Annotated in this window: 201 protein-coding genes, 4 tRNA genes, 2 pseudogenes and 1 riboswitch (2 of these 208 cut by a window edge); of the genes and pseudogenes, 124 read left to right on the top strand and 83 right to left on the bottom strand. The window is 59.4% G+C overall.

The genetic code is table 11. The features are described from left to right. Together ACF0H7_RS23685 and ACF0H7_RS23680 are read right to left on the bottom strand one after the other, a co-directional pair. On the bottom strand, positions 1–1,655 hold the 5' portion of the coding sequence (locus ACF0H7_RS23685) for a bifunctional diguanylate cyclase/phosphodiesterase (RefSeq protein WP_397449280.1). The gene continues 118 nt to the left of window position 1, outside the view; only the first 1,655 of its 1,773 coding nucleotides appear in the window; its start codon is at positions 1,653–1,655; its stop codon lies beyond the left edge, outside the window. Positions 1,656–1,795: 140 nt separating this feature from the next. Further along, positions 1,796–3,877, bottom strand: a complete 2,082-nt coding sequence (locus tag ACF0H7_RS23680; protein ID WP_397449279.1) for a carboxy terminal-processing peptidase — start codon at positions 3,875–3,877, stop codon at positions 1,796–1,798. 139 nt (positions 3,878–4,016) lie between these two features. Between ACF0H7_RS23680 and ACF0H7_RS23675 the strand changes: the two genes are divergently transcribed. Beyond that, positions 4,017–4,979 carry a zinc-binding dehydrogenase gene (locus ACF0H7_RS23675; protein WP_397449278.1) on the top strand — a complete coding sequence of 321 codons (963 nt, stop codon included), beginning with the start codon at positions 4,017–4,019 and terminating at the stop codon, positions 4,977–4,979. A 119-nt stretch (positions 4,980–5,098) separates the two neighbouring features. On the opposite strand, the gene ACF0H7_RS23670 is transcribed toward ACF0H7_RS23675, so the two are convergent. Then, a complete protein-coding gene (locus tag ACF0H7_RS23670) occupies positions 5,099–7,234 on the bottom strand; it encodes an autotransporter outer membrane beta-barrel domain-containing protein (RefSeq protein ID WP_397449277.1) in 2,136 nt (711 codons plus the stop codon). A gap of 314 nt (positions 7,235–7,548) precedes the next feature. Continuing rightward, a complete protein-coding gene (locus ACF0H7_RS23665; RefSeq protein ID WP_397449276.1) occupies positions 7,549–9,606 on the bottom strand; it encodes an autotransporter outer membrane beta-barrel domain-containing protein in 2,058 nt (685 codons plus the stop codon). A 676-nt stretch (positions 9,607–10,282) separates the two neighbouring features. On the opposite strand from ACF0H7_RS23665, the gene ACF0H7_RS23660 reads away from it, so the two are divergent. The 6 genes from ACF0H7_RS23660 to ACF0H7_RS23635 all read left to right on the top strand — a co-directional run bounded on the left by ACF0H7_RS23660 (position 10,283) and on the right by ACF0H7_RS23635 (position 17,281). Next, positions 10,283–12,316: a hypothetical protein gene (locus tag ACF0H7_RS23660; protein ID WP_397449275.1), complete on the top strand. Its 2,034-nt coding sequence runs from the start codon at positions 10,283–10,285 to the stop codon at positions 12,314–12,316. Positions 12,317–12,400: 84 nt separating this feature from the next. Next, positions 12,401–14,821, top strand: coding sequence for a hypothetical protein (locus tag ACF0H7_RS23655; protein WP_397449274.1), 2,421 nt, complete (start codon positions 12,401–12,403; stop codon positions 14,819–14,821). Further along, positions 14,748–15,725, top strand: a complete 978-nt coding sequence (locus ACF0H7_RS23650; protein WP_397449273.1) for a hypothetical protein — start codon at positions 14,748–14,750, stop codon at positions 15,723–15,725. Before ACF0H7_RS23655 ends, ACF0H7_RS23650 begins: the two co-directional genes overlap by 74 nt. A gap of 261 nt (positions 15,726–15,986) precedes the next feature. Next, positions 15,987–16,682 carry a transposase gene (locus tag ACF0H7_RS23645; RefSeq protein WP_397449272.1) on the top strand — a complete coding sequence of 232 codons (696 nt, stop codon included), beginning with the start codon at positions 15,987–15,989 and terminating at the stop codon, positions 16,680–16,682. A 48-nt stretch (positions 16,683–16,730) separates the two neighbouring features. After that, entirely contained in the window at positions 16,731–16,952 is a 222-nt protein-coding gene (locus tag ACF0H7_RS23640; RefSeq protein WP_397453998.1) for a type II toxin-antitoxin system HicA family toxin, read from the top strand. Then, positions 16,949–17,281 (top strand): type II toxin-antitoxin system HicB family antitoxin, encoded by a 333-nt coding sequence (locus ACF0H7_RS23635; RefSeq protein ID WP_397449271.1) that lies wholly within the window; start codon positions 16,949–16,951, stop codon positions 17,279–17,281. Before ACF0H7_RS23640 ends, ACF0H7_RS23635 begins: the two co-directional genes overlap by 4 nt. 128 nt (positions 17,282–17,409) lie before the next feature. Here the strand turns inward: ACF0H7_RS23635 and ACF0H7_RS23630 are convergent, their stop codons facing one another. From ACF0H7_RS23630 to ACF0H7_RS23605, 6 genes are all read right to left on the bottom strand, one after another. After that, a complete protein-coding gene (locus ACF0H7_RS23630; protein WP_397449270.1) occupies positions 17,410–18,063 on the bottom strand; it encodes an HAD family hydrolase in 654 nt (217 codons plus the stop codon). A 158-nt stretch (positions 18,064–18,221) separates the two neighbouring features. Beyond that, positions 18,222–19,211 (bottom strand): ABC transporter ATP-binding protein, encoded by a 990-nt coding sequence (locus tag ACF0H7_RS23625; RefSeq protein WP_397449269.1) that lies wholly within the window; start codon positions 19,209–19,211, stop codon positions 18,222–18,224. Beyond that, positions 19,208–20,008 carry an ABC transporter permease gene (locus ACF0H7_RS23620; RefSeq protein ID WP_397449268.1) on the bottom strand — a complete coding sequence of 267 codons (801 nt, stop codon included), beginning with the start codon at positions 20,006–20,008 and terminating at the stop codon, positions 19,208–19,210. Before ACF0H7_RS23620 ends, ACF0H7_RS23625 begins: the two co-directional genes overlap by 4 nt. Then, positions 19,995–20,837 (bottom strand): ABC transporter permease, encoded by an 843-nt coding sequence (locus ACF0H7_RS23615; protein ID WP_397449267.1) that lies wholly within the window; start codon positions 20,835–20,837, stop codon positions 19,995–19,997. Before ACF0H7_RS23615 ends, ACF0H7_RS23620 begins: the two co-directional genes overlap by 14 nt. After that, positions 20,834–21,640, bottom strand: coding sequence for an alkaline phosphatase family protein (locus ACF0H7_RS23610; protein WP_397449266.1), 807 nt, complete (start codon positions 21,638–21,640; stop codon positions 20,834–20,836). The genes ACF0H7_RS23615 and ACF0H7_RS23610 overlap by 4 nt, the downstream gene beginning before the upstream one ends. Positions 21,641–21,757: 117 nt before the next feature. Then, a complete protein-coding gene (locus ACF0H7_RS23605) occupies positions 21,758–22,825 on the bottom strand; it encodes an ABC transporter substrate-binding protein (protein ID WP_397449265.1) in 1,068 nt (355 codons plus the stop codon). Positions 22,826–23,187: 362 nt separating this feature from the next. Here ACF0H7_RS23605 and ACF0H7_RS23600 point away from each other — a divergent pair, with 362 nt between their 5' ends. Next, positions 23,188–23,904: a UTRA domain-containing protein gene (locus ACF0H7_RS23600; protein WP_397449264.1), complete on the top strand. Its 717-nt coding sequence runs from the start codon at positions 23,188–23,190 to the stop codon at positions 23,902–23,904. 14 nt (positions 23,905–23,918) lie between these two features. Here ACF0H7_RS23600 and ACF0H7_RS23595 read toward each other — a convergent pair whose 3' ends face one another. From ACF0H7_RS23595 to minC, 7 genes are all read right to left on the bottom strand, one after another. After that, complete coding sequence (locus tag ACF0H7_RS23595) at positions 23,919–26,108, bottom strand: mechanosensitive ion channel domain-containing protein (RefSeq protein WP_397449263.1); 2,190 nt, start codon at positions 26,106–26,108, stop codon at positions 23,919–23,921. 56 nt (positions 26,109–26,164) lie between these two features. Then, on the bottom strand, positions 26,165–26,329 hold the full coding sequence (locus tag ACF0H7_RS23590) for a hypothetical protein (RefSeq protein WP_397449262.1): 165 nt from the start codon (positions 26,327–26,329) through the stop codon (positions 26,165–26,167). A 108-nt stretch (positions 26,330–26,437) separates the two neighbouring features. Continuing rightward, positions 26,438–27,727, bottom strand: coding sequence for a M18 family aminopeptidase (locus ACF0H7_RS23585; RefSeq protein ID WP_397449261.1), 1,290 nt, complete (start codon positions 27,725–27,727; stop codon positions 26,438–26,440). Between the two features lie 88 nt (positions 27,728–27,815). Continuing rightward, positions 27,816–28,451: an RluA family pseudouridine synthase gene (locus tag ACF0H7_RS23580; RefSeq protein WP_397449260.1), complete on the bottom strand. Its 636-nt coding sequence runs from the start codon at positions 28,449–28,451 to the stop codon at positions 27,816–27,818. A 96-nt stretch (positions 28,452–28,547) separates the two neighbouring features. Then, on the bottom strand, positions 28,548–28,802 hold the full coding sequence (gene minE, locus ACF0H7_RS23575; protein WP_397449259.1) for a cell division topological specificity factor MinE: 255 nt from the start codon (positions 28,800–28,802) through the stop codon (positions 28,548–28,550). Further along, complete coding sequence (gene minD, locus ACF0H7_RS23570; RefSeq protein ID WP_397449258.1) at positions 28,802–29,614, bottom strand: septum site-determining protein MinD; 813 nt, start codon at positions 29,612–29,614, stop codon at positions 28,802–28,804. The genes minE and minD overlap by 1 nt, the downstream gene beginning before the upstream one ends. A gap of 202 nt (positions 29,615–29,816) precedes the next feature. Next, positions 29,817–30,560 carry a septum site-determining protein MinC gene (gene minC, locus ACF0H7_RS23565; protein WP_397449257.1) on the bottom strand — a complete coding sequence of 248 codons (744 nt, stop codon included), beginning with the start codon at positions 30,558–30,560 and terminating at the stop codon, positions 29,817–29,819. A gap of 138 nt (positions 30,561–30,698) precedes the next feature. Between minC and ACF0H7_RS23560 the strand changes: the two genes are divergently transcribed. Together ACF0H7_RS23560 and ACF0H7_RS23555 are read left to right on the top strand one after the other, a co-directional pair. Then, entirely contained in the window at positions 30,699–31,646 is a 948-nt protein-coding gene (locus ACF0H7_RS23560) for a lipid A biosynthesis lauroyl acyltransferase (protein WP_397449256.1), read from the top strand. 32 nt (positions 31,647–31,678) lie between these two features. After that, positions 31,679–32,881 (top strand): patatin-like phospholipase family protein, encoded by a 1,203-nt coding sequence (locus ACF0H7_RS23555; RefSeq protein WP_397449255.1) that lies wholly within the window; start codon positions 31,679–31,681, stop codon positions 32,879–32,881. Between the two features lie 137 nt (positions 32,882–33,018). Here the strand turns inward: ACF0H7_RS23555 and ACF0H7_RS23550 are convergent, their stop codons facing one another. From ACF0H7_RS23550 to ACF0H7_RS23540, 3 genes are all read right to left on the bottom strand, one after another. Next, positions 33,019–33,873: a pirin family protein gene (locus ACF0H7_RS23550; RefSeq protein WP_397449254.1), complete on the bottom strand. Its 855-nt coding sequence runs from the start codon at positions 33,871–33,873 to the stop codon at positions 33,019–33,021. Positions 33,874–34,080: 207 nt separating this feature from the next. Further along, positions 34,081–34,884 carry a VacJ family lipoprotein gene (locus ACF0H7_RS23545; protein ID WP_397449253.1) on the bottom strand — a complete coding sequence of 268 codons (804 nt, stop codon included), beginning with the start codon at positions 34,882–34,884 and terminating at the stop codon, positions 34,081–34,083. Further along, the gene (locus ACF0H7_RS23540) at positions 34,877–36,175 is read right to left on the bottom strand and encodes a serine/threonine protein kinase (protein WP_397449252.1); all 1,299 of its coding nucleotides are present in this window, start codon (positions 36,173–36,175) and stop codon (positions 34,877–34,879) included. The genes ACF0H7_RS23545 and ACF0H7_RS23540 overlap by 8 nt, the downstream gene beginning before the upstream one ends. A gap of 237 nt (positions 36,176–36,412) precedes the next feature. Here ACF0H7_RS23540 and ACF0H7_RS23535 point away from each other — a divergent pair, with 237 nt between their 5' ends. Beyond that, a complete protein-coding gene (locus ACF0H7_RS23535; protein ID WP_397449251.1) occupies positions 36,413–36,772 on the top strand; it encodes a hypothetical protein in 360 nt (119 codons plus the stop codon). Between the two features lie 578 nt (positions 36,773–37,350). On the opposite strand, the gene ACF0H7_RS23530 is transcribed toward ACF0H7_RS23535, so the two are convergent. Then, positions 37,351–38,910: a beta (1-6) glucans synthase gene (locus tag ACF0H7_RS23530; protein WP_397449250.1), complete on the bottom strand. Its 1,560-nt coding sequence runs from the start codon at positions 38,908–38,910 to the stop codon at positions 37,351–37,353. Positions 38,911–39,278: 368 nt separating this feature from the next. Here ACF0H7_RS23530 and ACF0H7_RS23525 point away from each other — a divergent pair, with 368 nt between their 5' ends. From ACF0H7_RS23525 to ACF0H7_RS23515, 3 genes are all read left to right on the top strand, one after another. Beyond that, positions 39,279–40,133 (top strand): glycine betaine ABC transporter substrate-binding protein, encoded by an 855-nt coding sequence (locus tag ACF0H7_RS23525; RefSeq protein ID WP_397449249.1) that lies wholly within the window; start codon positions 39,279–39,281, stop codon positions 40,131–40,133. A 249-nt stretch (positions 40,134–40,382) separates the two neighbouring features. Continuing rightward, positions 40,383–40,694 (top strand): DUF485 domain-containing protein, encoded by a 312-nt coding sequence (locus ACF0H7_RS23520; RefSeq protein WP_397449248.1) that lies wholly within the window; start codon positions 40,383–40,385, stop codon positions 40,692–40,694. Continuing rightward, the gene (locus ACF0H7_RS23515) at positions 40,691–42,349 is read left to right on the top strand and encodes a cation acetate symporter (protein ID WP_397449247.1); all 1,659 of its coding nucleotides are present in this window, start codon (positions 40,691–40,693) and stop codon (positions 42,347–42,349) included. Before ACF0H7_RS23520 ends, ACF0H7_RS23515 begins: the two co-directional genes overlap by 4 nt. 183 nt (positions 42,350–42,532) lie before the next feature. Here the strand turns inward: ACF0H7_RS23515 and ACF0H7_RS23510 are convergent, their stop codons facing one another. Further along, positions 42,533–43,525: a zinc-dependent alcohol dehydrogenase family protein gene (locus ACF0H7_RS23510; RefSeq protein WP_397449246.1), complete on the bottom strand. Its 993-nt coding sequence runs from the start codon at positions 43,523–43,525 to the stop codon at positions 42,533–42,535. A gap of 156 nt (positions 43,526–43,681) precedes the next feature. Further along, entirely contained in the window at positions 43,682–43,840 is a 159-nt protein-coding gene (locus ACF0H7_RS23505; RefSeq protein ID WP_397449245.1) for a DUF3309 family protein, read from the bottom strand. A gap of 150 nt (positions 43,841–43,990) precedes the next feature. On the opposite strand from ACF0H7_RS23505, the gene ACF0H7_RS23500 reads away from it, so the two are divergent. The 4 genes from ACF0H7_RS23500 (at position 43,991) to csrA (ACF0H7_RS23485) (ending at position 46,083) form a co-directional block, all read left to right on the top strand. Further along, positions 43,991–44,368 (top strand): DUF2784 domain-containing protein, encoded by a 378-nt coding sequence (locus tag ACF0H7_RS23500; protein WP_397449244.1) that lies wholly within the window; start codon positions 43,991–43,993, stop codon positions 44,366–44,368. A 106-nt stretch (positions 44,369–44,474) separates the two neighbouring features. Further along, complete coding sequence (locus ACF0H7_RS23495) at positions 44,475–45,290, top strand: SDR family oxidoreductase (protein ID WP_397449243.1); 816 nt, start codon at positions 44,475–44,477, stop codon at positions 45,288–45,290. Between the two features lie 86 nt (positions 45,291–45,376). Further along, the gene (locus ACF0H7_RS23490; RefSeq protein ID WP_397449242.1) at positions 45,377–45,709 is read left to right on the top strand and encodes a YnfA family protein; all 333 of its coding nucleotides are present in this window, start codon (positions 45,377–45,379) and stop codon (positions 45,707–45,709) included. Between the two features lie 179 nt (positions 45,710–45,888). Next, positions 45,889–46,083 (top strand): carbon storage regulator CsrA, encoded by a 195-nt coding sequence (gene csrA, locus ACF0H7_RS23485; protein ID WP_397449241.1) that lies wholly within the window; start codon positions 45,889–45,891, stop codon positions 46,081–46,083. Between the two features lie 6 nt (positions 46,084–46,089). Here csrA (ACF0H7_RS23485) and ACF0H7_RS23480 read toward each other — a convergent pair whose 3' ends face one another. The 8 genes from ACF0H7_RS23480 to mnmC form a co-directional block, all read right to left on the bottom strand. Next, positions 46,090–46,317, bottom strand: a complete 228-nt coding sequence (locus ACF0H7_RS23480; RefSeq protein ID WP_397449240.1) for a YheU family protein — start codon at positions 46,315–46,317, stop codon at positions 46,090–46,092. A gap of 51 nt (positions 46,318–46,368) precedes the next feature. Further along, a complete protein-coding gene (locus ACF0H7_RS23475; protein ID WP_397449239.1) occupies positions 46,369–47,565 on the bottom strand; it encodes an osmoprotectant NAGGN system M42 family peptidase in 1,197 nt (398 codons plus the stop codon). A 111-nt stretch (positions 47,566–47,676) separates the two neighbouring features. Then, on the bottom strand, positions 47,677–49,425 hold the full coding sequence (gene ngg, locus ACF0H7_RS23470) for an N-acetylglutaminylglutamine synthetase (protein ID WP_397449238.1): 1,749 nt from the start codon (positions 49,423–49,425) through the stop codon (positions 47,677–47,679). A gap of 3 nt (positions 49,426–49,428) precedes the next feature. Continuing rightward, complete coding sequence (locus ACF0H7_RS23465) at positions 49,429–51,201, bottom strand: N-acetylglutaminylglutamine amidotransferase (protein WP_397449237.1); 1,773 nt, start codon at positions 51,199–51,201, stop codon at positions 49,429–49,431. Between the two features lie 249 nt (positions 51,202–51,450). Next, positions 51,451–52,527, bottom strand: coding sequence for a lipocalin-like domain-containing protein (locus tag ACF0H7_RS23460; protein ID WP_397449236.1), 1,077 nt, complete (start codon positions 52,525–52,527; stop codon positions 51,451–51,453). Continuing rightward, complete coding sequence (locus ACF0H7_RS23455; protein WP_397449235.1) at positions 52,517–54,997, bottom strand: FtsX-like permease family protein; 2,481 nt, start codon at positions 54,995–54,997, stop codon at positions 52,517–52,519. The genes ACF0H7_RS23460 and ACF0H7_RS23455 overlap by 11 nt, the downstream gene beginning before the upstream one ends. A 1-nt stretch (position 54,998) precedes the next feature. Then, positions 54,999–55,667 carry an ABC transporter ATP-binding protein gene (locus ACF0H7_RS23450; RefSeq protein WP_397449234.1) on the bottom strand — a complete coding sequence of 223 codons (669 nt, stop codon included), beginning with the start codon at positions 55,665–55,667 and terminating at the stop codon, positions 54,999–55,001. A gap of 178 nt (positions 55,668–55,845) precedes the next feature. Next, complete coding sequence (gene mnmC, locus ACF0H7_RS23445) at positions 55,846–57,825, bottom strand: bifunctional tRNA (5-methylaminomethyl-2-thiouridine)(34)-methyltransferase MnmD/FAD-dependent 5-carboxymethylaminomethyl-2-thiouridine(34) oxidoreductase MnmC (RefSeq protein ID WP_397449233.1); 1,980 nt, start codon at positions 57,823–57,825, stop codon at positions 55,846–55,848. A gap of 154 nt (positions 57,826–57,979) precedes the next feature. Between mnmC and pap the strand changes: the two genes are divergently transcribed. Both pap and ACF0H7_RS23435 read left to right on the top strand, forming a co-directional pair. Further along, positions 57,980–59,479 (top strand): polyphosphate:AMP phosphotransferase, encoded by a 1,500-nt coding sequence (gene pap / locus ACF0H7_RS23440; RefSeq protein WP_397449232.1) that lies wholly within the window; start codon positions 57,980–57,982, stop codon positions 59,477–59,479. A gap of 104 nt (positions 59,480–59,583) precedes the next feature. After that, complete coding sequence (locus tag ACF0H7_RS23435; protein ID WP_397449231.1) at positions 59,584–60,768, top strand: thiolase family protein; 1,185 nt, start codon at positions 59,584–59,586, stop codon at positions 60,766–60,768. Between the two features lie 89 nt (positions 60,769–60,857). Here ACF0H7_RS23435 and ACF0H7_RS23430 read toward each other — a convergent pair whose 3' ends face one another. From ACF0H7_RS23430 to ACF0H7_RS23415, 4 genes are all read right to left on the bottom strand, one after another. Beyond that, on the bottom strand, positions 60,858–62,054 hold the full coding sequence (locus ACF0H7_RS23430; RefSeq protein WP_397449230.1) for a cyanate transporter: 1,197 nt from the start codon (positions 62,052–62,054) through the stop codon (positions 60,858–60,860). A 139-nt stretch (positions 62,055–62,193) separates the two neighbouring features. Further along, complete coding sequence (locus ACF0H7_RS23425; protein WP_397449229.1) at positions 62,194–63,534, bottom strand: HlyD family type I secretion periplasmic adaptor subunit; 1,341 nt, start codon at positions 63,532–63,534, stop codon at positions 62,194–62,196. 24 nt (positions 63,535–63,558) lie between these two features. Then, positions 63,559–65,703: a type I secretion system permease/ATPase gene (locus ACF0H7_RS23420; RefSeq protein WP_397449228.1), complete on the bottom strand. Its 2,145-nt coding sequence runs from the start codon at positions 65,701–65,703 to the stop codon at positions 63,559–63,561. A 34-nt stretch (positions 65,704–65,737) separates the two neighbouring features. Continuing rightward, positions 65,738–67,096 carry a TolC family outer membrane protein gene (locus tag ACF0H7_RS23415; protein ID WP_397449227.1) on the bottom strand — a complete coding sequence of 453 codons (1,359 nt, stop codon included), beginning with the start codon at positions 67,094–67,096 and terminating at the stop codon, positions 65,738–65,740. A 561-nt stretch (positions 67,097–67,657) separates the two neighbouring features. On the opposite strand from ACF0H7_RS23415, the gene ACF0H7_RS23410 reads away from it, so the two are divergent. Further along, positions 67,658–76,216: a retention module-containing protein gene (locus ACF0H7_RS23410; protein WP_397449226.1), complete on the top strand. Its 8,559-nt coding sequence runs from the start codon at positions 67,658–67,660 to the stop codon at positions 76,214–76,216. Positions 76,217–76,360: 144 nt separating this feature from the next. Here the strand turns inward: ACF0H7_RS23410 and ACF0H7_RS23405 are convergent, their stop codons facing one another. Next, positions 76,361–76,954, bottom strand: coding sequence for a UPF0149 family protein (locus ACF0H7_RS23405; protein ID WP_397449225.1), 594 nt, complete (start codon positions 76,952–76,954; stop codon positions 76,361–76,363). Between the two features lie 200 nt (positions 76,955–77,154). Here ACF0H7_RS23405 and recQ point away from each other — a divergent pair, with 200 nt between their 5' ends. From recQ to ACF0H7_RS23380, 5 genes are all read left to right on the top strand, one after another. Then, positions 77,155–79,284 (top strand): DNA helicase RecQ, encoded by a 2,130-nt coding sequence (recQ, locus tag ACF0H7_RS23400; RefSeq protein WP_397449224.1) that lies wholly within the window; start codon positions 77,155–77,157, stop codon positions 79,282–79,284. A gap of 202 nt (positions 79,285–79,486) precedes the next feature. Then, positions 79,487–79,921 (top strand): MarR family transcriptional regulator, encoded by a 435-nt coding sequence (locus ACF0H7_RS23395; RefSeq protein ID WP_397449223.1) that lies wholly within the window; start codon positions 79,487–79,489, stop codon positions 79,919–79,921. A gap of 152 nt (positions 79,922–80,073) precedes the next feature. Then, complete coding sequence (locus ACF0H7_RS23390) at positions 80,074–82,224, top strand: FimV/HubP family polar landmark protein (protein ID WP_397449222.1); 2,151 nt, start codon at positions 80,074–80,076, stop codon at positions 82,222–82,224. 122 nt (positions 82,225–82,346) lie between these two features. Further along, a complete protein-coding gene (locus tag ACF0H7_RS23385; protein ID WP_397453996.1) occupies positions 82,347–82,631 on the top strand; it encodes a SelT/SelW/SelH family protein in 285 nt (94 codons plus the stop codon). 111 nt (positions 82,632–82,742) lie between these two features. Beyond that, on the top strand, positions 82,743–83,573 hold the full coding sequence (locus tag ACF0H7_RS23380) for a UDP-2,3-diacylglucosamine diphosphatase (protein ID WP_397449221.1): 831 nt from the start codon (positions 82,743–82,745) through the stop codon (positions 83,571–83,573). 6 nt (positions 83,574–83,579) lie between these two features. Here the strand turns inward: ACF0H7_RS23380 and ACF0H7_RS23375 are convergent, their stop codons facing one another. Together ACF0H7_RS23375 and ACF0H7_RS23370 are read right to left on the bottom strand one after the other, a co-directional pair. Beyond that, positions 83,580–84,173 (bottom strand): HD domain-containing protein, encoded by a 594-nt coding sequence (locus ACF0H7_RS23375; RefSeq protein ID WP_397449220.1) that lies wholly within the window; start codon positions 84,171–84,173, stop codon positions 83,580–83,582. A 140-nt stretch (positions 84,174–84,313) separates the two neighbouring features. After that, on the bottom strand, positions 84,314–84,625 hold the full coding sequence (locus ACF0H7_RS23370) for an Mpo1-like protein (RefSeq protein ID WP_397449219.1): 312 nt from the start codon (positions 84,623–84,625) through the stop codon (positions 84,314–84,316). A gap of 156 nt (positions 84,626–84,781) precedes the next feature. Here ACF0H7_RS23370 and ACF0H7_RS23365 point away from each other — a divergent pair, with 156 nt between their 5' ends. After that, positions 84,782–85,783 carry an AraC family transcriptional regulator gene (locus ACF0H7_RS23365; protein ID WP_397449218.1) on the top strand — a complete coding sequence of 334 codons (1,002 nt, stop codon included), beginning with the start codon at positions 84,782–84,784 and terminating at the stop codon, positions 85,781–85,783. Positions 85,784–85,817: 34 nt separating this feature from the next. Here ACF0H7_RS23365 and ACF0H7_RS23360 read toward each other — a convergent pair whose 3' ends face one another. After that, positions 85,818–87,272, bottom strand: a complete 1,455-nt coding sequence (locus tag ACF0H7_RS23360; RefSeq protein ID WP_397449217.1) for a TrkH family potassium uptake protein — start codon at positions 87,270–87,272, stop codon at positions 85,818–85,820. 186 nt (positions 87,273–87,458) lie between these two features. Here ACF0H7_RS23360 and ACF0H7_RS23355 point away from each other — a divergent pair, with 186 nt between their 5' ends. Beyond that, positions 87,459–88,019 (top strand): nitroreductase family protein, encoded by a 561-nt coding sequence (locus ACF0H7_RS23355; RefSeq protein WP_397449216.1) that lies wholly within the window; start codon positions 87,459–87,461, stop codon positions 88,017–88,019. A 167-nt stretch (positions 88,020–88,186) separates the two neighbouring features. Here the strand turns inward: ACF0H7_RS23355 and ACF0H7_RS23350 are convergent, their stop codons facing one another. From ACF0H7_RS23350 to ACF0H7_RS23325, 6 genes are all read right to left on the bottom strand, one after another. Beyond that, entirely contained in the window at positions 88,187–89,524 is a 1,338-nt protein-coding gene (locus ACF0H7_RS23350) for a sensor histidine kinase (RefSeq protein ID WP_397449215.1), read from the bottom strand. 68 nt (positions 89,525–89,592) lie between these two features. Further along, positions 89,593–90,009 (bottom strand): LTXXQ domain protein, encoded by a 417-nt coding sequence (locus tag ACF0H7_RS23345; RefSeq protein WP_397449214.1) that lies wholly within the window; start codon positions 90,007–90,009, stop codon positions 89,593–89,595. A 172-nt stretch (positions 90,010–90,181) separates the two neighbouring features. Then, complete coding sequence (locus tag ACF0H7_RS23340) at positions 90,182–90,859, bottom strand: response regulator transcription factor (RefSeq protein WP_397449213.1); 678 nt, start codon at positions 90,857–90,859, stop codon at positions 90,182–90,184. 7 nt (positions 90,860–90,866) lie between these two features. Beyond that, a complete protein-coding gene (locus tag ACF0H7_RS23335) occupies positions 90,867–91,259 on the bottom strand; it encodes a translation initiation factor 2 (RefSeq protein ID WP_397449212.1) in 393 nt (130 codons plus the stop codon). A gap of 124 nt (positions 91,260–91,383) precedes the next feature. Further along, positions 91,384–91,683, bottom strand: coding sequence for a YciI family protein (locus tag ACF0H7_RS23330; protein WP_397449211.1), 300 nt, complete (start codon positions 91,681–91,683; stop codon positions 91,384–91,386). A gap of 2 nt (positions 91,684–91,685) precedes the next feature. Then, positions 91,686–92,282 carry a septation protein A gene (locus tag ACF0H7_RS23325; protein WP_397449210.1) on the bottom strand — a complete coding sequence of 199 codons (597 nt, stop codon included), beginning with the start codon at positions 92,280–92,282 and terminating at the stop codon, positions 91,686–91,688. A gap of 66 nt (positions 92,283–92,348) precedes the next feature. Here ACF0H7_RS23325 and ACF0H7_RS23320 point away from each other — a divergent pair, with 66 nt between their 5' ends. From ACF0H7_RS23320 to arfB, 8 genes are all read left to right on the top strand, one after another. Next, positions 92,349–93,209: a PHP domain-containing protein gene (locus ACF0H7_RS23320; RefSeq protein ID WP_397449209.1), complete on the top strand. Its 861-nt coding sequence runs from the start codon at positions 92,349–92,351 to the stop codon at positions 93,207–93,209. Positions 93,210–93,222: 13 nt separating this feature from the next. Beyond that, on the top strand, positions 93,223–93,852 hold the full coding sequence (locus ACF0H7_RS23315; RefSeq protein WP_397449208.1) for an L-threonylcarbamoyladenylate synthase: 630 nt from the start codon (positions 93,223–93,225) through the stop codon (positions 93,850–93,852). A 120-nt stretch (positions 93,853–93,972) separates the two neighbouring features. Further along, positions 93,973–94,671: a segregation and condensation protein A gene (locus ACF0H7_RS23310; protein ID WP_397453995.1), complete on the top strand. Its 699-nt coding sequence runs from the start codon at positions 93,973–93,975 to the stop codon at positions 94,669–94,671. 31 nt (positions 94,672–94,702) lie between these two features. Further along, on the top strand, positions 94,703–95,473 hold the full coding sequence (gene scpB / locus ACF0H7_RS23305; protein ID WP_397449207.1) for an SMC-Scp complex subunit ScpB: 771 nt from the start codon (positions 94,703–94,705) through the stop codon (positions 95,471–95,473). Positions 95,474–95,578: 105 nt separating this feature from the next. Further along, positions 95,579–95,770, top strand: a complete 192-nt coding sequence (locus tag ACF0H7_RS23300) for a DUF1289 domain-containing protein (RefSeq protein WP_397449206.1) — start codon at positions 95,579–95,581, stop codon at positions 95,768–95,770. A 118-nt stretch (positions 95,771–95,888) separates the two neighbouring features. Beyond that, complete coding sequence (gene rluB, locus ACF0H7_RS23295) at positions 95,889–97,247, top strand: 23S rRNA pseudouridine(2605) synthase RluB (protein WP_397449205.1); 1,359 nt, start codon at positions 95,889–95,891, stop codon at positions 97,245–97,247. A 266-nt stretch (positions 97,248–97,513) separates the two neighbouring features. After that, on the top strand, positions 97,514–98,923 hold the full coding sequence (locus ACF0H7_RS23290; protein WP_397449204.1) for an amino acid permease: 1,410 nt from the start codon (positions 97,514–97,516) through the stop codon (positions 98,921–98,923). Between the two features lie 7 nt (positions 98,924–98,930). Then, a complete protein-coding gene (arfB, locus tag ACF0H7_RS23285) occupies positions 98,931–99,344 on the top strand; it encodes an alternative ribosome rescue aminoacyl-tRNA hydrolase ArfB (protein ID WP_397449203.1) in 414 nt (137 codons plus the stop codon). Here arfB and ACF0H7_RS23280 read toward each other — a convergent pair whose 3' ends face one another. The 6 genes from ACF0H7_RS23280 to phhA form a co-directional block, all read right to left on the bottom strand. Further along, positions 99,345–100,553, bottom strand: a complete 1,209-nt coding sequence (locus tag ACF0H7_RS23280) for an MFS transporter (RefSeq protein WP_397449202.1) — start codon at positions 100,551–100,553, stop codon at positions 99,345–99,347. It lies immediately after the preceding gene. 199 nt (positions 100,554–100,752) lie between these two features. Next, positions 100,753–101,154 carry a profilin gene (locus ACF0H7_RS23275; protein WP_397449201.1) on the bottom strand — a complete coding sequence of 134 codons (402 nt, stop codon included), beginning with the start codon at positions 101,152–101,154 and terminating at the stop codon, positions 100,753–100,755. Between the two features lie 215 nt (positions 101,155–101,369). Next, complete coding sequence (locus ACF0H7_RS23270) at positions 101,370–101,549, bottom strand: hypothetical protein (protein ID WP_397449200.1); 180 nt, start codon at positions 101,547–101,549, stop codon at positions 101,370–101,372. Positions 101,550–102,012: 463 nt separating this feature from the next. Beyond that, complete coding sequence (locus ACF0H7_RS23265) at positions 102,013–103,203, bottom strand: amino acid aminotransferase (protein ID WP_397449199.1); 1,191 nt, start codon at positions 103,201–103,203, stop codon at positions 102,013–102,015. Continuing rightward, entirely contained in the window at positions 103,203–103,559 is a 357-nt protein-coding gene (locus ACF0H7_RS23260; RefSeq protein WP_397449198.1) for a 4a-hydroxytetrahydrobiopterin dehydratase, read from the bottom strand. The genes ACF0H7_RS23265 and ACF0H7_RS23260 overlap by 1 nt, the downstream gene beginning before the upstream one ends. A 14-nt stretch (positions 103,560–103,573) precedes the next feature. After that, the gene (gene phhA / locus ACF0H7_RS23255; RefSeq protein WP_397449197.1) at positions 103,574–104,359 is read right to left on the bottom strand and encodes a phenylalanine 4-monooxygenase; all 786 of its coding nucleotides are present in this window, start codon (positions 104,357–104,359) and stop codon (positions 103,574–103,576) included. 253 nt (positions 104,360–104,612) lie between these two features. Here phhA and ACF0H7_RS23250 point away from each other — a divergent pair, with 253 nt between their 5' ends. Continuing rightward, a complete protein-coding gene (locus ACF0H7_RS23250; protein WP_397449196.1) occupies positions 104,613–106,193 on the top strand; it encodes a sigma-54-dependent transcriptional regulator in 1,581 nt (526 codons plus the stop codon). A gap of 27 nt (positions 106,194–106,220) precedes the next feature. Here the strand turns inward: ACF0H7_RS23250 and ACF0H7_RS23245 are convergent, their stop codons facing one another. After that, positions 106,221–106,481: a DUF2790 domain-containing protein gene (locus ACF0H7_RS23245; RefSeq protein WP_397449195.1), complete on the bottom strand. Its 261-nt coding sequence runs from the start codon at positions 106,479–106,481 to the stop codon at positions 106,221–106,223. Between the two features lie 420 nt (positions 106,482–106,901). Here ACF0H7_RS23245 and acs point away from each other — a divergent pair, with 420 nt between their 5' ends. Beyond that, entirely contained in the window at positions 106,902–108,857 is a 1,956-nt protein-coding gene (gene acs, locus ACF0H7_RS23240) for an acetate--CoA ligase (RefSeq protein WP_397449194.1), read from the top strand. 227 nt (positions 108,858–109,084) lie between these two features. Here acs and ACF0H7_RS23235 read toward each other — a convergent pair whose 3' ends face one another. Beyond that, entirely contained in the window at positions 109,085–109,327 is a 243-nt protein-coding gene (locus ACF0H7_RS23235) for a hypothetical protein (protein WP_397449193.1), read from the bottom strand. Between the two features lie 152 nt (positions 109,328–109,479). Between ACF0H7_RS23235 and ACF0H7_RS23230 the strand changes: the two genes are divergently transcribed. The 12 genes from ACF0H7_RS23230 to astE all read left to right on the top strand — a co-directional run bounded on the left by ACF0H7_RS23230 (position 109,480) and on the right by astE (position 121,866). Next, positions 109,480–110,256 (top strand): ABC transporter substrate-binding protein, encoded by a 777-nt coding sequence (locus ACF0H7_RS23230; protein ID WP_397449192.1) that lies wholly within the window; start codon positions 109,480–109,482, stop codon positions 110,254–110,256. 93 nt (positions 110,257–110,349) lie between these two features. Beyond that, complete coding sequence (locus ACF0H7_RS23225; RefSeq protein WP_397449191.1) at positions 110,350–111,039, top strand: ABC transporter permease; 690 nt, start codon at positions 110,350–110,352, stop codon at positions 111,037–111,039. Further along, positions 111,036–111,734, top strand: coding sequence for an ABC transporter permease (locus ACF0H7_RS23220; RefSeq protein ID WP_397449190.1), 699 nt, complete (start codon positions 111,036–111,038; stop codon positions 111,732–111,734). The genes ACF0H7_RS23225 and ACF0H7_RS23220 overlap by 4 nt, the downstream gene beginning before the upstream one ends. Before the next feature lie 51 nt (positions 111,735–111,785). Further along, positions 111,786–112,550 carry an ABC transporter ATP-binding protein gene (locus tag ACF0H7_RS23215; RefSeq protein WP_397449189.1) on the top strand — a complete coding sequence of 255 codons (765 nt, stop codon included), beginning with the start codon at positions 111,786–111,788 and terminating at the stop codon, positions 112,548–112,550. 138 nt (positions 112,551–112,688) lie between these two features. Continuing rightward, positions 112,689–113,675 (top strand): transcriptional regulator ArgR, encoded by a 987-nt coding sequence (argR, locus tag ACF0H7_RS23210; RefSeq protein ID WP_397449188.1) that lies wholly within the window; start codon positions 112,689–112,691, stop codon positions 113,673–113,675. Between the two features lie 339 nt (positions 113,676–114,014). Then, a complete protein-coding gene (locus ACF0H7_RS23205) occupies positions 114,015–115,235 on the top strand; it encodes an aspartate aminotransferase family protein (RefSeq protein WP_397449187.1) in 1,221 nt (406 codons plus the stop codon). Positions 115,236–115,391: 156 nt separating this feature from the next. Beyond that, positions 115,392–116,423, top strand: a complete 1,032-nt coding sequence (gene aruF, locus ACF0H7_RS23200) for an arginine/ornithine succinyltransferase subunit alpha (RefSeq protein ID WP_397449186.1) — start codon at positions 115,392–115,394, stop codon at positions 116,421–116,423. 80 nt (positions 116,424–116,503) lie between these two features. Next, entirely contained in the window at positions 116,504–117,529 is a 1,026-nt protein-coding gene (gene astA, locus ACF0H7_RS23195) for an arginine N-succinyltransferase (protein WP_397449185.1), read from the top strand. Beyond that, positions 117,526–118,995: a succinylglutamate-semialdehyde dehydrogenase gene (astD, locus tag ACF0H7_RS23190; protein WP_397449184.1), complete on the top strand. Its 1,470-nt coding sequence runs from the start codon at positions 117,526–117,528 to the stop codon at positions 118,993–118,995. Before astA ends, astD begins: the two co-directional genes overlap by 4 nt. 132 nt (positions 118,996–119,127) lie before the next feature. Continuing rightward, positions 119,128–120,474, top strand: a complete 1,347-nt coding sequence (gene astB, locus ACF0H7_RS23185; RefSeq protein ID WP_397449183.1) for an N-succinylarginine dihydrolase — start codon at positions 119,128–119,130, stop codon at positions 120,472–120,474. Between the two features lie 66 nt (positions 120,475–120,540). Continuing rightward, positions 120,541–120,828 carry a topoisomerase II gene (locus tag ACF0H7_RS23180; protein WP_397449182.1) on the top strand — a complete coding sequence of 96 codons (288 nt, stop codon included), beginning with the start codon at positions 120,541–120,543 and terminating at the stop codon, positions 120,826–120,828. Positions 120,829–120,855: 27 nt separating this feature from the next. Continuing rightward, complete coding sequence (astE, locus tag ACF0H7_RS23175) at positions 120,856–121,866, top strand: succinylglutamate desuccinylase (protein ID WP_397449181.1); 1,011 nt, start codon at positions 120,856–120,858, stop codon at positions 121,864–121,866. A 113-nt stretch (positions 121,867–121,979) separates the two neighbouring features. Here astE and ACF0H7_RS23170 read toward each other — a convergent pair whose 3' ends face one another. Further along, a complete protein-coding gene (locus tag ACF0H7_RS23170; RefSeq protein WP_397449180.1) occupies positions 121,980–122,492 on the bottom strand; it encodes a 6,7-dimethyl-8-ribityllumazine synthase in 513 nt (170 codons plus the stop codon). A gap of 140 nt (positions 122,493–122,632) precedes the next feature. Further along, positions 122,633–122,799, bottom strand: a riboswitch (FMN riboswitch). 195 nt (positions 122,800–122,994) lie between these two features. Between ACF0H7_RS23170 and ltaE the strand changes: the two genes are divergently transcribed. The 7 genes from ltaE to ACF0H7_RS23135 all read left to right on the top strand — a co-directional run bounded on the left by ltaE (position 122,995) and on the right by ACF0H7_RS23135 (position 128,896). After that, on the top strand, positions 122,995–123,999 hold the full coding sequence (gene ltaE, locus ACF0H7_RS23165) for a low-specificity L-threonine aldolase (RefSeq protein ID WP_397449179.1): 1,005 nt from the start codon (positions 122,995–122,997) through the stop codon (positions 123,997–123,999). Positions 124,000–124,146: 147 nt separating this feature from the next. Next, the gene (alaS, locus tag ACF0H7_RS23160; RefSeq protein ID WP_397449178.1) at positions 124,147–126,771 is read left to right on the top strand and encodes an alanine--tRNA ligase; all 2,625 of its coding nucleotides are present in this window, start codon (positions 124,147–124,149) and stop codon (positions 126,769–126,771) included. 32 nt (positions 126,772–126,803) lie between these two features. Further along, entirely contained in the window at positions 126,804–128,039 is a 1,236-nt protein-coding gene (locus tag ACF0H7_RS23155) for an aspartate kinase (RefSeq protein ID WP_397449177.1), read from the top strand. A 181-nt stretch (positions 128,040–128,220) separates the two neighbouring features. Beyond that, a complete protein-coding gene (gene csrA / locus ACF0H7_RS23150) occupies positions 128,221–128,409 on the top strand; it encodes a carbon storage regulator CsrA (RefSeq protein WP_020290522.1) in 189 nt (62 codons plus the stop codon). A 62-nt stretch (positions 128,410–128,471) separates the two neighbouring features. Beyond that, positions 128,472–128,562, top strand: a tRNA-Ser gene (locus tag ACF0H7_RS23145). 107 nt (positions 128,563–128,669) lie between these two features. After that, a tRNA-Arg gene (locus tag ACF0H7_RS23140) sits at positions 128,670–128,746 on the top strand. 73 nt (positions 128,747–128,819) lie between these two features. Further along, positions 128,820–128,896: transfer RNA gene (locus ACF0H7_RS23135), tRNA-Arg, on the top strand. Between the two features lie 40 nt (positions 128,897–128,936). Here the strand turns inward: ACF0H7_RS23135 and ACF0H7_RS23130 are convergent. Further along, positions 128,937–129,413 (bottom strand): cell envelope protein SmpA, encoded by a 477-nt coding sequence (locus ACF0H7_RS23130; protein WP_397449176.1) that lies wholly within the window; start codon positions 129,411–129,413, stop codon positions 128,937–128,939. Positions 129,414–129,725: 312 nt separating this feature from the next. On the opposite strand from ACF0H7_RS23130, the gene mgtE reads away from it, so the two are divergent. From mgtE to ACF0H7_RS23115, 3 genes are all read left to right on the top strand, one after another. Further along, a complete protein-coding gene (mgtE, locus tag ACF0H7_RS23125; protein WP_397449175.1) occupies positions 129,726–131,168 on the top strand; it encodes a magnesium transporter in 1,443 nt (480 codons plus the stop codon). A gap of 339 nt (positions 131,169–131,507) precedes the next feature. After that, entirely contained in the window at positions 131,508–133,247 is a 1,740-nt protein-coding gene (locus tag ACF0H7_RS23120; protein WP_397449174.1) for an ABC transporter permease, read from the top strand. A 13-nt stretch (positions 133,248–133,260) separates the two neighbouring features. Further along, positions 133,261–134,583 (top strand): AAA-associated domain-containing protein, encoded by a 1,323-nt coding sequence (locus ACF0H7_RS23115; RefSeq protein ID WP_397449173.1) that lies wholly within the window; start codon positions 133,261–133,263, stop codon positions 134,581–134,583. A gap of 574 nt (positions 134,584–135,157) precedes the next feature. On the opposite strand, the gene ACF0H7_RS23110 is transcribed toward ACF0H7_RS23115, so the two are convergent. The 3 genes from ACF0H7_RS23110 to ACF0H7_RS23100 all read right to left on the bottom strand — a co-directional run bounded on the left by ACF0H7_RS23110 (position 135,158) and on the right by ACF0H7_RS23100 (position 136,522). Beyond that, on the bottom strand, positions 135,158–135,487 hold the full coding sequence (locus ACF0H7_RS23110) for an Arc family DNA-binding protein (protein WP_397449172.1): 330 nt from the start codon (positions 135,485–135,487) through the stop codon (positions 135,158–135,160). 370 nt (positions 135,488–135,857) lie between these two features. Further along, positions 135,858–136,043, bottom strand: coding sequence for a PA3371 family protein (locus ACF0H7_RS23105; protein WP_397449171.1), 186 nt, complete (start codon positions 136,041–136,043; stop codon positions 135,858–135,860). Between the two features lie 35 nt (positions 136,044–136,078). Further along, positions 136,079–136,522 (bottom strand): hypothetical protein, encoded by a 444-nt coding sequence (locus ACF0H7_RS23100; protein WP_397449170.1) that lies wholly within the window; start codon positions 136,520–136,522, stop codon positions 136,079–136,081. Positions 136,523–136,640: 118 nt separating this feature from the next. Here ACF0H7_RS23100 and ACF0H7_RS23095 point away from each other — a divergent pair. The 6 genes from ACF0H7_RS23095 (at position 136,641) to ACF0H7_RS23070 (ending at position 143,515) form a co-directional block, all read left to right on the top strand. Continuing rightward, positions 136,641–136,717: transfer RNA gene (locus ACF0H7_RS23095), tRNA-Arg, on the top strand. A 560-nt stretch (positions 136,718–137,277) separates the two neighbouring features. Further along, entirely contained in the window at positions 137,278–138,411 is a 1,134-nt protein-coding gene (locus tag ACF0H7_RS23090) for a C45 family autoproteolytic acyltransferase/hydolase (RefSeq protein ID WP_397449169.1), read from the top strand. Positions 138,412–138,460: 49 nt separating this feature from the next. Next, positions 138,461–139,402 carry an ABC transporter permease gene (locus ACF0H7_RS23085; protein WP_397449168.1) on the top strand — a complete coding sequence of 314 codons (942 nt, stop codon included), beginning with the start codon at positions 138,461–138,463 and terminating at the stop codon, positions 139,400–139,402. After that, complete coding sequence (locus tag ACF0H7_RS23080; protein ID WP_397449167.1) at positions 139,399–140,268, top strand: ABC transporter permease; 870 nt, start codon at positions 139,399–139,401, stop codon at positions 140,266–140,268. The genes ACF0H7_RS23085 and ACF0H7_RS23080 overlap by 4 nt, the downstream gene beginning before the upstream one ends. Continuing rightward, complete coding sequence (locus ACF0H7_RS23075) at positions 140,268–141,896, top strand: ABC transporter ATP-binding protein (protein ID WP_397449166.1); 1,629 nt, start codon at positions 140,268–140,270, stop codon at positions 141,894–141,896. Before ACF0H7_RS23080 ends, ACF0H7_RS23075 begins: the two co-directional genes overlap by 1 nt. 65 nt (positions 141,897–141,961) lie before the next feature. Continuing rightward, a complete protein-coding gene (locus tag ACF0H7_RS23070) occupies positions 141,962–143,515 on the top strand; it encodes an ABC transporter substrate-binding protein (protein WP_397449165.1) in 1,554 nt (517 codons plus the stop codon). A gap of 3 nt (positions 143,516–143,518) precedes the next feature. On the opposite strand, the gene ACF0H7_RS23065 is transcribed toward ACF0H7_RS23070, so the two are convergent. Beyond that, positions 143,519–144,148 (bottom strand): GntR family transcriptional regulator, encoded by a 630-nt coding sequence (locus ACF0H7_RS23065; protein WP_397449164.1) that lies wholly within the window; start codon positions 144,146–144,148, stop codon positions 143,519–143,521. A 111-nt stretch (positions 144,149–144,259) separates the two neighbouring features. Between ACF0H7_RS23065 and ACF0H7_RS23060 the strand changes: the two genes are divergently transcribed. Then, positions 144,260–145,099 carry an alpha/beta fold hydrolase gene (locus ACF0H7_RS23060; protein WP_397449163.1) on the top strand — a complete coding sequence of 280 codons (840 nt, stop codon included), beginning with the start codon at positions 144,260–144,262 and terminating at the stop codon, positions 145,097–145,099. A gap of 9 nt (positions 145,100–145,108) precedes the next feature. Here the strand turns inward: ACF0H7_RS23060 and ACF0H7_RS23055 are convergent, their stop codons facing one another. Next, positions 145,109–145,237, bottom strand: a complete 129-nt coding sequence (locus ACF0H7_RS23055) for a hypothetical protein (RefSeq protein ID WP_397449162.1) — start codon at positions 145,235–145,237, stop codon at positions 145,109–145,111. Between the two features lie 200 nt (positions 145,238–145,437). Then, on the bottom strand, positions 145,438–146,049 hold the full coding sequence (locus tag ACF0H7_RS23050) for a TetR/AcrR family transcriptional regulator (protein ID WP_397449161.1): 612 nt from the start codon (positions 146,047–146,049) through the stop codon (positions 145,438–145,440). Between the two features lie 402 nt (positions 146,050–146,451). Between ACF0H7_RS23050 and ltnD the strand changes: the two genes are divergently transcribed. The 5 genes from ltnD (at position 146,452) to otnI (ending at position 151,780) form a co-directional block, all read left to right on the top strand. Next, on the top strand, positions 146,452–147,402 hold the full coding sequence (gene ltnD / locus ACF0H7_RS23045; RefSeq protein WP_397453994.1) for an L-threonate dehydrogenase: 951 nt from the start codon (positions 146,452–146,454) through the stop codon (positions 147,400–147,402). A gap of 10 nt (positions 147,403–147,412) precedes the next feature. Further along, positions 147,413–148,705: a 3-oxo-tetronate kinase gene (gene otnK / locus ACF0H7_RS23040; protein ID WP_397449160.1), complete on the top strand. Its 1,293-nt coding sequence runs from the start codon at positions 147,413–147,415 to the stop codon at positions 148,703–148,705. Continuing rightward, positions 148,702–149,340, top strand: coding sequence for an aldolase (locus ACF0H7_RS23035; RefSeq protein ID WP_397449159.1), 639 nt, complete (start codon positions 148,702–148,704; stop codon positions 149,338–149,340). The genes otnK and ACF0H7_RS23035 overlap by 4 nt, the downstream gene beginning before the upstream one ends. A gap of 175 nt (positions 149,341–149,515) precedes the next feature. Then, entirely contained in the window at positions 149,516–150,976 is a 1,461-nt protein-coding gene (locus tag ACF0H7_RS23030; protein ID WP_397449158.1) for an SLC13 family permease, read from the top strand. 21 nt (positions 150,977–150,997) lie between these two features. After that, positions 150,998–151,780 (top strand): 2-oxo-tetronate isomerase, encoded by a 783-nt coding sequence (otnI, locus tag ACF0H7_RS23025; protein WP_397449157.1) that lies wholly within the window; start codon positions 150,998–151,000, stop codon positions 151,778–151,780. A 125-nt stretch (positions 151,781–151,905) separates the two neighbouring features. On the opposite strand, the gene ACF0H7_RS23020 is transcribed toward otnI, so the two are convergent. The 9 genes and pseudogenes from ACF0H7_RS23020 to ACF0H7_RS22980 form a co-directional block, all read right to left on the bottom strand. Further along, entirely contained in the window at positions 151,906–152,724 is an 819-nt protein-coding gene (locus tag ACF0H7_RS23020) for a DeoR/GlpR family DNA-binding transcription regulator (protein ID WP_397449156.1), read from the bottom strand. Between the two features lie 83 nt (positions 152,725–152,807). Further along, a complete protein-coding gene (locus ACF0H7_RS23015; protein WP_397449155.1) occupies positions 152,808–153,716 on the bottom strand; it encodes a helix-turn-helix domain-containing protein in 909 nt (302 codons plus the stop codon). A 31-nt stretch (positions 153,717–153,747) separates the two neighbouring features. Next, on the bottom strand, positions 153,748–154,617 hold the full coding sequence (locus ACF0H7_RS23010; RefSeq protein WP_397449154.1) for a hypothetical protein: 870 nt from the start codon (positions 154,615–154,617) through the stop codon (positions 153,748–153,750). Between the two features lie 51 nt (positions 154,618–154,668). Further along, positions 154,669–155,310, bottom strand: a complete 642-nt coding sequence (locus ACF0H7_RS23005; protein WP_397449153.1) for a glutathione S-transferase family protein — start codon at positions 155,308–155,310, stop codon at positions 154,669–154,671. 128 nt (positions 155,311–155,438) lie between these two features. Next, positions 155,439–156,185 carry an SDR family NAD(P)-dependent oxidoreductase gene (locus ACF0H7_RS23000; protein WP_397449152.1) on the bottom strand — a complete coding sequence of 249 codons (747 nt, stop codon included), beginning with the start codon at positions 156,183–156,185 and terminating at the stop codon, positions 155,439–155,441. Positions 156,186–156,528: 343 nt separating this feature from the next. Then, a pseudogene (locus ACF0H7_RS22995) lies at positions 156,529–156,633 on the bottom strand (NAD(P)H-dependent oxidoreductase); the annotation flags it as partial. Between the two features lie 9 nt (positions 156,634–156,642). Beyond that, on the bottom strand, positions 156,643–157,425 hold the full coding sequence (locus tag ACF0H7_RS22990; RefSeq protein ID WP_397449151.1) for an ABC transporter ATP-binding protein: 783 nt from the start codon (positions 157,423–157,425) through the stop codon (positions 156,643–156,645). After that, positions 157,422–158,489 carry a FecCD family ABC transporter permease gene (locus ACF0H7_RS22985; RefSeq protein ID WP_397449150.1) on the bottom strand — a complete coding sequence of 356 codons (1,068 nt, stop codon included), beginning with the start codon at positions 158,487–158,489 and terminating at the stop codon, positions 157,422–157,424. Before ACF0H7_RS22985 ends, ACF0H7_RS22990 begins: the two co-directional genes overlap by 4 nt. Beyond that, positions 158,489–159,613 (bottom strand): ABC transporter substrate-binding protein, encoded by a 1,125-nt coding sequence (locus ACF0H7_RS22980; protein ID WP_397449149.1) that lies wholly within the window; start codon positions 159,611–159,613, stop codon positions 158,489–158,491. The genes ACF0H7_RS22985 and ACF0H7_RS22980 overlap by 1 nt, the downstream gene beginning before the upstream one ends. A gap of 210 nt (positions 159,614–159,823) precedes the next feature. Here ACF0H7_RS22980 and ACF0H7_RS22975 point away from each other — a divergent pair, with 210 nt between their 5' ends. The 3 genes from ACF0H7_RS22975 to ACF0H7_RS22965 all read left to right on the top strand — a co-directional run bounded on the left by ACF0H7_RS22975 (position 159,824) and on the right by ACF0H7_RS22965 (position 163,185). Next, a complete protein-coding gene (locus tag ACF0H7_RS22975) occupies positions 159,824–160,531 on the top strand; it encodes a response regulator (RefSeq protein ID WP_397449148.1) in 708 nt (235 codons plus the stop codon). Between the two features lie 56 nt (positions 160,532–160,587). Beyond that, on the top strand, positions 160,588–161,916 hold the full coding sequence (locus tag ACF0H7_RS22970; protein ID WP_397453992.1) for an ATP-binding protein: 1,329 nt from the start codon (positions 160,588–160,590) through the stop codon (positions 161,914–161,916). A gap of 414 nt (positions 161,917–162,330) precedes the next feature. Next, on the top strand, positions 162,331–163,185 hold the full coding sequence (locus ACF0H7_RS22965) for a hypothetical protein (RefSeq protein ID WP_397449147.1): 855 nt from the start codon (positions 162,331–162,333) through the stop codon (positions 163,183–163,185). 127 nt (positions 163,186–163,312) lie between these two features. On the opposite strand, the gene ACF0H7_RS22960 is transcribed toward ACF0H7_RS22965, so the two are convergent. Further along, the gene (locus tag ACF0H7_RS22960; RefSeq protein ID WP_397449146.1) at positions 163,313–163,774 is read right to left on the bottom strand and encodes an Lrp/AsnC family transcriptional regulator; all 462 of its coding nucleotides are present in this window, start codon (positions 163,772–163,774) and stop codon (positions 163,313–163,315) included. A gap of 142 nt (positions 163,775–163,916) precedes the next feature. Between ACF0H7_RS22960 and mdeB the strand changes: the two genes are divergently transcribed. Further along, the gene (gene mdeB, locus ACF0H7_RS22955; RefSeq protein WP_397453991.1) at positions 163,917–166,604 is read left to right on the top strand and encodes an alpha-ketoglutarate dehydrogenase; all 2,688 of its coding nucleotides are present in this window, start codon (positions 163,917–163,919) and stop codon (positions 166,602–166,604) included. A 38-nt stretch (positions 166,605–166,642) separates the two neighbouring features. After that, complete coding sequence (locus ACF0H7_RS22950) at positions 166,643–167,527, top strand: lipase family protein (RefSeq protein ID WP_397449145.1); 885 nt, start codon at positions 166,643–166,645, stop codon at positions 167,525–167,527. Between the two features lie 62 nt (positions 167,528–167,589). Here ACF0H7_RS22950 and ACF0H7_RS22945 read toward each other — a convergent pair whose 3' ends face one another. Next, entirely contained in the window at positions 167,590–168,201 is a 612-nt protein-coding gene (locus tag ACF0H7_RS22945) for a hypothetical protein (RefSeq protein ID WP_397449144.1), read from the bottom strand. Positions 168,202–168,482: 281 nt separating this feature from the next. Here ACF0H7_RS22945 and ACF0H7_RS22940 point away from each other — a divergent pair, with 281 nt between their 5' ends. Continuing rightward, positions 168,483–169,502 carry a branched-chain amino acid aminotransferase gene (locus ACF0H7_RS22940; RefSeq protein ID WP_397449143.1) on the top strand — a complete coding sequence of 340 codons (1,020 nt, stop codon included), beginning with the start codon at positions 168,483–168,485 and terminating at the stop codon, positions 169,500–169,502. 65 nt (positions 169,503–169,567) lie between these two features. On the opposite strand, the gene ACF0H7_RS22935 is transcribed toward ACF0H7_RS22940, so the two are convergent. The 4 genes from ACF0H7_RS22935 to ACF0H7_RS22920 form a co-directional block, all read right to left on the bottom strand. Further along, complete coding sequence (locus ACF0H7_RS22935) at positions 169,568–169,741, bottom strand: hypothetical protein (protein ID WP_397449142.1); 174 nt, start codon at positions 169,739–169,741, stop codon at positions 169,568–169,570. A gap of 61 nt (positions 169,742–169,802) precedes the next feature. After that, positions 169,803–170,651, bottom strand: coding sequence for a sterol desaturase family protein (locus ACF0H7_RS22930; protein WP_397449141.1), 849 nt, complete (start codon positions 170,649–170,651; stop codon positions 169,803–169,805). 31 nt (positions 170,652–170,682) lie between these two features. Then, entirely contained in the window at positions 170,683–170,928 is a 246-nt protein-coding gene (locus tag ACF0H7_RS22925) for a cysteine rich repeat-containing protein (RefSeq protein WP_397449140.1), read from the bottom strand. 51 nt (positions 170,929–170,979) lie between these two features. After that, the gene (locus tag ACF0H7_RS22920; protein WP_397449139.1) at positions 170,980–171,297 is read right to left on the bottom strand and encodes a hypothetical protein; all 318 of its coding nucleotides are present in this window, start codon (positions 171,295–171,297) and stop codon (positions 170,980–170,982) included. A 157-nt stretch (positions 171,298–171,454) separates the two neighbouring features. Here ACF0H7_RS22920 and ACF0H7_RS22915 point away from each other — a divergent pair, with 157 nt between their 5' ends. The 8 genes from ACF0H7_RS22915 to ACF0H7_RS22880 all read left to right on the top strand — a co-directional run bounded on the left by ACF0H7_RS22915 (position 171,455) and on the right by ACF0H7_RS22880 (position 178,214). Beyond that, a complete protein-coding gene (locus tag ACF0H7_RS22915) occupies positions 171,455–172,147 on the top strand; it encodes a response regulator transcription factor (protein ID WP_397449138.1) in 693 nt (230 codons plus the stop codon). A 25-nt stretch (positions 172,148–172,172) separates the two neighbouring features. After that, on the top strand, positions 172,173–173,480 hold the full coding sequence (locus ACF0H7_RS22910; RefSeq protein ID WP_397449137.1) for a sensor histidine kinase: 1,308 nt from the start codon (positions 172,173–172,175) through the stop codon (positions 173,478–173,480). Positions 173,481–173,581: 101 nt separating this feature from the next. Further along, positions 173,582–173,713 carry a hypothetical protein gene (locus tag ACF0H7_RS22905; RefSeq protein ID WP_397449136.1) on the top strand — a complete coding sequence of 44 codons (132 nt, stop codon included), beginning with the start codon at positions 173,582–173,584 and terminating at the stop codon, positions 173,711–173,713. Then, positions 173,710–174,474, top strand: coding sequence for a zinc ABC transporter ATP-binding protein AztA (gene aztA, locus ACF0H7_RS22900; RefSeq protein WP_397449135.1), 765 nt, complete (start codon positions 173,710–173,712; stop codon positions 174,472–174,474). The genes ACF0H7_RS22905 and aztA overlap by 4 nt, the downstream gene beginning before the upstream one ends. Beyond that, positions 174,471–175,340, top strand: a complete 870-nt coding sequence (locus ACF0H7_RS22895) for a metal ABC transporter permease (RefSeq protein WP_397449134.1) — start codon at positions 174,471–174,473, stop codon at positions 175,338–175,340. Before aztA ends, ACF0H7_RS22895 begins: the two co-directional genes overlap by 4 nt. A gap of 20 nt (positions 175,341–175,360) precedes the next feature. Next, entirely contained in the window at positions 175,361–176,266 is a 906-nt protein-coding gene (locus ACF0H7_RS22890; protein WP_397449133.1) for a metal ABC transporter substrate-binding protein, read from the top strand. Between the two features lie 362 nt (positions 176,267–176,628). Continuing rightward, the gene (locus ACF0H7_RS22885) at positions 176,629–177,495 is read left to right on the top strand and encodes a hypothetical protein (RefSeq protein WP_397449132.1); all 867 of its coding nucleotides are present in this window, start codon (positions 176,629–176,631) and stop codon (positions 177,493–177,495) included. Further along, on the top strand, positions 177,492–178,214 hold the full coding sequence (locus ACF0H7_RS22880; protein ID WP_397449131.1) for a TylF/MycF/NovP-related O-methyltransferase: 723 nt from the start codon (positions 177,492–177,494) through the stop codon (positions 178,212–178,214). Before ACF0H7_RS22885 ends, ACF0H7_RS22880 begins: the two co-directional genes overlap by 4 nt. A gap of 214 nt (positions 178,215–178,428) precedes the next feature. Here the strand turns inward: ACF0H7_RS22880 and ACF0H7_RS22875 are convergent, their stop codons facing one another. Then, the gene (locus tag ACF0H7_RS22875) at positions 178,429–181,980 is read right to left on the bottom strand and encodes a glycosyltransferase (RefSeq protein ID WP_397449130.1); all 3,552 of its coding nucleotides are present in this window, start codon (positions 181,978–181,980) and stop codon (positions 178,429–178,431) included. A gap of 199 nt (positions 181,981–182,179) precedes the next feature. On the opposite strand from ACF0H7_RS22875, the pseudogene ACF0H7_RS22870 reads away from it, so the two are divergent. Together ACF0H7_RS22870 and ACF0H7_RS22865 are read left to right on the top strand one after the other, a co-directional pair. Next, positions 182,180–182,366, top strand: a pseudogene (locus ACF0H7_RS22870) (glutamine synthetase); the annotation flags it as partial. Between the two features lie 72 nt (positions 182,367–182,438). Beyond that, positions 182,439–183,761, top strand: a complete 1,323-nt coding sequence (locus tag ACF0H7_RS22865) for an MFS transporter (protein WP_397449129.1) — start codon at positions 182,439–182,441, stop codon at positions 183,759–183,761. A 713-nt stretch (positions 183,762–184,474) separates the two neighbouring features. On the opposite strand, the gene ACF0H7_RS22860 is transcribed toward ACF0H7_RS22865, so the two are convergent. The 4 genes from ACF0H7_RS22860 to flgA all read right to left on the bottom strand — a co-directional run bounded on the left by ACF0H7_RS22860 (position 184,475) and on the right by flgA (position 187,089). Further along, positions 184,475–185,224 carry a flagellar brake protein gene (locus tag ACF0H7_RS22860; RefSeq protein ID WP_397449128.1) on the bottom strand — a complete coding sequence of 250 codons (750 nt, stop codon included), beginning with the start codon at positions 185,222–185,224 and terminating at the stop codon, positions 184,475–184,477. Between the two features lie 83 nt (positions 185,225–185,307). Continuing rightward, a complete protein-coding gene (locus ACF0H7_RS22855; protein ID WP_397449127.1) occupies positions 185,308–185,775 on the bottom strand; it encodes a flagella synthesis protein FlgN in 468 nt (155 codons plus the stop codon). Between the two features lie 50 nt (positions 185,776–185,825). Continuing rightward, positions 185,826–186,149: a flagellar biosynthesis anti-sigma factor FlgM gene (gene flgM, locus ACF0H7_RS22850; RefSeq protein ID WP_397449126.1), complete on the bottom strand. Its 324-nt coding sequence runs from the start codon at positions 186,147–186,149 to the stop codon at positions 185,826–185,828. Between the two features lie 142 nt (positions 186,150–186,291). After that, positions 186,292–187,089, bottom strand: a complete 798-nt coding sequence (flgA, locus tag ACF0H7_RS22845) for a flagellar basal body P-ring formation chaperone FlgA (RefSeq protein ID WP_397449125.1) — start codon at positions 187,087–187,089, stop codon at positions 186,292–186,294. A 44-nt stretch (positions 187,090–187,133) separates the two neighbouring features. Here flgA and ACF0H7_RS22840 point away from each other — a divergent pair, with 44 nt between their 5' ends. The 7 genes from ACF0H7_RS22840 to ACF0H7_RS22810 all read left to right on the top strand — a co-directional run bounded on the left by ACF0H7_RS22840 (position 187,134) and on the right by ACF0H7_RS22810 (position 194,166). Continuing rightward, the gene (locus tag ACF0H7_RS22840) at positions 187,134–188,060 is read left to right on the top strand and encodes a chemotaxis protein CheV (protein WP_397449124.1); all 927 of its coding nucleotides are present in this window, start codon (positions 187,134–187,136) and stop codon (positions 188,058–188,060) included. Between the two features lie 53 nt (positions 188,061–188,113). Next, the gene (gene cheR / locus ACF0H7_RS22835) at positions 188,114–188,941 is read left to right on the top strand and encodes a protein-glutamate O-methyltransferase CheR (protein WP_397449123.1); all 828 of its coding nucleotides are present in this window, start codon (positions 188,114–188,116) and stop codon (positions 188,939–188,941) included. Positions 188,942–189,200: 259 nt separating this feature from the next. Beyond that, on the top strand, positions 189,201–189,611 hold the full coding sequence (flgB, locus tag ACF0H7_RS22830; RefSeq protein ID WP_397449122.1) for a flagellar basal body rod protein FlgB: 411 nt from the start codon (positions 189,201–189,203) through the stop codon (positions 189,609–189,611). 3 nt (positions 189,612–189,614) lie between these two features. Then, positions 189,615–190,058, top strand: a complete 444-nt coding sequence (gene flgC / locus ACF0H7_RS22825; RefSeq protein ID WP_397449121.1) for a flagellar basal body rod protein FlgC — start codon at positions 189,615–189,617, stop codon at positions 190,056–190,058. A 15-nt stretch (positions 190,059–190,073) separates the two neighbouring features. Further along, the gene (locus ACF0H7_RS22820; protein WP_397449120.1) at positions 190,074–190,769 is read left to right on the top strand and encodes a flagellar hook assembly protein FlgD; all 696 of its coding nucleotides are present in this window, start codon (positions 190,074–190,076) and stop codon (positions 190,767–190,769) included. 28 nt (positions 190,770–190,797) lie between these two features. Continuing rightward, a complete protein-coding gene (gene flgE, locus ACF0H7_RS22815) occupies positions 190,798–192,111 on the top strand; it encodes a flagellar hook protein FlgE (RefSeq protein WP_397449119.1) in 1,314 nt (437 codons plus the stop codon). A gap of 219 nt (positions 192,112–192,330) precedes the next feature. Next, the gene (locus tag ACF0H7_RS22810) at positions 192,331–194,166 is read left to right on the top strand and encodes a flagellar hook-basal body complex protein (RefSeq protein WP_397449118.1); all 1,836 of its coding nucleotides are present in this window, start codon (positions 192,331–192,333) and stop codon (positions 194,164–194,166) included. 131 nt (positions 194,167–194,297) lie between these two features. Here the strand turns inward: ACF0H7_RS22810 and ACF0H7_RS22805 are convergent, their stop codons facing one another. Continuing rightward, complete coding sequence (locus ACF0H7_RS22805; protein WP_397449117.1) at positions 194,298–194,507, bottom strand: hypothetical protein; 210 nt, start codon at positions 194,505–194,507, stop codon at positions 194,298–194,300. Between the two features lie 271 nt (positions 194,508–194,778). Here ACF0H7_RS22805 and ACF0H7_RS22800 point away from each other — a divergent pair, with 271 nt between their 5' ends. From ACF0H7_RS22800 to ACF0H7_RS22680, 25 genes are all read left to right on the top strand, one after another. Next, positions 194,779–195,516 (top strand): flagellar basal body rod protein FlgF, encoded by a 738-nt coding sequence (locus ACF0H7_RS22800; protein WP_397449116.1) that lies wholly within the window; start codon positions 194,779–194,781, stop codon positions 195,514–195,516. Positions 195,517–195,562: 46 nt separating this feature from the next. Further along, positions 195,563–196,351: a flagellar basal-body rod protein FlgG gene (flgG, locus tag ACF0H7_RS22795; RefSeq protein ID WP_397449115.1), complete on the top strand. Its 789-nt coding sequence runs from the start codon at positions 195,563–195,565 to the stop codon at positions 196,349–196,351. 93 nt (positions 196,352–196,444) lie between these two features. Continuing rightward, positions 196,445–197,158, top strand: a complete 714-nt coding sequence (gene flgH, locus ACF0H7_RS22790; RefSeq protein ID WP_397449114.1) for a flagellar basal body L-ring protein FlgH — start codon at positions 196,445–196,447, stop codon at positions 197,156–197,158. Between the two features lie 13 nt (positions 197,159–197,171). Continuing rightward, a complete protein-coding gene (locus tag ACF0H7_RS22785; protein ID WP_397449113.1) occupies positions 197,172–198,281 on the top strand; it encodes a flagellar basal body P-ring protein FlgI in 1,110 nt (369 codons plus the stop codon). Positions 198,282–198,291: 10 nt separating this feature from the next. After that, on the top strand, positions 198,292–199,593 hold the full coding sequence (flgJ, locus tag ACF0H7_RS22780; protein ID WP_397449112.1) for a flagellar assembly peptidoglycan hydrolase FlgJ: 1,302 nt from the start codon (positions 198,292–198,294) through the stop codon (positions 199,591–199,593). A 10-nt stretch (positions 199,594–199,603) separates the two neighbouring features. Beyond that, the gene (gene flgK / locus ACF0H7_RS22775; protein ID WP_397449111.1) at positions 199,604–201,652 is read left to right on the top strand and encodes a flagellar hook-associated protein FlgK; all 2,049 of its coding nucleotides are present in this window, start codon (positions 199,604–199,606) and stop codon (positions 201,650–201,652) included. 13 nt (positions 201,653–201,665) lie between these two features. Next, positions 201,666–203,246, top strand: coding sequence for a flagellar hook-associated protein 3 (locus tag ACF0H7_RS22770; protein WP_397449110.1), 1,581 nt, complete (start codon positions 201,666–201,668; stop codon positions 203,244–203,246). A gap of 117 nt (positions 203,247–203,363) precedes the next feature. Next, positions 203,364–206,960 (top strand): glycosyltransferase, encoded by a 3,597-nt coding sequence (locus ACF0H7_RS22765; protein ID WP_397449109.1) that lies wholly within the window; start codon positions 203,364–203,366, stop codon positions 206,958–206,960. A 684-nt stretch (positions 206,961–207,644) separates the two neighbouring features. Next, complete coding sequence (gene rfbF, locus ACF0H7_RS22760) at positions 207,645–208,418, top strand: glucose-1-phosphate cytidylyltransferase (protein WP_397449108.1); 774 nt, start codon at positions 207,645–207,647, stop codon at positions 208,416–208,418. Further along, positions 208,400–209,482: a CDP-glucose 4,6-dehydratase gene (gene rfbG / locus ACF0H7_RS22755; RefSeq protein WP_397449107.1), complete on the top strand. Its 1,083-nt coding sequence runs from the start codon at positions 208,400–208,402 to the stop codon at positions 209,480–209,482. Before rfbF ends, rfbG begins: the two co-directional genes overlap by 19 nt. Further along, positions 209,479–210,039, top strand: coding sequence for a dTDP-4-dehydrorhamnose 3,5-epimerase family protein (locus tag ACF0H7_RS22750; RefSeq protein WP_397449106.1), 561 nt, complete (start codon positions 209,479–209,481; stop codon positions 210,037–210,039). Before rfbG ends, ACF0H7_RS22750 begins: the two co-directional genes overlap by 4 nt. Further along, complete coding sequence (locus ACF0H7_RS22745; RefSeq protein ID WP_397449105.1) at positions 210,036–211,262, top strand: methyltransferase domain-containing protein; 1,227 nt, start codon at positions 210,036–210,038, stop codon at positions 211,260–211,262. Before ACF0H7_RS22750 ends, ACF0H7_RS22745 begins: the two co-directional genes overlap by 4 nt. A gap of 5 nt (positions 211,263–211,267) precedes the next feature. Further along, the gene (locus tag ACF0H7_RS22740; protein WP_397453990.1) at positions 211,268–212,143 is read left to right on the top strand and encodes an NAD-dependent epimerase/dehydratase family protein; all 876 of its coding nucleotides are present in this window, start codon (positions 211,268–211,270) and stop codon (positions 212,141–212,143) included. Then, a complete protein-coding gene (locus tag ACF0H7_RS22735) occupies positions 212,133–213,203 on the top strand; it encodes a class I SAM-dependent methyltransferase (RefSeq protein ID WP_397449104.1) in 1,071 nt (356 codons plus the stop codon). Before ACF0H7_RS22740 ends, ACF0H7_RS22735 begins: the two co-directional genes overlap by 11 nt. Before the next feature lie 20 nt (positions 213,204–213,223). Beyond that, the gene (locus ACF0H7_RS22730; RefSeq protein WP_397449103.1) at positions 213,224–213,958 is read left to right on the top strand and encodes a cephalosporin hydroxylase family protein; all 735 of its coding nucleotides are present in this window, start codon (positions 213,224–213,226) and stop codon (positions 213,956–213,958) included. 55 nt (positions 213,959–214,013) lie between these two features. Beyond that, positions 214,014–216,944 carry a glycosyltransferase family 2 protein gene (locus ACF0H7_RS22725; RefSeq protein ID WP_397449102.1) on the top strand — a complete coding sequence of 977 codons (2,931 nt, stop codon included), beginning with the start codon at positions 214,014–214,016 and terminating at the stop codon, positions 216,942–216,944. A gap of 26 nt (positions 216,945–216,970) precedes the next feature. Next, positions 216,971–217,969 carry a UDP-N-acetylglucosamine 4,6-dehydratase (inverting) gene (pseB, locus tag ACF0H7_RS22720; protein ID WP_397449101.1) on the top strand — a complete coding sequence of 333 codons (999 nt, stop codon included), beginning with the start codon at positions 216,971–216,973 and terminating at the stop codon, positions 217,967–217,969. Next, positions 217,966–219,150, top strand: coding sequence for a UDP-4-amino-4,6-dideoxy-N-acetyl-beta-L-altrosamine transaminase (gene pseC, locus ACF0H7_RS22715; RefSeq protein WP_397449100.1), 1,185 nt, complete (start codon positions 217,966–217,968; stop codon positions 219,148–219,150). The genes pseB and pseC overlap by 4 nt, the downstream gene beginning before the upstream one ends. A gap of 176 nt (positions 219,151–219,326) precedes the next feature. Continuing rightward, on the top strand, positions 219,327–219,947 hold the full coding sequence (locus ACF0H7_RS22710) for a pseudaminic acid biosynthesis-associated methylase (RefSeq protein ID WP_397449099.1): 621 nt from the start codon (positions 219,327–219,329) through the stop codon (positions 219,945–219,947). Then, positions 219,944–220,654 carry a pseudaminic acid cytidylyltransferase gene (gene pseF, locus ACF0H7_RS22705; protein WP_397449098.1) on the top strand — a complete coding sequence of 237 codons (711 nt, stop codon included), beginning with the start codon at positions 219,944–219,946 and terminating at the stop codon, positions 220,652–220,654. The genes ACF0H7_RS22710 and pseF overlap by 4 nt, the downstream gene beginning before the upstream one ends. Beyond that, complete coding sequence (gene pseG, locus ACF0H7_RS22700; protein WP_397449097.1) at positions 220,651–222,147, top strand: UDP-2,4-diacetamido-2,4,6-trideoxy-beta-L-altropyranose hydrolase; 1,497 nt, start codon at positions 220,651–220,653, stop codon at positions 222,145–222,147. Before pseF ends, pseG begins: the two co-directional genes overlap by 4 nt. Further along, on the top strand, positions 222,140–223,192 hold the full coding sequence (gene pseI, locus ACF0H7_RS22695; protein ID WP_397449096.1) for a pseudaminic acid synthase: 1,053 nt from the start codon (positions 222,140–222,142) through the stop codon (positions 223,190–223,192). Before pseG ends, pseI begins: the two co-directional genes overlap by 8 nt. Before the next feature lie 336 nt (positions 223,193–223,528). After that, positions 223,529–224,455, top strand: a complete 927-nt coding sequence (locus ACF0H7_RS22690; protein ID WP_397453989.1) for a ketoacyl-ACP synthase III — start codon at positions 223,529–223,531, stop codon at positions 224,453–224,455. Between the two features lie 142 nt (positions 224,456–224,597). Further along, positions 224,598–225,890, top strand: a complete 1,293-nt coding sequence (locus ACF0H7_RS22685; RefSeq protein WP_397449095.1) for a motility associated factor glycosyltransferase family protein — start codon at positions 224,598–224,600, stop codon at positions 225,888–225,890. Then, positions 225,887–226,150 (top strand): hypothetical protein, encoded by a 264-nt coding sequence (locus tag ACF0H7_RS22680; RefSeq protein WP_397449094.1) that lies wholly within the window; start codon positions 225,887–225,889, stop codon positions 226,148–226,150. The genes ACF0H7_RS22685 and ACF0H7_RS22680 overlap by 4 nt, the downstream gene beginning before the upstream one ends. Here the strand turns inward: ACF0H7_RS22680 and ACF0H7_RS22675 are convergent. Next, positions 226,140–226,466, bottom strand: coding sequence for a hypothetical protein (locus ACF0H7_RS22675; RefSeq protein WP_397449093.1), 327 nt, complete (start codon positions 226,464–226,466; stop codon positions 226,140–226,142). The two genes, ACF0H7_RS22680 and ACF0H7_RS22675, sit on opposite strands and share 11 nt — an antisense overlap. A 275-nt stretch (positions 226,467–226,741) precedes the next feature. Here ACF0H7_RS22675 and ACF0H7_RS22670 point away from each other — a divergent pair, with 275 nt between their 5' ends. The 4 genes from ACF0H7_RS22670 to fliD all read left to right on the top strand — a co-directional run. After that, entirely contained in the window at positions 226,742–227,893 is a 1,152-nt protein-coding gene (locus tag ACF0H7_RS22670) for a flagellin (protein ID WP_397449092.1), read from the top strand. A 266-nt stretch (positions 227,894–228,159) separates the two neighbouring features. Continuing rightward, positions 228,160–229,008, top strand: coding sequence for a flagellin domain-containing protein (locus ACF0H7_RS22665; RefSeq protein WP_397449091.1), 849 nt, complete (start codon positions 228,160–228,162; stop codon positions 229,006–229,008). A 74-nt stretch (positions 229,009–229,082) separates the two neighbouring features. Then, positions 229,083–229,436, top strand: a complete 354-nt coding sequence (locus ACF0H7_RS22660; protein ID WP_397449090.1) for a flagellar protein FlaG — start codon at positions 229,083–229,085, stop codon at positions 229,434–229,436. Between the two features lie 84 nt (positions 229,437–229,520). Then, positions 229,521–230,686, top strand: partial view of a flagellar filament capping protein FliD gene (gene fliD, locus ACF0H7_RS22655; RefSeq protein ID WP_397449089.1) — the 5' portion only. It continues 262 nt past the right edge of the window; only the first 1,166 of its 1,428 coding nucleotides appear in the window; it begins with the start codon at positions 229,521–229,523; its stop codon lies beyond the right edge, outside the window.

Genomic DNA, 230,686 nt, shown 5'->3' with positions numbered 1-230,686 from the left:
AGATGTGCACAGGCTTCAGGGCGCATGTGCACCACCCCGATTGAAAGCGACAACAGCGGGAACTCCTGACGCTGGCCCTGGCGGTTGAGCGCGGTAAAGCAACCCGCCTCCAGATGCTCGGCACGGTAGAAGCGCCGGCACTGGTTCTGGAAGTCTTCCAGCAGCAGGTTCAATCGTTTGCGCCAATCCTCGGAGCCGAGCACCATCAGGAAATCATCGCCGCCAATGTGCCCGACAAAATCGCGGCTCGGGTCGATGCGGTCGTTCAGGCACTGAGCCAGGCACAGCAAGACTTCGTCGCCGCGACCGTAGCCGTAGATGTCGTTGAAGGGTTTGAAGCTGTCGATGTCCACGTAGCAGATCATCGACTCACGCCCCTGTTGCAGCAGGCGCGTCAGGCATTGCTGGATCGGCACGTTACCCGGCAGCAGGGTCAGCGGGTTGGCGTAGCGCGCTTGTTGAATCTTCAGTTCGGTAATCAACTTCAACACGTCGATCACCCGACCCAGCCCCAGATAGCGGCCGTTGAAGGTGATGATGAAATCTTCTTCGATGCGTTGCCGGGCGCGGCTGGTCAGCAAGCGACTGACCTGTTGCAGCGATTGGTTCAGCTCCACGGCGAGGAAGTCATCGCTCATCAAACGGCTGATCGGCTTGCGCGCGAACAAGTCCGTGGCAAACGGCTTGAGCAGCGCCTCGGACAGCGAATGCCGATGCACGATGCCGCAGGGTTGCGACTGATCGTCCAGTACCGCCAGCGAGTTGAGGTTAACTTGCTTGCGGAAGTACTCCAGCACGCTGGCGGTGGGTGTCGATTGAATCACCGCCGGTTGTTCATTGAGCAGCGCGCTGAGGTCCGGCGCGTCTTCGTTCAGCGCCGGGGCCGACGGGTCGAGCTTGGGCAGCAAGGCTCGGGCGTCACGCGGCGGGAACTCCTGCGGACGGCACAGCAGGTAACCCTGCACCAGGTCCACACCCATGTCGATCAATACCGCCAGTTCTTCCTGCAACTCGATGCCTTCGGCCACCACCAACGCGCGGGAGGCTTTGGCCATGTGCAGCATGGAGCCGACGAACTCGCGCTTGACCGCGTCCAGATGAATGCCATCGATGAAATGCCGGTCGATTTTCACGTAATCCGGGCGCATCTCCGACCACAGGCGCAGGCTTGAATACCCCGCACCCAAATCATCCAGCGCAATTGAAAAACCCATGTCGCGGTAGTGGTGCAAGGCTTTGTACAGCAGATCGAAATCGTCGGTGGGCGTCTGTTCGGTCAGCTCGATCACCACCTGATTGGGGGCGATACCGTATTTTTGCAACAACTCCAGGGTGCGGCCTGGCGGGTGGCTGGCTTCGAGCAGGGACTCGGGGGAGACGTTGAGGAACAGCTTGCCTTCAAGCTTTTGTTCGGCAAAGCGACGGCAGGCGCTTTCACGCGCGGCCAGCTCCAGCTCACTGAGGCGCCCGGCCTGGCGGGCCACGGCGAACAGGCTGATGGGGGAGTGCAGCGGGCTATTGGACGGGCCTCGGGTCAAGGCCTCGTAACCGAGAATACGACGGTCCGATAACGACACTATCGGTTGGAACAAGCTGTACAAATCGCGTTGAGCCAGAATTGAACTCAGTGCGCTCAGCTGTTCAGTGACGGTCATGGCGATCTCTGCGCAAGAAAAAGGGGCTGAGCACTTTAACGCTCAGCCCCTCCATTTCACGACAGATTCATGACTGTATGATGACGAAATGCTACTAAAGCACTACTTTGACACCTCATACCGTCACGCTTACGGCGCTTTTACTTCTTGGCAACGGAGCTGTCCAGGCTCAGGTAGTCGATCAAGATGCGCCCGGTCTCGGCCAGGTAGGCGTCGTCCTCGGGTTTGGTCTTGTCGTCTTCAGCCGGCAGGGCATCTTCGTCTTCTTTCTTCAGCTCTTTGAGCGGGTCTTGACCTTTGGCTTTGCGACGGGTGTTTTCCAGCGCCAGTTGCTTGCCTTCGATGTCGGTGTGCTGCGCACGGCGCTCAGCTTCGTTCAGGCTGACGGTTTTCTCGGCCATCAGTTTTTGCGCCAGGTCCAGACGGTTTTCGATGAACACGAACTCAGGATCTTTCGAAGAACGGGCGTCGTGCCGCGCTTTCAATTGCGCCAGGAACGGTTTGAACGGATCCACCACCGGCTTGATCGCCGGCTTGATCGTGTCGTAGGCCATCGCTTCCGGCAACGCGCTTTCGCCGATTTCCTTGGTGTCGATGATCGACGGGTAGGCGATGTCCGGCAGTACGCCCTGATGCTGGGTGCTCTGGCCGGAAACCCGGTAGAACTTGGCCAGGGTCAGTTTCAGTTCGCCATGGTTCAGCGGCTGAATGGTCTGCACGGTGCCTTTACCGAAGGTCTGACCGCCGATGATCAACGCACGGTGGTAGTCCTGCAGCGCGCCGGCGAAAATCTCCGAAGCGGACGCCGAGAGACGGTTGACCAGCAACGCCATCGGGCCTTTGTAGAAGGCGCCGTTGTCTTCGTCTTCCAGCACGTCGACCTTACCGTCGGCATTACGCACCAACACAGTCGGGCCTTTGTCGATGAACAGGCTGGTCAACTCCGTAGCTTCCTGCAACGAGCCGCCGCCGTTGTTGCGCAGGTCGATGACCACGCCATCGACTTTCTCGGCTTGCAGTTCAGTCAGCAGTTTCTTCACATCACGGGTGGTGCTCTTGTATTCCGGATCACCAGCACGGTAGGCCTTGAAGTCCAGATAGAACGCCGGGATCTCGATCACGCCGAGTTTGTAGTCGTGGCCATCCTGCTTGAGGTTGAGGATCGACTTCTTCGCCGCTTGCTCTTCAAGCTTGACCGCTTCGCGAGTGATCGACACGATCTTGCTGGTGTTGTCAGCCGGTGCGTTGGTCGCCGGAATCACTTCCAGGCGCACGATCGAGCCTTTAGGGCCGCGAATCAGTTTGACCACTTCGTCCAGACGCCAACCGATCACGTCGACCATCTCTTTGTCGCCCTGGGCAACGCCGACGATCTTGTCCGACGGTGCGACTTGCTTGGTTTTGGCGGCAGGGCCAGCCGGTACCAGGCGCACGATCTTCACGTTGTCGTTGTCGCTCTGCAACACGGCGCCGATGCCTTCCAGCGACAGGCTCATGTTGATGTCGAAGTTTTCCGCACTCTCAGGCGACAAGTAGTTGGTGTGCGGATCGTAGGACATGGCGAAGGTGTTGATGTAGGCCTGGAAGATGTCTTCGCTGCGAGTCTGCGTCAGACGCGCCAATTGATTCTTGTAGCGCTTGGTCAGCAGCTCCTGAATCGCTTTAGGCTCTTTGCCGGCGATCTTCAGGCGCAGGACTTCATCCTTGACGCGTTTGCGCCACAGATCGTCCAGATCGGAATCGGACTTGGCCCACGGGCTGTCCTTGCGATCCACCAACAAGGTTTCCTTGGTGGTGAAGTCGAATTTGTCGACGCCCTTGTTCAGCTCTGCAATCGCGAAGTCCAGACGCGACTTGACGCGGTCCAGGTAGCGTTTGTAGATGGTGAAGCCGGGATTGAGGTCGCCGCTCTTCAGGAAGTCGTCGAACTGCAGACGCCATTTGTCGAACTCGGTGATGTCGCTGGCGAGGAAATAGCTGCGCGACGGATCAAGGAGTTTGAGGTAGCTCTGGTAGATGATTTCCGAGCGCTTGTCGTCCAATGGTGGCTTGCTGTAGTGGTGCCTTTTGAGCAGCTCGACAATGTTGAGACTGGCAATGACCTCTTCGCGATCAGGCTGAAGGTTATCCCAGCTATTGGCGGCGAACGTCGTGCTGGAAAACGGCAATACGCTCAACCCAATGAGTAGGGCAAGTGCGGTGCTAGGGAAGAAATGCTTCATGCTGATTCGACGCGGGGGCAATTGATAACGCATATTAGGCCGTCTATTAGATCGCCGGTTCCGTCGGATCCGGTCGCATAATGCAAAAAGCCCGTGCGTCTATAGCACCGGCTCAGTCCAGACTCACTATGGAGGCACTGTGAAGGCATTGCAAGGCGTTGAGGGACATGTGGAATGGCTCGAACAACCTGACTTGAGCTGCGATGTGGGACACGTTCGCATTCGGGTCGCGGCGGCGGGGCTCAATCGCGCCGATTTGTTGCAGCGCGCGGGCCTGTATCCGCCACCTCCGGGCGCCAGCCACACGCTGGGAATGGAGTGCTCCGGGGTGATCAGCGAAGTCGGCGCGGGCTCGGCCTGGCAGGTCGGCGACCGTGTCTGCGCGCTATTGGCGGGGGGGGCGATGGCCGAAGAAGTGGTGGTAGATGGCCGCCATGTGCTGCCGGTTCCCGACGGAATGTCGTTGCCGGAAGCCGCTGGCATCGTAGAAGTCTACGCCACCGTCTGGTTGAATCTGTTTCAACTCGCCGCACTCAAACCCGGCGAAAAAGTCTTGCTGCATGCCGGAGCAAGTGGAGTTGGTTCAGCCGGCATTCAGCTGTGCAAAGCCTTCGGCAACCCGGTATGGGTCAGCGTCGGTTCCGCCGAGCGTCTGGCCTATTGCGAAGCCCTCGGTGCGCAGGGCGGCGTGGTGCGTGGCGACAATCTGGACGGCTTGAAAGACCTCGGCCCGTACGACGTCATCCTCGACCCGGTCGGCGCCAACTACGCCGCACTGAACCTCAAGGTGCTGAACGTTGATGGCCGATTGGTATTGATCGGTTTGATGGGCGGGCGCGAAGCGCAGCTTGACCTGGGATTAGTGTTGGGCAAGCGCATTCACATCCTCGGTTCGACCCTGCGCAGTCGTGACGATCAGTTCAAGGCCGATTTGCTCAGTGATCTGAACCAGCATGTGTGGCCGCTGTTCGCCGAAGGGCGTTTGAAGCCACAACTGGCCAAGACCTTCCCGATCCTTGAAGCCGAAGAGGCGTTTGCCGAGTTGGCGACCAATAAGGTCGAGGGGAAGTTGGTGTTGGTGATTGACGAGAGTCTGGTCTGATCGAGCCCTTCGCGAACAAATTTGCTCCCACAGGTTGGGCATAAAACCCGGTGGGAGCGAACGTGTTCGCGAAGGCGGCGTACCTGATGCACCGCATCAAGTCGCCCCCACAAATCGCCTTACCAGTTGTAACGCAGCCCGACGTTCACGCCCCACGGCTGTTCGATGTTTCTGCCGTTCATGTAGTCAAAATCAGCATGCACCTGCATCACATCGGTCAATTGCGCCGAGATGCCTGCACCGAGTTCGGCACGGCTGCCTGACAGGTCGTTGGTAAAGCGCTGGTCATTGACCGAGACTTTGTTGTTCTTGACGAACTCACGCCCAACGGCTGCTTTCACATAAGGTTGTACGAAACCACCATCCTCCAACGCGAATTTGCGGCCCAGGTGCGTACCGACTTTACCTAGCAGCGAATCGGCCTTGTTGCTGCTGGCTTCCAGCCCGTTGTCCAGCGTGTAGTCGTTGCCGCTGACCCACAAGGTCGATACTTGTGCATAAGGTTCAACAAACCAATCGTCAGCAAAGGTGATGTGCTTGCCTGCTTCGATCGAACCACCGATGCCGTAGTTGTTGTACTTGCCTTTAGCTTTCTCGCCATCGCGCATGGTTACGTTGGCCTGGTTTTGGAAGCGGTTGGCCTTGATCAGCGCATCGATGTAGAAGCCGTCGTCTGCCACCCAAGTGCTGTACGCGCCGATATAGGTACTGTGAACGGTGCCGGTGGTGCCACCTTTAAGGTCCAGATCGGACTTGCTGTAACCGCCCATCAAACCGAGCAGCCATTGGCCGTCGCTGTTGGAAACCGGCAGATCGGCACCGAAGGAAATACCTTGTTGCGTCTGCTTGTACTCAGTGCCACCGGCAGCCGACATGTTGAATTTATTGCCGTAGGTGCGCATCCAGCCGCCACCTTGGTCCTGGCCGTTGCGCAGTTCACCCATACGGCTGCGCAGGGTCGCTGATTCGCCGTACCACACGGTCGGCGCGGCACTGAACAGGCCGACGGCTGCTTCGGCGCTTTTCGACAGTTCGGACGTCTGGACCAAAGCCCAGTCGATCCCGGCAGCCCCTCGATCCTGTTGCTCCAGCTCGTAGGCAAATGTACCGACATCGACCTTGCCGCCGATTACCGAGAACTGCGCATCGCCACTGCCAATGTGCACCAGTTGGCGATCCGCACCGCCAGCGAGTGGGCTGATCCCCGAGTTTTCTACCAGCAACTTGTGCGTGCCGGTGGCCTGGCCCTTGACGTTTAGGGTGTCACCGGCTTCAGCCGCCAAATCTGTGCCGAGTGCAAAAGTGCCGTTGCCCGACAGTTCGCCGACAGCCAATTGATGGAAGCCTGGCGTCGTACCGCGCAGGTCAACGGTGCCGCCGTTCAGGCCCAGTTTGCCGACGCTGGAGTCACCTTCCATGACCCACAGTGAGGAACCGTCGATGTTCAAGCTGGAGGCATTAGTGATCTTGCCGGTCAGACTGGCGTTGTTTTGCAAGTCGAGATTGGCAGTCGATCCGCTCTCGACCATTACGTCACCGACCAAGCGGCTGTTATTGACGTTGAAGTGGGCAGTTGAGTTTTGTTCCACATCCAGAATCACGCCATTGCCGCCGGTCAGGGTCGAACCGTTGGTGATGTTGATGGTGGCATCGGTAACCGTACCGTTAGTTGAACTGACCTTGATCGCGCTGCCGTTCAAGCCGATCACCTGCGAGCCGCCATCAATGTTCAGTGTGGAGGCTGTGTTTGGACCGACGGCGGCGATGATTGCCCCGAGGTTGTCGCCCGTCACCACGCTGCGTTGCAGCAGGTTTGCGGTGCTGCTAAACATTGTCAGGCCCACGCCACCTTCGATAGGCCCAACCGCGTCAATGCCCGCGTTGCCTTTCACGTGGGTGCCAGACATCGTCAAGGTGCTGCCGCCGGCCAGGTTGATACCACGCCCTACACCGGAAATAGTGCTGTCCTTGACCTGTGCGGTAGACGCCTGGCCGCCAGGCGCAGCCATCAAATTGAGACCAAAGCTTTGCTCAGTGTTTGAGGTGCCGACGTTGGTCGCAATAATGGTCGCGTTGTTGATGATGGCATCGCTGGCCGTCAGCCTGATGCCCGCCTGACCGTCGGAATTAACTCGACCGCCTTCAATAGTAACGGTGGAGCCGTCTCGGGCATCGATGTCTTTGGTGACGCCAGTGGAGGTCACCGTCAACGAGGCACTGTGGAGTAGCCAATCGTAGGGAGTAGGGCTAACCACCGTAAAATCTTCGCCAGGATTCAGCGTCACAGCCGTTGCATGTCCTGCGGCCGTCATCCCTACAACGACAGCCAGCGACAGACAGGTTTTTTTGAAAAAAATACAGTTGGCAGACATTTCTTACAGCACCTTCGATGAGCACGGGTGTGCGAATAATTCGAAGGCGTTATTTGATAGAAAAGGACTACAGACGTCTTTCAGGCAATTCCCCAAAGGATGTAGGAAATTTCCTTTTTTTAGGTTCGCTTCGCCGCTGTATTAAATAGAAACAGAATGCTAAAAAACTCTTTGATGCGTGCAGTGGTCACACTCGATTACCACGAGTAGCGCAATCCCACGTTCACACCCCAAGGTTGTTCGATGTGATCACCATTGCTGTAGTCTAAATCCGCGTGCACTTGCAGCACGTCAGTCAATTGAGCCGCGACACCCGTACCCAGTTTGCCGCGAGTGCCTGACAGGTCGTCGTTAAAGGATGTACCGTTGACGCTCACCCTGTTGCTCTTGGCAAACTCTTGAGCCACGGCAACTTTGACGTAGGGCTGGATAAACCCGCCTTTGGCCAACGGATAGGTTCGACCCACGTGGGTGCCGATTTCCCCCAGCAGCGACTTGGCATCATTGCTGTCAGCGTCAAGCCCGTTGTCCAGTTGGAAATCCTTGCCCTCAACCCACAGCACTGAAGCCTGGGCATACGGTTCGACAAACCAGCGGTCAGCCAGTTCGATGTGTTTGCCGCCCTCCACTGAAACCCCCATGCCGTAGTTGCTGTAACTGCCTTTGCTTTTTTGCCCATCGTCCATCTGTGCATCGGCACTGTTATGGAAGCGGTTGATCTTTGCCACCGCATCGAGGTAATACCCGGAGGTCGACAGCCATGTGCTGTAGAGCCCAAGGTAATAGCTGTCGACATCACCGGAAGAGCCGCGTTGTATGTCCAGGTCAGAATGGCTGTAACCGCCCATCACACCGATCAGCCATTGCCCGTCGGCGCTAGGCAAAGGTGTGTCGACACCGAAGGAAACGCCGCCCTGTGTTTGCGAATAAGCGCTGCTATCTGCCGGTGACACGTTGAATTTATTGCCGTACGTACGAGCCCATGCACCACCTTGATCATGGCCATAGCGCAGTTCCCCCATGCGGCTGCGCAAAGTGGCCAGCTCGCCGTACCACACGGTGGGGGCGGCACCGGCCAGGTCGATCACGGTCTCAGTGCTCGGAGTGGGGATTGGGTCACCGTTATCGTCCCGCGCCTGCACCAGAAACCAGTCTGTACCGCGTTGCTCCAGGTTGTAGGTAAAGGTCCCGGCATCTACCACACCGCCGACCACCGAGAACGCTGCATCGCCACTTCCGGTGTGCACCACCTGCTGGGCATGATCTTCCTTCGGAGGCTCGGTGCCGGTGTTTTCTATCAGCAACTGATGATTGCCGGTGGCGTTACCTGTGACGTTGAGCAGGTCGCTTTGATGTGCTGCCAGATCGGTGCCCAATTCAAAGGTGCCGGTCCCGGTCAGACTCCCTGCTGTCAGGGTATGAAACCCGGCATTGGCGGCGTGCAGGTTCACCGTGCCGCCACTCAGCGCCAGACTATTTACGTTCGAGTCATCCAGCATGTTCCAGCGCGAAGTACTGTCGATGCTGACGTCATTGACGTTGGTCATGTCGCCGGTGAGGCTAGCATCGTTGCGTAACGTGATGTTGGCTGTGGAGCCGGCCACCACCTGCACGTTACCGGTCAGCGTGCTGTTATCGGCGGTAAAGTTCACGGTAGTCGGCCGGTCTACGGTGGACAGTTCGCCCACTTCCAGAATCGTGCCGTTGCCACCGCTCAACGTCGAGCCGTTCTGCACCACAATGGTGGCGTTGGTTTGTCGACCATTGGCCGTACTGACCAAAATGGCGCTGCCTGTCGTGCCAATCAGCGATGAGTGATCCACCGTCAGTTGATCCGGGCTCAGGCCTCTGAGGTCTGTCGCCAACACCGCACCGCGATTACTGCCGGTCACGGTGCTGTCTTGCAGCGTCACAATGCCGTCTAACATTGCAAGGCCAACCCCATCCGCTACGACACCTCCGGAGCCCGAACCGGTACCTGTGACCTGCGTATTCACCAGCGTGAGTACGCTTGGCCCGTTGATATTGACGCCACGGCCGAAGCCGGAAATGGTCGACTTGGTAACCGTCGCCGTCGAGCCGGGGCCCCCCAGGGCGTCGTTTACACTCAGGCCGATATCGGTAGTAGAGATGATCGTTGCGTTGTTCACGGTTGCCGTACTGTTGCGAAGAAACAGGCCTCTGGGCGTATCGAGACTTCCAGGGCTACTGCCGTCGACGGTGCCACCGTCGATAATCACCGTCGAGTTATTCAATGTGATGATGCCAAGTGTCTTCCCGCCGGGGTTGACGATGAGCGTAGCGTCATTCAGCGAATAGCTATTGAACGGTGGGCCCGGGTTTACGATAGTCGTTGAACCCGGCGCCAAATCGATTGCCCAGCATTGAACGGTCATCAACACGGGCAGCGCGAGACTCAATGAAAGCTGAATTCGGCGAACGGATAAGCAATTCCTTTTCACAATGACGCCTCCTGTGGATCGCGGCATGGCCGTCGGCGCTCAACTTGCTGTTGAGATCAATGAGTGACAGGCGATTACCCCAGTCCTTTTTTAAATGATCGAATACGCGGCCGTTGAAACCGTTGCGGTGCGCCTGAACTTAAATAGCAAACAGTCATATAAGTAAGTCCGATTTTGTGCAGTGTCAAGCGTAGGTTGTGCGGGGTCTGGTTTTTAAATTAGTAAAGTAATAGGTATAAATATTAGAGCCATTCGCTATAAGCTAAATTAATTTTTTTTCAAAATGATGGTTATTCCAAATGGAAATAAACCGGCTTTAACATGTTGATTTTGTTGAGCGACTGTTTTGGGTCGAGCGGCAAGGCAATGCCGTTCGACTTTTTGTCTTTCCGAATATTGGTAAACGCCATCAGAGGAGGCTAATACTCAGCATTGCAGTACAGGGAGAAACATCAACGAGGATCCAGCCATGACGCAATTTCCCGTTTACAAAACCAAGGTAGCCCGTAATTCGCATAAAGCAGCGCCGCGTGCATTAAATCCGGCCGTTGTTGTCGGGGCAAAGCCTGACGGTACGATTCCCATAAGCCTGCTCGTCGCTCCACTCGTCACCGTCCAATACAGTACAGATATGATTGTAGGCTCCGATATAATACTGCACTGGGACAACGAACTACTAGGCCAGGGGTTTGGCGTGATTCGTATAGTGGGCCCGAATGATAATCCGTTGACCACCTATAATTTTGAAATCGATATCGCCAAGTTCGCCCCTCCTGAAACCTACAGCGAACATTACGTTGAGTATAGCGTGGGTGATTTGGCCAGCGGTACGGGCGTATTTTCCGGATTTCGGATCCCCGTTAAATTCGACCGGATTATGCCCGGTGGGCGTGATAACCTCGCTCCCTTGCGCTTTACGCCCGATCAGTTGCTGGGCATTACACCCGCCAAACTCAATGCAAATGGCGAGCTGGAGGTGTCTCTAGCCCCTTGGTTCGACATGAGAGCGGGGGATATTCTTACACCCTGGATCGGGGCTTCCGATACTATCTCCGCCGGTACCTTTCTTCCACCCCAGCCCGAAATAACGGACCTGGACGTAGGCAGAGATGTTCTGGTCAAATTCCCTCGTTCCTATATGGAAAACCTGGGTAATCGCGTGCAGTGGTTTGGCTACAAGCTGAAGGACAGGGCGGACAATGAAACGACGGAAGCCCAGATGACGTTGGTCCGTGTTCCCGTGCTGCTGACGAATGTACCTGGTAATTTATTGTCGCCCGTTGTGCCTGCCTATGTTGACCATAATCTGGTGACCGACACCGACGCGCGGGATCTTAAAGTCCATATCATGGCCTATGATAACGCTGACCCTAATGACGAAATCGTTTGTACGTGGGGCGGTGTCAAAATGCCCGGGGCGTTTGTAGGTAATATACCCATCCCTCCGCCTACACCCCCTACACCGTTAGTCGAGCTTACCCTGCCTTATCCGTTGATATTAACGGCAGCGCATGTGGACCCTGTTTTGAGTCTCAGTTACGTCGTGGAAATTAACGGTACCGTAGCGGCGGGCCCGGCAGCTACGACGGTGGCGGTCGACCTCACTACTCCTGGCGGCATCGTCGATCCTAATCCGAGTACACCCGAGCATGAAGACCTGGGGCCATTAGTTGTCGTCAGTGACAGTGGTAACGGGACGGGGCCGGACAATACAATTCCGGCCGGAGACTTCACCAAGCCGGCAAAAATCACCATTCCATTCCTGGGTGTCATATCTAACTTGCCAATTTGGCAAATAGGGGACCATGTGGCAGTTAACTGGGCACCGAATGTAACATTGACTGGGCCCGATATAACCGTCGTTAATCAGGATTATGAGTTATTTATCTCTGCAGCAAATATTGCCGCAGGGTTGGTCGGTCTCAAAGAGGTCACCTTTATCCTGACGCGTGATCTGGATAACGAAACCCCACCCAATGTTGGGCGTGCAACATCCGGCATTACCCCAGTCCGGGTACAGTCCAGTGCCGACTTGCCTAACGACGGAAATGATCTTGGGGAGGTAACGTTCGACGAGGCTATAGTGGTCAATCCTTATATTTATCCTGTCGTCCAGCGTGCCGCGGGTATTGACGGAGGAGGCACGACTATTCAGGTGCCTGTAAATTTTCCCAATGTAGTAGTGGGGGACACTATAGACCTCAGGTTCATCGGTTTAGGGCCAGACCTTCTCGACGATCCAGCAGCGCCCGAGATGCCGGCAACCTTGGTTAACATCACCAATCAAAGCATTTCCGCGGACGATATTAACATTCGAGGTTACAAGGTCCTGACGCTGACAACGGAACAACTGTTGAAAGTATGCCGGACGTGTTCCAAAACGACCTACACCATCACCAATAGTGCAGGGCCGACACCCAGTGTCGAGACTTTCGTAAACATTGCCATGCGACATATAGATCCGGGCATTCTTTGTCTTTTCCCAATTCCAACCATCCCATAGATGGCCTACAGATAGCCCCTGTTTGGATGTCAGGGGCCTTTTTTGAGTTGATGTGACACCTAAACACGATCAAGGAAGAACCCCATGAACATCTCCACCATGCCAGCAATATCTCGAAATCCCGGCGTCTTCGTTTTGAGGGATTTCAGCATTCCCGTCATCGACAACAGCGGCGCGCCCAAGGTCGGCCTTGGGTATCGCGACTTGCTACCCGATCCCGCGTTAAGAGTGGTGCTGCTTGCCGCTTTTGACCGCACGTTCAGCATCGGCAATCTGGTCGAGTTGTTCTGGGACGGTCGGCGGGTGCAGGATTTTCCGCTGGATCAAAACCATTACGACAACCGCTTGATCAGCTTTCGGGTAAACCCGGCAGACATCATTCGCCCTGGCCAATTGGAATACACCTCGACGGTCTACTACAGCATCACTGATCAGCTCAGTGGCACCAGCGATCGCTCGAACGATCAATCGGTTTTGATCAAACTCACCGTGCCCGGTGATCCGGATCCGGACTCCAGCACCCCTTGGAACGACAACTTGCGGGTGGCCTATGTAGTACCACCGCTGATCCAGCCGCCCGTTGTGAATTTGACCCTGACCATCGACCCGTGGCTCAACATGAGCGAAGGCGATGTGTTGACCCTGTACTGGGGCGGTTATATGTATGCAGTGAGCAATCCACCATTGCCCGCGCCGCCGGTGGGCGGCAACTACCCGCCGCAAACCATCACCGTTCCCGCGACCTTGATCGAGCAGGCCAAAGACCGGGAAAACCTGCGGGTCGAGTATTTCATCCGTGACAAGGTCGCCAACTGGTCGATGTATTCCGAGGCCGCTCTGACCAACGTCAGGATCGACCCTAACGCGCCCGACGCGCCCATCTTCAACGACGCCGATGCGAACGAAATCATCGATCTGGCCCTGCTCAACGGCAAGACGGTCGATGTGCAGGTAAGCGCCTACCCGGGTATCGAAGTGGGTGATGAGATCACCCTGCTGTGGGAGGGCAAAACGGCGGAAGGCGGTGATGTGACCAACCCGATACTACCGCCCAAACCGGTGATACGTACCAACATTGGTCCACTGTTCAACGTACCCAACCAGGCAGCGGCTGACATTCCAGGCGGGGTGGCCAGCGCGTGGTACGTCGTCGACCCTATAGACGGCAGTGCGAACCGCACCTCAAGACCGGCCACCGCCTTTATCAAAGGCGACGCTTTGCGGCTGACGGAGCCGGTCCTTGACGAAGCTCAGGGCGACAGAGTCGACCCGGATGACGTCAACACCGATGCGCATGTCACCATCGAGCCTTACTCCGGCAAAGGCTTCGGTGACGTGGTGCACCTGAAGTGGGAAGGCCTGTTCGCCGATGGTTTCACACCGCTGACCTACTACGCCAGATACGACGTGGGACTTAACGAGGAGACCGTACCCACCTCGTTCCTGGTGCCCAAATCGAACCTGTCACCGCTGATCAACGGCACGTTGACGCTGAGTTATTACGTGGTATTTCGTTCGCAGGACACCAAGGACTCGAGGCCAGTGACCTATCAGGTGCGCAACGCCAACAGCGCCTTGTTGCCCAAACCGACGATGGACAACGCCCCGGGCGATGTTCTCGACCCGGACCAGTTCGACCGCACCGTGGTGCACGTCAATGGCCTCGCAGCCGCCCTGAGAACAAACGACATCGTCAACACTCACTGGATCGGAACGCCCGGTACGGGCAGCGACAACCGCGCGTTTCTGGTGCTCACAAACAACCAGAACATCGACTGGCCGATCAACCCGCCGCTGGTGGAGAGCAACCGCAATCGGGACGTGGTGGCGCGGTATGAAGTTGAGCGGATTGTCGGTGGGCCGATTGAACGGTCGGAGGTGCGGACAGTCAGTATCAAGGCTCCGGTTGACCTCAATTTCCCTAAACCTAGAGTGATTGAAGCCCTCAATGACATCCTCAACCCCATGGATGGAGAGCAAGGCGTCACGCTGCTGGTGAAATACGACGGTATGCTCACCAGTGATGTCATTGGCATTTCTTGGGATGGCAAGACTTACCCCGAACAAAACGGCAGTGCCAGTGGCGAGGTTACGTTCAATATTTTGTCAGCCGATGTCGGGGCATCGATCGGGCGGATCATTTCAGCGCTTTATGCGGTAGTGCGCCCAGGGGGCCCTTATCTCTCGGAAGAACTGGAGCTGCAGGTTCAAATGATTCCGCAGGCTGCACTAGAAGGCCCGAAAATCACTCAGGCGCCCGATGACATCCTCGATGTGAGTGCCCTGACCGCCGACGCCAATCTGAGCGTCCGGCCTTGGCCGTTCATTGGGGCGGGACAGCGGATCTGGTTGCGTTTTGAAGGGACCAAGGCAGATGGCAGTGCGCATAACTGGCTGCATCCGACGTGGCAAGACCTGGAGCTGGTCTCGCATGCCAACCACCACGGTGGCCCTGAGTCAGCTCAGGCAGCTCAGGGATGGCTCGGGGTTGCGGCTGATTTTTGAGGTGTCGTTTGATGGTGGGGCGACCATGCTTGAGTTTCCGCAGCGGTTGGTGGCGATCAGGGCGCCGATACCACTGGTTCTGACAGCCCCTGATGTAATAGAAGCCGACCCTATTTCTCTGATCATTAATATGATTAAGCCGATAACCGCTGCCACCGTTGTGGTTCCGCACTATCAAGGCATGCGTGTGAACGACAAAGTCACCATGATATGGGAGGGTACAGCAGGAGCGGGCTCGGTTTCCCAAACCAAATCGGTTCTTACCTTGGGGCCAGTATCATTTACGGTCAGCTTTAACACGATTGTGGCCAATGCAGGCTCGTATGTGAGTATCTATTACCAGGTAGAGTCTGCTGTGAGTAAGACCACGGCGTTGCCTGAGTCTGCGCGTTTACGGATTCAAGTAGAAAATCCAGCAACGCTTGGGACGGGGATCAGTTTTGACTCCGGAGCCACTTCTTATTATCAATTCAGCGGCTTGCCGGCACGAGTTAATGTGCCTTCCGGTGCGGCAGTTGGAACTGTTCTCGTGAGCGCTGTTGGCGGGAACAGTGCGCAAGCGACGGTTTTCTGTCCTACCGATCATAGACACCAAAGAATTAATATGATCGCCTCTCAGCCCAGTGTGGGAAGTATAACGTTTGCGACGAATGTGAAGGGGGTTGGTATGCGCTTTTATTATGATAATGTTGCGCGGTATTTACCGTCTGGGCCTGATTTAATTGTGTCTGCTAACAAATACAATAATCACAATACGTTTGTGAGGTTGGAATTCGTTAAAGTTGGTGCGGTCGTATCAGGAACTGTTCGCGCGGGAGTGCTGGCGAATTGGGAGCTCGGGCAGAATCGTTTTTTCTTTATGGGAATGCAGTTGATGAGTGCTGTTGAGTTTGTTGTGCAGTAAACAGAAAGCGAAAACGAGAAAAAACGGGGACGGATTTATTTATCGGAGAAAAAACGGGGGCGGATTTATTTATCGAGAAAAAACGGGGACCACACAAAAACGGGGACGCACAAAAACGGGGGCGGATTTATTTATCAAATCAATCCGTCTCCTTTCTTCAACCAGTAAGATACAAAATAAAATAAATTCGTACCCGTAAAAATAGAACGCATCTCTCCGCCCTAGCTACGCTGATTGACTCCAGCCAAATGAGGATCTGCGATGCCAAGGAAGGCGCGTGTCGTATTGCCAGGATATCCCCATCACGTGGTTCAACGCGGGCATAATCGCCAAGTGGTATTTGCCCATGAGGATGACTTCACGCGTTATTTGAACGATTTGCGTGAATTGAAGGAGGCATTAGGTGTCAAGGTTTATGCCTACTGCCTTATGACCAATCATGTCCATCTCCTTCTCGCGCCCCAATCATCTTCAGGATTGGGTGAATTGATGAAGGCGCTGGCCGCGCGCATGACGCGTTATCGCAATAAGCTTGAACACCGCTCAGGAACGTTATGGGAGAGTCGTTACAAATCAAGTCTCGTGCAGTCGGACAGTTATTTACTGGCATGCAGTCGATATATCGAGCTCAATCCTGTGCGAGCGCGGATGGTTGAACACGCGGGCGATTACCCTTGGTCAAGTTTTAATCTAAGGTTTACCTCAAAACCGGAGGCCGATTGGCTGGACACTGATCCTGCCTTCGAAGCGCTCGGATCAAATCGGGATAGCCGTCACCAGCGCTACCAAACCTTCATCGAACAAGCGGTATCTCCAGACGAACTGAAGATCATTCGCAATGCGCTGCAACGCGGACAGTTAACGGGGACAGAGCGATTCGTTACCGAGGTTGAAAGTATCATCGGGCGCAGGATCGAAAGCCGTTCGCAAGGGCGACCTCGGTCCGACGATGGATGATTTCAGATAAATAAATCCGTCCCCATAAATCGCAATACGTCCCCATAAATCCGTTCGAAGCTCGTACCGAGCACCCTGGAGTGGGCGCGCGTTGGGTCGCTTTTCACAGCTTTAGGTGCGCGCACCGTTGAAGGCAATGGATCACGCGTCCGCTTTGAGCTCAATGGAGTCGTAGCGACCTTCCATCGTCCGCACCCGGATAAAGAGGCCAAGCCTTATCAGGTCCGGGACGCACGTGCGTTCCTCGAACAAGCAGGAGTGGCCCCATGAACGTCATGAGTTACAAAGGTTATGCAGCCCGCATCGAATACAGTGATGAAGACGCCTTGCTGATCGGCCATATCGCCGGGATTCGCGACGTAATTGGTTTCCACGGGGAATCAGTGGCCGAATTACGAGCGGCGTTCGAAGAGGCAGTCAACGATTACCTCGACACCTGCGCGAAGCTCGGACGTGAGCCTCAGAAGGCCTACTCTGGAAAGTTGAGCCTGCGTCTGGAGCCTGCGCTACACGCAACCATCGCGTCTAAAGCCGAGTTGGCGCACAAAAGCATCAATCAATGGGTGAGTGATCTTCTGGGGCGCGAGGCCAGGATGTAGAGTCAATGGGTTGGCGAATGATTTGACGCAGTGTTGCAGATGCGCTGATTCCGTAGCAGCCCGGCTTGCCGGCGTCGGCATCGGTAAAATCGCCATCGCCGGCAAGCCGGACTGCTACGGGATACGTGTTACTTCCAGTTATGCACCGGCCACCCGGCCTGTTCCGCCTGTTCGCGCAGCGCAGCATCCGGGTTGACCACATGCGGGTAATCAACCTTTTTCAACAACGGCAAATCATTACGCGAGTCGGAATAGAAACTCGCGCCTTCCAGGTTTTCGCCTTCAGCATCCAGCCATTCCATCAAGCGGGTGATTTTGCCTTCGCGGTAGGTCAGCACGCCGACGGTGGCGCCGCTGTAGTGGCCGTTGATCACCTGCGGATCGATGCCCAGCACTTCGTCGATGCCGATGCGGGCGGCGATGGCCTGGACCAGGAAGGTGGCGGAGGCGGAGATCACCAGGATGCGGTCGCCGTCGGCGCGGTGCTTGGCGATGGCGGTGCAGGCGTCGCTGTAGATGATCGGTTCGATAAAGTCTTCGACCCACGGCTCGACCAGATGCTCGACTTCTTCCGGGGTGCGCCCGGCGATGGGTTCGAGGCTGAAGGTCATGTAGTCTTCCATGGCCAGTTTGCCGGCGCTGTAGGCGGCCATCAGTTCGTCGTTCTTGCGCATGAACGACTCAGGGTCGACCCAGCCGAGGCGGCCCATTTGCTCGCTCCACAGGCTAGCGCAGTCGCCGCCGATCAGGGTTTCGTCCAGGTCGAAAATTGCTAAAGCCATTACTGCTTTCCTCTAAAAAATTTCTTCGCGACGCTTACTCTGTAGGAGCGAACTTGTTCGCGAGGCGGTATACCTGATACACCGCATCAAGCCCCTCGCCAACAAGTTGGCTCCTACACAGCCTGTACAGACCACCGCACCATCGTGGGCGTGGTGTATCAGGCTACCTCACACAACGCCGACGCTTCGATGTTCAGGGTGACGCGTCGGCCGTTGGGGTGCAAGTCTCCGGCGGAGCGGTTGAGCACGTCGACCACCAGTTCCACGCCACGCGCTTCGACCCGGTAGCGAATCACATTGCCCAATAAGCTGTGGCTGCGCACTTCACCGTCGAGTTCGCCGGTCAGGCTCAATTGGATCGCTTCCGGGCGAATGGCGATACGGCCTTTGATCGGACGTTGCATCAGGCGGCTGGCGCTGTCGGCATCCAGCAGGTTGTAGTTGCCGATGAAGCCAGCGGCGAATACGTCGACCGGTGCCGTATACAGCGTTTCGGCGTCGCCGCTTTGCACGATCCGGCCCTGATTCATCAGGAAGATTCGGTCAGACATGGTCAGGGCCTCTTCCTGATCGTGGGTCACGAAGATGGTGGTCAGGCCTAGCTCTTGTTGAATGGCGCGGATCTGTTCGCGCAGGTGTTTGCGAATCCGAGCATCGAGTGCCGACAGCGGTTCATCCAAAAGCAACAAGCGCGGCTGAGTGACCAGTGAACGGGCCAGGGCCACACGCTGGCACTGGCCACCGGACATCTGATGCGGGTAGCGATTGGCGAAGTCGGTGAGCTCCACCAGGCGCAGGATTTCCGCCACGCGTTTGCGGCTGTCATCGGCGTTGACCTTCTGCATGCGCAGGCCGAAGGCGACGTTCTGCTCAACGTTCATGTTGGGGAACAGTGCATAGCTCTGGAACACCATGCCGATCCCGCGCTTCTGCGGCGATACCGGCACTAGGTCAACGCCGTCCAGCAGAATCTGGCCGCTGGTGACCGAGGTCAGGCCAGCGATGCAACGGAGCAAGGTCGACTTGCCGCAGCCGGACGGGCCGAGCAGGGTGACGAACTCGCCTTTGTTGATCACGCAGTTGATGTCACTGAAGACCGCAGTGCTGGCGTAGTTTTTTTGCAGGTGTTCAACGCTGACGAAGCTCATTGGCTTTTGTCCTTGTTCAGTAGATTGGCGACCCAGGTCAGCACGAGGACGAACATGAAGTAGGAAATCACCAGCGCACTGGTGAAGTGGCCGCTGCTGTTGCGCATGTTGTTCAGGTAAACCTGCAGGGTTTCGTAGCGGGTGCCGACCAGAATGTTGGCGAACACGAACTCACCGAACAGGAAGGAGAACGACAGCAGCAGGGCGATCATCAGGCCTTTGCGCAGGTTCGGCAGCACCACCAGCAATGCCGCTTGCCAGACGCTGGCGCCGAGCAGTTGCGAGGCGTCCATCAGGTCCGTCAGATTAATCGCTTGCAAGTTGTTGGTGATCGCCCGGTACATGAACGGCAGGGCCACGGTGAAGTAGCAACCGATCAGAATCCATGGCGTCCCGACCATCGCGAACGGTCCTGAGCCGTACAACTGCAATAGCCCTACAGACGACACCACCGGTGGCACGGCGAAGGGCAGCAGGATCAGCACGTTCATCAGCGCGTCGAGCTTGGGAAAGTGGTAATGCACCACGAACAGCAGCGGTAGGATCAGCACCACCGAGAGGATCAACGAGCCGACACACACCAACAGCGATTGGCCGAAGGCATGGAGGAAACGCGGGTCACTCCACAGCTGCGTGTACCACTGGATCGTGAAGCCGCTGGGCAGAATGGTCGCCGACCAACTGCTGGCAATCGAGTAGACAAAGGTGCCTGCCAACGGCAGCAACAGAATCGCAAACAGCAGGTACACCACTGCCTTGTGGTAGAGGCCGGCAGGACCGGTTTCAGCGCGAGACATGGTAGCTCCTCTTCAACAGCCATTGGTGGACGATGGTCACCAGGGTCATCAGGCCCACCAGAATCACCGCCAGCGCGCTGGCCATGTTCGGGTCGAGGCTGATGTCGCCCGAGACCATCGCGGCGATTCGGATTGGCAGCACGTTGAAGTTGCCGGTGGTCAGCGCATACACCGTGGCGTAGGCGCCGAGGGCGTTGGCCAGCAGGATCACGAAGGTGCCGATCAACGCAGGCGTCAGCACCGGCAAACCGATGTGGCGCCAGTATTGCCAGCCATCGGCACCGAGCAGAGAGGCCGACTCACGCCAGTCTTCGCGCAGGGCGTCGAACGCCGGATAGAGCAGCAGCACACCCAACGGAATCTGGAAGTAGGTGTAGAGGATGATCAGCCCGGTTTCCGAATACAGGTTGAAGTCCTGAATCACCCCGGCCTGTTTCAGCATGATGGTGAAGGTGCCGTTGAAGCCCAGCAGGATGATGAAGGCAAAGGCCAGCGGCACCCCGGCGAAGTTGCTGGTCATGTTGGCGAAGGCGTTGACGAAGTTGCGCAGCCGCGAGTCGACCTGGCGCAGGGAGTAGGCGCCGAGGATCGAAATGACGATGCCGAATACGCTGGACCAGAAGCTGATTTCCAGGCTGTGGCCGATGGCTTGCAGATAGAAACGCGAGGTGAACACTTCGACGAAATTGGACAGGCCCCAACCGTTGTCTTCCGATTGCAGGCTGTTGACCAGCACCCACACCAGCGGCGCGATCTGAAACACGATGAAAAATATCGCGAAGGGCAGCAACCAGAGTGCCGCCAGCCATTTGCCTCGGACTGAACTCACTTCAACAACTCCCTGCATACAGGCTTGTCGTGGGGCACGCCGAGCAATTCGCAGACCGTGCCGCACAGCTCGGTCTGTTTCGGTTGGGCGTGGGCATCGAAACTGAAGGCGTCGCCGAGGACGAACAGCGGTACTTCGCGTTCCTCCGGCAGCAGGCCGTTGTGCGAGCGGTCGTTGTTCATGCCGTGGTCGGCGGTCACCAGCACTTGATAGCCAGCGTCGAGCCAGCCTTGCAGGTAATCGGCGAGGATGATGTCGGCCGAACGCGCGCTGTTGCGGTATTGCGGGGTGTCGAGGCCGTGCTTGTGCCCGGCGTCGTCGATGTTCATCGGGTGCACCAACAGAAAGTTCGGCGAGTGGCGCAGCCGCAGGGCTTCGGCGTCGGCAAACAGGTGCGAATCGGGGTAGTGATCGACCCAATAGAAGTGACCGTGCTGGATCGGCAGGTCGCTGTCGTCGGTGTGACGGTCACGGGCGGCGATAAACGGCGAACGGTTGTACAGCTCGCTGACCCAGTGATAGGCCGCAGCGGCGGTGCTGAGACCGGCTGCGCGGGCATAGTGGAAAATGCTGCTCTGATTCGACAGGCGCGATACGTGGTTGTGCACGATGCCACTGTCGATGGGTTTGACCCCGGTGAGGAGGCATTCATAGAGCGGTCTGGACAGTGCCGGCAGCTCGCACTCCAGTTTGTACAGCGCGGCGCGTCCTGCGCCTGCGTAGGCCTGAAGGTGCCCCATGGCATGCTGGGCGACCTGGTAACTCAGGCCATCGAGCACCACCAGGATGACGTTGTGTTTCATGGGTAGGACTCCGGGGACCGTATCGAAAACACCACACTGTAGGAGCGGGCTTGCCCGCGATAGCGATATATCTGACACATCACTATCGCGGGCAAGCCCACTCCTACAGGGTGTGGATTACTTCATTTCTACGATGACAGTCTCGTTCCACTTCTTAGGCAGGGCCTTGGAAGTTTTTTCCCATGCATCCGCATCTTTGACCGGCGTTACATGCTTGTACTGCTCATTCGGAATCAGCTTGGATTGCACGTCAGCCGGCAGCGACAGGTGATCGGCACGGATCGGACGGGCGTTGCCGCGCGCCAGGTTGATCTGGCCTGCATCGCTGAAGATGTATTCGCGCGCCAGTTTGGCGGCGTTCGGGTGCTTGGCGTATTTGTTGATGATGGTGGTGTAACCGGAAATCACCGAGCCGTCAGACGGGATCAGCACGACGTAGTCGTCCGGGTTGGTCATCTTGGCTTTGTAGCTCAGGCCGTTGAAGTCCCAAACGATACCGACTTCGATCTCGCCTTTTTCCATGGTGGCGATAGTGGTGTTGGCCAGGCCCAAGCGACCTTGCTTGGCGATGTCAGCGAACAAGTCGAGCGCAGGTTGAATGTTCTTCTCGTCACCACCGTTGGCCAGGGCAGCAGCCAGTACGCCGTTGGCGGCCTGGGCAGCGGTGCTCACGTCACCAATGGAAACCTTGTATTTACCGGACTTCAGGTCAGCCCACTTGGTAGGGACGTCGGAACCGTGCAGCAGCTTCTTGTTGACGATAAACGCAATGGTGCCGGTGTAGGCCAGTGCCCAGTGACCATCTTTGTCTTTAGCCCAGTCTGGAATCTGAGCCCAGGTGGTCGGCTTGTACGGCTGGGTCACGCCTTTTTTCTCGGCGATCGGGCCGAAGGCTGCACCCACGTCGCCGATGTCGGCGCTGGCGTTGTCTTTTTCCGCATCGAACTTGGCCACTTCCTGGGCCGAGCTCATGTCGGTGTCGATGTGCTTCAGGCCGTAGTTCTTGGCCAGGTCTTCCCAGGTGCCTTTCCAGTTGGCCCAGTCATCCGGCATGCCGACGCTGTTAACGGCACCTTCTGTCTTGGCTGCGGCTTCCAGGGTTTTCAAATCGGTATCAGCTGCCATGGCGGCTGTGCACAGGGCAATGGTCGAACCTAACAGTGATGCCAGGAAAAGATGTTTCATCCGAAGCTCCTTTGGGCGTTTTGAACGCTGCGTTTTTATCGACGTTATTGCGGTTTGGTTGGTCTAGGTCAGCAATACCTGAGCCAATCTAAGCCCGCAGGATGACACTTTGATGTCGGCATCAGTCCTGCATAGGCATTCAAGGGCCAGGGTCAAACCTTGCTCAGTAAGCGTAGACCATGGGTAACTGTCTGATATTTATTGCTTTAGTCTTTTTAAGTGAATGTTTTTCAAGGGTCTTTTGTCGTTTTGTCATCTATCAGTCATGTGCTTTGCCTAGGCTGATCGATACTTGCAGGGAGGCTATTCACGGTCGCCTCTGCCCATTTTGTGCACTGGTCTAGTCCAGATAGGTAACGTTGATGCGCGAAGATGCACCAAAAGCGGTGACAGCCATCGGTCTGGCTTTGCAGGAACAGATCGAGCACGGCCTGTTGCCACCCAGCAGCAAACTGCCCGCCGAGCGCAAACTCAGCGAGCTGTTCAACACCACGCGGATTACTGTGCGCGAGGCGTTGTTGCAATTGGAAGCGCAGGGGCTGGTTTATCGCGAGGAGCGCCGTGGCTGGTTCATTTCGCCGCCCCGGCTGGCTTATGACCTGATGCGCCGCAGCCACTTTCACGCGATGGTCAGTGCGCAGGGGCGGGTGCCGTCGACGGAAGTGATTTCGGCACGCCTGCAACCGGCCTCGGCGGCGATTTGTGATGTGTTGCAACTGCCAGCGCTGTCCAGCGTGATCCAGATCTGCCGCGCACGACGCATTGATCAACGGCTGGTGCTATACGTCGAGCACTACCTGAATCCGGAATATTTCCCGCAGATACTGGACTTCGATTTGACCCAGTCACTGACCGAGTTGTACGCCAGTCATTACGACATACGTTACGGTCAGGTGCGTTTCGAGATGGTGCCGACGGCGTTGCAAGTAGAAGCCGCGGCGGCGTTGAAAGTGTCGCTGGGCAGCCCCGGTCTGCGGATTGCCAGGGTCAACCATGATCAACAAGGGCGCTTGATCGACTGCGACCTGGAGTACTGGCGGCATGATGCAATACATGTGAGCGCGGTGGTGGCGGGGTAGCCTACAGGGGTCCATTAACCCATGTGCGTGTTCTGCTCAGCCCCCACCTTGCTCGCACTCCCCGCCATCGCATTCACCTGCACGCTCAACCTCGGTGTCGCCAGGTCCAGCCCGGCCTCATCCAGATGGCGTTTGAGCGACAGGTTGAACGCCCGTGACACTTCCCACTGCTTGATCGGCGCAGTCTTGAAACGTGCCCGCAGGATGGCGCTGCCCGACTCGAAACTTTCGACGCCCTGAATCTCCAGCGGTGACCAGATGTTGCGCCGTTGCAGCGGGTCCGCGCGCATTTTCTGCCCGACTTCGCGTATCAGCTTGATCGCGTCGTCGATGTTCATGCTGAACGGAATCGCGATGCGGAAGATCGCGTAGCCGAATTCACGCGAGTAGTTGTTGATGCTTTTGATTTCGCTGAACGGGATGGTGTGCACGATGCCGTCGATGTCGCGCAGGCGCACGGTGCGGATGGTCAGGCCTTCTACGGTGCCCAAGTGCCCGCCGACGTCGACGTAGTCATCGATGGCCAGCGAGTCTTCGATGATGATGAACAGACCGGTGATCAAGTCCGCCACCAGTGACTGCGCACCAAAGCCGATGGCCAGACCGATGACGCCGGCACCGGCCAGCAGCGGGGTGACGTTCATGCCCATGTTGGCCAGGGCGACGATCACCGCAATGATGAAAATCGTCACGAACAGCACGTTGCGAATCAACGGCATCATGGTTTGCGCCCGGGCATTGGCCAGGCCTTTGCGCGAGCGGGTCAGGGCGTGATGAACCGCCGTGTCACTGACAATCCACACCAGCCAGGCAAACAGCAACGTGGCGCCGAGGCTGAACAGCTTGACCATGATTTCGTGGCCGTCGCCTTCGCCGAAGCGAATCAACGAAATGCCCCAGACCCGCAGCCCCAGCTCAACGAAGATCAGCCACACCGTCAAGTGCGCGAGGACGTAGAAGAAGTTTTTCAGGCGCTCGGAATACAGCGCATGGCGTTTATGGGCGTGGTGCGGTTTGAGCGCGTGGCGGCGCACCAGGCCATTGATCACCATGCACAACACCAACAACACGGTGCAGATCAGGGCCTGACGCAGGGCGGTGCTGGTGTCGCCGGCGGAGACGAAGGTGGCGAACAACGACACCGCCACCAGCAGCAGCGCCGGGATATGCCAGAACGAGCCGAGGATCGACAAACTGTCGGTCAGCGCGCGGCGGGTCAGGCGCCGGGACAGCGGTTGGTTGCGAATCAAATGCGCGATGGGGCGGCGGAAACGCAGGATGAACAGCCCGCTGGACAAGGCTGCCATCACGTTGGTCAGGGTGGCCGCGGTGTGCGCCAGGTGCTCGCCGAGGCTGGCAATCAGGCGCGGGTCGTTCAACGCTTCGCCAAACGCGGCAAAACTGCCAATCAGCCACAGCGGTCGAAACGCCTGATGCCGCAGGATGTACAGGGCGCGATGCCGGTGCGGGCCATCCAGCAGCGAAAAGGCGATCACGCAAATCGCCGAGAACAAGGTGCCGACCACCAGCGCATAGGCCAGCACCATCGCCAGGTCTTTACCCAGCGACAATGGCAGTTTGTAACCCAGGTAAACGGTGATGGCCAACGCCACCATCCACGGCCCCAATTTGCGCAGGGCGAAGCGCAGCATGTCCCAGGTGCGCGGGTGTTGCGGTAACTCTTCTTGCAGGCCAAAGCGCACGCGCACGCGGTGGCTGAGCCAGATCAAGGCGGCTGCCAGCAGGCTCCAGATCAACATCACCAGAGCGAAGCCGAAGAGGATCGGCAGCCATTGGTTGGCCGGCAGCATCAGCGTCAGCAGTTCGTCTTGCGCCAGGCTCAATTCCTCGGACCAGCGATTGAGTGGGCTGTCGTCGCCGGAAAACTGATTCTCGAAGCTGCGCAGGCTGGTCGCGATCAAACCGAGCACACCTTCCTCGGTGATCGGCTGGGCCTTTTTGCTGGCGTCGCGGAGCTTTTTCAAATCGTCGAGCAGCTTGGCGCGTTGCTGATCGTTTTCCAGCGACTTGATTACTTCATCCAGCGACTGGCCCAAGGGTTCCTGGGCTTGCGGCTGGGCTTTTTGCCCGCCACCGAGGATGCCCGGCAGGCTGGCGGCCTGAACCGCGGCAACCGGCAGCAGCGCCAGCAGACAGATGAGAAAGACACGCGGCAGGAGGAACAGGCGGGCAAAAACAGGCACTAGGCAATTAACCTCGAGTCGTCATTCGGGCAAAGATAAGCAAGTGTACACGGGGCTTACGCCAACTTTTCGAGGATTTTGTAGGTGGCGGTGCCAATGATGCAGATCATCCCCAACCACAGGATAAACACGCCAATGCCGCGCTCTTGATAGCTGTAGCCGACGCACAACAAGATCATCCCGGTGAGTAACGGGAGCAGCAAGGAAATGACCGGATCCATGATGGTTTACCTTCCATAGACGATGAATTCAGTCTAGGTCGGTTTTTGGTAGATGGATCGCTATCGCGGGCAATCGAGCGTCGATCGCCCGCGATCAGCTAGTGACACTCACGGCAAATCATGACTCGCATAAAACGCCGTCAGCACTTTCACCAGATGCGCCAGGTCTTGGCTGCCGGCCAGCTCGCGGATCGAGTGCATGGCGAAGGTCGGCAGGCCGATGTCCACCGTGCGCACGCCCAAATGACTGGCAGTGATCGGGCCGATGGTCGAACCGCAGGCCATATCGCTGCGCATCACGAAGCTTTGCACCGGCACTTCCTGGGCCATGCACAGATGGCGGAAGAAGCCGGCGGTTTCGCTGCTGGTGGCGTAACGCTGGTTGTTGTTGACCTTGATCACCGGGCCGGCGTTGAGTTTCGGGCCGTGGTTGCCGTCGTGCTTGTCGGCGTAGTTGGGGTGAATGCCGTGGGCATTGTCCGCCGACACCAGCAACGAACGCTGAATAGTGCGCACGTAGTCGTCGCCTTCCGGCAACAGCCGTTGAAGAATCTGCTCCAGCATCGGGCCATCGGCGCCGCAGGTGGAGGACGAACCGACTTCTTCATGGTCGGTGCAGACCAACAGGCAGGTTTCTTCGCTGTCTGCGTTGAGCAAGGCTTGCAGGCCGGCGAAGCACGACAGCAGGTTGTCCAGACGCGCGCCGGCGATGAAATCACCATTGAGGCCGACCACGGCAGCACTTTGGGTGTCGTAGAAACTCAGTTCGAAGTCCAGCACCACGTCAGCGTTCAGCCCGTGTTCGCGGGTCAGTTGATCGGTGAGCAGGGCGCGGAAGTCCATGCGCTCGTCACCGGCCACCTGAGCCAGAATCGGCGGCAGTTCGTTCTGCGCGTTGATCGGCGTGCCTTCGTTGACGGTGCGGTTGAGGTGAATCGCCAGGTTCGGAATGACTGCAATCGGTGCCTTGAAGTCGATCAACTGGCTTTCGACCTTGCCGTCACGGCGGAAGGTCACGCGGCCGGCCAGCGACAGGTCACGGTCGAACCACGGGGCAAACAGGGCACCGCCATAGACTTCGACACCCAACTGCCAGAAACCCTGACGCTGCAACTCTGGCTGCGGCTTGACTCGCAGGCACGGGCTGTCGGTGTGGGCGCCGACCAGACGGATACCGCCGATCAATGGCGAATGGCGACCCAGCTTGAAGGCGACGATGGACGAGTCATTGCGGGTGACGTAATAGCGCCCCCCGGCCTCGGTGGACCATGTGTCACGCTCGTCCAGACGCAGATAGCCGGCCGCTTCCAGGCGTTGAGCGAGGCTGGCAGTGGCATGAAAAGGGGTAGGGGAGGCCTTGAGGAAATCGATCAGGCCTTGATTCAACGCTTCGCGCATAAGTTACTCCAGACAGCAATGGCGCAAGTTTACCGTATTGGCCCTGAATGTGTGACGGACCGCGTTACGCGATTCTCCGTGGGCACCTCTAGAACGGCGCCGGGCACTCAAAACGCAAACGCTCGCCGCTTTGCGGGTGGGTGAAGCTGAGCATGCTGGCGTGCAGGCACAAACGCGGATACGCCGCCAACGCCTGCGGATGCGCGTACAAGCCGTCGCCCAACAACGGATGGCCGATGGACAGCATGTGCACCCGCAACTGGTGTGAGCGGCCGGTGATCGGCGTCAGTTCCACGCGGCAGTAATCACCGCAACGCTCCAGCACCTTCCAGAAGGTCAGCGCATTTTTGCCGAATTCGTAATCCACCACATGCCGAGGCTTGGTCGGCGGGTCGTAGCGTAGCGGCAAATCGATGCTGCCGCTGTCCAGCTCAGGCTGGCCCCAGCACAGCGCGGTGTAGGCTTTTTCGGTTTCGCGGTCGTGAAACTGTCGCGACAGTTCGCGATGGGTGTCCGCGTCGCGGGCCAGCAGGATGATGCCCGAGGTTTCCCAGTCCAGGCGATGGACGATGCGGGCTTCGGGGTAACCGTTTTCCTGCAGGCGGGTGATCAGGCAATCCTTGTTGTCATCGGCGCGGCCGGGGACGGAAAGCAGCAGGGTCGGTTTATCGACTACCAGAACGCCAGCGTCCTGATGAATGATGCGGATGTTCGACAACGGCATGTGCAACGGACCTCGAGACGCTAGAAACGCCAACGGCGGCCGCTCGACCCTTCCACCATCAGAAGGGCCGAACGGCCGCCGCGGGCACCCGCCGGATCAACGATCGGGCAGGGTGATGTTGAGTTCGAGAATCGAGTAGCTGCCTTGGCTTTCCAGGGCAACCTGCACTTGGTCCGACTCGATGTTTACATACTTGCGGATCACTTCCACCAGCTCTTTTTGCAAGGCGGGCAGGTAATCCGGGGTGCTACGTTGGCCGCGTTCATGCGCCACGATGATCTGTAGACGCTCTTTCGCTACCGAAGCCGTACTTTCTTTTTTGCGGTCTCGAAAGAAGTCAAAAATGTTCATTACCGACCCCCAAACAATTTCTCAAACCATCCCTTTTTCTGCACATCAATGAAACGATGCACGACTTCCTTGCCCAGCAAACGGTCTACGGCATCGCTGTACGCCTGGCCGGCGTCGCTTTGGTCATCGAGGATGACCGGGATGCCCTGGTTCGAGGCTTTCAATACGGCCTGAGACTCAGGAATCACGCCCAGCAGGCGGATCGACAGGATCTCTTCGACGTCTTCGACGCCGAGCATTTCGCCCTTGGTGACGCGCTCCGGGTTGTAGCGAGTCAGCAGCAGGTGTTCCTTGATCGGGTCTTCGCCCTTTTCGGCGCGACGGGATTTGCTGGCCAGCAGGCCAAGCATGCGGTCCGAGTCACGGACCGACGACACTTCAGGGTTGGTCACGACGATCGCTTCGTCGGCGAAATACATCGCCAGGTGCGCGCCTTTCTCGATGCCCGCAGGCGAATCGCAGACCACGAATTCGAAGGTTTCCTTCAATTCCATGAGGATTTTTTCAACGCCATCCTGGGTCAGGGCGTCTTTGTCACGAGTCTGGCTGGCGGCCAGCACGTACAGGTTTTCCAGGCGCTTGTCTTTGATCAGGGCCTGGGTGAGGGTTGCCTCGCCGTTGACCACGTTGACGAAGTCGTACACCACGCGGCGTTCGCAGCCCATGATCAGATCGAGATTACGCAAGCCGACGTCAAAGTCGACGATGACAGTTCTGTGGCCGCGCAATGCGAGACCGGTACCGATAGCGGCGCTGGTGGTGGTCTTACCCACACCACCCTTGCCGGATGTAACCACGAGAATCTTGGCCAAGGTGTTTCACCCCTAGAGGAAAAGGACAGTTAGTCCCTGAAGAACAGCCCTTTAAACGGCGATAGTTGGGCAATACTGCAAATCGAAAACCCCGTGCATCGGACTTAACCACTGGAAAATCCTGGTTTTTTCTCGACTTGCGACTGCGTTTGCCTCGTTTTCGCGACGAATAAGAGATGCTTAAAAAAAACGGCAGTATCCGTTAAAGACGGGTGATGTTCAACACGTCACCAGACAGGCTGACCTGCACCCCGGCACCCCACAGAGGATCGCGGCGCAAATCTTCGGAAACCTTGTAATGCCCGGCGATCGAGATCAGTTCGGCACCCATTTGCTGACAGAAAATTCGTGCCTTGGTGTCGCCTTTTATCCCGGCCAGCGCTCTTCCGCGCATTGGGCCATACACATGGATGTTGCCATCGGCGAGAAGTTCCGCACCTGGACTGACTGGCGCGGTGACGATCAGGTCGCAACCCTGGGCATAAATCTGCTGCCCGCCGCGTACCGGCGAGGTGATGATCTTGGTCGGCTTGATCGTCGGCTCGGGTGGCTTTTCCGGCTTTTTCTTCACCACTTCGACTTCCGGGGCCGGGTCCAGCGCACGTTCGCGGGCACCGGAAGGCGGCAGCACGGGCAGGTCGATGGCGATGGCGGCGGCGATGTCTTCGATGCGGTTGGCGCGAATCGCCAGGGTCCGCAGGCCATGATGACGGCACACGCGCATCAGGCCGGGCAAGTCCACCGCGCCTTCGCCGGGCGGCAGTTTGTCCAGCGCGAGCACCAGCGGCGTGTTGCTGAAGAAATTCGGTGCGAGGGCGACCTTGGCCGCCAATTGGCGGTCAAGGCTCTCGAGATTGTTGCGGGCCAGCTCCAGCACGGTAATGGCGAGCATGCTGCCCTTCAACTGGAACACCGGATCCTGGTCTTTCAATTCTTTTTGGCTCATGGTCGGCACAAAGCAGCTTGTCACTAAAAGTGCCGAGACTTATAACGATTACGCCCGCGAGTCGCAAGCCGCGCTGAACTCAACCGATAATAGCTAACCGATGTAGAATGCGCGGCCATTGTCTTTACGGAAGCTGTAATGGAACGCCCGCGTTTTCGATCTGCTTTTCTTCATCCGCGCTTCTGGCCCCTGTGGCTGGGCCTTGGAGCACTGTGGCTGGTGGTTCAGTTGCCGTTTCGGGTACTCGTTGTGGTGGGCCGGATCCTCGGTCTGGCAATGTACCGTTTCGCCGACGATCGCCGACGTATAGCCGGGCGTAATCTGGAATTATGTTTCCCCCATTTGTCGTCCGACGAACGTAAACACCTGCTCAAAGAAAACTTCGCCTCCACCGGGGTCGCCTTTTTCGAGATGGCCATGAGTTGGTGGTGGTCGCGCCAACGCTTGACCCGACTGGCGCACATCGAAGGCCTGGAACACCTGAAGCAAGCCCAGGCTGACGGCAAGGGCGTGATCCTCATGGCGTTGCACTTCACCACGCTGGAAATCGGTGCCGCGTTGCTCGGGCAAGAGCACACCATCGACGGCATGTACCGCGAGCACGACAACCCGTTGTTCGATTACATCCAGCGTCAGGGGCGCGAGCGGCACAACCTCGATTCGCTGGCGGTGGAGCGCGAAGACGTGCGCAGCATGCTCAAGCAACTGCGGGCCGGGCGCGCCATCTGGTACGCACCGGATCAGGACTACGGCGCCAAACAGAGCCTTTTCGTGCCGTTCTTCGGCATACAGGCCGCGACCGTGACCGCCACCAGTAAATTCGCCACCCTGGGCCGCGCGGTGGTGGTGCCGTTTACCCAGAAGCGCCTGGACGACGGCAGTGGCTACAAACTGGTGATCCATCCGCCGCTGAAAGATTTCCCCGGTGAGAGCGACGAGGCCGATTGCCTGCGCATCAACCAGTTCGTCGAGCGTGCCGTCACCGAATGCCCGGACCAGTATTTGTGGACCCATCGGCGCTTTAAAAGCCGACCGCCGGGCGAGCCGAAGTTGTATAAGAAGGTTGCGGAAAAGAAGAGCAAATAAAAAATGCCGACACGCGCCGTACGGAAATTGTCATGAATGCCACCGAGCAGATGGCCGCTGTAGAGGCTTCGATTCAAGGCAGGACCGCGTCTGAGCCGGTCACGGGGTTGATCCTTTCCGGTGGCGGGGCCCGGGCCGCCTATCAGGTTGGAGTGCTGGCCGGCATTGCCGACCTGCTGCCCCACGGCGCGCCCAACCCGTTTCCGGTGATCGTCGGCACCTCTGCCGGCGCGATCAATGCGGTCAAACTGGCCAGTGGAGCCTCGCACTTTTGTGCGGCGATTCATCAACTGGTGCAATTCTGGCAAGGCTTTCGCAGCCATCAGGTGTTGCGCAGCGACTGGTCGGGCGTGTTTCATCAGGCCAGTCGTTTTGTCGGTCACAGCCTGCTGGGCATGGGCTCTCAGGTGCCGGTAGCCTTGCTCAACAGCTCACCGTTGCGTGATCTGTTGACGGATCGCCTGGATTTACCGGGCATCGACCACGCCATTGCAGCCAAACACTTGCAAGCCGTGGCAGTGACCGCCTTTGGTTACGAATCAGGGCAGGCGGTGACCTTCTATCAGGGCAGCGGCTCGATCGACTCGTGGCTGCGTCATCGGCGCATCGGCCTGCCGACCCAATTGACCGTCGAACACTTGTTGGCCAGTTCAGCGATTCCCTTGCTGTTCGCCCCGGTGAAAATCGGTCAGGAATATTTCGGCGACGGCGCGGTGCGGCAATCGGCACCGATCAGCCCTGCGCTGCATCTGGGGGCGAATCGGGTGCTGGTGGTGGGCGTCAGCGGCAACCCGCGCGGGATCGAAACCAACAGCCCGGTGCATCGCACGGTGATGGGCAGCCAACCGACGCTGGCGCAGATTGGCGGCCACATGCTCAACAGCACCTTCATCGACAGCCTTGAAAGCGACATCGAATTGCTGGAACGGCTGAACATGCTCAGTCGATTGCTGCCAGGCGAACAGCCGGTGCGTACCCTGGGTTTGGCGCCGGTGGAAGTGCTGGTGATCGCCCCCAGCCAACCCATCGACGAAATCGCCGCCCGCCACCGCCACGAACTGCCCCCGGCCTTGCGCATGTTCCTGCGCGGACCGGGCGCGACCAAGACCAGCGGCGCCGGGGTGTTGAGTTATCTGCTGTTCGAGGCGGGGTATTGCAGCGAACTGATCGAACTGGGCCGCAAAGATGCCATGGCCCAGAGCGATCAGTTGAAGAAGTTTTTGCGTTTGGCGTGAGGCGCTAGTGCCTGCCACACCTTCGTCCCTGTAGGAGCTGCCGAAGGCTGCGATAAGGTCGGAACGACCTTCGCGTTGGAAGGCCTATCGCAGCCTTCGGCAGCTCCTACAGAGGGTTCGGTGCATCACCCAGCGTGTTATGCAGTCAACTTATCATCCCGAAAATCACGCAACGCCTGTTCGATCTCTTCCCGGGTGTTCATCACGAACGGCCCGTATTGCACGATCGGCTCACCCAGCGGCTTGCCGGCAATCAGCAACACCTTGGCCCCAGACGCGCTGTGCAGTTGCACCTCGCCCTGTTCCGACAATCGTGCCAGACGGCTCGTATCAATCGCCTGCGGATGACCTGCAAGCTCTGCGGAGCCTTCGTACACATACAGCAGCACCCGATGGCCATCGGGAATGCGCGGGCTGATGCTGGCGCCGGCCGGGATGTGCAGGTCGAAGTAAAACGGCTCAGTGTCCGGACGCTGCACCGCACCGGCTTGTTGCACCTGGCCATCATCGAACTGGCCAGCCATCACCGTGACGTCCACGCCGGCCTGGGTAGTCAAACGCGGAACGTTTTCCGGTTGAATGTCCTGATAGCTGGCCGGCTCGAGCTTGGTCTTGCCCGGCAGGTTCAGCCACAGCTGGAAGCCGCGCATTACGCCTTCTTCTTGCTCTGGCATTTCGCTGTGGATAATCCCGCGCGCGGCGGTCATCCACTGCACGCCGCCGCCTTGCAACAGGCCGACGTTGCCCAGGTGGTCTTCATGGCGCATGCGACCTTCGATCATGTAGGTCACGGTTTCAAAGCCACGGTGCGGATGCGCTGGGAAACCGGCGATGTAATCGTCGGGCTTGTCCGAGCCGAACTCATCGAGCATCAGGAACGGATCGAACAGTTCCACGCCGGGGCCGCCAAACACTCGGGTCAAGCGCACACCCGCGCCATCCGACGTCGGCTGACCGGCCTGGATCGCCAGTACTTTACGAAATTGAGTCATCACGGCAACTCCTGATCAGGTGGGAATGGCGCACATCCTATGCCTATCCGTCTGATCAATGAATGGGGGCTTTTGCGTTGTAGTTATCGGCTATTTCGATATTTTGTAGGAGCGGGCTTGCCCGCGATGGCGGTCAAGCTGACACCCAGCGTCAGGCCAATCGCGGGCAATCGAGCGTCGACCGGCCGCTCCTACAAAGGTTGTGCGTTATTCGCCAATCATCAGCTTGCGCGATTCGGTGTACACATACCGCACTTTCTCGTATTCAAACGGCGAGTTCAGCGAGCCGTAGCGGAAGTCGGTGGTGTAGCGCTTGTCGATGGCTTGCAGCAGGTAGATTTCCGGGTGGTTTTCGCTGGTTTGCGCCACGTTCAGGAAGTTGATCTGGTCCTGCACGGTAAAGTCGACCAGCAGACCGCCGGTGTCACGCAGGTTCGACGGGCCGAGAATCGGCAATACCACGTACGGGCCGGCGGGCATGCCGTAGAAACCCAGGGTCTGGCCGAAGTCTTCAACCTGTTTCGGCAAGCCCATTTTGGTCGCCGGGTCCCACAAACCGACCACGCCGAGGGTGGTGTTGAGCAACAGGCGGCCGGTGGTTTGCAGTGAGCGCTTGCCCTTGAACTGCAGCAGGCTGTTGACCAGGTTCGACACGTCACCCAGGTTGCTGAAGAAGTTACTGACCCCGGTACGCAGGAATTTGGGGGTGATGTACTTGTAGCCGTCGACCACCGGCAAGTACACCCACTCGTCGAAGCGGTAGTTGAAGTGATACACCCGGCGGTTCCACGACTCCATCGGGTCATAGACGTTAAGTGCGTTGAGGGTCGCCCGTTCGAACTCGCGCTGGTCCAGGCCCGGGTCGAATTTCAGCGACTTCAAAGGCTCGGTGAAACCATCCGCATCGTTGGCCCTGACCACGGTGGCCGGGTGTTCGGCACGCGGCACATCGGCGGCGTGTACGGCGCCCGCGCAGAGCAGGGCAGCAGTCAGCAAAAGACGTTTAGCCACGGAAAAACTCCAGCATGGCGTCGCTGTTGACGCGGTAATTGAGGTTGCCGCAATGGCCGCCGTAGGGGTAAACGGTCAAGCGATCGCCGAAGGTCTTGCGCAGGAAACCGAGGTCGCCGGGGCCGAGAATCACGTCGTCGGCGTTATGCATGACGGCAATTTTCGAGCTGTTGTGCAGGTAGTCCTTGAGCGCATACAGGCTCACCTGATCCACCAGTTGCAGCAGGCTGCCGCCGTCAGTGCGGGCACGCCACATCGGTATCACCTGATCGGTCAGGTAACAATCGAAGTCGCATTGCAGGGCGCGCTTGAAGAACGGTGTCAGGCTGGTGCCCTCGCTGATCGGGTATTTCGGCGGGGTGATCAGGCCACGGCGATTGATCAGGTCAGAGGTGAAGGCAATGTCGGCTGCCGAGAAGCGGAACGAGGTGCCGATCAGCATGGCCATCTGTTCGTTGGTCAAATGCTCGCGGGACTGCTGGAGGTCGAACAGCAGCGCGTCATTCAGGTCGATGTAACCTTTTTGCTTGAAGTAACTGCTCAGCTTGCCCAGCACCAGCTCGTAAAAGGTGGTGGTGCCGTTAATGCCCCTGACGTGCGTTTGTACAAGCTTGTCGAGGTTGCTGATCGAGGTGTAGAGGTTCACCGGCGGGTTGAGCAACAGCACGCGCTTGAAGTTGAAGCTGTGCTTGCTTTCATCCAGTTGGCTGACGAAGGCGGCGTCCAGTGCGCCCAGGCTATATCCGGTGAGGTAATACTCGGTCACCGGCAGATCCGATTGTTGCGCCCGTACCGCCTGCATCACTCGATACAAGTCCTCGGCATCTTCCTTGGTCACGCCGGGCGTCGCGTAGCGCGAGGCAGAGCTCATGAAGTCGTAACTGGTGGGTGATGACAACTGCACCACGTTATAGCCGGCCTGGTAATACAGCTTTTTCAGGAATTCGTTGATCGTGCTGTTGTAAGGCGCGCCGGTGCCGGCAATCAGAAAGATCAGCGGGGCAGGGTGGTCTTGTTTGGCCAGGCGATAGCGCAGTTTTTTCACCGCCCAAAAGTTGTCGGGCAGGGTGAAGTCACGTTCGGGGCGCAAGTTGAGGCTGTAGTCGGACTGGTTGATGTCCGCGTCTTCCGGCAGTTTGGGGCGCAGGTCCACCGGCGTGGTGGCGATAGTGGCCTCGAAGGGATTGGTCAGCGGGAAGCCGTAGCCTTTGGCGTCGATGTCGACCGCCAGAGCGGACGCACTCAGGACGAGGCTGCCGAGGACGGCAGCGAAGCGCAAAAAACGGAGCATGGCTAAATCCCTTGGGAAAAGGCTGGAAAACGTACGCAGGCTATGACCGCAGGGCTGGTGCCAAAGTGCCGCATCTGCCGGTGAAGGACCTGTAATAACTTTCAGACAATAGACGTACTCGGGATTTATCGACAGTAAACGCGGTCTTTATCTCCGCTCAGCCCTTGCACAGCAGCGGCGGGCGATTATGCTGGGCGCCGTTTTCGCGTCCGCTCGCGTTGTTTTCTGGAGTTCTGCATGTCCCGTCGTTTGCCCCTGATTTTGCTGCTGATCGCCTTGCCGCTGTGGCTGGCGGCCAGCTATGGCTTGCGCTACTCGTTGATGGAAGATGCGAAGTGGGTCGGCATTTGCGCCAATGACGCGCTGGACTGGCAATGCCAGATGCGCTCGGGGTTGGGTTGGATGATCCACTTCGGGACAATCGCTTGGGCCGCACTGCTGACCTCGGTCATCGCTTTTTGCGTGCCGGGGCGTGGTGGTTGGGGCCTGGCGGTGCTGGCGCTGCTGATCGGCATTCCGGCGCTGGTGCTGTATAGCGCCAACATGGCGGTGTTTGCGGTGGTGATTGCCGGGTTGCGGCTTGTCAGAGCGCAGTAATCGCAATTGCGGGCAAGCCCGCTCCTACAATGTTGCAACTCAAACCCCAGACAGCACTGAGGGGAGCCTGGGCTCCCCTCTAATCGTGTGACGTGCTCTTTTTTATTATTGTAGGGCGGCCTGTTTTTGTTTTTGGCGACCAGTCCCTTCACTGCTGTTTTTCTGCGACCCCCATCCGGGGTCAAGAGCAAACGTATTTTTTTGAGCGCTGACCTGCTTCATCACTAAGGTGATCCAACCCGTCCTGCAGCTACCTGAAGGTAGTTTTATTATTCTTTGACCGGTTGCGGGACCGAGATCCCGGGAAAGCAATTCCACTCCAAAAAAATCTGTTAGCTACGCCTCTGTCCGTGTTGTTCTTGTTATGTCAGAGCCGATACGTTTTGTTTTTATTGGGTTGTCGCTTGTTTTTATTTTTGTTGTGCAAGAGAGATAGCATGTGTCGTGCCAACTTTTAAAAAGACTTTAAAATCAATAGCTTAATAATTTAGCTGAAAAAACACGGACAAAAATGACGACCTTTTGTTTCCGTGTTACCCGTGAAACAACCGGCCTTTGTGGGGCCGGTAACACAATTTTCACATGGGGCTGTTACGCACCCGCAGGCAACGCCAGAGCGCTGCGGTCAGCACCACGCACACCAGCGCCCAGCTCAACGCCTGTTGACTGGACAATCCTTCCTCGAATAACTGCGGAGCAACGCCCGCACCCACGATAAAGGTCAGCAGCGCCACTTCTCGGCGTGGCACCGCTACCGGTCGCAGCAGATAGAAAATTGCTGGCAGCCACAGGGTCGGGGTCGGGAAGCTGCGGTAACGGGCATCGAACACCAGCGCCAGCATCATCACCGCAGCGGCGAAACCGCTGGCGGCCACCCACCAACCGGCCCGTGCTTCAAACCACTGGAACGCCTTTGCTCGCCAGCCATTTTTCGCCGAGAGGGTCAAGGCGGCGTGCGCCAACACGATCAGGTTCAATCCGACCAACGCCACCGCCCACACCCACTCACTGGCAAAACGGCTGGTGACCCGCGCCAATTCACCCCAGGTGCCAATACAGCAGGCACCCAAGGCGGCGAGCAGCGGCAGGGCGATGGCTGCGCGGGCGTTTGAAACACGCCCGGCGAAGGCCAGCGTCAGCGCAAACAGACCGCCACTGACTGCCAGCCAGAACGGCCAGTACGCCAGGTTCGACACCGGGCCGGCGAGTACACCTTTCTCCTGGCGGTCGGCATCGAACAAGCCCCAGTAACCGCCGACTGCGCCTTCCGACGCACGCTTCCACGGTTGGTCAAAGGCCTCGATCAGGTTGTAGTGCCAGTTGTTCTGTTCGGCCATGGCCACGAAGCCGCGAATGAAGCGCGCTTCGTTGGCGCGACTCGGGACGGCGGTCTGTCGTTGGCGACCTTCGCTGGGCCAGCCGGTTTCACCGATCAGGATGTCTTTGGGGGCGAAGCGGCTGCCGAAAACCTGCCGCACCTGCGCCACGTGTTGCAACGCATCGTCGATGCCCTTGGGATCGTCTTCCCAATACGGCAGCAAATGGATGGTCAGGAAATCCACCGCTGGCGCGACTTCCGGGTATTGCAGCCAGAAGTCCCAGACATCGGCGTAGGTCACCGGTTGTTTGACCTGGCTTTTCACCTGTTGAATCAGCTTCACCAATTGCGCACCGGTGACCTCTTTGCGCAGCAAGGTTTCGTTACCGACGATGACGGCGGTGACCACGTCCGGGTTGGCATTGGCCGAGGCGATGGCCGCGTCGACTTCTTTAGCGGTGTCCGCTGGATTGGAATTGACCCACGCACCAATCATTAGCTTCAGACCGTGCTTGCGCGCCAATTCGGGGATCGCCTCAAGGCCAGTCATCGAGTAGGTGCGGATGCACTGGAAGCGGGTGGCAAGCAGCGCCAGATCAGCATCCATACGTTTCGGGCGCAGCTTGAACGGCTGGTCGAACGGCGATTGGTCTTTGTCGAACGGCGTGTAGGACGCGCACTGCAATTTGTGTGTCGGCGTGGCGGCGTCCGGCAGGATCACCGGTTTACCGAGGCCATACCAGAAGCCACACATGGCCAGCAGGGCGAGTACACAGGCGAGTAAATAAGGGACGGCGGGGAAGCGGGAAGTCGCAGGCATGATGGGGCCGAAGTGGGGCGAAGGCCGGCATGTTACCCGTATTTTTCCCGGGGCTGGAGAAGGCCTTTCGCTACTCCATGCAATCTTCGGGCGTTATTTTTCCAGGGTTTGTCGCATTCAGGTGGATTTGTCGTTGATGGCTCCTTGGTGTCGTTTCTCGCTGTCTTGAGGTCGCTGACAGAGAAGGAGGCATCCCCTTGCAGGTTGATTATCAAGGCGCCAGCACGGTGCCGCAGTCAGTGGCACCTGAACAGGTGAAGCGTGAGGGGGCGGCAGTGTTCCAAAGCCGGGCATTTGGGTCTTGTTGTCCCTTAAAAAAACGTTATTGATGCCCGACAGTCGTCGGGTACGAGTTCGGGGAAGTTACGATGAAGATGCGACGTATCCTTGGCGCAGGTGCCGCACTGGCACTTGCGATCAGTTCCACGCTGGCGATGGCAGACGCAAAACCTCAGTTGTCCATTGGCTATGTCGACGGCTGGTCCGACAGTGTCGCCACCACCAACGTAGCGGCTGAAGTGATCAAGCAAAAGCTCGGTTATGACGTCAAACTCGAAGCCGTTGCGACCGGGATCATGTGGCAAGGTGTTGCCACCGGCAAACTCGACGCCATGCTGTCGGCCTGGCTGCCAGTGACCCATGGTGAATATTGGACCAAGAACAAGGACAAGGTTGTCGACTACGGTCCCAACTTCAAGGATGCGAAAATCGGTCTGATCGTGCCTGAGTACGTCAAGGCGCAAACCGTGGCCGATCTGAAAACAGATGACAGCTTCAAGAATAAAATCGTCGGTATCGACGCCGGTTCAGGCGTGATGCTCAAGACCGACCAGGCGATCAAGGACTACGGTCTGGATGGCTACAAGCTGCAAGCCAGCTCCGGCGCCGCGATGATCTCCGAGCTGACCCGTGCTGAAAATAAACATGAATCCATCGCCGTCACTGGCTGGGTGCCGCACTGGATGTTCGCGAAGTGGAAACTGCGCTTCCTGGAAGATCCAAAAGGCGTCTATGGTGCTGCTGAAACCGTCAATAGCATCGGCAGCCTGGGTCTCGAGAAGAAAGCACCGGAAGTCGCTGCTTTCCTGAAGAAATTCCAGTGGAGCTCCAAGGATGAAATCGGCGAAGTCATGCTCGCCATCCAGGACGGCGCCAAGCCCGACGCCGCCGCGAAAGATTGGGTCGCCAAGCACCCTGATCGCGTTGCGGAATGGACCAAGTAATACGTCCGCACACGTCTAGTTAGCACCTCTTGAGGCCATCAGCCGTTATTGACTGATGGCCTTTTGCTTATAGGTCACCATTTTCAGTGTTTATTCACGCCCCGATGCGCGCCCCGCACTACGCTTAAGCATAGGACTTAGTGTTCTAACGACTACTGTCGTTCTAATACTAAGGTCGTCTGGAGTGCGAGCTAGAGCAGACTAAAGTGGAATACGTTCCATCTCATCTGTGCTGCGAGGATAAAAACAATGAACGACAGCATTTACCTCTCGATTCAAAACAGCCCGCGTTTCAAGGAGCTGGTTGCGAAGAGAGAACGTTTCGCCTGGATACTCTCGGCGATCATGCTTGGGCTCTACTCAGGCTTCATCTTCTTGATTGCATATGGACCGCATGTTCTCGGGGCAAAAATCAGCCCTGACTCATCGATTACGTGGGGCATTCCGATTGGGGTCGGCCTGATTCTGTCAGCCTTCATCCTCACCGGAATCTACGTCTACCGTGCCAACGGTGAATTCGATGATCTGAACAACGCCATTCTCAAGGAGGCTCAACAATGATTCGGCGTCTACTCGCGGCCCTGGGCCTGGCAGTATTCGCACCGAGCTTGTGGGCGGCTGAGGCCCTCACTGGCGCTGTGCATAAACAACCGCTTAACGTGTCGGCGATCATCATGTTCGTCGCCTTCGTCGGTTTCACCCTGTGCATTACTTACTGGGCGTCGAAACGCACCAAGTCGGCGGCGGATTACTACACCGCGGGCGGTAAAATCACCGGTCTGCAAAATGGCCTGGCGATTGCTGGCGACTATATGTCGGCAGCCTCCTTCCTGGGGATTTCCGCACTGGTGTTCGCGTCCGGCTACGACGGCCTGATCTACTCGATCGGCTTCCTCGTGGGTTGGCCGATCATTCTGTTCCTGATCGCTGAACGCCTGCGCAATCTGGGTAAATACACCTTCGCCGACGTGGCGTCCTATCGCCTCGGCCAGAAGCAGATTCGCACCTTGTCCGCCTGCGGTTCGCTGGTGGTGGTGGCGTTCTACCTGATCGCGCAAATGGTCGGTGCCGGCAAGCTGATTCAGCTGCTGTTCGGCCTCGACTACTACGTGGCGGTGATTCTGGTCGGCGTGCTGATGTGCCTGTACGTGCTGTTCGGCGGCATGCTGGCAACCACTTGGGTACAGATCATCAAGGCGGTACTGTTGCTGTCCGGTGCCAGCTTCATGGCGCTGATGGTGATGAAACACGTCAACTTCGACTTCAACACGCTGTTCTCCGAGGCGATCAAAGTTCACCCTAAAGGTGAAGCGATCATGAGCCCTGGCGGCCTGGTGAAAGATCCGGTCTCGGCATTCTCGCTGGGTCTGGCGTTGATGTTCGGTACGGCCGGTCTGCCACACATTCTGATGCGCTTCTTCACCGTAAGCGACGCAAAAGAAGCGCGTAAATCGGTGCTCTACGCCACCGGTTTCATTGGTTACTTCTACATCCTGACCTTCATCATTGGCTTCGGCGCGATCCTGCTGGTCAGCACCAACCCCGCGTTCAAAGATGCAGCGGGCGCACTGTTGGGCGGTAACAACATGGCAGCCGTTCACCTGGCCAACGCGGTCGGTGGCAGTCTGTTCCTGGGCTTCATCTCGGCCGTGGCCTTCGCCACCATTCTCGCAGTGGTTGCGGGTCTGACCCTGGCCGGCGCAACGGCGGTGTCTCACGACCTGTACGCCAGCGTGATCAAAGGCGGCAAAGCCACCGAGAAAGATGAGATTCGCGTGTCGAAGATCACCACCATCGCGTTGGGTGTACTGGCCATCGGCTTGGGCATTCTGTTCGAAAACCAGAACATCGCGTTCATGGTTGGCCTGGCGTTCTCCATCGCGGCGAGCTGTAACTTCCCGGTGCTGTTGCTCTCCATGTACTGGAAGAATCTGACCACCCGTGGCGCCATGATCGGCGGCTGGATGGGCTTGATTACTGCAGTAACGCTGATGATCCTCGGCCCGACCATCTGGGTGCAGATCCTGCACAACCCGACCCCGATCTTCCCGTACGAATACCCGGCGCTGTTCTCCATCGCCGTGGCCTTCATCGGTATCTGGTTCTTCTCCATCACCGACAAATCGAAAGCGGCAGAAGGCGAACGCGCCTTGTTCTTCCCGCAATTCGTCCGTTCGCAGACTGGCCTGGGCGCCAGCGGTGCGGTGTCTCACTAACAGCGGTTGATGCAATGAAAAAAGCAGCCTTCGGGCTGCTTTTTTTATGGGCGCTCCACGCGGACCTTGTAGGAGCTGCCGAAGGCTGCGATCTGCAGCGAAGCGGCAGCATGATTTGAAGGCCTTCAGGCCTTATCGCAGCCTGCGGCAGCTCCTACAGGGATGTGTGTTTGTAGTGGTCAACTAATCCACGGTCACCACAATCCGCCCCAAATGCTGGCTCTTTTCCAGATACCGATGGGCTTCGACGATGTCGTCAAAGGCAAAGGTTTTCTCGATCAGTGGCTTCAGCTTGCCCGACGCCAACCCCGCGTGGATAAACTCCACCGCCGCCTTCTGTAGCGTGGCATCGGTGGTCGTGCCGAACAGGTTGTAGCCGTGGATGTTGGGCTTTTTAGCGATCATGTCGAGGATCGGCAGCTCGGTAGGTTCTTCACTCAGGGCGCCGTATAGGAAGATATGGCCACCTGGCGCCAGTGCTGAAATCAACTTGGCCAGGGTCGAACCGCCCACCGGGTCGAAGGCCAGCGTCGCGCCTTTGTTGTCGGTGATGCGCATCACTTCAGCCACCAGATCCTGCTCTTCAGTGGCGATCACGTGCTGCGCGCCAGCCGCCAACAGTTGCTCGCGCTTGGCACTTGTGCGGGTCAGGGCAATGGACGTGGCGCCCATCATGTTGACCAGTTGAATGGTGCCCAGGCCAACGCTGCTGGAGGCGGCGGGTATCAGAACCACGTCGCTGGCACTGAGCAAGCCCGGTTCAATCATCGCGCCATACGGCGTGATGTAGGGGTTCCACACCGCCACCGCTTCGGCGAACGACAACGATTCGTGCTTTTTCACCACCGCGTGGGCTGGCGCCAGCACTTGGTCGCCGTACATGCCGTAATCGTTCAGCGAGAACGACGGCACGGTGCTGACCGCATCACCGACTGCCACATGGGTCACCGACTCGCCGACCGCTTCGACGATCCCCGAGGACTCATAGCCCAGGCGCGCCGGCAAGCGGACTTCTTCGACGTAAGCGCCCTTGCGCCACATGGATTCGGCACGGTTCAGGCCAATCGCCTTGACCCGGATTCGTACTTCGTTCGGACCGGGAACCGGGGGCGGAATTTCTTTGAACTGCAGAACCTCAGGTTCGCCGTAACGGGTGAATTCAACTACACGAGCCATGGATAACACTCCAGTCTGGATTGGGATGCGCCCACCTTAGGCGGGATTGCAGCAAAGAAAAATTGGCTGCCGATCCAAACACTGCGGAATAAATATCCTTAATACCCGACAAACAAACACCCCGGCGTGCGGGGTGTCTGGGGGTTAAAGCAGCAACTAAATCCGGCCGAGCAAGACCAAAATCAACAGAATAACCAGGACAGTACCGATGATGCCTGATGGCCCATAACCCCAGCTTCTGGAGTGTGGAAACACTGGCAAACCGCCAACTAGCAGCAGGATCAGGATGATGATAAGAATTGTGCCGAGGCCCATGGTGAGTTCCTTCTTTCTTTTGGTAAATGGCGTCTTCAGTTCACGTTTTTAGCGCGCGGTGCGTAAAGTGTGAGCTGCTTAATTAATCCGACTCCCGCTGTTCTAAAAAAGTCCGTTTTTTTTTGCAGCCAACTTTAGACGGGTAGAAATATGCTTTATCGCGTTTTTGCCGATGCCGTCGTGGTGTTCCACCTGGTGTTTATCGTCTTCGTCATGCTCGGCGGTCTGCTGGTGCTGCGCTGGCATTGGTTACTGGCGCTGCACCTGCCGGCAATGGTCTGGGGCGCAGTGGTGGAGTTCTTTCATTTGTATTGCCCACTGACGCCGTTGGAAAACAGCCTGCGCGTGCAGGGCGGGGAGCAGGCTTATGCGGGGGATTTTATTCAGCACTCGTTGATTCCGTTGATCTACCCGGCGGGCCTGACGCCGGGGATACAACTGTGGCTGGGGGCCGCAGTCGTGTTCACAAACGTGCTGGTCTACGGCTGCTTGATACGGCATGCATGGATACACCGCAAAGCCTTATAAGCCGTGGGTTTGCCTGTGGCATTCAGCAATCTGATTGTAGGACGATCTGCCGATAACCTTGGCTACACTGCGGCTCATCTCTCCCAGAACAACAAGGCAGTTCCCTATGCAAAACCGAATGATGATCACCGGCGCCGGGTCAGGCCTGGGTCGTGAAATCGCACTGCGCTGGGCGCGTGAGGGCTGGCAGTTAGCGTTGTCGGACGTCAGCGAGCCAGGCTTGCAGGAAACCCTGAAACTTGTGCGCGAGGCGGGTGGTGATGGTTTCACTCAACGCTGTGACGTGCGTGACTACAGCCAGCTGACTGCACTGGCTCAGGCGTGCGAAGAGAAATTCGGTGGCATTGATGTGATCGTCAACAACGCGGGCGTCGCCTCCGGGGGCTTCTTCAGCGAACTGTCGCTGGAAGACTGGGACTGGCAGATCGCGGTCAACCTGATGGGTGTGGTCAAGGGCTGCAAGGCGTTCCTGCCGCTGCTGGAAGTCAGCAAGGGCAAAATCATCAACATCGCGTCGATGGCGGCCCTGATGCAAGGCCCGGCCATGAGCAACTACAACGTGGCCAAGGCGGGCGTTGTTGCCCTGTCGGAAAGCTTGCTGGTGGAACTGCGCCAGGAAGAAATCGCTGTGCACGTGGTGTGCCCGTCGTTCTTCCAGACCAACTTGCTTGATTCGTTCCGCGGCCCGACCCCGGCAATGAAAGCCCAGGTGGGCAAACTGCTGGAAAGTTCGCCGATCAGCGCCAGCGACATCGCCGACTATATTTTCGAGCAAGTGGCCAGCGGGGAGTTCATGATCCTGCCCCACGAGCAAGGGCGCATGGCCTGGGCCCTGAAGCAGAAAAATCCACAGCTGCTGTACGATGAAATGGCCTCGATGTCCGACAAAATGCGCGCCAAGGCCAAGCAATCCCGCGAGTAAGCGTTATGAAGGTTGGCCTATTCGCAGGCTTGCCTGCGAAGGCCTCTACCGTTAGGGTTGCCGGGCCATCCTGACGAGATTCCGACGTGCTCAATTACCTGTGGTTTTTCCTCGCGGCGCTGTTCGAGATCGCCGGTTGCTATGCCTTCTGGATGTGGCTGCGGATGGGCAAGACCGCGCTGTGGGTGATCCCTGCGTTGCTCAGCCTGACGCTGTTCGCGCTGTTGTTGACCCGCATCGAAGCCACCTATGCCGGGCGTGCCTACGCTGCGTATGGCGGTATTTACATCGTCGCGTCCATTGCCTGGCTCGGCTTGATCGAGAAGATCCGGCCGCTGAATTCCGACTGGCTGGGTGTCGCGTTCTGCGTGATAGGCGCCAGTATTATCCTGTTCGGCCCGCGTTTTTCCTCGCCGTAATCCGATCGAAGCCGTCTTTGTAGGGCGACTTTTCTGATGTTTTACTGCGCAAAACGGGTCAATTCCGTAGGACAAATCTGGGGCGGCTGAAGGGCATTACTGATTTGTCCCGCGTGCATTGATGGGGGCCGGTTCGCCGGGCACTCTGCGCTCTTTGTAACAAAAAGAGGGCGGACACCATGCTGGTATTGACACGAGAAATAGGCGAGACCTTTTCAATCGGCGATGACATCACCGTGCAGATCCTGGGCGTCAACGGCAATCAGGTACGGCTCGGCATCACCGCACCCAAACACGTGAAAATTCATCGGGCTGAAGTGTTCCGGCGGATTGCCAAGCGCTTGGCACAAGAAGCCGAGCAGCCACCGGCGTGAGGCCGATCAGTCGAGCCACTCCTTGGGCACGTCGTGTTTGAGCATCAATTGGCACTGCTCGCTTTCCGGATCGAACACGATCAGCGCCTGGCCTTTGCTCAGGGCATGACGGACCCGCAGCACGCGGGTTTCCAGCGGGGTGTCGTCGCCGTTGTCGGTGCCGTCACGGGTCACAAAGTCCTCGATCAGGCGCGTGAGGGTGTCGGGTTCGAGTTGGTCGTGGGGGATCAGCATGAGGTTCTCACGTACAGGGCAACGCGCAGTTTCCCACGTTGCCCTGAGACTTCAAACCCCTTCCGTGCGCTGGCCGATCAGGCTGTCCACTGCCGGTACGCGTGTATCGGACTCCATTTGTGCGTCATGTTCCAGTTGATGACTGAAGCGCTCCAGCGAGCCTTGTGCCGGCTCCGCGTCGCTGGCGAACACCGGCGGGCTGAGGATGTAAGCGCCCAACAGACGGCTCAAGGCGCTGAGACTGTCGATGTGGGTGCGTTCATAACCGTGGGTCGCGTCGCAACCAAAGGCCAGCAACGCGGTGCGCACGTCGTGCCCGGCGGCGAGGGCGGAATGGGCGTCGCTGAAGTAATAGCGAAACAGGTCACGTCGTAGCGGTAACTGATGTTCCGCGCCCAGCTGCAACAAGTGTCGCGACAGGTGGTAGTCATAACGCCCCCCCGAATCCTGCATCGCCACGCTGACCGCTTGTTCACTGGAGTGTTGGCCGGGCGCCACCGGAGCAATGTCGATGCCGACGAATTCGCTGACGTCCCAGGGTAAAACCCCCGACGCGCCGGTGCCGGTTTCTTCGGTGATGGTGAACAGCGGGTGGCAGTCGATCAGGGGTTGAGCACCGCTGTCGACAATGGCTTTGAGGGCTGCGAGCAACGCGGCGACCCCGGCTTTGTCGTCCAGATGGCGGGCGCTGATGTGGCCGCTTTCGGTGAACTCCGGGAGCGGATCGAAGGCGACGATATCGCCTATGTTAACTCCTAGTTTTTCGCACTCGGCGCGGCTGTTGCTGTAGGCGTCCAGACGCAATTCGACGTGGTCCCAACTGATGGGCATTTCATCGACGGCGGTGTTAAACGCGTGCCCGGAAGCCATCAATGGCAACACACTGCCGCGAATCACCCCGGTGTCGGTGAATACGCTCACCCGGCTGCCTTCGGCGAAACGGCTGGACCAGCAACCAATCGGCGCCAGGGCCAGACGACCATTGTCCTGCAGCGCGCGAACGCTGGCACCGATGGTGTCCAGGTGCGCGGACACCGCGCGGTCGGGGCTGGTCTGTTTACCTTTTAGCGTGGCGCGAATCGTCCCACGGCGGGTCAGTTCGAAGGGGATACCCAGCTCTTCAAGTCGCTCGGCAACATACCGCACGATAGTGTCGGTAAAGCCGGTCGGGCTGGGGATCGCGAGCATTTCCAGAAGGACTTTCTGCAAGTACTGCAGGTCTGGTTCGGGGGATTTTGCTGCTGACATGATGAGGCTCCAGAAACTTGACGCATTCATGTAGGAGCGGGCTTCATGCGGTGTCTCAGATAAACCGCTATCGCGGGCAAGCCCGCTCCTACAGATGAGTGCGCGTAGGCATCAGTTATGCACAGGCAAACTGTGTGGAAACAGCAGGTCGACGAAGCGCTCGGCCGTCGGCTGCGGTTGGTGATTGGCCAGGCCGACGCGTTCATTGGCTTCGATAAACACATACTCCGGCTGATCGGCGGCGGTCACTATCAAGTCCAGGCCCACCACCGGAATGTCCAACGCTCGCGCGGCACGAATCGCCGCATCGGCCAGGGTTGGGTGCAGGATCGCGGTGACATCCTCCAGGCAACCACCAGTGTGCAGGTTCGCCGTGCGTCTCACCGCCAGTTGTTTGCCCGACGGCAGCACGCTGTTGAGGTCATAGCCTGCATCGCTCAGGGTACGGCGGGTTTCGGCATCCACAGGAATACTACTTTCGCCCGAGGTCGCGGCCTCCCGGCGACGACTGGTGGATTCGATCAACGCCGCGATGGTCTGCTGCCCATCACCGACGATCTCCGCCGGGCGACGGATCGCTGCCGCCACCACTTCAAAACCGATTACCACGATGCGCAGGTCCAGGCCTGGGTGATAGCTTTCCAGCAACACCCGGCTGTCGAATGCGTGGGCGCGTTCGATAGCGCGCTGGACGTCGCCGATGCTGTGTAAATCCACCGCCACGCCGTGACCCTGTTCGCCATCCAGCGGCTTGACCACGATCCGTTGGTGGGCGTCGAGGAAGGCCAGGTTGTCATCGCCGTTGGCCGCCAGTTGCTGCGCGGGCAGTTGCAAACCGGCGGCCTTGAGCATGCGATGGGTCAGGCTTTTGTCCTGGCACAAGGTCACGCTCACCGCGCTGGTCAGGTCGCTCAGCGATTCGCGACAGCGCACCCGGCGCCCGCCATGACTGAGGGTAAACAGTCCCGCATCGGCATCGTCGACCTGCACCTCGATACCCCGTCGATGGGCTTCATCGACAATGATCCGCGCATAAGGATTGAGCGCTGCCTGGGGGCCGGGGCCGAGGAACAGTGCTTCGTTGATGCTGTTCTTGCGCTTGATGGCGAAGGTCGGCAGCGTGCGAAAACCGAGCTTGGCGTAGAGATTTTTCGCTTGTTGGTTGTCGTGCAGCACCGACAGGTCGAGGTAACTCAGGCCGCGACTCATGAAGTGTTCGATCAAGTGCCGCACCAACACCTCACCGACGCCGGGCCGCGTGCATTTCGAATCGACCGCCAGGCACCAGAGGCTGCTGCCGTGTTCCGGGTCGTGAAAGGCTTTCTCATGGTTGAGGCCCATCACACTGCCGATCACCGCGTTGCTGTTTTCGTCCTCGGCCAGCCAATACACCGGGCCACCTTGGTGGCGCGGGGTGAGCCGGGTCGGGTCAACAGGCAACATGCCGCGACTGACGTACAACTGATTGATCGCGCGCCAATCCAGCGCATTTTGTGCGCGGCGAATGCGAAAGCCGCGAAACACTCGCTGTGCCGGGCGGTAGTCGCTGAACCACAGGCGCAGGGTGTCTGACGGGTCGAGAAACAGTTGGCCGGGAGACTGCGCCAACACCTGCTGCGGCGCCGCGACATACAGCGCGATGTCGCGCTCGCCGGGTTTCTCGTTGAGCAGTTCACTGACCAGGGCCTCCGCGTCGGGATACGTGTGGCCGATCAACAGCCGACCCCAGCCGCAATGCAGGGCCAATGGCTGGGCGTCGAGAGGGCTGCCGTCTTCGGCAAAGCGCGCTTGCAGGCGTTCGTAAGAAGGCGATTGGCCGCGCAGCAGTCGTTGGCTGAAGGTCGAAGCATGATGTTTCATCGGTCAAAGTCCTTGTTCGCTGAGCCACAGGTTCAGCGCGGCGAGTTGCCATAGCTTCGAGCCGCGCAGTGGAGTCAGTTGTCCCTCGGGTTGGCTCAACAGGCGGTCGACGGTTTCCACCCTGAACAGCCCGCGATCCTGACTCGGGTCGAGCAGTAACTCGCGCACCCAGTTCAGCGTATCGCCCTGCAAATGCTTGAGCCCCGGCACCGGGAAATAGCCTTTTTTACGGTCAATCACTTCGGCCGGGATCACCTTTCGAGCCGCCTCCTTGAGCACCTGTTTGCCGCCGTCGGGCAGTTTGAAACGCCCGGGAATTCGCGCTGACAGCTCGACCAGGCGGTAGTCGAGAAACGGTGTCCGCGCTTCCAGGCCCCAGGCCATGGTCATGTTATCCACACGCTTGACCGGGTCATCCACCAGCATGATGGTGCTGTCCAGGCGCAACGCTTTATCCACAGGCTCGTGGGCGCCGGGCTGGGCGAAATGTTCGCGAACGAAGTCACCGGCTGCGTCGTTCTCGGTCAGCCATTGCGGTTGTACGGTGGCGGCGTATTCCTCGTAACTGCGGTCGAAAAATGCCTCGCGATAGGCCGCATAAGGATCCTCGGCGCCGTCCACCTGTGGGTACCAGTGGTAACCGGCGAACAGTTCGTCGGCCCCCTGACCGCTTTGCACCACCTTGCAATGTTTGGCGACTTCCCGTGACAACAGGTAGAAGGCAATGCAGTCGTGACTGACCATCGGCTCGCTCATGGCGCGGAACGCCGCCGGCAGTTGCTCGATGATTTCGCTTTCGTTGATCCGCAACTGATGGTGCTGGGTGCCGTAGTGTCGGGCGATCAGGTCCGAGTAGTGAAACTCGTCACCCTGTTCGCCACCGGCGTCCTGGAAGCCGATGGAAAACGTCGACAAGTCCTCGACCCCGACTTCACGCAACAGCCCGACCAGCAGGCTCGAATCAACGCCGCCCGAGAGCAGCACACCCACATCCACCGCCGCCCGTTGCCGAATCGCCACCGCCTCGCGGGTACTGTCCAGCACGCGATCGCGCCAGTCTTCCAGGGTCAGATTTTTCTCATCTTCGCGTGGGCCATACGGCAGGTGCCACCAGGTTTTTTGCTCGATCTTGCCGCTGGCATCGATGCGAATCCAACTGGCGGGCGGCAGCTTTTCAACGCCGGCCAGCAGGGTGCGCGGCGCGGGAACCACAGAATGGAAATTCAGGTAATGATTCAGCGCCACGGCGTCCAGCGTCGGGCTGATATCGCCACCTTTCAGCAGCGCAGGCAACGACGAGGCGAAGCGCAGCCGATGCGGGTTGCGCGATAGATACAGGGGTTTGACCCCCAGGCGGTCGCGGGCGATGAACAGCTCTTCGGTTTCCCGCTCCCAAATGGCAAACGCGAACATGCCATTCAGTTTCGGCAACAAGGCGGCGCCCCAGGCGTGGTAGCCCTTGAGCAAGACTTCCGTGTCACCCTCGGAATCGAAGGAATACCCGAGGGTTTGCAGCTCGGTGCGCAGCTCGGGGAAGTTGTAGATCGCGCCGTTATAGGCCAGCGCCAGGCCGAGACGATTGTCGACCATCGGCTGCGCCGAAGCGTCAGACAAGTCCATGATCTTCAGCCGCCGATGGCCGAGCGCCAAAGGGCCCTGAGAATGAAAACCCCAGGCGTCGGGCCCGCGTGGCGCCAAATGATGGGTGATCCGTTCGACGGCGGCGAGGTCCGCAGGTCGATGATCAAAACGTAGTTCACCAGCTAATCCGCACATAAATTCCTTACCGGGTGTCCGTTGGGGAGGGCAGGCATTCAGCGCCTACTCAATAAACTGACCGGTGAGATTTATGAGAGTTTTAGACTGTTCAGTTATAAGGGTGGTTGAGCAATATCCTTGTAGGAGCTGCCAAAGGCTGCGGTCCAGTGCAAAGCGCTGGCAAAAATAGTGAACCTGCCACCGTCGGAAAGTCGTACCGACTTTATCGCAGCCTTCGGCAGCTCCTACAGGGTTTGGGTAATCAGGCTAATACCCCGTCATCTCCAGATACCCCGTGCCGCTGCGATTGCCAGTCACCCGCACCGGTCCCTCCCAATACGGAATCTGCAGGTTCATCCACGCCTTGGGATTGAGCGCCGTGGTGGTGATGGCCAGTTGTTTGCTTGGGATTTTCACTGACCAGCGCGTTGGCATGCTTCTGCCAGCGACCTCGGTGGCTGCCTCGGGCGTGAGTTGAATTTGTGAGCCTTGCAATAACTCGGTGTGGCCGTCGGCGTTGATCCATGTCCCGGTCAGGTAGGGCGCGCCTTGTTTCTGCCGCATGCGGTACAGCATCAGTTGTTCGCCACTGTCGAGGTGCACGGAAAACCAGTCCCAACCGATTTGATTGGCCGTCAGCGGCTGGCTGCTCCATTCGCGATCGAGCCAGGCCGGGCCGGTGACCTGGTAGGTTTTGCCATCGATGTCGAGACGTCCACCGGCCTGGAAAAACGGCTGGCTGTAGTAATACGACGCCTGGCCCTGTTCGGATTTCTGGCTGAAACCCTGTTCACCTTGCAGCACCAGCGGTCGGCTGGACCTGAGGTGCAGTTGATAACTGAAGTTTGGCCCGCGCGCGTGCACCTGCATGTCGCCCAGCGAGTTATCCACAGGTGATTGGCTGTCGAAGGTCCAGTCATCGATCCACGCCTTGAACGGTGCGGCCGTGACCCCGGCCTGTTCGACCCCGCCCCGGGCATAGCGCTCGGCGGCATAGTGGCGGGCGCCGGAAGTGACCGCCGCATGCCCCATCCAGATCGTTTGATCACTCCATCCGGCCTGTTCGGAGCCGGCTTTCAGGGCGTTGCGAAACAGCGTCCATTGCACGCCAAATTCTTCGCCCTGATCGTCTTTGAGGTTGGCGGTGATGTACCACCACTCGATACGGAAACCGTCGTGCGGACCGTGGTCCTGGGGGAAAATGAACGCCCGGCCGGGGACCACTTGAGTGAAGGCCGCCGCTTCGTTACCCAGCCCGGCAAAACCTTCGGCGGGCTTTTTGTCGTCGTCGCAGGCACTCAACAGCAGCACGCCCAGCAGCCACCAGAGTGGTTTAATCCTCATGGGCGAAGGTCCTCAGCAGGTCGGCGGGGCGGCTGCGATAGAGCTTGATCAGCGGCCAGGCCGAGGCCAGTAAAGTCGCCAGCAACGCCAGCGCCATCAGTTGCAGTAGTTGCGTCGGGAACACTTGCAACGGCAGGCGCCAACCGAACGCCTGCACATTGATCACCGCGTCCAGGCACCAGGCCAGCAGCAGGCCCAAGGGCAGCGCGAGGAGCAGGGTCAACACCGCCAGCAGCCAGGTTTGCCCGAGGTTGAGCAGCATCAACTGACGTCGGGTCACGCCCAACGCCCACAGCGGGGCGAGCTGAGCCAAACGGCTCTGGCTTTGCGTCAGCAGGCTGATAAACAGCGCAACGCCGGCGACGCCCAGGGTCAGGCTGTTGAGCGCGGCAGTGGCGGCGAACGTACGCTCGAACACTTGCGTGGACCAACCCTTGAGTTGGGTTTGGTCGACGATGCGGCTGTCTTCCAGGGCAAAGCGCGACTGCACCGCGCGCACCAGTGACGGCACGGCGATGGGGTCGATACGCAAGTTGAAGCGGGTCGGCGCCAGTTGCGGCCAATGACGCAGCAGGTGTTCTGAGTTGACCAGCAAGTGGCCCTTGGGGTTGCCGTAGTCAGCGTAGATCGCCACCACGCGCGGCGACCATTGGCCCTGCGGTACGGGAATCGACACCTGATCGCCGACACTTACTTTGAGTCGCCGCGCCAGTTGTTCGCTAAGCATCAAGGTGTCTTCGTGCGCTAGCTGATCCCAGGGATCGCCCGCTGCCGATTCTAGTAGCGGCCAATGTTGGCGATAGGTCGGGTGGTCGATGACACCAAACAAATCGCCGGGCCAGCCTTGCAGTTGAATCGACACTTGCCAGCTCGGCAACACGGCCTGCACCTGCGGTTGCTGCTGGAGCCAGGTCTGCATCTCGCGCGCTTGCGCCGGGTTTTCCGGGTTGAGGTACAGCTCGGCGGTCAGTCGTTGTTCCAGCCAATTGCTGAAGGTCTGGCGGAAATCCGAGGTCATGCTGCCGGCACCGATATTGGCGGCCAACGCCAGCAACAACGCCATCAGCGCCAGACTCAAGGCCGGTAACTGTTGTCGGCAATCGGCGAGAAACCATTGGCCGAGCACCGAGCGACCGCGCCCCAGCAAGCCGTCGAGCAGCGCATTGAGCAGCACCGGCAACGCCAGCGCGGCCCCCAGCAGCATCGTGCCCATCAGCGCAAAACCGCTGGCCAGACTGTCGCCCAGTAGCCACGCGAGTATGGCCACCACGCCCATCAGTGCGGCGACCCACGCCTGACGCCGCAACCAGCGCGCGTAGGCCTGATGCCAGGCTTGCGCATTGGCCAGCGCCAGCAATGGCAAACGCGCCGCCCGCAGCAGGCTGTTGGCGCCCGCCAGCAACGCGCCGAGCAGACTCAGGCCGACACCGCTGAACCACCACCACGGGCTCAGACTCAATTGCCCGGCGACCTCGGCGCCGTACAAACCACGCAGGCTGGCAGCCACGTCCGGCAGCAACAGGCTGGCGAGAAAGTAGCCGCTGATCACCCCAAAGATCCCGCCCAACAACGCCAGGCCGGCCAGTTCCACACTGAGACCGAGGATCAACATTCGTGCGCTGACCCCGCAAGCACGCAAGGTGCGCAGCAGGCCGCGACGCTGTTCCAGCGCCAGACCAATCGCCGCGTGAACGATGAACAGTCCGACCACGAACGACAGAAAGCCCAACGCATCGAGGTTGAGGTGAAAACTCTCGGTGAGGCGCGCCAGATTGTTCTCTTCGCCGCTGCTTTTCAGCACCAGTTGCCCGTCAATGTCGGGCGGTAAGATCGGCTTTGTGGCGGCGAAGTCCTTGGGCAGTAACAGTCGCGAAAGCTGCTGCGGCAGGCCGAGCACCTGTTGCGCGAAACCAATGTCGACCAATAGCAAACCTGGGGCCATGTCGGGCTGGGCGTGCAGTGGTGGCAGGGGCTGGCCGTTCTCGCTCAATGGCCGGTCGCCTTCGCGAAGACCCAGCGCTTGCAAGGTTTGTGGCGCGATCCAGGTGCTGCCCGGTGCGCTGAAAAAGTCGACCATTTGCCCGATGTCCAGGGTCTTGCCGGCCAGCGCCGCGCCGCCCGGCAACGACACCGGGTCAATGCCCATCACTTGCAGGCGTTGCGCTTCGTAACCCTTGAGCGTGAGGCGCGCTTGCAACACCGGCGACACCGGCCACCCGGCGCGGCGCAAATTGACGAACAGGGACTGGGCGAAGGTCGCACCGTTGGGCGCAGTCAGGCTGGCCTGGGGTTCGCCGCCGATCAATTGACTGGCTTTGGCGTAACTTTCGCGCGCCTGACTGTTCAGCGCCTGCACGCCGGTCAACAAACTGGTGGCCAGCCACAGGCCGGTGAGCACGCTGAAAAACTGCACAGGATGTTGGCGCCAATGGCTAAGCAGCGCGCGCAAGGTCCAATAGAAAACCCGCATCTCAGCGCTTGCCAGCGTCGGCCAGGCGCCCGTTGTGCAGCACCACTTTGTTCGCCAGACGCGCCGCCACCCGTGGGCTGTGGGTGACCATCAACAGGCTGGTAGGGCTGTCGCGCAGCAGATCGAGGAGCAGTTGCAGGACTTCGTCGCTGGTGGCTTCGTCGAGGTTGCCGGTGGGTTCGTCGGCCAACAGTAAACCGGGTCGCGACGCCAGTGCGCGACCGACCGCGACTCGCTGTTGCTGGCCACCGGACAATTGCTCCGGGTAACGTTTGAGCAGATCGCCGAGGCCCAGGCGTTCGATCAATTGCGCTTGCCACAGTGGATCGAAGCGCCCGGCGAGGCGTGCTTGAAACGCGAGGTTGTCGTCGATTTTAAGGCTGCTGATCAGGTTGAATTGCTGGAACACCAGACCGATTTCAGTGCGGCGCCAGTTGGCCAGTTTGGCTTCGTTCATTCGATCAAGGCGGTGCCCGGCGATGCTGATGGTGCCGCGATCCACCTGGTCCAGCCCGGCCATCAAGTGCAACAAGGTGCTCTTGCCGCTGCCCGACTCACCCATCAGCGCCAGGCTGCTGCCGTGTTCCAACTGCAAGTCGACCCCCTGCAACACCGCCAACGGCCCCTGAGGTGTCGCATAGCTTTTGAACACGCCTTGCACTTGCAGCATGGAATACACGCCTGACGGAGGAGATGGCGCAGAGGATAGCGCACATCAATTGTAGGAGCTGCCGAAGGCTGCGATAAGGTCGGAACGACCTACAAGAGGACCACCGTTACGGCCGGTGCCCAGCCGATCGCAGCCTTCGGCAGCTCCTACAAAAGATCCGGTGCGGTGCCTGAAGGCCTTACAGCTTGCCGCGAATCAACGCGCGCAACGCAAAACGGTTCGGGTGACAGGCCTCGGCCACGCTGCGCGGCAGCGGCAGGGGTTCGTTGTCGAGCCAGGCGGCGAGCAGTTCGCCGGACAACGGCGCGGTAATCAACCCGCGTGAACCGTGGCCGCTGTTGACGTACAAACCCTCCAGCCATGGGCAGGAAACCTCCGGCACCTGACGTGCGTCTTTGCCCAGCACGGCGTAGGCCTCGATGAAGGCCTCGCGATCCGCCAGTGGTCCGACGATGGGCAGGTAGTCGTTGCTGGTGCAGCGGAAGCCGGCAAAGCCCAGCAAGTCCTCCGGCGGCAACTGATCGGCGCCGAGACGTTCTACAAGATCCGTGGAAATTTCCTGCAGCAGTTGCAGATTATCCAGATGATCCTCGGTGGTTGGCGTCAGGTCGTCGCTCTTGAAATTGAAACTCGCCCCCAACGTGTGCTCGCCCAGACGCGCCGGTGCCACATAGCCTTCGGCACACACCACCGTGCGCAACGCCGCACTGGCCGAGGTTTGCGCAAGGCGAGTGATCTGTCCGCGAATGCGCTTGAGCGGCAACTCGGCACTGGCCGGGAAGCGTTTTACTTCAGCCGCTCCGGCCAGCACCACCACAGGCGCTTCGTCCAGCAAACGCTCACCGTCCCACGCCTGCCACTGTTCACCATTGCGGCGCAGTTCAACCACGTCGTGATGCACCAGCAGTTGAATGTTTGGATGCGTAGCCTGAACGCGGCACAAGGTCGGCGGATGCACCCAGCCACCTTCGGGGTAGAACAACCCACCTGAAGCCAAGGCAATGCCGGCGCAGGCTTGAGCCGTGTCCTGGTCCATCAACTGCAGCAGTTGCGGGGCAAACGCCTGCGCCAATTGCGCCTGACGTTCGGCTTCCTTGGCATCAAATGCCAGTTGCAACACGCCACAATCGTCCCAGTCGACACCGCGTTGCAGGCGCTCCAACAGACGACGGGTATGACCGAAACCGCTGACAATCAGTTGCGACAAAGCGGTGCCGTGGGCCGACAGTTTCAGGTACAGAATGCCCTGCGGATTACCCGACGCCTCCTGCGCCAGGTCGCTGCGCCGCTCGAGCAAACTGACCTGCCAACCCCGAGCGGCGAGGCTGCCAGCGGTGGCACAACCGGCCAGACCGGCGCCGATCACCAACGCCTTACGCTGCGCAAACTGCGCTGTGGGTCGAGCAAACCACGGCTTGGCCGCCAGCGGTTTATCCACAGCCTCGGGCCAGCCGACAAACACACCACGCAACACTTCCCACTTATGACCGATGCCCGGCGTGCGACGCATCTTGAAGCCTGCCGCATTCAATGCGCGACGCACCCAGCCGGTGCTGGTGAAGGTGCTGATGGTCGAGTTTGGCGCCGCGAGGCGTGCCAGTTCTGAGAACAGTTCCGGGGTCCACATCTCCGGGTTTTTTGCCGGGGCAAAGCCATCGAGGAACCACGCATCAATCTGCCCGTCCAGTTGCGGCAGCATGTCCAGCACGTCGCCGATCAACAGGGTCAAGGTCACACGACCGCCGTCGAACACCAAGCGTTGAAACCCCTCGTGCACGGCAACGTAGTGCTCCAGCAACGGGTCGGCAAATGCCTTGAGTTCTGGCCACAACGCCAGGGCACGCTGCAAGTCGCTGTGGGTCAGCGGAAACTTCTCGACGCTGATGAAATGCAGCCGCGCATCGGCCACCGCACATTGCGAAAACAGCTGCCACGCACACAGAAAATTCAGACCGGTGCCGAAGCCGGTTTCGCCGATCACCAGGCGTTCGCCCGCCGCCAACGCGCTAAAGCGCTGGTCCAGATCGTTCTGTTTCAGGAACACATGACGGGTTTCGTCCAGCCCGGAGCCGGTGGCGAAATACACATCATCGAAAGCCTGCGAGCGAGGGCGGCCCTGTTCATCCCAGTCGATTTGGGCGTTTGGCGTGAGGGTCATGGTGGGCTCGGCGACGGCAGAAGCGCGACAGTTTAACTCAATGACCCGCTCGACGAAGGTGCAGAAGATTGACCCATCTCAACGATCAGTGGTCTTTATCCCCACGGGGACAGACGATCCGCTAGTCTTCAACGATCTTGAGAGGGAGCTGTGCATGTTCGAATCCGCTGAAATCGGTCACGCCATCGACAAGGACACCTACGACGCTGCCTTGCCGGCCTTGCGCGAAGCGCTGCTCGACGTGCAGTACGAGCTCAAGCAACAGTCGCGCTTTCCGGTGATCGTATTGATCAACGGCATTGAAGGCGCAGGCAAGGGCGAAACCATCAAGCTGCTCAATGAATGGATGGACCCGCGACTGATTGAGGTGCGTACCTTCGACCAGCAGACTGACGAAGAACTGGCCCATCCACCGGCCTGGCGCTACTGGCGACAGTTACCGGCCAAGGGGCGTATGGGGATTTTCTTCGGTAATTGGTACAGCCAGATGATTCAGGGGCGGGTCAATGGCGACTTGAAGGGCGCACAACTGGATCAGGCGATCAATGGCGCCGAGCGCCTGGAAAAAATGCTGGTCGACGAAGGCGCGTTGATCTTCAAGTTCTGGTTCCACCTGTCCAAGAAACAAATGAAAGCCCGGCTCAAGGCGCTGGAAGATGATCCGCTGCACAGCTGGCGCATCAGCCCGCTGGACTGGCAGCAATCGAAAACCTACGACAAATTCGTGCGCTACGGCGAGCGGGTGTTACGTCGTACCAGCCGCGATTACGCGCCGTGGTATGTCATCGAAGGCGTGGACCCGCATTACCGCAGCCTGACCGTCGGCCAACTGCTGCTCGAAGGTTTGCAGGCGGCGCTGGCGAGGACCGAGTCGGAGCAATCTTCGCTGATGATCGGGCCGCTGCCGACCAATATCGACCAGCTCAGCTTGCTCGACAGCCTCGACATGACCTTGCACTTGGACAAGGACGATTACGAAGAACAGCTGATCACCGAACAGGCGCGGCTGGCGGGCAATATGCGCGATAAACGCATGCGTCGCCATGCGCTGGTGGCGGTGTTCGAGGGCAATGATGCGGCGGGCAAGGGCGGCGCGATTCGCCGGGTGGCTGCGGCGCTCGACCCCCGTCAGTACGCCATCGTGCCGATTGCTGCGCCCAGCGAAGACGAACGTGCGCAACCCTACCTGTGGCGCTTCTGGCGGCAGATTCCGGCGCGCGGCAAGTTCACCATTTTCGACCGTTCGTGGTATGGCCGGGTGCTGGTGGAGCGGGTCGAGGGCTTTTGCAGCCCGTCCGATTGGCTGCGTGCCTACAGCGAGATCAACGACTTTGAAGAACAACTGAAAGAGGCCGGCACCGTGGTGGTCAAGTTTTGGTTGGCCATCGATGAGAAGACCCAGTTGGAGCGTTTCGAAGCGCGAGAGAAGATCCCGTTCAAGCGCTACAAGATCACCGACGACGACTGGCGCAACCGCAAGAAATGGCCACAGTACCGCGAGGCCGTGGGCGACATGGTCGACCGCACCAGCACCGAAGTCGCTCCGTGGACCCTGGTCGAGGCCAATGACAAGCGCTGGGCGCGGGTCAAGGTGCTGCGCACGATCAATGACGCGCTGGAGGCGGCGTTCGACAAGGACAAGAAGTCGAATTGAGCCGATGAGTTTGCATACAGGCAGTGAATGATCGTCGCGGATCGGGATCGGCTGGATTTATTCTCGCTGATCTTTCAAAAACAACAACAGAACGGAGATGTGCCATGCGTGAAGTGGTGATTGTCGATAGCGTACGGACCGGCCTGGCCAAGTCGTTCCGTGGCAAATTCAACCAGACCCGTCCGGACGACATGGCGGCGCATTGCGTCAACGCGCTGCTGAGCCGCAATGGCCTGGACCCGGCGCTGGTCGAAGACTGCATCGTCGGCGCCGGCTCCAACGAGGGCGCGCAGGGCTACAACATCGGCCGTAACGTGGCGGTGCTGTCGAAGCTGGGCACAGGCGTGGCCGGCATGACCCTCAACCGTTTCTGTTCGTCGGGCCTGCAAGCCATCGCGATTGCCGCCAACCAGATTGCCTCGGGTTGCAGCGACGTGATCATTGCCGGTGGCGTTGAATCCATCAGCCTGACCATGAAAAGCGTCAACACCGACAACCTGATCAATCCATTGCTCAAGGAGCAGGTGCCAGGCATCTACTTCCCGATGGGCCAGACCGCCGAGATCGTTGCGCGTCGCTACAACGTCACCCGCGAGCAACAGGACCTGTACTCGTTGCAAAGCCAGCAACGCACTGCCGCCGCCCAGGCCGCCGGTTTGTTTGCCGATGAAATCGTGCCAATGAAGGTCACGTATCGGGTCGAGGACAAAAACACCGGCGTTATCAGTCTGGTGGAAGGCATCGTTGATCGCGATGATTGCAACCGCCCGGATACCACGCTGGAAAGCCTCGCCGGCCTGAAGCCGGTGTTCGCCGAAGACGGTTCGGTGACCGCGGGTAACTCGTCGCAGCTGTCGGACGGCGCGTCGATGACCCTGGTGATGAGCCTGGAAAAAGCCCTGGAACTGGGCCTGACGCCGCGCGCGTATTTCCGTGGCTTCACCGTTGCGGGTTGCGAGCCGGATGAAATGGGCATCGGCCCGGTGTACTCGGTGCCAAAACTGCTCAAATCCAAAGGCCTGCAAGTGTCGGACATCGATCTGTGGGAGCTCAACGAGGCTTTCGCGTCGCAGTGCCTGTACGCCCGTGACCGTCTGGAAATCGACAACGATAAATACAACCTCAGCGGCGGCTCGATCTCCATCGGCCACCCATTCGGCATGACCGGCTCGCGTCAGGTCGGGCTCCTGGTGCGTGAACTGCAACGGCGCAACCTGCGCTACGGCATCGTCACCATGTGCGTCGGTGGCGGGATGGGCGCTACCGGGTTGTTTGAAGCGTACAAATAACACTGTAGGAGCTGCCGAAGGCTGCGATTCAACGGCCGGAAGGCCGTTCCGGCCTTATCGCAGCCTGCGGCAGCTCCTACAGGTTTTTGTCAGGGTAAATCCCGCGCGTAATGCTTGGGATTAAAACGCGGCACCATCAACAGCATCACCGCCATGACCCCCGCCAGCGACCACCAGGCCCATTCGAAGCTGCCCAGCCGATCACGAATCACCCCTGCCAGTAACGGCGAAAGCCCTGCGATCAAGTAACCGATGCCTTGCACAAAGGCCGTCAGGCCACCGGCGCGGCGTGGGTTGTCCAGATGGTCCAGCGACACAATCAGGCTCATGGGAAACAAGCCGCCAATGCCCAATCCCAACAGACACGGCCACAACAGGCTCAGGTATTCGGGGCTGAGGATCAGGCCGCAAAACCCGCCGATGATCAGTAGCAACAGGGTCGCCAACACCCAACGTCGATCCCGGCTGCGATTGGCGATGGCCGGTGTCAGCAGGCCGGACAGCACCTCCATCGCGGTCAGCAGCCCCAGCAGTAATCCGGCTTGCTGATCGCTCCAGCCTTTTTCCACGTAGTAGGGCGCGAACCAGGCCAGCACGCAGGTATAGGACGCGGTGCCGAGGCCAAAGAAAATCCCCAGCGTCCATGCTCTAGGCTTTTTGGCAAAAGACTCTCTCGGGCCCGCCGCAGAGTGGCTTGCATCGACGATGGTCGCGCGTTGGCCGAACCAGAACAGCAGCGCCAGCACCGCCAACACACCCCAGAACGCCAGCCCGGTTCGCCAACTGTTGGTGACGCTCAGCAGCAAGGGACTGAACGACGCGGCAATCGCTGCGCCGCCCATGATCGAGGTGACGTACAGCCCCATGAACAACGAGACGTTGCTGCTGAAGCGGGACTTGATCAACACCGGCATCAACGCTTGAATCATCGCAATTCCCAACCCGGCCAGCACTGCGCTGAGGATCAACTCGGCAGCGGAATCGAGGTACAGACGCGACATTGTCGCCAGGCCGATCAGCAGCAGCGACAGGGCAATGGTGCGGTGTTCACCAAGCCGTTGAGCGATGCGCAAGCCGAAGAACATCGCCAGGCCCATGCTCGTCACCGGCAGCATGGTCAGCAGCGACGCGATGCCAAAGGTCAGCGGGATCTCTTCGCGAATCGACGACAGCAACGGCCCAATGGCCGCCATGGACGGGCGCAGGTTGAGTGCGATCAGCACGATGCTGGCCATCAACCACAGGGTGTTGGTGAGTGGCGGGGTAGTGACGCGAGTGTTTTCCATAACCGTACCTTGAGCTTCCAGAGCAGCGATTAGGCGGCGCTGAAGTCAGGTGCGGCTAATGAAAAAAATGGATCGGGTGGATAGACAGATCCATTCGCCAACACGTTGGCGAATGGATCGGCACGGACTGTCTGACGGACTACCGCTCGCGCATCGCCTCGGTATGCGCTTTCAACACCGGTTTGAGCAGGTAATCCATCACGCTTTTCTCGCCGGTGATGATGTCCACCGTCGCCACCATCCCCGGGATGATCAGCAACGGTTTGGCGTCGGTGCCGAGGTGGTTTTTGTCGGTGCGGACCTGGATCAGGAAGAAGCTGTTGCCTTTATCATCGGTGATGGAGTCGGCGCTGATCACTTCCAGCTTGGCTTTCATGCCGCCGTAGATGGTGTAGTCATAGGCGCTGAACTTGACCACCGCCGGCTGCCCTGGGTGCAGGAACGCGATGTCTTGCGGGCGGACCTTGGCTTCGATCAGCAGGTTGTCCTCCAGCGGCACCACTTCGATCATGTCGCTGCCGGGCTGAACCACGCCGCCGATGGTGTTGACCTTCATGGTCTTGATGATGCCGTGCACCGGTGACACCACGGTGGTGCGGGTGACCCGGTCGTCGATGGCGATGCTGGTAGCAGTGAGTTTCGACAGGTCGGTGCGTTTCTGGTTGAGGTCTTTGGAGGCGTCGGAACGGAAGGTCAGTTCTGATTCCTGAACCTTGCTCTTGATCTCGTTGATCGCCGCTTCCGCGCGAGGAATCGCCAGGGTGGTGGCGTCCATCGAGCCGCGCACTTCCACGGCGCTGCGCTTGAGGCGAAGAATTTCTACCGGCGATACCGCACCTGTGCCTACCAGCGGCGCTGACATGTTCATCTCTTGTTGCAGCAGGCCGAGGCTGTTGCGGTATTGCTCCTGCTTGGAGCGGAACTCGGCCAGTTCCTGGGTCTTTTGCACCAATTGTTCATTGAGCGTGCGTTGCTCACTGGCCAGCCGACGTTGCCGGGATTGGTACAGGCTCATCTCGTCAGCAGCCACTTGCGGGGCTTTTTTCGTCACTTCATCCGGCATTTTGAACGGCCGCCCCTCAGCCTCGGCGGACAGGCGTTCGACCTGCGCTACCAAGGTGTAGCGGTCGGCGTCGCTTTCGCCCTTGTTCGACAGAAAGCGCGTGTCGTCGAGGCGCATCAAGGTATCGCCCTTGTTCACCATTTGCCCTTCACGAACAAAAATCTCGGTGACGATGCCGCCTTCCAGGTTCTGGATGACCTGCACCTTGCTCGATGGAATCGCCTTGCCTTCGCCCATGGTGACTTCTTCGAGTACCGCGAACTTTGCCCACACCAGGCCACTGACCAGCAGTGCCGAAGCAATCCACACGGTTAGCCTCGAACCACGCGGCGAGTCCTGCTCGGCAACGCCGGCAACCTCGGGCATGAACTCAGTGTCGGCGCTTTTGCCGAAATTAAAGTAGCCGCTCGACGACATGCGTAATTCCTTATTGAGGGCTGCTTAAACCGCTGCCGAGCCGATACGGCCTTTGCGCAGGGCGTCGATCACGGCTTCTTTCGGACCGTCGGCGACAATTTTGCCGTTGTCCAGCACCACCAGGCGATCAACCAGGCTGAGCATGGAGGTGCGATGGGTGACCAGCAGCAGGGTTTTGCCTTGTATCCAGCCGTGCAGGCGCTGGCGCAGGGCTTCTTCGCTACTGTTGTCCATGGCGCTGGTGGGCTCGTCGAGGAGCATGATCGGCGGGTCGAGCAGCAGAGCGCGGGCCAGCAGTACGGTCTGTCGCTGGCCGCCGGAGAGCAGCTGCCCGCGTTCGCCGACCGGGCGATCGAAGCCTTGCGGATGTTGCCGGGCCAGTTCGCTGACGCCAGTCATTTCCGCGACTTCCAGCATGCGCGCGTCGCTGACGTAGCGGGCGCCGAGGGTCAGGTTGTCGCGCAGGCTGCCGGCCAGCAACGGCAGGTCGTGGGCGACGTAACCGATTTGCTGGCGCAGGTCGGCGACGTCCAGTTGCCGCAGGTCCAGGCCGTCGAGCAGCAGTTGGCCTTCTTCCGGGGCGTAGAACCCCATCACCAGCCGCGCCAGGGTGCTTTTACCGGAACCGCTGCGGCCGATGATGCCGATGCGCTCGCCGGGCTTCATCGAGAAGCTGATTTTTTCCAGCGCCGGAGCGTTTTGATCGTTGTAGCGGAAGGTCACGTCGTGGACTTCCAGCGCACCCTGGAGCTGGGTGCGCTCCAATGGCCGTTGTTTGGCATCGCGCTCCTGAGGCAGGGCCATCAGCGCGTCGGTGCTTTTCATGGTCAGTTGCGCTTGCTGGTAACGGGTGATCAGACCGGCGATCTGCCCCAGCGGCGCCAACACCCGGCTGCCGAGCATGTAGCTGGCGACCAGGCCACCGACGCTGAGGTTGCCGGCGATGATGCAGTAGACCCCGGCGACGATGGTGGCCATGCCGGAGAATTGCTGGATGAACAGGGTGCCGTTGGTTGCCAGCGCCGAGAGGTTGCGCGCGTGGCTGTCGAGGCGGGTGAGGGCGCCGTGGGTGGATTCCCATTTGTGCTGGCGTTCGCTTTCGGCGCTGCAGGCCTTAAGCGTTTCCAGACCGCCGAGGGTTTCGATCAGCAACGCCTGACGTTCCGCACCTAGCGACAGGCTGCGTTGTACGGTATCGCGCAAGCGCACCTGAATGATCATGGCGAAGATGATGGTGATCGGGAACGCAACGATCGGAATCACCACCAGCCAGCCGCCGAGCAGACCGATCACCGCCAACATCAGCACGGCGAACGGCAGGTCGATCATGCTGGTCAGGGTTACGGCGGTGAGGAATTCGCGCAGGCCCTGAAAGTCATGGATGCTTTGCGCAAAGCCGCCGATGGTCGCCGGACGGGCTTTCATCGCCATGCCGGTGATGCGCTCGAACAGAGTCGCGGAGAGGATGATGTCGGTTTTTTTGCCAGCGGTGTCCAGCAGGTGTGCACGGACCACACGCAGGATCAATTCGAACAGCGTGCCCACCAGCAATCCGATGGACAGCACCCACAGCGTCGAGGTGGCCTGGTTCGGCACCACGCGGTCGTAGGTTTGCATGACGAATAACGGCACCATCAGCCCCAGCACGTTGATGCACAGGCTGGCCAGAATCGCATCGCTGTACAGCCAGCGGGACAGTTTCAGGGTGTCGCGAAACCAGGCCTCGACCCGCGGCACCAGTGGTGAGCGCAAGTCTTCGAGTTCGTGGCGCGGACGGGCGAACAACGCCTGGCCGCTGTAGTTTTCAACCAGTTCTTCGCGGCTGACCCATTGCTCGCCACCTTCGGCCTCGCTGGGCAGAATCAGCGCGCGTCCATCGTCGCCCCAACGGCGAAGGATGGCGCAGCGATTGTTTTTCAGCAGGAGCATCACGGGCAGGTTAAGGGCGGCGATGTCTGCCAGTTCGCGTCGGAGAAGACGCGCTTGCAGACCGGCGCGGGCCGCAGCCCTGGGCAGGAGATCAAGGGTCAGGCGCTGCTGTTTCAGCGGCAGGCCAGCACTCAGGCTGGCCCGGCTGACCGTGCAATCGTGCAGCTTGCAGAGAATCAGCAACGCATCCAGTAGCGGGTCATCGAAACTCAGTCGTGGGTCGACCGATACGTTTTCCATGGTGGTCAAATTCGCTTACTCCGCCAAACTGCAATTATTTCATTTCTGGCAAACGCGCTTCGCTTTTGACGTCGGACACGGCAACGGCTTCGGCTGGCAGGACCACGCGTTGCTGGTGCAGGAGCTGACCCATGGTGGCCAACACGCGGTACATGGAGAACTCTTCGGTGTAACGCACTTCAGTGTAGCGACGTGCGGCGTTGTACAACTCGTTTTCGCTGTCCAGCAGGTCGAGCAGCGTGCGCTGGCCTAAACCGAACTGGTCCTGGTACGCGGCGCGAACGCTGGTACTGGTATCCGCGTATTCGCGAGCAATAGGCGTCTGGATGTGAGCGTTTTCCATGGCATGCCAGGCCAGGGACAGGTTCTCGTTGAGCATGCGCAGGGCGTTGTTGCGGATGTCCATGGACTGGTTGATTTTGTAGGCGTCACCTTGCAGGCGAGCCTTGTCGCGGGAGCCGTTGTACAGGTTGTAGTTCATGGTCACGGCGGCACGCCATTCGTTGTCGTGGCCTTCCTCGCCCTGCAGGTTGTTGTTGGCGCCAGTGGCCAGTTCTGCGTCGAAACGCGGGTAGAACGGCGATTTGGCCACTTCGTACTGGCTTTCGGCGGCAGCCACGTCGGCCTGGGCAGATTTCAGGTACGGGTTGTTTTCCAGCATGCTTTGCCGTGCGTCGACCAGCGCGGTAGGTACTTCACCGCGGATCGATGCCGGAGACTCCAGCTCGTCGGGCATCCGGCCCACGGCACTGAAGAAGTTGGACTCGGCATCGCTCAGGTCCACTTGCGCGGTATAGAAATTGTCTTCAGCCAGGGCGCGACGGGCTTTGGATTGTTGCGAGTCGGCGGTGCTACCGACGCCACGGCTGGTGCGCAGGCCGATCTGGTCGTTGATGCGCAAGTGCGCTTGCAGGTTGTTCTTGGCCAGTGTCAGCAATTCGCGGCGCTTGAGCACCTCGAGGTAGACCTCAGTCGCACGCAGGGCCAGGGTTTCCGAGGTGCCTTGCACAAAGTAGGCGCGGGAGTTGACCACGTCCTTGGTGCGCATGACCTCGTTGGGGGTATTGAAACCGTCAAACAGCATTTGCCGCAGACGCAGTTCGGACTGGGTGTAGTTCAGCGTCACCCTGCCGCTGTTATTGAAGAGTGAGCGGGTGGTCGGGCTGTCGGTGCCTTCGCGGCCGTAGGCCGCCACCAGATCGACGGTAGGCTTGTAGCCGCCCTTGGCGACTTTGACATCCTCATCTGCAGACAAGCGGTTATTGGAGGCCGCGTGGATCTCCGGGTGGTTCTCGATCGTGCTCTGGATCGCCTGCGTCAGTGACATGGCTTCCGCATGTGCACAAGCCATCGCTAACAAAACTGCGCTGCAGATGGGGTTGAAAACGCGCATGGGTACTTCTCCCTAATCCTAATGGTGTAACTCTTTCGCCAATTAATTGGCGTATTTATATGGTAGAACCGTACCAGAGTTGTAACAACAGAGCGAAGAAGATCTTTACCTCTCCCTAAGACGTTTTCTTCATAAGCCTTATGCCAAAAAAAACTTATGCGCTCTGCAATTTTCAATACATTGTTCTTTTAGCGAGAACCTTATGTGCAAAGCTCTAGGGGGTTGTAGACGGTTTTCGCAAAAGTTCAACTCGAAACACAAAAGATAGGGCGGGGCTGTAGTAGAGGGGAGAAAACGGGGTATTGCGTAGCGACAAAATTTTGTCGCCTGAATGATGGCTCAGCGCTACCCCGTTGCTTTCGCTGAACAGTTTTCTCCAATTTTGTAACGCATTAGAGCCGGTTTTGTAAGAAAGGCCGCTTGGAGTTGTTAGGCGAGTTACTGAAAAGGGCATCGGGAGCATTTCACTCCTGAGTGCCCTTTCTGTGCCCCACTCATCGACCGCTTGGCGCTTTTCTACGAGACCAGGAGCCGACAGTTGTCGGTAACGGAGGAGTGGATATGGCCAAGTTGATCGGTACCGTCACGCACGTAACAGGTGAAGTCTTCGCAGTCGACGCCCATGGCAGCCGTCGACCGCTGGTCGAAGGCGACCGTTTGTTTGCAGGAGAACAACTGCAAACCGGCGCGGTGGGCGCCGTTGCGGTCCATCTTGCCGATGGCGGCGAGCTGACCCTCGGACGTGACAGCAGCATGCCGCTGACCACCGAGATCCTGGCCAACCACGCCACGCACGTTGATACGCCGGACGCCAAAGGGCCGTCCCAGGCGCAATTGACTGACGTCGAGCAAATTCAAAAGGCCATTGCGGCCGGTGATGACCCGAGTAAAACCGCCGAACCAACGGCCGCCGGTCCTGCTGTGACAGGTGGACCTCCTGGCGCGCTGGGGGGTGGGCATTCCTTTGTGTTGCTGTCTGAAGTCGGCGGCCATGTCGATCCAGTGGTGGGTTTTCCGACCGCCGGTTTCGGTTTTGCCCCGATCGAGCCTCAAGGCGAGGTCGCGCCGATTGTCACCAACAACAACGACAACACCACCGCGCCACCGCCGCCGGTGGTCGTGATACCGCCTACGGATACCAGCATCACTCTCGATCTGGGCAATCGCGCGCTGGATTTCAATGAAGCCAATCTGCCGTCGGGTTCAGCCCCTGATTCGGGTGCCTTGACGCAAAACCGGTCGTTCACGATCACTGCGCCCGATGGTGTGAAAAGCCTGAGCATCGGCGGCGTCAATGTCATCACCGACGGTGTTGCCAACGGTTTTCCACAATCCTTTACCACCGATTTGGGCAACACCCTGACCATCACCGGGTACAACCCGCAAACCGGCGTGGTGACGTACACCTACACCTTGAACGGTCCGCAAAACGATGCGCCGGGCGATGGCGCAAACAATGTGGTCGATCACCTGACCGTGGTGGCGACCAACAACGATGGCCACTCGGCCAGCGGCACTGTCAGCGTCACCATCACCGATGACGTGCCTGTCGCGCATCCCGACACGGCCGGTGTCACCGAAGGCGGTAGCGTCTCGGGCAACGTGCTGTACAACGACGTGCTCGGTGCCGATGGCGCCGCGCCTACCGGTGCGGTGGTCGGTGTCAAGGCCGGTGGCGATACCTCGCAAGCGGTGACCACCGGGGTTGGCACTACGATTGTCGGTTTGTACGGCACCCTGGTGCTGGACGCCTTTGGTAATAGCACCTATCACGCCAACCCGAACTCGGTGCCCCAAGCGGGCGCGGAAGACGTGTTCACCTATACGATCCGCGATGCGGACGGCGATGTCAGCACCACCACGATTAAAATCGAAGTCACCGACTCAGGCCTCAAGGCCAGTAACAGTGACGGTGTTACCGTCTTCGAAAATGCGCTCGACAAGGTCCAGAGTGGCCAGGATCTGGCACCGGGCACCGTGGTCGGCAGCAACCCTGATTCACCGCTGGAAACGGGTTCGGGCACGCTGGTTGGTTCGGTGTCTGGCGGCTCGGGCCCACTGACTTACAGCCTGGTCGGCGGCAATAACGGCACGCTGGTCGGGCAGTACGGGGTTATCCACCTCAACAGCGACGGCACCTATACCTACACTCTGACCTCGGCGCCGCACGTGGACGGTACGTCCACCCACGAGAGCTTCACCTATCAAGCCTCCGACGCGCACGGCAACAGTGTGACTGCGCAGATTGTGGTCAATATCGTCGACGACGTACCTACTGCTCGCCCCGATATGGCGGGTGTCACCGAGGGCGGCAGCGTCTCGGGCAACGTGTTGTACAACGATACTCTCGGTGCTGATGGTGCTGGGCCGTCTGGTGCAGTGATCGGCGTTAAAGCGGGCGGCGATACCTCGCAAGCGGTCACCTCCGGGGTCGGTTCCACCATCGTCGGTTTGTACGGCACCTTGGTGCTGGACGCCAATGGTGCCGCGACTTACCACGCCAACCCGAACTCGGTGCCCCAAGCGGGCGCGGAAGACGTGTTCACCTATACGATCCGCGATGCGGACGGCGATGTCAGCACCACCACGATTAAAATCGAAGTTACTGATTCCGGGCTGAAGGCTTGCAACAGTGATGGCGTAACCGTTTTCGAAAACGCCCTCGACACCACCCAAAGTGGCCAGGATCTGGCACCGGGCACGGTGGTCGGCAGCAATCCTGATTCACCATTGGAGACTGGTTCGGGCACGCTTGTCGGTTCGGTGTCTGGCGGTTCAGGCCCGCTGACCTACAGCCTGGTCGGCGGCAACAACGGCACCGTGGTCGGGCAGTTCGGTGTTATCCATCTGAACAGCGATGGCACCTATACCTATACGTTGACTTCAGCACCGCACGTGGACGGCGTATCTACCCACGAAAGCTTTACTTACCAAGCTACGGACGCGCACGGCAACAGCGTGACCGCGCAGATCGTGGTCAATATTGTCGACGACGTGCCTACTGCTCGCCCCGATATGGCCGGTGTCACCGAAGGCGGCAGCGTCTCGGGCAACGTGTTGTACAACGATACTCTCGGGGCTGATGGTGCTGGGCCGTCTGGTGCAGTGATCGGCGTGAAGGCGGGTGGCGATACCTCGCAAGCGGTTACCTCCGGGGTTGGCTCGACCATCGTTGGTCTGTACGGCACTTTGGTGCTGGATGCGAATGGCGCTGCCACTTACCACGCCAACCCGAACTCGGTGCCCCAAGCGGGCGCGGAAGACGTGTTCACCTATTCGATCCGCGATGCGGACGGCGACGTCAGTACCACGACGATTAAAATCGAAGTCACTGATTCCGGGCTGAAGGCTTGCAACAGTGATGGCGTAACCGTCTTTGAAAACGCCCTGGACACTACACAGAGCGGACAAGATCTGGCACCGGGCACGGTGGTCGGTAGCAACCCTGACTCACCGCTGGAAACGGGTTCGGGCACGCTGGTTGGTTCGGTGTCTGGCGGTTCAGGCCCACTGACTTACAGCCTGGTGGGCGGCAATAACGGCACCGTGGTCGGGCAGTTTGGCGTCATCCATCTGAACAGCGACGGCACCTACACCTATACCCTGACCTCGGCGCCGCACGTGGACGGTACGTCCACCCACGAGAGCTTCACTTACCAAGCCACTGATGCGAATGGCAACAGTGTCACTGCGCAGATCGTGGTCAATATCGTCGACGACGTACCTACTGCTCGCCCCGATATGGCCGGTGTCACCGAAGGCGGCAGCGTCTCGGGCAACGTGCTTTATAACGACACTCTTGGTGCCGATGGTGCTGGGCCGTCTGGTGCGGTGATCGGCGTGAAGGCGGGTGGCGATACCACGCACTCGGTGACTACCGGGGTTGGCTCGACCATCGTTGGTCTGTACGGCACCTTGGTGCTGGATGCGAATGGCGCTGCCACTTACCACGCCAATCCGAACTCGGCACCGCAGTCGGGCTCGGAAGATGTGTTCACTTATTCGATCCGCGATGCGGACGGCGACGTCAGCACCACCACAATTAAGATTGAGGTCACTGACTCCGGGCTGAAGGCTTGCAACAGTGATGGCGTGACCGTTTTCGAAAACGCCCTCGACACCACCCAAAGTGGCCAGGATTTGGCACCGGGCACCGTGGTCGGCAGCAACCCTGATTCACCACTGGAAACTGGTTCGGGCACGCTTGTCGGTTCGGTGTCCGGCGGTTCTGGTCCCCTGACGTACAGCCTGGTGGGCGGCAATAACGGCACCGTAGTCGGGCAGTTCGGTGTTATCCATCTGAACAGCGACGGCACCTACACCTACACCCTGACTTCGGCGCCGCACGTGGACGGTACGTCCACCCACGAAAGCTTCACCTATCAAGCCACCGACGCGCACGGCAATAGTGTGACCGCGCAAATCGTGGTCAATATCGTCGACGACGTACCTACTGCTCGCCCCGATATGGCCGGTGTCACCGAAGGCGGCAGCGTCTCGGGCAACGTGTTGTACAACGATACACTCGGGGCTGATGGTGCTGCGCCGTCTGGTGCAGTGATTGGCGTTAAAGCGGGGGGCGATACCACGCACTCGGTGACTACCGGGGTTGGCTCGACCATCGTTGGTCTGTACGGCACCTTGGTGCTGGATGCGAATGGCGCTGCCACTTACCACGCCAACCCGAACTCAGCACCTCAATGGGGTTCGGAAGACGTCTTTACCTATTCGATCCGTGATGCAGACGGCGATGTCAGCACTTCCACGATCAAAATCGAAGTCACTGATTCCGGGCTGAAGGCTTGCAACAGTGATGGCGTAACCGTCTTTGAAAACGCCCTCGACACTACACAGAGTGGCCAGGATTTGGCACCGGGCACCGTGGTCGGCAGCAACCCTGATTCACCACTGGAAACTGGTTCGGGCACGCTTGTCGGTTCGGTGTCTGGCGGTTCTGGCCCACTGACTTACAGCCTGGTCGGCGGCAACAACGGCACCGTGGTCGGGCAGTTCGGTGTTATCCATCTCAACAGCGACGGCACCTACACCTATACCCTGACCTCGGCGCCGCACGTGGACGGTACGTCCACCCACGAGAGCTTCACTTACCAAGCCACTGATGCGAATGGCAACAGTGTCACTGCGCAGATCGTGGTCAATATCGTCGACGACGTACCTACTGCTCGCCCCGATATGGCCGGTGTCACCGAAGGCGGCAGCGTCTCGGGCAACGTGCTTTATAACGACACTCTTGGTGCCGATGGTGCTGGGCCGTCTGGTGCGGTGATCGGCGTGAAGGCGGGTGGCGATACCACGCACTCGGTGACTACCGGGGTTGGCTCGACCATCGTTGGTCTGTACGGCACTTTGGTGCTGGATGCGAATGGCGCTGCCACTTACCACGCCAATCCGAACTCGGCACCGCAGTCGGGCTCGGAAGATGTGTTCACCTATTCGATCCGTGACGCGGACGGCGACGTCAGCACCACCACAATCAAAATCGAGGTCACTGACTCTGGGCTTAAGGCCTGTAACAGTGATGGCGTAACGGTCTTCGAAAATGCCCTCGACACCACCCAAAGTGGCCAAGACCTTGCACCGGGAACGGTGGTCGGCAGCAACCCGGATTCACCTCTGGAGACTGGTTCGGGCACGCTTGTCGGTTCGGTGTCCGGCGGTTCAGGCGCGCTGACCTACAGCCTGGTCGGCGGCAACAACGGCACCGTGGTCGGGCAGTTCGGCGTCATCCATCTGAACAGCGATGGCACCTATACCTATACGTTGACTTCAGCGCCCCACGTGGACGGTACGTCCACCCACGAAAGCTTCACCTATCAAGCCACCGACGCGCACGGCAACAGTGTGACTGCGCAGATCGTGGTCAATATCGTCGACGACGTGCCTACTGCTCGCCCCGATATGGCGGGTGTCACCGAAGGCGGTTCGGTCTCGGGCAACGTGCTGTACAACGACACTCTCGGTGCTGACGGCGCTGCGCCTACTGGTGCAGTGATTGGCGTTAAAGCAGGCGGCGATACCTCGCACTCGGTGACCAGTGGGCTTGGCTCGATCATCGTCGGTTTGTACGGCACCCTGGTGCTGGATGCCAATGGCCAAGGGACTTATCACGCCAACCCGAACGCGGTGCATGGGGCGGGCGCGGAAGACGTGTTCACCTACTCGATCCGTGACGCAGACGGTGACGTCAGTACCACCACGATCAAAATCGAAGTCACTGACTCCGGGCTGAGAGCCTGCGACAGTAATGGCGTGACGGTCTTCGAAAATGCCCTCGACACTACCCAAAGTGGCCATGACCTGGCACCGGGCACGGTGGTCGGCAGCAACCCGGATTCTCCTTTGGAAACCGCGTCGGGCAACCTCGCCGGCTCTGTATCCGGTGGCGCGGGCGATCTTACCTACAGCCTGGTGGGCAGCAACAACGGCACGCTGGTCGGACAATTCGGCATCATTCACCTCAACGCCGATGGCACCTACACCTATACCCTGACTTCGGCAGCTCACGTCGACGGCCAGTCCACCAACGAAAGCTTCACCTACCAAGCGACTGATGCGCACGGCAACAGCATCACCGCGCAAATCGTGGTGAACATTGTCGATGACGCGCCCAAAGCAGCGTGCATCGATCGTTCGGTGACGGTCGACCATCAGGACTCGAACGTGCTTTTGGTCATCGATATCTCTGGCAGCATGAACGATGCCTCGGGCGTCGGTCATCTCTCGCGGCTGGATTTCGCCAAGGTCGAGATCACCGATCTGTTGAACAAATACGAGGCCTTGGGCGACGTCAAAGTTCAGATCGTGGTGTTCAACAACGGCACGGAAACGCCGAGCCACGTATGGGTCGATATCGATACGGCGAAAGCCTACATCGCCGGCCTGCACGCGGACGGCGGCACCAACTACGACTACGCGCTGAATGCGGCGACCAACGCTTTTGCCACCGACGGCAAAATTGTCGGTGCGCAAAACGTTGCGTACTTCTTCTCGGACGGCAACCCGACCCTGTCCAGCGCTAACCCGAGTAGCAACCACAACAACGCCAACCAGACCAACCCGAACCTGGGCGATGGTATCGACAGCACCGAGGAAGCGGCCTGGGTCAATTTCCTCAATTCCAACCACATTAACGCTTTCGCCATTGGCCTCGGCGATGGGGTGAACAACACCTACCTCAACCCGATTGCCTACAACGGCGCCACGGGCACCAACACCAATGGCGTGGTGGTGACCGACCTCAATGGCCTGAACGCGGTGTTGACCGGCACCGTAACTGGCACCGCAGTTACCGGCACCCTGCTGGCAGGAGGTTCCTTCGGTGCGGACGGCGGTTTCATCAAGGCCATCGTGGTCGACGGTGTTTCCTACGTCTACGATCCGAAAGCCAACGGCGGTCAGGGCGGCGCCAGTGTGCTGGGCGGCGCCAACCACGGCACCTTCGACACCACCACCAACAGCATCTCGGTCACCACCCACAACGGCGGCACGCTGGTGGTGGACATGGACAATGGTGAGTACGTCTACACGCCGCCGAAAGTCGGCAGCGGTGGGGTTACCGAAACCTTTGGCTACGTGCTGGCCGACAACGACGGCGACCTCGCCGGCGCCAACCTGGTGGTCAAGGTCACGGCCAACACTCCACCGGTGGCGGCGGATGATCACGTCATCACCAACGTCCTGGCACCGACCGTTACGGTTCCGGGAGAGTTGCTGCTGGCCAACGACACCGACGCCAATGGCGACAAACTGACGGCTGCACCCACTACCTTTAACACCGGTTGGGTTGCCAAAGGCGCAGACTTCACCGCTGCCGGCTTGAAAACCATTGTCTTCAACGGCCACACCAATGTGGACGCCAACCAGCTGAAGACCGTCGAACGCAGCGACTTCTTCAGCAACAGCGCACTCACCGCGCTGGTGGTGCTCAATGGTTACCTGGGGGCGAGCAACGTTTCGGCGGCCAATGCGCAAGACCAGTACAGCGTGACCCTGCACAAAGGCGAGACCGTGACCCTGGATGAGCAACATCAGGGCAGCGCCAACATCGCCATGCAATGGCAGGGCGCTGACGGTGTGTTCCACAACATTGCCGACGGCGGGACGTTCACTGCCTCCAGCGATGGCGTGTACCACATCCACGTCACTAATCAGACAGCGTCCAGTGCCCACTTCAGCGGTGATTACCAGTTGAACCTGGGGATCAACTACACCGCCGCCGCCCCGGTGACCCCGGACGCCCACAGCACCTATACCGTCAGCGACAGCCATGGTGGTACCAGTACCGGCCACGTCAACATCACCTATCAAGGTGGCGATACCTTGCAGGGCACCAACCACGATGATGTATTGGTCGCCGGCGCGGGTAACGTGCACATGCATGGCGGTGACGGCAACGATGTGCTGCAAGCGAGTGCCACGACTACTGAGGTGTTCGGCGACAACGGTAATGACCTGATCTACGCCAGTACCGGCAATGAATTGCTGGATGGTGGCGCAGGGGTCAACACCGTGAGCTTCGCCCATGCGACCGCCGGGGTGCATGTCGACCTGAACGTCACTGTGGCTCAAGACACCGTCGGCGCGGGGCACGATACCTTTTCCAACATCACCGGGCTGATCGGTTCGAACTACAACGACACCTTGGTTGGCGGCCCGGACAACAACGTACTCAACGGCGGGGCCGGTGACGACCTGCTGATTGGCGGATCGGGCAACAACACCCTTACCGGTGGCAGCGGCGCGGATACGTTCAAATGGGAGAGTGGCAACACCGGCCATGACCTGGTAACCGACTTCAACCTCGGCGTCGACAAGCTCGACCTGTCGCAGTTGTTGCACGGGGACGGTGCCAACTCGTCAACGCTGGATGACTACCTGCACTTCAAGGTCACCGGCACCGGGGATAACCTGGTGACGTCGATTGAAGTGGGCGCGGCAGGCGCACCACCGTCCCAGACCATCGACCTGCAAGGGGTCAACCTGGCCAGTCACTACGGCGTATCGCCGGGCGCGGGCGGGATAGTGGCGAGTGGTCACGACACGGCATCGATCATCAACGGCATGATCAGTGATCATTCGTTGAAGGTGGATACGGTTTGATCTGAAGGAGGGGGAGGGCCTGACACAATGTGTCAGGCAAACCTTATCCTTGTAGGAGCCAACTTGTTGGCGAGCAGCTTGACGCGGTGTTTCTGAAATGCCGCCTCGCCAACAAGTTCGCTCCTACAGGGATTGCTGTGCGTCTCAGTGATGGCGAGGCTTGAGGATCGCCGGTGCCGGCTTCTCGTCCGGTGCATTGCACAGCAGGTACAGGGCGGTCAGGGCTTCCGGGATCTGCACGATCATGTCGTCCATCAGGTTGGCATCCGCCGCGATGTCGGAGAATTCTGGCTGTTCGTCGAACAGACCTGAGCCGACCATGATCGGCAGCAGCATTTCGCTGACTTCTTCTTCGGCGGTTTCGAACCAGGCGGCTTCGCGCAGGAACACGCCTTCCATGAAGCCGATGCACCAGCCGCGCAGCTCGGAATCGTCCGGCTCGTCGCCCAGATCCAGATCACACGGCAATTCGAATTCTTCGTCCGAGGCCAGTTGGCGTGCGATGTGCGCTTGCAGCTGGATCAGCGTCGCTTCGATTTCTTCGCGCTGGGCGTCGTTTTCGTAATGCGGCGGCTCGGAGAACAGCGCGTCGATCCATTCACGTTCCGGGACCTGTTCGGCACAGATCGACAGCGCAGTCAGATAGCCATGGGCGGCCACATAGTCCAGCGCTTCGTCGTGCAGCTCGTCGGCGTCGAGGAAGGCTTGCAGGCGGTTTAGTTGCTCAGCGAAGGACATTTAAGGACTACCTTGGGAATAAACGATGCTGAATTCTAGGCTGTACGGGCCTTGCGCGCCAGTTGCGCGTTTAATTTCGACCGCTGATGTCACTCCTGTCCTTTGCCTGGAAACCCTCGGGTATACTGCCGCGCTTTGCGATGCCGACAGTGTTCACGGCAGGCGGTAGCAAGGCAGTTTCTGCAATTTGTGGGGTTTTTATGCTCGAACAGGCTCAGCGCGTACTTAAAGACATCTTCGGCTACGACAGTTTCCGTGGTCGCCAGGGTGCCATTATTGAGCGCGTTGCCAGCGGCGGCGATGCCTTGGTGCTGATGCCCACCGGTGGCGGCAAGTCCCTGTGCTTCCAGGTACCGGGGCTGCTGCGTGACGGCCTGGCGGTGGTGGTGTCGCCACTGATTGCCTTGATGGACGACCAGGTCGCGACCCTCGAAGAACTGGGGGTGTCGGCCGCTGCGCTGAACTCCACCCTGAGTGCCGAGCAACAACGCGACCTGGCCAACCGAATCCGTCTGGGCGAGGTGAAGATGCTGTACCTGGCGCCGGAGCGTCTGGTGCAGCCACGCATGTTGGCCTTCCTGCAAAACCTCAACATTGCCCTGTTTGCCATCGACGAAGCGCACTGCGTGTCGCAATGGGGTCACGACTTCCGCCCGGAATACCTGAAGCTGGGGCAACTCGCCGAGTTGTTTCCGGACGTGCCACGCATCGCGCTGACCGCCACCGCCGACAAGCGCACCCGCGAAGAGATCGTCGAGCGCCTGCATTTGCAGAACGCCGAGCGCTTCCTCTCCAGCTTCGACCGGCCGAATATTTTCTATCGCATCGTGCCCAAGGAACAGCCGCGCAAACAATTGCTGGCGTTCCTCTCCGAGCGGCGTAGCGATGCCGGTATCGTGTATTGCCTGTCACGCAAGAAGGTCGATGAAGTCGCTGCTTTCCTGTGCGAAAACGGTTACCCGGCGTTGCCGTACCACGCCGGCTTGCCCAACGAAACCCGTGCCGCCAACCAGAAACGCTTTCTTAACGAAGAAGGCTTGATCATGGTCGCGACCATTGCTTTCGGCATGGGCATCGACAAACCCAACGTGCGTTTCGTCGCGCACATGGACCTGCCGAAATCGCTGGAAGCCTACTATCAGGAAACCGGTCGTGCCGGCCGTGATGGTCTGCCCGCCGATGCCTGGATGGCCTACGGTCTGCAAGACGTGCTGATGCTCAAGCAGATGTTGCAGAACTCCGAAGGCGATGAGCGCCATAAGCGTCTTGAGCAACACAAGCTCGACGCCATGCTCTCGCTGTGTGAAGAAATCCGTTGCCGTCGTCAGACCTTGCTCGCCTACTTTGACGAAGACATGCCTGAGCCATGCGGCCATTGCGATAACTGTGTCGATGGCGTGCAGACCTGGGATGCGACCGAGCCTGCGCGTCAGGCGCTCTCGGCGATTTATCGCACCGGCCAGCGCTATGGCGTCGGTCATCTGGTGGACGTGCTGCTGGGCCGTGACAACGAAAAAGTACGCGGGCCAGGGCATCAACATCTGGCGGTATTCGGTGTCGGCAAGGCGCGCAGCGAAGGTGACTGGCGTTCGCTGTTCCGCCAGTTGGTCGCGCGCGGTCTGGCGGACATCGATCTGGAAGGCTACGGCGGCCTGCGCCTGAGCGACAGTTGCCGACCTCTACTGCGCGGCGAAGTGACCTTGGAACTGCGCAAGGACTTGAAGCCGCAAACCACCGCGAAAAGCAGTTCGGGCAGCCCCGCCAGCCAATTGGTGCGTGCCGAAGAGCGCGAGCAGTGGGAAGCCCTGCGCACCCTGCGGCGCAAACTGGCCGAGGAACACGCGGTACCGCCTTATGTCATTTTCCCCGACTCGACCTTGCTTGAGATGTTGCGCAGCAAACCGGGCTCGATGGCGGAAATGGCCCGGGTCAGCGGTGTTGGTGCGCGCAAGTTGGAGCGCTATGGCGAGGCCTTCCTCGAAGTGCTGGGCGGCACTGGTGAAGCGCCGCGAGTGGTCGCCGATCTGCGTCACGAGTTGATCAGCCTGGCCCGCGCTGGCATGACCCCGTTGCAGATCGCCGGTCAGTTGCAGTGCTCGGAAAAGAACGTTTACACGATGCTCGCCGAAGCCATCGGCAAGCAGCAGTTGTCGCTGGAACAGGCACTGGATCTGCCGGAAGACCTGCTGAGCGAAATTCAGGACGCATTCCTCGACGGCGAAGGCGAGTTGCCGCCGGTCAGTGAAGTGGCTGGGCTGTTCGCCGGCCGGGTGCCAGAGGGCGTGCTGTATTGCGTGCGCGCCGCGTTGCAGTCCGAGTTCGAGGTCTGATCCCACCATTTCCTGTAGGTGCAGGCTTGCCTGCGATCATTACGACACGGAATGTCGGACCCACCGCTATCGCGGGCAAGCCCGCTCCTACAGGTGAAGATATCCCCCGGCGACGAAACGCTACAGACCGAAGCTTGCCTCTATGCAGGCATCATGCTTAGCTGGCTAATAATTAGTACAAGAATCCAACCATGAGTTTCCTATGCCTTTAACTGAACAACATCGCTTCGGCATGCAACTGGCGCACATGTCCCGTGGCTGGAGAGCCGAACTGGACCGTCGTCTGGCCGATCTGGGCTTGTCGCAAGCGCGCTGGCTGGTCTTGCTGCACCTGGCACGTTTCGAAGAGCCACCGACCCAGCGTGAGCTGGCACAAAGCGTTGGCGTTGAAGGGCCGACCCTCGCGCGCTTGCTCGACAGCCTGGAAGCCCAGGGCCTGGTCCGGCGTCAGGCGGTGGTGGAAGATCGGCGGGCGAAGAAAATCCTGTTGGAGACCACCGCGCGTCCGTTGATCGACAAGATCGAAACCATTGCCAACGCGTTGCGCCATGAGTTGTTCGAAGGCGTGGACGAAGACGAGTTGCGCGTCTGCATGCGTGTTCACGCACGGATCCTGGCAAATCTGGAGAAATCCTGAGCCCCCGAGTATTCAGCGACCGGGCGATTCTTATAAGCTTGAGTATTGTTTAACGCGTGCGAGCATCGCGCTCGATTTGCCCCCATACTGGCGCCGTCTGTGTGTCAGTCGGGTGTGCTGAGAAGCCTGCTTTGGTTTTTATAAGGATTTTCATGCTGAACAGTTCTCAGGTCGCGTCAGGGCACGGCGGTCTAGCGTTGCGCCAGATCATTCGTCGGTGGTGCGTGGCTGCGGCCGCGACCAGCTTGTTTTATTCGGCGCTGGCCCCGGCACTGGGATTGGGTGACATCACCCTGCACTCGGCGCTGGAGCAACCCTTCAATGCCGATATCGAATTGGTCGAAACCGCCGGCTTGAGCGCCGACGACATTCGCGTGAGCCTGGGCTCGGCGGACGCGTTTGGCCGCGCCGGCATTGAGCGCCTGTTCTTCTTGAACGACCTGCGTTTTACCCCCGCCATCGAAGGCAACCGTGGCGTGGTGCACGTGGTGTCGAGAAAGCCGGTCACTGAACCCTACCTGAGCTTTGTAGTGCGCCTGGCCCGCCCTAACGGCGACCTGGTGCATGCCTATACCGTGTTGCTGGATCCGGCCGACTCGCCGCAAGGCCGCTCCGCCACCCGTGGCCGCTGGATTGCTCCGGTGGGACACCACGTCGACGTCAACATGCCGGTTGCGCCACCCCAGGCGGTGCAGGGCAACCACTACACAGTGGTCAACGGCGATAACCTGAACAGCGTCGTCCATCGCCTGCAAGGTCCCGGCAACACAGTCCCGGCTGCCGATCTGGCGAAAGGCATTCAAGCGCTCAATACCCAGGCGTTTCCCCAGGGCAGCAATTCGCACCTGAAAGCAGGGCAAAGCCTGCTGCTGCCGGATATCGCCGTACTGCCCGCATCGATGACCGCACCCGCCGCACCCGCCGCACCCGCCGCGCCTGCCGCCGTACCGACGCCGGGTGTACTGCCGGTGTTGACCAGCGAAGAGCAGAAAACCGCTGAGCAACTGGCAACCAATGCCATTGAAAACCAACAGCTCAGCAAGACTGTGGACGACCTCAAAGGGCAGCTACAGGGCCTTGAAGAGCAAGTTTCCAATAAAGACAAACAGGTGGTCGAGCTGCAGACCAGGCTGTCCGAGCTCAAGACCAACGCCAACAAGGCCCCGGTGCCGGTGGCAACGCCGATTCCAGCTCCGGCGCCTGTGGCAGCGGTGCCCACAGACGACTCGTTCGTCAGCACCCCGCTGTTGCTGGGCGGATTGGTGGTGTTGTTGGTGCTGTTGGGCGTGGCCTATACGGTACGACGCAAGCGCCAGGCTGTTGTGCCGGTCCAGGCGGTCTATGAGGCGCCGGAACGCAGAACCCCGAGGGTGCCGAACGTTCCCGTGTACGAGGCGCCGAGAGTGGTCGTGGCACCGCCGGTGGCCCCCGTCGTTGCAACGCCCGCAGCAGTAACGCCACGCGCCGCCGGTGCTGCAACCGACGCGCTGGATGGCGCGAGTATCTACATTGCCTACGGGCGTTTCAGCGAAGCTCTGGGCGTATTGCGCGAAGCTTCCCACAAGCAACCCGAGCGCAGTGATTTGCGCCTGCGCATTCTGGAGCTGCTGGGCGAGCAGGGCGATGCCGAGGCGTTTGCTGTCGAAGAACAATCGTTGCTCGAGCATGGCATCAGCCCGCAGAAGGTCGAGGAGGTACGCGAGCGTTTTCCACAATTGCAGCTCAAGCCTGCGCCAGTGGTGGTGCCTGAGCCGGTGGTCGCGCAACGTGAAGCGGCGCCGGTTCACCTGCCCGCGGCCAGGGAGGAGCAAGCGCCTGAGCCGACGCCGGTTGCCCAACCCTCAGACGAATTCCATTTAAACCTGGATGACTTGTCGATGGACGCCGATTGGGACCTGGTCGACCCGTTCGACACCACGCCTGCGGTGCGCAGCAATAGTGTCCCGGAGCCTGCGCCCGCCGAACCCGAGCCTGATTTCGCAAGCAATCTGACGCAGTTTCCTGAAGTCTTCGAAATGCAGGAGGAGCAGTTCCTCAGTGATTTCGCCGAGACCGATGAGCCCATCGTGCACGCCAGTGACGACAGCCTCAACGACGAGTTTCTCGACAGCTTCATGAACGATTCGCAAGCATTGGATCTGATCGACCTGAGCGAAGATCCGTCGAACAAGCTGCATCAAGCGCAGACTCTGATCGATGAAGGCGAATGGGACCACGCCCGCGAGTTGCTGCTGGAAGTGATCAGCGACGCCGACGAAGAGCAGCGGCGCGAGGCCAGGGAATTACTGGCAGGGATAAGCTGACCCTACGCGTTATCTGTAGGAGCGGGCTTGCCGCACCGCCGCGATGGCGGTGTTTCAGGCACGCCGCGTCAAACCGATCGCGGGCAAGCCCGCTCCTACATTGATTCGCCATCGAGAGTTGAATAATGTCCAGCAAACCCGAAATCATCATCACCTACTGCACCCAATGCCAGTGGCTGCTGCGCGCTGCCTGGCTGGCGCAGGAGTTGCTCAGTACCTTCTCCGATGACTTGGCCAAGGTCTCTCTGGAACCGGCGACCGGTGGCACGTTTCGCATTACCTGCGACGGCGTGCAGATTTGGGAGCGCAAGGCCGATGGAGGTTTTCCCGAGGCCAAGGTGCTGAAGCAACGGGTGCGCGACCAGATTGATCCACAGCGCGACCTTGGCCACAACGATCGCCCCTGAGGTCGCGAAGCGCTCGGCTCAAGGTGTCATGTCACCAGACTGCCATATCACTGTCATGTCGAATTAACCGGCAACGAGCAAGCTCGTACAAACCCTGCCGGAGGTCGCCTCATGACCAGTGCTCAGCTCGCTAAACCCAGCCGTAAGCAACGCGTGAGAACACTGTGGATTTCTGATGTTCATTTGGGCACTCGTGATTGCCAGGCAGAGCATTTGTCGACGTTCCTCAAGCAGTACCACGCGGACAAGGTGTACCTGGTCGGCGACATTATCGATGGCTGGAAATTGCGCAGCGGCATGTACTGGCCGCAAGCGCACACCAACGTCATCCGCCGCCTGCTGACCATGGCCAAGCGCGGCACCGAGGTGATTTACGTCACCGGTAACCACGACGAATTCCTGCGTCGTTACTCGAAACTGATCCTCGGCAATATCCATCTGGTGGACGAAGCCGAGCACGTCACCGCCGATGGCCGCCGGCTGTTGGTGGTGCATGGAGATCAGTTCGATGTCATTACCCGCTATCACCGCTGGCTGGCGTTTCTGGGCGATTCGGCCTATGAGTTTACCCTGACCCTCAACCGCTGGCTGAACCACTGGCGGGCGCGTTATGGCTATGGTTATTGGTCGCTGTCGGCGTACCTCAAGCACAAGGTCAAGACGGCGGTCAGCTTCATCAGCGACTTTGAAGAGGCCATCGCTCACGAGTGCGTGAAGCGCGGTTTTGACGGGGTGGTGTGCGGGCACATACACCACGCCGAAATCCGCAAGGTCGGCGAGGTGGAGTACTTGAACTGCGGCGATTGGGTCGAGTCCTGCACGGCGCTGATCGAGCACCTGGACGGCTCGATCGAGTTGTTTCGGTTAGCCGACGCCCACGTCCGCGAGGCGCAGCTCAAGGTCGAACAGCAGCAGGCCCGGGTCAGCGAGCCTGTGGTCTGAGGCGTCTCACGCCATTTCGGAGTGCTTCTCTATTGCGGACTTGTAAATCGAGCTCCGCGGGTAAGCAAACACCCGCTCCAGCATTGGTTCGAAGAAACTCAGGGGCAGGGTTTTGTAATTCGGATCAAACGCCGCTGCATCGTACTTGGCGCAGAACTCGATGGTCTGCAGGTACTGCGGATGCTCCTGGAATTGCTCGCGCAGCAACCGGTCCATGCCCAGGTGATGGAAGAAGTAGTAGCCCTGGAAGATCCCGTGCTTTTCCACCATCCACAGGTTTTCCGGGCTGACGAAAGGCTTGAGAATCGCCGCTGCGATATCCGGGTGATTGTAGGAACCCAGGGTATCGCCGATGTCGTGCAGCAGGGCGCAGACGATGTATTCCTCGTCACGACCGTCATGGCAGGCGCGGGTAGCGGTTTGCAGTGAATGGGTCAGGCGGTCGACGGGAAAGCCGCCAAAGTCACCATCCAGCAGCCGAAGATGCGTCAGGATGCGTGCCGGCAGTTGCTTGGCATAGGCGCTGAAATCCTGGGCAATGATCATCCAGTCTTCCTGCGTGCCATCCTTCATATGGGTAAAGCGGGCCTGAGTATTCATCGGCGGTCCTGTCTTCATTATTTGTGGACAGGACCAGTCTAAGCGTTACAGATTTTCCGGTAGTGACTGTGAAGGACGCTTTGCTGGCCCAGCGCGCCGCTCGTCGCTTAAATAGACAGACTTTTCAGCGTGGTGGTTGCTTAGAAAGGCACCTTGCCGAGCACCATGTCGCGGTACATGACGAAATCCCCCAGCAAGCTGTAAAACGGATGCTTGAAGGTCGCCGGACGATTCTTTTCAAAGAAAAAGTGCCCGACCCAGGCGAAGCCGTAACCGGCGAACGGCAAGGCCCAGAGCAGCGACCAGTGGGCGCCGCCGATCGCCAGTGCGGCGATAAAGATCACCAGGCTGGTGCCTATAAAGTGCAGGCGGCGACAGGTGCTGTCGTTGTGCTCCGCCAGGTAATAAGGGTAGAAATCGGCGAAGCGTGTGAAGGGTTTGGTGCTTTCCACAATCAGTTACCTTGCAGGTTTTTATTAGAGTCTAGGCTGTCTTAACACTTGAATCTAACGCAATGCAAGAATCCAGGCAGTGACATTGAACGCCAGAATAGTATCCTTAGGCCAGTAGCTGCTGGATGCGGCTTTTTCCTGAATTAAGAAGACGCTATGAGCGAGAGAACGACTTCTGCAAGTTGGGCGATGGGGATCGTCAAGTCATTGGAGCTGGATGGCTTGGATTGTCGCTCGTTATTCAAGGAGCTGGGGCTCAACTACGCCGATCTGGACAACTCGGAAGCCCGTTTTCCCCAAGACTCGATGACCCGTCTGTGGCAGCGCGCCGTGGAGTTGTCCGGCAACCCGGCGATTGGCCTGAACATGGCCAAGGTGGTGCGCCCGGCATCGTTCAACGTCGCCGGTTATGCGTTGATGTCCAGCCAGACCCTCAAAGAAGGCTTCATGCGCCTGGTGCGCTATCAGCGCATCATCGCTGAAAGTGCCGACCTGAGTTTTCGCCTGATACCTGAAGGTTATGCGCTGATTCTGACGGTGCATGGCGATCATCTGCCCCCCACCCGACAAAGTGCCGAAGCCTCGCTGGCGTCCGCGCTGACCTTTTGTGGCTGGCTCACCGGACGAACCTTGCAGCCGCGTCAGGTGTTGATCCAGGGCGATCAGCCGAAGAACATGGAACCCTACCGACAAGCCTTTCATGCGCCCATGACCTTCAACGCGCCATACGACGCACTGGTGTTTGAGCGCGCTGACATGGAAGCGCCGCTGCCCACTGCCAACGAGGCCATGGCGCAGTTGCACGACCGCTTTGCCGGCGAATACCTGGCGCGCTTTTCCGAAAGCCGGGTGACCCATCAGGCGCGTCAGGTGCTGTGCCGCTTGCTGCCCCAGGGCGAACCCAAGCGCGAGATGGTTGCGCAGACCTTGCACCTGTCCCAACGCACCTTGCAACGCCGCTTGCAGGACGAGGGCACCAGTTTCCAGACCCTGCTCGACGACACCCGCCGGGAGTTGGCCGAGCAATACCTGGCGCAACCACAGATGAGCTTGTTGGAGATTGCCTACCTGTTGGGCTTCGCTGACCCGAGCAACTTCTTCCGTGCCTTTCGCCGCTGGTTTGATGAGACCCCGGGGGAGTACCGCGCGCGGATGTGATCGTTGCAGCTCAGGGGTTCGTGTCGACTTGAAATCAATGCCGCCAAAACGCCGGCATACACAACACCAGCACGGTGATGATCTCCAGTCGACCCAACAACATCCCGCCGGACAATATCCACTTCGCTGCATCCGGCAAACCGGCAAAGTTGCCGGCCGGGCCTATCGTCTCTCCGAGCCCCGGACCCACGCCGGACACTGTACTGGCGGCGCCGGTCAGTGCGGTCATCCAATCCACCCCCAGCAGCGACAACAGCAGCGCGATACCGCAGATGGTGATGGTGAAGAAGAACGAAAAAGTCAGGATCGACCGCACGATGTCTTCGTCCAGTCGATGGCCGTTGTACTTCTGCGCGATCACCGCCCGCGGGTGAATCAACTGGTTGAGGTTGGCCTTGAGCAGGATATAGGCGACCTGAAACCGGAAAATCTTGATCCCGCCTGCGGTCGAGCCGGAGCAGCCACCGATAAAGCCCAGGTAGAAGAACAGCATCAGGGCGAAATTTCCCCACAGGCTGTAGTCACCCAGCGAAAACCCGGTGGTGGTCACGACCGAGGTCACGTTCAGCGCCACATGCCGCAGCGCGTCGTACCACGGTAAGTCGGTGGTCGCCCAATACCAGGTGCCGAGCACCAGCCAGGTCACCAGCAACAGACCGATGAAGCCGCGCACTTGCTCGTCCTTGAACAGCGCCCGGCGATGGCCGCGCAGGGTGGCGACGTATAGGGTGAACGGCAGGCTGCCGAGGATCATCACCACAATCGCCACCCAATGCACCGCCGGTTGCGGCCAATGCGCCAGCGATTGGTCCGAGGTGGAGAAGCCGCCGGTGGAGATCGCCGACATGGCATGGTTGATCGCATCGAACAGGCTCATGCCCGCCGCCCAGAACGCCAGGCTGCCCAGGACGGTGATGCCGACATAGGTCAGCACGATGAACTTGGCCACCATGTGCGAGCGCGGCATGACCTTCTCCGAGCGATCAGAGGACTCGGTCTGAAACAGGCGCATGCCACCGATGCGCAACAGCGGCAGGATCGCCACCGCCATGCCGATAAAGCCGATGCCGCCGAGCCAGTGCAGCAACGAGCGCCAGATCAGAATGCCCGGTGACATGCTGTCGAGCCCGGTCAGGACGGTCGAACCGGTGGCGGTGATGCCGGACATGCTCTCGAAAAAGGCATCGGTGTAGCTGATGCGTTGGGTCAGCAGAAGTGGCAACGCGGCAAACACACAGACCACCAGCCAACTGGACACCGTCAGTAGGTACATGTCCCGTGGCCGTAGATGAATCTGCCGCGGTCGGCCCGGAATCACCAGCGCCAGCCCGGCCGTCAGGGTGACCAGGCTGGCCCAGATAAACGACGGCATGTCCTCGGTACGTTCGAAGATCAGCAGCGTCAGCATCGGCAAGACCATGGCGACGGCCAGGGTGATCAGGAAAATTCCGATGATGAACCCGATGATACGAAGAGTCGGCAGCGCCATGCAGTCGTCCTGAGCTTGAGGCTGAAACAGAAGGGAAAAAAGGGGCGCCATTCTAACCGGGGGCAGGGCGTAGGCCGTCGATGGGTTATCGTTGCAAGATGTAACGGTAGTTCGAAATTAAATCCTTGGTGCGCTTGGGATGCAGGGCACTAGAATGGCCGATCATTTTTTGAAGGAGATGGCCCGATGGAGGCGCTCGACGCTTTGCTCAACCGTGTGTCGGTACCGCGGTTGATCGACCCGGCACCCGATGCGGCGCAACGGGAAATCCTGTTCAGCGCGGCGCTGCGCGCGCCGGACCATGGCCAGTTGCGGCCGTTTCGCTTTCTGACGATTGAAGGCGCGGCGCGTGAGCAGATGGGTGAATTGCTGGTGCAGGCGCTGAAAATCAGCGACGCGCAAGCGCCACAACCGGCAGTGGACAAGGCTCGGCTGGGGCCGTTGCGCGCCCCGTTGGTGGTTGTGGTGATTGCCAAACTGCAAGACCACTTCAAAGTGCCTAAGCAGGAGCAACGGATCACCGCCGGCTGTGCCGCCCACGCGGTGATCATGGCGGCTTATGCGATGGGTGTTGGCGCTGTCTGGCGCACCGGTGATCTGTCGTACTCGGCGCATGTGGCCAAGGGTCTGGGCCTGGCGGCGGATGAAGAGGTGGTTGCGTTCCTGTACCTGGGGACGCCGCAGAATCCACCGCGTGTGGCGGCGAAACTCGACACTGCTGATTTCGTCAGTGCGTGGCAGGGCTAAGGCCGCACGCATTCCCAGTAGAAACCGTCTTGACCCTCAGTGAGCAAGTGCTGGCTGAAGGTCGTTCCGACCTTATCGCAGCCTTCGGCAGCTCCTACAGTGAATCTGAGTCGAGCAAAAAGTTTTGATCAACTCTGACTCTGTGGGATGCATGCGAAGAGGCCTGGTCAGGCGCCAGTGGTCAACGGTTCCAGCGGTAAATCCAGACGGGCCAGAAAGCCGCCCTGCGGGTGATTGCTCAGGCTCAGGTGGCCGCCATGGCGTTCGGCGGCACGCTTGGCGATGGCCAGACCCAGACCATAGCCAGGCGTTGCCTGGCCCGGCGCGCGATAAAAAGGTTCACCCAATTGTGGCAGGTGTTCGGCCTGCACCCCAGGACCGTGATCGCGTACGCTGATGAGCAATCGATCGCCTTCACGCAACGCCTGAACCTCAATGGGCTGACCCGCCGGGTTGAAGCGCAGGGCATTGCGCAGCAAGTTATCCACCGCGCGTTCGAGCATGTCGGGCCAGCCTTGTAACTCGAGATCGTCATGCACGTTGACCTGCACCTGTTGCTCGGCGGCACTCAACTGCGCATCGCTTTTGAGGTGATGCAAGATCGCACTCAAGTCCACCGGCTCGGCACTGCCGAAGTCGGCGTCGAGGCGCGCCAGCACCAGAATTTCGCTGATCAAGGCTTCCAGCCGGTCGCATTCACGGGCTAGACGCGGCCAGAGTTTTTCCCGCTCTTCCGGCCCGGCGCGTTCGGCCAGGGCCAGGGCGATACGCAAGCGTGCCAGTGGTGAGCGCAGTTCGTGGGAGACATCGCGCAACAGCTGGCGTTGGCTGCCGATCAGGCTTTGCAGACGAGCGCCCATGCGGTTGAAGTCAGTGGCCAGCACCCCGAACTCGTCGCGGCGGTTGGCCAGTTGCGCCAGGCTGTTCTGTTGGTAAGTGGTTTGCCCCAGATCATGCACGGCGCCGCGTAAACGACTGAGCGGGCGGGTGATGGACAAGGTCACCAGCAAGCTGAACAGCGTCAGCACGACCAGGGCAATCCCCAGCGCACTGAGCGGCCAGATCAGGCTTTCCCGATGCCAGGCATTCAGTTCCGGGTGCGGAATGCGGTAAATCAGCAGGTAGGTTTCGCCGGTTTTCGGGCTGGTGTACTCGGTGGTCAGACGACGCCACGGCAAGCCGCGCGGGTCGTTGTGCTGGCGGGCTTCAAACGCCGCCGCGCGGGCCGGGAAGGTGCCGCGTACCAGCGGATCGCCGGCTTCGTTGAGCACCTGCACGTCAATGTGATAACGACGTTTGCGCTGTTCCAGGTATTCCTGCGCGGAGTCCTGGCCTTCGTTTTCGAAGCGCTCGGTCCAGGTCTGTGCCAGCTTGGCCAGGCCGGGGTGACGGCTGAGGATCCACGCGTCTTGATTGAGCACGTGCCCAAGCAAAATCGACAGGCCCGCGACCAGAGCGATGGCTAACCAAAAGCTCGCCAGAATTCGCCAGAACAATGAACGCACGTGACTACCTCAAACAATAAAACCCGACACACTGGAGTATGTCGGGTGGGGTAAGGGGCAAACCGGTGTTACTGGGTTTGCTGAGCCTTCTGGGCTTTCCAGGCCTGGAACTCGGCGTGATCTGCGCGGCGCTGGGCCTCTTTCTGCTGGATCACGTCGAATTGCTTCTGCTGATCAGGCTTGAGCAGGGCGCGCACGTCGGCGGTGGCCTTGGTGTGTTGAGCGGTCAGCTCATCCTGATAGCTCTTTTGTTGCGCCGGGGTCAGCATTTGCAGGTAGCGGGAAGTGATGTCTTCACGGCCGCGTTTGCCTTCCCACATGATCTTGCCGACTTGCTGGCGCTGATCCGGCGTCAGGTTCAGTTGGGCGTAAGGGTTGTGGCCGTGCATGCCACCGTGACCCGTGCCGCCATTTTCTGGAGGCATGGCCATTGCGACGGCAGGCAACGCAGCAGCAAACATGAGGGCGATGAGGGTCTTGCGCATGGTGTATCTCCTTGTCTCGGATCCGGTTCATTTACCGGTTGAGGCCAGTGTAGGGAGATCAAGGTCAACGGCGGTCAGGTGACAGTAAAGCTTGGGTAAAGACGCCAGACTGCCGCGCAAGGGGGTGTTCTCAATAAAGGATGGGTCGCATTTATCGAGAACACCGCGGGGCTCAAACGCTGTAGAAGTAACCGCGGCTGCGCAACGCAACGATCCGTGGACGGCCGTCGGGGTGCGGGCCGATCTTCTTGCGCAAGTTGCTGACGTGCATGTCCAGGCTGCGATCATAGAGCGTGAGCTTGCGGCCCAGCGCCAGTTGCGCCAGATCCTGCTTGTCCAGCGGTTCGCCGGGCTGGCGCAGCAGCGCTTCCAGCAGCCGGCTTTCGGACACAGTCAGGGTCAGTTCGTGGTCGTCGATGGTGACCACGCCGCGCACCGGGCTGAAACACAGGTCACCCAACTCAAGCTGGCTGGACGCCGCTGCCGGGTGGCTGCGACGCAGTACCGCACGCAGCCGTGCGGTCAGTTCCCGAGGGTCGCAGGGCTTGGCCAGGTAATCGTCGGCGCCCAGTTCGAGGCCGAGAATCCGGTCCAGCGGCTCGCCACGCGCCGACAGCATCAGCACGGGCAGGTCGGGGTGGTCGGTACGCAGCTGCTTGAGCAGTTCCAGACCGCTGCCATCGGGCAGCATCACGTCCAGTACGACTGCAGCGGGAGGTGACTGCGCCAAGGCGAGTCGGGCGCTGCTGCCGTCATGGCAAGCCTGCACCTGAAAGCCTTCCTGGCTCAGCCAACTGCTGAGGAGCTCGCAGAGCTCCACGTCATCATCAATTAGTAACAGTTCGCTCATGTCTCACTCAATTTAGCCACTGCCTACGCTGTCTACGCCAGCCGCTGGCAAATATACCGCAAAGAAGGGCAACCATTGCCACGCCACCACCGGTGACAAACCATTGCTGCTGATCAGTCAACAGGCGCTGGGGTGCGGTCGCCTGTGCTTCTTTGAGTTGCAATTTGAGGCGTTGGTTCTCTTGGCGCAAGCGACTTAGTTGCGCGCTCTCACGATCAGCGTCGGCATTCTGCAATTGCTTGCTCAACTCGTCGCGCTGATGCTCGCTTTCCTTGAGCCGCTGTTGCAGATCAATGATCTGCGGACCCGCACTCAGCGACAGTGGGGAAGACTCTTCGGCATGGGCACCGGTCGCCATGCTCATCACTGCCAACAACAAACACAACGGACCTGCACGCATCTGAACTCCTGGTTTTTTTCTTGAGTGTTCAGCAGGTTGTCGGCAGGTGGGCGCGAATAGTGAGCAACTGAAGCGGGCAATTCGCACGAGCCGTAACCCGCGCGATGGCACACGTCTCAGCCGATTATGGCAGAACCTGTTTGAACGGTTTGATCACGACACTGGCGTACACACCGGCATCAACGAAAGGATCGGCTTTGGCCCAGGCTTCGGCTGCGGCCTGCGATTCGAACTCGGCAACGATCAGGCTACCGGTAAAGCCCGCTTCACCCGGATCATTGCTTTCGATGGCAGGGTTAGGCCCGCACAGGACCATGCGGCCCTCTGCCTGAAGTGCCTTGAGGCGCTCCACGTGTGCCGGTCGTACACTCAAGCGTTTTTCCAGCGAGTTGGCGACGTCTGTAGCAACGATTGCAAAGAGCATGGTCAGTCCTTGGGTTTGGTCGGAGTGGAGTCAGTGTCATGCATGTGCCGGGCAAGGAAAATCCCCTGGCCGAGCAGGAACAGCAGGGTCATGCCCAGGCTGCCGAAGACTTTGAAGTCGACCCAGAAATCCTGGTAGGTGAACGCCACGTACAGGTTGGCGGCGCCGCAGAACAGGAAAAAGATGATCCAGGCGATGTTCAGTTTGGTCCAGATCGCCTGGGGCAGGCTCAGGGCGTGACCCATGATGCGCTGGATCAGCGGTCGGTCACCGATGAAGTGGCTACCGGCAAACGCCAGGGCAAATACCCAGTTGACCACCGGCGCCTTCCATTTCAGGACGGCTTCGCTGTGGAAGGCCAGGGTCAGGCTACCGAACACCAGGCAGGCGATCAGGGTCAGCCACTGGCTTTTCTCCAGCTTGCGCTGGGTGATGAACAAAATGCCGTAGACCACGATCGAACTGATGATCAGCATCGCGGTAGCGCTGAAAATCCCGCCTACCATGACACTGTGACCCATCAAATCGATGGCGCGTGGTTCGATCTTGTAGACGATGAAAAACAGGAGCAGCGGGATGAAGTCGATGAATTGTTTCACAATGGCAGCCAGAAGCAGGATGTGGCGGCATAATAACAAACATCAATGACTGCGAAAGCGCCACCTATGAAAGTTGACTTGCACTGCCACAGTACCGCTTCCGATGGCGCCCTTGCGCCTGCGGCCCTCGTTGCGCGTGCTCACGAATACGGTGTGCAGGTCCTTGCGCTGACCGATCACGACACCCTCGAAGGCCTTGAAGAGGCCCGTACGGCGGCGCTTGCGCTGGATATGCAGCTGATTAACGGGGTTGAATTGTCGTGTACCTGGGGTGGGGCGACCATCCATGTATTGGGCTACTGTTTCGATATGAAAGCCCCGGCATTGGTCGATGCCATTGATCGGTTGCACCTCGGTCGCTGGCTGCGCGCTGAAGAAATCAGCCGAAAATTGGCGATCAAAGGTATGCCTGGCGCGCTGGAAGGTGCCCGCGCCATCCAAAAAGCGCTGGGAGATAGTGGCAACGCGCCTGCTCGGCCGCATTTCGCCGACTTCCTGGTGCGCGAAGGATTCGTCAAGGATCGCGCCGAGGCATTTCGCAAATGGCTCGGTGCTGGCAAGCTGGGCGACGTCAAACAGCACTGGCCTACCCTCGAAGACACCGTCGCCACCTTGCGCGAAGCCGGGGCCTGGGTCAGTCTGGCGCACCCTTGGCACTACGATTTCACCCGCAGTAAACGTCGTAAGCTGATCGCCGACTATCTTCAGGCTGGCGGCCATGCGATCGAGGTGGTTAACGGGCTGCAACCTGCCGAGCAGGTGGGCAGCCTGGCAATTCTGGCTCGCGAGTTCGGGCTGCTGGTAACTGCCGGCAGTGACTTTCATGCCCCTGGCGCCTGGTCCGAGATTGGCGTTTATCGCCCGATACCGGAGGATCTGCCGCCACTATGGTGTCGATTCAAACATGACCAGCCTACTGCCGTCTGAACAGGAAGATACCGTGAGTCAATTTTTCCAGGTCCACCCGGAAAACCCCCAGGCGCGCCTGATCAAACAAGCGGCGGAGATCATTCGGGCCGGTGGATTGGTGGTTTACCCCACGGATTCGTCTTACGCACTGGGTTGCCAGATCGGCGACAAGGGCGCTATCGAGCGGATTCGCCGCCTGCGTCAGCTGGATGACAAGCACAACTTCACCCTGATGTGTTGCGACCTGTCGCAGCTCGGCACCTACGCCAAGGTTGATACGGCGGCCTTTCGCGCGCTCCGGGCGCATACGCCGGGGCCTTACACCTTTATTCTCAACGCGACCCGTGAAGTGCCACGGCTGATTCTGCACCCCAAACGCCGCACCATTGGCCTGCGAGTGCCGAGCCATCCGATCGCCCAGGCGTTGCTGACCGAGCTGGGCGAGCCATTGATGAGCGTAAGCCTGATCATGCCCGGCGAAACCTTGCCGATGAGCGACCCTCACGATATGCGTGAAGTGCTGGAGCACCAGGTCGACCTGATTATTGACGGCGGCATCGGCGGTATTTCAGCGTCCACCGTGATTAACCTGTCCGAAGGTGAGGCGCAAATCATACGCGTCGGTTGCGGCGATCCGACACCCTTCGAGGTCGAAGCCTAAATGACCGTGGTCGACGAGGTCGACAGCCAGGCGGGCGCGCAACAAGAGCTGCCATTTGCCATGGTCTACGGCCAGGCCGTCACCACGATGCCGCTGGACCTCTACATCCCGCCGGATGCGCTGGAAGTCTTCCTCGAAGCCTTTGAAGGCCCGCTGGACCTGCTGCTGTATTTGATCCGCAAACAAAACATCAACATCCTCGACATCCCGGTGGCGGAAATCACTCGCCAATACATGGGTTATGTCGAGCTGATGAAGAGCGTGCGCCTGGAGCTGGCCGCCGAGTACCTGGTGATGGCGGCGATGCTTGCCGAAATCAAATCGCGAATGCTGTTGCCACGTTCCGAGACGATCGAAGAGGAAGAAAACGATCCGCGCGCTGAATTGATTCGGCGTCTGCAACAATACGAACGCTTCAAGGCGGCCGCCGAAGGCATCGACCAACTGAGCCGGGTCGGGCGCGACGTGGTGGTGCCCCGGCTGGACGCCCCCGAGGCCCGGGCGCGGCGCTTGTTGCCGGATGTCAGCCTGGAAGAACTGCTGATGTCGATGGCAGAAGTGCTGCGCCGTGGCGATATGTTTGAAAGTCACCAGGTCAGTCGTGAGGCCTTGTCCACTCGCGAGCGCATGAGTGACGTGCTGGAGCGCCTCAAGGGCGGTGGTTTCGTCCCCTTTGCCGAGCTGTTCACCGCTGAAGAAGGGCGCCTCGGCGTGGTGGTGACCTTTATGGCGATTCTTGAACTGGTCAAGGAGTCGCTGGTCGAGTTGGTGCAGAACGAGCCGTTTGCGGTGATTCATGTCCGGGCTCGAGCCGAGTAATCTGCGCACCGTCATTAAATAGAGCTAACGCATGAATTTGAACGAGCCGCGCGAGCTGGCCCCCTTGCTCGAAGCCTTCCTGTTGGCTTCCGGTAAACCACAATCGCTGGAACGCCTGTTCGAATTGTTCGAGGAGGGCGAGCGCCCCGAGCCGCCAGTGTTCAAAAAAGCCCTGCAATTGCTCGGCAAGTCGTGCGAAGGCCGCGCCTTTGAACTCAAGGAAGTCGCCTCCGGCTATCGTTTGCAGATTCGCGAGAAATTTGCACCCTGGGTCGGGCGGTTGTGGGAAGAGCGGCCGCAGCGCTACTCGCGCGCCATGCTGGAAACCATGGCGCTGATCGCCTATCGCCAGCCGATCACCCGGGGCGAGATCGAAGACGTGCGCGGCGTGGCGGTCAACAGCCATATCGTCAAGACCTTGCTCGAGCGCGAATGGATCAGGATCGTCGGTTACCGCGATGTGCCTGGCAAGCCGGCGATGTTCGCCACCACCAAGGCGTTTCTCGACCATTTCAACCTGAAGAACCTTGACGACCTGCCACCGCTGGCCGACCTGCGCGAACTTGAACCGGACCCGATCCTCGACTTCGACGACGCCCCGGTGCCGGCGCACTTGCAGGCCCTGGCCGACGCCAGTGCCGACCCGAATGCCGAGCTGGAAGCGCCACGGGACGAAACCAGCTTCCGCAGTTTGCTGGTCGAACTCGACTCCATGGAATTGGGTCTGAAGACAGACTTTGATGATTTGTTGATCAAAGAGGATGTCGAGGTTGAGGAACCTGATGAGCCAGACAAGCAATAGATATTTGTGGAATGAAATCCCTGTAGGAGCTGCCGGAGGCTGCGATAAGGCCGGAACGGCCTTCGGCCGATCGCAGCCTTCGGCAGCTCCTACGGGTGATCTGTGATGTCTTCAACCAAAGACCCCTGCATCAGTGTCTGCAAATTCGACGACGACGTCTGCATCGGCTGCGGCCGCACCAAGCGTGAAATCAAGGGCTGGAAGAAATTCGACAAGGCCGACAAGCGCAGTGTACTGGCCGCGTCGGCGATGCGCTTGATCCAGTTGAAAGCGGCCGGTCGGCGGAAAAGCAAGTAACCCGGCGCATTTGCGCTAGTCTCTGATGCGCAACACACGCCATGAGCGTATGATTCGCGACCTTTTGGCGATTCATCCTCGCCATCAGTCTTATATCGACACACCGGGAGGTGCCCAGATGAGTGACAAAGACAAGCAAGACAGCCAGGAAATCGGACCCGCAGGCGAAAAACTGCAAAAGGTTCTGGCACGTATCGGCGTAGGTTCCCGCCGCGACGTCGAAGCCTGGATCAGCCAAGGCCGCATCAAGGTCAATGGCAAAGACGCGACCCTCGGTCAACGCGTCGATCTGCACGATGCCATCAGCGTTGATGGGCGTGTGATCAAGCGCGAAGAGGCGGCCGAAACGGTACGCCGCGTCATCATGTACAACAAACCAGACGGCGAAATCTGCACCCGTGACGACCCTGAAGGTCGCCCGACGGTGTTCGATCGCCTGCCGCGTCCGAAAGAAGGCCGTTGGGTCAACATCGGTCGTCTCGACATCAACACCACCGGTTTGCTGATGTTCACCACCGACGGTGAACTGGCCAACCGCCTGATGCACCCTTCTTTCGAGATGGACCGTGAATACGCGGTTCGTGTGCGTGGCGAAGTCGATGACGACATGATCGCGCGCCTCAAGGCCGGTGTGGTCCTCGAAGACGGTCCGGCGCGTTTCACCGACATCCAGCAAGCGCCGGGCGGTGAAGGCTTCAACCATTGGTACCACTGCGTGGTGATGGAAGGCCGCAACCGCGAAGTGCGTCGCCTGTGGGAATCCCAAGGCCTGGTGGTCAGCCGCCTGAAGCGCGTGCGTTACGGTCCGGTGTTCTTGAACTCCGACCTGCCGATGGGTCGCTGGCGCGAAATGAGCCAGTACGAAGTTGACGTGCTCAGCGCCGAAGTCGGCCTGACGCCTGTGGCTCAGCCACAGATGAACGCCAAGACCAAGGACAAGCTGGAGCGTTTGCAGCGCCAGTCGTCGCGTCCGCTGGGTAAAGGCGAGCGCGTCCGCACCCTGCGTCCGGCCGGCCCGCTGCCCGCCAGCGAACGTGCCAGCCGTCAGCCACAAGTGACCGGCAGCGAACGAGATCGTCCGCGTTCGGAAAGCGGTGGTCAGCGCCCTGCAGCGCCAGGCCGTGCACCGCGTCCATCGTCGCGTTCGGATGCAACCGGTGATGTTAAACGTCCATTGCGTGGCCGTAGCGAAGGGGCCGAGCGTCCAGCGCGCAAGCCGCGTGAAGACGGTGCCAGCCCATCGCGTGCTCCGCGTGGTGATTCGCCGCGTGCTCCGCGTCCGGCAGCAGGCGGTCGTTCCGACAGCCGTGGCACGCCAGTGGCCGAGCGTCCTAACGACGTCAAGCGTCCAGGCAAGCCGAAGCCAGCACGTCCGGGCATTACCCTGGTCGACGACAAGAAGCCGTCGGGCAAGCGTAACGGCCCACCGGCCGGTTCGGGCCAGCGTCCAGGCTTTGGTCGTCGCAAGCCGCAGTAAGCGCGGCTTGATGCGGTTTGTCAGATGTAGGCATGAAAAGCGCCACCCTTAGGGTTGGCGCTTTTTTTATGGGCCCGGAAAACTGTTTCCGTGGAAACCCAACTCAGTTCACGCGTGTACAATGCGCCGCGTTTTACCTGTGACCCTTTTGCGTATCCACGCATGCCGACAAAAACTCAGGGCTACCCGCCTTGTTAACTCCGCTGCGTCATGAGCGCAACGGGTTCGATTTCGTCACAGATAAAAACAATTAGGTGACCTTTCCTATGAGTGGACAAAACTCGCATTCGGGCGAGCTCAAACGCGGCCTGAAAAATCGTCATATCCAGCTGATTGCACTGGGCGGCGCCATCGGTACCGGTCTGTTTCTCGGCTCGGCCGGGGTCCTCAAGTCAGCTGGCCCGTCGATGATCCTCGGCTACGCCATCTGCGGCTTCATCGCCTTCATGATCATGCGCCAACTGGGCGAAATGATCGTCGAAGAGCCGGTGGCCGGATCTTTCAGCCATTTCGCCCACAGCTACTGGGGCGGCTTCGCTGGCTTCTTGTCTGGCTGGAACTGCTGGGTGCTGTACATTCTGGTGGGCATGTCGGAGCTGACGGCCGTCGGCAAGTACGTGCACTACTGGTGGCCGGAGATCCCGACCTGGGCCTCCGCTGCGGTGTTCTTCGTGATGATCAACGCGATCAACCTGACCAACGTCAAAGTATTCGGCGAAACCGAGTTCTGGTTCGCCATCATCAAGGTCGTCGCGATTATCGGCATGATCGCTCTGGGCAGTTACCTGCTGGTCAGCGGCAACGGCGGCCCGCAAGCGGCGGTCAGCAACCTGTGGGAGCACGGCGGCTTCTTCCCCAATGGGATCAAGGGGCTGGTGATGGCCCTGGCGATAATCATGTTTTCCTTCGGTGGCCTGGAAATGCTTGGCTTTACCGCCGCTGAAGCCGACCAGCCGAAGACTGTGATCCCCAAGGCGATCAATCAGGTGATCTACCGGATACTGATTTTCTACATCGGCGCCCTGGTGGTGCTGCTGTCGCTGACCCCGTGGGACAGCCTGCTCGCCAGCCTCAATGCCTCCGGCGATGCCTACAGCGGCAGCCCGTTCGTGCAGGTGTTCTCGATGCTGGGCAGCAACACCGCGGCGCACATCCTCAATTTTGTCGTCCTGACCGCCGCCTTGTCGGTGTACAACAGCGGCACGTATTGCAACAGCCGGATGCTGGTAGGCATGGCCGAGCAGGGCGATGCGCCAAAAGCCCTGGCTCAGGTCGACAAGCGGGGCGTGCCGGTGAAGGCGATCCTGGCCTCGGCGCTGGTGACGTTCATTGCCGTGGTCCTCAACTACCTGGTGCCGCATAACGCGCTTGAACTGCTGATGTCGCTGGTCGTCGCTACTCTGGTGATCAACTGGGCGATGATCAGCTACTCGCACCTGAAATTCCGTCAGCACATGAACAAGACCGGGCAAACCCCGCTGTTCAAAGCGCTGTGGTACCCCTACGGCAACTACTTTTGCCTGGCGTTCGTGGTGTTTATCCTCGGCATCATGCTGCTGATTCCGGGCATTCAGGTATCGGTGTACGCGATTCCGGTGTGGCTGTTGGTGATGTGGGTCTGCTACAACGTGAAGAACAAACGCAGCGCCGCTGCTCTGGTGAAGGCCTCGACCTAGTGCTTATATGCTGGTGATTTCCAACAACGTGCATCTGCCGGATGCCGAGATCGAGTTGACCGCCATCCGCGCGCAAGGCGCGGGTGGGCAGAACGTCAACAAGGTGTCGAGCGCGGTGCACTTGCGTTTCGATATCAACGCATCGTCCCTGCCGCCGTTCTACAAGGAGCGGCTGCTGGCGTTGCGCGACAGCCGGATCACCAGCGAAGGGGTGATTGTGATCAAGGCGCAGCAGTACCGTACCCAGGAGCAGAACCGCGCCGATGCGCTGGAGCGCCTGAGCGAATTGATCGTCAACGCGGCCAAGGTCGAAAAGAAACGCCGCCCGACCAAGCCCACCCTGGGCTCGAAAAAGCGTCGTCTGGAAGGCAAAAGCCAGCGCGGCAGCATCAAGGCCGGGCGCGGGAAAGTGGATTTCTAATCAGGTTCTCCCCTCGTGCAACTGACGGGCCTGGCGGTACAGATAAACGCTGAGCACCATCCCGACCAGCGCCGCCAGCGCAGCAAACAAAAAAATCGAAGCAAAACCAAAACCCGAGGCAATCGCCCCGGCGACGGGTCCGGTGATACCCAGTGACAGGTCGATGAACAGCGAATAAGCGCCCACCGCCGCCCCGCGGCTGGATGCCGGCACCAGGTTCACCGCCTCAACGCCCAGCGCCGGGAACACCAGCGAGAAGCCAAAGCCGGTCAACGCCGCACCCGCCAATGCCAGAGTCGGTGAAGGTGCCAGCCACAACAGCAAGAGGCCCAGGGTTTCCACCAAGAGGCAGGCAATTGCCACCCGAAAACCGCCAATGCGGTGGATGAAGCTGCCGAACAACAACCGTGCGCCGATAAAGCAGGCACCGAACAGGCTCAGGCACAGCACTGCGTTGGGCCAGCTATGGCTGGCGTAATACAGGGTAATGAAGGTGGCGATCGTGCCAAAACCAATCCCGCCCAGCGCCAGCCCGGTGCCGTGTGGCAGGACTCGACCCAGCACGTGCAGGAACGGCATGCGTTCGCCGTGGACAATCGGCGCGGGCTTTTTCGGCCACGCCAGAATTAGGCCGATGCTGGCGAGCAAGATGATGCTGACGCCCATGCTCCACAAGCCAAACTCGCGCACCAGCAGCACCCCCAACGGCGCACCGACCGCCAGCGCGCCGTAACTGGCGATCCCGTTCCATGAGATCACTTTCGCGGTGTTCGACGCGCCGACTCGACCGATGCCCCAGCCGATTGAGCCCGAGCCCACCAGACTTTCCGCGCCACCGAGCACCAGTCGGCCGATGAACAGGCTGATCAGGCTGAGCATCGGCAGGTTTTGCAACCAGGCGGACAGGAGCATGAACACCCCGCTGAGCCCGCAACCGAATAGCCCATACAACACTGCCTTTTTGCTGCCTTTGTTATCGATGATACGGCCGGCATACGGACGGCTGAGCAGTGTCGCCAAGTACTGCACGCTGATCACCAGCCCTGCGGCGACCGCGCCGAATCCCAGGTCGCTGTGCACGTATCCCGGCAGCACCGCTAGCGGAATGCCAATGTTCAGGTAGCCAATGAAGGTAAACAGGACAATCGAAACGACCTGCAAGGTGACCGCCATGGGTCGTTGTGCAGGGACGGACGCGGTGTCGGGCATGGGTAAAGATCCACGGTTGCAACAGAAGAAGGTGATGCGCGGAATGTCTGACAAGAAACGTTTCAGCAAGAGGCGCACTCAAGGCCGACTATGATAACGGGGGTTGGGCTGTTGCTGGGCGCTGAGTGGAAAAAAAGCTCCAGGCGCATGTGCTCTGCAGGAGCAACCGGTCGACGCTCGATGACGATCAAGACGGTATCTACGCCCTGCGGGCAGAGTCAAAAACAGGCGGCCGAGTGCGCTCTATGAGGTTGGCAACTTTTATTGCTGCCACGGTGGAATGCAACTTCTCGTCATGCAGGGCGATGATCAGCGCTTCGGAAGTCAGTGCCATGAAGCAGCCTTTCATGCCGTATTGGCCGTAGATAAAACTCGAGTAATGACGTTGCACTAGGTACTGCTCATCGGCGATGTTGAGGCGGATCTGCGGGCCGTTCTTGATCTGCTTGAAGTGAACGATGATGCACAGCGCCTGTTCGCGGGTGATGGAGAAATTCGGCGCGACCGCCAATACGTCACCATTTAGGTTGTGGATCGAGGCTTTTCTCAGGCCTTCGGCGAGCAGGGCGTTTTTCAGGTAGGTGTGCCATTTATCGAACATTATTCAGCCCTCCCGGCAACAGACGGCTGACGACTCGATACGGCCCTTTGTGCGAAAACGGTTAGTCCTTCCATGGTGGTCCTCTGTGAGAATCCCTCTCAGTGCACTGAGGATAATCCGTTCGGCAGAACAGGCCGTGTCACCCGTCGGAATTCACCGTCGGGCTTGTCATAGGGGTCTGAAAGGCTATTTCAAGCGGGCAGGGATAGAGCGGATCAATCTTTGGCGGGGGTGAGCAATTGCGTGGTGACCAGTGCCGCGAGGGCGTTTTCCTGGGTGCCGAAACGCTTGAGCAGCGCGGCTTGTTTTTCCGGGCTCAGGCGCAACCAGATATCGACCATCTTTTCAGTGGCGTTGATCAGGGCTTCAGCAGGCGGATCGATAGGTTGGGTCATGGCGGGAATCAGGCATGCTTTGCTGCGCTAGGGCAGGGAAGCATAACAGACCGTATGGAAACAGGCGCAATACACTGGTTGGCATACGGTCTGACGGGTCGGCGTCAGTGCTGACGCTTGGCACTCTGGATTGCTTCAGTTTTGCTTGTGCTGGCCTTCAGTGTCGCTTGTTGACTGGACTGAGGTTGAGCCTTTGGGGTCTGCTCTGGTGTGTGCAGGCTTGGGTAGGGAAAGTTTGGGATTTCATGCATCGTCGTCACTCCGCGCAAGACTGATTGAAGGTTGCTGGAAAGAACCGTGCTTTTATAAAGCCTGGGCAGGATACAGCACTGAAAATGACAAAAAGACTTTAAATCACGCCCTTTGGTCATTTAACGACAAACTGTTTCAGACTTTTGATTGATGGCACAAAGCAATCGCGCCCAGAACGGGCGCGCTACTTCAAAGACTATAGCAGCCGAATTCAGCAAACGGCGGCAATCGCCTTGGCCAGAGAATCCAGGCGTGCGGCATCGATGCCGGCGATGTTGGCGCGACCGGCGCTGACCAGGTACACACTGTGTTCGTGGCGCAGGCGGGCGACCTGATCATCGTTCAGTCCGGTGTAGGAGAACATCCCGCGCTGTACGCCGATGTGCGCAAAGCGCTTGCCGAGGCCCAGCGGGGTCAAGGCCTCGACCAGCCCGGCGCGCAGTTGGGCGATGCGCCCACGCATCTCTTCCACTTCGGCGGCCCACATGTGTCTCAACTCGGGGTCGCCGAGGATCTCGGCCACGATGGCGGCGCCATGATCCGGTGGATTCGACCACAGGTTACGGGCGGTGGCCGACAACTGACTGCGAACGTCCATCAGCTTTTCAGTGGTATCAGTGCAGACCAGCAGGGCGCCGGTGCGTTCGCGGTACAGGCCGAAGTTCTTCGAGCAAGAACTGGTGATCAGCAGCTCCGGCAGAGCCTCGGCGAACAGGCGCACGGACCAGGCGTCTTGCTCCAGGCCGTCACCAAAGCCCTGATAAGCGAAGTCGATCAATGGCAACAGGTTACGGCTTCTCACCACCTGTAGCACTTTGCGCCAATCATCGTGGGACAGGTCGAAGCCGGTCGGGTTGTGGCAGCAGGCGTGCAGCAACACCACATCGCCGTGGGGCACTTGATTCAAGGTGGCAAGCATCGCCTCGACGTTCAGCCGGTTGTCGCTGCCCACGTAAGGGTAATGGCTGACCTTGAGCCCGGCGGCGCCGAAGATCGATTCATGAATCGGCCAGGTCGGGTCGCTCAACCAGATGCCACGGCCCGGCAGGCAGTTGGCAATGAAGTCGGCACACAGACGCAGCGCGCCGGTGCCGCCAGGGGTCTGCGAAGCACCGACGCGTTTGTGCGCGATCAATGGCGAGTCTTTACCCAGCACCAGTTCACTGATCAGGGTGCCGAAGCGTGCCTGACCATGACCGCCGATGTAGGTCTTGGTGGTCTGGCTGTCCACCAGGCGCTGCTCGGCCAGCTTGACCGAGCGCAGGATCGGCGTCAGGCCCATGGCGTCTTTATAGACGCCTACGCCCAGGTCGAACTTGTTGGGATTTGGATCAACCGCGTAGGCCTCGATCAACCCGAGAATCGGGTCGCCTGGCACACGCTGGATGTCTTTGAAATGCATTACTTGCGGCCCTCGGCGCCTTTGGCCACTTCGTCCGTACGTGCGGCCATAATGAAGTCGTTACGGTGCAGCCCTTTCATTTCGTGGCTCCACCAGGTGACGGTCACTTTGCCCCATTCGGTGAGCAGGGCAGGGTGGTGACCGACAGCCTCGGCAATTTCGCCGACCGCATTGGTGAACGCAAGCGCAAACTTGAAGTTTCTGAACAGGAAGACCTTCTCCAGTTGCATCACGCTGTCGCGAACTTCAATGTTCCAGTCCGGGATTTCTTTGATCAACACCGCCAGTTCTTCATCGCTGACGGCCGGAGCGTCCGCGCGGCAGGCTTCGCATTGGGCTTGGGAAAGAGTGCTCATAATGGGGTTCCTGATCAGGCAGCTTTGTTTTTAGGCGGAAATTTGGGTGCATGCAGGCCGAGCTGCGTACCGAGCCGGACCAGCCCCATGATGTCTTCATGGGCCAGGTCGAACAGGCGTTTCAGGTCTGGCAGAACGAAATACGTCGGCTGCAGAATGTCGATCCGGTAAGGCGTGCGCATCGCATCCAGAGCATCGAACGGCTGATGTTCCGGTTCGGAGGACAGGCTGTACACCGTTTCTTTCGGCGAAGAAAGAATGCCGCCGCCGTAGATCCGCCGACCGTTCGGGGTGTCTACCAGCCCGAACTCGATGGTCATCCAGTATAGGCGCGCGAGAAACACACGCTGTTCCTTGGTAGCGGCCAGACCGAGCTTGCCGTAGGTGTGGGTAAATTCCGCGAACCACGGGTTGGTCAGCAGTGGGCAGTGGCCGAAGATCTCGTGAAAGATATCAGGCTCTTGCAAGTAGTCTAATTCCTCTTCGGTGCGGATAAACGTCGCTACCGGGAACTGCTTGTTGGCCAGCAATTCGAAAAAGGTCTGGAAAGGAATCAGTGCCGGCACGCGGGCAACTTGCCAGCCGGTGGTCGCGGCCAACACTTTATTAACTTCGGCCAATTGCGGGATGCGGTCGTGGGGTAAGCCCAGTTGCTCAATACCGTCGAGGTATTCCTGGCAGGCACGACCTTCGATCACCTTCAATTGTCGGGTAATCAGGGTATTCCACACGGCATGCTCGGCCGCGGGGTAGTCGATGAAGCCATTCGCGTCGGGTTCGCGGGCCACGTACTGCGTCATGCTGCTCTCCTGATGGAAGCTTCTTGTTGTATGACTCAGGAATAGCGCAGTCGTTAAGGATTTGCAGCGGATGCTCGGGCAGTTGTTTTGCAGATAGAGGTCGGTTTCGTAACGAAATATTTACGGTTTGGCCCGTTAGTCGATAATTCCACGGTCGAAGTGATGGGATTTAAGGGTTAGCTGTCACATAATCGTGACGGTTAACTCAGCCTCCGAACAAAAAAGTCACGCTGAAACACGGGATCGAATCTTCATGCGCATCAAAGTCCACTGCCAAAACCGCATCGGCATCCTTCGCGACATCCTCAATCTGCTGGTGGAATACGGGATCAACGTGGCGCGCGGTGAAGTGGGCGGCGAGCACGGCAATGCGATCTATCTGCACTGTCCGAACCTGATCAACTTGCAGTTTCAGGCGCTGCGCCCCAAGTTCGAGGTGATTCCCGGGGTGTTTGGGGTCAAGCGCGTGGGCCTGATGCCCAGCGAACGCCGACATATGGAGCTGAATGCGTTGCTGGGTGCGCTGGAGTTCCCGGTGCTGTCCATCGACATGGGTGGCTCCATTGTTGCGGCCAACCGGGCAGCGGCGCAGTTGTTGGGCGTGCGAGTCGACGAAGTACCGGGCATTCCGTTGTCGCGCTACGCCGAAGATTTCGACCTGCCGGAACTGGTGCGCGCCAACAAGTCGCGAATCAATGGACTGCGGGTCAAGGTCAAAGGTGATGTGTTCCTCGCGGACATAGCGCCGCTGCAATCCGAGCACGACGACAGCGAGGCCATGGCGGGCGCCGTGCTGACACTGCACCGCGCGGACCGCGTCGGTGAGCGCATCTATAACGTGCGCAAGCAAGAACTGCGTGGCTTCGACAGCATTTTCCAGAGTTCGAAGGTCATGGTCGCGGTGGTTCGTGAAGCACGCCGCATGGCACCGTTGGATGCGCCGTTATTGATCGAAGGCGAAACCGGTACCGGGAAGGAGTTATTGGCCCGCGCCTGCCACCTGGCCAGCCCGCGTGGGCAATCGCCGTTGATGGCGTTGAATTGCGCTGGCTTGCCGGAGTCCATGGCCGAGACTGAATTGTTTGGCTACGGCCCCGGCGCATTCGAAGGCGCGCGAGTCGAGGGCAAACTGGGGCTGTTGGAACTCACTTCAGGCGGGACGTTGTTTCTCGATGGCGTCGGGGAAATGAGCTCGCGTTTGCAGGTGAAACTGCTGCGGTTCCTGCAGGACGGTTGCTTCCGCCGTGTCGGCAGCGATGAAGAGGTCTATCTGGATGTGCGGGTGATCTGCGCCACCCAGGTCGATCTGTCCGAGTTGTGCGCCAAGGGTGAGTTTCGCCAGGATCTCTACCACCGGCTCAATGTGTTGTCGCTGCACATTCCGCCGCTTCGCGAATGCCTGGATGGACTGTCTCCGCTGGTTGAACACTTCCTCGATCAGGCCAGTCGGCAAATTGGCTGTCCGCTGCCGCGCCTGGCGCCAGCGGCGATGGAGCGCCTGAGCCACTACCATTGGCCGGGCAACGTGCGGCAACTGGAGAATGTTTTATTTCAAGCTGTTTCATTGTGCGAAGGCGGGGTGGTGAAAGCGGAACACATTCGTCTCCCGGATTACGGCGTGCGTCAGCCGCTGGGGGACTTTTCCCTGGAGGGTGGCTTAGAGGAGATAGTCGGACGTTTCGAGAAAGCTGTACTCGAACAGCTTTACGCTCAACATCCGAGCAGTCGACAACTCGGTAAGCGTCTGGGTGTTTCTCATACCACAATCGCCAACAAGTTACGCGCTTACCAAGTGGGCAGCGAAACGACGACAGTGGAACCAACTAAAGCGTGAACCGGTATCAACAACTGGCGGCGGTTACTAGCCGTCGACGCAGCCATTGCCCATCACCTGATACTCGATAAGGTGTTCCTTACCTTTGGAGTCGATATAGTCCATTCGGGCGGGCACCACATCGCATGATATGGGTATGGTGCTCATCCAGACCACTTTGGCGATGTCCAGCGGGGTGGAGTAGGTGTATTGCTCTACCGGTATTTTTGAGGATGCGTCTGGGAGTGTGGCCGCCATGGCCGAGGCGCTGAAACCGGTGATTGCGATCATCAAAAGTGCAGCTTTCATATGCTCACTTCCTAATTACGGTCGTGACGGCACGTGGGTGGAAAGCAACCTGGCTCTTTTGGAGCCAGGTGTGTGTCACGACGTTTACAAGTGGATTAACAAGCCTTTGTGGGGGCGTTTACGTGTTAATCATTTGCCGGTTGGCAGTATTGATTTTAGGCCTGTTTGTTGCTGACATATATGAACAGATCGGATAAAGACTATTAATGAAAACCGTAATAATGGGCGCACCGAGTGGCCCGGGAATTGCCGTAAAGCGGGTCCTCGCGTACCCGATCCGCTGCTTGCTGCGATGACACGGCCAAGAGCGTAAGATTAGTGTCCCGCCGCGATCCGGTAAGACCATCGTCGAATGGCCGGAATCGGGTTGGGCAGATACAACGGGACCATAAAATAACAACACCCACCGAGGTAACAAAGATGAGTGCGGCTTCCGTATATCCTGTTCGTCCCGAGGTTGCAGCGAACACGCTGACCGACGAGGCGACCTACAAAGCCATGTATCAACAGTCGGTGGTCAATCCCGACGGTTTCTGGCGCGAGCAAGCCCAGCGTCTCGACTGGATCAAACCGTTCACTCAGGTCAAACAGACTTCCTTCGACGATCACCACGTCGACATTAAATGGTTCGCAGACGGCACCTTGAACGTGTCCTACAACTGCCTGGACCGTCATCTGGCCGAGCGCGGCGATCAAACGGCAATCATCTGGGAAGGCGACGATCCTTCCGAAAGCCGTCACATCACCTACCGCGAACTGCATGCCGATGTCTGCAAATTCGCCAACGCCCTGCGTGGTCAGGATGTACACCGCGGCGACGTGGTGACCATCTATATGCCGATGATTCCCGAAGCTGTGGTCGCCATGTTGGCCTGTACCCGGATCGGCGCGATTCACTCGGTGGTGTTCGGTGGTTTCTCCCCTGAAGCCCTGGCCGGCCGGATCATCGACTGCAAATCGAAAATCGTCATCACCGCCGACGAAGGTCTACGGGGTGGCAAACGTACGGCATTGAAATCCAACGTCGACCTGGCGCTGACCAACCCTGAAACCGCCAGCGTGCAGAAGATCATTGTCTGCAAGCGCACCGGCGGCAACATCGCCTGGCACCAACATCGCGACATCTGGTACGAAGACCTGATGAAGGTCGCGTCCACCCATTGCGCGCCGAAAGAAATGGGCGCCGAAGAAGCGCTGTTCATCCTTTACACCTCGGGTTCCACCGGCAAGCCAAAGGGCGTGCAGCACACCACCGGTGGTTATCTGGTGTACGCGGCCATGACCCACGAGCGCGTGTTCGATTACCGTCCGGGCGAAGTCTACTGGTGCACCGCCGACGTCGGCTGGGTCACCGGCCACAGCTACATCGTCTACGGCCCGTTGGCCAACGGCGCGACCACCTTGCTGTTCGAAGGCGTGCCGAACTATCCGGATATCACGCGTCTGTCGAAAATCGTCGACAAACACAAGGTCAACATCCTTTACACCGCGCCCACCGCAATTCGCGCGATGATGGCTGAAGGCGACGCGGCAATGGCCGGTGCCGATTGCTCGAGCCTGCGCCTGCTGGGTTCGGTGGGCGAGCCGATCAACCCGGAAGCCTGGAACTGGTACTACAAAACCATCGGCAAAGAGCACTGCCCGATTGTCGACACCTGGTGGCAGACCGAAACCGGTGGCGTGCTGATCAGCCCCTTGCCGGGTGCAACGGCCCTCAAGCCAGGTTCGGCGACCCGTCCGTTCTTCGGCGTGGTGCCAGCATTGGTGGATAACCTCGGCAACCTGATTGAAGGCGCCGCCGAAGGCAACCTGGTGATTCTCGATTCGTGGCCAGGCCAGGCACGCACGCTGTTCGGCGATCACGATCGTTTCGTCGACACCTACTTCAAGACCTTCCGTGGCATGTACTTCACGGGTGACGGTGCGCGTCGCGACGAAGACGGTTACTACTGGATCACCGGGCGTGTGGACGACGTGCTTAACGTCTCCGGCCACCGGATGGGCACCGCTGAAATCGAAAGCGCCATGGTCGCTCACCCGAAAGTCGCCGAAGCGGCGGTGGTCGGCGTTCCGCATGATCTGAAGGGGCAGGGCATTTATGTCTACGTCACCCTCAATCACGGCGAAGAGCCAAGTGAAGCGCTGCGTCTGGAACTGAAAAACTGGGTGCGCAAGGAAATCGGTCCGATTGCCTCGCCGGATGTCATCCAGTGGGCACCGGGTCTGCCGAAAACCCGTTCGGGCAAAATCATGCGCCGCATCCTGCGCAAGATCGCTACCGGCGAGTACGGCGCCTTGGGTGATATCTCCACCCTGGCCGATCCGAGTGTTGTTCAGCACCTGATCGACACGCACAAGACCATGAACGTCGCCTGATCCCAGGCTGACAAAAAAAGCCCCGCCCGGTGTATGCCGGCGCGGGGTTTTTTTATGTATTCAATAGGTTGTGGAATAGCTGTAGGAGCTGCCGAAGGCTGCGAAGCAGTCGCCAGGGTCTCGGTCTCACGAAGGCCGTTCCGGCCTTATCGCAGCCTTCGGCAGCTCCTACAGGGGATATTGGATTCAGGATATTTATCGGTTGTTACTAAAGACATCACAGGTAATCAAATGTGTAACCGCGGCTTTTTTTTCGAGGCGACACGACACGCTTTTGCGCCTTTCGTCGCTTTTTTCAGCCGTTCAAAAACTACGGACACGCCAGACTTGCCGTAATAGAAGGCGTTGCCAATAATAGGCCCGCTATTTGCTGTATAGATTGGTTTTGCATCTTTTGGCTCTGCATGGTTTGCCAGAGCTGTCAATAATTCAGGTCCGGTTTTCGGCGCATCTGTAACTAGTTGTCGCATTGAAGAAATATCGACTTCAGACCTGTCGTTAAAATGCCAATCATTCGCTAAAGGCTAATTGCCTGGCGTCGATCTTCCTGATTCTTCCCTTTTGTACCTGAGCCACTGGCTCACTCTGCCATTTGTCGGTTCGTACCGATGGAGCCCTAATAATGAAAAAACTCATGCTTCTCGGCGCCTTGGCGCTGACCGTCTTGGCGCAGCCGACATTCGCTGATGAAAAGCCGATCAAAATCGGTATCGAAGCGGCTTACCCCCCGTTTGCTTCCAAGGCACCGGACGGCAGCATCGTGGGTTTTGACTACGACATCGGCAACGCGCTGTGCGAAGAAATGAAGGTCAAGTGCACCTGGGTCGAGCAAGAATTCGACGGCCTGATCCCGGCGCTGAAAGTGCGCAAGATCGACGCCATCCTCTCCTCGATGTCCATCACCGACGACCGCAAGAAATCGGTGGACTTCAGCAACAAGTACTACAACACCCCGGCGCGTCTGGTGATGAAGGCCGGCACCGACGTCAGCGCCAGCCTGGCTGAATTGAAGGGCAAGAAAATCGGCGTGCAGCGCGGTTCGATCCATGATCGTTTCGCCACCGAAGTCTTGAAGCCGTTGGGCGCGGAAATCATGCCGTACAGCTCGCAGAACGAAATTTACCTGGACGTGGCTGCGGGTCGTCTCGACGGCACCCTGGCTGACGCGACTCTGCTGCAGGACGGTTTCCTCAATACCGATGCGGGCAAAGGCTACGCGTTCGCCGGTCCAGCCTTCACCGACGCCAAGTACTTCGGTGACGGCATCGGTATCGCCGTGCGCAAGGGCGACAAGGCCGACCTGGACAAGATAAACGCCGCCATCGTCGCCATTCGCGCCAACGGCAAGTACAAGCAAATCGAAGACAAGTACTTCAATTTCGATATCTACGGCGAGTAAGGGTATTTCGGTACACCCGTCATGGCGCAAGCGACAGGTCTGCGGACAGTCTGACTTGCGCCATTTTCCTTCCTTTGCTTGAGGACCTGAATCATGTTGAAAGGCTACGGGGCTGTCATCCTCGAGGGTACCTGGCTGACGCTTCAGCTCGCCTTGTCATCCATGGCCCTGGCGGTTGTCCTCGGGTTGATTGGCGTGGCGTTGCGCCTGTCGCCAGTGCGTTGGCTGGCCTGGCTGGGTGATCTGTATTGCACGGTGATTCGCGGGATTCCCGACCTGGTGCTGATCCTGCTGATCTTCTACGGCGGTCAGGACCTGCTCAATCGCGTGGCGCCGTTGCTGGGCTACGACGACTACATTGACCTGAACCCATTGCTGGCCGGCATCGGCACCCTCGGTTTTATCTTCGGTGCCTACCTGTCGGAGACCTTTCGCGGCGCGTTCATGGCGATTCCCAAAGGCCAGGCCGAAGCGGGCATGGCGTATGGCATGAGCGGCTTCAAAGTGTTTTTTCGCATCCTGGTGCCTCAGATGATTCGCCTGGCGATTCCGGGGTTCACCAATAACTGGCTGGTGTTGACCAAGGCCACCGCGCTGATTTCGGTGGTCGGTCTGCAAGACATGATGTTCAAAGCCAAGCAGGCGGCCGACGCCACCCGCGAACCGTTCACGTTCTTCCTTGCAGTGGCCGCGTTATACCTGGTGATCACCAGTGTCTCGCTGCTGGCCCTGCGTTACCTCAACAAGCGCTACTCGGTAGGCGTAAGGGCGGCTGATCTATGATCTTCGACTACAACGTCGTCTGGGAAAACCTGCCGCTGTACCTCGGCGGTCTGTTGATTACCCTCAAGCTGCTGGCGATTTCGCTGCTGTTCGGCCTGCTCGCCGCCTTGCCTTTGGGCTTGATGCGCGTGTCGAAAAACCAATGGGTGAACCTGCCAGCCTGGCTGTACACCTACGTGATTCGTGGCACGCCGATGCTGGTGCAACTGTTCCTGATCTACTACGGTCTGGCGCAGTTCCAGGCGGTACGCGACAGCGTGTTCTGGCCGTGGCTGTCCAGCGCGACCTTTTGTGCGTGCCTGGCATTCGCAATCAACACCAGCGCCTACACCGCGGAAATCATTGCCGGCAGCCTCAAGGCGACCCCGGCCGGCGAGATCGAAGCCGCCCGCTCCATGGGCATGTCCAAGGCGAAGATGTACCGACGGATTCTATTGCCATCGGCCTTGCGTCGGGCGCTGCCGCAGTACAGCAACGAAGTGATCATGATGCTGCAGACCACCAGTCTGGCGTCCATCGTGACCCTGATCGACATCACCGGCGCCGCGCGCACGGTCAACGCTCAGTTTTACTTACCGTTCGAAGCGTACATCACCGCGGGTGCGTTCTACCTGTGCCTGACTTTCATTCTGGTGCGGCTGTTCAAGATCGCCGAGCGCCGCTGGCTGGGCTACCTCGCCCCACGCAAGGCTTGAATCATGAACCTTACCGACCTTTCGACTGACCGTTTTGCGGGAGCCGCAAGCATGAACAAACTTGAAGTCCAAGACCTGCACAAACGCTACGGCAGTCACGAAGTTCTCAAGGGCGTTTCCCTGACCGCCAAGGCGGGCGATGTGATCAGCATCATCGGCTCCAGCGGCTCGGGTAAAAGTACTTTTCTGCGGTGCATCAACCTGCTGGAACAGCCTCACGCCGGCAAGATCCTGCTGAACAACGAAGAACTGAAGCTGGTGGCCACCAAGGACGGCGGCATGAAAGCCGCTGACCCCAAGCAGCTGCAGCGCATGCGTTCTCGGCTGTCGATGGTGTTTCAGCACTTCAATCTGTGGTCGCACATGACCGCCCTGGAAAACATCATCGAAGCGCCGATTCACGTGCTTGGCATGTCGAAAAAAGACGCGCTGGCAAAGGCTGAGCATTACCTGGAAAAGGTGGGCGTGGCGCATCGCAAGCACGCCTACCCAGGGCATATGTCCGGCGGCGAGCAGCAGCGTGTGGCGATTGCTCGCGCGTTGGCGATGGAGCCCGAGGTGATGCTGTTCGACGAACCGACCTCGGCGCTTGACCCGGAACTGGTCGGCGAGGTACTCAAGGTGATGCAGGCGCTGGCGCAGGAAGGCCGGACCATGGTGGTGGTGACCCACGAAATGGGCTTTGCCCGTGAAGTGTCGAACCAGCTTATCTTCCTGCACAAGGGCATCGTCGAAGAGCGTGGTGATCCGCGTGAAGTGTTGGTCAATCCGAAGTCAGAGCGTCTGCAGCAGTTCCTGTCGGGCAGCTTGAAATAACCGAAACGTTTTTCACCATGCCTTTCGCACCAAAACAGGTCATGCTTCGCGCCGCTGAAGTATGACCTGGTTCTACCGATACAGATCGAGCGCACTGATGCTCGACCCACAATTGCGATACGTTTCGGACTGCACGCTATGACTGCCCATCGAATTGGTTTCCTGATCTGGCCCGGCACCAAGGCCCTGACCCTGGCGCTGGCCGAGGAAGCCTTGCGTGTTGCTCAGCGCGTCCACCCGGAAGTGACCTACGAATTGTCGTTCCTGCAGGCTGAGCCGCCGGTCGAAGGTGAGGGCGGTTGGCAATTGCCGGGCGAACCCTGGACCGGGCGTCTGGAAGGTTGCCAGAAACTGTTCCTGCTGGCCGATGAGCCACCGGCTGCGATGACCTCGGCGCTCAGCAGCGCACTCAAGCAACTGGTACGTTCGGGTTGTGTGATTGGAGGTTTGTCAGCGGGTGTGTATCCGTTGGCGCAGTTGGGGTTGCTCGATGGTTATCGCGCTGCGGTGCACTGGCGCTGGCAGGATGATTTTGCCGAGCGCTTTCCGAAAGTAATCGCCACCAGTCATTTGTTTGACTGGGACCGTGATCGGTTGACCGCCTGCGGTGGTTTGTCGGTGCTGGACCTGTTGCTGGCAGTGCTGGCTCGTGATCACGGCGCCGAACTGGCGGGTGCAGTGTCTGAAGAACTGGTGGTCGAGCGCATTCGTGAAGGCGGCGAGCGCCAGCGTATTCCGCTGCAAAACCGCTTGGGTTCCAGCCATCCGAAGCTGACCCAGGCCGTGTTGTTGATGGAAGCCAATATCGAAGAGCCGCTGACTACTGATGAGATCGCCCAGCACGTCTGTGTGTCGCGTCGTCAGTTGGAGCGGATTTTCAAGCAGTACCTCAATCGAGTACCCAGCCAGTACTACCTGGAGCTGCGCCTGAACAAGGCCCGGCAGATGCTGATGCAAACCAGCAAGTCGATCATCCAGATCGGTTTGTCGTGCGGATTCTCCTCAGGGCCGCATTTCTCCAGCGCCTACCGCAACTTCTTCGGCGCCACCCCGCGCGAAGACCGCAACCAGCGCCGCAGCAGCAGCCCGTTCGAATTGTCTTCCGTACCGTCCGAGCGCGGCTAGGACACCGCCAATCCCCCTGTATGAGCTGCCGCAGGCTGCGATAAGGTCCGCAGGACCTTCAACGGATCAAATCCTGCGACTGGTCCCCAGTTGATCACAGCCTTCGGCAGCTCCTAGGGTAGATTGTCGTCTTCACGCGGCGGCCGGTGAGGCACAGCGATAAAACGTTTAAACTGTTTTTTTCCGACGCAATTTGTCGCATTGCCGAAAACCCCGGTAAAACACGGTTTTGCGCTGTAACAAGTTGTCGCTTGGCGGCAAGGCCAGAGCGAAATCAGTCCTTACAATCCTCCCATCGCTGGCCAGTTTCAGGCAGGCGTTCCTCTTCAGGAGACTCCGATGTCCGTTGAGCATGCTCAGGTGCAACGCACCGATTTCGACCAGGTAATGGTCCCTAACTACGCGCCTGCCGGTTTTATCCCGGTCCGGGGTGCGGGTTCCCGTGTATGGGATCAGTCGGGTCGCGAACTGGTCGACTTTGCCGGCGGGATCGCCGTGAACGTGCTGGGCCACGCGCACCCTGCGCTGGTCGGCGCGCTGACCGAACAAGCCAACAAGCTGTGGCACGTCTCCAACGTTTTCACCAACGAGCCGGCCCTGCGCCTGGCGAAGAAGCTGGTCGACGCCACGTTCGCCGAACGTGCATTTTTCTGTAACTCCGGTGCCGAAGCCAACGAAGCCGCCTTCAAGCTGGCGCGCCGCGTTTCCCACGACCTGTACGGCCCGGAAAAGTACGAAATCATCGCAGCGGTCAACAGCTTCCACGGCCGTACCCTGTTCACCGTTAACGTCGGTGGCCAGTCGAAGTACTCCGATGGTTTCGGCCCGAAAATCACCGGTATCACTCACGTTGCCTACAACGACCTGGACGCGCTGAAAGCGGCCGTTTCCGACAAGACCTGCGCCGTGGTGCTGGAGCCGGTGCAGGGCGAGAGCGGCGTGATTCCTGCTGACTTGGCGTACCTGCAAGGCGCGCGTCAGCTGTGCGACGAACACAAGGCATTGTTGGTGTTCGACGAAGTGCAAACCGGCATGGGCCGTTCCGGCCATCTGTTTGCCTACATGCACTACGGCGTGATCCCGGACATTCTGACCAGCGCCAAGAGCCTGGGCGGCGGTTTCCCTATCGCAGCCATGATGACCACCGAAGTGTTGGCCAAGCACCTGACCGTCGGCACCCACGGCACCACCTATGGCGGTAACGCGCTGGGCTGCGCCGTCGCCGAAGCGGTTATCGACATCGTCAACACCCCGGAAACCCTGGCCGGTGTGGTCGCCAAGCGCGCATTGTTCCAGGCGCGCCTTGAGCAGATCGGTCAGAAGTACGAGCTGTTCACTCAGGTGCGTGGCCTCGGTCTGCTGATCGGCTGCGTGCTCACCGATGCCTGGAAAGGCAAGGCCAAGGACATTTTCAACGCCGCCGAGAAAGAAGGCGTGATGGTCCTGCAAGCCGGTCCGGACGTGGTGCGTTTCGCGCCGAGTCTGGTGGTGACCGAAGAAGACATCAACGAAGGCCTGGACCGTTTCGAACGTGCCGTTGCTAAGTTGACTCAGGCTTGATCGGCGACTGATACCAAGCTGCATCCCTCGGCGCCGGCTGCTTTTCATAAAGGCCGACGCCGGGTTTTTTTCTGGTACTGGGTGGGCAATACGCCACACGGTTTTTTTTTCTGAGTCGGCTAAAACCGACCTGTAATTCTGGTAAGGAGTGACACCATGCTGGTGATGCGCCCCGCGCAAATGGCTGATCTGGGCGAGGTACAGCGTCTGGCTGCGGACAGCCCGATTGGTGTCACCTCGTTGCCGGATGATGCTGAACGCTTGAGCGACAAGATCGCCGCTTCCGAAGCGTCCTTCGCCGCCGAAGTCAGTTTCAACGGCGAAGAGAGCTATTTCTTTGTGCTTGAAGACACCGACAGCGGCCGTCTGGTCGGCTGTTCCGGAATCGTCGCCTCGGCGGGGTATTCCGAACCCTTCTACAGCTTCCGCAACGAGACCTTCGTTCACGCCTCCCGCGAGCTGAAGATCCACAACAAGATTCATGTGTTGTCACAGTGCCACGACCTGACCGGCAACAGCCTGTTGACCAGCTTCTACGTGGTGCCAGAGCTGGTCGGTACGCACTGGTCAGAACTCAATTCTCGCGGACGTCTGCTGTTCGTTGCTGGTCATCCCGAGCGTTTCGCCGACGCGGTGGTCACCGAAATCGTCGGCTACAGCGATGAAAACGGTGACTCGCCGTTCTGGGACGCCATCGGTCGAAACTTCTTCGACCTCAACTACGCCGAAGCCGAGCGCCTGTGCGGCCTGAAAAGCCGGACCTTCCTCGCCGAATTGATGCCGCACTACCCGATCTACGTGCCGCTGCTGCCCGACGAGGCGCAAGAGGCCATGGGCCAGGTGCATCCACGGGCGCAGATCACCTTCGACATCCTGATGCGCGAAGGCTTTGAAACCGATCACTACATCGACATTTTCGACGGCGGGCCGACCCTGCATGCGCGGGTCTCGGGCATTCGTTCGATTGCCCAGAGCCGCATCGTGCCGGTCAAGCTGGACACCGTGAAAGTCGGTGACCCCGGCCGCGGCGGGCGTCCGTACCTGGTCTCCAACGGCCAGTTGCAGGATTACCGTGCCGTGTTGCTGGAGCTCGATTGGGCGCCGGGCAAACCGGTCAACCTGAGTCTGGACGCCGCCGAGGCCCTGGGCGTCGGCGAAGGTGCCAGTGTCCGCATCGTGGCGGTTTAACAGACTCGACCATCCAGTGACTGGTTGGCAGGTTTAGCGAGATTCGCGGGCTCCCGAGGGAGTCCGGTTGAGGAGATAGCATGATCGTTCGTCCCGTACGCAACAGCGACTTACCGAAGCTGATTGAGCTCGCGCGCACCACAGGCACCGGCCTGACGACGCTGCCGGCCAATGAAGAGCGCCTGGCGCACCGGGTCGGCTGGGCCGAGAAAACCTTCCGTGGCGAAGCCGAGCGCGCCGATGCCGATTACCTGTTCGTGCTTGAAGACGACGACGGCAATGTGGTGGGGATTTCCGCCATCGCCGGTGCCGTCGGCCTGCGCGAGCCTTGGTACAACTACCGGGTCGGCCTGACGGTCAGCGCTTCTCAGGAACTGAACATCTATCGCGAGATTCCGACGCTGTTCCTGGCCAACGACCTGACCGGCAATTCGGAGCTGTGCTCGTTGTTCTTGCGCAGTGATGCGCGCACCGGGCTCAACGGCCGTCTGCTGGCCAAGGCGCGGATGCTGTTCATCGCCGAATTTCCGAAGCTGTTTGGCAACAAGATCATTGCTGAAATGCGCGGCATGTCCGACGCGGCTGGCCGCTCGCCGTTCTGGGAAAGCCTGGGCCGGCACTTCTTCAAAATGGAATTCAGCCAGGCTGACTACCTGACCGGCGTGGGCAACAAGGCGTTCATCGCCGAGCTGATGCCCAAGTTCCCGCTGTACACCTGCTTCCTCTCCGAAGATGCGCGCAACATTATTGGTCGCGTGCACACCGACACCGAGCCGGCGCTGGCCATGCTCAAAAGCGAAGGCTTCAGCTATCAGGGCTACGTCGACATCTTCGATGCCGGTCCGGCGGTTGAGTGCGAGACCTCGAAGATCCGTGCGGTGCGTGACAGCCAAGCGCTGGTGCTGGCCATCGGCACGCCGGGCGACGACGCCACGCCGTTCCTGATCCATAACCGCAAGCGCGAAGATTGCCGCATTACCGCTGCACCGGCACGTTTCGCCGCTGGCACGCTGGTGGTGGATGCGAAAACCGCAAAACGTCTGCAATTGAGCGCAGGCGACCAAGTACGGGCGGTGCCGTTATCCGCCGCAAGGGAGGCTGTTTGATGAGCACACTGTATATCGCCGGCGCATGGCAGGCTGGTCAGGGCGAGAGCCTTGAATCGCTGAACCCGGTGACCCAGGCCGTATTGTGGACGGGGCAGGGCGCCTCTGCCGCGCAAGTCGACACTGCCGTCAGCGCTGCTCGTCAGGCCTTCCCGGCGTGGGCCAAGCGTTCGCTGGAAGAACGCATTGCGGTGCTCGAAGCCTTCGCTGCCAGCTTGAAAAATCATGCGGAAGAACTGGCCCGTTGCATCGGTGAAGAAACCGGAAAACCGCTGTGGGAGTCGGCCACCGAAGTCACCAGCATGATCAACAAGGTGGCGATCTCGGTGCAAAGTTACCGTGAGCGCACCGGCGAGAAGAGCGGCCCATTGGGCGACGCCACTGCCTTCCTGCGCCACAAACCCCACGGAGTGGTCGCGGTGTTTGGGCCTTACAACTTCCCTGGGCACTTGCCGAACGGGCACATCGTCCCGGCATTGCTGGCAGGCAACGCGGTGCTGTTCAAGCCGAGCGAGCTGACACCGAAAGTCGCCGAGCTGACGGTCAAGTGCTGGATAGAAGCCGGCTTGCCGGCGGGCGTGCTGAACCTGCTGCAAGGCGCTCGCGAAACCGGCATGGCGCTGGCGGCCAATCCGGGCATCGACGGGCTGTTCTTCACCGGTTCCAGTCGTACCGGCAACCTGCTGCACCAGCAGTTCTCCGGGCGTCCGGACAAGATCCTGGCGCTGGAAATGGGCGGCAACAACCCATTGATCGTCGATCAGGTCGAAGACATTGATGCCGCGGTGTACACCGTGATTCAGTCAGCGTTCATTTCTGCCGGCCAGCGCTGCACCTGTGCCCGCCGCTTGCTGGTGCCGCAAGGCGCGTGGGGCGATCGCTTCCTTGAACGTCTGGTGGCGGTGACGGCGACGATCGAAGTCGGCGCATTCGATCAGCAACCAGCACCGTTCATGGGTTCGGTGATTTCCCTGGCTGCCGCCCGTGCGTTGATCGAGGCGCAGGAGCATTTGCAGGCAAGCGGTGCAATCACCTTGCTGGAAATGCTGCACCCGAACCCGAATTCGGCGTTGCTGACGCCCGGCATTCTTGATGTTACGGACGTCGTGGACCGTGCCGACGAGGAGCTGTTCGGGCCGTTGCTGCAAGTGATCCGCTATGCTGATTTCGATGCGGCGATCGCCGAGTCCAACAACACCCAGTACGGTTTGGCCGCTGGTTTGTTGTCGGACTCCGAAGCGCGTTATCAGCAGTTCTGGCTGGAAAGCCGCGCCGGGATCGTCAACTGGAACAAACAACTGACCGGTGCCGCGAGCAGCGCGCCGTTTGGTGGTGTAGGGGCTTCGGGCAACCATCGCGCCAGCGCCTATTACGCGGCGGATTACTGCGCGTACCCGGTGGCGTCGCTGGAAGCGCCACGGATCAGCTTGCCGTCGGCGCTAACGCCGGGTGTGCGTCTGCCGTAAACGGCCGATCGCGGGCAAGCCCGCTCCTACATGACGCACGACTGTAGGAGCGGGCTTGCCCGCAATCTGCCGCGAAGCGGTCGCACTATTTGATTCCATGCCCCATAACAACAAATTCGCGGAGCCTCGCCGATGAAATCATATGAAGTCAATTTTGACGGTTTAGTGGGGCCGACCCATAACTACGGCGGTTTGTCTTACGGCAACGTCGCGTCCCAGAGCAACAGCCAGCAATCTTCCAACCCGAAGGAAGCCGCGCTGCAAGGTCTGGCGAAAATGAAAGCCCTGATGGAAATGGGCTTCGTTCAAGGCGTGCTGGCACCACAAGAACGTCCGGACGTCGCCGCACTGCGTGCCCTGGGCTTCGCCGGTACCGACGCACAAGTCATCGAGAAAGCCGCCAAGGACGCCATGCCGTTGCTGGTCGCCAGTTGCTCGGCATCCAGCATGTGGGTGGCCAACGCCGCCACGGTCAGCCCGAGCGCCGACACGGCAGATGGCCGCGTGCATTTCACCGCCGCCAACCTCAACTGCAAATACCACCGCAGCATCGAGCACCCGACCACCAGTCGCGTTCTCGGGGCGATGTTCGCCGATCAAAAACACTTTGCCCACCACGCGGCGTTGCCAGCGGTAGCGCAATTTGGCGACGAAGGCGCGGCAAATCACACGCGCTTCTGTCACGAATATGGCAAGCCTGGGGTTGAATTCTTCGTTTTCGGTCGCAGTGCGTTCGACACCCGTTACCCGGCGCCGCAGAAATACCCGGCCCGCCAGACCCTCGAAGCTTCGCAAGCCGTTGCACGCTTGCACGGTCTGAGTGAAGAGGGCGTGGTTTACGCTCAGCAAAACCCGGCCGTGATCGATCACGGCGTGTTTCACAATGACGTGATCGCGGTCGGCAACGGCGAAGTGCTGTTCTATCACGAGGACGCGTTCCTCAACACCGAACACATGCTGGCCGAATTGCACGACAAACTGGGTCGGCGTGGCGGACGTTTCCGTGCGATCTGTGTGCCGCGCGCGGAAGTCGCCGTTGAAGACGCCGTGCGTTCGTATCTGTTCAACAGCCAATTGCTGTCCCGCGCCGACGGTTCGATGCTGTTGATCGTGCCGGAAGAGTGCCGCAGCAACGAACGCGTCTGGCAGTATTTGCAACGCCTGCTGGCCGATGATGGCCCGGTTTCCGAGGTCAAGGTTTTCGATCTCAAGCAAAGCATGCAAAACGGCGGCGGCCCGGCCTGCCTGCGTTTGCGCGTCGCGCTGAATGAAACCGAGCTGGCGGCGGTCAACCAAGGGGTTATCATGACGGCGCCGTTGTACGGCACGCTGACCCAGTGGGTCGACAAGCACTACCGTGATCGCATGAGCGAAAGCGACCTGGCCGATCCGAAATTGCTGCTTGAGTGCCGTACGGCACTGGATGAACTGACGCAAATCCTTAAACTGGGCTCGGTCTATCCTTTCCAAATCAATTGAAAGCCTGCGCCCCGAACGATTGTGATCGGGGCGCGCGATTTTCCTCTCTATAGAGCACTCGAAACCATGAGCGACACCCTGCAGTTAATCCTTGAAGACACCGACGGCACTCAGCTGGAAACCACCTGCACTCGCGTTGCCGTGATGTGGCAAGGCAAGGAGTTGTGGATTCAGCACGACGGTCGCGGCCAACTGCTGATCGGCGTTGACGTTGAAGAGGGTGATGCCGAATACGCCAACCTGCTGTTGCGTCCATTGGCCACCAACCTGGTCAGCCTGCAACTGGAAATGGAGCCGGCTGAAGTGGGCGATGCCGACGAGCACGTTCACGGCCCGGACTGCGACCACGACTGATTTCGATCTCACTTAGGTGCATGACTTATGCTCGCGTTAGGCAAGCTGCTTGAACTGACCCTGGCTGGTCGCGAACCAGCGGAAAAGACTCAACTGACTGTCGAAGGCGTGCGCATGCGCTGGCTGAGCGAAGGGGCGCTGGAAGTTCGGCCGCCGGAAGCCCAGGACAACGGCATGGATTTGCTGTTGTCGGCGGGGATTCACGGCAACGAAACAGCGCCCATCGAGTTGCTGGACCAACTGCTGCATGACATCGCGCGCGGTGACCTCAAGCCTCGCGCCCGTATTCTGTTCCTGTTTGGTAACCCCGAGGCGATACGTCGCGGCGAGCGTTATATCGAGCAGGATGTAAACCGTTTGTTCAACGGCCGTCACGAGCAGACCAGCGGCTTTGAAGCGCTGCGGGCTTGTGAACTGGAACGTTTGGCCGACAGCTTCTTCAGCCTGCCGGATCGCTATCGGGTGCATTACGACCTGCACACGGCGATTCGCGGTTCGAAGATCGAGCAATTTGCGCTGTACCCGTGGAAAGAAGGTCGTCGCCATTCACGCCTGGAGTTGGCGCGCTTGCGTGCCGCAGGGATGGATGCGGTGCTGTTGCAGAACAAGTCTTCGATCGTGTTCAGCTCGTACACCTACGACAAGCTGGGGGCGGAGTCCTTCACCCTGGAGTTGGGCAAGGCGCGACCGTTCGGGCAGAACCAGCAGGTCAATCTGACCAGGCTGGAGCTGCGCCTCAAACAAATGATCGAAGGCACCGAAGCGGCCCTCGATGATGCACCGCTCGATGGTTTGCAGTTGTTCAGCGTGGCACGGGAAATCATCAAGCACAGCGAAGCCTTCCGGCTGAACCTGCCGGCGGACATCGAGAATTTTTCGGAACTGGATCAGGGGTTTGTGCTGGCCAATGATTTGGCCGATACCCGTTGGATCGTCGAAGAGCAGGGTGCGCGGATTATCTTCCCGAACCCTAAGGTCAAGAACGGGCTGCGTGCGGGGATTTTGATCGTACCGACATCAGGCGAGGAACTCGCCTGATTTGACGCGCAATTCCTGTAGGAGCTGGCTTGCCTGCGATCAGTTTGACACGGTGTGTCAGGCCTGACGCTATCGCGGGCAAGCCCGCTCCTACAGAGAATCTGTGCTGTCCGTTAAACCGCCACGCGCTGGTGTGTCTCGATCCGGCGCAAACCACGCAGCTTGTTCAAGGTATCAGCGCAGGTCTTCGCCGCTTCTGCACCTTTGTGCGAGAAGTGATCGAAGAAGAACTTCTGGTGCTCTTCGCCGGCATGGAAGTGGTGCGGGGTCAGGACCACCGAGAACACCGGCACTTCAGTCTCCAGCTGCACTTGCATCAGCGCGCTGATCACCGACTGCGCAACGAATTCGTGACGATAAATGCCACCGTCGACCACCAGGCCAGCGGCGACGACGCCTGCGTAACGACCGGTCTTGGCCAACAATTTAGCGTGCAGCGGGATTTCAAAGGCGCCGCCAACTTCGAAGAAATCGATATCGCTCTCGGCATAGCCATGGTTGGCCATTTCAGCGACGAACCCTTTACGGCTCTCATCGACGATATCTTTGTGCCAGCAGGCCTGGATAAAAGCGATACGTTCGTTAGGGTGGCTTTTGCTTTTGCTATCGATTGCGGTGGGTTGCATGTGTTCTGACTCCTGTTTATGAAAAAAACAGGGCGTTTGGATCGAATGGGATGCCAGGTTGCCTCGTGCCCATCCCTAAACAAAAATGCCTGAGCAAAAAATGTTCATGGTGGTGCGCACGCGTTGGCCTGTGGTGCCAATCCCGTTCTCTCTTCATCCGGACTATGACCGTCGGCCCCGGAATCCAACCGGGTCTGCTGACCTTGTGATGCCAGGCCGAAGCCACTGCATCCCAAGCGCTCGCGGGCTAAACGCATTGCGCGCCATTACCGCCGGTGGGGAATCGCACCCCGCCCTGAGAACGTTGCCGACAGCATTGTCTGTCGGCGGGAGGATTTTTATCACAGATTTCTGCAACATGCATGAACACTTTCGTCTATGAACCGCATGTTTTCCTTATATCGAACCCATCGGTTCATTGACGATGCATCTTGATTTAGCTGCATCGTGGCCTCAGTAATGGTTTATTACGCCGACGTCTTACTTTTCAGGGAGCTTTACCGTGACCGTTATTGATCTGCGCAGCGACACCGTGACCCAACCATCGGCCGGGATGCTCTACGCCATGGCCCGAGCGCCGCTGGGCGATGATGTGTACGGCGAAGACCCGACGGTGAACCGTCTCGAGGCTTTTCTGGCCGAGCGTCTTGGGTTTGCCGCCGGGATGTTCGTGCCGACCGGGACCATGAGTAACCTGTTGGCGTTGATGGCCCATTGCGGGCGCGGCGAGGAATACATCGTCGGCCAGCAGGCGCACACCTATAAGTACGAAGGCGGCGGTGCGGCGGTGCTGGGTTCGATTCAGCCACAACCACTGGAGGTTCAGGCCGACGGTTCGCTGGACCTGAATCAGGTGTTGGCGGCGATCAAGCCGGACGACTTCCATTTCGCTCGCACCCGCTTGCTGGCGCTGGAAAACACCATGCAGGGCAAAGTATTGCCGCAGGCGTACCTGGCTGCGGCGCGCAAACTGTGTGACGAACAAGGCCTGGCGCTGCACCTGGACGGCGCGCGGCTGTATAACGCGGCGGTCAAGCTGGGTGTCGATGCCCGGGAAATCACCCGGCACTTCGATTCGGTGTCGGTGTGCCTGTCCAAAGGCCTCGGTGCGCCGATCGGTTCAGTGCTGTGTGGCTCTGAAGCGCTGATTGGCAAGGCGCGGCGCCTGCGCAAGATGGTCGGCGGTGGCATGCGTCAGGCCGGGATGCTGGCGGCGGCGGGGCTGTATGCACTGGAGCATCAGGTCGAACGCTTGGCGGATGACCATGCCAACGCGCAATTCCTCGCCGAAGGCCTGCGCGGGCTGGGCTACGTCGTCGAGCCGGTGCAGACCAACATGGTCTATGTGCAGGTCGACGAACGGGCCGAGGCGCTGAAAGGGTTCTGCGCCGAGCGCGGGATTAAACTCAGTGCCGCCCCGCGCCTGCGGATGGTGACCCATATGGACGTGTCGCGGGCACAGATCGAGCAGGTGGTGACGGCTTTTGCCGAATTTTCCCGCCGCTAAAAGCTGCCGATAGTCCAATTGCTTATCGCTAGCGTACAAACACGCTGTACCGTTCTCGCAACGCCTATATAATGCGGCCCTTTGCAAGTCGAAACCCTCTTTGACCTTTTGCACTTGCCTCTGGCCGCAGTCTCCGTGGAAGAATCTATGAAAAGCGCAGAAATCCGTGAAGCCTTCCTTCGCTTCTTCGAAGAGCAAGGTCACACCCGTGTTGCCTCCAGCTCTTTGATTCCGGGCAACGACCCAACCCTGCTGTTCACCAACGCGGGCATGAACCAGTTCAAGGACTGCTTCCTGGGTCAGGAAAAACGCGCCTACACCCGCGCTGTGAGCAGCCAGAAGTGTGTGCGCGCCGGTGGCAAGCACAACGACCTGGAAAACGTCGGTTACACCGCACGTCACCACACCTTCTTCGAAATGCTGGGCAACTTCAGCTTCGGTGATTACTTCAAGCGTGACGCGATCACCTACGCCTGGACCTTCCTCACCGGCGTGCTGGGTCTGCCGAAGGACAAGCTGTGGGTCACGGTCTACGCCTCCGATGACGAGGCCTACGATATCTGGACCAAGGAAATCGGCGTTCCGGCCGAGCGCATGGTCCGTATCGGCGACAACAAAGGCGCGCCTTACGCGTCGGACAACTTCTGGACCATGGGCGATACCGGCCCGTGCGGTCCGTGCACCGAGATTTTCTACGATCACGGCGCCGACATCTGGGGCGGCCCTCCAGGTTCGCCGGAAGAAGACGGCGACCGTTACATCGAAATCTGGAACAACGTGTTCATGCAGTTCAACCGCACCGCCGACGGCGTGTTGCATCCGTTGCCAGCACCGTCGGTAGACACCGGCATGGGCCTGGAGCGGATCAGCGCCGTGCTGCAGCACGTGCACTCGAACTACGAGATCGACCTGTTCCAGAGCCTGCTGGCAGCCTCGGCCACCGCCATCGGTTGCACCAACGATGCGCAGCCGTCGCTGAAAGTCGTGGCTGACCACATCCGTTCCTGTGGCTTCCTGATTGCCGACGGCGTAACCCCGTCCAACGAAGGACGTGGCTACGTGCTGCGCCGGATCATTCGTCGCGCGTGCCGTCACGGCAACAAGCTGGGCGCCACCGGCAGCTTCTTCTACAAGATCGTTGCGGCACTGGTTGCGGAAATGGGCGTTGCCTTCCCGGAACTGACCCAGGGCCAAGCGCACATCGAGCGCGTGCTGAAAGCCGAAGAAGAGCAATTCGCCAAGACCCTGGAGCAGGGCCTGAAGATCCTCGAGCAGGATCTGGCTGAGCTCAAAGGCACGGTCGTTCCTGGCGACGTGGTGTTCAAGCTGTACGACACCTACGGTTTCCCGATGGACCTGACCGGCGACATCGCCCGTGAACGCAACCTGACCCTCGACGAGGAAGGTTTCGAGCGCGAGATGGACGCGCAGCGTGTTCGCGCGCGTTCGGCCAGTTCGTTCGGCATGGATTACAACAGCCTGGTCAAGGTTGATGTGGCCACCGAATTCCTCGGTTACTCCGCGACCCGCGGTTCGGCCAAAGTCATTGCTCTCTATAAAGAAGGGCAGCAGGTCGAGCAACTGAATGAAGGCGAAGAGGGCGTTGTGATCCTCGATCAGACGCCGTTCTATGCTGAGTCTGGCGGTCAGATCGGTGATTGTGGCTTCCTTCAAGCAGGTGCCAACCGCTTCGACGTGCGTGACACCACCAAAACCGGCGGTGCGTTCCTGCACCACGGTGTGGTGGCGTCGGGCAGCCTGAACGTCGGCGCCGAGCTGAATGCCGAAATCGATGCTGACGTGCGTCACGCCACCTCGCTGAACCACTCGGCCACCCACTTGCTGCACGCCGCGCTGCGTCAGGTACTGGGTGAGCACGTTCAGCAGAAAGGTTCGTTGGTTGACAGTCAGCGCCTGCGCTTCGACTTCAGCCACTTCGAAGCGATCAAGCCAGAGCAATTGAAAGCCCTGGAAGAGATCGTCAACCGCGAAGTGCGCAAGAATTCGCCAGTGGAAACCGAAGAAACCGACATCGAAACCGCCAAGCAAAAAGGCGCCATGGCGCTGTTTGGCGAGAAGTACGGCGACAACGTGCGCGTGCTGAGCATGGGCGGTGATTTCTCCGTCGAGTTGTGCGGGGGCATCCACGCCAACCGTACCGGCGACATCGCCCTGCTGAAAATCACCAGCGAAGGCGGTGTGGCAGCAGGCGTGCGGCGTATCGAGGCGGTTACCGGTGCTGCGGCACTGGACTACCTGAACAGCGCCGAAGAACAACTCAAGGAAGCCGCGACCCTGGTCAAAGGCAACCGCGACAACGTGTTGGACAAGCTCTCGGCAGTGCTGGAGCGCAACCGTCAGTTGGAAAAACAACTCGAGCAATTGCAAGCCAAGGCAGCGAGTGCCGCAGGTGACGATCTGTCGTCTGCCGCGCTGGATGTCCAAGGGGTCAAAGTCCTGTCCGTACGCCTTGACGGTCAGGATGGCAAAGCCTTGTTGGCGTTGGTTGATCAGTTGAAGAACAAGCTCGGCCGCGCAGTGATCCTGCTTGGCAGTGTCCATGAAGACAAGGTCGTACTGGTTGCAGGCGTAACCAAGGACCTGACTGGCCAACTCAAGGCCGGTGATTTGATGAAGCAAGCGGCTGCCGCTGTTGGCGGTAAAGGCGGTGGTCGTCCTGACATGGCTCAGGGTGGCGGTGTGGATGCTGGTGCGCTCGATGCAGCGCTGGCGTTGACCGTTCCTTTTGTCGAGCAAGGTCTGAACGTTTAATGGGCGCCCTTCACGGGCTGAGGCAGCTTTAGATGGCTTTGATCGTACAGAAATTTGGAGGCACCTCCGTGGGCTCTGTCGAGCGCATCGAGCAGGTGGCCGACAAGGTTAAGAAGTTCCGCGACGCCGGTGATGACCTGGTGGTTGTGTTGTCGGCCATGAGTGGCGAGACCAACCGTCTGATCGCATTGGCCAAGCAAATCAGCGATCAACCGGTTCCGCGTGAGCTGGACGTGATCGTGTCCACCGGCGAGCAGGTGACCATCGCCTTGCTGGCCATGGCCTTGATGAAACGTGGCGTGCCTGCGGTGTCCTACACCGGTAACCAGGTGCGCATCCTGACCGACAGCGCGCACAACAAGGCGCGTATCCTGCAGATCGACGATCAGAAGATTCGTGCCGATCTGAAGGCGGGCAGGGTGGTGGTTGTCGCCGGTTTCCAGGGCGTCGACGAGCACGGCAACATAACCACGCTCGGTCGTGGCGGCTCGGACACCACCGGCGTGGCCCTGGCGGCAGCGCTGAAGGCTGATGAATGCCAGATCTACACCGACGTCGATGGTGTCTACACCACCGACCCGCGTGTGGTGTCGGCTGCTCAACGCCTGGACAAGATCACCTTCGAAGAGATGCTGGAAATGGCTAGTCTCGGTTCCAAGGTGCTGCAAATCCGTGCGGTTGAGTTCGCCGGCAAGTACAACGTCCCGCTGCGCGTATTGCACAGCTTCCAGGAGGGTCCGGGCACCCTCATTACCATTGATGAAGAGGAAACCATGGAACAGCCGATCATTTCCGGCATCGCCTTCAACCGCGACGAAGCCAAGCTGACCATCCGTGGTGTGCCAGATAACCCTGGCGTGGCCTTCAAGATTCTCGGCCCGATAAGCGCCGCGAACATCGAAGTGGACATGATCGTGCAGAATGTCGCGCACGATAACACCACCGATTTCACCTTCACCGTGCATCGCAACGACTACCAGGCTGCGCTGCTGGTACTGGAGAACACCGCCCGTGAAATCGGCGCGCGTGAAGTTGTCGGCGATACCAAGATCGCCAAGGTGTCCATCGTAGGTGTGGGCATGCGCTCGCACGCCGGTGTCGCCAGCCGGATGTTTGAATCGTTGGCCAAAGAGAGCATCAACATCCAGATGATCTCGACCTCCGAAATCAAAGTGTCGGTGGTGATCGAAGAGAAGTACCTGGAGCTGGCTGTGCGCTCACTGCACACCGCTTTTGAGCTAGACGCGCCAGCCCGACAGGGCGAGTGACGGGTTGAGCGAAAGGCGCGGTTGATCCGCGCCTTTCGTTTTTTTGATCGGCGCAGGAAGCTGTTCTTTTCTTTGCGCTGGTCAATACTCAGGTGTAGGTCAGCGGCCCGTCTTGCCGTAGGCCTGCACCTTTTGGTTTTGCAGACTGTTGTCCCTGAATGTAATGCGTGAGGAGAAAGGTATGCTGATTCTGACTCGTCGGTGCGCAGAAAGCCTAATCATTGGTGATGGAGAAATCACCGTGACCGTGCTCGGCGTTAAAGGTAATCAAGTGCGAATTGGGGTCAATGCCCCCAAGGAGGTAGCTGTTCACCGTGAGGAGATCTACCTGCGTATCAAGAAAGAGAAGGACCAGGAACCAAGTCATTAATTTTTATTGAAATTTAGGTTTGCAAACGGGGAAAGAGGTGGTTATTATACGCCCCGTGTTGCGGAGAGCTGGCCGAGTGGCCGAAGGCGCTCCCCTGCTAAGGGAGTACACCTCAAAAGGGTGTCGGGGGTTCGAATCCCCCGTTCTCCGCCATTATTTGCGTAGTACGTTGCAATCTAGCTTGATCGGTAAGTTGTTGAATTTACTAGAAAAAGCGTTTGACATAGAGATTGAACGGCCTATAATGCGCGGCAACAAATGCACTCGTAGCTCAGCTGGATAGAGTACTCGGCTACGAACCGAGCGGTCACAGGTTCGAATCCTGTCGAGTGCACCATTTCAAAGGTTGTTTACAGCGATGTAAGTGACTTGTTTCAACCAGCGGTGGTCTGGTTTATCAAACGCCAAATGCACTCGTAGCTCAGCTGGATAGAGTACTCGGCTACGAACCGAGCGGTCACAGGTTCGAATCCTGTCGAGTGCACCAAACACCAAAAAGCCCGAACATTGTTCGGGCTTTTTGCTTTCTAGCGTTTGCCTTTCACGCATCCCTCTTGATCGAAAACAACCTGGTGGCTGCGACCTTTCTTCGGGCTGTAGACATAACGGGTTTCTCCATTGCGGCTGGAAATTTTGTCCGGTTTGCCCAGCGCACTTTCTACATCCCGCAGCGTCATGCCTGTGCGGGTTTGCTGATTGATGATTGCCCGACGGCGCTCTGCGTCGCTTAGCAGATTGCCGCAGCCATCGTCACGTTGGCCGACCACAACCACTTCTTTTCTGGGTATTGCCCGGCCCGAGGCTTCGGGCAGCAGCGGCACTGTACTTCCGGGCGGAGCGTTGTAGGCGTTCTGCGAGTGCGTGCGGTGGTCAGCCGGACAGCCCAATGTGGTGAAGGTGACGTTGCCCTGCGGATCCTCGCAGCGCTGTACCGTCGTAGACAGCGCGGAGAGCGGAAAGCCGAGCAGGGCGACCCATAGGGCTGTTCGTGTGGTAATGCGCATCTAACGTCCTCCATGACGGCGTGTTCGCAAGACTAGTCGCAGTCTTTTCGCGGTGACGCGTGTTTTCTTCTCCGGATGTAACGTCACAGATCTGTCAGTTTAGCTTTGCCGTGCAAGTGCTTGTTCTTGTCGCGATTTTTTGTAGCGTGCAAGGGTGCCTCGCGGTGTATCATTGCGCCCGTCAGCCCCGTCGGGGCTTGTGGAACATCTCCATGGACTTACCCAGTAGTTACTTAGAATTTTGCGTTACCAATCACGAATTGACTGATTGATCTCCCCGGCGTTCTCCGCTGCTGGGAGTGGAGTTCGCCTATGACCGAAACAGAAGTAAAGAAAACACAAGACAGCCTGCAGGACCGCCTCGCTCAAGTCATCGAGCTGCTGCAGCGTCAGCGCGTGGTCGAAGACCTGACGCATCGCCAGGAGGGTCAGCATCACGACCTCGTGGAAAACCTGGTTCACCGGCAAAACCTCGTCGAGCTGCAACGCAAGCTCGAAGACCTGCACTCCGCTGACGTCGCCCACATTCTTGAAGCTTTGCCCCTCAATGACCGTCTGACGGTCTGGCAACTGGTCAAGGCCGACCGCGACGGCGACATTCTTCTCGAAGTGTCGGACTCTGTCCGTGAAACCCTGATCGCCGACATGGACGATCAGGAGCTGTTGGCTGCCGCCAAGGAAATGGACGCCGACGAACTGGCGGACCTGGCGCCGGAGCTGCCGCGTGACGTCGTCCATGAGCTGATGGAAGCCCTGGACAGCCAGCAGCGTGAGCGCGTTCGCTCCGCGCTGTCGTACGACGACGAGCAAGTCGGCGCCTTGATGGACTTCGAGATGGTGACGATCCGTGAGGATGTCAGCCTTGAAGTGGTCTTGCGTTACCTGCGTCGCCTCAAAGAGCTGCCGGGCCACACAGATAAACTGTTTGTGGTCGATTACGCCGGTGTGCTCAAAGGCGTGCTGCCGATCAAGCGTCTGCTGGTCAACGATCCCGACAAGCAAGTGTCGGCGGTGATGGCCAGTGATCCGGTGAGTTTCCATCCGCAGGAAGACGCCTACGACGCCGCCCAGGCATTTGAGCGTTACGACCTTATTTCCGCGCCAGTGGTGGACAAGAACGGCAAGCTGGTCGGCCGTCTGACCATCGACGAAATGGTCGATCTGATTCGTGAGGAAAGCGAAAGCGAAGTACTCAACATGGCCGGTCTGCGCGAAGAAGAAGACATCTTCGCCTCCGTCTGGAAGTCCTTGCGCAACCGTTGGTCCTGGCTGGCGATCAACCTGATTACCGCGTTCATTGCGTCGCGGGTCATCGGCCTGTTCGAAGGCTCGATCGAGCGTCTGGTGGCGTTGGCTGCCTTGATGCCGATTGTGGCCGGGATTGGCGGCAACTCTGGTAACCAGACCATCACCATGATCGTGCGCGCCATGGCACTGGATCAAGTGAGCACCGGCAACACCTCGCGCCTGATGCGCAAGGAACTGGCAGTGGCCTTGGTCAATGGCGTGGTGTGGGGTGGGGTGATCGGTGTCGTGGCCTATTGGTTGTATGGCAGCTGGTCGCTGGGGGTGGTGATGACCGCCGCGATGACCCTCAATCTGCTGTTGGCGGCGTTCATGGGGGTGTTTATCCCGATGACGCTAGCGCGCTTTGGCCGGGATCCCGCAATGGGCGCCAGTGTAATGATTACTGCCATGACCGACAGCGGCGGCTTCTTCATTTTCCTCGGTCTGGCGACGCTTTTTTTGATGTAATCCGCTGAACCTGAACGCCGCCTGTAAGGGTGGCGGATTTATCGTTTTAGGCGCGCTTCGGGAGTATTACCTACATGTTACGGTCATATTTTGGAACGTATAATTTTACCTCGGAAACGCCGCATCCTGGCGCCTGTCCTTCAGGTAGCAACAGCTCAGCACGCGGACGGCTTGATGACGCTACCTCAGTTGGCCGCCTCTATTGGCGACCCTCCTTTTTAGTCCGACGCCCTCGCTAAAGTGTGCTGTGCTTTGACTGCCTGCTGCGCGGTTTCAAGCGAATGCGCGCGTTGATGTCTGGTCACGACCATACCCAGAACGCTGCTGGAATCACTGCCTATGAATAAAGTATTCCGTCATTACATTCCGGCCACTACACGGCGACTGCTGCCTAATCGCTGGGATCTGGTGGCCATGCCGCTGGTGATTGGTTTCCTGCTGTTTTTCTCGCTAGGTGCCGAGCAGACCTTTGCGCCGATATCGACCCTGCAAATCCAGGTGATTTCCCTCGACCCGTCGGACTTGCCTGAATATGCGGTGCGCACCACTTTGCGCATGCTCGCCGCGATGGTCGCGTCGCTGATTTTCACCTTGGTCTACGGCACCCTGGCGGCCAAGAGTCGTCGTGCCGAGAAGCTGCTGGTACCGGTGCTGGACATCCTGCAATCGGTGCCGGTTCTGGGCTATATCTCGTTTACCGTGACCTTCTTCCTGCTGTTGTTTCCGGGGCGGGTGCTGGGCGCTGAATGTGCGGCGATTTTCGCCATCTTCACCAGTCAGGCCTGGAACATGACGTTCAGCTTCTACCAATCGCTGCGCATGTTGCCGCGCGATCTGGAGGAAGTGTCCGCCAGTCTGCAGCTGTCCGGCTGGCAAAAGTTCTGGAAGCTGGACGTGCCGTTCGCCATTCCGGGCCTGGTATGGAACATGATGATGAGCATGTCCGGTGGCTGGTTCTTCGTGGTGGCTTCCGAAGCGATCACCGTGGGAGACAAGACCATCACCCTGCCTGGCGTGGGTTCCTATCTGGCGGCCGCCATCGAACATGGTGACATGCAGGCCGTGGGTTATGTGATTCTGGCGATGATTGCGGTCATCCTGATCTACGACCAGTTCCTGTTCCGGCCGCTGGTGGCCTGGGCGGATAAATTTCGCATGGAAGACACTTCTGCCGGCGGGGCGCCGGAGTCATGGGTGCTTAACCTGATCAATCGGACTCGCGTCATTCAGCGCCTGCTGCGGCCGTTTGCCCGGGCAATTACCCGTATCGGCCACATGCGCTTGAGCCTGCCGCGATCCAAAGCCGTGGAAGCGGTGTCGAGTCCGGCCACGTCGCGGGCTATCGACTGGATCTGGGGTGCGTTCATTGCCGTGCTCACCGTGTACACGTTGTACCGCATCGGGCTGTACGTCAGCAGCGGGGTCACGCTGGACGAGGTCGGCCATGTGCTCGGCCTGGCGTGCATCACGCTGGTGCGGGTGGTGCTGCTGATCGCTATCGCCTCGCTGATCTGGGTGCCGTTGGGGGTCATGATCGGCTTGCGGCCTCGGCTCGCCGAGAAAATCCAGCCTTTGGCGCAGTTCCTCGCGGCCTTCCCGGCGAACCTGCTGTTCCCGGTGTTTGTCATCGTGATCCTGCACTACAAGCTGAACCCGGACATCTGGCTCAGCCCGCTGATCGTGCTCGGCACCCAGTGGTACATCCTGTTCAACGTGATCGCCGGCGCCAGTGCATTTCCCAACGACTTTCGCGAGGCCTCGGCGAACTTCCGCATTCGTGGCTGGCTGTGGTGGCGCAAAGTGATGTTGCCCGGCATTTTTCCGTATTACGTCACCGGGGCGATTACCGCATCGGGTGGGGCGTGGAACGCCAGCATCGTGTCCGAGTTTGTGTCGTGGGGCCAGGACAAAGTGGTCGCCCATGGCCTGGGCGCCTATATCGCCGAGACCACTGCTGCCGGTGACTTCCCCAAGATCACCTTGGGTGTGGTGGTGATGTCGCTGTTTGTCGTGGCTTTCAATCGCTTGGTCTGGCGGCCGATGTACGCCATTGCCGAAAACAAACTGCGCCTGAATTAACGGAGTCGATCTCATGAACACCTTTAACGAACACACCGGCGCCGGCTCCGAGATCTACTCGCTCAGCAAAGTCAGCCGAGGCTTTGGCAAGGGCAAGGATGAATTGCAGGTACTCAGCGACGTCGACCTGACCTTGCGTGAGGGCGAAGTGGTCGGCTTGCTGGGGCGCTCCGGCTCGGGCAAGTCGACATTGTTGCGGATCATCGCCGGCCTGATCCAGCCGTCCTCCGGCGAGGTTCGATACAACGGCTCGCTGTTGACCGGGCCGGCCGAGGGCGTGGCCATGGTCTTCCAGACCTTCGCCTTGTTTCCGTGGCTGACCGTGCTGGAAAACGTCGAAGCCGGCCTTCAGGCGTTGCAGGTCCCGGCCAAAGAATCGCGCAAGCGGGCCTTGGCCGCCATCGACCTGATCGGCCTCGACGGCTTTGAAAACGCCTACCCGCGTGAATTGTCGGGTGGCATGCGTCAACGTGTAGGCTTTGCTCGCGGTCTGGTGGTCAACCCGACCCTGCTGCTGATGGACGAACCGTTCTCGGCACTGGATGTGTTGACGGCGGAAACCCTGCGCACCGACCTGCTGGATTTGTGGAGCGGCGGGCAGTTGCCGATCAAATCGATTCTGATCGTGACCCACAACATCGAAGAAGCGGTGCTGATGTGCGACCGGATTCTGGTGTTGTCGTCCAACCCCGGGCGCGTGGTCGCGGAAATCAAGGTGCCGTTCGCCCACCCGCGCAACCGCCTGGACCCGGTGTTCCGGCTCATGGTCGACGATATCTATGCGTTGATGACCAATCGACGTCGGGCAGACGCCAGCACCGGCAAGGCCGAATTGCAGTTGCGCAGTCCGCTGCCGCAGGTGTCGACCAACTTGATGGCTGGTTTGATCGAAGCACTGGCGGCCGAGCCGTATCACGGTCACGCGGGGCTGGCCAACGTGTCGGAGCGTTTGCTGTTGGAAGTGGACGATTTGTTCCCAGTGGCAGAGATGCTTGAGCACCTCGGCTTCGCGGATCTGAAGGGCGCGGATATCACGCTGACTGAAATCGGCAAGCTATTCGCCGAATACGGCACCCAGGAGCGCAAGGCTGTGTTTGCCGAGCGCCTGGTGCGTCACGTGCCATTGGCTGCGCGTATCCGTCAGGTGCTGCAAGAGCGTAATGGCCATTGGGCGCCACGGGTACGCTTTGAGCAAGAACTGGAGGACTCCCTCAGCGAGGACAAGGTTGAAAAAACCTTGGAGAGCGTGATCAGTTGGGGACGCTATGCCGAGATATTCTCCTACAACGACCATACCGAGACCTTCAGTTTGGAAGATGTCGAGGGAAGCCTGTAAGGCGTTCAGATGCCGCGCTGTCGTATTGCAAATATCTGTAGCAGTCCGGCTTGCCGGCGATGGTGGTTGTAAGGACAGCTGACTCTGTTACGCAAGGCTTGGATGGATGTGTATATCCGTAATTTGCGTTTAGCTGGTGTTATGGTTCCGCCCTGACGGCGGGTCACTTTTGGCAAACAGCCCCAAAAGTAACCAAAAGGTCCTTGCCCCGCCATCCGGGTCCTCGCTTAGGCTCGGACTGCCCTCACTCCGGTCCTGTTCCGGGGGCACGCCGCGACCCGCCATCCCTGGCGGGGGTCGCGGCTTGCTCGACATCCATGTCGAGCATCCCCCGGAACAGGACCTGCGTTCGGCCTGCTGGGAACGGGGCGATATGTGTATTCCTTCAGTTGGATCGCAAAGATCAAAATCAAGAGCGCAGCACACACCCCGTAGCAGCCCGGCTTGCCGGCGATGGCGGTCTCAAAGGTGCCATCACCGGCTAGCCGGACTACTACGGACTCAACATAAACATCAAACGCCAGACACAAAAAAGCCAGCAAAAGCTGGCCTGAATGTATGCGCTGTACTTCTATCAGGACTCGTCGTCAGCAGCGAGTTCTGTGTCGTGAGCAATCAGCGAGACAAGCGCGTTTTGCTGGCGATGAGAGAGTTGGCGGAAGCGTTGCAGCAATTCGCGCTCGTGCAGCGACAACTCAGGGCTGTCCAGACGCAGATTAGGCTCGTCGCCCAATGCGCCTTCCTGAATCAGGCTCTGTTCCAGGCGAGCAATGATCTCCGAGTTCATGCTGCGGTGATGGTTCTTGGCCACCTGATAGACACGGTCACGCATGCCGTCAGGAAGACGTACTACAAATTTGTCAGCCGTGCGGCTGGAATAAATAGCCTGTTTCATAGGGCTCATATATTTAACCGGTTAGTTCAGGGGGAGCGGTTCTGGCACTTGGCCGCCGGATGTCATGGTATGACAGTCGATTTGGCCGAATGTTCAACCTGAATTGTCAAAGAGGCCAGTATCATGCCTCACTTTTGCCGGTTCCTTGGCGTCAATTCTGTGACAAATATTGAACTGGATAAAGGCTTTTTGCCAGCACCAATTATCAGAATTGTGGTCTGTTTTGCAAAGTTTTCTGTCCCCATTGGCCGGATGAGTCTTTTTCGGTCATCACGGGAGCCAGGCGCTGCGCGACAGGATTACTTTGAGCTTAGAGTGCTTTGATCGATTTGCTAGCCAAAGGCCAGATAAATCAAGCCGCTGAGCGGGGAGATTGAGGCTATCGCAGCACGGGGTCAAATTTGATTTTGCGCCCGATCACCAACGCCAGCACAAACAGAACGACAAACACACCGGCCGCGATTTTGAGTAGTGCGCTGGCGGTGTTTTCATCCAGAGGAAGAGAAATGTCGATGGCCAACGCCATCAACGCCATAACCAGAAACGACAGTGCGGATTTTGACATGGCTGCTCTCGTACCTAGTGAAGGGAAGACAGGGCTTAGAATACCCACCGTTCAGAGCGATCACCCAATACCGACGAGGCTTCATCGCTGTCATTGGCAAGCATAGCCGGGTTCTGCGAAAGATGATTGAGCATCGCCAGTTGCGGCACCTGATGCAGCTGATGGGTAGGTTGCGTCAGGACATTGACCTGCTCCGTTTCACTGTCAGCGCCCACGAAGTGAAACGTCACCAATGCGACCAACGCTGCAGCATTCAGAAATGACAGGACAATGTTCATGTCGGCACCTTGGATTGCGGCTTTTTGTAGGAGGTTTCCGTCCTCTAAAGGCTGCACGGCTTGTGCCAAACGAAAATGTTTAAAATTACTATATAAATCAATTGGATAGATGTTGATTCGATCACGGTGATCGTGCAGCTTGCAATGATGGCTTTTTGAGTCAATGCAATTTGCACGATGTCGAAAAAAACCATCGTTCAAAATGACCGCCAGGGTTGTGGACTACAACGTAAAAAGCTACGGACGACATGACAAACTTGAGCCTTGCCGTTAACATGCACGCCGTCCTCGCTGGCACCATTCGTGTGCTGGCCCGTGTGTCTCAGTAGCTCAATTGGATAGAGCATCCCCCTCCTAAGGGGAAGGTTGGCAGTTCGAACCTGCCCTGGGACACCATATAATTCAAGGCTTGTTGGGACTGTTCAGGGACAGCCCCCGTTTTTCACACACCGGATGTCGATTTGTGAAATGCGAACACCCATCCTCCCCAACGGAAAAACCGTACACGCATTCTCCGGCGAAGCTTTTCCCATCATGCAATCAATCCCTCCAACCATGAGCGGATTCGAGTGGAAAGGGCAGGTCGACATTGGCGCAGAACCAGTCAACGTAGTCTTTACCCAGTGTGGGGAAGGGGACCAGAGGCGCACCGAAAAACGCTTGGTCCTTGCTGTTTCGCAGCATGGCGAGTTGGTCGCGGTTGGAGCCGGTACATACGTTACGCAGCCCGTGGTGTTCGATTATAGAAGCGCCCGAAAACCCACCTCGACGTCACCCCACCGTTACCTTTCTGCACGCTTTTGATCCTCATTCCTCCCCATTTCGCCCCCTTATCGCTCACAACCCAGCCTCCCACACCCCGTGTTTCTTAAATTGGCGCCAATTTTGGCGGTAGTTTAATAAAATTGGCTCGGTCCTTGCTCTTCACTTCGACCAAACCCCATTGAGGTGATGAGATGAGTCGTCTGTTCCCGTGTATCGACATCAGCGGTGCCCCGTTCGAGCGAGGCGTGCAGTACGGAAAAGCCTGCCCGCAGATCATTGCGCGCAGCATCGAGATTTACAGTCAGCAGCTGTTGGACATGGGTTATGACTGGGTGGGTATTCGCCGCTTGGTCAATCAGTTCGTGCCGAACATCGAAGCGTTTGAACCGGCGTATATCGAAGAAATGCGCGGCATCGCCGAAGGCTCGGGGCACGATTTCGAGGCCATTGTGCTGATCAACGCGCGCACCGAAATCATCCATTTGGGTCGCCGTAACCAGCACGATAAACCTGAACTGGATGGCTGCACCGGTGCCATCGTGTTGCCTGCTGCAACGCTCAACAACGAACTGCTGCACGGGCAGAACTGGGACTGGCGCGCGGAATGTGCAGAGACTGGCGTGGTGTTGCGCATTCGTCGTGAAGACGGCCCGGATGTGCTGACCTTCACGGAAGCGGGCGGTTTGGCGCGCGCAGGTTTGAACTCGATCGGCACGGCGATCACCGGTAACAACCTTGAGTCGGATCGTGATTACCGCGAGTTGGGTGTGCCGCTGCCGTTGATTCGGCGCAAGGCGCTGGAGGCTAACCACTTTGCGCTGGCAATGAAGGCCGTGGCGGTAACGCCGAAGTCGGGCTCCAACAACATGATGCTCAGCCATGCCGGCGGTTTTGCGATCAACTTCGAATGCGCGCCGGACGAAGTGTTCCCGTTGTTTGAGGACCGGGGCCTGGTGGTGCACGCCAACCATTGGCGCAGCCCGGCGGCGCAGGTGAAGCTGAAAAACACCGGCATCGGCGGTGCGCCCGAGAGTTTCTACCGCGACATCCGTGTCGAAGGCGCGCTCAGACCGCACCATGGCAGGTTGACCCTGGAGCACTTGAAAGCGGCCTTCTTCGACGACTTCGGGACGCCGTTCGCGGTCTGCCGTCCGCCGCGACCGAGCTCCAGCGGTGAGGACAATCTGTCGGCCACGGTGGCGATGATCCTGATGCGCCCGGCTGCGGGTTTCATGGAGATTGCACCGTTGCCCGCGATCAGCCGTGCCTTCGGCCAATACCAGTTGCCGATGGAATCCGATTACGCCCGTTACGCCGTGTGGTAAGCATCGCTCTGTCTGACCATGGGCCGGACTCCACCACCGAGGAACACACATGCTCCGTTTGATCTTTCAGCGTCTGGCCATGGCGGTCCCGACGTTACTGCTGATCTCTATCGCGGTGTTCGCGATGATCCGCTTGATCCCTGGCGATCCGGCGTTGCTGATGCTGGGCGACATGGCCGATCCGGCCAGCCTGGCCAGGTTGCGCCAATCGCTGGGGCTGGATCAGCCGCTGGTGGTGCAATACCTGATCTGGCTCAAGGCAGTGTTTTCCGGTGACCTGGGGCACTCGATCACCAGCGGGCAAGCGGTGCTGCCGTTGGTGCTGGATCGCTTCAGTGTCAGCCTGACCATCGTGCTCAACGCGGTGGCCCTGGCGGCGTTGATTGCGGTGCCGCTGGGGATGCTGGCGGCGTGGAAGCAGGACACCTTTGTCGACCTGAGCCTGGTCACCGTGGCAACGCTGCTGTTGTCGGTGCCGGGGTTCTGGATGGGGTTGTTGTTGCTCTACGTGTTCGGTCTGGAGTTGGGCTGGTTGCCGGTGGTGGGCTATGTGCCGTTCGGCGAAAACTTCGCCAAGGCGCTGTTGTACGTGATCTTGCCGATTGCCACGCTGGTGCTGCACGAGAGCGGGGTGATCATCCGCATGGCCCGGGCCAGCACCATTGAAGTGCTGCGACTGGACTACATCGCCCATGCCCGAGCCAAAGGTTTGTCGGAACGCGCGGTGCTGTGGCGCCATACCCTGCGCAACGCGTTCGCGCCCACCTGGACCCTGATTGGCTTGATCCTCGGCAACCTGCTGGGCGGGATTGCGGTGATCGAAACCGTGTTCACCATTCCCGGCATCGGTCGGCTGATGGTCGACTCCATCTACGCCCGCGACTACCCGGTCCTGCAGGGTTGCCTACTGCTGATCACCTTCGTCTACGTGCTGGTCAACCTGTTCGTGGACTTGATGTATCCGCTGTTCGATCCACGGGTGAAAGTATGAAAATCTTGAGTGAAATCGCACCGGCACCGACCACAGCCCCGGTTCGTCGACCGCTGCGCCTGCCGCCGCTCAATGCCTTGATCGGCGGCATTTTGCTGCTGATTCTGCTGACGATGGCCGTGGCCGGAATATTCTGGACGCCTTACGACCCGTTGCGGCTGGACCTGGCCCATCGTTTTCTCGCGCCTTCGTGGCCGCATGTGTTGGGCACCGATGAGTTCGGCCGCGACGTGCTCAGCCGTATCATCATCGGCGCCCGCACCAGCCTGTGGATCAGCCTGTTGACGGTGGTGATGGCGGTCAGCATCGGGACGTTTTTCGGCTTGCTGGCGGGCTATCTGCGGGGCTGGACCGACCGGATTCTGATGATGCTCAACGATGCGCTGCTGGCGTTTCCGGGGATGTTGCTGGCGCTGGGTTTGCTGGCCATCGTCGGTGCGAGTCAATACGGCATCGTGCTGGCATTGGGCATCGCTTACATCCCCACCGTAGTGCGCGTGGTGCGCAGTACCGTGCTGTCATTGCGTGAGCGGGAGTTCATCGAGGCGTCGCGGGTGATCGGCAACTCCGAGCTGTACACCCTGTGGCGTCACGTGGCACCGAACTGCATCGCGCCGCTGATCGTGCTCGCCACCAGCATGTTTGGTTGGGCGATTCTCTCTGAAAGCGCGCTGAGTTTTCTCGGCCTGGGCGTGCCACCGCCAGCCGCGACCTGGGGCAACATGCTGGCGTCCAGTCGTCCGCACCTGGTCACCGCGCCGTGGCTGGGCTTCTTCCCCGGCCTGATGATCGCCATCGCGCTGATCGGCATCAATCTTTTCGGTGACGCCCTGCGTGATCGCCTTGACCCACGGATGAGCCGCTAATGGATAACGTCAAGCCGCTATTGCGCGTCAACAACCTGTGCATCCAGGTCGGCACCGAAGGTTCGCTGGCAGTCGATCACTTGAGCTTCGACATGGCCCCCGGCGAGATCGTCGCGCTGGTCGGTGAATCCGGCAGCGGCAAGACCATGGCCGCGCGGGCGGTCATCGGTTTGCTGCCACCGCCGATGCGCGTGGCTTCCGGTGAGCTGCTGTTCGACGGCATCGACCTGTGCACCTTGCCCTACGACAGTTTGCGCGGGATTCGCGGGGCAAAGATCGGCATGGTGTTCCAGGAGCCGATGGTCTCGCTCAACCCGACCCTGACCATCGGCCAGCAGATGGCCGAGGGGTTGCGCCTGCACACCGACCAGGATGAGAAAACCATCCGCAGCCGCTCGCTGGAGATGCTACGCCGGATCGGCATCGATGACCCTGAACGCTGCCTGAGCGCATTCCCCCACGAGTTTTCCGGCGGCATGCGCCAGCGCATCATGCTGGCCTCGGTAATGCTGTTGCGCCCGGCGTTGTTGATCGCCGATGAGCCGACCACCGCCCTCGACACCCTGGCGCAGGCCGACGTCATCGCCTTGATGCTGGAACTGACGCGGGAGCAGGGCACGGCGGTGTTGTTCATCAGCCACGACCTGTCGCTGGTGGTACGCCATGCTCATAAAGTGGTGGTGATGCGCCAGGGTAAAGCCATCGAGGCCGGCCCTACGCAACAGATTTTGCTCGGGCCCAAAGCCGACTACACCCGCCAGTTGCTCGACGCCTTGCCGACCCGCGGGCAACTAACGGCGGTGGCTCACGCGTCGCCGTTGGTTGACATGCGCAACGTGACCATCGACCACCCCGGTCGTCAGCGTTTTTTCACCCGCAGCCCGGCCAAGCGTGCGGTCGACGGGGTCAATCTGCAAATCAGCGCGGGGGAAACCGTGGCGCTGGTGGGCGGCAGCGGCTCGGGAAAAACCACCTTGGGGCGCTCGGTGGTGGGGCTGATCAAGCCCTCGGCCGGCGAGATATTTTTCGACGGCGTCGACATTCTCAAAAGTGGCAACCGCGAGCATCGCCTGCAATGCCAGATGATTTTCCAAGATCCGGTGTCGTCGCTCGACCCACGGGCGCGGATTGCCGACATTCTCGCCGAACCTCTGCGCCATGTGCCGGGCCTCGGTCGCGAAGAGCGTGCCGAACGGGTGCGCACCATTCTCAAGGATGTCGGCCTCGATGCGCAGTTCGCCAACCGTTTTCCGCATCAGCTTTCCGGTGGGCAACGGCAGCGGGTGGCCATCGGTCGAGCGTTGATTCGGCACCCGAAACTGGTGATCGCCGACGAGCCGATTTCCGCCCTCGACATGACCATTCAAAAACAGATTCTTGAGTTGTTCGAACGCTTGCAGGCGCAGTACGGCTTCGCCTGCCTGTTCATCTCCCATGACCTGGCGGCGGTGGAACGTATCGCCCATCGGGTGGCGGTGATGCAACACGGCAAAGTGGTGGAAGTTGGCGCCACCGCCGAGGTGTTCGATCGTCCTCAGCATGCCTTTACTCGTCGGTTGCTGGCGGCGGCCAACCCGCTGCAACGCTTGGCGGATGGCAGTTATCAACTGCGCAATAACGGATCGTGAAGTACCTGAATACCGTTGCTAGGGTGACGGCTCCGCTATGTTTTGGCTTGAATAAGGAATCGCTGATGAAATGCTCGTTGAAGAAGGCGCTGGCCGTGGGACTGGTCGCGATGATCGGTACCGGTGTGGTGCAGGCTCAAGCGCTGCGCCTGGCGCTCAACTCGGATATTCGCAGCCTAGACCCTGGGGTCAATCGCGATGACCGCACCGACCAGGTGTTGCTGCACGTGGTCGAAGGCCTGATGGCATACGGCGAGAAGGGCGAGGTCAAGCCGCTGCTGGCACAGAAGGTCGATGTCTCGGCCGATGGCCTGAGCTACACCTTCACCCTGCGCCAGGGCGTGACCTTCCAGAATGGTGAACCGCTGACTTCAGCCGACGTGCTGTGGAGCTGGAACCGCGACATGGACCCCAAGACCCAATGGCGCTGCCTGCCGGAGTTCGATGGCAGCGGCTCGACCAAAGTCGTCGAGGTCACGGCGCCGGATGCGCAGACGGTGATCATGCGTCTGGAGAAGCCCAGCGGCATGTTCCTCGCCACTCTGGCGCGTACCGATTGCGGCGGCACGGCGGTGCTGAACAAGGCCTCGGTCAACGCCCAGGGCGAGTTCGTCAAACCGATCGGCACCGGCCCTTATCAACTGGTGGAATGGAAGCGCGGGCAGTACATCAGCCTGAGCAAGTTCGCCGATTATAAGTCCTTGCCCGGCCCGCGTGACGGCTACACCGGCGGCAAGCAGGCGCTGACCGATGAAGTGCGTTTCGTGATCATCCCGGATCAGGCGACGGTCAAGGCGGCGCTGTTCTCCGGTGATCTGGACATGGCCGAAGTCACCGAAACCGACCTGCCGGAAATCAAGAGCCACGCTAACTTGCAGGTGTCCACGGCGCCCAGCGCGACCATGAACGTGCTGATGTTCCAGACCCGCGATCCGTTGCTCAAGGACAAGCGCATTCGTCAGGCAATTGCGGCGGCGATCGACATCAAACAATTGGTCGCCACCACCAGTAACGGCTTCGGCGTCGCCAATAACTCGGTGATCAGTGTGGCCTCCAACTACTACAGCGCCAAAGAGCAGGGCGGCTTCACCTACGACCCGCAAAAAGCCATTCAACTACTGCAAGAAGCCGGCTATCACGGTCAGCCGCTGACCATCGTCGCCAACAAGCGTTCGATGGTGCCGAGCTACGACCTGGCGATCATCACCCAGGCGATGTTGCAGGCGGTCGGTATGAACGTGCAGGTCGAAGTCATGGAGTGGGGCACCCAGCTTGAGCGCTACCAGAGCGGGCGTTATCAGGCGATGTCGTTCACCTATTCGGCGCGTTTCGATCCAGCGCTGAGCTTCGAACAAGTGACCGGCAACAAGGACAAAGAATCGCGCAAAGTCTGGGAAGACCCGGAGGCCATGGACCTGCTGGCGCAGTCGCTGAAGGAAGGTGACGTGGCCAAGCGTCAGGCGATCTTTGACCAGTTGCATGCGCGCTTCATCGATCAGGTGCCGATGATCGTGATGTACAACGGCCTCGACATCATGGCCCTGAACAAAAACGTCGAAGGCTACAACGCCTGGATCGGCCAGAAGCCGCGCCTGTGGGGCGTCAGCATCAAGCAGTGAGGGTCAGGGTTGCAGCGGGATCTGGCGAATGTGGGCGGCGATCAGTTGTTTGAGCCGTTCACGGTCGTCGTCACGCAAGGCCTCGACCATTTGGAAATGTTCGCGGCTCGATTGCTCGGCGCGCAGGTGCGTACGCCAGGTACCGCCGGGTGAAGAGGGCGGCCGGCTGCGCATCTCATCGATCAGTTCGAGCAATTGGTGATTGGTGCACAGGTCATAGAGCACGCGGTGGAATTCCAGATTGGCGTTGTAGCGCTCCAGCACTGTGCCTTCCTGGACCAGGGTGTTGAAGCGTTGGGCCAGCGTCTCGAGTTCTGCCAGATGTTCTGCGCTGACCACCATTTGATTGACCGCCGCGCACTCCAGCGCGACGCGTATTTCGCGGGCGTCGGAGACTTGATCGAGATCGGGGGTGTGCACGTAGTAACCGCGATTGGGGATGTGCTCGACCATGTGCTTGAGCACCAGTTGATCGAGGGCGCGGCGGACATCGAGTCGCGAGTGACCGTAGCGCTCCTCCAGGTCGATCTGCTTGAGCCAGCTACCGGCGGGAAGGATGCCAGCGTTGATGTCTTTAGAGATCAACAGGACCAACTGACTGCGATCGGTAACGGTTTTGTTCAAAAGAGCCATCCGCATAGCCCTGAAGCGGGCGAGATTACAGGCGATGAGCGGGTATTGGCTGCTCAGCGCCAGAACTTAAAACGTTGCCAATAATGGCACAAATTACAACGAGGTTTAACGATGTTAGCCAACACCGAAGACACGCCTGAGGCCCGTCACCGCAAGATGTATTACCGTGGCAGCACCACCATTTTTTCGTGCCGTAAAGACCCGCGCTTCGCCTACTGCCTGTACGTGCCACAAAGCTTTGACAGCGCTCCCGAAGAACATCAACTGTTGGTCGCCGTGCACGGCACCGGGCGCACCATGGTTGAGTATCGCGATGCGTTTGCCGAGTTTGGGCGCTTCAACAAATACGTGATCCTCGCGCCGCTGTTTCCGGTAGGCCCGCTGGGTGATGGCAATCCCCACGGCTTCAAATACCTGATCGAAGGCGACATCCGATACGACGCAGTGTTGCTGGCGATGGTCGATGAAGTGGCGGGCGCACTGGGCACCGCGTTCGACAAGTTTTCGTTGTTTGGTTATTCGGGGGGCGGTCACTTTGCCAACCGCTTCTACTACCTGCACCCGGAACGCCTGCGCTCGGTGTCCATCGGCGCGCCGGGTTCGGTGACGCTGATCGACGAAGGTCGCGACTGGTGGGTAGGGACGGGTGGTATTGAAGCGATCTTCGGCAAGCGCCTGGACCTGGACGCGTTGCGTCAGGTCGACGTGCAACTGCTGGTGGGCGCTGCTGACCTGGAAACCTGGGAAATCCACTACTCACCGGGATCGGTGCAGTACATGGAAGGCATCAACGATTCCGGGCGAACTCGCGTCGAGCGTAACGCCACCCTGGCGCGCAACCTTGAAGCGTATGACATTCGGGTGCAGCAAGACATCGTACCCAACACCGCCCACGCGGGGATGTCGGTGGTGCCCTATGTGCAGGACTTCCTGCTCGGGCTCACGAACTAAGGTCGCTGCTTAAGCGTTGTAGCCAAACTCGGTGTCCAGCGTCGCGGCCTGTACCAGATCAATCAGGGCATACACCTTGTTGACGGCGTACAGAGTCATGGCGCTGAGCAGCAGAACATTGATTACGTGGAAGATCATGGCTGTATTCCCGGTCAGGTTTGGATGGCGCCATTGTTACCGGCGCGGGCCAAAATCCGAAGGAATCCACGTTTATGGTGTTCATCGATGGGATTGATAGTGGGCTGAAGCTTTCGCCAACTGGGTTTCAAGCAATACACATAACCTTCTGCAGCTCCTTGATTTGTGCATGGCACAGGCTCTGTCCTCGAGCAGGCCTGCTATAGCAGATCCCTCTGCAAATACCCCAACACCGCGCGCATCACCCGTCGTTCAAGGCTTTGCGCGTCCAGCTCGCCGCGCTCGCCGGCGGCGTCAATCATCCCCCGGACAATCGCCAACACGTCGTCGGCGACGGTGTCGATGTCGCTGATCGGCGGCTGCATCTCTGGTAATGACAACGCCTCGACCAGCACCGATTGGATCAGCATCGCCACCCGTTGGTGCCGTTCATCCATCGGCAATCGACGCTCTTCGAAATCAATAACCCGCGCGAGGTCGGGGCGGCGCAGCTGGTGGGCTACAGCGGCCTGGACCATGCCGGTGATGCGTTGTAGCGCAGTATCGCGTTGGCTGGCCTGCTCGACATCGTGCAGCAGTTGCGCGGTCTCGCGTTCGATCAAGGCCGCGGTCAATGCGTCACGGTTGGGGAAGTACTGGTACAACGAGCCAATGCTCACGCCCGCCTTCTGCGCCACGGCGTTGGTGGTGCAGGCGACCAGGCCCTGGCTTTCCAGAATGCGAGCAGCGGCTTCGAGAATGCTTTCGACGGTGTGCGCCGAGCGCTTTTGGCCCGGTTGTTTGCGGGGGGAAAGCGAGGGGGATTTGGCCATGGTCGGAATGCAAGTTTAGAAAGTGAGTGATAACTCGCATTTTGAACCTGCCGCAACCTCATCTTCAACCCCCTGCCTCATCGGAATATTGATCCTGTCAGCTACCTCGACTATCCGCGTCCTCACTGTGTTCATGCGGGTCTAAACCACCCTGGAATAGCCCCTCGCACAGCTTTACCTTTTTTTACCATTCGTCACCTGGAATGCCCCTTAAAAACTCTGTTTGTCACCTGTCTCTGATTCAGAGGTACGCGGCAATACGGGGTTTTTCCCTCTGTGCGTCTACAGAGTTTGCGAGAAGTGCACTGCACATTACTGATGTTAAAAAATGTTAGATTAAAAAACAGCTTCACATAATCTGATCATTGGTGGATTATCGGTTCCTGCCTTTTTCACCGCGGCCTGCCACCTGCGCCTTGTTGGCGTTGCGAAACCCGCCGCTGTTTCTCTGGAGTCCCCATGAATAACAAGAATGTCGGTGTCGTTGGTTTGGGTGCGATGGGTCTGGGCATCGCCCGCTCGTTGCTGCGCAGCGGTTTCAATGTGCACGCGTGTGATGTTCGCGCGGCAGTGACCGAGCAGTTCGCCAGCGAAGGCGGGGTGGCCTGCACGTCGCCAGCGCAGATGGCCAGCTCCTGCGACGTGATCATTACCGTGGTGGTGAATGCCGAGCAGACCGAAACCGTGTTGTTTGGTGAAAATGGCGCGGTCGCAGCCCTGCGGCCGGGCAGTCTACTGATCGGCTGCGCGACGGTGGCACCGACCTACGCCGTGGAGCTGGGCCAACGTCTGGCCGAGAAGGGGCTGCTCTATCTCGACGCGCCGATCTCCGGTGGCGCGGCCAAGGCGGCTGCGGGTGAGATGACCATGATGACTTCAGGACCGGCCGATGCCTACGCCAAGGCGGAAGCGATCCTGCAAGGCATGGCCGGCAAGGTCTATCGCCTCGGGGACGCTCACGGCCTGGGTTCGAAGGTAAAAATCATCAACCAGTTGCTGGCCGGCGTGCACATCGCTGCGTCCGCCGAAGCCATGGCCCTGGGCCTGCGTGAAGGCGTCGATGCCGATGCGTTGTACGAAGTCATCACCCACAGCGCCGGCAATTCCTGGATGTTCGAAAACCGCGTGCCGCACATTCTCAAGGCGGATTACACGCCGCTGTCGGCGGTGGATATTTTCGTCAAGGATTTGGGCCTGGTGCTGGATACCGCGCGCGCCAGCAAATTTCCGCTGCCGTTGTCTGCCACCGCGCACCAGATGTTCATGCAGGCTTCCAGTGCCGGTTTCGGTCGCGAAGACGACTCGGCAGTGATCAAAATTTTCCCCGGCATCGAACTGCCGAAAGCCAAGTGAGGAGCGCACGATGACCAACGCCATCGCCCGCCCTTTGTTGGGCTGCATCGCCGATGACTTCACCGGTGCCACCGACCTCGCCAACATGCTGGTGCGCGGCGGTATGCGCACCGTGCAGAGCATCGGTATTCCGAGTCGCGAAGTCGCCACCGGGCTGGACGCCGATGCGATCGTAATTGCTTTGAAATCACGCACCTTACCGGCCGCCGAAGCGGTCGAGCAGTCGTTGGCTGCCTTGGCCTGGCTGCGCGAGCAGGGCTGCGAGCAGATCTTCTTCAAGTATTGCTCGACCTTTGACTCCACCGCTGGCGGCAATATCGGCCAGGTTACTGAAACCTTGCTGACCGTGCTGGACAGCGACTTCACCTTGGCCTGCCCGGCGTTCCCGGAGAATGGCCGCACGATCTTCCGTGGTCACCTGTTCGTGCAGGATCAACTGCTGAATGAATCGGGCATGCAACACCATCCGTTGACACCGATGACCGATGCCAACCTGGTGCGCGTCCTGCAATCGCAGACGGCGCTGAATGTCGGACTGTTGCGTTACGACACCATCGCCCAAGGCGTTGAGCCGGTTCGGGCGAAGATCGCCGAATTGCGCGCGCAAGGCATCAGCATGGCGATTGCCGATGCATTGTCGGACCGCGATTTGTACGTGCTGGGCGAGGCCTGCGCCGATCTGCCGTTGTTGACCGGTGGTTCGGGGCTGGCGCTGGGCCTGCCGGAAAACTTCCGTCGCGCCGGCAAGCTGCGGGACTTCGATGTCTCCAGCTTGCCGCAGGTGGCGGGTGATGAAGTGGTGTTGGCGGGCAGCGCTTCAGTGGCCACCAACGGTCAGGTCGCGGCCTGGCTCGAAGCCGGACGCCCGGCGCTGCGTATCGATCCGTTGAAACTGGCCGCTGGCGAACCGGTGGTGGCGCAAGCCCTGGCCTTCGCCCGCGACAGCAATCAGACCGTGTTGATCTACGCCACCAGCTCGCCGGAAGAGGTCAAGGCCGTACAGCGTCAATTGGGCGTCGAGCAGGCCGGTAGTCTGGTGGAAAACGCCTTGGGTGAAATCGCGTTCGGTCTGCTTGAAGGCGGTGTGCGACGCTTTGTTGTCGCGGGCGGCGAGACTTCGGGCGCGGTGGTGCAAGCGCTGGGCGTGACCCTGTTGCAGATCGGCGCACAGATCGATCCGGGGGTTCCGGCAACCATCAGCCATGGCGAGCAGACCCTGGCGCTGGCGCTGAAGTCCGGCAACTTTGGGGGTCGCGACTTTTTCAGCAAAGCTTTGAAGCAACTGGCCGGAGGTGCGCAATGAGCAACGAAAACGCCTTGCGCGACGAAATCTGCGACGTCGGCCATAGCCTGTATGCACGCGGCTACACCGTCGGCAGCGCCGGCAATATCAGCGCGCGGCTGGACGACGGCTGGCTGATCACCCCCACCGACGTCTGCCTCGGGCGCCTGGACCCGGCGCGGATTGCCAAGGTCAACCTCGCTGGTGAGTGGGTTTCCGGCGACAAACCGTCGAAGACTCTGGCGCTGCACCGTGAAGTCTACGACCGCAATCCCGGGGTCGGCGGCGTGGTTCATACCCACTCTACGCATCTGGTGGCGCTGACCCTGGCTGGGGTCTGGCAGGCGGACGACATTCTGCCGCCGCTGACGCCGTACCAAATCATGAAAGTCGGGCACATTCCGTTGATCGGCTATCAGCGTCCCGGCTCACCGAAAGTCGCCGAACAAGTCGCGTTGCTGGCCAACCGAGTGCGCGGGGTGATGCTCGAACGACTAGGCCCGGTGGTGTGGGAAAGCTCCGTCTCCAAGGCCAGCTATGCCTTGGAAGAACTGGAAGAAACCGCGCGCCTGTGGCTGATGAGCAACCCGAAACCGGCGCCACTCGATCAGGCCGCTCTGGACGAACTGCACAACGTGTTCGGCGTGCGCTGGTAACCCCTGCGAACTCTGTAGGAGCGGGCTTGCCCGCGATGACGTCGGCACTGATTCACCGCGCGAGTTGATCGCAGGCAGGCCAGCGCCCAGACAAAAAAACAATAACAACAGGAAACTCCCGCATGACTGACTTCTCCCGTCACCTTGGTCGCACTCCGTGTGGAGTGCATTCGCTATGAGCCCCTTACTGCTGATGATCACCGCCGGAATCGGCATCGCCCTGCTGTTGTTCCTGGTGTTGAAGTACAAATTCCAGCCGTTCGTGGCGTTGATGCTGGTGAGCATTCTGGTGGCGTTGGTCGCCGGGGTGAAACCGGCGGATCTGGTGGCCACCATTGAAGGCGGCATGGGCAAGACCCTCGGCCACATTGCGATCATCATTGCCCTCGGCGCGATGATCGGCCGTGTCATCGAACTGTCTGGCGGTGCCGAAGCGCTGGCCAAGACCCTGATCAGCCGTTTCGGTAATCGTCGCACGCCGCTGGCGCTGACCGTTGCCGGGTTCATGGTCGGGGTGCCGGTGTTCTTCGAGGTCGGGGTGATCATCCTCATGCCACTGGCCTACGGTGTGGCCCGCAGTGCGCGCAAGCCACTGTTGGTATTCGCGCTGCCGATGTGTGCCGCATTGCTGACGGTACACGCCTTTCTGCCGCCGCATCCTGGGGCAGTGGCAGCCGCTAGCCAATTGGGCGCGGACCTTGGTCGGGTGCTGATGTTCGGTCTGCCGATCACCGCCTTTCTCTGCTACGTCGGCTACCGTGTGGCCGGGCGCATGACGCGTCGGGTGTACCCGATGACCGACGACATTCGCGCCGAAGTCTATGGTCCACACGTGACCAACGCCGACCTTGTAGCCTGGGCCAACGGCAACGACCAGAGCAGCGAAAAGGCTGCCGTCGCCGCCTCGCACATGGGCCTGGAAGAGTCCACCAGCAGCATCGTTTCCAAACTGCCGCCGGCACCGCCACCTGGCTTCGGTCTGATCGTCAGCCTGATTCTGTTGCCGATCATTCTGATTCTGCTGGGCACGCTGTCGACGTCGCTGCTGCCAGTTGATTCGACCGTGCGCAGCGTGATGACCGTCCTCGGCGCGCCGCTGGTGGCACTGCTGCTGGACACTTTGCTCTGCGCTTGGCTGCTCGGTTCGCGGCGGGGCTGGAGTCGCAGTCAGGTTTCGGATGTGATCGGCTCGGCGTTGCCTGGTGTGGCGATGGTGATTCTGATTGCCGGTGCCGGTGGTGTATTCGGCAAAGTGCTGGTGGACACCGGGATTGGCGCGGTGGTCTCGGAGATGCTGCGCACCACCGGTCTGCCGGTGTTGGCGCTGGGTTTCCTGTTGACCCTGCTGTTGCGCGCGGTGCAAGGTTCGACCACGGTGGCGCTGGTGACCACAGCCGGTATTATCAGCCCGCTGATCGCCACCCTGAACCTGACCCCGAACCACATGGCCTTGCTGTGTCTGGCCATGGGCGGTGGCGGGTTGGCCATGTCGCATATCAACGACGCCGGTTACTGGATTTTCACCAAGCTCGCCGGGCTCAACGTCGCAGATGGCCTGCGGACCTGGACCGTGTTGACCACCTTGCTCGGCACCCTGGGTTTCTGTATTACCCTGCTGATCTGGCCGTTTGTCTGACCCATAATGCTAGGAGTTATCATGCCTCGTTTCGCTGCCAACCTCAGCATGCTCTACCCGGAGCACGACTTTCTGGATCGCTTCGCCGCCGCAGCCGCCGACGGTTTTGAAGCGGTGGAGTTTCTGTTTCCCTACGACTACAGCGTCGCCGACCTGAAGCAGCGCCTGAGCGACAACGGTCTGGTGCAGGCGCTGTTCAACGCGCCGCCGGGCGACTGGACCAATGGCGAGCGTGGCACGGTGTCGTTGCCGGGGCGTGAAGCCGAGTTTCGCAGCGGTTTCGAGCGCGCGCTGGAATACGCGGCGGTGCTGGGCAACTCGCGGATTCATGTGATGGCGGGCTTGTTGCCGTCGGAGAGTGATCGCCAGCGGCACCACGCGGTATACCTGGAAAACCTCGCCCATGCGGCGGCGCAGGCGGCGAAAGTCGGCATCACGGTGTTGCTGGAACCGATCAACACCCGCGACATTCCGGGCTTTTTCCTCAATCGCCAGGACCAGGCCCAGGCGATCTGCAAGGAAGTCGGTGCGGCGAATCTCAAGGTTCAGTTCGACTGCTACCACTGCCAGATTGTCGAAGGTGACCTGGCGGTGAAACTGCGTCGGGACATGGCCGGTATTGGCCACATTCAGATCGCGGGCGTGCCGGATCGTCATGAACCGGACCTGGGCGAGCTCAATTATCCTTACCTGTTCGAACTGATCGACACGCTGGGGTATGAGGGCTGGATCGGTTGTGAATACCGGCCGAAGGGCAATACCTCTGCAGGCCTGCAGTGGTTGCGTGACTGGAATGCACGTTAGGATTTTTTGCTAAAAGATCCATCGGCGAGGTCTCTTGTAGGCGCTGCCGAAGGCTGCGATGAGGTCGAAACGGCCTCCGGCCGTCAAGATCGCAGCCTTCGGCAGCGCCTACAGAATGGGTGCAGTCATCGAAGATCGTCCGACGGCAACAACAAATCCACGCCCTGCTTGCGAATCCCGTCCGCCGCCGCGGCCGCGAGATTGTCGTCACTGATGATGGTGTCGAACTGCTCAAGGCCGGCAATTTTGTACATGCTCAACGTGCCGTACTTCGAACTGCTGGCCACCAGCACGGTGTGCGAGGCGGATTGCATCGCCACTTGCTTGACCTCGACTTTCAACGCCGAAGGGGTGGTGATCCCACGCAGTAAATCCCAGGAGCTGGTGGACATGAAGGCGATGTCGGTGACGATCTGTCGCAACGTCGCCACGGCCAAACCGCCGACGCAGGAGTGGTTGGAGTGATCCAGCTGCCCGCCGGTATGAATCACCGTCACATGCGGCGCGTCCATTAACGCCTGGGCGACGCCGAAGTCATTGGTGACCACGGTCATGCCCGACAGCGCGGTGATGTACGGCACTATCTCCAACGTGCTGGTGCCCGCATCCAGATACACCGTCATGTCCGCGTGCAACAACCGCGCGGCCAGTTTTGCCATCGCCTGCTTCTGCGGCAGCTCAACCACCGCCTTCGATTGATGGCTCGGTTCGCTGTGCAACTGACTGGCAATCCGCACCCCGCCGGTCACCGAATACGCGCGTCCTTCCTGCTCCAGCAGGGCGATATCGCGGCGCACGGTCATGTGCGAGCACTCGAACATTTCCATTAACTGATGAACGCTGAGCACCTGATGTTTGCGCAACTGACGCAGCATCAGCTCACGACGTTGCTCCGGAATCATCGGTGCACCACCGTCGGTGGCGATGTCCTTGGGACTAGGCATTCAGGCTCCAGAAGATGTGCGGGCGCGGGAAGCGGGGTCACCATAGTAACCAATCGGCGGAGTGCTAACGAGGTGCGTGGAGCTTAAAACTCCTGAAGCGAACGCCGCCATCTTCCCGGGCTGTGGCCTTCACTGCGGGTGAACACACGATTGAAATGGCTTTGGTCGACAAAGCCGCAGGCCAGTGCCACGTCGGCCAATTCCAGATTGCCGTGCTTGAGTAAGGCTTTGGCGTGCTCGATGCGCTTTTTGGTCAGCCATTGATGCGGCGCCATGCCGGTGGTCTGCTTGAAAGCTCGTGCAAAGTGACTGGTGGACAGGCCGGACTCGCTGGCCAGTTCGGTGACCGAGATTTCACCGTTCAGGTTCGCACTGATGAACTCGTGGGCGCGCCTGAGTTGCCAGGGTGCCAGTCCTCCACGCAGCGGCTTGGGCGGTAAGGCTGAGGTGCCGTAGCTCGCGATTACGTGTTCGTGAAAGGCCAGCGCCATGTATTCGGTCAATAACAGCGAGGCGGTTTCGGGGAGCGCCATCACCGCCGCCAGTGACTGTGCCATGCCGTACAGCACTGGATCGTGCTGGCCGAAAGCTTGCGCGGTCAGACCACTGCTGGGGCGCATGCCTCGGTCGTAGGCCAGTTCGTCGAGGGTCGACTGCGCGATGTACATGCGCAACGTATCAAACGGCGTGTCCAGACTCACCACGGGCACCGTCGACAGGTCGAACAGGTAGATCGAGCCAGGAACGGCCGGTGGCAATTTGGTGCGTTTACGACTGTTCCAGACGTTGGAAAAGAACGGACCGGTCAGCGGCACTTGAAAGACAAAGCCTTCTTCCCCGGCCATTTCCAGCGAGCGACCGTCTGCGGCTTGGGTGCTGCGCAGATGAGTAAAAATCACAGGGTCCTTCACCGTGGTCAACGCGCGTACCGTGGGCGGTCGCTCGATCTGGAAGCGTTCGGCGAGGAGGTCCTCGAGGGTCGCTGTCGGCATTGTTCACACCTCGATGTTCAGGCCTCGAAAGTCAGTCGGGATCGGTGACGGCGTCGCGAGAATCATCGAAGGCCACCGCGAAGTTAATGCCCCCGGGATCGCGGAAATACACGGCGGTAAATTCATCTTGATGCCGCTCATCAGTCTGGTGGAGCCCGGACGCACTGACTGAGGAAGTAATGTGCTTGAGCGAGCGCTCATCGGGCACTCGCCACACCACGTCATGGATGAATCCTGGACTGGCCCCGGCACAGCTGCGGCCCGGCGCTGACAGAATATCGATGGCGATCAGCTTGCTCATGCCGGTGTGACTGAACCGCGAGACGGCACCTTCGCTACCGACGTGCGTGAAGCCCATGGTCTCGACCAGGAACTCGGTGGTCTGTGGCAAGCTGTCTACCTGAATCTCGACGGTACGGATCCCGCGAATAGCGTAGTCGGGCGACCCAGGCCTGCGGGCGTCCCTCGGATTCTCATCGCTGTCTTCGACCAGTGCAAGCTGCATTCCGTCGGGGTCGCTAAAGCATAGATGTTCTTTATCGAACGCCCAGGCTCGGCCATAGACTTCGACGTTCTGTTGTTCAAAGCGCCGCTGCCAATACCGAAGCGACCCAAGCGGCACGGAGAAGGTAACTGCGCTGATCTGGCCACTGCCGCGCGCCCCGCGCACCAGCCTTTCGTCGACGATAAAACACAGCACCGACGAGTGGGCGAGCCCCCGGTCGCCGCAGTAAAAGCGCATGACCGGCCGGCCATCGCGCATCACCGGCAAACCGAGGAGATTCAGGTCCAGCGTACCCAGATAAAAGCGCAAGGTTTGCTCGAGACTGGTGACCACTGTGGAGATGTGGTGCAGCCCCACGATATCCGTGGCGTGCCCACCGCTGTTTGAGCCGCCCATCTCGTTCCTCGATCACTGATCAGTGCGCTACAGGTTGATGTGCCGATCCACTCAGGCCGACATGCTTGGCCGGGCGGAGACCGTGTCGTACCACTTCTGCAACGACGGCTGATCCGCGCCGATCGCGATGCTCAGTGCGCGCGTGGCGAAGTCGACCGACACCAGCGCGGTAATGTCCGCCGCGCTGAAGTGTTGGCCGGCGAGAAACGGCACATCAGCCAGACGCTTTTCCATGTCCGCGTAAAAATTCACCACGCGAGCCTTGCTGCGCTCGACCAGTTCAGGAATCTGCTCGTAGGCATGCGGACCGGCCAATGCACGACCTTTCAGGCCTGGCACCGCGTTGCGCACGGCTTCCATCACGGCGATAAAACCGTCGAGTTCGGCCCGGCGCTCCCACAGGGTGATCAGCGCTTTCTCGGTGGGCGTGCTGCCCAGCAACGGATGGGCGGGATGCACTTCCTCAAGGTAGCGCCAGATGGCCGGCACTTCGCCTATCGAGGTGCCGTCTTCAGTGACCAGCGTTGGCACCATGCTGCGCGAATTGATCGCCAGGTAGCCGGCGCTGAACTGTTCCTTGGCACCCAGATCCACGGCGACGCTGGTGACATCCATGGCTTTTTCGGCGATGAAGATCCGCACGCGTCGCGAGTTCGGTGAAGCGCTTGATTGATAAAGCTTGATAGAGGACATGGTCTGATCCAGTAATAGTGATCGAAACTCGAACCTTGTAGGAGCTGCCGCAGGCTGCGATGGCGGTGAGCCTGACACATCGCGTCAAGCGGATCGCAGCCTGCGGCAGCTCCTACAGAGGGAAACCCTTACTGCGCCGACTTGCCGCCGTCGACGTTGAGGATGTGGCCAGTAATGAACGAGGCTTCATCCGACGCCACGAAGACAATCGCGCGGGCAATTTCTTCTACCTGACCGATGCGCTGCATCGGTACGATCGACGCCATGTAAGCCTTGCCGTCAGGGCCGCCGGTGAAGCGATCCAGCATGCCGGTATCGACCGGGCCGGGTGCCACGGCGTTGATACGAACACCCGAACCGGCGACTTCCAGCGCGGCCGATTTGGTCAGGCCTTCAACGGCGTGTTTGCTGGCGGCATACACCGAAGCACCCCCGGCACCGACATGGCCGTAGGTCGACGAAATGTTGATGATCGAACCCTTGCCCTGAGCCTGCATCACACGCAATTCGTGCTTCATGCTCAGCAGCGTGCCCAATACGTTGGTGTCAAAGGTCGCGGCGTAACTTTCAGCGGTTTGCTGCCCAACCGGACCAGGTTGACCTTCAGTGCCAGCATTGTTGACTGCGATGTCCAGGCGGCCAAAACGGCTGACGGTCTGGTCGATCAACTGTTGCACCTGAGCGTCATCACGCACATCGGCGTTGATGAATTCAGCTTGAGCGCCCAATGCGCGCAGTTCTTGAACCAGAGCGTGACCCACTTCATCACGACGACCGGACACCACCAGGTTTGCACCTTGGCGAGCAAAGGCCAGGGCAGTTGCACGACCGATACCGGTGAGGGCGCCAGTGATCAAAACGACAGAATTGCTCATGTGATATTCCTTGGTTCCAAAAGTGCGCGGACAGCGCAGTGAACAAAGCAACCAACCGGAGTGGCGGTGCGTTGGGCCTATTCTGGGTTTTCCAAGGGCGGGGAGGATTGTATGGATCGGGCGTGAATTGGATAAATTGATCGCGTTGTGTCTCATAGGGAAATGCGATCCGCTGCGGGAGATTCACTTATGGCACTAACTTCATATCCCGCAGGCGCACCCGTTGTTTACGGAAACTGTCGTGAGTATCAATCACCTCAGTAAAACCGGCTTGAGCCAACTTGACCGCGCTCAGCACCACGTCTTCTTCATAGTTCAAACAGGCGTCGAGGAAACCCCGGTTGGCAATCTGCTGGCGCGAGGTGGCGTCCATGAACGACTTGAAGGGCGCCGACAGGTTGCCCATGTAGGTCGGCGCACCCATGATGATGGCGTCGGCGTTGTCCAACATCAGGCATCAACCCAACGCCCGATCGACCACCACCTGCAACGACTGCCGCGAGCAGCGTTCGATGCGCGCTGCGACGCCGTACACCTGCTGGAACAGCGCTGGCGTGAGGACGTTTTGTGGAGAGCCGCTGGCGAACAGTTGGCCGTCGTGCAGCACCGCCAGGGTGTCGGCGAAGCGTGCGGCAAGGTTGATGTCGTGCAGCACCACCACCGCGATGGACTGGTGTTGGCGAACCAGGGTTTGCACGCAGTGCATGACTTTCAGTTGATAGTTCAAATCCAGCGCACTGGTCGGCTCATCCAGCAGCATGACCCTGGGCCGGCGGGCGATCAGTTGCGCGAGGCTGACCAGTTGCCGTTGGCCGCCGGAGAGGTTGCTCAGCAGGTCGTTGGCAAGGTGGGCGATGCCGATTTCCTGCAACGCCGCGAATGCGTCTGGCAGCGCCCGTTGTCGGGGCGCCAGCAAGGGATCGCTGGCGCTGCTGCGCACGGCGGCGAGGACGCATTCGAGAACGCTGAGTTCAAGGTTTGGCGGCAGGCTTTGCGGCATGTAGGTGACGTGACGCGCGCGTTCAGGGATGCTCAGGCGGGTCAGGTCGCGGCCGTCGAGGTACAGCGAACCGGTCATTTTTTCCAGACCGGCCATGGCCCGCAGCAGGGTTGATTTGCCGGCTCCGTTAGGGCCGATCAACGCCGTCAGGGTGCCGGGTTGCAGTGTCGGCAGGCTGAGGTTGCGGATAACGCTGCGGCGTCCGTAGCTGATGTTGATCTGTTCGGCGCTCAGGCTCATGACTGCCTCCCGCGCTTGAACACCAGGGCCACGAAAAACGGCACACCCACCAGCGCTGTCACGATCCCGACGGGGACCACCACGCCGGGAATGATCAGTTTGCTGGCAATCGACGACAGCGACAGCAACAGCGCGCCGACCAAGGCGCTGGCTGGCAGCAGGAAGCGTTGGTCCTCGCCCACCAGCAGCCGCGCGATGTGCGGGCCGACCAGACCGATAAAGCCGATGGTGCCGACGAAGGCCACGGCGATGGCGCTGAGCAAACTGATGCGTAGCAGGGCGATGAAACGCAAGCAACGCACGTCGACGCCGAAGCTTTGCGCACGGTCCTGGCCCATGCGCAGCAAGGTCAGACGCGAGGCCGAAGCAAAAGAGAAGGGCATCACCACGACGACCACCAGGGTCAAAATGCCGAGCTTGTTCCAGTCGGCGCGCGTCACGCTGCCCAGGGTCCAGAAAATCAGCTGTTGCAGGATGTCCTCCGTGGCCATCATTTGCAGCAGCGCCACTACCGCGTTGCAACTGAACACTAGCGCGATGCCAAACAGCACCAGGCTTTGCACCCCGGCGCCACGCAAGCGCGACATGGCTTGCAGCAGAAACACCGAGCCGGCGGCAAACACAAAGGCGGCCAGCGAAATGGCGGTGTTTTGCGAGATCCAGGCGCCACCCAGCGGGAACACAATCACCAGCGAGGCGCCCAACGCCGCCGCCGACGACACCCCCAGGGTGAACGGGCTAGCCAACGGGTTATCGAGGATCGCTTGCATTTCCGCGCCGGCCAACGACAGTGCGCAACCTACCATCACCGCCATCAAGGCGTAAGGCAGGCGCACATTCCATATGATGATTTTGTCGGTGAGGCTCAGTTGTGCGGGATGCAGGATGCCGTCGAGCAACGTCATCAGGCCCATGCCCGACGGGCCGCTGGCGAGGTCCACGAGGATCGAACCGAGCAGCGCCAGACCGAGCAAAATCAGCAGCATCCAGCGGCGCGAGGTCCGCCGCCGATAATCCTGACGGGCTGCGTCGAAATTCACGGAAGTAGCGAGGGGAGCATTCATCACAGATGTTTTGCTGCGGCATCGACCCAATACTGGCCTGCCAGTGGGGTGTCGAGGAAGCGAGTGTTGAGCGTGTCCTGGGTTTTCTGCGGATCAAGATCGCCGAAGGCCTGCGGATGAATCCACTTGGCCAGGGCCTCGATGGCCAGAATGTTATACGGCGAGTTGTAAAAGTCATGCCACAAACCGTGGGCCTGCCCTGTGCGAATCGCCCGCAGGCTCTGAAATTCAGGACGCGCGAGGATTTTTTGCAAGGTGGCCTGTGCCTGATCCTGGCGGATGCCTTCACCCAGCAACAACCCCGGAGCATGGTTGCCGGTGGCGATGTAGACGTCCGGATCGGCCTTGAGTGCGTACTCGACACTGATGTCGCCCAGCGCGCCGGGGACCACCCCGGCGGCGATATTCTGCCCACCGACGGTGTTGATGATTTCACCCAGACCACTGACGCCGGTGGTGTGACCGGGCGCCAGCCAGGCACCGGCCAGCAATTCGAGAAACACCTTGGGCCGTGGGCCGGCCGGCAACGTCGCGACCACGTCGGTGACGTGCTTGAGGTGCTGGTCATAGAACGCCAGATAATCATTGGCTTCTGCTTCGCGCTGCAGCGCCTGACCCAGTGCGGTCAGGCTGATGTGGGTGCCTTTGACCGGGTTGATCCGGAAGTCGACGAAGATCACCGCGATGCCGGCTTTTTCCAGAATGTCCGCGGCCGGGCTGTGTTCTGTGGGGCCGTGACCGGAAATGCTGAACACCGCCAGGTCGGGTTTCAGCGACAGAATTTTCTCGACACTGACGCTCTGTTCCGAAGCCTGGCCAATCAGCGGAAGGTTATCCACAGCTGGAAATTTGGCCTTATAGGCGGCGTAGGTGTTTGGATCGAGCTGACGCATGTCATTCTGCCAGCCGACTACCCGGGCAAACGGGTTCTGTTTGTCCAGCAGCGCCACGGCGGCGATCAGTCGACCTTCGCCAAGGACGATACGCTCGACATGATCCGGCACCTTGACCTGACGGCCCAATACGTCGGTGACTTCACGGGCCTGAGCCGGTAGCGCGACAGCCAGCCAAGCACCGAGCAGCAGGCAGGCGAGGGCGCCTTTTGAAACAACAGACTTGAACATCGGAAAACTCCACAGCAGCAAATCGAAAGGCGACAGTGAGGGGAAGGGGTGTCTGTGATAAATTTGAATCGCTCGCATTAAGATTCTAAAGTCTGTACCCGGCGCTGATCGCGGTGCTTTGTATTCGAAGTGCCGAGGAATGCCGTCCTAAAACATTCCATTACATTTCACCGTCCCGCCCTTTCCACCACAGGCAGTAGATAACGCCTTATGTCCAAGCAAGATCACCTGTTGGTCGTCGATGACGACGCGGAAATTCGTCAATTGCTCTCGGATTACCTGCGTGAAGCGGGGTATCAGGTGTCGACCGCAGCCGACGGCAAGGAGATGCAACGGCGCCTGGAGTTGCAGGTCATTGACCTGATCGTGCTCGATCTGATGTTGCCGGGGGAGGATGGCCTGAGCCTGTGCCGCGACTTGCGCGCGACGTCCAACACCCCGGTGATCATGCTCACGGCGCGCGGCACCTTGATTGATCGCATCGTTGGCCTGGAAATGGGCGCCGACGATTACCTGCCCAAACCCTTCGATCCCCGTGAGTTGCTGGTGCGGATCAAAGTGGTGCTGCGGCGGGTGCAGAGTTTTCCGGATCGGGCGCGAGTGGATGAGGTCGGTTGCGTTCGTTTTGCTGGCTGGCAACTGGATACCCGAGCGCGGCATTTGCTGTCGCCGGAAGGGGTGGTGATCAGCCTGGGCAATTCGGATTTCCGCGTGTTGCGCTTGTTGTTGCAGCATCCGAATCGGCCCTTGAGCCGCGAGTTTCTGCTCAACCATGCCTTCGACAAGGACAGTACGCCCTTTGATCGCTCCATAGACGTGTGCATCAGCCGCCTACGTCAACAACTGGCACCTCACTTGATCAAGACCGTGCGCAATGAAGGCTATATGTTCACCGCCACCGACGTGGTTGCCGAGTGAAGCGGCTGCTCCCGCGTTCGCTGTTCGGGCGACTGGTGATCATCCTGGTACTAGGGATGCTGGCGGCACAGATCGCCACCAGCAGTATCTGGTTCGATGTGCGCTACAGTCAGGCGCTGGAGATTCCGGCCCGCGTCATCGCCACTCACCTGGCCGATCTGGTGCGCGTCGCCGAGCGCGATCCCCAGCAGTTGCCGCGCATGGTCGAGCTGCTCGACTCGCCGAATTTCCAACTGAGCATCCGCGACACGAGTCGCAGCACCACGGACGTGGTGGACGCCGATAGGCAATCCACGCAACGGCTGTTGGAACAGGTGTTGAGCGACAAACTAGGGCATGCCCAGCCGTTGAGCCTGTTGCAGCTTGCACTGCTCGACGACCAAGGCAAGGCCGCCGGGTTGCCTGCCTTGTTATCCGCGCGGCCGACCGTGGGGCAATTCTTGATTGAGCTGCGCTTGCCCGATGGGCGCTGGCTCTCAGTCGACGCCCGTGAGCAGCAAGGCTGGAGCAGTCGCGGGCCGTGGGATTTGATCCTTGATTACGTGCTGCGCATTTACCTGCTGCGTATCGCCGTGGTGGTAATTCTGGCATTGGTGGCGGTGCGGCTGGCGATTCGCCCACTGAACCAACTGACCGAGGCCGCCCGGCAATTGGGGCAGAATATCCAGCGTCCGCCTTTGTCGTTGAGCGGACCCAGCGAAGTGCGGCGCGCCGCCGAGGCGTTCAATGTCATGCAACAACGACTGATTGCCAACATTGCCGAGCGCACCCGTTTCCTCGCCGCCATCTCCCATGACCTGCGCTCGCCGATCACCCGCATGCGCCTGCGCACCGAGCTGCTGGCCGAGACAGCGATCAAGGACCATTTGCGGCGCGACCTTGAGCACATGGAACAGATGGTGGTCAGCACCCTCGACTTCGCGTCCAGCAGTGAGGTGACCGAGCCCAGGGACAATATCGACATCAACGCCTTGCTCCGCAGTTTGCAGGCTGACTTGCAAGACATGGGCGAGTCGATGCAACTCAGCGGCCAGGCCAACGCGCCGCTGCCGGGGTATGCGCGCAGCCTCAAACGGTGTGTCCAAAACCTGGTGGAAAACGGCGTGCGTTATGGCGGGCGGGTCGAGGTTTGGGTCGAAGACACGCCGGACCTGTTGTGCATCCGTATTTGTGATCAGGGTCCGGGCATTGCGCAAGACTTGCTCGATAAAGTTCTGGAGCCGTTCTATCGGGTCGATCCCTCGCGCAACACCGGGACCGGCGGCTATGGCCTAGGGCTAAGCATTGCTCATGCGGTGGTGATGGCGCACGGCGGACGCTTGCTGTTGAGCAATCGCCAAACGGGTGGGCTGGAAGCGATGCTGGAATTTCCTCGCCACGCGTGAGATCGCGCAACAGCGTAGTTTGCGGTTGGATGGGTTTAGGAAGTTTCAGTTATTTCAATAGAATCGATAAATCGGCATGTTGTCGTATTTCTGGATTATTTGATTTTGGTGAATAGCAGCCTGCGGCAGATGCTCCTATAGTCATACCACGCCATGTTGGAATCATGCAGTGGTGGCACGTTGATATATATTTCGTATTATCGCTATAAGCAGACGCCTTTATGGTTTTTGGATCTGAGCGGATCCTAAAGCCTTTTGTATCAATGGGTTGTTTGATTTTAATGAAACGGATCCGACTGATTTCACTCAGGAAATAATCGACAGCTCTGACTGCGCGCAGTGCCATAACTGCGACGTAACGATTGCAGCATTGAATTCGATAACTTCGTGACGCACCTACAGTGGAGAACAGTCATGAAATACAAGATATTTTCCGGGGTGGTTCTTGCTGTTGCCGCCCTATACGCGCTGGGGCCGCAACTACCGTTTAACTCAAGTATGAATAAATCGTCAGCCATTGCCGCCGATGCAAGAGCGTCACTGGCGTCTGACGGCGCCGATCACGTGGGAGCGGCGAAAGTCGCCGCGGACGGTGCGGACCATGTGGGTGCGGCAAAAGTAGCCTCGGATGGGGCTGATCACGTGGGCGCAGGTGCTATGGCGTCGGACGGTGCGGACCATGTGGGCGCGGCAAAAGTAGCTTCGGATGGTGCCGATCATGTGGGCGCAGGCGCCATGGCGTCGGACGGTGCTGACCATGTCGGCGCGGCAAAAGTAGCCTCGGATGGTGCCGATCATGTGGGCGCAGGTGCTATGGCGTCGGACGGTGCGGACCATGTCGGCGCGGCAAAAGTAGCCTCGGATGGTGCCGATCATGTGGGCGCAGGCGCTATGGCGTCGGACGGTGCAGACCATGTGGGTGCGGCAAAAGTAGCCTCGGATGGCGCCGATCATGTGGGCGCAGGTGCTATGGCGTCGGACGGTGCTGACCATGTTGGCGCGGCAAAAGTAGCCTCGGATGGGGCTGATCACGTGGGCGCAGGTGCCATGGCGTCGGACGGTGCTGACCATGTGGGTGCGGCAAAAGTAGCCTCGGATGGCGCTGATCACGTAGGCGCAGGTGCCTTGGCGTCGGACGGTTCAGCCCATCTGAATTCCAACCGGGTTGCTTATGGTCACCTGGGTGGCATTGGCTCTGACGCCGTGGCTTCCGCGTCGCTGCCCGTTGACTATGCCAGCGGGATTAATAATGCGATCGATGGTAAATAATGGCCGGGCATGTTGAGGGCGGGGTGAACCTGCCCGCCTTCAGCGTCTACTCCGGCCAATTGGGTCTGTGTCTGGCACTCATCTTCAGGGGCATGTGTGTTGGCTGAAAACACAGCGTCTCCCTTGCTCAACTCAACGGCAATGCCGTTTTGTACCGCACCTGCTTCAACGACAGGCTCGAGCGAATCTTTTCTACCTCCGGCATCGGCGATAAGCGCTCGATAATGAAATGCTCCAGCGCCGGCATGTCGGCCATCACCACCCGCAATAAATAGTCCGCATCGCCGGTCATCAAATAACACTCCATCACCTCTTCGCACTCGCACACCCGCCGTTCGAAGTTCTGCAGCGCTTCGCGGCTCTGTTCCTTGAGGCTGATGGAAATAAACACGTTCAAGCGCAAACCCAAGTGCTCAGGCGCCAACAGCGCCACGTACTCACGAATACACCCGGACGCCTCAAGGGCTTTGACTCGCGCCAGGCAAGGCGAGGGCGAAAGATGAACCCGTTTCGCCAGTTCGACGTTGGACAGGCTGCTGTCGCGTTGCAGTTCGCAAAGAATTTTCAAGTCAGTGCTGTCAAAGTTCATTGTGCTTCTATCTCGCGTTTTTATTTATTTTCATGCTGCAGGGTCGAGGTTTTCACAGGCTAATCAGTCATTAAATCTGGATGTTCGGGCATAGACTAAATCCAACTATTCGGAGGTGTCCATGAGCGCTCTCAACTTTCAAATGCCCGCTGCAGCCAACGCCACGGAAGATCAGAACGACCTGCTGGAAATGAATGAATGGCGGGATGCGCTCATGTCGCTGGCGGCCAATGCCGGGCCGCAACGGGCGCGGGAGATACTCGACATGTTGGCTGCCCTTGCACGGGACTCGGCGATTGGCTGGCAGCCGATGCACGGCACACCTTACATCAACACCATTGGCGTCGATCAGCAACCGGCGTTTCCCGGCGACCTGGCGATGGAAGAGCGCCTGGGTTCGTTGATCCGCTGGAACGCTCTGGCCATGGTGGTGCGCGCCAATCAGGCGTATGGCGAGTTGGGCGGCCATATCGCCAGTTACGCCAGCGCGGCGGATTTATTCGAGGTCGGCTTCAACCACTTTTTTCGGGGCCGCAGCGATGCCTTTGGCGGCGATCTGGTGTTCTATCAGGCCCATTCGGCGCCGGGAATTTACGCGCGGGCCTTTCTTGAAGGGCGTCTGTCCGAGGCCGACCTTGAGCACTATCGGCAAGAAATTGGCGGGCCCAAGGCCGGCGCCAAGGGTTTGTCGAGTTATCCACACCCTTGGTTGATGTCGGACTTCTGGCAGTTTCCCACAGGCTCCATGGGCATTGGTCCGATCAGCTCGATTTATCAGGCGCGGTTCATGCGCTATCTGCAAAACCGTGGCGTGCAAGACACCGCCGGGCGGCATGTGTGGGGCGTGTTCGGCGATGGCGAAATGGACGAGCCGGAAAGCATGTCGGCCCTGACCCTGGCCGCGCGCGAAGGCCTGGACAACCTGACCTGGGTGGTCAACTGCAACCTGCAACGCCTTGATGGTCCAGTGCGCGGCAACGGGCGGATTATCGATGAGCTGGAGGCCTTGTTCAGTGGTGCCGGCTGGAACGTGATCAAACTGGTCTGGGGGTCCGACTGGGACCGGTTGTTTGCCCAGGACTCAGACGGCGCGCTGGTACGTGCGCTGTCGAACACCGTGGACGGTCAGTTCCAGACCTTCGCTGCCAAAGACGGCGCCTACAACCGCGAGCATTTTTTCGGACAAAACCCGGCAGTGGCGAAATTGGCGCAGGGCTTGAACGATGAACAGATCGACCGTCTCAAGCGCGGCGGCCACGACCTGGTGAAAATCTTCGCTGCCTATCAGGCCGCGACCCTGCATAAGGGGCGGCCGACGGTGATCCTTGCGCAGACCAAAAAAGGTTTCGGCATGGGCGAGGCGGGCCAGGGGAAAATGACCACCCACCAACAGAAAAAACTGGATGGCGAGGCGTTGATTGGCTTTCGCAATCGCTTCCACCTGCCGCTGTCGGATGAGCAGGCGCAGAACCTGAGCTTCTTCAAGCCCGACAGCGACAGCGCGGAAATGCGTTATCTGCAAGCACGGCGCGCCAACCTCGGCGGCTCGATACCCTCACGCAGCGCAACGGCTGAGCGGGTTCCGGTGCCGCCGATCAGTGAGTACGCCGGGTTTTCGACCCAAGCCGAAGGCAAGGAAATGTCCACCACCATGGCCTTCGTGCGCATGCTCGGTAACCTGCTCAAACACAAGCAACTCGGCCCGCGTGTGGTGCCGATTGTCGCCGACGAGGCGCGTACCTTCGGCATGGCTAATCTGTTTAAGCAGATCGGCATTTATTCCAGTGTTGGCCAGCGTTACGAGCCGGAAGACATCGGCTCGATCCTGAGTTACCGCGAAGCCACCAACGGCCAGATTCTCGAGGAGGGCATCAGCGAGGCTGGTGCCATCAGTTCCTGGGTGGCGGCGGCGACCAGTTACTCGGTGCATGGTCTGCGCATGTTGCCGTTCTACATTTACTACTCAATGTTTGGTTTCCAGCGCATCGGCGACCTGATCTGGGCGGCAGCGGATCAGCGCGCTCGCGGTTTCCTGATGGGGGCAACGGCGGGTCGGACCACGTTGGGCGGCGAGGGCTTGCAGCATCAGGACGGTTCCAGCCATTTGATGGCCGCCATCGTCCCGAACTGCCGAGCCTATGACCCGGCGTTCGCCAGCGAACTGGCGGTGATCGTCGATCACGGCATGCGGCAGATGCTGGAACTTGAAGTGGACGAGTTTTACTACATCACCTTGATGAACGAAAACTACCCGCAGCCATCGTTACCGGACAACGCCCGCGAGGGCATCATCCGTGGCCTCTACCGTTTCGGCGGGCATGCGCCGGACCACGCCAAGGGCAAGGTGCGGTTGTTGGGCGCCGGGGCCATTTTGCGCGAAACCCTCGCTGCGGCCGAGTTGCTGGCGCAGGACTGGCAGATCGAAAGCGAAGTCTGGAGTGTCACCAGCTTCAGTGAACTGGCGCGCGATGCCCGTGACGTAGAGCGCTGGAATCGGCTGCATCCGGAGCACAGTCCACGCCAAAGCCATCTGCTGCAGTGCCTGCCGGCAGGCTCGGCGGTGATCGCGGCGTCCGACTACGTGCGCGCGGTGCCGCAGTTGGTGGCGTCATACCTCGATTCGCCATACACGGTGTTAGGCACTGACGGGTTTGGTCGCAGCGACACCCGCGCGGCGTTGCGCAGCTTCTTCGAAGTCGATCGCCACGCGATAGTGTTAGGCGCGCTGACGGCGCTGGTCGGTGCCGGCACGTTGCCGCCAAGCGTCGCTGCCGAGGCGATTCAGCGTTACGGCATTGAGGTCGAGACCGCCGCGTCCTGGGATTGCTGATACAGTTTTAGGACCTATCGGTTATCAGGAGCCACGACATGGACCGACTTACCGCTGCGCCGTATGCCCTGTTGGTGATGTATGCCTGGGACATGTGCGACATCAACCCGCGCCAGATTCCGCCGTCAGTCGACGCGCGCATCGCCGACGCGGGGTGGACCATCGTCGGTTACCTGTCGGGCTCGGACGATATCGTGGTGTCGGGCCTGCGTTTGCGCTCTGCGGTGCTCAGTGCTTCCACCGATGAGCGTAACCGGGTGTGTTACGGCTATGTCGCTGAGCGGCAGGGCCAGTTTGTCGCGGTGATTCGCGGTACGGACGGCGCCGAGGAGTGGGGTGACGATCTGGACTTCTTGATGACCGATCATCCGCATGCCGGCGCGGGACTGGTGGATCAGGGATTCTGGGATATTTACCGCACCATGCAATTTCATGGTGTGGCCGGTGAAGCGCCGGTGCCAATCGCCGCCGGGATCGTCAAGGTGACGGCGGGCAGCCCGCTGATGGTGCTGGGGCACAGCCTGGGGTCGTCACTGGCGACCTACCTGACCCTCGATTTAAACCTGGCAACCTGTCATGCCAGCGCTTGCCTGTTTGCCTCACCCAGGACGGGGAATCAGACTTTTGTCGACTTCTTCGAGGCGACGGTCAGCAACTATGACGTGTTCAACTACGAACGTGATGTGGTGCCAACGGTGCCGAAATCCGATGTGCTGCACTTCTCCCGGTACTACCCGCTGAAACAGGCGAAAACCATTCCTGTCGATCCGTCCGGGCCACAAATCCGTGACAACCCGCTGTGTAACCATCACCTGATCTGCTACACCGCGCTGCTGGACGCCACGGCGTACGAACAGGCGATCGCCGATCCGCACTGTAGCGTCGACGATCACCAATGCGCGGAGTGTGTTTTGCGGGTGTGAGGTAGGGCGGCGAATGGGTTGACGCGGTGTGTCAGACACACCGCGTTCCAGAACAGACGTGCCTACTGAACCGCCCCCGGCGGGGTCGACGGCACGATTTGCCACGGCACCGAGCAACTGCGCACCGCCGGGTAGTAGCCTCGGGTCGGCGCACAGTAGTAAAAGTTTTGTGCCGTCTGCGGCCCATAACCAGGTGCGGCCGCAGTTTGCACCTGTTGCACCGGTTGCACGGGTTGGGTAATCACTTGCGCCGGGGCATAGCCGTAATAAGCCGGCGCGGCGTAGTAGGTCGGCGCCGGGTAGTAATAGGCCGGAGGCGAAGCATAGTAATAAGAAGGGCTGGCAAGCGTCGACGCCAGATAACCAACGCCCAGACCAATACCCAAACCCCACCACGCATCACTGTGCCAACTGCCACCGTGCCAGCAGCAGCCACCGCCGCCATGCCAGCCACCACCGTGCCAACCGCCTCCACCACCGTGCCACCCACCGCCGCCGTGGTCGGCGACGGCCGGCAACGGCAGTCCCGTGCTGATCGCCACCGCACCGATAAGAACGCAACGCTTGATCGAGTTCATGTTCATGATGTCTGCCAAATGAATAGTCGCTACGGCGCTTGATCGCGTATTCGGTGCTGGCTCTTTCTGGTGTGGAGTCAGGACGTCTGCGTCCATGCCTCCCGGCCGCCGTCGTGACCGGGAGTTCAGTTATACAGGTTGTTTAATAATAGAACGAATAAGGCCTCCGAGCGCTGCCGAGCGTCGCCCAAAGGCTTGTGAAACGGCCGGAAAATAGCGCCTGACGTGGGTGCTGGCGCCATCGTCGGCGTATGCTACTTCACGGGATGTTATTGAGTAGATGCGATTCAGGTCCCGAATCAAGTATTGTTACTCCCATCTGAAACGATACGAAAAGCTTGGGATGTTCAGGCGGTCTTTGAAAGGTAGAGGGTGTCATGAGTTACGAAAGCATTAATTGGGACAAGCTGGGTTTCGATTACATCAAGACAGACAAGCGTTTCCTGTCGCATTGGCGTGATGGCGCCTGGCAGAAAGGCACGCTGACTGAAGACAACGTCCTGCACATCAGCGAAGGTTCGACCGCGCTGCACTACGGTCAGCAATGCTTCGAGGGCCTGAAGGCCTATCGCTGTAAAGACGGCTCGATCAACCTGTTCCGCCCGGACCAGAACGCCATGCGCATGCAGCGCAGTTGCGGCCGGTTGTTGATGCCGCAGGTACCGACCGAAGATTTCATCGAAGCCTGTAAAGAAGTCGTGCGCGCCAACGAGCGTTTCATTCCGCCGTACGGCAGCGGCGGTGCGCTGTACCTGCGTCCGTTCGTGATCGGCGTGGGTGACAACATCGGCGTGCGGACTGCACCAGAGTTCATTTTCTCGATTTTCTGCATTCCGGTTGGCGCCTACTTCAAAGGTGGCCTGAAGCCGCATAACTTCCTGATCTCCGGTTACGACCGTGCGGCGCCAAACGGCACTGGCGCGGCCAAGGTCGGTGGCAACTACGCGGCCAGCCTGATGCCCGGTTCGGAAGCGAAGAAAGCCAACTTCGCCGATTGCATCTACCTCGACCCGCAAACTCACTCGAAGATCGAAGAAGTTGGTTCGGCCAACTTCTTCGCCATCACCCATGACAACGAGTTCGTGACGCCGAAGTCGCCATCGGTATTGCCAGGCATCACCCGCCTGTCGTTGATCGACCTGGCGCAGAGCCGTCTGGGCCTGAAAGTCATCGAAGGCGATGTGTTCATCGACAACCTGAAAGACTTCAAGGAAGCCGGTGCCTGCGGTACTGCGGCGGTGATCACGCCAATCGGCAGCATCACCTACAAAGACGAACCGCACGTGTTCTACAGCGAAACCGACGTCGGCCCGATTACCCAGAAGCTCTACAACGAGCTGACCGGCGTACAGTCGGGTGATATCGAAGCGCCAGCAGGCTGGATCGTTAAAGTCTGATTCTGCAGCTGCCTTAAAAAAAGCGCAGCCACTCAATGGAGTGGCTGCGCTTTTTTGCTTTCTGGTCAGGCTTTACTGCCGGGAGAACGTAACTCGACGGGCTGAACAGATGGGCAGAGCTTCTGATAACCGGCGCGGCACTCTTCCTTGACCGGCTCGGCTGCCTGGGCCGGGGTGGTTGCGACGAACGCCAATGCGACAAAGGCGATGGCTTCATAGAACGAGGTGTGAACTTTCATGGTGTGCTCCCACAGTTTTCAATGGATTCGGATTAGGGATGAGGAATCGTTTCAAGGACTGCTACGGCGGCCCAAACACTGCCTTCACGCGGTCACGCCAGCTGTGGGCTTGCCCGATTTTCTTACCCATATTCATCCAGCCATGCAGGGCAATTCGTAGCGGGTTGTGGCTTTTCAGGGGTTCGGTCAGGCCGTAGCGAATCGTCACATCCTCACGCTCGTCGGCGAAGGTGCCGAACAGACGGTCGAAGATGATGAGCACGCCGCCGTAATTGCGATCGAGGTATTCCGGGTTGGACGCGTGGTGAACCTTGTGATGGGTCGGGGTGTTGAACACCCATTCCAACGGTCCCAGTTTTGGCATCCAGGGGGCGTGCAGCCAGAATTGATAAAGCAGGTTGCCAGCAACCACCGAGAGCACTGCGGTGGGTGAAAAACCGATCCAGATCAGTGGCGTGAAAAACAGCGTGGTGCCGGTGAGCTTTCCCGTCCAGCCCAGGCGCAATGCCGAGGCCAGGGTCAGCTCATTGGGTGAGTGGTGCACCGAATGCGTGGCCCAGAACCAGTTAATGGTGTGCGACGCGCGGTGGTACCAGTAGTAAAGAAATTCCTGCCCGATGAACAGAATGAAAATCGCCAGCGGGGTGTTCAACTCAAGGGTATTGATGCGATGCGCATAAGCCCAGGCGAGGATCGGTGCGGCGATGGACAAGCCGAGGGCGTCAATACCGCGCCGGGCGATGGCGTCGGCCATCGACGCGGCATAGGCCTTCCAGTCATACGCTTTATGGCGCACGAAGGTCTGCACCAGGCCTTCAAGAGTGGCAGCCACCAGCACGATGAGCAGCAACCCGAACAGCCAGGGCAGTGCTCCGGACGAAGCGTGATTATACAACGACGAAAAATTCATTGAAGGCTCCGGCAGTTCGGGTTTGACGGTCTCAGCGGGCGAGGCGCGATTCGACCTTGCTCAGCAGGTCCGTGGCGCAGGCGGGGGAGAGTTCGGTCTTGTGTTGCTTCAGGCACTCGGTGATGTGGCCGCCGCCAACCCCGACGGAAGAGCAGAACTTCTTATAGTCCGGGCGGCAGTCTTGCATCAGCGAGCCGGCGGCGAAGGCCTGGCTGGTGCCGGCGAAAGCGAGGGCGGTGAAGGCGAGGGCTTTGAAAAAACGGCTTTGCATGTTCATGGTGATTCTCCGGGGCAGGCGCAGGTTAAATCGCTGGATTGAAACGTTGAATCAGGAGTGATTGACGTTGACGGTGCTGGTCTGGCCTTTGGGCCCGGTCAAGGTGGTTTGCGAGCCGCTGGTGGTGCGGGTGGTGGTGCGGCTTGAAGAGTTGCCGTTCGGGCCGGTGGTGCTTGAGGTGGCATTGCCAGGGGTGTGAGTTACGTTGCGTTGGGTCATCTGGCCAGCGCTGCCCGTGATAGTGGCAGTGCGCTCGCGGGCCTGGGCTTCGTCGAAGGTCAGCAGCAGCGCGCTGGACCCGGTGAGGGTCAGGACCGCTGCGAGCAGTACTGAGGACAGGCGCGATTTCTTGGATGTGCTGGTGTTCATTGGGGTGTTCCTCTTCAGTCGGGCGGTGGTTTCAAGCACGTTCGCTTGGCCCGACTACTGTCTCTTTTTGCCCGATCGGCCTCCACCCACGTTGCGCGACGATTTGCGACAGCGCTGTCACATTCGCCGTTCAAGCGTCACGGACTAGACTTGCCCCATGAACAAACCTCGAGTGTTGATCGTCGATGACGATGCCGAGTTGGCGGGCATGGTCGATGAACTGCTGGTCCGTGAAGGCTGGGCGGTGCAGACCGTGCTCAACGCCAGCGATGGCGAGCTGGCCCTGGCGCGCTGGCAGCCGGACGCGGTGCTGCTGGACGTGATGCTGCCGGACGCCAGCGGCTTTGATGTGTGCCGCCGCTGGCGGGCCGCGCAACCGGCGCTGGGCATTGTCATGCTGACCGCCAGGGGCGATCCGATGGACCGCGTGCTGGGCCTGGAAATCGGCGCCGATGATTACCTGGCCAAACCGTTTGAGCCCCGCGAACTGGTGGCGCGAATTCGTGCCTTGCTGCGCCGTCAGGCACCCGGCACCACCGACACGGTGCTGATTCGCTTCAACGGCCTGACCATCAACCTGCTCAAGCGCGAAGTGCTGGCGGGCGAGCTGCCAGTGGGCTTGACCAGTATCGAGTACAAGCTGTTGGTCACCTTGGCGCAGACACCGGGCAAACCCCTGTCGCGCACCGCGTTGAGCGAGGCCGTGCAGGGCGGCGGCTACATCCCGCAGGACCGTACCGTGGACGTGCAAGTGGCACGGTTGCGGCGCAAGTTGGCGGCGGCCTCGCCGGGCTGTGAGTGGATTGATACGGTGCGCGGCGAGGGTTACGTGTTTGTCCCGCGTGGTTAAGTGCTAACGCCATTGGAAGCATGCCGTGAACCTTCGTCTTCCTTACACCAACAGCCTGTTCGCCCGGTTGCTGCTGGCCCAGGTCGGGTTGGTGGTGGCTTTGCTGCTGGTAGTTGGCCTTTTGTTTTACGTGCAGCGCAATATCACCCTGGCGGTGCTGTATGCCGATCAGTGGGCGCCGCAGCTAGCCGTCGCGGCGGGTGTCAAGTCGGCACCGACGGCGCAGGTTCAGGTGCAACAGCGTGCCGACCCGCCGGCCGGGGCGTATCACCCGTTGAACTACGCGCCGCGTTTCGATGCACTGCGCAACGAACTGACGAGGCGCGGTATTCCGGTCGACGATGTATTGCTCAGCCTCGACGGCCCGGAGCCAGTGGTGTGGCTGCACGTCTCGGCGCCCGGTCAAACGCCGACCTGGTTGGGGGTAGCAGGCAGCCTGGTAGAGCCACAATGGTCGGGGCGTTTAGTCCTGGCGTTGCTCCTCGCCGGCGGATTACTGGTTGGCATGAGTTGGGTGTTCACCCGGCGACTGACGCGCCCGCTGGAACTGCTGCGCAACCGAATTCAAACCCATACCCCAGGCGAGTCGGTCCCGGTTTCGGCGCAACCGTTGTCGAGTATTTCCCCGGAAGTGATCGCCATCGATGCGGCGTACTCCGAACTGTTGGCACGACTGGAGCGCCATGAGCGCGAGCGGGCGACCTTGCTCGCCGGGGTCTCCCACGATCTGCGCAGCCCGCTGGGGCGTATCCGCATGGCGGCGGAACTGCTGCCGGACGAGGAGGGGGTGGCGACGCGCAAGGCGACCATAGTGCGCAATGTGTTTGCGGCCGACCGGCTGATCGAAAGTTTTCTCGACTATGTGCGCTCCAGCGAGCTGAGCTTCAGTGAGACGGTGGACCTGGCGGCGGTCGGGCGGGCGGTGGTGGCGGGGTTCGAGCGTCCGCCGAGCGAGCTCGACCTCAGCGTGCCCGACAGCTTGCTGTGGCCCAAGGCCAATCGGTTGTTGGTGGAGCGCACGCTGTTGAACCTGATCGACAACGCGCTGAAACATGGGCGACCGCCGGTGCAACTGAGCATGGGGCGCGACGACGCGCGGGTGTGGATCGTGGTCGAAGATGCCGGGCAGGGGATCGACCCGGATCGGGTGGAACAGTTGCAGGAAGCCTTTAGCCGTGGCGACAACAGCCGTGCCACTGCGGGCAGCGGTTTGGGCCTGGCCATCGTGCGCCAGGTGGTGGCGCGCCTCGGCGGCGAGCTGTCTTTCGAGCGTGGCGAGAGTCGGCAGCGGGTGAGAATTACCTTGCGGGTCAAAGACTTGGAGCAACGCTGAAGCGCGATTGCCAAATCCTTTGCGGCTCATAGCAAAAACAACTGGCAATGATTCTGAAAAGATATGTAATAATATAACAAATCGTTTCAGAGTCATCTCCTGTGAAAGCGCCTCTTGCCTCATCCATCGCCAGCTCTGTGTTGGCCCAATCTGCCTGGAAACGGGTCCTGCTGGCGGTGTCGTTGCTGGTGTTGTTGTGGTTGGCCATCGTCTGGGCGGTGGCCATTCCATGAGTGCTGCCATCGCGCTGGACAACCTGACCGTCGCCTACGAACGTCGCCCGGCGGTGCACCACATCAGTGGGCGCTTCGAGGCCGGCAGCCTGACGGCCATCGTCGGCCCCAACGGTGCCGGCAAGTCGACCTTGATCAAGGCAATTGCCGGGACCATGAAGCCCGCGGCTGGCCGGGTCGATATGGGCAAAATAGCCACGCGTACCCTGGGTTATTTACCCCAGGCTGCGGAAATCGACCGTAGTTTTCCGCTCAGCGTGGCCGACACCGTGGCCATGGGCGCCTGGCGCAGCATCGGGCCGTTTCGTGGACTCAGTCGTGACCACGCCAAGCGCACTCAGGAAGCGCTGACGGCGGTCGGCCTCGAAGGATTTGAGGCGCGCAGCGTTGGTTCGCTGTCGTCCGGGCAGTTCCAGCGCGTGCTGTTTGCCCGGCTCTTATTGCAGGACGCGCAGGTGATTCTGCTCGACGAACCCTTCACCGCCATCGACGCCCGCACCACTCGGGACCTGCTGGAACTGGTGCGAATCTGGCACGGTCAGGGCCGCACGGTGATTGCCGTGTTGCACGACCTCGATCAAGTCCGCCAACACTTTCCACAAACCTTGCTGATGGCCCGCGAGAGCATTGCATGGGGCGCAACGGCCGATGTGTTGAGCGCCGAAAACCTGCGCAAGGCACGCAACATGGCTGAATTCTGGAGCGCCGACGTTGAGCTGTGCGCCGCCAATGGCGACGAGCAGAACGGTGACCGCTCATGATGCTGTATACCGCGCTGGTCCAACCCTTCGTCGAGTTCGGCTTCATGCGCCGCGCGTTGGTCGCCTGCCTGGCGCTGGGCATTGGCTCCGGCCCGGTGGGCGTGCTGCTGATGCTACGGCGCATGAGCCTGGTCGGCGATGCCATGAGCCACGCCGTGCTGCCCGGTGCTGCGGTGGGCTTTCTGCTGTTCGGTTTGTCGCTGCCGGCCATGGGCCTCGGGGGCTTGATCGCCGGCTTGGCGGTGGCCTTGTTGTCCGGTTTGGTCAGCCGCCTCACGGCGCTGCGTGAAGACGCCAGCTTCGCCAGTTTCTACCTGACCTCGCTGGCGGCGGGGGTGATGATTGTTTCCCTGCACGGTTCAAACGTGGATCTGTTGCACGTGTTGTTCGGCACCATTCTGGCGATCGATTCCAATTCGATTTTCATGGTCGGTGGCATCGCGTCCTTCACCCTGGTGTTACTCGCGCTGATCTACCGGCCGCTGGTGCTGGAGTGTTTCGACCCCGGTTTCCTGCGTGCGGTAGGCGGACGCGGCTCGCTGTACCACGTGCTGTTTCTGCTGCTGGTGGTGCTGAACCTGGTCGCCGGTTTTCAGGCGCTGGGCACCTTGATGGCGGTCGGGATGATGATGTTGCCGGCGACGGCGGCGCGCTTCTGGGCCACCTCGCTGACCGCGCTGATGCTGATTTCCACCGCCGTGGCGACCCTTTCCGGGCTGATCGGACTGATCGTTTCCTACCACATGGGTGTCGCTTCCGGTCCGGCCATCGTGCTGACCGCCAGTGCTTTCTACGGTTTCTCGTTGTTGTTTGGGCGCACAGGGATACTGCGTCGATTGTTTCCAAAACCGCACCTGGTCAGCTAACGGCCTACTGAAGGAAAATCATGAAAAAAATAATGCTATCGGGCGTGATGGCAGCCATTGCGCTGTCTGTGTTTTCTACCTTGGCTCAGGCCAAACCACTGGAAGCAGTGGCGTCGTTCACGGTGATCGCCGACATGGTGCATACGGTGGGCGGCGACCGGGTCCACGTGACCTCGCTGATCGGCCCAAACGGCGATCCGCATGTCTACGAGCCGACCCCGTCCGATGCCCAGGCGTTGAAGCAGGCGGACGTGACCTTCGTCAGCGGCCTGCACCTGGAAGGCTGGCTGGATCGCCTGATCACCGCTTCGGGTTACCACGGCCAACCGGTGGTGCTGTCCGATGGCATCAAGACCCGTAGCATGGAAGAGGATGGCAAAACCATCACCGATCCGCATGCCTGGAACAGTGCGGCCAATGGCGTGATCTACGTGCGCAATATCATCGCCGCGTTGAAGAAGGCCGATCCGCAGGGCGCGGAGCTGTATCAGGCCAATGGCGACAAATACATCGCCCAACTGCAAACCCTGGACGCTTACGCCCGCTCCCAAGTGCAGGCGATTCCCGTTGCCCAGCGTAAGGTCCTGACCTCCCACGATGCCTTTGGCTACTTTGGCGATGCCTACGGCGTGACCTTCCTGTCGCCATTGGGTTTCTCTACCGAAGCTGAACCCTCGGCCGCCGATGTGGCGAAACTGATCAAGCAGATCAAGGGTGAACACGTCAGCGCTTACTTTTTTGAAAACTCCGGCGATCCGCGTCTGGTGAAGCAGATTGCGGCGGCCAGCGGCGCGCAACCAGGCGGTGAACTGTACGTCGAAGCGTTGTCTCCGGCGAATGGCCCGGCGGCGACTTATGCACAGATGTTTCGCTACAACGTCGACAAACTGACCGCGGCTATGCGTGGGGAAGTGTCGAAGCCGTAAGTCAGCACCCGTCCTTGTGGGAGCCTCCCGTCGTCCAAATGCCGCCTGTCGGTGTGGAGCTGGCTGGCCTGCGATCGCGCGCATAGCGATCGCAGCATGCCAGAACTCGGTTTTGCTGAATGATCGGGAATACCGTTTTTGCGACTGCTGCGCAGCCGATTGCAGCGGTGCGGCGATCCGACAAGCCGAATCCTGCGGAGAGGAGGCTGCGCTCGATACATTACGCAAAATTTTTTGATCTGGGCTTAGTAGGCCGGGACTTTGCATACACAGGTCCAGTGTCGGCGCTTTGACGCCACCCTTCAGTTCGGTCGTCATCTGCCGACAAACAGTCAGTTCCAGTATTCAGCAGGGGGGAAATCGTGAATTTGTTTATTAACCAGCTTCAGAAGAAGCCTGACTTCAGAAGCGCCGTCTATTCAGGCGACATTTTCCTGAACACAGACCTGAATGCACCGAAGGCCCTCTGTGCTTTTGCCAAAGAAAGCATCACTGCGGCCTTTGATGGGGAAACCAATCACCAGGCTCTACACACCCTGATGCCGGTGAATGAATTCGTTGATTTGGTGACGCGCCTCAAGGGCCAGTTCACCAACTGCCAGCCGGTCAAGGAAATGATCCGTGATTTCGTGCTGGAAATCGGTGCCAACCCGAACGAGTACCTGTTCGACGTGCCGCGCATCCGCGTAGTACCGAACTACAACTATTTGCACGCCGGGGTCAGCTACGCCTACAAGCCGCACCGCGACACCTGGTACGGCAGCGTCGACTGCCAGATCAACACCTGGATGCCGGTCTACACCATCCAGCCGGAACAAACCATGATGATCAACCCGGCGTATTTCTCGAAGCCGGTGAAAAACTCATCGGTGGACTGGAGCCTGGACAACTGGATCAACGTGCAGCGTTCCAAGGCCAAGGAAAACGTCACTGAAGAAGTGCGCGTGCACCCGGTGCCGCTGGAAGAGATTTCCAATGACGCGGAAATCCGTATTGCTGGCAACGCGGGCGAGATCCTGACCTTCTCCGGTTCGCACCTGCACGGCACGGTGGCCAATTTCACCGAGCAAACCCGCTTCAGCATCGATTTCCGTCTGGTGCACATTGCCGATCTGCTGGCAAAACGTGGCGCCAATAACGTCGACAGCGGTGTCACCGACACCGAAGCCGGCTACAAAGACTTTTTCCATCTCAGCGACTTTTCGCATTTCCACGGAGCCAACTCATGACCCAGCGCCGCCTTACAGACGCCGAGATCCAGTACAACGAAACCCGCGCCAATGTACTTTCGCGTGTTGACTCCAAATACGTCGCCGACGCTCCGTTCGTGTTCGCCAACCGGATCACTGTGACGGCCGCGTTGTCGCGCATGGAACTGTTCAAAATGGTCTCCGACGTGCCGGGCGCCATCATTGAGTGCGGCGTGTACAAGGGCAACTCGCTGATGCTGTACATGCACTTGTCGATGATCCTCGAACCCTATGCGATCAACCGTTCGATCATTGGTTTCGACACCTTCTCCGGCTTCACCAGCATCGACGCCGAGCAGGATCCGACCGACATCAACGAGAACATGTTCTCAGACACCGACGAGAGCCTGATCCAGGACATGATCAACGCCAACGACCTGGTACGCCCGGTTAACCGCATCCCGCGTTGCGAGATCGTCAAAGGCGATATCCTGGAAACCGTGCCGGCTTTCGTAAAGACCCGTCCGGACCTGGTGGTGGCGATGCTGATCCTCGACACCGACCTGTATTCGTCGACCAAAGTCGCGCTGGAAACCTTCCTGCCGTACATGCCCAAAGGCGCCATCGTGGTCCTCGACGAAGTGGCCTACCGCAACTTCCCGGGCGAAACCGCGGCCCTGCGTGACGTGCTGGACCTGAACAAGGTCGAACTCAAGCGCCTGCCATTCGATTCGAGCGTGGGTTACTTCCGCGTCTGATTCGACGGTTGCGAGGCATTAAAAAAACCCACTTCGGTGGGTTTTTTTATGAGTGGTCGGGCAATACACATTGGCTTTGCAAGCGCTGCCGAAGGCTGCGATTGGCCGTCAACCGCAGCGATCGCTTCGCGATCGATCGCAGCCTGCGGCAGCTCCTACAGGGGAGCTGCGTTATACGCCGATCTACCGTGAGAACAGGCCGCCTGCGAAGCTGTTAGTCCGGCAACCACGCCGCCAACCAGCGATCCTGATGGGCGTCATCCAGCATCCAGCGGTCCATGACCTGGCCGCGCAATTCATCGCCCATGTGTTCGGAGGCATCGCGGTCATTCAGGTGGGCGCGGATGGCGTTGACCCAATCTGCCGTCTGGTTCTTGACTCGGGTCACGCTCAGTTCACCCTGGAAACAGCGCACGTCACTGCACACCACGGGAATGCCGCAGGCCCCGTATTTCAGCAGCATCAGGTTGCTCCTGAGTTCGTGGAACAGGCTGTCCTTGACTGGGGCCAGCGCCAGGTCGAGGTTGAGGCTGGCCAGTGCCGCCGGGTAGAACTCGATGGCCGGTTCGGGGCGGAAGTCGTGGATATACGGAATGATCTCCGGCGGGCAGGTGCCCATGAACACCCACTCCACTTCATGGGCCAGGGTTTTCACCACCTCGATCAGCAGTTGCAGGTTGTCCTGTTGGTTGGCGCCCCCGGCCCAGCCGACCCGTGGCTTTTTGCTTTGCCGACGCAGCGAGCGCCGCGCTTGCCACCAATCTTGTGGCAAGCGGTCTTCGATGACCCGGATGTTCGAGTGCATCTCGGACAGGGCATCGGCGAGGATTGACGAGGACACTACCAGGCGGTCCACCTGTTTCAAGCCGCTGTGCAGCGCGACCAGTGCTTCGCTGATCTGTGCGTCACTGGGGTTGTTGCCAGGCATCGGCAGCTCATCCAGCTCATAGACTTTGAAGGCCCGGGTGTAGGCTTTCATGATGCGTATGTCATCGATTTCGGCTTCAGTCAAACGCCGCTGCAGGATCACCGCGTCGGGATCGAAGCGGGCGAATTCGGCAAATGACAGCAGCTGCGGGCTCAACGCGCCTTCGAGCTGCGCCCGATCACGCAGGGACTGGAACGGCTTGATCAAGCGATACGTCGCCGAACCCCATGGCCGTGCCGGATGGCCGAGCACCACCGGCAACGGACGCCAAGACAGCGGGCGCCAGGTCAGGTCGATGTTTTGCTCGAGGGCAAAATCCGGACCCTTGAGCGCAAAGTTTTTGTTGTAAGCCGGGTCGTTGCCGATGATCGACTGCCATTTCGCGTTCAAGGCTTCCTGTTCGCCGAGAAAGCGTTTGACGTTGGCCCGCCCTGTCGCGAGCCCAAGGTCGACCTGGCTGACGTTCTGCACGTGCAACAGCGTCGCATGGGGCGTCCAGACGATCAGGTGACCCGTCGCGCCGACCTTCAGGCACAGATCGACGTCGTTGTAGGATACCTTGAATTTCTCCTCATCCAGCCCGCCCACCCCATGGAAGAGGGAGGTGCGGATCATCAAGCACGCAGCGGTGACAACGCTGTAGTTTTGATCCACGTCGAGGCGTTGCATGTAGCTGGGTGTCGATAGCGGTTGGCCCCCGAACAAATGTTTTGCGGGGCCATCCATGCCGAGCACCACGCCGGCGTGTTGCAGGGTGCCGTTGGGGTACAGCAGGCGTGCGCCGACGATGCCGACCTCGGGGCGCATGGCGTGGTTGAGCAGCTCGTCCAGCCATTCGCCATTTAGAATCGCCGTGTCGTCGTTGAGCAGCACCAGGTAGTCGCCCCGTGCCTGCTGCGCGGCCATGTTGTTGATCGCCGAGTAGTTGAACGGGTGCGGGTATCGCAGCACGCGAATTTTATCGATACCCATCGCATCGATCCCGGCCATCCACTCCAGGGTTTCGCGGTCTTCGCTGTTGTTGTCGACGATCAGGATTTCGTAATGCTGATACGCGGTTTTTTCCAGCAGGCTTTCGACGCAGCGGCGGATCAGGTTGAGGTGATCCTTGGTCGGCACAATGATCGAGACCAGCGGCTGCTCGGTATGCCCGTACTGGATGTGGTAACGCCGTGGCAGGGTCTGCAGGATCTCACTGTTGGGGTAGCCGCGAACGTCCAGGTGGCGTTGCAGCACCGCCAATTCGTCCGGGTTGTGCTCCAGTTCCAGCGGACTGCCGATCAACAGCGGTTCACTGATATGGCCCAGGCGTTTCAGGCCATGGTTTTCCACCAGGCGCAGAATCAGGTCCAGCTCCAGCGCTTCGGGGTAGGCCGTGGCGAAGCCGCCGATATTCTGCAGCTCGGCGGCACGGAACAACCAGTGCCGGGACATGGCCATCGGGAAGCTGAGCAGATAGTCGAGGTTGAAGTCCGGGCGCAGGACCACGCCCAGTTCACCGCTTGGCTGACGATGCAGTTCATCGGCGTAAAAGGCGCGATGGTCGGCGTTGACGGTCAGTTCAAGGGCGATGCTCAACAGGCCGCTGGCAGTGAATTCGCTGCCGGCGTCCACCAGCATCACCCAGGTCTCGGCCGCCAGTTGCTCCACCAGGCGGTTGAGCACGGAAGGGCGGCTGTCCAGTGTCGCCTGCTGCCATTGCAGGCGCGTGCCGAGGAGGCTGTAAGGCAGGTCGTTGTAGTCTGAAAGCACCACGACGCTGACTTGCGGCAGGATCGTCGCGTTGGCGGTCAGGCTGCGCAATGAGGTGGCGAGCTTTTCTGGATGGTTGCGCAGGTCCGACACCACGATCAGAAAATTCGGCACCGTTGGATGTGTAGTGAGGCGCTGCTCGATCAGTGACTGCTGGGCGGCGCTGGGGACACGTTTCGCCAGCCAGGCCTCGACGTTCCCGACGCTACCGTGCCCCGGCGATGTTCCCTGGAAATACGCGAGCAGGTCGAAACTGGCAAAACTGTGCGGTTGCGCCATCGAGGCGACGCTGACGCCTTGGCTTTTCAGGTTCCTGAACCATCCCAGTTCGCCAATCTGTCGCTGGAACAGTTCGTGAGAAGGTCGCTTGGTACTGATCGTGTCTTGCGCGCGCCGGGCGTAGTTCTGCTGCGAAATGCGCACGCAGGACAGGGTGCGGTCGATCATCGCCAGGTGCCCCAGGCGCAGCAGCTTGACGTAGAGCGACAGGTCAGCCAGGTCCGACAGCAGTTGACCTTTAAGCGACATCAGCTCCGCGCCCAAGGCCAGCACGTCGGTACGTCGGCACATGACCGAGCTTGGTTCGCCGATAAAGTTGATCGGTTGCTGGCCGAGGAAGAACAGCAACTCCTTGCCGTCGAGGATCGTGCTCTGGGCAAACGGGAAACGCGTCGACAGTGTGTCCGGCAGGAAGTTGTTGTGCTCGTCGATGAACTGCCGATGCGAGCTGGCGAGGCTGATCTCGGGATGCTGTTCAAGTGCCTCAAACAGCAAGCCGACGCAGTCGGGAAACAGGATGTCATCGTCGTAGAGGAATTTGATGTAGTTCCCGCTGGCCTCGGCGATCCCGCGCGCCAGAGTCTGCGTCTTGCCCAGGCGCGCTTCGTTGCGCACATAGCGAATGGGCCAGGGGCTGGTCACGCGAACGCGGTCGACGATGGCTGCAATCGCGTCGCTAGGGCTGTCGTCGCAAATCACGATCTCGATCTGATCGTGGTTCTGGCGCAAGGCACTGACCAGGGTCGCTTCGAAATGATCGGGTTTGTAGGCCGGGATAACGATGCTGACCAGTCGCGTGGAATTCATCTGGGTACTCTGTCTACGTCTGAAAAAGCGATCGACTGTCACTTAAATGGCAGTTGATGGAGGTAGCGCTGGAAAAGCAAAAAGCCAGCCAACCCGAGGATTCCATTCAGTTAACAACGTGCCACTGCGATCCGGCTTCGGCTGCGCTTGATAAGTCGAACGGCCGGTGCGTTTTTTCTACGGTGAAATAGACGTAGCGGATGATTTGTCGTTACCTTGTACCTTAAAGGCGGCTCTGGAGCGTCTGACACGCAGTCAACCGGCGAAGGAGCTTTTCGGCAATCAGTTTGTCGAAGGCTACATCGCGACGAAGAGCCTGGAACTGACCAGCTTTTTTCGACGAAATTACACCCTGGGAGAGGCGCGTGCTGGCCGCTCAGGCTTAACTGTCGTGCAGGCGCTGTCCAGCTGGGTGGCGCCGCTTTTTGCTTCTTCTTATTCAAAGGCCTGAAACGTCGATGCGCCAAATCTGGAAGTCCTTTCGAGCGCTGTATTTCGCATCGCTGATGATGCTCATCGGTTCGGGCCTGCTAAGTACTTATCTGGCCTTGCGTCTGGCGGCCGACCACGTCGATGGCTTGTGGGTCGGCGGGCTGATGGCGGCCAACTACTTCGGCCTGGTACTGGGTGGCAAGATCGGTCACCGCCTGATCGGTCGGGTCGGGCACATTCGGGCCTACGCCACCTGTGCCGGGATCGTCAGTGCGGCGGTGCTCGGGCATGGATTGATTGACTGGCTGCCGGCCTGGCTGTTCCTGCGGATGATCGTCGGCCTGGGCATGATGTGCCAGTACATGGTCATCGAAAGCTGGCTCAACGAGCAGGCGCAAGCCAAGCAACGTGGGGTGGTGTTCAGCGGCTACATGATCGCGTCGTACCTCGGGCTGGTACTGGGGCAACTGATTCTGGTGATCCACCCGGCGTTGGGGCTTGAGCTGTTGATGCTGGTGGCGTTGTGCTTTGCCCTGTGCCTGGTGCCAGTGGCCTTGACCCGCAGCATTCACCCGGCGCCCCTGCATCCGGCGCCGCTGGAACCGCGATTTTTCATCCGGCGTGTGCCGCAATCCCTGAGCACGGTGTTGACCGCCGGGTTGATAATCGGCTCGTTCTACGGCCTGGCACCGCTCTACGCGTCGCAACAAGGCCTGCCGACCCAGGAAGTGGGCTTGTTCATGGGCAGCTGCATTCTTGCCGGCTTGCTGGTGCAGTGGCCGTTGGGTCGTCTGTCGGACCGTTATGACCGTGCGGTGTTGATCCGTGGGTTTGCCGGTGCGTTGGCATTGGTGGCGTTTCCGCTGGCGATCATGAAGGACCTACCGCTGGAGGTACTGTTCATCGTCGGCTTCTTTGCGTCTTTGCTGCAATTTACCCTGTACCCGTTGGCGGTGGCGTTTTCCAACGACCACGTTGAGGGCGAGCGTCGGGTATCGCTGACGGCGATGTTGCTGATGACTTATGGCATCGGTGCCAGTATCGGCCCCATCGCGGCGGGCGTGCTGATGAAGCTGTTTGGCAGCAATATGCTGTATGCGTTTGTCAGTGCGGTGGCGTTGTGTTTGGCGATTCGGATTCGGCCGAAGTCGGTGACTAACTTGCATCAGGTCGAGGATGCTCCGCTGCATCACGTGGCCATGCCGGAGAGTATGTGCAGCTCACCCTTGGTGGTGGCGCTGGATCCGCGGGTGGATGAGCAGGTGGTTCAGGATCAGATGCAGACGGCGGTGGAGCCGGAGGTTGAGTTGGAGCCTGAGGGGGAGCCGGTTGAAAAGGCTCCGATTTGAGTACATATCCGTTGTTTGCGTTTAGCTGTTAGTACGGTTCCGCTTTTACAGCGGGTCACTTTTCCAAAAGAGCCGAAAAGTAACCAAAAGGCCCTTCCCCGCCATCCGGGTCCTCGCTTAGGCTCGGACTGCCCTCACTCCGGTCCTGTTCCGGGGGCACGCCGCGACCCGCCATCCCTGGCGGGGGTCGCGGCTCGCTCGACATCCATGTCGAGCGTCCCCCGGAACAGGACCTGCGTTCGGCCTGCTGGGAACGGGGCGATATTTGTGTTTCGTCAGTTGAATCGCCAAGATCAAAACCCTGTAGGAGCTGCCGAAGGCTGCGATCGACCGGGCACCGGTCGCCGCGATTGAATGCCATTCGCAGCCTTCGGCAGCTCCTACAACGACCGTGTTCACCAATAAACCTGAGTGCATTGAATCCCGAGGTCGGGAGAGGCCCCGTTTTCAGGAGGCTGAACGCAGGCGATGTTCCGGGGGACGCGAGGCATGGATGCCGAGCGAGCCACGACCCCCGCCAGGGATGGCGGGTCGTGGCGTGCCCCCGGAACAGCGCCGGAGTGAAGGAACGCCGAGCCTAAGCGAGGGGCCGGATGATGGGGCAAGCGTTTTTGGTTCCTTTTTAGGCGTTTGTAAAAAGGGACTCGCCGTAAGGGCGAAACCGTATTGCCGGTTAAACACGCTAACGGATATGTACTAAAAAACCTCAGTAATCAAAAATCATCATCCTTATCAAACCGCCGCGCTTCACGCTGCAGCTGATACACAAACCGCTCAACTTGACGCTGCACCAGCCCACTCATGTTGTGAAAGCGCACGCCAGCAAAGGTGGTGTTGATCTTCTCTTCGAAATGCAGGTACCGCAGTTCAACCGGAGTGGTCATGCTGCCGAAGGGCAGGGCGGCGATGAAACGCTCGTAGACCTGACCCAGTTGCAGACTCCCGGAAATATCACCGTCGAAGCGCAGCTTGCAGCCGGTAGCGGAAACGTCCAGCAGTTTGCCGTTTATCACCGTCTTGAGCTTCTCGCCGCTCATCTGCACATTGACCAATTGCGCCAGCTTCAAGGCCGCGCGAAACGCATTGCGACGCTGGTGATACACCACTTCCGTCGGCAAGCTGCCGTGGTAGCTGCGGTGACCGTCATCATCTTCGATCTTCAGACCTTCGGTGCATTCCCAGGCGATTCGCACGCCTTCATGAAAGCCCTCAACGCGAAACGGTTCGCCAGCGGCCAGGAAGCGTTCGCCATCGCGCGGGATCATTTCATCCAGGGCGATGCTGTCGCTGTCGCGATCGACTTCGGTCAAATAGCTTTGAAAGCGCTGGGTGCGCTCATGAAAGGTAATAATCAGAGGGTCATGGCTGTCGAGCAGCAGCCGCAGATTGGCGGCAATTTCCAGAGGTGTAGTGAGCACCTTCGGGGGTTGCGGAGCATCTTCCGCGCTTAAGGCATTGAACACGGTTCATCCATCTCCAGGCAAAATACGCTAGCACGCGATCATTAGCATTTTGCCAGCATGTTGGGTGGCTTGATACAGGAAATTTATGCCTGGCTCAGTGGACGTGGCTTGTTGAACCTGGCGGTTGATCCACGGTTGTCATACAGCGCTGGCGAATCGCCGCCCGTGAGAATCCTCATCTGGGACGCGGTCGTCGCCTGCTGGTACTGGATCGACACGCCATTGAGTTCGTTGCTCGCGCGGCAATCGCTCATCAATGCGCTTAAGGTGTCGCCTTGGGTGAGGAGTGCTTCGCCAACCGACGAATGGCTAGCCAGTTGTTCCAGGCCCGCGCGATCGGGGCTCAGGTTGAGGCTGGCCAGGATCTGGCTGCGCTTGCGGCCACGTTGTTCGAGCATGATCACCAACGCCTGCTTCTGCGCCAAGATGTTTTCCAGCAAGAACATATCGCGACCATGCAAGGCCAGCGATTCTGCCCGCAAAAGCTCCAGCAGTTGTTGTGCGGGAGCGAGGTCATCGGTGATCAGTTGCAGCAGAGTAGTGTCGTGCATGGCTGGCTCTGGGTTTTTAGGCGTCCAAAAGCCCGGGCGCGAGCCTGTGGCTAGCGCTGGGCTTCGAAGTTAAGCAGTTTGCTGGCGACGCGACTGCTGTCGACTTTGTAGCTGCCGTCGGCAACCGCTTGTTTCAGTTCGGCAACGCGGGCGCTGTTGACCACTGGTTGGTCGCGCACTTTGTCGCTGATCGATTGCAGTCGCTGAGCCTCGTCACTGAGATGCACGGCTTCCCCACTGGATGCGCTCACACTTTCAGTCGCAGGTTTCGCGCTGGACGAGGTCTCGGCAGTGCCGGTTTCCTTGGCTGTTCCGGTGCGCGAGCTGTTCGTGATGGATGTAGAGCTGTTTAGACGACTAAAGTCGATAACCATTATTCAAAACCTCTAGGTGTTTGGACGCTTGCCTTGTTTTCGGCCAAACACAAGAAACCTTTAGGCGCTTTTCTCAACGAGAAATCCAATGCGCCGCAGTTGTCCGCAGAGTCTAGGAAACACTGCGTGATCATGCCAGTGATCACAGGGACACTTCAACCTGCCCCGGTGCCGTGACGCGTGCTTTGATCACTCGCTGCGAGTTGAGGTTCCGTATTCTGATTTGCTCGTTCATCCCGCCATTGGACAGCGCTTCGCCGGGCATCCTGACCTGCAGGCTGCCGCTTTTGGCCGTGATGATCACCTGATCGCCTTTGCGAATGACTTCCGCCTGCTCCAGTTGCAGCGGCGTGAGGATCTGCCCGTTGACCATTTGCCGGGTGGCTTTTTGGCCGACGGCTTCTTCGAGGGAGGTCATATAGCCTTGTGGCATCTGGCTGATGTCGCGTTCGGTGAGGAACACGTCTTCATCGACAATCACGCTGTCGCGGCGGATCGGCCGTTTAACCACCACCACCTGACGAAATAAATGTACCTGGGCCGGCACGTACACCGTCCACGGTAGCGAGCCTTCACAGCGCACTTTGACGGTCACCCGGCCGATGGGCTGGGCGGGGCTTTCGAGGCTGGCTGTCAATTCCTTGTCACACTGTGTGAGCGTCAGCCGTGGGTCCAGGGCGTTGACCTGAATTTGATAGCGACCTTCGGTTTGAGTTGTGGCTTGATAGTCCTCGACAGCGAATTCAAGAAACCCTTGGGTCACGCCGATAAGCTGGTCAGGTATGCTTAAAGTCACGGCCTGCGCGGCTTGGCAGGCGGTGAAAAGCCACAGCACTGCGACCATGCAGTGTAAGCTGCCCAGGAAGTTTGCCATGCGTCGGAAAAATGTCGTTTTTGCGTTCATAACAGTTAAAAAGCAAGCCCCGTGCCGCTTCGTCATTTAAGCAGGTATCGGTTCGAAGCTTTTGATTTAGGAGTCAGAGCATGGCTGGTGTAATGGATTCGGTGAACCAGCGCACTCAACTGGTAGGGCAAAACCGCCTTGAACTGTTGTTGTTCCGTCTCAACGGACAGCAGCTGTATGGAATTAACGTGTTCAAGGTCAAGGAGGTGCTGCAATGCCCCAAGCTGACCGTGATGCCCAAGTCCAGCCCAGTGGTGCGTGGTGTTGCAAGTATTCGTGGGGCGACCATTCCGATCATTGATCTGGCATTGGCCACAGGCGCCAAGGCGCTGCAGGACATCAGCGACACCTTTGTCATCATTACCGAGTACAACACCAAGATTCAGGGCTTCCTGGTGCATTCCGTCGAACGCATCGTCAATATGAACTGGGAAGAGATCCATCCACCACCCAAGGGCACCGGTCGCGATCACTACCTGACGGCGGTGACGCGGGTCGACAACCAGTTGGTGGAAATCATCGACGTGGAGAAAGTCCTCTCCGAAGTGGCGCCCACGTCGGAAAATATTTCGGTCGGCGTCGTTGATGTCGAGACGCAGACCAAGGCGCTGTCGTTGCGCGTACTGACGGTCGATGACTCGTCAGTGGCACGCAAACAGGTGTCGCGTTGCCTGCAAACGGTCGGTGTCGAAGTGGTGGCATTGAATGACGGTCGCCAGGCGCTGGAGTATCTGCGCAAAATGGTCGACGAGGGAAAGAAGCCCGAAGAAGAATTTTTGATGATGATTTCAGACATCGAAATGCCGGAAATGGATGGCTATACCCTCACCGCGGAGATTCGCAGCGATCCGCGCATGCAAAAGTTACATATCATCCTGCATACTTCGTTGTCGGGTGTGTTCAACCAGGCCATGGTCAAGAAAGTCGGCGCTGATGACTTTCTTGCCAAGTTCCGCCCTGATGACCTCGCCTCCCGGGTGGTCGACAGGATCAAAGCAGCGCAATAGTCACCGGCGGGCCTCGCCCGCCGTTGGTACACACGATTTAAGAGGCGGTTTCTTTGTCTACGGGTAATTTGGATTTCGAACAGTTCCGGGTTTTCCTGGAAAAAGCCTGTGGCATCTTGCTGGGTGAAAACAAGCAGTACCTGGTCTCCAGCCGTCTCAACAAGCTGATGGAGCAGCAGGGCTTCAAATCCCTGGGCGAGTTGATTCAGCGTATCCAGTCCCAGCCACGCAGCGGTTTGCGCGAGCAGGTGGTGGACGCAATGACCACCAACGAAACCCTGTGGTTTCGTGACACCTATCCGTTCGAAGTACTGAAGAACAAAGTACTTCCCGAGGCGATCAAGGCCAGCCCGAATCAGCGTCTGCGGATCTGGTCGGCGGCCTGTTCGTCGGGGCAGGAACCGTACTCGCTGTCGATGTCGATCGATGAGTTCGAGCGAACCAACATGGGTCAGCTAAAAAGTGGTGTGCAGATCGTTGCCACTGACTTGTCCGGGAGCATGTTGACCAACTGCAAGTCGGGTGAATACGACAGCCTGGCCATCGGTCGCGGGCTTTCCCCGGAGCGCCTGCAACGCTATTTCGATACCAAGGCTCCGGGCCGCTGGGCGATCAAGGCGCCGATCAAAAGTCGCGTGGAGTTCCGCTCCTTCAACCTGCTCGACAGCTACGCCAGCCTGGGCAAGTTCGACATCGTGTTCTGCCGCAACGTGCTGATCTACTTCTCTGCCGAAGTGAAGAAAGACATCCTGCTGCGCATTCACAGCACCTTGAAGCCGGGCGGTTACCTGTTCCTTGGCGCTTCTGAAGCGCTCAACGGTTTGCCGGATCATTACCAGATGGTTCAGTGCAGTCCGGGGATCATCTACCAGGCGAAATAAGCGCCGGGGTCTGACCATAGAGAAGGAGACCTTGGGTCTCCTTTTTTATGCCGGCAAAACCACCGGCAGCGCACATGGCAAAAAAGCGGCGCCGGGATTGCCGCTTTGCCTGTGTTCAGCGGAAATGCCTTGCCGCTTTTCTGGCATTGCCGCCTGGCAACACCTCGCAAACCCTTGAAATACGGCGTTGCACAAGCTGGCACGCTGATTGCTATGTCTCATGTACGAAAATCAGGTCAGCCGCTAAAGGTTTCCCGACATGAGCATCAGCTTCGATAAAGCGCTAGGTATCCACGAGCAAGCACTGGCGTTTCGCGCCCAGCGTGCCGAAGTCTTGGCCAACAACATCGCCAACGCCGATACCCCCAACTACAAGGCCCGGGATCTTGAATTCTCGGCCGTGTTGGCAGCGCAGGCCGACAAGACCAAGAACGGCGGCACATTCGCCCTGAATACCACCAACAGCCGCCACATCGAAGCGGACGGTCTGGCCGACACCGACGGTACCTTGCTGTACCGCACTCCGAGCCAGCCGTCGCTGGACCAGAACACCGTCGATGCGCAGGTCGAACAGGCCAACTACGCGCAGAACTCGGTGGGTTTCCAGGCCAGTTTCACCCTTCTTAACAACAGATTCAAAGGGTTGGTTTCAGCCCTTCGTGGAGAGTAATTCATGTCTCTTGCCAGCGTTTTCAACATTGCCGGTAGCGGCATGAGCGCACAGACCACTCGCTTGAACACCGTGGCCAGTAACATCGCCAACGCCGAAACCGTGTCATCGAGCATGGATCAGACTTACCGCGCGCGTCACCCGGTGTTCTCCACCGTGATGCAGGGTCAGGCCGATGGCGACAGCGGTTCGCTGTTTGCCGATCAGGGCCAGGCCGGTCAAGGCGTTCAGGTGGCCGGGATTGTTCAGGATCAAGGCAACCTCGAAGCGCGCTATGAGCCGAATCATCCGGCGGCCGACAAGAACGGTTATGTCTACTACCCGAACGTCAACGTGGTGCAAGAGATGGCGGACATGATTTCAGCCAGTCGCTCGTTCCAGACTAACGCGGACATGATGAACACCGCCAAAACCATGATGCAGAAGGTTCTGACCCTCGGTCAGTAACAAGAGGCGCAGTCGATGAGTACTACTAACGTCAACAACAATACCGCCCAGTCGGTTGTTGATCAGCTGTCGTCACAGGCAGCTTCAGCGTCCAATCCAACAGGCACTTCTGCGCTGGGCAAAGATGCCTTTCTGCAGTTGTTGGTAACGCAGCTGAAGAACCAGGACCCTTTGTCCCCGCAGGACAACACCGCGTTCGTGGCGCAACTGGCTCAGTTCAGTAGCCTGGAAGCGACGCAGAACCTGAGTACTTCGGTCGACAGCATTGCCAGCCAATATCAGTCGTCCCAGGCCCTGCAGGCGTCGGCACTGGTCGGGCGCTCGGTGGTTGTCGATACCGGCGCCACCAACGTCGATACCAGCAAGGGGCTCACTGGCACGGTGGTTCTACCATCGTCGAGTACGGCAACGACGGTCAAGGTATACGACAGCAAGGGCGTCCAGGTCTCCACGGTCGACCTCGGTACGCAGCCAGCGGGCAACACCTCCTTTACTTGGGATGGCAAGTCCACTGACGGCACGGTACAGGCGTCCGGTAACTACAGTTTTGTCGCGACAGCCACCGTGGGCGGCACCCCTGGCTCGGTGAAAACGCTGTTGCCTGCGACCGTCAGCAGTGTGACGGTAGGTACGGCAGGCGCGGAAATGACTCTTAATCTGGCAGGTGGCACCAGTGTCGGCCTGTCCAAAGTACAAACTGTTGGTATATAGAGCCGACTAGACGGCGAAGGAGCGAAAGATGTCATTCAGTATCGGTCTTAGTGGGCTCTACGCGGCCAACAAAAGTCTCGACGTTACCGGCAACAACATTGCCAACGTCGCGACCACCGGTTTCAAATCGTCCCGGACCGAGTTCCAGGACCAGTACGCGGCGTCGATTCGCGGTACCTCCGGCACTACTAACGTCGGCAGCGGCGTGAAAGTGGCCGCTGTTTCTCAGCAGTTCACTCAGGGCACCATGTCCACCGGGACTAACCGCAGCCTCGACCTGGCCATCCAGGGCAACGGCTTCTTCCAGGTCAGCAAAAACGGTGAGGCGCTGTATACCCGTGCCGGCGCATTCCATACCGACAGCCAGGGCTTCATCGTCGATAACGACGGCAATAATCTGCAGGGTTATAGCGTCGATGCCAATGGCAACATCGCCACTGGTTCGTTGACCAACCTGCGTATCGACTCGTCGAACCAGCCGGCCAAGCCGACCACCAAGACCACCATGGCGGCGAACCTGAACTCCTCGGATGCCGTGGTAAAGATTTCGCCGTTCGATCCAACCAACACTGACTCGTACACGTCGACGTGGAATACCCAGTTTGTCGACAGTCAGGGTAATACCCACAACATGAACCAGTACTACGCCAAGACGGCTACCAACACGTGGCAGATGTACACGCTGGTCGACGGTCGTAATGCGGCCAACCCGGCTTCAACCGTACCGGATTCGACGACGCTGACGTTCAACTCCGATGGCTCGTTGAACACGGGCGCGCTGACTCCCGGCGGTAACATTGCCGTCAACCCTGACGGTACCTTTACCCTGAATAACTGGGTGCCTGCCGCGCAGGTAGGCACGACCACCACTTGGGTCGCCAACGGTGCTGTTGCCAATGCTGGCGGTATCAAGCTGGATATGTTGAAACTGACCCAGACCAATGGTGCTCCGGGTATCATCACCAACACCCCGGACGGTTACCCATCGGGCCAGCTGGCAGACATGTCGGTGGATGCCAGCGGTAACCTGTTTGCCACCTACACCAACGGCCCATCGCGCAGCCTGGGCATGGTGTCGCTGACTAACTTCGCCAACGTGCAAGGCCTGATCCCTGTGGGCGGCACCATGTGGAAACAGTCGTTCGCATCGGGCGCTCCAGTGACCGGCGCGCCTGAAACCGGCACCCTGGGTGCAATCAATGGCGACACGCTGGAAAACTCCAACGTCGACCTGACCAGCGAACTGGTTAGCCTGATTCAGGAACAAAGTAACTATCAGGCCAACGCCAAAACTATCTCGACGCAAAGCACTATCATGCAGACTCTGATTCAGATGACCTGATGAAACCGTCATGATGTAGTGTTGAAGAAAAACCCCTTTTCGAAGGGGTTTTTTTATGGCTCTTAATAATGCCGAAACAACTTCCGTTATTTTAAGGCTGATTCCCACAATAGACGTAGAAAATTCCTACTTTCGATAATGCGACCATAACTAACGCAGAAAAAAACTGCGTTAACCCGTGCATTAACGAGAGCGTCGCTCACGCGACAAGGAGTGTTCATGTCATTCAACACCGCTTTGAATGGGCTCAATGCTGCTCATAAAAGACTCGAGATCACCAGTCAAAATATCGCCAACGTTGGCACCCATGGCTACAAGTCCTCTCGTGGGGAATTCGCCGCGATTTACGCCGGGACAAAGGTCGGCTCCGGACAGCATGCGGTGGGCAGTGGCGTACGGCTGGCCAATGTTACGCAGAACTTTAGCCAGGGAGAGGTCAGCTCCAATACCGGGCGACCGCTGGATTTTCAGATCCATGGCAATGGCTTTTTTATGGTCAGCGATAACAGCGGGCTTAGTTACACTCGCGCGGGTGCTTTCCTGAAAGATAAAAATGATTTTGTTGTCGATAATCAGGGCAGTCGTTTGCAGGGCTACGGTATCGATGCTCGCGGTAATGTTATCAATGGGCTGCGTACGGATTTGAAAATTGATACCAGCAGCATGGCCTCGAAAGTAACGTCGACTATTACCGAGACGATTAATCTGAGTGCGTCGCAGCCATCGTTGACGGCGTTGCCGGTGTTTGATCCGAATGATCCGACGACGTATTCGAAGGTTATTAGTCGCAAGATTATGGATGCGGGGGCCGAGGAGGTTAAGGAGGTTAAGGCCAAGTACTTCGAAAACAGCGACAAGGAGAAGAAAAACGAGAAGGAGGCACTGCGGGTCAAGGGGCGGGAAGCCATTCCACCCGCCGAGCATGAGCTCAAGCAATACTTCGTTAAAACCGAGGACAACCAATGGTCAATGTACACCCTGATCGATGGGCGTCATCCGCTGAATCCTGCCAGTTCTTCGCCGCTCAAGGCCACCGTAACTCAGCGGGAAAACGGCGGCTACTCCGTGGCTGAGGACAGTAAGGCGATCCAGGGCGCGGGTGAGAAAGCGTTCAGTCTGGAGGGCTGGAAGCCTGCGCGATTGGTTGATGGTATGTGGACGGCCAGCCTGGCAGGCAACGGCGGTCAAGTGATGCTGTCGGTCAGTGATGGTAGCGTCAATGGCGTCGATCCGGCCGATGCGCTCATGGCCCGCACCGCCCCCGCATTCGATCCGACAAACATCACCACCTTCAGCAAAACCTACTCGGTCCAGCTGTATGACAGCCTCGGCAATATGCATGAGCTGAACCAATACTTCGTCAAGGGTGACGACAACCGCTGGGATCTGCATCTGCTGGTCAATGGCCGCAATCCGGTCGCGCCGCAAAGCACCGCTCCGCTCTCCGCCAGCATCACCTTCAACCCTGACGGCTCACTTCGCTCGATTGTCGGCAGCGACCAATTGACCGTGCGCAACAACATCCTGACCTTGAACGGTTGGGTGCCGGCGCGGGTCACGGACGCGGGCAAGTTCAGTGAGAAATGGTTGTCCAATGGCGCCCAGGGCAGTGCCACCGGACTCGCGCTCGACTTCAATGCCCTGACGCAATACAACGCCGCGACGGCCAGATCTTCAGCGGTACAAGACGGCCATGCCGCGGGTGAACTCAGCTCGATCAGTGTCGATAAAGATGGCTTTCTGAGGGCCGGATTCAGTAACAGCCAAAGCAAGAACATCGGCCAGGTGCTGCTCGCCAGCTTCGCCAATGAACAGGGTCTGAAGCAGGATGCCAACAACCGCTGGAGAGAAACCAACGCCTCCGGCATGGCCAACATCGGCTCACCCTCCGAAGGCACCTTGGGCAGTGTGGTCTCCGGTTCGCTGGAGGGATCGAACGTGAAACTGACCGAGGAGCTGGTAGACCTGATCGTGACGCAAACCGCGTATCAGGCCAACTCCAAGGTGCTGTCCACCGAGGCGACGTTGATGCAGACGTTGATTCAGGCGATTTAATTGGCAGGTCTTTAAGTCGCAGTTCTGTGTAGGAGCGAACTTGTTCGCGAGGTGGCGTGCCTGATGTACCGCGTCAACCTGCTCGCTAACAAGTTAGCTCCTACACAGTCGGCGGGGGGGGGGATCACGCATTAACTCGGTTGCCCACGAACCTTGCAGGTCGCATCCCGGTACGGCCCGTCCACTAGTTTGAAGGCCCATTTCGGGTTCACATATTGCAGGCATACCACTCGCGATGTGCCTTGCCATTTGTACCAGGGCGCGGTGCCGGCAAAGGCGGGGAGTGGGGTGGTGATCAGGCTGGCGAGCAGCGGCAAGGTGAAGCGGATTCGCACGCGCATAAGGACCTCGAGACGACTGCTTGCCATGGTATCGCGTTGTGTAGGTTTTCGCGCACGAGTGAAGTTTTTTTGGCGGCGCGGGAGGCTGTTCACGGCAAATGTGGCAGTCCACCGCCGCCTTCCCGGCACCCTGATTTTTCGGTCGCGGGTTTGCCCTCGGGAATGCAGGTGAATCAAGGCTTTGTATCAGCCTCGACAAGTTGGTTCGAATATTGCTTCGACGTGAATAGAACAGCTACAGGCGGCAAACGTCTGTCAGAGGAGGAAGACTGTGGACAAGTTGCTTTACGTGGCAATGAGCGGAGCGTCCGAGAACGCCATCGCGCAAAAGGCTCATGCCAACAACCTGGCAAACGTCTCTACCAACGGTTTTCAGCGTGACCTTGAACAGGCGCGCTCGATGCCGGTATTTGGTGAGGTAATGCCGTCGCGTGCCTATGCCATGAGTGAGCGTCCGGGCACCGACTTCTCTGACGGAGCGATGGTGCAAACCGGTCGCGATCTGGACGTTGCCGTCAAGGGCAATGGCTGGATTGCGGTACAGACACCGGACGGTGGCGAGGCTTATACCCGCTCCGCGAGTCTGAACATTGACGCCCTCGGCGTGTTGCGCACTGGCAATGGTTTGCCGGTCGTGGGCAATGGCGGGCCGATTGCCGTGCCGCCCGAGCAACAAATCGAGATCGGTGCCGACGGCACGATCACCGTTCGCTCGATGGGCGAAGGGCCGCAAGTCTTGGCCCAGGTGGACCGGATCAAGATGGTCAAGCCTGACCTGAAGAACATGGAAAAAGGCGCCGACGGCCTGATCCACACCAAGGACGGCAAGCCTGCCGCCGCAGATGCGGACGTACAAGTCGAGTCCGGCTTCCAGCAGGCGAGCAACGTCAATGCCGTGGAAGAAATGACCTCAGTGCTGGTGCTGTCTCGCCAGTTCGAATTGCACGTCAAGATGATGAAAACCGCCGAAGACAACGATGCTTCCGTGGCGCGAGTCTTGCAGAGCTAACCATTGACAGCTTGCGCCGATAATCAGGCGCTCGAGGAGAGAAATAATGCTTCCGGCACTTTACGTCAGCAAAACCGGTCTTGCCGCTCAGGACATGAGCCTGACCACCATTTCCAACAACCTGGCCAACGTTTCGACCACAGGTTTCAAAAGTGATCGCGCCGAATTCCAGGACCTGCTGTACCAGATCAAACGCCAGCCCGGCGCTCAGTCGACCCAGGACAGCGAACTGCCGTCCGGTCTGCAACTGGGTACCGGTGTGCGCATCGTCGGCACGCAGAAAAACTTCACCCCCGGCAGCCTGCAAACCACCGATAACCCGCTCGACCTCGCGGTCAACGGCCGTGGTTTTTTCCAGATTCGCCAGCCTGACGGGACCATCGCCTACAGCCGCGACGGTACTTTCCACCTGGACTCCAATGGCCAGATCGTGACCGCCAACGGTTACGCGCTGGAGCCGGCGATTGTCGTGCCAGCACAGGCGCAGACCTTTACCGTCGGCCAGGACGGCACGGTGTCGATCACTCTGGCGGGCGCCAACGCTACGTCGCAGATCATCGGCAACCTGCAGACCGCTGACTTCATCAACCCGGCCGGCTTGCAGGCCGAAGGCAGCAACCTGTTCCTGGAAACCGCTTCCAGCGGCGCGCCGCAGGTCGGTACGCCAGGTCTGAACGGTTTCGGCACCATGCAGCAGAACACTCTGGAAAACTCCAACGTGAGCACCGTTGAAGAGTTGGTGAACATGATCACCACTCAGCGCGCCTACGAGATGAACTCCAAAGTGATCTCGACCGCTGACCAGATGCTGCAGAACATCACACAAAATCTGTAATGCCCTGACAGGCCTGATGGGCCTGTCGCTCTACCTGATCAATTCGATGGGGTACCTGATAAGTACCTGCTACACCGCGAGGTTTTAAGTGTCATGAAACGGCTTTCTGTTCTGCGGCTTTCCCTGCTAGCGGCTGTGCTTTTCGACGCCGTGCTTCTGGCTGGCTGTGTTGCGCCTGTGGCCAAGCCCAATGACCCTTTCTACGCCCCGGTGTTGCCACGAACGCCACTGCCGTCGGCGGCGAACAACGGCTCGATTTATCAGGCCGGGTTTGAACAGAACCTGTATGACGACCGCAAGGCCTATCGGGTGGGTGACATCATCACCATTACCCTGTCGGAGAAAACCGACGCGAGCAAAGCGGCCAGCGACGGCATCACCAAGAACAGCAGCAACACCACTGGCCTGACCTCGTTCTTTGGTGGTGGCCTGACGACCAACAACCCGTTGGGCGGTGCCGACTTGAGCTTGAACGTTGGCTACAACGGCGCGCGCACCACCAAGGGTGATGCCAAGGCGGCGCAGAGCAACAGCCTGACCGGTTCCGTCACCGTCACCGTGGCCGAGGTGTTGCCTAACGGTATCCTCGCGGTGCGCGGCGAGAAATGGATGACGTTGAACACCGGTGATGAGCTGGTGCGTATTGCCGGTTTGATACGTGCCGACGACATTGCCACTGATAACACCGTGTCATCCACCCGAGTGGCCGACGCACGCATCACCTATTCGGGAACCGGTTCGTTTGCCGATTCCAGCCAGCCGGGGTGGTTCGATCGTTTATTCCTCAGCCCGTTGTTCCCTTTTTAATAGCGGGATAGACATGATCAAGTTCAAGCAACTGATGGCTGCGGTGCTGCTGCTGTCCACCGCCTGCGGTGTACACGCCGAGCGGTTGAAGGACATTGCCAGTATTTCCGGCGTGCGGACCAACCAATTGATCGGCTACGGTCTGGTGGTGGGTCTGAACGGCACGGGTGACCAAACCACCCAGACCCCGTTCACCCTGCAAACCTTCAATAACATGCTGGCCCAGTTCGGTATCAAGGTGCCGGTGGGTTCCGGCACCGTGCAGTTGAAAAACGTCGCGGCGGTGGCGGTGTATGCCGACCTGCCGGCGTTCTCCAAGCCGGGGCAGATGGTCGATATCACCGTGTCGTCCATCGGTAACTCGAAAAGCCTACGCGGCGGTAGCCTGTTGCTGACCCCGTTGAAAGGTGTCGACGGCAACGTCTATGCGATTGCTCAGGGCAACCTGGTGGTCGGTGGTTTTGACGCTGAAGGCCGCGACGGTTCGAAGATCACCGTCAACGTTCCGTCGTCGGGTCGTATTCCGGGGGGTGCTTCGGTGGAACGCGCGGTGCCGAGTGGTTTCAACCAGGGCAACAGCCTGACGCTGAACCTCAATCGCTCCGACTTCACCACCGCCAAGCGCATCGTTGATAAAATCAACGACATGCTCGGCCCTGGTGTTGCTCAGGCACTGGATGGCGGATCGGTGCGCGTCACGGCGCCACTGGACCCCAACCAGCGTGTTGATTACCTGTCGATGCTGGAAAACCTGGAAGTCGATCCAGGCCAGACCTCGGCCAAGGTCATCATCAACTCGCGGACTGGCACCATCGTCATCGGCCAGAACGTGAAAGTGTCGCCCGCCGCCGTGACCCACGGCAGCCTGACCGTGACCATTACCGAAGACCCGATCGTCAGCCAGCCAGGTCCGCTGTCCAACGGCCAGACCGCCGTGGTGCCACGCTCGCGGATCAATGCCGCGCAAGAACTGCACCCGATGTTCAAGTTCGGTCCGGGCACCACGCTGGATGAGATCGTGCGTGCGGTCAACCAGGTGGGGGCGGCGCCGGGTGACTTGATGGCGATTCTAGAAGCATTGAAACAGGCCGGCGCCTTGCAAGCCGACCTGATCGTGATCTAAGGACCCGCGCATGGACATGCCCAAAAGCGCGGTGCCCACGGCCAGTGATTCGGGGGCGTATACCGACCTGACACGCCTGAGCGCTCTGAAGAATGGCGACCGCGACAGTACTGCCAACCTGAAAAAAGTGGCGCAGGAATTCGAATCGCTGTTCGTCAGCCAGATGCTTAAGTCGATGCGTTCGGCCAGTGATGTGCTGGCCAAAGACAACCCGATGAATACGCCTGAGACCAAGCAGTATCAGGAAATGTATGACCAGCAACTGGCGGTGATCATGTCCCGACAGGGCGGCGGTATCGGTCTGCAAGACGTGCTGATGCGCCAGTTATCGAAAGACAAGGGTGTGCACCCGTCATCGGGTTTGGGCACTCAACTGAATACCTCGTTGACTGCCAAAAACACCGATTTGAAACGACCGGGGCAAGGTGCGCCGACGCAGCCTGCAACTGCTGCGGCCAGCACCGACGTCAAGGCTACCGGTCTCGCGACCCAGATCGCCCAGCGTCCGTTGTGGGCCACCCGTTCGGTCGCGAGCGATCACCGGCTGGCCATCGCCAACGCCGGCAATAACGTACACAGCGATGACGTGGCCAAGCTCAATCAGCGTCGCCTGTCACTGCCCAGCCACCTCGCGGACCGGCTGCTGGCCGGTATCGTGCCGGCGACTTCGACCACTGCGCCGCAAACCGCGCACCCGGTCGGCTCCTATGCCGGCAACGGCGACTGGACCCAGGACCCGAATCTTTCCAATGGCTCCACCGGGATCGCCGGGCGGACCATCGCTCAGCCGCCGCTGGCGCCGGGCAGAAGAACCTTCAGTAACCAGGATGACTTTGTCGCGACCATGTTGCCATTGGCCAAGGACGCGGCGGCACGCATCGGCGTCGACCCGACGGTACTGGTAGCCCAGGCGGCGCTGGAAACCGGTTGGGGTAAATCGATCATGCGCACCCAGGATGGCAGCAACAGCCACAACCTGTTCGGCATCAAGGCCCAGGGCGGTTGGCAGGGGCCTGAAGCGCGTGCGATCACCAGTGAGTTCCGTGACGGCAAGATGGTCAAGGAAACGGCAGACTTCCGTTCCTACGGTTCGTACGCCGACAGCTTCCACGACCTGGTGACTGTGTTGCAAAACAATAATCGCTATCAAGGTGTTCTGAAGTCTGCCGATAACCCAGAACAGTTTGTGAAAGAGCTGCAGAAGGCCGGATACGCTACAGACCCGGATTACGCCAACAAGATTTCGCAAATCGCCAAGCAGATGAAGAGTTACCAGAACTACGCCAACTCGGGCTCTTCCACGACTTTATAAGGCTTGAATCATGTCACTGATTTCAATTGGGCTTTCGGGGCTGACCTCCAGTTCGGCTGCGCTGAACACCATCGGTAACAACATGGCCAACGTGGATACCGCCGGGTATTCGCGCCAGCAGGTCATGACCACCGCATCGGGGCAGACCGCCATTGGTGGCGCGGGTTATATCGGCACGGGGACGACCATCTCCGACGTGCGCCGGATCTACAACTCGTACCTCGATACCCAATTGCAAACCACCACCGCGCTCGATGGCGATACCTCGGCGTTTCTCGGCCAGGTGGGTTCGACGGACACCCTGTTGTCCGACAGCAGCAGTGGCATCTCCAGCACCTTGAAGACCTTCTTCACCCAATTGCAGGCGATTTCGACCACAGCCACCGACGCCGGTGCCCGTTCGCAATTCCTGACCACTGCGGGCGCGCTGGCCAGCCGCTTCAACTCGATGTCGTCGCAGCTGACCAGCCAAAACACCAACATCAACTCTCAATTGACCAGCCTGGCCGGGCAGGTCAACCAGCTGTCGTCGTCGATCGCCCAGTTGAACCAACAAATCAAGGTGGCCTCTGCGGGAGGCTCGACGCCCAATACCTTGCTCGATTCGCGTAACGAAGCGGTGCGTCAGCTCAACACCCTGGTCGGCGCCAAAGTGACCACCGGTGCCGATGGCAGTTACGACGTGTACATCGGCACCGGACAGGCACTGGTGACCGGCAATACCTCGAACACCCTGACGGCTGGACCGAGTGCCAGCGACCCGTCGCAGTACAACCTGTCGGTCAACTACGGCTCGAGCAGCTCGGACGTGACCTCGGTGGTCACTGGCGGCAGCATCGGCGGCCTGATCCGTTATCGCAACGATGTGCTGAACCCGGCGGTCAACGAACTGGGGCGTGTGGCACTGACGGTGTCCGACCAGGTCAACAGCCAGCTGAACCAGGGTATCGACCTCAACGGTAACTTCGGCAGCAGCTTGTTCAGCAGCATCAACTCCATTTCGGCAGTCAGCCAGCGCAGCATTGCCCAGACCGGTAACAGTGCCGGTTCGGGCAACCTGGACGTCACCATCTCAGACACCAGCAAGCTGACCACCAACGATTACAAGGTCACCTTCACCAGCGCCACGGCCTACAGCGTGACGCGCTCTGACGGCACCAACATGGGCTCGTTCGACCTGAGCACCACGCCGCCTCCGGTGATCGACGGCTTTACCCTGAAATTGAACGGCGGCGGGCTCGCGGCCGGCGACAGCTTCAAAGTCACCCCGACCCGTAACGCGTCGAGTGGCATCAGTACGATCATGACCGACCCGAGCACCCTGGCAGCAGCGGCACCGTTGACTGCCACGGCGGGTGCCAGCAACAAGGGCTCCAGCACGATCTCTGCACAGCCTTCGTTGACCAGCAAACTGGACATCTACAACCCGACCACCAGTGCGGACCTGCGCAACGGCATTACCAATTCGACGCCGCTCAAACTGACGTTCGGTGCCGCTTCGGGTGGCTCGCAGACTTACACCTTGCTGGATGCCAAGGGCAACACCATTAGTACCGGCAGCATCGTTCCAGGCCAGGCCAACACTCTGAAGCTGACCGTGCCGATGGTCGACGCCGCAGGCGCTCCGATCACTAGCGGGGGCGTGCAGGAGTCCTTCACCTTCCAGATGACCCTGTCCGGCTCGCCGACAGCAGGTGATGCCTACAACGTTGCCCTGACCCCGCCGGGTTCTTCCGACAACCGCAACGCCTCGGCAGCCGTTGGCTTGCAGACCGCGCAGACTGTTGGCGTGAACGGCAGCGGGACCGGCATGAGCCTGTCCGATGCCTACGGCAAGCTGGTGGAAACCGTCGGTGCCCAGGCGAGCCAGGCCAAGAACGACAGCGCCGCCACCACGGCCATCGTTACCCAGGCGAAAAGCGCCCGTGATTCGGTGTCCGGGGTCAACCTCGATGAAGAAACCGCCAACCTGGTCAAGTACCAGCAGTACTACACCGCGTCGTCGCAGATCATCAAGACCGCGCAGGACACCTTCACCACTTTGATCAACGCTCTGTAAGGGGTCGTAAACCATGCGAATTTCCACTTCCCAATTTTACGATGCCAGTACGTCGAACTATCAGCGCATCTACAGCAACGTGGTTGCCACAAGCCAGGAAGTCAGCAGTCAGGTGCGGGTCAATACCGCAGGTGATGACCCGGTGGGTGCCGCGCGTTTGGTGCAGCTCGGCCAGCAGAGCTCTATGCTCGATCAGTACAACGCCAACACCACGGCGGCGCAGTCGACCATGGCTCAGTCGGAAGCGGCGTTGAACGGTATTACCACGGCATTGCAGCGTGCCCAGGAGCTGATCCTGACCGCAGCTAACGGCACTCAGAGCGATAAAGATCGCGAGGCCAGTTCCTCCGAACTGAAGCAAATTCAGGCCCAAGTGCTGTCGTTCATGAACACTCAGGATTCCAACGGCCAGTACATTTTCTCTGGCTCAAAATCCTCGACGCCGCCGTACCAGCAGAACCCGGACGGCACCTACAGTTACAACGGCGACCAGAGCTCGATCAACCTGCCGGTCGGCGCCAACCTGTCGATGGCGAGCAACACCACCGGCTTTGATGCCTTTGAACAGGCGATCAACACCACCCGCACCAGCAGCACCATGACCTCGCCCGCAGTAGACGATGGCCGGGTTACGCTGTCCGGTGGCCAGGTGACAAACAGCACCACCTTCAACAGCAGTTTCAACAGTGGTCAGCCTTACAAGGTGAGCTTCCTGAGCAGCACCACCTACAAAATCACCGATTCCGGCGGCACCGACATTACCTCCGAGACTGCCTCCAACGGCACCTTCAGTTCGGCTGACGCGTCGTCGCAGAGCATCACCCTGCGCGGTGTAACCTTGGGTCTGAACGTCAACCTGAGCGCGACCGACAAGGCCTCGACTGCCAGTGCGGACGCAGCCATGGCCGGCCACACCTTCACACTCGGCAGCACGCCGGATTCGATCGTTGCCTCGCGCAGCCCGGGCAACACCTCGACGTCGGTGATCACTGGCACCAACGTCAGTAACCCGACCGCCTACAACAACGTCTTCCCGGCGAGCGGCGCGGTGCTTAAATTCACCAGCGCCACGACCTTCGATTTGTACGCGTCGCCGGTCACCGGCAACAGCAAGCCAGTGTCCAGCGGTACCGTCAGCGGCACCACGGCAACGGCGGCCGGTGTAGATTTCACCCTCAGCGGCGCACCGGCTAACGGCGATACGTTCTCGATTCAGGCCAACACCCACCAGACGCAGAACGTGCTCAATACCTTGTCGGCGATCACCAAGGCGCTGGACGCACCGGCGGACGGTAACCCGGTTGCCTTGCAGCAGCTGCGCGCCTCGATGGATTCGGGTCTGGGCAACATCGCCAGCGCCGCCACTCAGGTCAGCAGCGCCATCAGCAGCATCGGTGCGCGCGGCTCGGTGTTGCAGAACCAGGTAGCGACCAACACCAGTCTGGGGTTGAACAACACCAAGGATCAGGGAACGATCCTCAACTCGGACCCGGTGGATGCGATTACTCGCCTGACTTTGCAACAGACCATGTTGCAAGCCGCGCAACTGGCGTTCAGCAAAATCTCGCAGTTGGGCCTGTTCAACAAGCTCTAAGCCGTTCGGTGAGGGCGGTTGACCGACCGTCCTCATTGTCGAGTCCAAGCCGTCTTTTTCAGCGGTCAGAACGCTCACTCGTCCGGGTGTGCGTTCGCCGCTCGTGAGTTACCCGCCGTGAATCCACTCCCTCTTGTCAGTATCGTCATCCCCGCCTTCAATCCGCGCTTTTTCAACCGAGCGTTGGCCGGGGCGCTGAGCCAGAGTTACAGCCATCTGGAAGTCATTGTGTGCGACGACAGTCGCGACAATGAGATCAGGGATATCGTCGAGTCCTGGCAGGAAGATACGTCGGTGTCGCTGCGCTATGTGCGCAATCCGCAGCGACTGGGCATGGTCGGCAACCTGCTGGCGTGCCTGGCCGAGGCGTCGGGTGAGTACATCAAGTTTCTCTGTGATGACGACCAGTTGTTCCCGGTGTGCATCGAGAAACAGGCGCAACCGCTGATCGATCACCCGGACATCAACCTGGTGCTGGCGCAACGGATGTTCTGGGACGCCGACGATTACCAGTTGCCGCCACGCCTGGAGAACAGCCCGCTGGCCCACGTCAGCGCGATTTACAAAGGCGATGACCTGCTGTCGTTTCTCGAGAATTACCCGGTCAATTTCCTCGGCGGCTTCACCAATGCGCTGTTTCGCCGCAGTGATATGCTCGAGCTGTTGCCCGCACTGACCCAACCGGACCATTGCTTCCTGGCGACGCTGGACTTTGCCTTGTATGTCTGCCTTTTGCGGCGTGGCAACATGGCGGTGCTGGACAATGTTACGAGTGTCGAGCGTCTGTATCCTGGGCGTTATAGCCGTCAGCAGTTCATGCGCGAGACCGCGTTGGCCGAGCGTGGCTGGGTGGTGCAGATGCTCCAGGCGCGCAACGGTGAAGCTGCGCCGGCCCGCGGCTGGGTTCGTTATGTACCGATGGCGCAGGCGAGCGTGGCCCCGCGCGTCTGGAGTGAATTGCCGCTGAGCCGCACGCTGGGTACCAAGCAGAGCACGCAGGTCTGGCGGGTCGGGATTGAGAGTGAAAGCTTCTCTGAACTGTATAACCACTGGCTAGGTTGCCGCGTTCTCTCGGAGCCGCTGCGTAAATTGCTGCCGGACACCCTGGCCGCCTGGCCGCGCAAACCGAAGATTGTGCCGGTGATCATTGATGCGCAGGGCGGCAACGCCAGCCTGCAGGTCACTTTGCAAAGCCTGGAAGCTCAACTGTATCCGCCGGAACTGGTGCTGGTATTGTCCAGCGCTTGTACTGAGGCGCGCCTGGAAGACCAGGTGTTTACCCTGCCGATGCAGGACGATTGGCAGCAACAACTGAACCAGGTGTTGCCGCAACTCGACGGCAGTGACTGGTTCTATCTGCTGCAAGCGGGCGATCGGCTGGTGGCGTCGGCGCTGCTGGTGTTGGCTGATCGGATCGTCAACGCGCCGCAAGCCTTGTGTTTCTACAGCGATGAAGGTGGTTTGCGCGACGGTGAATCCGCCGAGCCCGCGTTCAAGCCGGACTTCAACCTGGACTTGATGCGCAGCTATCCCTACGTCGGGCGTGCGTTGGCGTTCGAGCGCCAGGCATTTCTCGACGTGGGCGCGTTTGACTCGCGCCACGGCGAACTGGCTCCCCACGATGCACTCTGGCGCCTGGTGGAAGAGCAGGGCGTTGAGGTCGTCGGGCACGCCGCCGAGATTTTGCTGGAATCATCGTTCGCCCTGTCCAAGTGGCTGTCGCTGCCCGAGGTCATCGAGCTTAATCCTCTGGTAGTGGAGGCGCATCTGCAGCGGCTGGGCGTGGCCCATGAAATTCGCCCCGGCAGCATGCCGTTGCTCAATCGGGTCGACTACCAGCATGGCCATCGCCCGTTGGTCTCGATCATTATCATCAGCAAGGACCACGTCGCGCTGTTGCAGCGTTGCGTCGAGAGCCTGCTGGAGAAAACCACCTACACCGATTACGAGCTGCTGCTGGTCGACAATGGCAGCGAGCAACCCGACACCCTCGCGTGGCTGGCTGCGATGGCTCAGCTGGGTGCCGACAAATTGAGAGTCTTGAGTTACCCGGCTCAGGGCAACCTGGCGGCGACTCGCAACTTTGCCGCGGCCCAGGCGCGGGGTGAATACCTGCTGCTGCTCAACCCCTGTGCGGTGGTCACCCAAGCTGACTGGCTTGAAGAGTTACTCAACCACGGGCAGCGTGCGGAAGTCGGCGTGGTCGGCGCCAAACTGTTCAACCCGAGTGGTCTGGTGGTTCACGCCGGTCTGATTCTCGGTCTGCAAGGCCCGGCTGGCGTGCCGTTCAAGGGCGAAAGCCTGCAAGCCGCCGGCTACATGCATCGCTTGCAAGTTGCCCACGACCTGAGTGCGGTGGGCGGCGATTGCCTGCTGGTACGCAAATCACTGTTCGACGCAGTGTCCGGCCTGGACGAGCAAGGGCTGGCGCAATCGCTGAACGAAGTTGACCTGTGCCTGCGTATTCGTGACAGCGGTCATCTGGTGGTCTGGACGCCTTATGCGCAGTTGGCGTTGGGAGCGGCGCCGGCGGTGGTTCAGGGTGAAGAGCAGCTAGCGCTGCTGAATCAGGAACAGGAAACCTTCTACAAGCGTTGGCTGCCGGTCATCGCTCGCGATCCGGCGTACAGTCCGAACCTTGCGCTGCACACCCTGGGGGGGTCCAGTTTTAGCCTGGAGCCAGGCTTATCCACAGGCTGGACGCCGTTTTCCCGCAGCCCGCTACCGAGCATCCTGGTGCTGCCGATCAACGCCTCGGCAGTCGGTCATTACCGCGCAACTCAGCCGTTGATTGAGCTGGAAGCGGCGGGCCGGGCGGTCGGCCGTATCTGTTATGACTTGCCCACCATCATCGACATCGAGCGCCAGTCGCCGGACGTCATGATCCTGCAGGGGCGGTACAGTGAAGGACCGATCAATGAAATCATCGGCCTGAAGACCTACTCTAACGCCCGACGTATTTACGAGCTCGATGACTACATCATCAAGCCGACTCACCAGAACACCCATGCCCGTAACATGCCTGACAACATTCAAATGGAGCGCCTGGTTCGTCGCGCCATTGGTTTGTGTGATCGGGTGGTGGTCTCGACGGAGCCGCTGGCAGATGCGTTGTCCAGCATGCACGACGACATTCGCGTGGTGCCGAACATGTTGGCGCCACACCTGTGGGAGTCGGTGCAAAGCAAGCGCCGGACGTCGAGCAAACCACGGATTGGCTGGGGCGGCGGCACCAGTCATACCGGCGATCTGGCCATCATTATTGACGTCGTTCGCGAATTGGCCAACGAAGTAGAGTGGGTGTTCTTTGGCATGTGTCCTGAGGTGCTGAAGCCTTACGTGCACGAGTTCATTGGGGTCATCGACCTGTCTGTTTATCCGGCCAAGCTGGCGAGCCTGAACCTGGACCTTGCGCTGGCGCCGCTGGAATTCCACATCTTCAACGAATGCAAAAGTAACCTGCGCCTGTTGGAGTACGGGGCGTGTGGTTATCCGGTGGTGTGCAGTGACACGGCGGCTTATCGCGGTTACCTGCCGTGTACGCGGGTCAAGACCAACAGCACTGACGAGTGGCTGCAGGCGATTCGCATGCATTTGGCGGACCCTGAGGCCAGCTATCGGATGGGGGATGACTTGCGTGAGGCGGTGCGCCGGGACTTTATGTTGCGTGGGGATAATCTGCGTTACTGGGAGCAGGGGTGGTTGGCGGATTGATGCGTTGGGCCCTGATTACTGGGGTTTTTAGGTACATATCCGTTTTTGGGATTAACTGTTAGTACGGTTCCGCCCTTACGGCGTGTCACTTTTTCAAACGCCGGTGTGCCGGCCCAGCAAAAACTAACCAAAACGCTTGCCCCATCATCCGGCCCCTCGCTTAGGCTCGGGGTCCCTTCACTCCGGCGCTGTTCCGGCGTCCCCCGGAACAGCGCCTGCGTTCAGCCTCCTGAAAACGGGGCATCTCCCGACCTCGGGATTCAATACGCTCAGGATTATTTGTGAACACGGTCGTTGTAGGAGCTGCCGAAGGCTGCGAATGGCATTGAATCGTGGCGACCGGTGCCCGGTCGATCGCAGCCTTCGGCAGCTCCTACAGAGATGAGCGTTTGCTTTTGATCTTCACGATCCACCTGACGAAACCCACTATCGCCCCGTTCCTCAAGCCATTTCAGCTAAACGCAAAAAACGGATATGTCCCCAAAATCCGGTAATCAAACCCCAAGCCCCCAGCAAAAATCCAAGCTGGCGCGCTTCCTGCAAGTTCCCCTCATATCGCCATAAATCCTGCGTTTGCGGCGCGGTCCACCGAGTTCCGGGCCGGATTTCCAGCGATTTATCCAGGCGGCCCGCCCAGTTCGACAACGACTTGGCGCGGCTCTGTGAAGAACAAGAGGGGACACGATGAAAGCAGTCATTCTGGCGGGCGGTCTGGGCACGCGAATCAGCGAGGAATCGCATCTCAAGCCTAAACCGATGATCGAGATCGGTGGTAAGCCAATTCTTTGGCACATCATGAAACAGTACTCGGCCCACGGGATTCATGACTTCGTGATTTGCCTTGGCTACAAGGGCTATGCGATCAAGGATTTCTTCGCCAACTACTTCTTGCACACCTCCGACGTCACCTTCGACATGTCCAACAATCGCATGGACGTGCATCAGAATTACAGCGAACCGTGGCGCGTGACCCTGATCGACACTGGCGAAGAAACCATGACCGGTGGCCGTTTGCGTCGTGCCGGCCGTTACCTGGAAAACGAAGAAGCCTTCTGTTTCACCTATGGTGACGGCGTTTCCGACCTGAATATCAGTGCGCTGGTGGATTTCCATTTGACCCATGGAAAACTGGCCACCGTCACGGCCGTGCAGCCGCCAGGCCGTTACGGCGCGCTGGAGCGCGAAGGCAACATGGTCCGTGGCTTCATTGAAAAGCCGCGTGGCGATGGTGGCTGGATCAACGGTGGTTTCTTCGTGTTGTCGCCCAAGGTGCTGTCGCTGATCAGCAATGATGAGACTGTCTGGGAATCCGACCCGTTGAATGGCCTGGCTGAGCGCGGGGAACTGGCGGCGTACCAGCACGATGGTTTCTGGCACCCGATGGATACCCTGCGCGACAAGAATTACCTGGAACAGCTGTGGCAAAGTGGGGAGGCCCCATGGAAACAGTGGGACTGAGCCCCGGGTTCTGGCGCGGCAAGCGAGTCCTGCTGACTGGCCACACCGGGTTCAAAGGCAGCTGGCTGGCGTTGTGGCTCAAGAGCCTCGGCGCCGAGGTTACCGGTTTCGCGTTGGCCCCCGGCACTGAGCCGAGCCTGTTTGAACTGGCCCGGGTCAGCGATGGCATCAACGATCAACGCGGTGATTTGCGTGACCTCGGCGCGTTGCTGGAAGTGCTGGCCGACGTCGAACCGGAAATCGTCCTGCACTTGGCCGCGCAACCGCTGGTGCGTGAAGGTTATCGTGATCCGCTGGGCACCTATTCCAGCAACGTCATGGGCACTCTCAACCTGCTGGAAGCGATTCGTCAGGTCGGTTGCGTGCGTGCCTGCGTGCTGGTCACCACTGACAAGGTCTACGCCAACCAAGAGTGGCTGTGGCCGTACCGCGAGAACGAAGCGCTGGGTGGCCATGATCCTTACAGCAGCAGCAAGGCCTGCTGTGAGTTGTTGGCGCAGTCCTACGCAGCCTCGTTTTTCTCCGCCGAGCGCTATGACGAACACGGTCTGGCCCTGGCCACGGCGCGCGCCGGTAACGTCCTGGGTGGCGGCGATTTCGCGCCGGAGCGTTTGATTCCCGATGTGCTCAAAGCCTGGTCTGCCGATGAACCGGTGACCTTGCGTTATCCACAAGCCGTGCGCCCGTGGCAGCACGCGCTGGAGCCGCTGGCGGGTTACCTGCAACTGGCGGCGGCGCTGTACGAAAAAGGCCCTGAATTTGCCGGCGCGTGGAACTTCGGTCCCGGCGACAGCGACATGTGCAGCGTCGGTGAGGTGGTTGAGCTGCTCGCCAAACGCTGGCCGCAAGCCCCCGGTTTACGCATCGAAAAGAGCGATTTGCATGAAGCGGGCCTGTTGCGTCTGGACAGCAGCCAGGCGCGTCAACGCCTGGCATGGCAGCCGCGCTGGTCGTTGCAGCAATGCCTCGAACACACCCTGGATTGGCACTTGGCCTGGACGCAGGGCGCGGACATGCGTGAAGTGACGCTGGCGCAACTGGATCGTTATCGAGGTTTGCAGTGAGCGATTTCCTGTTGACCCCATTGCCGTTGGCCGGGCTGTTCAATGTTCAGCACAAACATCATCGCGACGCACGCGGGCATTTTTCCCGGCTGTTCTGTGAAGGCAGTCTGGAGGGCTTCGAGCAGCCGTTTCACATCCGCCAGATCAACCACTCTTGCACGCGCGAGCGTGGCAGCGTGCGCGGCTTGCATTACCAGACCGCCCAGGCGCCCGAAGCGAAGTTGATCAGTTGCCTGCGCGGCCAGGTCTGGGATGTGGCTGTGGATTTGCGCCCCGACTCGAAAACGTTTCTGAGCTGGCACGCCGAGTATTTGCGGGAGGGCGATGGTCGCAGCGTGCTGATTCCGGCGGGGTTCGCCCACGGTTTCCAGGCCCTGACTGAAGACGCCGAATTGCTCTACCTGCACAGCGCCGACTACGCCCCGGCGCATGAGGCCGGTTTGTCGGTGCATGACCCGCGTCTGGCGATCGCCTGGCCGTTGCCTGTCAAAAATCTGTCGGAGCGGGACGCCTCGCATCCCTTGCTCGATCATCGATTCGCTGGAGTGCGTCTATGAATTGCCGAGGTTGCGGCACCCCATTGGCCTTGCCGTTGATTGATCTCGGCACCTCGCCACCGTCCAACGCGTATTTGCGCCCGGAGCAACTGGAGAAGGCCGAGCAATGGGTACCGTTGAAAGTGCAGGTGTGCCAGGCGTGCTGGCTGGTCCAGACTGAGGACTACACCAGCGCCGAAAGCCTGTTCGACGCCGACTATGCCTATTTCAGCTCCTACTCCAGCACCTGGCTGGCCCACGCCGAAAGCTATGTGGCCGAGATGGTCGAGCGCTTCGCGCTGAACGAACACAGTCGCGTGGTGGAAATCGCCGCCAACGACGGCTACCTGCTGCAATACGTGGCCAGGCGCGGTATTGCCTGCCTCGGTGTCGAGCCGACCCACAGCACGGCCCAGGCGGCGCGTGAAAAAGGGTTGGAGATTCGCGAGGTGTTTTTCGGTCGCGACAGTGCGGCGCAACTGGTGGCTGAAGGTTGGTCGGCGGACTTGATGGCGGCCAACAATGTGCTGGCCCACGTGCCGGACATCAACGATTTCCTCGGCGGTTTCGCCACGCTGTTGAAGCCTGCCGGCGTGGCAACCTTCGAGTTTCCACATCTGATGGCGCTGATGGCGGGGGCGCAGTTCGACACCCTGTACCACGAGCATTATTCCTACCTGTCGCTGACGGCTGTACAAAGCTTGTGCAAGCGCAACGGTCTGGAAATTTTCGACGTCAGTGAGTTGCCGACCCATGGCGGATCGCTGCGGGTTTTCGTCCAGCGTGCTGATGGCGAACGGCGTGCGCGTCAGGCCTCGGTGCAGTTCATGCTGGACATCGAACTGGCCGCCGGCATGCAAACCCCCGAGTACTACTCGACCTTGGCCCCGGCTGCGGAGCAGATCAAGCACGACCTGCTGCGTTTCCTGTTGCAGGCCAAGGCCGACGGCAAGCGCGTGGTCGGCTACGGCGCGGCAGCCAAGGGCAATACCTTGCTCAACTATGCCGGGGTCAAGCCTGACTTGCTGGCGTGGGTCGCCGACGCCAATCCGCACAAGCAAGGCAAATTCTTGCCAGGCAGTCGGATTCCGGTGGTGTCGCCTGAACGTATCGCCAAAGAGCAACCGGATTACGTGCTGGTGTTGCCGTGGAACCTGTTGCACGAGGTGAGTCAGCAACAGGCGCAGGTTCGCGAATGGGGCGGGCGATTCGTGATCGCCGTGCCTGAGTTGACCCTGCTGTGACGGGCTTGCACGTGCTGGTCACCGGCGCGACCGGCTTTGTCGGTCGCCATCTGGTCAGCGCCTTGTTGGCCCGTGGCTGCCGCGTGCGTGCGGTGGCGCGCAACCTTGAGGTGGCGCAGAGCATGCCGTGGTTCGGCGCGGTGGAGTTCATCGTTGCCGATATTCATGCCGCCGAGCTAGAGGTTGCTGCGCTGACCGAAGGCGTCGACGCCCTGGCCCACCTCGCGTGGCCAGGCTTGCCAAACTATCAGGGGCTGTTCCATTTCGAGCACAACCTGATGGCCGACTATGCCTTTATCAAACGCGCAGTCGAGGCCGGTGTGCCGCAGGTTTTAGTCACGGGCACCTGTTTCGAATACGGCCTGCAAAGCGGTCCGCTGGATGAACAGACCGCGCCGCAGCCCGGCAATCCATATGGTCTGGCGAAGAATACCTTGCGCCTGTTCCTCGAAAGCTTGCAGCGAGAGCTGCCGTTCACCTTGCAATGGGCGCGGCTGTTTTATCTGCATGGCGCCGGGCAAAACCGCAACAGTTTGCTGGCCAGCCTGGACCGTGCCATCGAGGCCGGCGACGCCTCGTTCAATATGTCGGCGGGGGATCAACTGCGCGACTATCTGGCCATCGAAGTCGCGGCGGATTACCTCGCGCAGATCCTGCAACACCGGGGATTTTCCGGGGTGATCAACTGTGCCAGCGGCCAGCCGATTTCGGTCAGGGCGCTGGTCGAGCAGCGGCTGCGAGAGCGTGGCGCGTCGATCACCTTGAACCTCGGGCATTACGGCTATTCCCCCCACGAACCGATGGCGTTCTGGGGCGTGGCTGACCGGCTGAAACAACTTTTAAACGTAGAGCCAGGTGAGGTAACCGAGCATGGTGCATGAGTTATATCGGGTCGCCGATTTGCCGGTGTTGCAGAATCGGACCTTCGCCGACAGCGCCGCCGCCAAGGCGTCGGCCAGCGCTGACATGGTGTTGGTGCAAGATGCAGTCAGCGGCCTGGTCTTCAATCAGGCGTTCGATGCCGACAAGCTGAGCTACGACAGCGACTATCAGAATGAACAGGCGCACTCGGGTCAGTTCCAGCAACACCTGAATGATGTCGAGGGTGTGATCGCACGCCACTTCAAAGGCCAACAACTGATCGAAGTCGGGTGCGGTAAAGGCTATTTTCTTGAGCTGCTGAGCGGTCTGGGTTACGCCATCACCGGTATCGACCCGGCCTACGAAGGCAACAACAACGAAGTGATCAAGGCGCCGTTTACCCGTGGCCTTGGCCTGGCGGCGGATGCCGTGGTGTTGCGCCATGTGCTGGAACACATCGGCGACCCGGTGGCGTTCCTCGCGGAAATCGCTGAGGCCAACCAGGGCGGGCAGATCTACATCGAGGTGCCGTGTTTCGACTGGATCGTCGAGCACAACGCCTGGTTCGATGTGTTCTATGAGCACGTCAATTACTTCCGCCTGCAGGACCTGCGTCGCTTGTTCGGCACTGTGCATGAGGCCGGACATTTGTTTGGCGGTCAGTACCTGTACATCGTCGCCGACCTCGGCAGCCTGCAGACGGCGCCCAGCGAACCGGTGGTCCGCGTCGACCTGCCGGGCAACTTCACCCACAGCCTGGCGCGTACGGTGCAAATCATTCAATCCGCTCCCGAGCAGGGAGCCGCCATCTGGGGCGCCTCGTCCAAGGGCGTGATTTATTCGTTGTTCCTGCAACGCGCAGGGGTGGCGGTCGATCAGGTGGTGGATATCAACCCGGCCAAACAGGGGCGTTATCTGCCGCTCAGCGGTGTGCGTGTGTCGTCGCCGCAAGAGGCACGCGACGCATTGCCCGAGGGCGCCAACCTGTTTGTGATGAACTCGAACTACCTCGAAGAAATCAAGCGGATGACCGATGGGCGTTATGTCTATCACGCCGTGGACAGTGCTTCGTTCCAATGACTTGTCAGTGAGATCACGCGATGACTAACAGCATTACTCAAGCGTTCGAAGCCGAATGCGAGAAAGAAATCAGTGCCCAGGGCCAGGACGAAAAACTCAAGGGCCTGGCCCGCGATTTTTTCAACGAATCGGCCAAGCACAAGTACAGCTATCACTTCTCCTGGATGGGCCGGCCGATCATTCAGCTGCCTCAGGACATGATGGCCATGCAGGAAATCATCTGGCAGGTCAAACCTGACTTGGTGATCGAGTGCGGCATCGCCCACGGTGGTTCGATCATCTACTACGCCTCGTTGCTGGAGCTGCAAGGCCACGGCGAAGTGCTGGGCATCGACCTCGACATCCGCGCGCACAACCGCGAGGCGATCGAGAGCCACCCGATGAGCAAGCGCATCAGCATGATCGAAGGCTCGAGCATCGACCTGGCGATCGTTGAGCAAGTGCGTGCGATTGCCGAAGGCAAGAAAGTCATCCTGGTCCTCGACTCCAACCACACCCACGAACACGTATTGGAAGAACTGCGCCTGTACGGGCCGTTGGTGTCGATCGGCAGCTATTGCGTGGTCATGGACACCGTGGTCGAAGACATGCCACCGGAGTTCTTCCCGGACCGTCCATGGGGCCCGGGCGATAACCCGAAAACCGCGGTATGGGCTTACCTGGAAGAGAACACGTCGTTCGAAATCGATTACCAGATGCAGAACAAGCTGCTGGTGACAGTCGCCCCGGACGGTTACTTGCGTCGGGTCCGTTAAGCAGCAATACCATCGTTTGGTTTTCTTGGGCGATTCGCCGGTTGTGGGGAAGGTTATGCAAGGCAAAAATGTTTCTGAACACGCGTTACCACTGAACGAGCTGTTGACGGTGGTTTTGATCAGCCACAACCGACCGGCGTTTTTGCTCCGGGCGGTACGCTTCTACAGTACCTTGCCTTGCAAGATCCTGGTGTTGGACTCCTCATCTCAAGTCAATCAGAGCATGCTCGGGCAGCCGGCTTCGGTCGACTACCGTCACCTGCCGCAGTTCGGCTATTGGGGTATCCAGCGCAAACTGGCGTATGGCGTCGACAATGTGACCACGCCGTACATGGTGCTCGCCGCTGACGATGACTTCATCATCCACGGCGCGTTGACCGAGTCGGTCGAGTTCCTCGAAGCCAACCCGGACTACGGCATGTGCCACGGCTACTGCCTGATGTACCTGACCCTGGCTAACAGCGTCAGCTACTACCGCCGCGACAAGAAGGTCATGGAAGACTTTTCGTCCGAGCGTCCGCAGGATCGCGTGATCGATTTCATGTCGCAGTACATCCCGCCGTTCTATGCGGTGCATCGCACCTCGCTGATGCGCGACTGGCACTCGGCGATGCCGGAAGACACGCTGGTGCAGTGGCAGGAAATCGGCCACGCGTACTACATGCTGGCGCGGGCCAAGGCGCGAATCCTGCCGATTCCGTATGTGGTGCGTGAGATCAACTACCACGGCTCCGAACACAAGACCGAGATTTACCTGTCGCTGGTGCACACCGATACCAAGTCGGTGGCCGAGCGCGAATCTTTTGCCGACTTCCTGACCTCGCTGCCCACGGCCATCACTGACCTTGATCCGGTGCAGACCAAGCAGTTCGTGCTGGAAAGCTTCGCGGCCATGATCCAATGCTTGTCCGTCGGCAACTCATTGACCGCCGAACTGATTTTCGAGTCGCACTGGAGTTCGGATGCGCTGACCACCGATCGTCGCTTCGGCAAGAAGCAATACGTGGAAATGCCGTTCTACAACCAAGCGTTTTTCGATCTATTGACCGAGTTCGAATTCATGCTGCACGCCATGCCTGCCGGCCGTCTGCAGCTCGAAGAGCTGGAGGGCATCTGGGCACGTCAGGAAGCGCTGATGCATGCGCGCAACAACGACACGGCGGAAGCGGTACTCGACCGTTTGTGGCAAGCGCACGACTGCAATATGTTTAACCGCAGTGTGGTCAAGCGTCTGACTCAGCAACTGGACATTCTCGGTGAGCAAGACGATGCCAACAAGCTGTTGGCCTGGGAGCAACGCCTGAACGCGGTGTCTCCAGTGGGCAACCAGCAGACCTTTGACACCATGCAGACCGGTCGCCTGCTCAAGTGGCTGGAGGCTCGCAACCCGAATGCCGAGCAGTTGGAGAAGATTGCCGCACACCTGCAAGCCCACGACGGCGGCCCGCAGTTCGGCCTGCTGATCGTCGACCTGGACGATGACCTGGCGAAGTTGCAGGTCACCCTCGACAGCTTGCTGGAAGGACACAGCAAAGCGTTCAAGATCGTGGTGTTCACCACCGGCGAACCGCTGACGGTCACCACCTCGAACGACACCCTGCATTTCGTCCGCGTCACCCGTGGCAACTACATCGACAAACTGAACCAGGCGGCTCGTCAATCGACCTGCAATTGGTTGCTGCTGGCCGAGGCCGGTGATCAGTTCACCAGCAGTGGTTTGCTGCGCGCCAGCCTGGAATTGTTGGCGGCCCCTGAGTGCCGCGCTGTGGCCACCGACGAGATCCAGCGTCAGCCAAGCGGCGCGCTGGTGGATGTGTTCCGTCCGGGCTTCAACCTTGATCTGCTGCAAAGCCTGCCGAGCATCATGGCCCGCCATTGGCTGGTGCGTCGCGACGTGTTGGTGGAGGCTGGCGGTTACTCGGCGGACTTCAGCAAGGCGCTGGAGTTCGACCTGCTGCTGCGCATCATCGAACAGGGCGGCATGGCATGGTTGGCGCACCTCGATGAACCGCTGCTGATCTGCTCGGCGCCGGTGATCGAAGACAACCCCCATGAGCGTCTGGCGTTGCTGCGCCATCTGACGGCCCGTGGCTACAAAGCGCAGGTCACCTCGCAGGCGACCGGCACCTGGTTCGTCGATTACCGACACAGCGGGCGGCCGATGGTGTCGATTATCGTCCCGTGTCAGGACAACCTGCCACAGTTGGAACGCTGCCTGAACAGCATCCAGCAGCGGACCCGCTACCAGCGCTACGAAGTACTCGTCGTGGACAACCAAAGCCAATCGGCGGCAGTCACCGCCTGGCTCGATAATCAGGAACAGAAAGCCGGACGTGTGCGCATCGTGCGTGCCGAACAGCGCCTGGGTGATTCAGCGCTGTACAACTTCGCCGCGCAGCACGCCCAGGGCGAATACCTGGTGTTGCTGTCAAGCGAGAGCGACGTGGTCAACCCGAACTGGATCGAAACCCTGCTCAATCTGGCGCTACGTCCGGAAGTTGGCGTGGTCGGGCCGAAACTGGTCGACCGCGACGGCAAGACCACCCAGGCCGGCCTGGTGCTGGGCCTCGACAACGGGGTTGGCTCGGCCTTCGTCGGTGACGCGAGCACCGTTCGCGGCTACCTGCATCGGCATGCCCTGGAGCAAAACTACTCGGCAGTGTCCGGTGCCTGCCTGATGGTGCGTAAAGCGCTGTTTGACGCGGTGGGCGGTCTTGATGAAGGTCTGTTCGCCGACGCCTGGAGCGACGTCGACTTGTGCCTGAAAGTGGCCGCTGGCGGTCATCTGACGGTCTGGACACCCCAGGTGAGTGTGACCCACCCAGGGACCTTGCCCGAAGCGCCTGCCGCACTCGACGCCCTTCGCGACAAGTGGGCCGGGCAGTTTCAGCACGATCTGGCCTACAACAAAAACCTCGCCTTGACCGGCAAAGGTTTCACCCTCGGCAACCCTTCCAGTGTGAACTGGGAACAGTTGCTCGCGTAACCGGCGCAGGTCAGAGGACGCACGGCATGTTCAACGGCAAATCGATTTTCATCTCCGGCGGCACGGGTTCGTTCGGGCGCAATTTCATCCGCCGCTTGCTGGAGCAATACCAGCCCAAGCGGGTGGTGGTGTTCTCCCGCGACGAGCTCAAGCAGTACGAGATGCAGCAAGTGTTCAACGCGCCCTGCATGCGCTACTTCATTGGCGACGTGCGTGACGCCGAGCGCTTGCGCGTGGCCATGCGCGGGATCGATTACGTGGTGCATGCCGCAGCCCTGAAGCAAGTGCCGGCGGCAGAATACAACCCGACAGAATTCATTCGAACCAACGTCAATGGCGCGGAGAACATTATCGCCGCCGCCATCGACAACGGGGTGAAGAAGGTGATTGCGCTGTCCACCGACAAGGCGGCCAGCCCGATCAACCTGTACGGCGCCACCAAGTTGCTGTCAGACAAGCTGTTCGTCGCGGCCAACAACATTGCCGGTGACCAGCAGACGCGGTTTTCCGTGGTGCGCTACGGCAACGTCGCTGGCTCGCGGGGTTCGGTGGTGCCGTTCTTCAACAAGCTGATCAGTGACGGCGCGCAAGAACTGCCGATCACCGACCCACGCATGACGCGCTTCTGGATCACCCTGGATCACGGCGTGCAGTTCGTGCTCGACAGCTTCGCGCGGATGCATGGCGGCGAAGTGTTCGTGCCCAAGATTCCCTCGGTGCGCATCGTTGATCTGGCCAAAGGCATGGCCGGGCATTTGCCGCACAAAAACGTCGGTATTCGTCCGGGTGAAAAGCTGCACGAGCTGATGGTGCCGCTGGACGATGCACGGATGACCATCGAGTTCAAGGATCACTACACCATCCAGCCATCGATTCGCTTCACCAGTGTTGACGTCGACTTCGCGGTCGACGGGCTGGGCGAGCGCGGCGAGGCAGTGGACGAAAACTTCGAATACCGTTCTGACAACAATCCGCAGTTCATGAGCGTGAGCCAGATTGCCGACCTGCATAAGCAGGACGTATGACGCCGTTCTCGATTCCCTACGGGCGGCAGAACATCGACCAGGCGGACATCGATGCCGTGGTCGAAGTGCTCAAGTCGCCGTGGTTGACCCAAGGGCCAGCGGTACCGCGTTTCGAGGCGGCGTTGGCGGCGCATTGTCAGGCCGAGTTTGCGATCGCCGTGTGCAATGCCACGGCGGCACTGCACATTGCCTGCCTGGCCGCTGGGCTGGGCGCGGGTGATCGGTTGTGGACCACGCCCAATACCTTCGTTGCCTCGGCCAACTGCGGGCGTTATTGCGGCGCCGAGGTGGATTTCGTCGACATCGATCCGCTGACCTGGAACCTCGATGCCGGGTTGTTGGCGTCGAAGCTGGAAGCGGCGGAGCGAGCCGGGACATTGCCGAAAGTGGTGGTAGCGGTGGCGTTTGCCGGGCAGAGCTGCGACATGCGGCGCATCGCCGAACTGGCCGAGCGTTATGGCTTCACCCTGATCGAAGACGCCTCGCACGCAGTGGGCGCTTCGTACTTGGGCAGGCCGGTGGGCAGCGGTGCCCATGCGGCGATGACCATCTTCAGTTTTCACCCGGTGAAGATCATCACCACCGGCGAAGGCGGCATGGTCCTGACCAATCGGCCTGAATTGGCTGAGCGTCTACGGCGCTTGCGCAGTCACGGCATCACCGGCGAGCCGTCGCAGATGTCGGTGCCGGATCATGGTTTGTGGTACTACCAGCAACTGGAGCTGGGCTTCAATTACCGGATGACCGATCTGCATGCGGCACTGGGTTTGTCGCAGATCGCCAGGCTGGACGCGTTTGTTGCCAAACGCCGGCAGTTGGCGGCACGTTATCACCGACTGTTGGCCGATCTGCCGCTGACCTTGCCGACGCAGCAGGAAGGTGCTGAGTCAGCCTGGCATTTGTATGTGGTGCGGGTGCCGTTTGAGCAACTCAAGCTGAGTCAACGCGCCGTCTTTGATGCGATGCGTAGCGCTGGAGTCGGGGTGAACCTGCATTACATCCCGGTGCATCTGCAACCCTATTACCGCGAGCAGGGTTTTACCGACGGCGATTACCCCGAAGCCGAGCGTTACTTCGGCGAGGCGATCAGCCTGCCGTTATTTCCGGACCTGAGCGACGAACAACAGGACTATGTGGTTGAGCAGTTGCGCAATCTGCTTTTGTTTCTGCCGAAGGCGTAGGAGCAAGCTTGCTCGCGATCGGCTGCGCAGCAGTCGCATATTCAGGTTATCGGTTTTACCTGACACTCCGCGCTGCCTGGTTTTACTGCCGCTGCGCAGCAGATCGCAGGCAAGCCAGCTCCTACGCCTTCGGCAGAAGCGGATTACGTGATTTTTTGAATTTATGAGCATGAGCCATGCGTGAACTAACCGCACAAGAACAATTCTGGCAGGGCGATTTTGGCGACCAGTACGTCGAGCGTAATCAGGGCAATACCCTGATCGCCGGCAACCTCGCGTTATTTTCGCGGATCCTCGCCCGTACCCAGCGCCTGAACAGTGTGCTGGAACTGGGCACTAACATCGGCAACAACCTGTTGGCCTTGCACCAACTGCTGCCAGGCTGCCATTTGCACGGCGTCGAGATCAATGCCAAAGCTCATGCTCAGGCACAAAGCCTGGGCATCGCCAGTGTCTGGCAGGGTTCGTTGTTCGATTATCCACAGGCGCGCAGCTTCGACCTGACCATGACCAAAGGCGTGCTGATTCACCTGGCACCCGAATTACTGCCAGCGGCCTACGCGCAGTTGTATGACTTGAGCAGCCGCTACATTTTGATCGCCGAGTACTACAACCCGGCACCAGTCGAAGTGCTGTATCGCGGCAACAGCGGCAAGCTGTTCAAGCGCGATTTTGCCGGTGAAATGCTCGATCGCTACAGCGATCTGCAACTGTTGGATTACGGTTTCAGCTATCACCGAGACCCACAATTCCCTTCCGACGACATCACCTGGTTTCTCCTGGAAAAACGCCCGTGACTGCCATCGCGATCATCCCGGCGCGGGGTGGCAGCAAACGTATCCCGCGCAAGAACCTCAAGCTGTTCAACGGCGAACCGATGATTGTCGGTTCGATTCGCGCAGCGTTGAAGTCCGGGGTGTTCGATCAGGTGCTGGTCAGCACCGATGATGCAGAGATCGCGGCGGTCGCGCGGGCCCATGGCGCGCAGGTGCCGTTTCTGCGTCCTGCAGAACTGGCCGATGATTACACCGGCACCGCGGCGGTCATCGAACACGCGGTTCGGACGTTGCAGGCAGAGGGTCAGACCTACGATTTCGCGTGCTGCATCTACGCCACCGCACCCTTGCTCCAGGTGCGCTTTTTGCGCGAAGGTTTACGCTTGTTGCAGCAGCACCCGGAAAAATCCTTCGCCTTTTCCCTGTGCAGTTTTGCCTTTCCGGTGCAGCGCGCCTTGACTATCGATGCTCAGGGCGCGTTGACCTCGCTGTACCCGCAGTACCGTGACACCCGCTCCCAGGATTTGCCCGAGGCTTATCAGGATGCCGGGCAATTCTATTGGGGTCGTAGCGAGGCCTGGTTGCGCGGCGAGGTGTTGTATTCAGCGCAGAGTCTGCCGGTGATTTTGCCTCGGCATCTGGTGCAGGATATCGACACCGAGCAAGACTGGACCCGTGCCGAATTCCTCTACGCGGCACTCAAAGCCGGTGGAGAGCTGGAACCATGAGAGTCCTGATTCGCGCCGACGCCTCCCATGCGATTGGCAGCGGACACATCGCCCGCTGCCTGACCCTGGCCACGGTGCTGCGCGACGGCGGGGCGGAAGTGGCGTTTGCCTGTCGGGAGCTGCCGGGGCATTTGCTCGATCGTCTGGCGGCTCAGGGCTGGCGCACTTATCGGCTGACGGCCGAGGCAATCGGCGCTGAAGTCGACATTGAAGCGGCGTTGCCCTGGCAGGCCGATATCGATGGCCTGCAGCTGCAATTGGCGGGGGCGCGATTCGATTGGGTGATCGTCGACCACTACGGTCTCGATCACCGGTGGCAAACGGCGGCCCGACAGTGGGCGCCGCGCATCGCCGCCATCGATGACCTGGCCAATCGTCGGCATGCGGTCGATCTGTTGCTCGACCAGAATTTCAGTGGCACGCCCAGCGCCTACGCACCGTGGATCGACGCTGAATGTCGGGGGCTGTTCGGGCCACGCTTTGCCATGATCCGCGACGAATTCAAGCGCGAGCCGATAGCGATTCGGCCACATGCACGGCGGCTGCTGGTGAATTTCGGTGGCTTCGATGCTGCCGGCGAAACCTGGAAGGCCATGCAGGCGCTGGAAGGGATCGACGGCCTTGAGGTGGACTTCATTGCCGGCACCGGCAACCCCGAGTGGCAGCGGATGCAGGCCATGGCGCAAGGGCGCGCTGACTGGCGCCTGCAAACCCATACCGAACAGTTCGCCGAGCTGATGGCTCAGGCCGATCTGTTCATCGGCGCCGGCGGCGGTACCAGCTGGGAACGTGCCGCCTTGGGGCTGCCAACCATTAGCATCGCCGTGGCCGGTAACCAGCAGGCCAATGGCGAATGCATGGCGGCGGTCGGCGCGCACCTGTACCTGGGGCCGCGAGAAATGGTCACCGTGGAGTCCTTGCGTCAGGCGATCAGTGTGCTGGTGGCCAATCAGGGCTTGCGCCAGAGTTTTGCCGAGCGCTCGCGCAGTCTGGTCGATGGCTTGGGCGTCAAGCGCGTGGCCGCTGCCTTGGCCGGGGAGTTTATGCAACTGCGTGCGGCGAGCATGGACGATGCGCGTTTGCTGTTCGACGGGCGCACCGCCGAGGCGGTGCGTCGTTGGTCGGTGCAAGCGCAGACCATTGACTGGTCCAGTCACCTGATCTGGCTGGCGTCGACCTTGGCCAATCCGCAGCGCCTGCTGCTGGTGGCCGAGGCGCTGGACGGGCCGATCGGGGTGTTGCGTTACGACCTCGACGGGGCACGGGCCGAGGTATCGATTTATCTGTTCGAAGGGCGCTTCGGTCTGGGCTGGGGCAGGGCGTTGCTCAACAGCGGCGAGGGCTTTATCCAGCGCCATTGGCCGCAGTTGCAGGCGATCGATGCACAGGTGCTGCCGGCCAATCAGGCTTCGATCAATCTGTTTCGCGACGCGGGCTATGAGCAGGCAGATTGCCGTTTCGAGCGCGTGCTAAAGGATCATCCACATGACTAGCTTCAAGATTGGCCAGCGTTCGATTGGCGCCGGCTCACCTCCGTTTATCATCGCCGAGATGAGTGGCAACCATAACCAGTCGCTGGAGGTGGCGTTGCAGATTGTCGAAGCCGCGGCGCGTGCCGGTGCTCACGCATTGAAGCTGCAGACCTACACCGCCGAGACCATGACCCTGGATCTGGACCACGATGAGTTCTTCATCAAGGACCCGAACAGCCTGTGGGCCGGCACCTCGCTGTATGCGCTGTACGAAAAGGCCCATACGCCGTGGGCGTGGCATGCGCCGATCTTTCAGCGTGCCAGGGAACTGGGGATGGTGGCGTTCTCGACGCCGTTCGATGAGAGCGCGGTGGACTTCCTCGAAAGCCTTGAGGTGCCGGCCTACAAAATCGCCAGTTTCGAAAACACCGATTTGCCGTTGATCCGTCGGGTGGCGGCCACCGGTAAACCCTTGATTATCTCTACCGGCATGGCCAGCGTCGCCGAACTCGACGAAACGGTGCGCGCGGCTCGTGAGGCGGGCTGCAAAGATCTGGTGCTGCTCAAATGCACCAGCACCTACCCGGCCACCCCGGAAAACAGCCACCTACGCACCATTCCACACCTGCGTGAGATGTTCGGTTGCGAGGTGGGTTTGTCCGATCACTCCATGGGCGTGGGCGTCTCGGTAGCGGCCGTGGTGCTCGGTGCCAGCGTGGTGGAAAAACACTTCACCCTTGACCGGTCTGCGGGCGGGGTGGATGCGAGCTTCTCGCTGGAGCCCGCCGAGCTGGCCAGTCTGGTGGTCGAGACCGAGCGCGCCTGGCAGGCCTTGGGCCAGGTTCACTATGGGCCGACCGTGGCCGAGCAGAAGTCGCTGGTCTATCGCCGCTCGTTGTACGTGGTGCGTGACATGGTCGCCGGTGAGCTGTTCAGCACCGATAACGTGCGCGCCATCCGCCCCGGCCTGGGGCTGGCGCCCAAGCACATCGACAACGTCATCGGGCGCAAGGCGCGCACCGCGCTGGTCCGTGGCACCGCGCTGGATTGGGCGTTGGTCGAGTAGCATCCGGGCACACCACAGGTCCTACAGGTGATGAATGTAAACTCGCCAGCAGACACAAGGTCAGCCCGCTGGACCGCCTTATGCAGCGTCGTTCAGCCAGGCGTTGGGTACGGTACGGTATAAAAGCGGACAAAACTTAGTGACCTATGAGTCATAACGCGCATCTTCACTGTATCGTATGGAGCGGTGATGATGGCGTCAGGCCTTTAGTGGGTCTTGTATTTAGCCTTTGATCGTCTCCCGTAGTCGCCCGCTGGCGATGGAAAATTCCTGTTTGTCGGCACCACTCGATTCAGCGAGTCGTGATATCAAGCAATTTATTATTGGGAAGCCATGATGATTGGCATAAAAAGCATAGCGAGTTACGTGCCCGCAGCCGGCGTTGACAATTACGCGCAGGGTGCCAAATTCGGCAAGGATGACGAGTTCATCCTTGGCAAGATCGGTTCTGCTTTTCTGCCACGCAAAGACGATGCGCAAGAAACTTCCGATTTGTGCGTCGAGGCAGTGAATGCCTTGTTTGCAAAGAATCCTCACCTCAAGCGCGAGTCCATCGACGCGCTGATCGTGGTGACCCAGAACGGCGACGAAGACGGCTTGCCACACACCGCCGCCATCGTTCAAGACAAGCTCGGCCTGCCGACTCACGTGGCGGCGTTCGACATCTCCCTGGGGTGCTCGGGCTACGTCTACGGCATCTACGCCATGAAGGGCTTCATGGAAGCCACGGGGTTGAAGAACGGCCTGCTGATCACCGCCGACCCGTATTCGAAAATTGTCGATCCGGAAGACCGCAACACCACGATGCTGTTCGGTGATGCGGCGACGGTGACCTGGATGGGCGAAGACCCTGTCTGGCAACTGGGCAAGGCCAAGTTTGGTACCGATGGCTCAGGTGCACCGCATTTGAAGGTCAATGACGGGGTGTTCTACATGAACGGTCGTCAGGTCTTCAACTTCGCCTTGATCAAGGTGCCGGCACACTTGCACGAACTGTTGGGCGAGTCAGGTTTGCAGTCGTCCGATATCGATGCGTTCTGCATTCACCAGGGCAGCGCGGCCATCGTCGACGCCGTGGCGCGACGCTTCGAGGGTGAGCCGGAGAAATTCGTCAAGGACATGCTGGAGACCGGGAACACGGTGTCGTCGAGCATTCCGTTGCTGTTGGAAAAGCATGCGATGGACGCCACCTGGAAACGGGTCGCGTTGAGCGGGTTTGGGGTTGGCCTGTCCTGGGGCTCGGCGATTATTCACCGGCCCTGATGATTTGGCGTCAGCGCAACCTGTCAGGTTGCTGATTTGACGTCAAAAAAATCAGTTATTTTCGAAACAGGACGAATGGTGGCGCTCAAGGTGGGTTAACCTTGGGCGCTATTTTTTTGTCTGTATCAGTAAGCGAGGCCGCATGAGCGATTGTTTTCAGCGTAATGCCGAGGTGCTACAGCGCCGCTGGCCGACGCTGTTTACCCGTTTGCTGGCCGAAGACAGCCAATCGATCCGCGCCGAGCAAGTGACCGGCAAGGGCGCGACACTCAGTATCGATGGCATTCAGTTGACCAGTCGCCATGACCGCTTCGCTGAAGCCCGTCTGCAAGCGGCCAGCCTGCCGCTCGCGAGTTCCATTGCGCATGTCTACGGCACCGGGCTGGGTGATGTGCAACGCGTCCTGCTGGAGCGCAGCGACCTCAATCGCTTGCAGGTGCATATCCTCAACGGCGCCTTGTTCAAGTTGATTCTGGAGCAATTCGATCAAGTCGATTGGCTGAGCGAGCCACGGGTCGAACTGAGCTACGCCGTCGATGACCGGGAAATCCGCCTGCCGTTCTTTGCACTGCCTTCCGAACTGGAACTGGCGGACGAGCTGAACGCCAAGATCCGCGATCGGCTGGTCAGTGAAGTGCACCTGAACTTCAACAACCGCGAGTTCAACCCGCAGTCGCCGCAGATCCTCAAGCGCCTGAAAGCCAGCCTGCAACTGCTGCGCAGTGACCGTAACGTGACCGAGCTGTTTGGCAGTCAGGCCGGCCGGGAAATCTACGTGATCGGTACCGGCCCGAGTCTTGAGCAGCAGTTCGAAAAACTGAAGGTGATCCGCGCGCAAAGCCCACGACCGCTGTTTATCAGTGTCGATACCGCCTACCGGCCGTTGATGGAGCAGGGCATCAAGCCCGACATGGTGGTGAGTATCGATCAGCGCATCACTGCGTTGCATTTGCCGTCGGAGCAGTCCGACAAGATTCCGCTGGTGTACATGCCGTTGAGCAACCCCAAAGTGTTGCGTGCGTGGAAGGGCTGGCGCTATGCGAGTTACTCGGCCAGCCCGATCTATCGCAATATGCGCGAAAAGAACGACCGGGGCGAGTTGTATGTCGGCGGCAGCGTGATTCATCCTGCGGTGGACCTGGCGGTAAAAATGGGCGCCGCGCAGATCACCCTGTTTGGCGCGGACTTCGCTTTCCCGATGAACAAGACTCACGCCAGCTGGAAAGACGGCGAACTCGGGCCGGGGGTCAACCTTGCTCGGCACTGGGTGCTCGATGGTCGTGGGCAGAGGGTCAAGACTCAGCTTAACTTCCGTCGCTACCTGAGCGAGTTGGAGCGCTACATCGCCAAGCATCCACAGGTGAGCTTTTTCAACAGTAGCCGCGAGGGCGCGATGATTGCCGGCACCCGCTTCAATCCGGAGTTCACCCAGTGATCGGCTCGCCTGATCGGCTCGAGGCCACGCGTCGTTGCGCGGGGCTGTTCCGCCTGGGACGCGACGTCGAAGCAGCGCTGGACATGGTCGAGCTGTTCACGGAACTGATGCCGTTGTTTTCCAAAGGCCCAACGGTCAGGCAACAACAGTGGCTTGAGTTGCTGAAGTCGATGCTGAAATGCCAGGAAGCGCGGGACAGCCTCGGGCTGGCGGATTACCTGGAGTATGAGTTGGTGGAGTTGCTTCAAGTCACTGTTTGACTGTAGCAAACGGTTGCGTTTTCGCTTGGTAATGAGCGAAGCCGTTGTAATCCCGGCTGATGCAACGCTTGCTCAAGCGCCAGACGGTCATACATTTCCAGTCATCGCACCCAGCCTCGCTCCAGAATAAAGTGAATTGATCGCCGCGCTGGTAAGGTCCGGCTCGACGGACCGTACTGTCGGCGCAGCCGTGTTGCCGCGCCGAGCACTGCTTACGCGGCGACGCCCACGGCCGCCCGTACGGTGAAGTGAAGTGGTCATTCCGGCTGGCGAGGTTGAGGATGAAGTCGGTCATCACTTTGGGGGGGATGAACATGTTTTGTCCCTGCTGTGTTGTGAGAGGATCAAATAATCAGGCTTATTTGAAAGAAAATATTACAAAAGCAAATAATTTTAAAAATAGTGACTTACGCTTAATCTGCCCTACAGATGTAGGGTGTATATAGCGCGTTATTACTAAGTGTTGTTTTTTGATCGGTTAAAGCCGCTTTCGATCCCTCCGATAAACAGGTTGCAAGCTTTCAAAAGTGTGTTTGATGCAGTCACCTTTTTGAAAGCCGGTATTCTCTGTTTGTTGCGAGGACTTTTGCCATGGCTTTAACCGTAAATACCAATACAGCCTCACTGTCGGTTCAAGGTAATTTGAATCGTGCGTCCGATTCAGTGAGCACTACGATGGCGCGTTTGTCCTCGGGGCTGAGGATAAACAGTGCCAAGGACGATGCCGCCGGTATCCAGATTGCCAGCCGCCTGACGACTCAAATCAAAGGCATGACGGTGGCAAGCCGAAATGCCAATGATGGAATTTCCATTATTCAAACTGCCGAGGGCTCATTGAAGGAGTCAGGCAATATCTTGCAGCGCATGCGCGAAATTGCCGTTCAGTCGAAAAATGGCACCAACGGCAAAGTTGATCGAGATGCCCTGAATGCTGAATATCAGGAATTGAATGATGAACTGACCCGTAAGGCTCAAAGCGCCAACTTCGGTGGAAGCCTTAAGTTGCTCGACGGTAGCGCGGGAATTCTGACGCTTCATATTGGCGCGGGTACTGGCGCGGCAGAGCAGATCAATGTGTCGCTCGCGGGGGATTTCACAGCTGCTGCCCTGTTCAAGGCGAAGGAGACAATAGCTGCAGTCGCAGCTGATGCTACGACCAACGGTTCGGCAGGCACCACGGCAGGTGAGTACACCCGTTATGCGATTGACGGGTCCGGAAAGAAAAATGTCCTCGAGTTGAAAAATACCGAGACTGAAAAGAACGCAGTGGAGACGACCGATTTGGCATTGAGGGATGCGAATGCAGCCTTTAAAAAACTGAATGCTACTGACCCGGATTACGCCACTGCAGAAACGGCTGTTAAGACTGCGCAAAGTGCCTTCGACGATGCAGTCGTCAAATACAGCGACCTAAACACCGCCAACGCAGCAACCAAAGCTTTGAACGACGTCGCACAAGGCGAAAACATCAAGGCTTCGATTGACGCCATCGACCGGGCTCTGCAAACCATCAACTCATCTATCGCCGACTTGGGTGCAAAGCAGAATCGTCTGAGTAGCACGATTAACGACCTGCGCAACTCTATCCAGAATGCAGTCGCCTCACGGGGCCAGATCCAGGATGTCGACTACGCGTCGGAAACCGCCGAACTGACCAAAAACCAAATCCTTCAACAGGCCTCCACCGCGATCCTTGCGCAGGCCAATCAATTGCCTTCCGCCGTATTAAAGCTGCTGCAATAAAAGAAAAGTACCAAACCCGGCGTCTCTTCGGAGACGCCAAACCTCAAAACGGTTGGAATCAATGGTGTTAACACGGCGTTACAGGCAAGGCAGATACCGCTGGAGGCCCCGACATCTGTAGGGATGTCAGAGTAATGGCAAAATTTTTCAAAAAAGCCCTCAAGCTCCTTGCAGTCACGACGATAACCATTACGAAGGTTCTCTAGGCCATACCCGGCGGTTGCCAGGGCCGGAAGCCGCAGTACCCAACCAACGAGGATTTCACTATGTTAGGCGTAAACACCAACGTTGCATCCCTGGCCGTTCAGGCAAACCTGAACAAGGCGTCTGATGCTCTGACTACTTCGATGACCCGTCTTTCTTCCGGCCTGAAAATCAACAGCGCTAAAGACGACGCCGCCGGCCTGCAGATCGCAACTCGTGAAACCAGCCAGATCCGTGGTCAGACCGTAGCCATCAAAAACGCCAACGACGGTATCTCGATGGCGCAAACCGCTGAAGGCGCGCTGCAAGAATCGACCAACATTCTGCAACGTATGCGTGAACTGGCTGTACAAGCACGTAACGGCACCAACGGCACTGCTGACCAAACTGCGACCAACGCAGAATACGCTCAGATGTCTGACGAACTGACTCGTATCTCGGCTTCGACCAACCTGAACGGCAAGAACCTGCTGGACGGTTCGGCTGGCGTGATGACCCTGCAAGTGGGTTCCAACACCGGTACTGCTAACCACATCGACCTGACTCTGAGCTCGAAATTCGACGCCGTGAGCCTGTCGGTAGGTTCGGGTACTACTGCTTTGACTGGTGCTACCAGCGCCGCAGCGGCAAGCAACATCGACAACGCGATCACCGCTATCGACGCCGCTCTGGCAGCGATCAACGCCACTCGCGCCAGCTTGGGTGCTTCGCAAAACCGTCTGACCAGCACCATCAACAACCTGCAAAACGTTAACCAGAACGCTACCGCTGCACTGGGTCGTATTCAGGATACCGACTTCGCAGCTGAAACCGCTAACCTGACCAAGCAGCAAACGCTGCAACAGGCTTCCACCGCTGTTCTGGCCCAGGCTAACCAGCTGCCATCCGCTGTACTGAAACTGCTTCAGTAATCTTCGGATTGAGTTTTGGCGGGGGAGTGCGTTTATTGCGCTCTCTCGCTTTTTTGGTTTAAGAGGTGATGGACATGGATATGAGCGTCAAGCTGAACTTGTCTTACCCAGCCCCGGCACCGGTAAGTACAACTATTACCGATAAACCGGCTGCGGTGCCTCCGGTCAGTCCCGTTACGGCTTCGTCCGGGAGCAAGGATGCGGATGCTGACAAATTGAAAAACGCCGTGCAGGAAATCGAGAAGTTCGTCCAGTCGGTCAAGCGCAACCTGGAATTCTCGATAGATGAAACCTCCGGCAAAGTGGTCGTGAAAGTCATCGCCAGCGCCACGGGTGAAGTCGTGCGGCAAATTCCTTCCGAGGAAGCCTTGAAACTGGCGGACAGTTTGAGCAGCGCGGGTAGCGTGTTGTTTGATGGAAAAGCCTGACACTTGGCATGATTCGTGTTGCCAGGTTCCTTTGGCTGAAGTGTGGGTCAAAAGACTGTCGTAAAAAACTGAAAGGAGATACACATGGCAAGTCCAATTACCACGAGTACAGGTCTCGGCTCTGGCCTTGATATCGGCTCGATTGTAACGGCGTTGGTCGCCTCCGACACCGCGGCGCAGAAAAGCCAGATCACCACGCAAACTGCGGACGTTGCGTCGAAGTTGTCTGGTATTGGTCAATTACAGAGTGCGATGGCGGCTTATCAAGCGGCACTGACCAAGCTGGGCGATCCTCAACAACCACCGCAGTTCCCGGCTTACGGTGCAACGTCGTCCAACGCCACTACGTTGAGCGCAACCACCGATAACACCGCGGTTCCTGGTACGTACAGCATCGTTGTGGGACAGCTGGCGACCGGTTCGAAAATCGCGAGCGCGGCGTTTGCTGGTGGTGCAGCCAGTGCCATTCCGACTGGTACCTTGACCATCAGTCAAAATGGCACTGCTCACAATCTGACAGTTCCGTCTGGCGCTACCCTGCAATCGGTGCGTGACGCGATCAACGCCGACGCCGGGATGAAAACCGCCGGTATCAGCGCCAACATCGTGACCGACGGCAATGGCTCGCGCCTGGTGTTTGGCTCGTCGGTAACGGGCGCCGGATCGGACATGACCGTCAGTGGTATTGCCGGTCTGGCAATCGATGGCACGCAGAAGATGGATGGCACGGCGACCGGTTCCGGTTACATGGGTGCGATCGCCCAGGATGCCAAGTTCACCGTCGATGGCCTGGCGATCACCAGCAAAAGCAACACGGTAACGCCAGTCGGCGGTATGAGCATGACCCTGCTGGCTGGGGCTGGTGCCACGTCAATCGTGACCGTCGCGCAGAACACCGCCGGTCTGCAAACTTCGTTGCAAACCTTTGTCACGGCCTACAACGCCTTGATGACCACCTTGAACACCCTGACCGCACCGGGTGTTGCCGATCCGACCACCGGGGTTGTCTCCGGGGGCGGCGCAATGAACGGCGACTCGTTGCCACGTACCCTGATCGCCTCCTTGCGCACGCAGTTGGTAACGCCGGGGCCGGGCAGTCAGCTGTCGGTTCTGTCGCAGTTGGGCATCAAGACTCAACAGACCGACGGTACATTGAGTTTCGACGCTACCTCGTTCTCGTCCGCAATGACCAAAAACGCGCAATTGGGCAGTCAGGTTCAAGACATGTTCACCGGCACCAACAGCACCAA

The organism is Pseudomonas sp. NA-150, from assembly GCF_044336365.1.
Classification (GTDB): domain Bacteria; phylum Pseudomonadota; class Gammaproteobacteria; order Pseudomonadales; family Pseudomonadaceae; genus Aquipseudomonas.
The sequence above is the reverse complement of the archived record's forward strand: the minus strand, read 5'-3'. Positions and strand labels throughout refer to the sequence as shown.

Excerpts from the sequence above, each read along its gene's own strand:
- ACF0H7_RS23680 (WP_397449279.1), bottom strand. The coding sequence starts at position 3,877 with ATGAAGCATTTCTTCCCTAGCACCGCACTTGCCCTACTCATTGGGTTG.
- ACF0H7_RS23660 (WP_397449275.1), top strand. The coding sequence starts at position 10,283 with ATGACGCAATTTCCCGTTTACAAAACCAAGGTAGCCCGTAATTCGCAT.
- ACF0H7_RS23655 (WP_397449274.1), top strand. The coding sequence starts at position 12,401 with ATGAACATCTCCACCATGCCAGCAATATCTCGAAATCCCGGCGTCTTC.
- ACF0H7_RS23650 (WP_397449273.1), top strand. The coding sequence starts at position 14,748 with ATGCCAACCACCACGGTGGCCCTGAGTCAGCTCAGGCAGCTCAGGGAT.
- ACF0H7_RS23645 (WP_397449272.1), top strand. The coding sequence starts at position 15,987 with ATGCCAAGGAAGGCGCGTGTCGTATTGCCAGGATATCCCCATCACGTG.
- ACF0H7_RS23635 (WP_397449271.1), top strand. The coding sequence starts at position 16,949 with ATGAACGTCATGAGTTACAAAGGTTATGCAGCCCGCATCGAATACAGT.
- ACF0H7_RS23630 (WP_397449270.1), bottom strand. The coding sequence starts at position 18,063 with ATGGCTTTAGCAATTTTCGACCTGGACGAAACCCTGATCGGCGGCGAC.
- ACF0H7_RS23625 (WP_397449269.1), bottom strand. The coding sequence starts at position 19,211 with ATGAGCTTCGTCAGCGTTGAACACCTGCAAAAAAACTACGCCAGCACT.
- ACF0H7_RS23620 (WP_397449268.1), bottom strand. The coding sequence starts at position 20,008 with ATGTCTCGCGCTGAAACCGGTCCTGCCGGCCTCTACCACAAGGCAGTG.
- ACF0H7_RS23610 (WP_397449266.1), bottom strand. The coding sequence starts at position 21,640 with ATGAAACACAACGTCATCCTGGTGGTGCTCGATGGCCTGAGTTACCAG.
- ACF0H7_RS23605 (WP_397449265.1), bottom strand. The coding sequence starts at position 22,825 with ATGAAACATCTTTTCCTGGCATCACTGTTAGGTTCGACCATTGCCCTG.
- ACF0H7_RS23600 (WP_397449264.1), top strand. The coding sequence starts at position 23,188 with ATGCGCGAAGATGCACCAAAAGCGGTGACAGCCATCGGTCTGGCTTTG.
- ACF0H7_RS23590 (WP_397449262.1), bottom strand. The coding sequence starts at position 26,329 with ATGGATCCGGTCATTTCCTTGCTGCTCCCGTTACTCACCGGGATGATC.
- ACF0H7_RS23585 (WP_397449261.1), bottom strand. The coding sequence starts at position 27,727 with ATGCGCGAAGCGTTGAATCAAGGCCTGATCGATTTCCTCAAGGCCTCC.
- ACF0H7_RS23580 (WP_397449260.1), bottom strand. The coding sequence starts at position 28,451 with ATGCCGTTGTCGAACATCCGCATCATTCATCAGGACGCTGGCGTTCTG.
- minE (WP_397449259.1), bottom strand. The coding sequence starts at position 28,802 with ATGAACATTTTTGACTTCTTTCGAGACCGCAAAAAAGAAAGTACGGCT.
- minC (WP_397449257.1), bottom strand. The coding sequence starts at position 30,560 with ATGAGCCAAAAAGAATTGAAAGACCAGGATCCGGTGTTCCAGTTGAAG.
- ACF0H7_RS23560 (WP_397449256.1), top strand. The coding sequence starts at position 30,699 with ATGGAACGCCCGCGTTTTCGATCTGCTTTTCTTCATCCGCGCTTCTGG.
- ACF0H7_RS23555 (WP_397449255.1), top strand. The coding sequence starts at position 31,679 with ATGAATGCCACCGAGCAGATGGCCGCTGTAGAGGCTTCGATTCAAGGC.
- ACF0H7_RS23550 (WP_397449254.1), bottom strand. The coding sequence starts at position 33,873 with ATGACTCAATTTCGTAAAGTACTGGCGATCCAGGCCGGTCAGCCGACG.
- ACF0H7_RS23540 (WP_397449252.1), bottom strand. The coding sequence starts at position 36,175 with ATGCTCCGTTTTTTGCGCTTCGCTGCCGTCCTCGGCAGCCTCGTCCTG.
- ACF0H7_RS23535 (WP_397449251.1), top strand. The coding sequence starts at position 36,413 with ATGTCCCGTCGTTTGCCCCTGATTTTGCTGCTGATCGCCTTGCCGCTG.
- ACF0H7_RS23530 (WP_397449250.1), bottom strand. The coding sequence starts at position 38,910 with ATGCCTGCGACTTCCCGCTTCCCCGCCGTCCCTTATTTACTCGCCTGT.
- ACF0H7_RS23525 (WP_397449249.1), top strand. The coding sequence starts at position 39,279 with ATGAAGATGCGACGTATCCTTGGCGCAGGTGCCGCACTGGCACTTGCG.
- ACF0H7_RS23520 (WP_397449248.1), top strand. The coding sequence starts at position 40,383 with ATGAACGACAGCATTTACCTCTCGATTCAAAACAGCCCGCGTTTCAAG.
- ACF0H7_RS23515 (WP_397449247.1), top strand. The coding sequence starts at position 40,691 with ATGATTCGGCGTCTACTCGCGGCCCTGGGCCTGGCAGTATTCGCACCG.
- ACF0H7_RS23510 (WP_397449246.1), bottom strand. The coding sequence starts at position 43,525 with ATGGCTCGTGTAGTTGAATTCACCCGTTACGGCGAACCTGAGGTTCTG.
- ACF0H7_RS23505 (WP_397449245.1), bottom strand. The coding sequence starts at position 43,840 with ATGGGCCTCGGCACAATTCTTATCATCATCCTGATCCTGCTGCTAGTT.
- ACF0H7_RS23500 (WP_397449244.1), top strand. The coding sequence starts at position 43,991 with ATGCTTTATCGCGTTTTTGCCGATGCCGTCGTGGTGTTCCACCTGGTG.
- ACF0H7_RS23495 (WP_397449243.1), top strand. The coding sequence starts at position 44,475 with ATGCAAAACCGAATGATGATCACCGGCGCCGGGTCAGGCCTGGGTCGT.
- csrA (WP_397449241.1), top strand. The coding sequence starts at position 45,889 with ATGCTGGTATTGACACGAGAAATAGGCGAGACCTTTTCAATCGGCGAT.
- ACF0H7_RS23480 (WP_397449240.1), bottom strand. The coding sequence starts at position 46,317 with ATGCTGATCCCCCACGACCAACTCGAACCCGACACCCTCACGCGCCTG.
- ACF0H7_RS23475 (WP_397449239.1), bottom strand. The coding sequence starts at position 47,565 with ATGTCAGCAGCAAAATCCCCCGAACCAGACCTGCAGTACTTGCAGAAA.
- ngg (WP_397449238.1), bottom strand. The coding sequence starts at position 49,425 with ATGAAACATCATGCTTCGACCTTCAGCCAACGACTGCTGCGCGGCCAA.
- ACF0H7_RS23465 (WP_397449237.1), bottom strand. The coding sequence starts at position 51,201 with ATGTGCGGATTAGCTGGTGAACTACGTTTTGATCATCGACCTGCGGAC.
- ACF0H7_RS23460 (WP_397449236.1), bottom strand. The coding sequence starts at position 52,527 with ATGAGGATTAAACCACTCTGGTGGCTGCTGGGCGTGCTGCTGTTGAGT.
- ACF0H7_RS23455 (WP_397449235.1), bottom strand. The coding sequence starts at position 54,997 with ATGCGGGTTTTCTATTGGACCTTGCGCGCGCTGCTTAGCCATTGGCGC.
- ACF0H7_RS23450 (WP_397449234.1), bottom strand. The coding sequence starts at position 55,667 with ATGCTGCAAGTGCAAGGCGTGTTCAAAAGCTATGCGACACCTCAGGGG.
- mnmC (WP_397449233.1), bottom strand. The coding sequence starts at position 57,825 with ATGACCCTCACGCCAAACGCCCAAATCGACTGGGATGAACAGGGCCGC.
- pap (WP_397449232.1), top strand. The coding sequence starts at position 57,980 with ATGTTCGAATCCGCTGAAATCGGTCACGCCATCGACAAGGACACCTAC.
- ACF0H7_RS23435 (WP_397449231.1), top strand. The coding sequence starts at position 59,584 with ATGCGTGAAGTGGTGATTGTCGATAGCGTACGGACCGGCCTGGCCAAG.
- ACF0H7_RS23430 (WP_397449230.1), bottom strand. The coding sequence starts at position 62,054 with ATGGAAAACACTCGCGTCACTACCCCGCCACTCACCAACACCCTGTGG.
- ACF0H7_RS23425 (WP_397449229.1), bottom strand. The coding sequence starts at position 63,534 with ATGTCGTCGAGCGGCTACTTTAATTTCGGCAAAAGCGCCGACACTGAG.
- ACF0H7_RS23420 (WP_397449228.1), bottom strand. The coding sequence starts at position 65,703 with ATGGAAAACGTATCGGTCGACCCACGACTGAGTTTCGATGACCCGCTA.
- ACF0H7_RS23415 (WP_397449227.1), bottom strand. The coding sequence starts at position 67,096 with ATGCGCGTTTTCAACCCCATCTGCAGCGCAGTTTTGTTAGCGATGGCT.
- ACF0H7_RS23410 (WP_397449226.1), top strand. The coding sequence starts at position 67,658 with ATGGCCAAGTTGATCGGTACCGTCACGCACGTAACAGGTGAAGTCTTC.
- ACF0H7_RS23405 (WP_397449225.1), bottom strand. The coding sequence starts at position 76,954 with ATGTCCTTCGCTGAGCAACTAAACCGCCTGCAAGCCTTCCTCGACGCC.
- recQ (WP_397449224.1), top strand. The coding sequence starts at position 77,155 with ATGCTCGAACAGGCTCAGCGCGTACTTAAAGACATCTTCGGCTACGAC.
- ACF0H7_RS23395 (WP_397449223.1), top strand. The coding sequence starts at position 79,487 with ATGCCTTTAACTGAACAACATCGCTTCGGCATGCAACTGGCGCACATG.
- ACF0H7_RS23390 (WP_397449222.1), top strand. The coding sequence starts at position 80,074 with ATGCTGAACAGTTCTCAGGTCGCGTCAGGGCACGGCGGTCTAGCGTTG.
- ACF0H7_RS23380 (WP_397449221.1), top strand. The coding sequence starts at position 82,743 with ATGACCAGTGCTCAGCTCGCTAAACCCAGCCGTAAGCAACGCGTGAGA.
- ACF0H7_RS23375 (WP_397449220.1), bottom strand. The coding sequence starts at position 84,173 with ATGAATACTCAGGCCCGCTTTACCCATATGAAGGATGGCACGCAGGAA.
- ACF0H7_RS23365 (WP_397449218.1), top strand. The coding sequence starts at position 84,782 with ATGAGCGAGAGAACGACTTCTGCAAGTTGGGCGATGGGGATCGTCAAG.
- ACF0H7_RS23360 (WP_397449217.1), bottom strand. The coding sequence starts at position 87,272 with ATGGCGCTGCCGACTCTTCGTATCATCGGGTTCATCATCGGAATTTTC.
- ACF0H7_RS23355 (WP_397449216.1), top strand. The coding sequence starts at position 87,459 with ATGGAGGCGCTCGACGCTTTGCTCAACCGTGTGTCGGTACCGCGGTTG.
- ACF0H7_RS23345 (WP_397449214.1), bottom strand. The coding sequence starts at position 90,009 with ATGCGCAAGACCCTCATCGCCCTCATGTTTGCTGCTGCGTTGCCTGCC.
- ACF0H7_RS23340 (WP_397449213.1), bottom strand. The coding sequence starts at position 90,859 with ATGAGCGAACTGTTACTAATTGATGATGACGTGGAGCTCTGCGAGCTC.
- ACF0H7_RS23335 (WP_397449212.1), bottom strand. The coding sequence starts at position 91,259 with ATGCGTGCAGGTCCGTTGTGTTTGTTGTTGGCAGTGATGAGCATGGCG.
- ACF0H7_RS23330 (WP_397449211.1), bottom strand. The coding sequence starts at position 91,683 with ATGCTCTTTGCAATCGTTGCTACAGACGTCGCCAACTCGCTGGAAAAA.
- ACF0H7_RS23320 (WP_397449209.1), top strand. The coding sequence starts at position 92,349 with ATGAAAGTTGACTTGCACTGCCACAGTACCGCTTCCGATGGCGCCCTT.
- scpB (WP_397449207.1), top strand. The coding sequence starts at position 94,703 with ATGAATTTGAACGAGCCGCGCGAGCTGGCCCCCTTGCTCGAAGCCTTC.
- ACF0H7_RS23300 (WP_397449206.1), top strand. The coding sequence starts at position 95,579 with ATGTCTTCAACCAAAGACCCCTGCATCAGTGTCTGCAAATTCGACGAC.
- rluB (WP_397449205.1), top strand. The coding sequence starts at position 95,889 with ATGAGTGACAAAGACAAGCAAGACAGCCAGGAAATCGGACCCGCAGGC.
- ACF0H7_RS23290 (WP_397449204.1), top strand. The coding sequence starts at position 97,514 with ATGAGTGGACAAAACTCGCATTCGGGCGAGCTCAAACGCGGCCTGAAA.
- arfB (WP_397449203.1), top strand. The coding sequence starts at position 98,931 with ATGCTGGTGATTTCCAACAACGTGCATCTGCCGGATGCCGAGATCGAG.
- ACF0H7_RS23280 (WP_397449202.1), bottom strand. The coding sequence starts at position 100,553 with ATGCCCGACACCGCGTCCGTCCCTGCACAACGACCCATGGCGGTCACC.
- ACF0H7_RS23275 (WP_397449201.1), bottom strand. The coding sequence starts at position 101,154 with ATGTTCGATAAATGGCACACCTACCTGAAAAACGCCCTGCTCGCCGAA.
- ACF0H7_RS23270 (WP_397449200.1), bottom strand. The coding sequence starts at position 101,549 with ATGACCCAACCTATCGATCCGCCTGCTGAAGCCCTGATCAACGCCACT.
- ACF0H7_RS23265 (WP_397449199.1), bottom strand. The coding sequence starts at position 103,203 with ATGCATTTCAAAGACATCCAGCGTGTGCCAGGCGACCCGATTCTCGGG.
- ACF0H7_RS23260 (WP_397449198.1), bottom strand. The coding sequence starts at position 103,559 with ATGAGCACTCTTTCCCAAGCCCAATGCGAAGCCTGCCGCGCGGACGCT.
- phhA (WP_397449197.1), bottom strand. The coding sequence starts at position 104,359 with ATGACGCAGTACGTGGCCCGCGAACCCGACGCGAATGGCTTCATCGAC.
- ACF0H7_RS23250 (WP_397449196.1), top strand. The coding sequence starts at position 104,613 with ATGCGCATCAAAGTCCACTGCCAAAACCGCATCGGCATCCTTCGCGAC.
- ACF0H7_RS23245 (WP_397449195.1), bottom strand. The coding sequence starts at position 106,481 with ATGAAAGCTGCACTTTTGATGATCGCAATCACCGGTTTCAGCGCCTCG.
- acs (WP_397449194.1), top strand. The coding sequence starts at position 106,902 with ATGAGTGCGGCTTCCGTATATCCTGTTCGTCCCGAGGTTGCAGCGAAC.
- ACF0H7_RS23235 (WP_397449193.1), bottom strand. The coding sequence starts at position 109,327 with ATGCGACAACTAGTTACAGATGCGCCGAAAACCGGACCTGAATTATTG.
- ACF0H7_RS23230 (WP_397449192.1), top strand. The coding sequence starts at position 109,480 with ATGAAAAAACTCATGCTTCTCGGCGCCTTGGCGCTGACCGTCTTGGCG.
- ACF0H7_RS23225 (WP_397449191.1), top strand. The coding sequence starts at position 110,350 with ATGTTGAAAGGCTACGGGGCTGTCATCCTCGAGGGTACCTGGCTGACG.
- ACF0H7_RS23220 (WP_397449190.1), top strand. The coding sequence starts at position 111,036 with ATGATCTTCGACTACAACGTCGTCTGGGAAAACCTGCCGCTGTACCTC.
- ACF0H7_RS23215 (WP_397449189.1), top strand. The coding sequence starts at position 111,786 with ATGAACAAACTTGAAGTCCAAGACCTGCACAAACGCTACGGCAGTCAC.
- argR (WP_397449188.1), top strand. The coding sequence starts at position 112,689 with ATGACTGCCCATCGAATTGGTTTCCTGATCTGGCCCGGCACCAAGGCC.
- ACF0H7_RS23205 (WP_397449187.1), top strand. The coding sequence starts at position 114,015 with ATGTCCGTTGAGCATGCTCAGGTGCAACGCACCGATTTCGACCAGGTA.
- aruF (WP_397449186.1), top strand. The coding sequence starts at position 115,392 with ATGCTGGTGATGCGCCCCGCGCAAATGGCTGATCTGGGCGAGGTACAG.
- astA (WP_397449185.1), top strand. The coding sequence starts at position 116,504 with ATGATCGTTCGTCCCGTACGCAACAGCGACTTACCGAAGCTGATTGAG.
- astB (WP_397449183.1), top strand. The coding sequence starts at position 119,128 with ATGAAATCATATGAAGTCAATTTTGACGGTTTAGTGGGGCCGACCCAT.
- ACF0H7_RS23180 (WP_397449182.1), top strand. The coding sequence starts at position 120,541 with ATGAGCGACACCCTGCAGTTAATCCTTGAAGACACCGACGGCACTCAG.
- astE (WP_397449181.1), top strand. The coding sequence starts at position 120,856 with ATGCTCGCGTTAGGCAAGCTGCTTGAACTGACCCTGGCTGGTCGCGAA.
- ACF0H7_RS23170 (WP_397449180.1), bottom strand. The coding sequence starts at position 122,492 with ATGCAACCCACCGCAATCGATAGCAAAAGCAAAAGCCACCCTAACGAA.
- alaS (WP_397449178.1), top strand. The coding sequence starts at position 124,147 with ATGAAAAGCGCAGAAATCCGTGAAGCCTTCCTTCGCTTCTTCGAAGAG.
- ACF0H7_RS23155 (WP_397449177.1), top strand. The coding sequence starts at position 126,804 with ATGGCTTTGATCGTACAGAAATTTGGAGGCACCTCCGTGGGCTCTGTC.
- csrA (WP_020290522.1), top strand. The coding sequence starts at position 128,221 with ATGCTGATTCTGACTCGTCGGTGCGCAGAAAGCCTAATCATTGGTGAT.
- ACF0H7_RS23130 (WP_397449176.1), bottom strand. The coding sequence starts at position 129,413 with ATGCGCATTACCACACGAACAGCCCTATGGGTCGCCCTGCTCGGCTTT.
- mgtE (WP_397449175.1), top strand. The coding sequence starts at position 129,726 with ATGACCGAAACAGAAGTAAAGAAAACACAAGACAGCCTGCAGGACCGC.
- ACF0H7_RS23120 (WP_397449174.1), top strand. The coding sequence starts at position 131,508 with ATGAATAAAGTATTCCGTCATTACATTCCGGCCACTACACGGCGACTG.
- ACF0H7_RS23115 (WP_397449173.1), top strand. The coding sequence starts at position 133,261 with ATGAACACCTTTAACGAACACACCGGCGCCGGCTCCGAGATCTACTCG.
- ACF0H7_RS23110 (WP_397449172.1), bottom strand. The coding sequence starts at position 135,487 with ATGAGCCCTATGAAACAGGCTATTTATTCCAGCCGCACGGCTGACAAA.
- ACF0H7_RS23105 (WP_397449171.1), bottom strand. The coding sequence starts at position 136,043 with ATGTCAAAATCCGCACTGTCGTTTCTGGTTATGGCGTTGATGGCGTTG.
- ACF0H7_RS23090 (WP_397449169.1), top strand. The coding sequence starts at position 137,278 with ATGAGTCGTCTGTTCCCGTGTATCGACATCAGCGGTGCCCCGTTCGAG.
- ACF0H7_RS23085 (WP_397449168.1), top strand. The coding sequence starts at position 138,461 with ATGCTCCGTTTGATCTTTCAGCGTCTGGCCATGGCGGTCCCGACGTTA.
- ACF0H7_RS23080 (WP_397449167.1), top strand. The coding sequence starts at position 139,399 with ATGAAAATCTTGAGTGAAATCGCACCGGCACCGACCACAGCCCCGGTT.
- ACF0H7_RS23075 (WP_397449166.1), top strand. The coding sequence starts at position 140,268 with ATGGATAACGTCAAGCCGCTATTGCGCGTCAACAACCTGTGCATCCAG.
- ACF0H7_RS23070 (WP_397449165.1), top strand. The coding sequence starts at position 141,962 with ATGAAATGCTCGTTGAAGAAGGCGCTGGCCGTGGGACTGGTCGCGATG.
- ACF0H7_RS23065 (WP_397449164.1), bottom strand. The coding sequence starts at position 144,148 with ATGGCTCTTTTGAACAAAACCGTTACCGATCGCAGTCAGTTGGTCCTG.
- ACF0H7_RS23060 (WP_397449163.1), top strand. The coding sequence starts at position 144,260 with ATGTTAGCCAACACCGAAGACACGCCTGAGGCCCGTCACCGCAAGATG.
- ACF0H7_RS23055 (WP_397449162.1), bottom strand. The coding sequence starts at position 145,237 with ATGATCTTCCACGTAATCAATGTTCTGCTGCTCAGCGCCATGACTCTG.
- ACF0H7_RS23050 (WP_397449161.1), bottom strand. The coding sequence starts at position 146,049 with ATGGCCAAATCCCCCTCGCTTTCCCCCCGCAAACAACCGGGCCAAAAG.
- otnK (WP_397449160.1), top strand. The coding sequence starts at position 147,413 with ATGACCAACGCCATCGCCCGCCCTTTGTTGGGCTGCATCGCCGATGAC.
- ACF0H7_RS23035 (WP_397449159.1), top strand. The coding sequence starts at position 148,702 with ATGAGCAACGAAAACGCCTTGCGCGACGAAATCTGCGACGTCGGCCAT.
- ACF0H7_RS23030 (WP_397449158.1), top strand. The coding sequence starts at position 149,516 with ATGAGCCCCTTACTGCTGATGATCACCGCCGGAATCGGCATCGCCCTG.
- otnI (WP_397449157.1), top strand. The coding sequence starts at position 150,998 with ATGCCTCGTTTCGCTGCCAACCTCAGCATGCTCTACCCGGAGCACGAC.
- ACF0H7_RS23020 (WP_397449156.1), bottom strand. The coding sequence starts at position 152,724 with ATGCCTAGTCCCAAGGACATCGCCACCGACGGTGGTGCACCGATGATT.
- ACF0H7_RS23015 (WP_397449155.1), bottom strand. The coding sequence starts at position 153,716 with ATGCCGACAGCGACCCTCGAGGACCTCCTCGCCGAACGCTTCCAGATC.
- ACF0H7_RS23010 (WP_397449154.1), bottom strand. The coding sequence starts at position 154,617 with ATGGGCGGCTCAAACAGCGGTGGGCACGCCACGGATATCGTGGGGCTG.
- ACF0H7_RS23005 (WP_397449153.1), bottom strand. The coding sequence starts at position 155,310 with ATGTCCTCTATCAAGCTTTATCAATCAAGCGCTTCACCGAACTCGCGA.
- ACF0H7_RS23000 (WP_397449152.1), bottom strand. The coding sequence starts at position 156,185 with ATGAGCAATTCTGTCGTTTTGATCACTGGCGCCCTCACCGGTATCGGT.
- ACF0H7_RS22990 (WP_397449151.1), bottom strand. The coding sequence starts at position 157,425 with ATGAGCCTGAGCGCCGAACAGATCAACATCAGCTACGGACGCCGCAGC.
- ACF0H7_RS22985 (WP_397449150.1), bottom strand. The coding sequence starts at position 158,489 with ATGAATGCTCCCCTCGCTACTTCCGTGAATTTCGACGCAGCCCGTCAG.
- ACF0H7_RS22980 (WP_397449149.1), bottom strand. The coding sequence starts at position 159,613 with ATGTTCAAGTCTGTTGTTTCAAAAGGCGCCCTCGCCTGCCTGCTGCTC.
- ACF0H7_RS22975 (WP_397449148.1), top strand. The coding sequence starts at position 159,824 with ATGTCCAAGCAAGATCACCTGTTGGTCGTCGATGACGACGCGGAAATT.
- ACF0H7_RS22970 (WP_397453992.1), top strand. The coding sequence starts at position 160,588 with ATGCTGGCGGCACAGATCGCCACCAGCAGTATCTGGTTCGATGTGCGC.
- ACF0H7_RS22965 (WP_397449147.1), top strand. The coding sequence starts at position 162,331 with ATGAAATACAAGATATTTTCCGGGGTGGTTCTTGCTGTTGCCGCCCTA.
- ACF0H7_RS22960 (WP_397449146.1), bottom strand. The coding sequence starts at position 163,774 with ATGAACTTTGACAGCACTGACTTGAAAATTCTTTGCGAACTGCAACGC.
- mdeB (WP_397453991.1), top strand. The coding sequence starts at position 163,917 with ATGCCCGCTGCAGCCAACGCCACGGAAGATCAGAACGACCTGCTGGAA.
- ACF0H7_RS22950 (WP_397449145.1), top strand. The coding sequence starts at position 166,643 with ATGGACCGACTTACCGCTGCGCCGTATGCCCTGTTGGTGATGTATGCC.
- ACF0H7_RS22945 (WP_397449144.1), bottom strand. The coding sequence starts at position 168,201 with ATGGACGCAGACGTCCTGACTCCACACCAGAAAGAGCCAGCACCGAAT.
- ACF0H7_RS22940 (WP_397449143.1), top strand. The coding sequence starts at position 168,483 with ATGAGTTACGAAAGCATTAATTGGGACAAGCTGGGTTTCGATTACATC.
- ACF0H7_RS22935 (WP_397449142.1), bottom strand. The coding sequence starts at position 169,741 with ATGAAAGTTCACACCTCGTTCTATGAAGCCATCGCCTTTGTCGCATTG.
- ACF0H7_RS22930 (WP_397449141.1), bottom strand. The coding sequence starts at position 170,651 with ATGAATTTTTCGTCGTTGTATAATCACGCTTCGTCCGGAGCACTGCCC.
- ACF0H7_RS22925 (WP_397449140.1), bottom strand. The coding sequence starts at position 170,928 with ATGAACATGCAAAGCCGTTTTTTCAAAGCCCTCGCCTTCACCGCCCTC.
- ACF0H7_RS22920 (WP_397449139.1), bottom strand. The coding sequence starts at position 171,297 with ATGAACACCAGCACATCCAAGAAATCGCGCCTGTCCTCAGTACTGCTC.
- ACF0H7_RS22915 (WP_397449138.1), top strand. The coding sequence starts at position 171,455 with ATGAACAAACCTCGAGTGTTGATCGTCGATGACGATGCCGAGTTGGCG.
- aztA (WP_397449135.1), top strand. The coding sequence starts at position 173,710 with ATGAGTGCTGCCATCGCGCTGGACAACCTGACCGTCGCCTACGAACGT.
- ACF0H7_RS22895 (WP_397449134.1), top strand. The coding sequence starts at position 174,471 with ATGATGCTGTATACCGCGCTGGTCCAACCCTTCGTCGAGTTCGGCTTC.
- ACF0H7_RS22890 (WP_397449133.1), top strand. The coding sequence starts at position 175,361 with ATGAAAAAAATAATGCTATCGGGCGTGATGGCAGCCATTGCGCTGTCT.
- ACF0H7_RS22880 (WP_397449131.1), top strand. The coding sequence starts at position 177,492 with ATGACCCAGCGCCGCCTTACAGACGCCGAGATCCAGTACAACGAAACC.
- ACF0H7_RS22875 (WP_397449130.1), bottom strand. The coding sequence starts at position 181,980 with ATGAATTCCACGCGACTGGTCAGCATCGTTATCCCGGCCTACAAACCC.
- ACF0H7_RS22865 (WP_397449129.1), top strand. The coding sequence starts at position 182,439 with ATGCGCCAAATCTGGAAGTCCTTTCGAGCGCTGTATTTCGCATCGCTG.
- ACF0H7_RS22855 (WP_397449127.1), bottom strand. The coding sequence starts at position 185,775 with ATGCACGACACTACTCTGCTGCAACTGATCACCGATGACCTCGCTCCC.
- flgM (WP_397449126.1), bottom strand. The coding sequence starts at position 186,149 with ATGGTTATCGACTTTAGTCGTCTAAACAGCTCTACATCCATCACGAAC.
- flgA (WP_397449125.1), bottom strand. The coding sequence starts at position 187,089 with ATGACGAAGCGGCACGGGGCTTGCTTTTTAACTGTTATGAACGCAAAA.
- ACF0H7_RS22840 (WP_397449124.1), top strand. The coding sequence starts at position 187,134 with ATGGCTGGTGTAATGGATTCGGTGAACCAGCGCACTCAACTGGTAGGG.
- flgB (WP_397449122.1), top strand. The coding sequence starts at position 189,201 with ATGAGCATCAGCTTCGATAAAGCGCTAGGTATCCACGAGCAAGCACTG.
- flgC (WP_397449121.1), top strand. The coding sequence starts at position 189,615 with ATGTCTCTTGCCAGCGTTTTCAACATTGCCGGTAGCGGCATGAGCGCA.
- ACF0H7_RS22820 (WP_397449120.1), top strand. The coding sequence starts at position 190,074 with ATGAGTACTACTAACGTCAACAACAATACCGCCCAGTCGGTTGTTGAT.
- flgE (WP_397449119.1), top strand. The coding sequence starts at position 190,798 with ATGTCATTCAGTATCGGTCTTAGTGGGCTCTACGCGGCCAACAAAAGT.
- ACF0H7_RS22810 (WP_397449118.1), top strand. The coding sequence starts at position 192,331 with ATGTCATTCAACACCGCTTTGAATGGGCTCAATGCTGCTCATAAAAGA.
- ACF0H7_RS22805 (WP_397449117.1), bottom strand. The coding sequence starts at position 194,507 with ATGCGCGTGCGAATCCGCTTCACCTTGCCGCTGCTCGCCAGCCTGATC.
- flgG (WP_397449115.1), top strand. The coding sequence starts at position 195,563 with ATGCTTCCGGCACTTTACGTCAGCAAAACCGGTCTTGCCGCTCAGGAC.
- flgH (WP_397449114.1), top strand. The coding sequence starts at position 196,445 with ATGAAACGGCTTTCTGTTCTGCGGCTTTCCCTGCTAGCGGCTGTGCTT.
- ACF0H7_RS22785 (WP_397449113.1), top strand. The coding sequence starts at position 197,172 with ATGATCAAGTTCAAGCAACTGATGGCTGCGGTGCTGCTGCTGTCCACC.
- flgJ (WP_397449112.1), top strand. The coding sequence starts at position 198,292 with ATGGACATGCCCAAAAGCGCGGTGCCCACGGCCAGTGATTCGGGGGCG.
- flgK (WP_397449111.1), top strand. The coding sequence starts at position 199,604 with ATGTCACTGATTTCAATTGGGCTTTCGGGGCTGACCTCCAGTTCGGCT.
- ACF0H7_RS22770 (WP_397449110.1), top strand. The coding sequence starts at position 201,666 with ATGCGAATTTCCACTTCCCAATTTTACGATGCCAGTACGTCGAACTAT.
- rfbF (WP_397449108.1), top strand. The coding sequence starts at position 207,645 with ATGAAAGCAGTCATTCTGGCGGGCGGTCTGGGCACGCGAATCAGCGAG.
- rfbG (WP_397449107.1), top strand. The coding sequence starts at position 208,400 with ATGGAAACAGTGGGACTGAGCCCCGGGTTCTGGCGCGGCAAGCGAGTC.
- ACF0H7_RS22745 (WP_397449105.1), top strand. The coding sequence starts at position 210,036 with ATGAATTGCCGAGGTTGCGGCACCCCATTGGCCTTGCCGTTGATTGAT.
- ACF0H7_RS22735 (WP_397449104.1), top strand. The coding sequence starts at position 212,133 with ATGGTGCATGAGTTATATCGGGTCGCCGATTTGCCGGTGTTGCAGAAT.
- ACF0H7_RS22730 (WP_397449103.1), top strand. The coding sequence starts at position 213,224 with ATGACTAACAGCATTACTCAAGCGTTCGAAGCCGAATGCGAGAAAGAA.
- ACF0H7_RS22725 (WP_397449102.1), top strand. The coding sequence starts at position 214,014 with ATGCAAGGCAAAAATGTTTCTGAACACGCGTTACCACTGAACGAGCTG.
- pseB (WP_397449101.1), top strand. The coding sequence starts at position 216,971 with ATGTTCAACGGCAAATCGATTTTCATCTCCGGCGGCACGGGTTCGTTC.
- pseC (WP_397449100.1), top strand. The coding sequence starts at position 217,966 with ATGACGCCGTTCTCGATTCCCTACGGGCGGCAGAACATCGACCAGGCG.
- ACF0H7_RS22710 (WP_397449099.1), top strand. The coding sequence starts at position 219,327 with ATGCGTGAACTAACCGCACAAGAACAATTCTGGCAGGGCGATTTTGGC.
- pseG (WP_397449097.1), top strand. The coding sequence starts at position 220,651 with ATGAGAGTCCTGATTCGCGCCGACGCCTCCCATGCGATTGGCAGCGGA.
- pseI (WP_397449096.1), top strand. The coding sequence starts at position 222,140 with ATGACTAGCTTCAAGATTGGCCAGCGTTCGATTGGCGCCGGCTCACCT.
- ACF0H7_RS22690 (WP_397453989.1), top strand. The coding sequence starts at position 223,529 with ATGATTGGCATAAAAAGCATAGCGAGTTACGTGCCCGCAGCCGGCGTT.
- ACF0H7_RS22685 (WP_397449095.1), top strand. The coding sequence starts at position 224,598 with ATGAGCGATTGTTTTCAGCGTAATGCCGAGGTGCTACAGCGCCGCTGG.
- ACF0H7_RS22675 (WP_397449093.1), bottom strand. The coding sequence starts at position 226,466 with ATGTTCATCCCCCCCAAAGTGATGACCGACTTCATCCTCAACCTCGCC.
- ACF0H7_RS22670 (WP_397449092.1), top strand. The coding sequence starts at position 226,742 with ATGGCTTTAACCGTAAATACCAATACAGCCTCACTGTCGGTTCAAGGT.
- ACF0H7_RS22665 (WP_397449091.1), top strand. The coding sequence starts at position 228,160 with ATGTTAGGCGTAAACACCAACGTTGCATCCCTGGCCGTTCAGGCAAAC.
- ACF0H7_RS22660 (WP_397449090.1), top strand. The coding sequence starts at position 229,083 with ATGGATATGAGCGTCAAGCTGAACTTGTCTTACCCAGCCCCGGCACCG.